This is a genomic window from Bradyrhizobium sp. CCBAU 11357 (assembly GCF_028128865.1).
GTDB lineage: Bacteria > Pseudomonadota > Alphaproteobacteria > Rhizobiales > Xanthobacteraceae > Bradyrhizobium.
Genome location: NZ_LBJW01000113.1, coordinates 285,822 through 516,507, shown reverse-complemented (window position 1 = coordinate 516,507; position 230,686 = coordinate 285,822). Strand labels below are relative to the sequence as shown.

Sequence of the window (230,686 nt, the reverse complement as noted above, 5' to 3'; positions counted from 1 at the left end):
CCGCGTCGAGCACCATGCCGCTCTTGTGTGCCCCTTTCGCATTGCGGGCGTCAAGGGGCGAACCGCTGCCGGAGCCGTCATGCCGGATATTCTCCCGCCAGCGCGCCGAACAGGATCACGGCGGCGGTGGAAGCGGCACCGCCGCGGCCAAGCTGCTCGGCAAGCTCGGCAATCGTGGTACGGACCAGCCGTTCGTCGGGACGCCCGAGAGATTCGGCGAACAGCGCCGGGGTGCTGGGGGCGAGACCGTGCGCGATCAATTTTGCGGCAAGCGCCGGAAAGGTGCGCCGGCCCATATAGACGACGGTCGTGGCCTCGGGATCAGCCAGCGCCGCCCAATTCAAATTCGGCGGCAGCTCGCCTGTGACGTCGGCCCCGGTGATGAACTGCACCCGGCGGGAGGTATGCCGGCGGGTCAAGGGAATGCCGGCCTGGGCGGCGGCGACACAGGCGGATGTGACGCCGGGAACGATCTCGTAGCCGATGCCGGCCTCGCGCAGCGTTTCCAGCTCCTCCTCGAGCCGACCGAAAATGCCGGCATCGCCGGACTTGAGGCGCACCACGCGCGCGCCGGTTGCGGCGTAGTCGACCAGGAGACGGTTGACGTGGTGCTGCTTGGTCGAAGGACGCCCGGCCCGCTTCCCCACCGCGACGAGATTGGCACCGGGCCGGGCAAGATCGAGGATCGCGCCGGAGGCAAGATCGTCGTAGAGCACGACATCGGCCTCGCGCAGCCGCGCGGCACCCTTCACCGTGAGGAACTCGGGATCGCCGGGACCGGCGGACACGAAAGAGACGAAGCCGCTCACCGGTCCTCCGCGATCAGATGGAAGAACGTGCCGGTGGCATGGCCACGGCGCGAGCCGGTCTCTGCAATGACTGTGCCGGTGGCGTCGTGCACGACCGCGAGCGGCGTATCGGGCTGGGTGAGGATGGTCGAATAGTGGAACTCGTGGCCGCGCAGGCGCGCACCCGGCCGATGCCCCGGCATCGGCGCGGCGAGTTCGGCCAGACGATAGCCGAGATGCATGCGGCGCTTGGCAAAGCTGGTCTCCAGGCCGAGCAGCCCCGTCATCTCATGGCTGATACCGTCGGCGTCGGTGAGGCCTGCGCCCAGCACCATATAGCCTCCGCATTCGCCATGCACGGGCCGTGTCTCGGCGAAAGCGCGCAAGGAGCTGCGAAAGCGCGCATTGGCCGCGATCTTTCCGGCATGCAGCTCGGGATAGCCGCCCGGCAGCCAGCACACGTCGGCGCTCGCATCGGGCGCTTCGTCGGCCAGCGGCGAGAACGGCACGATCTCGGCGCCCGCCGCGCGCCAGGCTTCCAGCATGTGCGGATAGACGAAGGAGAATGCCGCATCGCGGGCCAGCGCGATGCGCTGGCCGGGCGGCGTTACGCTCATGTCGTTCGCCGCAGCTTGCGGCGACCATTTGCCCGCCGAGTTGAGCACCGCATCGAGATCGACGTGCTCGGCAACGAAGCGCGCGGCCTCGTCGATCAGCTTGCCGATCTCGGCCTGCTCTTCAGCCTGCACGAGGCCGAGATGCCGCTTCGGCAGACTGATCTCGGCATGGCGCGGCAGCGCGCCGAACACGGTGATGCCGGCCTCGTTCAGCGCGCGCCGCACCAGATCCTCATGGCGCGGGCTGGCGACGCGGTTGAGCACGACGCCGGCGAGGCGCACGCCGGCGCGGTAATCGCGAAGGCCTGTGGCGATCGCCGCCGCGGTCTGCGCCTGGCCGGAGGGATCGATCACAAGAACCACCGGCCAGCCCAGCATCTCCGCAATGTCAGCGGTCGCTCCGGTGCCGGAGACACCGCGCGCAGCGACACCGTCGAACAGGCCCATCGATCCCTCGGCGAGCACGACATCGGCTTCAGCACCACGGCTGACTAGATGTGCGATAGTGCCGCGATCCATCGCCCAGCTGTCGACGTTGACCGAGGCGCGTCCCGTGGCCGCGGTGTGGAAGGCGGGATCGATGTAATCGGGCCCGCTCTTGAAGCACTGCACGTTCAGGCCGCGATGGCGCCAGGCGCGGGCGAGTGCCAGCGTCAGCGTGGTCTTGCCGACGCCGGAGGCCGGCGCGGAGATGACGAGGCTCGCAGGCATCACGACGCCTCCGGAAAGCGCGGCTCGGCACCGACGGGCCGGTAGCGACGGTCGTAATCGGCGGCGTAGAGACGGCTCTCGTCGAAATCGGCCGCGCCAAGCGTCTTGCCGACCAGGATCAACGCCGTGCGCTCCATCTCGCCACCCACGGCCGCATCGAGCGTTGCCAGCGTCGCGCGCACGATGCGCTGCTCCGGCCAGCTCGCGCGCCAGACGATCGCGACCGGGCAATCCGCGCCGTAGTGCGGCGTCAGCTCGACGACGACTTGGTCGAGCAGATGGATCGACAGGTGGATCGCGAGCACCGCGCCGGTCGCGGCGAACGCGGCGAGCTTCTCGCCTTCGGGCATCGCGCTGGCTCGGCCCGGCGTGCGCGTCAGCACGACCGTCTGAGCAAGACCGGGCAGCGTCAGCTCGGTTTCCAGTGCCGCTGCGGCAGCCGAGAATGAGGGAACGCCGGGTGTCACTGTGTAGGGAATCCCACGCGCGCGCAAACGGCGGAGCTGCTCGCCCATCGCCGACCAGATCGAGAGATCGCCGGAATGCAGCCGCGCGACGTCCTGGCCTGCCGCATGCGCGGCTGCGATCTCGGCGATGATCTCGTCGAGCGACATTGGGGCAGTGTTGACGATCCGCGCTCCCGGCGGGCAATGCGCCAGCACGCCCTCCGGCACCAGCGAGCCGGCATAGAGGCAGACCGGACAGGCCGCGATCAGGTCGCGGCCCCGCAAGGTCAGCAAGTCAGGCGCGCCCGGCCCTGCGCCGATGAAATGCACGGTCATGGGCCGTCTCCTTCGGCAATCGCGGCGGTCGCGGTGCGATCCTGCGAGACAACCCGTGTTGCAATGAGCCGCGCGCTGGGACCTGCGACTGCGAGCGCCGCAGCCTCGGCCACAGATCCGGTGCCGAACTTCTCCGCGACGAGCTTCGATTGCGTGAACGTGTCGATGCCGGCCAGTGTCGCGGCCGGAACGGCCCGGATCGGCACGCCGCACTCACGTGCGAGCTGCTTCAGTGCGTCGGTATCGGCCTTGTCGCTGACGGTTGCCACCGCCGCAAGTCCTTCCGCACCGCCGGCAGCCAGCAGCGCTTCGCGCAGCGAAGCCAAAGTCACATCGCGCTTGAAGCCGAGCCCGGCGACCTTCATCGCATCGCACTCCACTGCACCACGGGACGTGCTGGCTCCCACGACCGATAGCGCCCGAGCGGGGCGACTTGAGAAATCTCCACCCGCGTCAGCTCGCCACCATGGCGCTGATGGAGCTCGCCGAGCAGCGCTTCCGTCTCCAGCGTCACCGCATGCGCCACGAGCCGCGCTCCGGGCGAGAGCCGCGTCCAGATCGCATCAAATAACACTTCGTCGAGACCACCGCCAATGAAGACGGCATCCGGCGCTTCCAACCCGACAAGTGCTTCCGGTGCCCTGCCCGTGACGACTGTGATGCGATGCGCCAGACCGAAGGCGGCTGCATTCTTGCGGATGTTCGCGGCGCGATCCTCGCGCGCTTCGACTGCAATCGCCGTCCCGCCGCACAGCGTCCATTCCACTGAGATCGAGCCTGAGCCAGCGCCGAGATCCCACAGCCGTTCGCCGGACCGAGGTGCCAGTGCCGAAAGCGCGAGCGCGCGCACCGGCCGCTTGGTGATCTGGCCGTCGTGGACGAACAGATCGTCTGGCAGGCCCGAGCTGCGGGGAATGCCCTGTGCGCCCCTCGCCCACACCGCCACCGCGACCAGATCAGCGGCGACCTCCTCGGCAAAGAGGTCGACACGATGCTGGTCAGTGTATTCCCGTGGCCCGCCAAGCGCCTCGAGCGTCCACATCAGTGACGCGCCCCATCCGCGCTCGGTCAGCCATTTCGCGAGATCGCCGACCGCCGCTGCGTCGCGCATCAGGCAGATGATATGCGCATCTCGCACCAGATGCGGCACCAGGCGCTCGAACGGCGCCGCATGGAGGCCGATGCACGTCGTTGCCTCCAGCCGCCAGCCCAAGCGCGCGGCGGCGAGCGAGAAGGTCGACGGCGCGGGGTGCGCGATCCATTCGTTGGCCCCAAGCTTCTCGGCAAGACTGGTACCCGCGCCATGCCAGAACGGATCGCCGGAGGCGAGCACCACCGTTGGCCGGGCGCGGCAGCTCAGCACGACATTCGCATCGAACGGCACCGGCCACGGACGGCCGCGGCTGCCAACGCCGGCAAGCGCGAGATGGCGCTCGCCGCCGAACACGGTTTCGGCCTTGGCAAGCGCCTTTCGGCTTGCCTCCGACAGCCCGGCAAGGCCATCTTCGCCGATACCGATGATGGTCAGCCAGGGATCAGACATGATGCGCGCCCTCGTTCTGGGCGGAACGGCCGATGCGAGCTTGCTCGCTGCGGAGATCGCGCGCGCCGGCATCGATGCCGTCTATTCCTATGGCGGCCGCACGCGCGCGCCGGCCGACCAACCGCTGCCGACCCGCATCGGCGGTTTTGGTGGCGTGAGCGGGCTGGCCGACTACATCCGCCGCGAAGGCATCACCCATGTGATCGATGCGACGCATCCCTTCGCCGCGGAAATGAGTCGCAACGCCGTCGAGGCGTGCGCGGAAACCGGCACGCCGTTGCTTGCGCTGGAGCGCGCGGCCTGGATCAAGGCGCCCGCCGACACCTGGATCGAGGTGGCGGATGTCAACGCTGCCGTCGCCGCGCTGCCGGACGCCGCTGCAAACGTGTTCCTCGCCATCGGCCGCCAGCACATTGCGCCATTCGCGACGAAGCCGCAGCACGCCTACACGCTGCGCTTCGTCGATCCGCCCGACGCGCCCCTGCCCTTCGCGGCCGATGTGATCGTGTCGCGCGGCCCGTTCACTTTCGACGGCGAGCTGAACATGCTGCGCACACGCGGCATCGCCTGGATCGTCGCCCGCAATTCCGGCGGCGACGGCGCGCGCGCCAAGATCGATGCGGCCCGCGGGCTCGGCCTTCCCGTAATCATGATCTCGCGACCGCAGCTGCCCGAGCGCCGACGGGCCGAGCGCGTCACTGACGTGATGCGATGGCTCGGTCATTCTGCCCGCCTCGGCGCATAGACCCAGCGGCCGACGCGGCGTGTCTGCGAATTGCCCAGGATCACCAGCGTGCGCATGTCGGCCATCTCGGGTTGCGCCTCGTTCAGCGTAACGGTCACGATCTTCTCGTCAGCCGCACTGATCGCGCGCGCGAAGATCACGAGACGCTCGCCGCAGCCGGCCTCGCGAAGCACTGCCAGCGCCCGGCCGAATCCTTCCGGCCGGCTTGCCGAGCGCGGATTGTACATCGCGATGGCAAAATCGGCTTCCGCCGCAAGGCGCAAGCGTTTCTCGATCACCGCCCATGGCTTGAGGTTGTCGGACAGGTTGATCGCGCAGAAATCATGGCCGAGCGGCGCGCCGGCGCGTGCCGCCGCCGCCAGCATCGCGGTGACGCCCGGCAGCACGCGGATCGGCAGATCCCGCCATTGCGGCGCCCGTTCGAGCGCCTCGAACACGGCGGATGCCATCGCGAACACGCCGGGATCGCCGGAGGAGACGACCACGACCTGCCCGCCTTGGGCGGCAAGCCGCAGGGCTTCGCTCGCACGTTGCAGCTCTTCGCGATTGTCGGAGGGATGCAGGGTGAGCCCAGGCCGCGGCGGCACGCGCGAAACATAGGGCGCATAACCCAGAATATCGGTCGCCGTCGCGAGCGCGGCCGTGACCTCGGGCGTCACCAACGCGTCGCTGCCCGGCCCGAGGCCCGCGATGGTGAGCGTGCCCGTCATTCGGCGGCGTCCAGATGCCGGCCCTTGCCGTGCACGAGCACGATCGCGAAATAGGGACAATCGGCCGCATCGATCTCGGCGAGCCGCACCACCCGCTCGCCCGGCATGGTGCCGCGCTCGACCAGCCAGGCATCATCCAGCCGCCCGGCGGCTACGAGCGCGCGGCGCACTTTTGCGAGATTGCGGCCGGTCTTCATGACGACCAGCGCATCGGAATCGCGCATGCGCCGTTCGAGCTCGGCCTCGGGGAGCGTCCCCATCAGCACCGTCGTGACGTCGTCGCCGAGCGCGATCGGCTGCCCGACGCCATTCCAGCAACCGACCATCCCGGGAATGCCGGCGATCACCTCGATCTCGACGCGGCCTTGCAGGCGCGTGTGCAGATGCATGAACGATCCATAGAAATAGGGATCGCCCTCGCACAGCACGACGACGTCGACGGCGCGCGACAGCCGCGCCAGGCGCTCGGCCCATTCGTCGTAGAAGCCAGCGAGCAGCTGGACATATTCGGGGCTGTCGAAGGCGATCTCCGTCGTGACCGGATACTCCATCGGATATTCGGTGACGCCGCCCGTCAGCATGCCCTCGACGATGCGGCGCGCCTGACCCGGCCTGCCCTTCTTGCGGAAATAGGCTACGTGGCTGGCGCCACGCACCGTGCGATCGGCACGCACGCTCATCAGGTCGGGATCACCGGGGCCGAGACCGCAGCAGATGATGCGTCCCATCTCTATTCGCTCCGGCTCGCCAGCGCGTTCACGGCAGCAACCGTGATCGCGGAGCCGCCGAGGCGGCCGTCGACGGTCAGCGCCGGCGCCGGCGGATCGGCCATCAGCGCGGCCTTGGACTCGGCCGCGCCGACGAAGCCGACAGGACAGCCGATGATCGCCGCCGGCCGCGGACAGTCGCGATCCTCCAGCATGTTGAGCAAATGAAACAGCGCGGTCGGCGCATTGCCGATCGCGACGATCGCACCGTTAAGATACGGCCGCCATAGTTCCAGCGCCGCGGCCGAGCGCGTGTTGCGCATGGACTGCGCCAGGGCGGGCACGGCGGGATCGCCGAGCGTGCAGATCACGGCATTGTCCGCGGGCAATCTCGCGCGCGTAATGCCTTCGGACACCATGCGCGCGTCGCACAGGATCGGCGCGCCCTTCTGCAAGGCCGCGCGCGCGGCAGTCGCCATATCAGGCGTGAAGCGGATATACGCTTCCAGACCGACCATGCCGGCGGCATGGATCATCCGCACCACGATCTGCTCCTCGTCCGGCGTGAAGCGCGCAAGATCGGCCTCGGCCCGGATGGTCGCAAAAGATTGCCGATAGATCGCCGCGCCATCGGTCTCGTAGGTGTGCGGCATCAGTTCCCTCCGACCAGGATGGAGGGATCCCTGACGATGTCGGCGCCGTTCAGCCCGCGCAGGACCGGCGCGTCGCGGGTCGAGCCGTCGCGGACGAGATCGAACCCGGCACGCGTCGCAATCAGCGTGACCGCAGCCGCGCCGGAATGGGCGCAGCCCTTGCCGCAGCCGGAGACGTGGAGCCGCGCATCGGCGGCGATGCGTGGCGCGAGCGCTGCTGCCAGCGCGCGCGTATCGGCATGGGCTTCGCGGCAGCGCGGCGCGCCGCTGCAGGCGATGACGCGCAGCGCCGGGTCATAGGGCTCGGTGATGAGCCCCGCCCCGCTCGGCATCTCGCGCTTGCCCTCACTGAGCACCATCCGCCAAGGCGTCATGCGCAGCGCATGGCCGCAAGCAGAGAACTGATGGAGCGTCGCGTGCAGCATCTGCCCGAACGCGACACCGACCATCGCGCCTTGCGGATAGAGCCCGGGCCGCACCGCGGCCATCAGGGGGGCCGGCTCGGTCTCGCCGCGCAATGATTGAGGCAACACGGCACCGGATGCGATGTGGGCTGCCATGCGCCCGCGCCCGCCCTTCGTACCGCCGGAGATGAGGAACCAGCTTGCGAGCGCCAGCGCCGCGCTCACAGCCTGGCCGCGATCGACGGAGCGACCGAGCTTGGCGCCGTCGGCCCGCACCAGGAGGCCGCCCGAGCGGTCGCGCTCGATGCGGATGTCGGCGGAATCGCCGGCGAGAACGCGCGACCGTCCGTCATCGATGGCGAAGCCGAACTTGGTGGGAAGCGCAAGGCCGGAATCGACAAGCGCCTCCTCGAGCTCCGCCGCAAGCGACTGCGTTTCGTCGCCGTTGCTCCAGAACGGCGTCACCAGGATGTTGCGCCTGGCTTCGATATCAGCATCGGGGTCGAGCAGTGCCAGTCGCGCAAGACCGTCGAGCAACGGCCGATGGCCGTCCTCTTTGACACCCCTGATCTGCAGATTGGCCCGACTCGTGACGTCGATCAGACCATTGCCGAAGCGCTCGGCGAGTTCCGCAAGCCCGGAGATTTGCGGCGCTTCAAGGCGCGCGCCGAACGGACGCACGCGCACCACGAGCCCGTCGCCCGATTGCATCGGGCGCAGCGCGCCGGGACACCAGCCCTTGACTGTGGCCGCGCTCATGACGCCTCCTTTAGCGCCGCCGCAATCGAATTGCGGCGGGTTCGCCAGAGCGAGGCTTCGTGCAGGCGCGTGAAGCAGGTTTCCATTGCGGCGAGCGCCGCCGGATTTTCGTGCGCCATGAAGGCGCGGACGTCGTCGTTGCCGAGTGTCGCGTCGTAATAGAGGTCGAACAGATGCGGCGGCACGGCGCTGGCGAGATGCGCGAAGGCGGCCATGTGCTCCAGCGTCGCGGTGATCTCGGCGGCACCGCGAAAGCCGTGGCGCATCATGCCGGCGATCCAGGCCGGATTGGCCGCGCGTGCCCGGACGACCCGTGAGATCTCCTCCGTCAGCGTGCGCGCATGCGGCTCGCCGGGCCGTGTCGCATCGAGGTGATAGAGCGACGGCGCGCCTGCGCCGAGATGCGCGGCTGCCGCAGCAACACCTGCCTCATGCGCGGCATAATCGGCGGCGAGCAGCAGATCGGTTTCGGGCAAGTCCTGGACATGGACAAAAGCGTCGGCGGACTTAAGACGCTGTTCGATACCTGCGCGATCCGGCTGCATCGCGCCATCGGGAGAGAACGCCCAGGATGATGCCGACAGCCAGGCTTCGCCGGCGGCCTCGCGCGTCTCCGGCGTGAAGGCATCCGGGAGAGCCGAGAGGCCGACGCCGTATTGTCCGGGCCGCGGCGCGAACACGCGGGCCGCACGGTGTCGATACGGATTCTCATCACCCTCCTCGTCGCGCGCCGCGAGCGCCTCGGAGGCGGCTTCGAACAATTGCGCGAGACCCGCGAAGACATCGCGGAACAGGCCGGATACGCGCAGAGTGACGTCGATGCGAGGGCGGCCGAGCTCGGCCGGTGCGATGATGTCGTAACCGGTGACGCGGCCGGACGCATGATCCCAGCGCGGCGCGAGGCCGGCCAGATGCAGCGCCATCGCAAACTCCTCGCCGGCGGTGCGCATCGTCGCCGAGCCCCAGAGGTCGACCACGAGCCCTTTCGGCCAGTCGCCGTGATCCTGCAAGTGACGACGCAGCAGCTCTTCAGCAAGCTTGATGCCTTGCGCATGCGCCGACGGCGTCGGCACCGCGCGCGGGTCGACGGCGAAGAGATTGCGCCCCGTCGGCAGCACGTCCTGTCGCCCGCGATAGGGCGAGCCCGACGGTCCCGGCGCAACGCGCTGTCCGGCGAGCGCGGCACGCAACGCATCCCGCTCCGCTTCGGCACAGGCGCCGCGGCCGAACACGTGCAGGCCGTCGCCGAACTGGCTCTCCTTGAGGTCGCAAACGAAGCGATCGATCCGCGGGATCGCTTCGGCCGGTGCGGCCGATGAATCCAGGCCGAGATCGCCTTCGAGACCTGCCGCGCGCGCCTCGTCGCGGATCGCGGCGATCAAACGCTGCCGGCGGGCGGGGTCGAGACCATCGGCGGTCGAATATTCGTCGAGCAGCCGTTCGAGCCGACGCAAACCTTCCGGCACCGCAGACGTTTCCAGCGGCGGCGGCAGATGGCCGATCGTGACCGCGCCGATGCGCCGCTTGGCCTGCGCGGCCTCGCCGGGATCGTTGACGATGAAGGGATAGATGACGGGGAGATCGCCGATCAGCGCTTCCGGCCAGCACGCTTGCGACAGCGCCACGGATTTGCCCGGCAGCCATTCCAGCGTGCCATGTGCGCCCATATGCACGACGGCATCGCAGCCCTGCTGCCTGAGCCAGAGATAGAACGCGACATAGGCGTGGCGCGGCGTGCGGGCGAGATCGTGATACTCGGCATCGCGCGAGGCCGCATCGCCGCGCTCGGGCTGGACCGCGATGATCGACCGGCCGCACTGAATCGCGGCGAAGTGGAACGCGCCGTCGCGGCAGCTCGGATCGTTCTCCACCGCGCCCCAGGCTTGCCCGAGATCGTCCTGAAGAGATTGCGGAAGACGCGAGAGTTCTGCGCGATAATCGGCGACGCTCCAGAACAAACTCTGCTTCAACAGTTTCTCGCCGAGCGCATCGATTGGCGCAACGTCGAAGCCGACCTCCGCGATATCGGAGATCAACGCCTCGACCGACGCCAGCGCATCGAGGCCAACGGCGTGCGCGATCTGGTGCGGCCGGCCCGGATAGTTCGAGAGGACGATCGCCAACCGTTTCTCACCGATAGGCTTCTCCGCAAGGTGCCGCCAAGCCGCAACGCGCGCGGCAACGGCGTTGACGCGCTCCTCATCTAGCCTGTGCGCCAGATGCGCGAACTGCAGATCGGGATCGCGCTCCCCAGCGGACTTGAAGCTCACCACGCCCGCGAACAGGCGGCCGTCGACCTCGGGCAGCACGACATGCATCGCGAGATCGCCGGGCGACAGGCCGCGCAGCGATTCCGCCCAATCCTCGCGCCGCGCCGTCGAGAGCGCGACCTGGAATACCGGACAGGACGCGGCATCGAACGGCGTCGTGCCGTCATCGCCAAGGGCCGAGAACGCCGTCGCATTGACGATCGCCGCCGCAGGATGTTGCGCCAGATGCGCGCGCAACCAGTCGGCAACGCCTGGCGCCTTCAGCGAGGTGACGAACACGCCGTAGGCGTCAAATCCCTTCTCGCGCAGCGCAGCAATCAGGGCGTCGACCGGCCCGGTATCGGCGGCCGTGAGATAGGAGCGATAGAACGTCACGAGTGCGCGCGGCTTCTCCTCGGCACCGGCAGGCGCAGCAATGACGCCACGCGCGGGATCGTAAAAGCCCATCTCGGGAACGGTCATCTCCCCGATGACCGGGCCGGCATAGAGGCCTGAGGCCAGCGCGAGCTGCGCGATCGCGGCTTGCGCTGCGACTGGGCCGCCAGTGTCGCAGAGCACCTTGAGCCGACGCAGCGTCGAGACCGGCAGGGTCGAGTACGCATCCAGCCGCGTGTCATCGCGGCCGTCCGCCGGCAGCACGGCGAGCACGATGTTGCGGTCTTTCGCGAGTTGCTGGAGCGCCGCGAGCCCGTACGCCCAATAGGCTTCCCCGCCGATCAGGCGCACCAATATGCCGCGCGCCTGCGACAGCGTGCGCTCGATATAGGTGTCGACCGACAGCGGATGACGCAGCTCGGCGAGATTGGCGAGCCGTAGCGACGGCAGGCTGCCTCGGCCGCGCCGCCAGCCGGCCGCAAACGCGGCAAGGTCGGAATCCGAATACGAGAGCACCACGAGATCGGCCGGGTCCTGGCCGATGTCTCTTGGCGTCGCGGTCTCCTCGAGACCGCGGCTCTCGCGGAAGACGACGTGCATCAGATGCCAAGTCCCGCTCTAATGGCGGCCTCGTCGATATCGCCGTGCTCGCCGATCACGACGAGCTTGGACTGCCTGTGACCTGCGCCCCATGGCTTGTCGAACTGATGGCGCACGCGCTCACCGACCGCCTGCAGCAACAGCCGCATCGGCTTGCCCGCGACCGCGATGTAGCCCTTGGCCCGCAGCACGTTCTGCTCGCGCGCCAGCTTCTGCACCGATGCGACCAGCGCCTCGATATCCGCCACCTCCGGAAGGTCGATTACGACGGAGGCGAAATCATCATGCTCATGCTCCTCCTCACCATCATGATGCGAAGGCCGCGCGGCGAGATCATTCTCGGCCGCCGCACCGAGCCCGAGAATGACGCGCGCATCGATCGCGCCGTCTGTGACCGGCAGCATCGGCACGCGGCGCGGCATCTCGGCGGTGATCGCCGCCTTTGCGGCTTCGATGCCCGCGGTGCCCGCAAGGTCGGCCTTGGTCAGCAGCACGATATCGGCACAGGCGATCTGATCCTCGAACACCTCCGACAGCGGCGTCTCGTGATCGAGATTTTCGTCCGTCGCGCGCTGCGCTTCCACCGCAGCCGGATCCGGCGCGAAGCGGCCGGCCGCGACAGCCTCGGCGTCGGCCAGCGCGATCACGCCGTCGACCGTGATGCGCGAGCGGATCTCCGGCCAGTCGAACGCCTTCAACAGCGGCTTCGGCAATGCCAGGCCGGAGGTCTCGATCAGGATGTGATCGGGCCGCACCGGCCGCGCCAGCAATTGCTCCATCGTCGGAATGAAGTCGTCGGCCACCGTGCAGCAGATGCAGCCATTGGCGAGCTCGACGATGTTCTCCTCCGGGCAGTTCGCATCGGCGCAGGACTTCAGTATCTCGCCATCGACGCCCTCGCTGCCGAACTCGTTGACGAGCACCGCGAGCTTCTTGCCGCCGGCATTGCTGAGCAGATGCTGGATCAGCGTCGTCTTGCCGGAACCGAGGAAACCGGTGACCACCGTAACCGGGACTTTTGCGAGCGAGTTCATTCAGCGGCCTCCGGCACGACGGCAATGGGGGGAATGCGGGCAAGCGACTGCTTGCGGAAGATTTCGGGTCGGCTGCGCCAGGGCACGATGCCATCGGGCGCGGCAGCGTAGGCAGCGGCGCCTGCGACCACGTCCTGCGCATTCGCATCGGACAGGCGACCATAGACATAGGACCAGCGGCCGGGCGCGCTGAGCGCGACCGAGCAGCCCTGGCTGCAGGCCGACAGGCATTCGACGGGAACCACGCTGACGCCCTCGGGCACGCCGGCCTCGAGGATCGCGCCATGCAGGCGCTTGCCGGGCGTGGTCTCGCCCTCGCCCAGCGTCTGGCCGGCGCGGCAGGTGATGCAGACATGAAGTGTGACGGTCATCGCCTCTTCCAGATAACAGCGGGAGGCGATGAGGCGCACGGACCATTCTCCTGAAGGCCCGCTTCCCCGTCGCGGAACACCCCGTCCGCCGGTCCAAAACTCGTCCGCGCTGGCAGGTCTCCCGGCTTGCGGAGCAGGGTTTTGGCCCTTCGATCCCCGCCTTCCCGATTCCAAAAGGAATCAGTGGCTTCGGGCATCTCTCCGGTCACGGTCGCGGGGGCGGCTGCAGTTTGGATCCAAATCTTGCCGATTCGGACCCTATCGCATTCCCTCTTCGCCTGTCATAGGACAGGAACCAACGCGGGGCCACCATTTGCCGGTGGCCGCCACTTGTCAAGCCGAAGGACCGGGTCCCATGACGTCTGAACCGCATACCCAATCAGCCGAGGATACCGACATCAGGCACGCCCAGAAAATGGCGAAGAAGAAGGCCGCCCGCGACAAGATCATGGCGACCAAGAGCGGCGAAAAGGGCCTGATCATCGTCCATACCGGCGCGGGCAAGGGAAAATCCTCCTCGGCCTTCGGCATGATCGTCCGCTGCGTGGCGCATGGCTTCCCTTGCGCGGTGGTGCAATTCATCAAGGGCGCCTGGGATACCGGCGAGCGGCGCCTGCTCACCGGCCATTTCGGCGATCTCTGTCAGTTCCACGCGATGGGCGAAGGCTTCACCTGGGAGACGCAGGACCGCGCCCGCGACATCGCCGCCGCACGCGCCGGCTGGGAGAAAGCCAAGGAGCTGATCCTCGACACGAACTTGCGCATGGTCGTGCTCGACGAGATCAACATCGCGCTCCGCTACGACTATCTCGACATTGCCGAGGTGGTGGAGTTCCTGACGACGCAGAAGCCGCCAATGACGCATGTCGTGCTCACCGGGCGCAACGCCAAGGACGAGTTGATCGAGATCGCCGACCTCGTCACCGAGATGACGCTGGTGAAGCATCCGTTCCGTTCCGGCATCAAGGCGCAGGCCGGCGTCGAGTTCTGAAGGCACGATGGCACGCGCTTTGATGATCCAGGGGGCCGGCTCGGACGTGGGCAAATCGCTCATCGTCGCCGGCCTCGCGCGCGCCTTCACGCGCCGTGGTCTGCGGGTGCTGCCGTTCAAGCCGCAGAACATGTCGAACAACGCCGCGGTCACGGTAGACGGCGGCGAGATCGGTCGCGCCCAGGCGCTGCAGGCGCTCGCCGCCGGCGTCGAGCCGCACACCGACATGAACCCGGTGCTGCTCAAGCCCGAGACCGATGTCGGCGCGCAAGTCGTGGTCCATGGCAAGCGCATCGCGACCGCACGCGCACGCGAATACGCGGCAATGAAGCCGTCGCTGATGGGCGCGGTGCTCGAGAGTTTCGAACGCTTGAAGGCGCGGGCCGATCTGGTGCTGGTCGAGGGCGCCGGCAGCCCGGCCGAGGTGAATTTGCGCAAATCCGACATCGCCAATATGGGCTTTGCCCGCAAGGCGGATGTGCCGGTCGTGCTGGTGGGCGACATCGATCGCGGCGGTGTCATTGCCCAACTGGTCGGCATCAAGACGGTGATCGATCCCGACGATGCAGCGATGATCTCCGGCTTCGTCATCAACAAGTTCCGCGGCGACCCCACGCTGTTCGACGACGGTTACAGACTGATCGAGCAAAAGACCGCATGGCGCGGCCTTGGCGTGCTGCCCTGGTTCACGCGTGCCGGCGAGCTGCCGGCCGAGGATGCGCTCGGCCTGAGTGACGCGCGCAAGCCCGGCCAATGCAAGATCGCCTGTCTCGCGCTGTCGCGGATCGCCAATTTCGACGATCTCGATCCTCTCAAGCTCGAGCCAGGCGTCGATCTCGTGATGGTGCGCCCGGGCGAGGCAATCCCGGGCGATATCAGTCTCGTCATCATTCCCGGCTCCAAATCCACCCGCGGCGACCTCGCCTTCCTGCGCGCGCAAGGCTGGGACATCGATCTGCTCGCGCATTGCCGCAGGGGCGGCCATGTGCTCGGCCTCTGCGGCGGCTATCAGATGCTGGGACGCAGCGTCGCCGACCCTGAAGGCATCGAGGGACCTGCGGGCGACACGCCGGGCCTCGGACTTCTCGATGTCGAGACGGTGATGAGCCCGCAGAAGACCCTCACGCGCGTTGCGGCCGTGCACGCCGCAACCGATCAGCCGATCCAGGCTTACGAGATTCACATCGGCCGCACCGACGGCCCGGATCGCGCCCGCCCCTTCGCGAAGCTGGACGGCGAGCCAGAAGGCGCCATCTCGCGCGACGGACGCGTGCAGGGCAGCTATCTGCACGGCCTGTTCACGTCGGATGATTTCCGCAAGGCTTACCTCGCCAAGCTCGACATTCCCGCGGGCGACGAGCCCTATCACGACCGGGTCGAAAGCGCACTCGAGGCGCTGGCCGATCACATCGAAGCTCATCTCGACGTCGAAGGCCTGCTCGCGCTAGCGCGCTAGGACGTCGGCAAGGCGCGTCCATTCGGCTTCGCTGCCGGGAAGCCCGAGGCGCTGCCATGTGGGCTGTTGCGCGAAGACACGGGACCAGATGTGGGCGCGCGCGAGCCTCTCCTGCGCGGTCCGCGCGTCAGGCGTTTCGTACAAGCGGAACAGCGATGTGCCGCCGATCAGCCGCCAGCCTTGCGAATGCGCCATCGCGTCGAGACGACGACAGTCGCGCGCGAGCCGCGCCGACGTCGCCTCGGCCCAGGCCTCGTCGCGCAAGGCCCGGCAGCCGATTTCGATCGCCGCGCCCGAAACGGGCCATGGACCCGACATCGCGGCCAGCCTGTCGATGTCGGCAGCATGACCGATGGCGAACCCGAGCCGCAGGCCGGCCAACCCATAAAATTTTCCGAAGGATCGTAGGATCAACAGTCCCCGTCGATCCGATTCGGGTGCAAGCGATAGCTGCGGATCGGCATCGGCAAAGCTCTCGTCGATGACGAGGCGGCCGACGCGCGGCAACAGCGCGAGCAGATCCTTGCGCGAATGGCACCGCCCGTCGGGATTGTTCGGATTGACCACGATGGCGAGGTCCGCACCCGCCAGCGCATCGAGTTCCGCAGCCTCCTGGACATCCCAGCCCGCGGCTGACAGGACGCCGGCATATTCGTTGTAGGTCGGTGCGAGGATGCGCGCGCGCCCTGGCACCGCAAGCTGCGGCAACAATTGGATGGCGGCCTGTGCACCGCCCATCGCAACGACCGGGGCGCTCGTGCGATAGGCCTGCTGGCCGGCCCGATGCAGGGCCTCGATCTCGGCACGCGACGGCAGCGCGCTCCACGCGCGCGCGCTCACCTCGCCCACGGGATATGGCAAGCGGTTGATGCCCGTCGACAGGTCGATCCAATCCTCCGCGCGTCCGCCAAAACGCTGCTGGGCCAGGTCCAGATTTCCACCGTGCTCGCGCATGCCCCGTTCTTTCACGCGAAGGCCAGGATCGCAAGCAGGCCTGCGACCAGCGACATGGCACGACGGTAGACGGTCAGCGCCTCCGCGATGTCGGCGGCGCGCGGATCGCGCGCGCCGTCGTTCAGCCAGGGCTCGTCGGTCGCACTGCCGTGATAGATGCGGGGACCGCTGAGCCGCACACCGAGTCCACCCGCCATGGCCGCTTCCGGCCAGCCGGCATTGGGCGAGCGATGACGGCGCGCATCGCGCGTCATGCACGCCAGCGCCTCCGACCGCTGCGGTGCCAGCAGCACGAAGAGGAATCCGGTCAGCCGCGCCGGGATGAAATTGGCGACATCGTCGATGCGCGCCGCCGCCCAGCCGAAGGCTTCATGCCGTTCACTGCGGTGGCCGATCATGGAGTCCAGCGTGTTGATGGCCTTGTAGCCGAGGATCCCGGGCAAGCCGAACAGCGCGCCCCAGAACACCGGCGCGACGATGCCGTCGGAGGCGTTTTCGGCAAGGCTCTCGATCGCCGCGCGCGCGATGCCGGCTTCATCGAGCGCTGCCGGATCACGGCCGACGATGCGCGAGACCGCATCGCGCGCGGCGGCGACATCGCCAGCCAGCAAGGGCGTGGCGACGGCAGCCACATGATCATGCAGCGAGCGCAGCGCGACCAATGGCCAGGCCAGGACGCCAATCAGCACGATCTGGATCCGGCCCGAAGGCAACAGCGATTGAAGCGCCCAACCGAGCGCAGCGGAGAGCGCGATCACCGCAAGCGCGCCGGCGACGCCGGCGGCTCGACGCAATGCCGGCGGATCGGACGCGCGATTCCAGGCGGTGTCGATGGCAGCAATCAGCCGGCCGAGCCAGGTGACGGGATGGCCGACCCGCGCGAACAGCCATGCCGGCCAGCCCAGAAGGGCATCCACCGCCATCGCCACCACCATCGCGCCCGCAAAGTCCACATCGGTCTCCTGTCCCGCCCGTGTTGCGCAAGACGGCGGCCGAGCGCAAGCCCCTCGCCGCCTGATTTCGGCTTTGTCTTTGGCCGCGTTTGATGATTAGTGCTCATCGCAGGAGACCTTCATGGCCGTCATTCTGATCACCGGCGGGGCGAGATCGGGCAAAAGCACCCGGGCGGAAGCGTGCGCGCGCAGCTTTGCCGGCCAGCCCGTCTACATCGCGACGGCCGAAGCGCTCGATGGCGAAATGCAGGAACGCATCGCAAGACATCGCGCGCGGCGCGGAACCGATTGGATCGAGCGCGAGGTGCCGCTCGATCTCGTGCCCGCGCTGCTCGCAACCGATGGCGGCGGCGCGAGGCTGGTGGACTGCCTGACGCTGTGGCTCTCCAATCTGATGCATGCGGCGCGCGATTGGGAGCGAGAGGTGAGAGAGCTCGCCGCCGCCCTGCCCCGCCTCAACAGCCCCGTCGTCCTCGTCACCAACGAGGTCGGCTTCGGCATCGTGCCCGACAATGCGCTGGCGCGCAGCTTCCGCGATGCCGCCGGGATCATGAACCAGATCATTGCCGGTGTCGCCGACGAGGTCGAGTTCGTCGTCGCCGGCCTGCCGATGAAGCTGAAATGATCCCGCGCGCCGAGCTTCTCAAAGATATCGTCGCCGATCTCAGGATGGCGACATCGTTCGTGACGATCCTCCCGGTGGCATCTTCGAAGCCCGCCGGTGACGGCGCGATCGCGCGCGCGACCTGGGCGTTGCCGGTCGCGGGACTGCTGGTCGGCCTCGCCGGCGCCCTCACTTACAAGATCGCCATTCGCTTCGGACTGACGCCGAGCCTTGCCGCTTTGCTCGTGCTGGCCACGACCGCCCTCATCACCGGCGCGCTGCACGAGGACGGACTTGCCGACACCGCGGACGGACTTGGCGGCGGCCGCACGCGCGAGCGCAAGCTCGAGATCATGCGCGACAGCCGGATCGGGACCTATGGTGTCTGCGCACTGATCCTGTCGTTCGGCCTGCGCTGGAGCGCGCTTGCCACGATCGCAAATCCATGGGCCGTCATGCTCGCGTTGTGCGCGGCGCACGTTGCTGCCCGCGCCGGCGTGCCCGCCTTCATGTCGCTGGTACCGCCGGCGCGGCCTGACGGTTTATCGGCCGGCGCCGGGGCGCCGCCCGGCCGCAGCGTGGCGATCGCCTTCGCGCTTGGAACGCTCGCGCTTGCCCTGGCGTTGGGGCCGGGCAAGGCGCTGGTCGGCCTGATCCTGCTGTCGCTGGCCGGCCTGATGCTGGCGCGGCTTGCCATCCGCCAGATCGGCGGGCAGACCGGCGACATTCTCGGCGCGTTCGAGCAGACGGGCGAGAGCCTGATCCTGCTGGTGGCCGCGTCGTTCCAGATGGGGCGATGACCTCATGGTCGAGTTCGACGATACCTTCCGCCAGCACTTGCGCGAGCTGTTCGTGTGGCGCCGCGACGTGCGACGCTTCCGCAGCGATCCATTGCCGGAGGGGGCGATCGATCGCCTGATCGAGACCGCCTGCCTCTCGCCTTCGGTCGGCCTCAGCCAGCCCTGGCGCTTCGTCGTCGTTGACGATGCCGCGCGGCGCCGGGCGGTCACCGACGATTTCAAGGCGTGCAACACCGACGCGCTGAATTGCTATTCCGGCGAACGCGCGGCCCGCTACGCCACGCTGAAATTGTCGGGCCTCGAACAGGCCCCCGGCCACCTTGCCGTGTTTGCCGACAAGGCCAGCGACGTCGGCCACGGCCTCGGCCGCGCGACCATGCCGGAGACAACCGAATATTCCGTGGTCGCCGCCATCACCGCGATGTGGCTCGCCGCCCGCGCCGAGAGCATCGGCATCGGCTGGGTCTCGATCCTCAATCCGGATCGCATTCACGCCATCCTCGATGTGCCTGAAACCTGGAAATTCATCGCCTATCTCTGCGTCGGCTATCCGGAAGCCGAATGCGACCAGCCCGAGCTGGAGCAGGCGAAATGGGAGCACCGACGCGGCGCGGAGGAGTTTACGCTGCGGCGCTAAGCGGAGGGCGCGATCCTCCGTCATTGCGAGCATCGAGCAGCATTCTGCGTGTTCCGGACGCGGTGCGGCACGCAGTGACGCTCCGCAGAGCCGGGACCCAGGAGACCGGGTCATTTGCTGCTGCATGGGCCCCGGCTCTGCAGCGCACCGCCGAAGAGGCGCTGCGCTGCGTCCGGGGCACGAGATCGGAAATGTCGCGCAATGACGGGGAAAAAGCGTCAGACCTGCCGCTACGACTTGCTCCTGCCGGCCACCGCCGCCACGGGCGCGGGGCTTTCCGGCTTCTGGAACATCAGCAGCGGCCGGAAGATGACGCGGCCATAGGCCTCGTAATGGTTCTGGGTCGAGACCGCCATCTTCAGCGGCGTCGCGTAATTGGCCTCGAAGGTCATGAACGGGGCGTAAGTCCAGGAGAAGCCGACGCCGACCGAGGCCATTTCGGTGACGCCGGGGAAGGTCGAATACACCGCCCCCCAGTCGGTGAAGACGTAGGTGTCGAAACCCCTCAACCATTGCGACCAGTTGTAGTGCAGCTCGGCGTTGAAATAATAGCCGCTGTCGCCGGACGCCGCGCTGGAGGGATAGCCACGCACGGTGGTCGGACCGCCGATCGAAAAAATCTGATCGCCCGGCAGCAGCTTCTCCTGCGTGTACTGCCAGCTCGCCAGCACGTTGGCGCTGAAGTTCGCGGGCCCCGCGGCGCTGGTCGCGATCAGCGAGCCGGTATAGGTGTTGAACGCGCGGTTGTTGCCGAGCACATAGTCATGCCACGCGATGTAGTTCACCGCCGGCGAAACCGTGATCGAATAGGTGTTGCCGGACTTGGTCACCGAGACGCCCGCCGTGGTCTTGTCGTAATGATCGTCGGTGACGGCGACGGTGGCAAAGCGGCTGACGGTCTTGCCCTCGGTCAAGGCGGCGTTGAGCAGCACCAGCCAGTCCTGGGTCACCCAGACCGGCTGGCTGAGATTGACCGACGCCTGGCTCGAGCGTCCGGTGACGTCGAGCGCGACGAACGGCCCCTGGATGATCTTGATCTTGCCTTCGGTGTAGCTGACGCCGACACGCCCGCCCCAGGGATTGAAGGGAATGCTGTAGGCGGCATTGCCGTTGAGATTGCCGTCGGAGCGGACGCCGTAGAATGTCAGGCGGTCGTCGACACCGAACAGGCCGTGGCGCTTGTAAAAGGTGCCGCCTTCCCAGCGCCCGGTGTTCTCCACGCCCTGATTGTCGACGAAGAGCTGCCAGGTGTCGACCGGCGGCTCGATCACCGCGAACTGGAGGTCGGTCAAGCCGAAGCTCGAGCCGGGCTGCAGCAGCGCCTTGATCTGCACGTCGTTGGTCCGGTTGAACCAGATCACGTCGCGGTTGAGCTTGGGAACGTCGAGCACCTCCCCTTCGGGCTCCTTCACGCGATCGAGGATGTAATCGGTGCGGGTCTGCTTGTTACCCTCGACGGTCGTCTTCTGGAGCCGGCCCTCGGTCAGCTTGACGCGGACGATGCCGCCCTTGGCGTCCTGCTCCGGCAGCGTCGCGATGCCCGTGACGATGCCGCGCGCAGCATAGATGGCATTGATGTCGGCGACGAGCTGCAGCAGCGCGGCGATGTCGACATCCTTGCCGACATATTTCTTCGCGATCTCGTCGAGCTCCGCCGGCGTGATGAACTTGGACTCGTCGAACGTGACCTTGCGCAGCCGGAACTTCGGCCCGCCCGGCTTCAGGAGCTGGGACTTCTCCCGCTCGCCGCCGATCACTGCGGGCCCGGTGAGCTTGGGCGGCGCGCTCTGCTGCTCGAGCTGCCGGCGCTGCCGGTCAATGTCCTGCTGGATCGCGCCGGGATTGATCGACTGGGCACGCGCGGAGGCGATGCACGATGCTATCAGCCCGACCGCCAATGCTGCCCGCCGAATCCGCATGTCCAAGCCCGTCACCATGCCTCTGCCAGGCGACCGATGGCCGGCTTCACTGTTTCGACCGCCGCATCCTTCCAGCCCAGACGTCCCGCGCGCTGTCCCTTCTGGCGCAGCTTGCGCATGTCGCTGAGCCCTTCGATGTTGACGGCGGGGCCGGACCCGACCGCCTCGACCGGCCGGGGCGTCAGCAGCGCGTCGAGCCGCGCCTGGCCGGAGAGGCCGAGCAGGTAGAATGTGCCCCCGTCCTTCTTGGCGAGCCAGGTCTCGATGCTCTGGTTGCCCTCGCCGTCGACCGAGATGTTGCGCACCATGCTGGCGCCGGTGAAGACGTTGCAGCAGGCGTGACTCGGCCCGTAATTGGTCACCGTCGCCGAGACGTCGCCGGTATAGAACACCACATAGGCATTGCTGACATTGGCATTGCCGGCCTGGCTCATCGTGAACACGCCGCCCGGCTGGTAGAGCTGGAGCGTCGGCCAATTGGACGGCGCCGGCGTGCGGTTGTTCAGGAGTATCTGCTGGGTGGCCGTGGTGAGCATGAGCTGGCCCGGCACATAGCCGTTCAGGATCGAGACAGCCGGCGCATCGGTCCAGAAGGTCGCATCCACCACCCTGAACTGGTTGATGATGATGTGGTCTGGGTCGATCGAGACGTCGGCGGACTTCGCGACGCCGCCGTTATATCCGGTGATGTTCATGACCAGCGGGATTGCCGGCGTCGAGCGGATCTGCTCGCCCTTGACGTTGATCGTATCCGCCGCGAGGTCGAGCTCCTTCACGACGCTGACCCAGCCGATGGTCAGGTCACCCGGCGAGGTCATCTTGATGGTCTTGCCGCTGATCCTGTCGAGCGAGACCGGGCCCGCCGAGACGAAATGCGTGTCGCCGTTGGCGGAGATCGATCCGCCGCGGATCGCACCCGCATCGGAGCGCAGGTCGATGTCGCCGAAATCGCCCGGGATGCCGGTCGTGGTGAGCTGGCTGAAGACGATGTCGTTCACGGCGTGCAGGGTCTGCGTGCCGCCGCCGACAGCAGTGCCGACGGTGATCGCTCCGGCCGTCGCGGTGACGTCGAGCATGCCGCCGACATTGAGATTGTCCCAGTGAACGACCGTGCCGCTGAGGACTGCATTGCCGGTCGAGGCCGTGAGGTTATGGCCGGTGTTGGTGCCCGCCGCGATCAGCCTCGCCGAGCCGTGGGCCGAGACCGAGCCCTGTGTCGGCACGCCGCCCGAGATCACCGTCTGCGCCAGGATGAAGCCGTTGTCGGCGGTGACGTTGATGTTGCCGACGTCGCCGGCCATGCCGGTCGCCGTCAGTGCGTTGAAGGTGACATTGTCGCGGGCATGAATGGTCTGCGTGCCGCCGCTCTGCGCGGTCTGGAAGATGATGCTGCCCTGGCTCGCGGTCGCAGCCAGCGTCGTGCCGACACTGAGCGCGTTCCAATCGATCGGGCCGCCGTTGGCGGTCAGCAGCCCCGAGCCGGTCGAGGCCGCGAGCGTGTTGCCGGTGATGGTCGTGGCGGCCAGCAGCGTCGCCGAACCGTGGGCGGAGAGCGAGCCCAGCGTGGTCGCGCCGCCCGAGGTCACCGTCTGTGCCAGGATGAAGCCGTTGTCGGCGGTGACGTTGATGTTGCCGACGTCGCCGCTGTTGCCGGTTGCCGCGAGCGATTTGAACGTCACATTCTGGGTCGCGTGGATCGTCTGCGAGCCGCTGCTATAGGCGGTGCCGATGACGATGCTGCCGTTGTTCGCGACCGCGCTGAACCTGCCGCTCGCGCCGGTCGCGGTGCCCGCCGCCACCTGGTCGAGCGTCAGGCCGCCGGTGCCGATGATGTCCACGCTGCCCTTCACTGCCGACAACAGGCTCGCCTCGGTGTCGGTGAGAACCTTGACGTAGATGTCGCCGGCGCTCGTGCTCGCCGACAGCCGCGCGGCACTGAGAATGAACCGGCTGGTCGCGTTGCCGATGCCGTTCGATGCGCTCAGCGACACCTCGGCGCCCGCGCCGGAGGCGACGAACTTGGTCCGGCCGTCGCCATTGTCGACGATCGCGCCGAGCGAGGCGACGCCGCCCGCGGTGACGATGATCGAGGGCCCGTTCGAGGCCGCCGCGTAGGACAGCGACGAGTTCAGCTGGCCGATCGTCGCATCGCCCGTGGTGGTCACCGAGATCGGTCCGGCCGCATTGATGGCCGAATAGGCGCCCATCGACAGCGTCGCCGCGACGAGCGTGACACCATCGGAGCTGCTGGTCGCAACCACCGGCGCCGCGCTGGTGCCGGCCGCGAAAGTCATGCCGCGGTTGGCGAGCAGCTGCATCAGGCCGCCGCTCGTGATGCTGGTGTTGAGCATGAGCGCACCGCGCGCCACGTTCAGCGTCAGCGCACCGCCCACCGTCAGCGCCCCATAGGGGCCGCTCGTGCCGACCGCGAGATCGCCGGTCACCGCGAGAATGCTGAGATCGCCGACCGACGAGCCGGTCACCGCGCCGGAGATGTTCACCTGTAGCGGCTGGAAGGTCGACCCGTTGAAGCCAATGCTGCCGCCGGCGCGCAGATCGAGGTCGGTGCCAAGGATGTGGATCGCAGAGCGGTCCGTGAAGCCCGCCTCGGCGTAGATGCTGCCGGTCGCGGCGAGCTGGATCGCATTGCCGGCAGCGATGTTGCCGAGGATGAGATCGCCGGTGGTCTGCCTCACATAGATGCCCTGTGCCGACGAGACCTGGTCGAGCTGGTCGTTGCCAGGGTCGGCAAACGCGATCTGGAGCGCGTTGGCGTTGGCCGCGGGATTGCTTCCGGCGGCCCCGGGCGCGCCGACATTGCCGCGCTCGGCGATCAGGGTCAGGTTGGCGATATCGCCCGAGATCACGGTCCCGCCCGCGTTGGCGGAAATGCTGGTCACGGCGTCGAGCTTGACATCGCCGCGGCCGGTCACCTCGATGCCGTTGGCCTGCGCGGCCGTGATCGGACCGTAGCTCGCGGTGACGCCGCCGAGCGCGAGGCTGTTCTTGCTGCCGAGATAGATGTTGGTCAGCGCCTTGGCCGAGATCGCGATCGGATTGTCGACCACGACGAGGTTCTGCTGCGATAGGCTGACCGTATAGGTCGTTACGTGGGTCGTCGGATTCGTGACCGCGCCGACGGTGAGCTGGCCGGGACCGGCCGTCGCGAGCAAGCCCCTCTGCTCCGGCGTCAGCGACGAGGAATCGACGCTGGTGAAGGTGAAGGTCTGGGGCGCGGCCGAATTGCCGACCGAGCCGCGCGGCGCGTAGAGCATGATCTGGTTGGCGCTGACATTGGCGATGACGTTGTCGTCGATCGGCGGCGGCGCGGCACCGACGGCCGACGACGACACGGTGTAAGCGAGCTGGCTCTGGGTCCACTGCGAGCCGGCGGTGATGATGCCGTAGACCCGTTCGGTCGACGCGAGCGTATAGGTGTAGCTCGCATTGTAGGCGTTCAGCGCCGTCTGCAGCGCCGTATTGCTCGGCATGCGCTGATTTGCCGTCGAGACGCCCTCGAACAGCTTGGTGAACAGGGTCGACGACAGCGAGCTGCCGAACAGCGTCCCCAGCGGATCCGTGGGCGCGCTGCCGAGCAAGGTCGTCAGCGAACTCTTGAGCTGGTCGGTGGTGATCTGGCCGAGCAGGAACTGATCCCGCAGGAACCGCGTCGTGGCCTCGGTCTTCATCTGCGTCGCCGTGACGCTGGCGGGATCGATGCCGAGCTTGGCCGCGACCTGCGCCCGCAGCACCGTCTGCCCCACCGAGGTCGGAGCGTAGGTGCTGCCGTTGGGGAATGCGATGTTCTTGAGCTGGAAGTAGTCGTTATAGGCCGAGGTCACCATGGACTGGTAGCTGTTGACGGCGTTGGTGGCGGCGTTGCCGCTGAGCAGGTCGAGGCTGGCCCAGACGTCCTGCAGATGCTGGCTCTGCGCCGGGGTGAGACCGACCGCCGCCCGGCCGTTGAGGATGCTGGCCTGGTTGCCGTCGGAGCCGGCGGCTTCGAGGAACACCGGGCCGCCGGTCGACTGCACCGTGCCGAGGCGCAGATCGCCCTTGGACTGGACGATGTAGGTGCCGGTGGCCGAGGCGCTGTCGAGAACACCGCCATCGATGGTGCCGTCGGTCTGCGTGGTGCCCGTCGCCTGGATCACCAGGGGCTTGATGTTGGTCAGCGTGGACGCGCCGTTGACGACCGCGCTCGTCGCGCCGATCGCGCCGGCGCTGGAGTTGATCTCGACATTCTTGCCGATCACGACCGGGGTGGCGACGTTGTAAGCGGCCGCCGAGTTGATGTCGCCGGTCGCCGAGATGAAGACGCTGCCCTGCGGCGCGCGGCCGGAGACGCCCGAATTGACGGCAACCTGGTTGATCGAGAGCGAGCCGACCGCCGCGATCGCGATGTCGCGATCGATCGAGGTGGCGGTCAGGTTGCCGCCGTAGACCTGCACCTGGACGGGAACACCGTTTGCGCCGAGCGAACCGATGCCGCCATCGGCTGACAGCGTCACGTTCTTGCCCGAGATCATCGGGTTGTTCGCATTCGCCCCGGACGTGATGGCCGAATTGGCGCCGGTGGCGATCACCGTCGTCGACCCCGATAAGTTGTTGATCGGCCCGTTGACGACGATTCCGGAGTTCGAGCTGACATTGACCGTGCTCGCACCGCCGCCGCTGAACTGGATGTTGATCGGATTCGACGCCTTGACCGTGTTGGTCAGCGTCAACGTCAGGTGATCGTAGATCTGCTGAAACCAGTCGAAATGGGCGTCCGCGCCACAGCACTTGCCAGCCCCGGTGTTGTAGCCGGCGTTATGATAGCTCCCGGTCGCCGTGACCACTTCCTGGAAGTTCGCGGTCTGCAATTGGCCGGTGTTGCCGCCCCCGCCCGTGGCTTGCATCACGTTCTCGACCAGGCTGATGGTGCGGGTCCAGTTCTCGCCGGTCGCAGCATTCGGCGTGTAGTGCCAGCCGTAGTCGAATTGCGTGCTGGTCACCGGACGATCGAGCGTCGCCGTGTCGACCCACTGGTAGTACATGTTGGGCTTCACGGTGTACTGAATGCCCGCTGTGCCGCTCATGCCGGCCAGCATCGAGGCGGTGTACGCGCTCGCGTTGACGCCGGCCGTCCTGTAGGTCGACACCTGCTGGCTGCCTGCGGCAGAGGGATTGTAGACGTACCAGGTCGTCTGCTGCTGGAGCTGATCGACGATCTGGATCACGCTGGGCGCGCTGACGCCCGTGTTGATGGTGTTGGTGACGAGCTGGAGCCCGGTCGTGTTGTTGACCGTGATCGAGCCGGCACCGCCCTTGACTGCGATCGTGCCCTGAGGCGTGCCGTCGGTCGAGGTCGAGATGATCTTGCCGTTCAGATAGACGTAGCCGCCCGAACCCTGCACCACGCCGTTCACGAGGATCTGGTCGGTCAGCGCGTTGTATCGCACTCCGATTTTGATATCGCTGCTCACCAGCGGCGCGGCGGCAGCCGTGATGTCGTAATAGCTGCCGTTCCGCGCGTTGGCCTGCGCCTGGGCGAAGGCCGCGCTGTTGCCCTTGAGGTCGTTGATGGCGGACAACGCGCCGCTGCCGATGTCGACCGAGTAATTGCTGCTCGTGCCGCTCTGGATCAGGCCGTTGACGTTGATGACACCCGCCGAGATGATGATCGCCTGGCCGAGGATGAAGGGCGCGTTCGCCGGGTTCTGGTATCCCGAGGGCGTGGTCGAGGCCCAGTTCGTGATCGCGTTGGTGTTCGCGGTCCTCGGCGTGATCACATCATTCTGGATATTGACGACCTGGAAATAGGTTCCGCAACCATCACAATTGAACGGCGAGTAATACGTGTTGGTGCGGGTCGAGGTCGAACCGTCGGGGTTAGTAATAGTCACGTCGCGGGTTGTGCTGCTGAAGACGCCCTGGCCGGCATAGGTGTTCCGTTCCCACGGCGCGGTGACGATCGGTTGGACCGTCGGCCCTTCCATCGCCGCGAGCGTGGCAGTGCTGCCCACGCTGCCGCCGCCACCGTTGGGCGTGCCGTTACCCGTCGGCAGGAAAATCGCCGAATAGAGCGACAGGCCGTCGTAATAGGTCATCAGCATGCGCGCGGTGAAGACCGTGCTGTTGGCGGCCGTTTGCTGAACGCCCGTGTTGCCGTCGACGCAGCAGTAATAGAAATACGGGTGATTGCCGCCTGCGCCGATATGCGGGCTGTAGGCGTAATCGCCATAGGCCCCGAGGAAGGTCGCCGCTGCCATCACGGCCGTCAGCGTGTCGTTGCTCGCCGGCTTGTACTGGACGCCGGCCCATTGCGCGGTGACGTCGTGGTTGGAATTGTAGAAGCTGCCGATGCCGCCGAGGAAGATGAACGAGCCGTTGGGCGCCACCATCTGGATGGTCGCGGCATTGAGCGACTGCGACACCACGACGCTGCCGAGCTGGCTGGTGATCTTGAGCAGACCGTTCTCGTTGCTGACGATGCCGTCGAAATAGATGTCGGGCTTGCGGGTCAGCTGGTTGCCGTTGTCGTCGACGCCAAGCCCGGTGCTGGGATCGACCCGGTTGTAGGTCGCCGAGATGTCGATGATCGGCGTCGCGCTCGGCGTGGCGGTGAAGGTCACGTTGGAATGCGAATCCGGATCGACATGGTCGATCTGGCGGTAGGTGATGTTCCCGCCGGTCACAGTGGTAACCGTGAGGTTCGCAAAGTCCATGAAATCGAGGCCGCGGTTCTCGACCTTGATCATGGGCGAGCCTCGCGCGATGACCGCTGGCGCCGAATGACCGGCGAGGCTGTTTCCGGTCAGCTTCTGCGCCAGGATCGAGACATTGCCTGCTGACGCCAGCATGTCGCCGAAGGCGAAGGCGTTGCCGCCAGCATCGGAAGTATATGGCGCCTGCTGGATCAACGCGTTGATCTGACGCTGGATGTCGCCGGTCGGATCGGCCCCGGACGGCGTCATCGTGGCGGGATGTGTGGACGTCGACGCCGCGAGCGCGGCCCGGATTTGCGTATCGGTCAGGCCGGTCAGCGTGCCGAGCTGGTTGATGATGTTCTGGTAGGGATTGAAGCCGCCGACGATGGTGTACTGCACCGTCTGGTGGTTCCAGCTCTTCACCGGGCTGAAGCGATCGACGTCGGCGACGTATTCGAGTGTGGATGACAGCGACGAGTACGGGCTCGTCGTGCTCAGGGTCGGCGCGCTTGCACCGAGATCGATCGTGATGAGCACGTCGCTGTTGATGCCCGCCACCACCAGGCCGTTGAGCGCGACGTCGCCGGTTCCGCTGGTGTGGCTGTGGTTGTCGCTGTTCTTGGCGCTGAAGATGTCGAGGTACGGATTGTAGTTGCTGCCGTTGCCGGACGCGGTGACCTGCCCCTGCGTCGCGCCCAGATAGATGTCGCGCACGCCGAGCACGCGCGAGCCGTCGGCCAGCGTCAGGCTGCTGTCGCCGCCCGCATTGGCCGTGCCGCGGTAGAGGGTCGAGATCGGAATGGCGGTGTTGTTGTAGACGACCGTCGTCGCCGTCGCCTGGATGCTGCTGAAGGTAATGGTATCGCCCGACATGCCGGCGAAGATGTTGATGTCGCGCCAGGCCTGGATCGTCGTACCGCTGTCGACGGTGACGTCCTGGTCGGCGTGGACCCAGGTGTTGGTGCTGGCACCGACGCCGGCGATCGCGCCGTAGAGACTGGCGTTGGCGTTGTTGGACGCGGCCATCTTCGCAGCCGTGCCGATGAAGATCTTGCCGACGCTGAACAGCTCCCGGGCATGGATGTTGACGGCGAGCGTGGCGTTCGCCGTCATGTTGGACACGGCGCCGCCGCCGGCGAAGAAGCTGGCCGTGGCGAGGCTCGCGGTGTCCCTGGTGTTCAGCGTGTTGTAGGCCTCGATGTCGATCACGCCCGTCGACGTGCGCGGGTCACCGTTGAGACTGAGGATCGTCCCGGCGCCGACATTGGTGGTGACGGTCTGGGTGACATGGGAATCGCTCAGCGCAGCCGCCCCCGAGAACGAGCCGCCGGAGCCCGAACGCGCGCCGCCGCCGGCCTGGTTCACGATGTCGTTGGAGATGACGACGATATCGCCGCCATCCGTGTTGATGATCAGATGCGTTCCGATCTCGGCGGTGGTGGTCGAGGTGACGTCATTCTGCGCCTTGCCGGCGGAGACGCCGGCCGTGGACGCCTGGTAGGCGTCGCCGTTGGCCGCATAGTTGGTGGTGTGCGTGGCCTTGACGCTGAGGCCGCCGAAATAGAGCGTGTCGTCGGTCGTACCGCCGTCGAACCGCGCATTGGTCACCGCGGTCGAGCTGGTCGTGGCGACCGCCGCGGCGCCGGCGTAGGTACCGCCCGCACCGACCGTCGCGTTGGAGACGTTGGTATCCTTGCCCGTGGCGGTGATCTGAAGGATGCCGGTGTAGTCGGCATGGTTCAGGGTATCCATGTCCGCGGGCGCGCCGAGATAGGCGTAGGTGTGCGCGTTCGAGGACGTCTGCGCGACGGTCGCACCCAGCGCCAGGAACCCGGTCGAAAGGCCGGTCGCTTCCGCATATTGGGCGCTGTCGTTCTCGGCGGCGATGACCACGTCGGCATTGGGAAGCCGGATCCCGACTCCGCCATAGGCGCTGACCGTCGCGTTCTCCGACGCCCTCGCCAAGCTGCCCTGCGCGCCGATCAGCGAGCCGCCGCCACCGGCGAGCGCCTTGGCGTAGGTCGTCGTGCCGTAGATCGTCGTCGTGGTTCCGTCGGTGTTGGTCTGCGTACCGATGATTGGGACGAGCGCCATCGCGGTCACGCCCAGCGCGCCGCCCGAGAAGACGGTGTTGTCGCCGACATCGGCCGTTACGGTGGCTCCGACCGTCGACTGGGCGATGGCGACGCCGACCGCACCGCCGCCCACCGAGACGCCGATTGCCTCGCTCGACAGATTGGGCGTGATCGATGCCGTCACCAGGGTGCCGACACCGGTCGCGGACGTGGTGATCGAGGAACCAGTGCCGATCTCGGCGGTCACGCTCGAATTTTCGTGCGCCTCAGCGTCCGCGCCGACACCGGCGAGGATGCCGCCGCCGAGCGCCGTTGCGGTCGTCGACAACGTGCCGGCTCCAGTCGCGCCCACCGCCAGCGTCGAGGCATTGACCGTGGCGTTGTCCAGGACCTTCGCCGCGACCGAGCTCGACCGTCCAGCCGTCGCGACCGAGGCGCCGACCGCCGCGGCTCCGGCAGTGACGCCGCCCGTGAAGACGACCTGGGTCGTGGAGTCCTGCGCCATGACGGCGACGCCGGTGCCGCCCGTGCCGGTGACCTGGCCGCCGAGCTGGGCCGTCACGGTGTTGCTGACGTTGCCGAACGCCACCGCCGCCTGGGCGCCGAAGTAGAGCGCCGCGCCGCCAGCGATCGCCTCGGTGTCGATGGTCTTGCCGGCATAAGGTCCGGTGTTGGCATCCCTAACGACCGCCGCAACCCTCACGGACGGCGCGGACAAGATCGCGCTCAGATTGGCGAGCACGCTGCTGTTGACGCTGGTGTAGCCGATGCCGGCACCGATGCCGACGTTTTTCGCAAAGCCGGCGCCGAGCAGGTACATCTTGGCTGCATTGGCGCTGGTGGCACCGACATTGACCTGCGTGCCCGTGACATTGCCGCCGGCGATCTGCGCGGTGACGCCGTCATTGCCGCCGGTGAGCACGCTGCTGACGTTGTAGGTCGACGTCACATTGGCACTGCTGGGATTTCCGGCCGTTCCGCTCGCGACCGCATCGCTGCCTTGCGCGGTGCTGGTCCTCGCGTTCACCGCGGCGATCGTGCCGTTGCCATTCTGGTTGAGCTGACCGGTCTGCTGCCCCTGCGTGTCGGGATCGGCGGTATTGTTGCCGATGATGATGACACCGACGGTCGCACCGATGCCGACGCTGCCGCCGATGCCGGCCGTCACCGCGTAAGACAGCACTTCCTTGGTGCTGAGCGCATTGACGTTGATCGCGCCGGACGAATTCAGATTGCTGTTGCGGCTTTCCGCGATGGTCTGGCTCTTGAAGACGATGACGTTGGCCGCGGCTCCGACGCCGACCCCTGCCCCGCTGGCGCCGACCGCGAGCGCGCCGGCGATCTCCTTGATCGCCACGTCCTCGTTGGCGTTGATGGTGACCGCACCGGCCGCACCGCCGGTCACCGATTGCAGCGTGGTGTCGTAGACGCCGGCGATGGTGGTGTTGTTGGCGATCTCGATATTCGCCATGCCGGCGATCGCGGCCGTTCCCGTCGAGAGCGCGCCGCCGATCGCATAGGCCTCGAAGCGGTTCTTGGTCTTGGCCTGGACGTCGAGCGCGCCGCTCAGGGTGAGCGCGGTCGTGTGCGGTGTCGTGCCGCCATGATAGGCGAACTCGTCGCCGACATAGGCCTCGGTCCGGTTCGAGGAGACCTGCACCAGGAAGGCCGCGCCGATCGCGGCCTGGCTGCCATAGGCGCCCGAGCCGTTCGCGGAGAAGATGCCGGTGTTGTTGTTGGCGTTCACCGTCAGCGATGCCGCCGTCAGGGCGCCGCCGTCGACATAGGCCTCCGTCGTTGCCTGGAACACGTTCAACCCGACCGAGCCGGTGTTGAAACCGACGGCGATCGAGGACGCATCTTGCTCGGCATTGGCTTTCACGGTGACCGCACCGACGGTCGGGCTCGACGACTGCACCCCTCCGACCGCGGCATTGGTGATGGTGGCGAAGGTGCTGCGCGACATCGTCGTGCTGATGACGGTGGCGCCGCCGCCGCCATTGCCGGTGGGCGGCACGATGCCGGCGCCGAACGCGCCGGAATAGGAGAAGCTCGACGCGGCGACCACGATCTGCGGCGCCAGTGTCGACGAGGTCAGGCGCGTGTCGATGACGGCGCTGTCGATATACGCTCTCGTCGCCCCGCTCATCACGTTGGTGATCGGGTTGATCATGATGGCGATGCCGCTGCTCGCGGCAAGCGAGGCGACGTTGGTCACCACGGCTTGGTGCGAGCTCGCGACGACGGCAAGGCCGCGCACGGTGTCCTGGTTCTCCGAGAGATCAGGTGTCGTGTCGGTCGGGGCATGGGCGGCGCCGAGATCGAAAGCATGGACCAGCGTGCCGTTGTTGACCGCCAGCGTGTCGGTCGAGCTGGTTCCGAGCGCATCGACCTTGGTGTTGACCCCGCTGATATAGGCCGCCGTGGTCCCGGTGATCTGGTTGGTCACCAGCGAGCCGGCAATGCCAGCCGCACCCTTGCTGATCGACAAGGCGCCGGCGAACACGGCCGCCTTGTCGTTGTTGCCGGCGATCACGCCGACATTGTTGGTGGCGGTGACGTCGGCGCCGTTGGTGCCGGCAGCGGTGATGCTGGCGGTGACGTTGGTGCCCATCAGATTGGTGGCGACCGAGCCTGCCAACCCCACCTGCGAGGACATCGCGACGCCGACGGCAACCGTCGAGATGCTGGCGTTCGAGTTCGCGCCGACCGCGACCTTGCCCGAGGCGGTCAGCTTGGAGCCGGTGACGCCGGCGTTGACAGTGTTGGCGATGCTGCTGTTGACGAGCGCCAGGCCCGCGGCACTGCCTTGCGTCGAGGCGCCCGCGACGGCGGCGGTTCCGGTGATGCTGGAGTTATCCGTCGCGGTGACGGACACGTTCTTGGCGGTGACGCTCGATTGCGTCGTGCTCGACTGGCTGTTGCCGATGGCCGCCGAAACGGTGTTGGAGATGCTGCTGATCGTGGTGCCGCCGACGCCCGCGAACTGACCGGTCGCAAGACCAAAGCCGATCGTGACCGCCTGGATCTTCGAGGAATCGACCGCGCTCACACTGACATTGCCGTTGCTGCCCGCCGACATCAGGACGTTGGCGATATAGGCCGAATGCGTGGTCGCGATCGTATTGTAGACGATCGAGGCGCCGACATGTTCTTGCCGGCCTGGATCAGTCCGGCAACGGAGACGATGCTGGCCCCCGGACCGTTGCCTGTGCCGCCGTTGAGCGCGGCCGCGCCGAAGTCGATGCAGTTCTGCCCGCCCGTGCCGCCGGCGACCGTGCAGGTATCCGAGGCGAGAAGATTGTTGTTCGACTTCCTGACGAGGTTGCCGAGCGCCGTATCCAGCGCCGAGACGGCGCCGCTGTCGGCCAGCACGGTCACGCGGCCGACATTGATGTTCACCGTCGCGCCGCTGTTGATGTAGGCGGTCGTGGTCGGCGTGATCTCGCTGACCACGATCGCGCCGGCAAGCCCGTTGGACCCCGCCCCGCCCGAGGCCGCACCGGCCGCAATCACGCTGGCGCTGTCGGCCATCACCAGCAGGGTGTCATAGTTGGAGATCGAGCTGCTGCGGATATGCGCGTCGGTCGCGTTTCCGCCGGTGGGATCGCCGATCGAAGCATAGGTCAGCCCGATGCCGACGCCAGCCTGGCCACCCGAGATATAGAGCGAGCCGCCGCCGATCGCGATGTTCGTGGTCTGGTAAGCATCGACCTCGAGCGCGCGGTTGACGCCGGAGGATTGCCCCGTGATCGTCGAGCTCTCGATATAGGCGTTGGCACTGTCGGTGATGATGCCAACGGAGGCCGACAGCGAGGCCGCGTTGGACTTCGATCCCGCAACGCCGATGGCGACGACGGTCTCCGAGCCGCCGTTGAGCGCCTGCACCGTCACCGAACTCTGGTTGTTCACGGTGGTGCCGTAGATATAGGCGAGCGTCGCATTGTTGGACATCGCCGCCGCGATGGCGCCGCCGATCGCAGCGCCCTGGGCAGACGCCCCGGCCAGGTTGAGTGCCGCGGAGCCCGAACCGTTGCTGAGAATGGTGTCGTTGAGCGCCTGGACGATCGTATTGGTCGTGACAGCCGTGGCCGTGGTGTACTTGTTGACCGTCGTGTTCCTGATATAGGCGCTGGTGCCGAGCGAGACGTCGCTCACCGAGGAGCTTCCGGCGAGATCGATGCTGAAGCCCTCGGTGCTCGATCCCGACGTCGAGCCGATCTTGCTCGCGGCCGTCGTAACGCCGGCGGCCCCTCCGGTCGCGCCGGCCCCGGCGGCGCCCGCCTTGTCGGAGAAGCTGGATGCCGCCGGCTCGGAGATCGATGCCGCGACGGCAGCCGCGGTGATGCGCCCCGAGGTGGTGGCGCTGATCGTGAGATTGTCGACATTGACCGCGCCGCTCCCGCCGCTCGTGCCGGCGAACGGATCGTTGAAGCTGAACACGCCTGGGCGGATGTCGGAATGGTTGTCGCCGATATAGGCGGAGGTGTCGGCATTGGCTCCGAGATAAGCCACCGACAATCCGACTGCGGAGCCGCCGCCTCCATTCCGGCTCATCGCCCCGGACAGTGTCACCACCGACAGATCCTGCTGCGCCAGGATGCCCACGGTCGGAGCATAGACGGTGGCCTGGCTCGAGATCGACGCATGCGTCGTGTTGTTCAGGAAGCCGAGCGAGGTAATGCCGTTCAGCGCCAGCGCGCCCGCGGCCTTGCCGGACGACGGCGCAACGGCGACGAACTGGTCAGAGGTGATCGCGTTGACGGCGATATCGTCCGCCGCCCGGAGCGTCGCGCGGTCCGAAACGCCGGCAATGGTGTTGGTGTTGAACTGGACGAGATTGAGCGCACCGCCGACAGAGGAGCCGCCCGAGGTGTTGCCGGTCAGGAAGCCGAGCGTGCCGACATTGCCGGCAGCGTCGATCGACGCCGTGGTCGTGGTTGCCGCCACCTGGATGCTGGCGTTGTAGGTGTGGACGTCACCATTGTCCATCCCAGCCGCCCAGCTGCTGCCGCAGGTCGCGCTCGTGCAGGTCGCCGTCAAACTGGCGCTACCTGCGACCCACGCCGTCGTGTTGTTGTTCACGACGAAATGGTTCAGCGAACCGGCGATGCCGATCGTGTCGCCGGCGTCCGCCGTCGCATTGGCGTAGCTGGTCAGAATGTTGCCGCCGACGCCTAGACTGCCGTTGAGGTGGCTCAGAGTCGCACCTAACCCATCCCATTTCAGCCAGGTGTTGGTGATGGGCTGTTCGGTGGTGGCATCGACGGCGATGTTCGCCGCGTTGATCAGCGTACCGCTGCCGACATAGGCGTTCGAATTGTGGGTGAAATTGCCCCAGGCGACCGCCGCACTGATGGCCGTGCTCTCGCCGGACACCACGTCCTTGGTGATCGCGCTGGCCGTCGCATTGCTGCGAACGCCGCGATCGATGACGTTGCTTGCGACGGCGACGTTGCCGCTGGCATAGATGCTCGGCGCGCCGCCGCTCGGATTCTGCGCGATCGCAGCGGTCGCGCTCTGGGTGCTGTTGGCCAGCGAGAGCGCACCTGCGGCCTTGAAATTGAAGTTCAGCGGCACCAGCGAGGACATGTGGTCCTGGATGATCGACGTCGGCGCGGTGACGGCGCGCAATCCTCTCTCGATCGCCGCGATCAGCGCCGGCAGGCCGGCGATGGACGACGCCATCGTGGAATTGCTGGTCGTGTCGGACGTCGCCTCGACCAGAACGGAACCGTTCATCCGGTTGGCGGTATCGGTTCCGAGCGATGCGCCGAGCGTCGCGGTCACCGACGTCGTGATGTCGCTGATGGCGAACGCACCGCCGACGGCGCCGCTCGCCCCTAGTCCGGGTGCCGCAACCGACGTTGCGCTGGTCGAGAAGGAATTATTGTTGATCGCGCGCACCTTCAGCGTGCCGCCGCTCGTGTTCACCGTGCCGGCTGCGATATGCGCGCCGCTCTCGACGTTCGCGACCGTCGTCACCGATCCCTTGGAATAGGCCACCGTCGGGACTATCTGCGCGCTCGTCGATGCCGCGAGGGCAGAGACGGCGATGGTGGCGTCGTTCAGCGCCTTGATCTCGAGGTTGCCGCCGGCATTGATCGTCGCACCCGAGGCGACGTTGGTCGTGGCAGTGCCGTCGATCTTGCCGACGACCACGCCGGCCGCAACCGGCGTGAGGCTGCCGAGCAAGGTGGACGCGATCGCCGGGTCCGAGGCGGTTTCCGATGCATGCGCTGAAATGGTGACATCGCCACGGCCGTTGATGTCGGCATGGCTGTTGATGTTGATGGTCGCGGTGGCGCTTGCGGCGACATAGCCGCCATTGAGGCCCAGCAGCGAGCCGGCAAGCGTCGAGCCGACGAGCGCCAGGGCCCCGACTGGCGAACCGTCGAGGAAACTCGATACGGCGGTCGAGGTCGCGGTGATCGAGACGGTGCCCCCGGTGATCTTGCCGTCGACAATGATCGCCGTCGCCGCGGTGGCCTGGCCGGACAGCTTGATATCGCTCGCCGTTGCTCTCAGCGTCACATTGCCGTCGGTATAGGTGGTCCCGCCGAAATTGACCGACTGGGCCAGGATCTGCGCGCCATTCATGATCTCTATGTTCGGCGCGTCGATGATGACGTTGTTGGCGTTGCCGGTCGAATGGCCGGAGCCATCGAGACGGCGGGCGTCGATCACCGCATGCGCGGCAAGCGTGATCGAGTTGTCCGCCTGGATGAGGTAGTCGGCGCCGGCACTGAGCCCGGCCAGCGCATTCGCGATCGAGCTGTTCGACAGGGTCACGCCGGTGTCGCCCTGGCTGGCGTCGCCGACCACCAGGTCGATCGGGTCGAACAGCAGCGTGCCGGCCTTGCCGTTCGGCGCGGTAAGGTTGACGGAAACGCCGCGGCCGACATCGATGATGCCGTTCGCGCTGAAATCGACCAGGCCCGCATTGCCCGTCTTCGCGCTGGCGTTGAACCTGGCCCCGCCCGCCACGGTCAGGTTCTGCGCTGCCTTCAGGCGGATCTCGCCGGCATCGCCGGACTTGCTCGCGATATTCAGCCTGGCGTTCCTGCCGATATCGATGTTGTTGCCGGCCTGCACCGTGATGTTGCTCGGCGTCGTGGTCTTGCTGCGCGCGGTCAGCCGGCCGTTGACCCTGCCGTTGTTGACGGCACCGATATGGATCGAGCCGTTGCTCACCGTGATGGCGCTGGCGCTGCGCAGGCCCTTGGAGTTGACCGAGGCCGCGAACTTGGCGGCATGGTCGAGATTGGCGATGTCGCGCTGGCTGGCGCCGCCAACATAGACGTTCTGCCCGGTCAGGCGCACGCCGTCCTGAGCGTTGATCCGGCCGTAGATGCGGATGTTGCCGTCCGGCGAGACCGGGAACGAGCCAGCCATCAGATTACCGACCGCCGTGCCGTTGATCGCGCCTCCAGGACCGATCAGGCTGTCGGTGAACTCGCGCGTCGGCGTCGAGACGTTGAGGCTGCCGACATTGACCACGCCGCTGCGGCCGACCACGAACCCCTTGGGATCGGCGAAGTAGACGTTACCGCCGATCGCGCCGTTCATGTAGGAATTCAGCGTGCCGTTGATGTAGACTGGCGCGTCGCGAACGATGTTGACGAGGTTTTGCGTGCCGGTCGGCAGTTGCAGATTGACGGTGTTGCCCTGCCCGACGCTGAACTGCGAGAACGAGTTGAAGGCATTGTTGCCCGAGACCGTCGACGTCGTGACATTGGTGACGCTGCCGGAGGTCTGAAGGCTGGTTCCAGTCCGTCCGTCGGGAACGATGACGTTCGCGGTCTGCGCCTGAACGCGGACGCTGTACACCGGCAGGAAGACCATCTGCATCGCGCAGAGCAGCGACATCGAGCGGAACTGCGCAAGTCCGCGCAGGCCCCGTTCGTCAGTGTCTCGCCTCGCAGATAGCCCGCGCATTTCAGATCCTCTTCATCGGCATTGGCGCCGATCCACGACCGGGTGGGAGAATGTCGCGATGGTCCGCCATCAGAACTGGCCGGGCGGAAGCTTGAAGATGTCGGGGCTCTTGGCGTCGGCGACGTAGAACAGCAGCAGGCTGGTCGGCGTCAGCACGCGGTTGTTCTCCTTGGTCTCGAACGTGCCCTGGAGCAGCAGGATCACCGAGCGATCCTTGGCGTCGCTGCCGCGGAACATGACGATGCCGCCGGCGACGGGCATGTTGACCGCGATGGAGTCGGGCTTGAAGCCCTCGCCCATGAAATGGGCGCGCAGGATGTTGGCGTTGGAGAACAGCTTCTCCGGCGTCATCGCGGTGTCGGTCCCCTTCGACCAGACCGCGCCGACCTGGATCAGCGACTTCGACTTGTAGCCGAGCACGTAGGAGAGCTCGGCGGTGCCGCCGTTCGGCAGCAGCTCCGGAACGGACAGCAGAATGCTGTGCGTCAGCTCGGACGCGTTATCCTGTGACCTGATGGCGTCGGGCTTGGCGTTGAAATCCTTGGTCATCGCCGCGCGCACGTCGGCCTCGTTCATGCCGAACTTGGCCGAGCGGAAGCCATCGATCGCCTTGATCTTGTCGTCGGCGACTGGCGTCTCGGCTGCAACCGCAGATGTCGCACCGGCAGCAACCGGCGTCCCGGCAGCACTGGCCTTGGGCGCCGGCGCCGCCTTCTGCTTCGGCACGGCGCCCTGGGCCGCGACCGGCCCGACTGCAACGGAGGTGAGCAGGCCGACGAGGGCCGGAATGAGATAGATTCTGCGCATCGAAAACCTTCGAAAAACCTGAAACAACGCTTCAAAAATCAGCGGCAGCGAAACCGGCTTCCCCGAACCGTCGTCGCAGCCGGACGGAAATTGTTGCAGCGCCACAAGGCGTTACAAGTGTCACGGAGAAGACGAGATTCGAAACAGCGACTCCTTGGCAGCAAAGGCATACGGTATCGGGCTGCCAAACGCTGCGAATGAACATTCACAAGCGCATTTTTTGATCAATTGTGGTCACCAGCCTTTCGCGTTATGCAACCGCCTGGGGAAAATCTTGCGAAGCATTTCATGATCGAGCGGCGCGCTCCTGCCCACACTGTGCCGGCGGTTGCCCGCCGCGATGTCCTTCGCCTTGCAGGTGCATCGGTCGCGGGCTGGATCGCGCTCGGCGCAACGCCCGATCGCATGCGGATCGTCGCCTCGCTCACCGCATTGCCGCTCGACGACGAGCTGACCAGACGCGGCATGATCGACAGCGCGAGCTCTCGCCTGGGCAACCTCGTCGCCGGCTTGCGCCAGCGCGGCTGGGTCGAAGGCGTCAACTTCCGCCTCGAGCTTCGTTCGACCTTCGGCGCACCGGACAGGCTGAGGGCGGCCGTCCAGGAATTGCTCGACCTCAGGCCGGACGTGATCCTGACCGGGTCGACGGTCGAGACCGCCGCCGTGCTTGCCGCCACCAAGACCATCCCGGTCGTGTTTGCGACCGCCAACGATCCGGTCGGCAACGGCTTCGTCGAAAGCCTGGCGCATCCCGGCGGCAACGTCACCGGCTTCACCAACAGCACCGCCGAGATGGGCGGCAAATGGCTCCAGCTGATCCGCGAGGCCGTGCCCGACGTCGCGCGCGTCGGCGTCCTGTTCAACCCGGCGACCACGCCGCGCGGCGGGCGCTTCTTTCTCGACTCGATCGAGCAGGAGGCCGCAGTGTCCGGCGTGTCCGCGGTGCCCGCCCCCGTCAACGCGCCGACGGAGATCGATGACGCCATCGGGCGCTTCTCCGAATCGCCCAAGGCGGCGATGCTTGCGCTGGTCGACAGCTTTCTCGTGGTCAACCGGCAGACGGTCGTCACGACAGCCGCCAAATACCGCGTGCCCATGATCTATCCGTTCCATTACTTCATGGATGCCGGCGGGCTGATGAGCTACGGACCGACGCTCGAGGTGCGCTCGGCCGATTATGTCGATCTCATCCTGCGCGGCACCAAGGCCGGGGATCTTCCGGTGCAATCGCCGCGCAAATACGAGCTCTTGATCAACCGCACGGTCGCCCGCACGCTCGGCTTGACGATCCCATTCACGCTGCTCGCGCGCGCCGACGAGATCCGCGAGTGAACGAGCCGGTCGACCAGGGACCTTCGCGGACGCCTCCCGGCCGGTTGTTCAGGAAATATCTCTACTCGATCGTCGCCCTCGCCTTTGCCGCGCTCGCCATCAACACCGGCTTCGACGTCTGGTTCTCCTATCGCGAGCAGAAGCAGCTGCTGGCGGCGACCCAGCGCGAGCAGGCCGCCTCCGCAGCGATCCAGATCGGACAGTTCATCGGCCAGATCGAGAACCAGATCAGGTGGCTTGCGCGCCTGCCGCCGGAGCTGTCGACCAACGAGGACGAGCGGCTGAACGCCATCCGCCTCCTGCGCCTCTCGCCCGCGATCGCCGAGATCGCCCAGCTCGACGCGCAGGGCCGCGAGCAGGTGCGTGTGTCGCGCCGTGTCGCCGACAGGATCGGCAGCAAGATCGATCTCTCCACGACGCCCGCCTTCCGCGGCGCCAATGACAGCCGGGCCTATTACGGACCGGTCTACTTCTTCGGCGACACCGAACCGTTCATGACGCTCGCCACGCGCGGCACCGGCCGCGCTCCCGATGTGATCGTCGCCGAGGTCAATCTGCGCTTCATCTGGGACCGGTCGCCGGAATCAGGGTCGGCAACACCGGCAAGGCCTATGTGGTCGACCGCAAGGGCGTCTTGATCGCGCATCCCGATTTGTGGCGGGCGCTCCAGCGCAGCGATCTCTCCGGCCATGCCGACGTCCGCGCCGCGCTCGACGGCGTCGGGCCGCCTTCGGGCGGCCTCGTCAAGGAGGATCTGTCCGGCCAACGGGTGCTGTCGACCTATGCGACGGTGCCTTCGCTCGGCTGGCTGGTGTTCGTCGAGCTGCCGCTCACCGAAGCCTACGCGCCGATCTACGCCTCGATCGGCCGCTCGACCTTCCTCCTCGTCATCCTGCTGGCCGGTGCGGTGTTGGTCTCGCTGGTTCTCAGCCGGCGCATGACCGTGCCGATCCAGTTGCTGACCCAAGGAGCCAAGCGGATCGGCAGCGGCGACCTCAACTCGCGGCTCGCGATCAAGACCGGCGACGAGCTGGAGGCGCTCGGCGAGCAGTTCAACCGCATGGCGGCGCATTTGCGCGAATCCTACGCCACGCTCGAGCGCAAGGTGATCGAGCGCACCTCCGAGCTGGAAAAGGCGCGCGACCAGGCGCTCGCCGAGCACGACGCCGCCGAGCGCGCGCGCAGCGCGGCGGTGGCGGCCAACGAGACCAAGTCGCGCTTCCTGGCCGTCGTCAGCCACGAGTTGCGCACGCCGCTCAACGGCGTCATGGGGGTGCTGCAATTGTTGGACGACGGCAGCCTCAGCGAGGCCCAGCGCCGCCACCTCGCCACCGCGGCGGCGTCGGGCGAAACGCTGATCGCGCTGGTCGATGCGGTGCTGGAATATGCGCGCCTCGAAGCGAGCACGGAAATTCTGGAGACGCGCGACTTCCGTCTCGACCAGCTCATCGAAGCCGCTGTCGACCTGATGCGTCCGCAAGCCCTGGGCAAGGGCCTGCGCTTCGACCTCGCCTGCGATGCAACGGTCGACACCACCGCGCATGGCGATCCCGTCAGGCTCAATCGCATCCTGCTCAACCTGATCGGCAACGCGATCAAGTTCACCCCGAGCGGCGGCATCGGCGTGAGCGCGGCGGCCGAGCGGCGCGACGATCACCTCCTGCTGCGCATCAATGTTCGCGACACCGGCATCGGCATCGCGCCCGAGTTGCACGAGCGGATCTTCGAGGATTTCGTCCAGGCCGACGACAGCATCGCGCGGCGGTTCGGCGGCACCGGCCTTGGCCTTGCAATCGCGCGCCGCCTCACCCGCCTGATGCGCGGCGAGCTCAAGGTCGAGAGCGCGCCCGGCGCGGGCAGCACGTTCACCCTCGAAGTGCCGCTCGGTCTTGCCGGAAACAGCGTGGCGCAAGGCGCGCTTGCGCCGCCGTCGCGGCAGCTCCGCGTGCTCCTGGTCGACGATGACCCCGTCAATTGCGAGGTCGGCGCAGCCATCCTGCACCGGCTCGGCCACCACGCCACGATCGCGAGGAACGGCGCCTCCGCCATCGAGCTCGCCCGCGACCAGGCCTTCGACGTCATCCTGATGGACCTGCACATGCCCGACATGGACGGCGTCGAGGCCGCCTCGCGGATCGGCGAGCTCGGTCTTGCCAAGATGCCGCGCCTCGTCGCCGTGACCGCCGACGTGTCGCGCAGTGCCCGCGATCGGCTCGCGGGCGCTGGCATCGCCAAGGTCGTGAGCAAGCCGATCCTGATCAACGCGCTACGCGAGGCGATCGAGGATGATCAGGCAGTCGAGCCGGCAGCCGCGCAACTCGCGGCCCACGAACTGATTGATCGGGCTTTCCTCGACGACCAGCGGGAGCTGCTGGGCGCGACGCAAATCGACAAGCTCCAGCAGCTTCTCCAGCAGACGGGCGAGCGACTGATCGACGACATCGCCACGGCCGCGGCGGCCGGCGATCACAAGCAGCTCGCGCGATCCGCGCATCAGCTCGGCAGCGCGGCAAGCGCGCTCGGCCTCGTCCGCCTGTTCGAGCGCTGCCGCGAGGTCGAGGAAGCCGCGCCCGCGATGCCGCTGCAGGAATGCCCGAGTGCCGCTCGCGAACTCGCCGCGCTGCGGGAAGCGTCGATGGGCGCGCTTGACGATCTGCTCCGCCCCGCCGAGCAGCGCTCGCTCGGCTAGCGCGAGTCCATAAATCTGCAGAGCGGACGGCTTGGAAGAGCCCGCTATCCCTCGACAGCAGCCAAATTCGCCATAGCGTCTGACCTACGTCAGTATGGTCACGTCATACCCCCGCACAATGGCGACGACCAGGTGCTCTTGCTATCTACCAACGCAGAATGAAACGCAACGGAACCGGCCCCGCGAGCCGGCAGTTGCAGGACAAGTCCGGTGGCGTAGCGCCCGCCGGCCTTTCTCCTGATCGAGCGGCAGCATGCTGGTTCGAGACCCTGGCGTCGACCGTCACATTTGGCTGCTGAGAGTACGCCATGAGAAACATCGCCAATCTCCTCACGCGGTTTTGGCAAGGGAGCCAGCCTGCATCCAATGCTCAGGTTGCGGCTGAAGCCGAACACCGAGATCAATCCAGCATGGCTGATTTTGTCCGCATCCTGCAGGCCTACGATCAAGACCCGTGGGGCGACCGCGCCCGCCCGTGACACCGTCGCCGCAGCCGTTCAGTGCTGAGGCCGGGCTGCGGACTGTACAATCAGCTGGTCAACAGGATCAATCTTCCGACTCCAATCGGTCTTGAGCGGGTCGCCCGGCCAGCAATGTGCCGCCGGCCGGGCCAACACCCACACGAGGGATCAACTTCCTTCGTGCCGGAAACCTGTGATCATTGTGCTGTCATGAGCCCGACGTTTTAACGACGAGCTTTATATTTAGCAGGTTGACGCCTTTGAACGGGTTCGGCGCGCTTTCGATTGTTCCCGTACCCGTGGCGTTCGCATAAGCACCTGTGCCCGATAGGATCGTGTATTCGCCCGTTGATTTTCCATCTTTGGCCGAACCAGTGTAGCGCGCCGTGATCGAGCCCTCCTCGAACGTGTAAGTGCTATAGCCGAAGAAGGGACCCGACCCTTTAAGCAGGTCCGAAGTATTCACGAACTCTTTCACTCCGATGCGGCCATCGCTGAAGACGGCAACCCCAAAGAACTTACCAGACACAACCGTCTGTCCTTCGACGTTTGCGGCCTCGATGACCTTGAGGTCGATCGGCTTCGTGATCAGCTTGAACTCAAGCACCCGCTCGCCGGCTAAGGCGGGTGACGCCGCGACCGCCAATGCCAGTCCGGAAAGGAGAAAGGTGAGAGACTTCCGCATAGGCTCCTCCTGCGCTTGTTGAAATCAAGTCGAGAAGTGCCGGCGAGCTACACATCGTGCCGCCGCTTTTCGCTGCGGCATGGAAGAGAGCCCTCGGCGACGCCCCGGCAGCGGCTGAAGCTCTCTGGTCCTAAGGCGCGAAGCCGGGACGCAAGTATGAGTCCGAGCGAGCGGAAGAAAGTTCAGGTTTCCGCTGCGGTATAATAGTGTCCAGCGCATCTGGCCCCCGTCCCGCGCTTTGCGGCAAGATCACTGACCTCTTCCCTCTAGCGGGTCGTCGCTTTGCGCCCGGCTTCGTCCTCCTCCCGCCCAAACCGCTCGACCAGGAAATCGATGAGCAGCCGCACCTTCACCGACAGGTGCCGGGTCGGCGGATAGACCGCATAGAGCGCCAGCGGCGGTGCGGAATAGTCATCCAGCACCGTCCGCAGCTCGCCCTTCCGCAGAGCATCGGCCGCAATGAACTCCGGCAGCAGTGCCAGGCCCCTTCCCTTGATCGCGACGTCGCGCAGCACCTCGGCATTGTTGACGCAGAGCGACCAGGCCGGCTGGATCCAGTGGTCGCCGTCGCTGCCTGTGAGCTTCCACTGATTGCCTGTGAGCAGGAAGCCGTAGGTCAGCGAAGCATGCTCGCGCAGATCCTGCGGATGTTTTGGCGTGCCGTGCCGCGCCAGGTAATCCGGCGAGGCGCAGATCATGCGCGTCACCGGCATGATCTTGCGCGCGATCAGGCTGGACGATTCCAGCTCCGCGATCCGCAAGGTCACGTCAAAGCCGTCCTGCACGGGATCGAGCAGATCGTCGCTCAGCACGATCTGGAGCTGAAGCTCCGGGTAACGCGCCATGAAATCGGCGAGCACCGGCCCGAGCCGCATCGTGCCGAACGACATCGGCGCATTGACGCGGAGCAGCCCCCGCGGCGCCGATTGCGCCTGCGTCACCGCCTGGTCCGCCGTTTCGATCTCCGAGAGGATCACGACCGCGCGCTCGAAATAGCGCTGGCCGTTCTCGGTCGGGCTCGCGTGCCTTGTGGTGCGGTTCAAGAGCTGGACGCCGAGGCTTTCCTCGAGGTCGGCGATGTATTTGCTGATCGCCGAGCGCGACAGCCGTAGCTGCCGGCCGGCCTCGGCAAAGCTGCCGCTTTCCACCACCTTTACGAAGGCCCGGAGGCTGCCGAGCTTATCCAAGGGGTCGCCCCGCCGATTGTTTCCAAATCGTAGACATAGCCGTCATATTTGCATGGATTGTCTCCAATCCAAAGCGGAACGATATTTCCGGCCAGAGCAAGACCGCTCCCCGAATCTGGAGGACGACAATGTCTGGACTGCACCATGTCACCGCGATTGCCGGCGATCCCATCCGCAATTTCGGCTTCTACACCCGGGATCTCGGCCTGCGCTTCGTCAAGAAGACGGTCAATTTCGACGATCCCGGCACCTACCACTTCTATTACGGCGACGAGACCGGCCGCCCCGGCACCATCCTGACCTTCTTTCCGTGGGCCGGCGTCTCGGCCGGGCGCCGCGGCGTCGGCGAGACCCACCAGACCGCCTTTCGCGTGCCGCAGCGCTCGCTCGGCTATTGGACCCAGCGCTTCACCGAGAAGGGCATCGCGTACGAGGCGCTGGAGAAGCGTTTTGGCGAGTCCGTGCTGCCGTTCACCGATCCTGATGGCATGGCGCTCGCGCTGGTCGGCGTCCCCGGTGCCGAGAACGAGCCGGGCTGGGGCAATGGCGACGTGCCGGCCGAGCATGCGATCCGCGGCTTCCATGGCGTGACCCTGCTGCTCGACAGCGCGGCGAAGACGGCAGCCGTCCTCACCGACGTGTTCGGCTTCAAGGAAACCGGGCGCGAGGGCTCGGTGATCCGCTTCAAGGCGCCGGGCGATGCCGAGGGCAGCGTGGTCGACATCTATGAGGCGAAGGGCTTTCTGCGCGGGCACCAGGGCGGCGGCTCGGTGCATCACATCGCCTTCCGCGCGGCCGATGATGCCGAGCAGGGCCAGATGGCGCAGAAGCTCGTGAGCAATCACGGCCTGCACCCGACCGAGCAGCGCGACCGCAACTACTTCCGCTCGATCTACTTCCGCGAGCCCGGCGGCGTGCTGTTCGAGATCGCGACCGACATCCCCGGCTTCGCCGTCGACGAGCCCGTGGCGACCTTGGGGCGTGACCTGAAACTGCCTGCTTTCCTCGAACAGCACCGCAAGCAGATCGAGGGCGTGCTGCCGAATCTGGAAGAGACCGTGTCATGACCGAGACTGCATTCATCCATCGTTTCGAGCCCGCGGCCAGCGCGGGCTCCCCTCCGCTGCTGCTGTTGCACGGCACCGGCGGCGACGAGAACGACCTGCTCGGCCTCGGCAAGATGATCTCGCCCGGCTCTGCCCTGCTCTCGCCGCGCGGCCGCGTGCTCGAGCACGGCATGCCGCGGTTCTTCCGCCGGCTCGCCGAGGGCGTGTTCGACGAGGACGACGTACGCCGCCGCGCGCGCGAGCTCGGCGAGTTCGTCGCGGAGGCGCGGCAGCGCTACGGCATCGGCGCACCGATCGCGGTCGGGTTCTCCAACGGCGCCAACATCGCGGCGGCGCTGTTGCTGCTCCAGCCGGACGCGCTTGCAGGCGCGATCCTGCTGCGCGCGATGGTGCCGTTGTCCGATCCGCCCAAGGCTGACATTGGCAACAAGCCGATACTGCTGCTCTCGGGGCAGGGTGATCCAATCGTGCCGGCGAGCAATTCGGCACGGCTCGCCGCGCTGCTGTCGCAGGCAGGTGCGAGCGTCACCCACAAGGTGCTGCCGGCGGGCCATCAATTGTCGCAAGCCGACGTGACGCTCGCCCGCGACTGGATCGGCAGCGTCGAGGCCAAGGCCGCATGATCAAGCAGCGGCGCATCGTTCGAACGATGCGCCGCTGCCATCACTCGAACCAGCCGCGCCGCTTGAACCAGATCAGCGGCAGCACGCCGCTGGCGATGACCGCGAGCCAGGCCAGCGGATAGCCGAAGGTCCAGTCCAGCTCGGGCATGTGCTTGAAGTTCATGCCCCAGATGCCGACCATGATCGTCGGCGGCACGCCGACGACCGACACGATCGTCAGGATCTTGAACAGCTCGTTCTGCTGGATGTTGATGAAGCCGAGCACGGCGTCGAGCAGCAGCTGGATCTTGTCCGATAGTCGCGTCTCGTAATCGCTGAGCGAGACGACGTCCTTGGACACGGCCTCGAGGCGCTTCTTCGACGACGCCGTGATCCACTCGCTGCCGACGTCGCCGGCAAACGCGGCGATGCGGCCCACGCCGAGCAGGACATCGCGCGCCTTGGCGAGGCGCTCGGCCAGCTCGCCGACGGTCTCCAGGGCCTCGCGCATCCTGCGGCTGGAGCGCACCGGCCGCTGGGTGCGCACCAGCCCGCCCTTGAAGACACCGCGCGAAAGCTGATCGACCTTGGCGCCGAGATGCTCCAGGACATCGGCACCGCGATCGATCATGGCCTCGAGCAGGCTGACGAACACGCACATGCCGTTCTCCAGGCTGTCATCGGAGCCGACGCGCTTGCCGATGTCGTCGAAGATCGGCAGTTCGGCAAAGCGCACCGTCACCAGCACGTGCGGACCGATGACGAAGCCCACCGGCGTGATCTCGGCCTCGTTGGCCTCGGTGACCCGCACCGCCGGCGAGCTGAGATAGAGCGTGCCGCGATCGAAGATCAGGCGGCTCGACGCCTCGATCTCGCTGAGCGAGTCTTCCGAGGGAATGCGGATGCCGAGCAGCCGCTCAACGAACTGCTTTTCCTCGTCGGTGCCGTTCAAGAGATCGGCCCAGATGATCTCAGAGGGCATTTCCGCGCCGATGCCGTGCCAGTCGTCGGACGGCCACCTGTAAAGTCTAAGCAAGAACCGAACTCCGCGGCCGCATCATCAAGCCGGATGGCGCATGGCCATCCTCCGCCAACTAACGCGTGAGAGTTCCAAACGTTCGAAATCTCTAGCCGACAGCGGAATTCGGCCCGGATGCTTCCAGGGGACATCGGAGATACCGACCGGAACACCGCCGAGCGATGCACGTTGAACGAACGCGCGAGTGATCCATGGATACGCGTAGTGCATCCCGACATGACGACCTTCCTGGGTGTTGAGGCCTGCGACTTGACCACCGCACCGCCGGCGGCCGATGCGATCCTGTTCGGCGCGTCGGATGCCACGCCATACCTTGCGGGTCAGACCAGCCATGCCGCAAAAGCGCCGGACGTCATCCGCCGTGCGCTGCGTCACTATGAGAGCGATCTCACCCGTTGGGATTTCGACCAGGACGCCGAGTTGCTCGATTCCAGCAAAACGAGGGTCTTGGACGGCGGAAACGTGCCGACCGACCCAATGACGCCGGAGAGCAACCGTGATGCGATCAGGGCAGCCACGCAGGCCATCCTTTCGGTTGGCGCCGTCCCGATCCTCTTGGGCGGTGATGACTCCGTCCCGATCCCTTTCTTCGAGGCGTTCCAGGACAGCAAGGGACTGACCATCGTGCAGATCGACGCCCATCTTGATTGGCGCGATCAGCGCAACGGGTCGGGCTATACGTTCTCGAGCACGATGCGGCGCGCCAGCGAATTGCCCTGGGTCAAGCGCATCGTGCAGGTCGGCTTGCGCGGCGTCGGCGGCTCCGGTCGTGCCGAATTCGATGATGCAAAGGCGTGGGGCGCGAAGATCTTCACGGCAAGACATGTCCAGCATCACGGAATCGTAAGCGTGCTCGACGCGATCGAGGATGACGCCGAGTGCCTGATGACCATCGATTGCGACGGTCTCGATCCATCGGTCGTTCCCGGTGTGCTCGTCCCACAGCCGGGCGGACTGTCCTATTTCGACTTGGTCGATCTCATACGGGGTGTCGCGGCAAAGTCCAGAATAGTCGGCCTGGATGTCGTCGAATTCGTTCCCGAGCGCGATGTGCAGAATCTCGGAGCGATTGCGGTCGCGCGGATCATCTGCAATGCGCTGGGTTGCATTGGGAGACGGAAGGTATAGTGCTTCACTCTTCCGAGCATAGTCTTCTCAAGTCCACCATCCGTCACCGGGATAGGCAACACTATCCGCGGAAGAGATTTCCATCCCCACGCCCTTTCGAAGACGGCTGGCGTAGAATGCGAGAGGCGTTCCCTCGATGTGTCGGCACCAGCGCACCTTGCCGATGAAGAGCGTGTGGTCAGCGATATCGATCGATTGGACCACCTCGCAGGCGAACTGCGCGATTGCCTGCGGGAGCACGAAAAATCCTTGGCGCGGGACGAGCGGCGGTGCGTCGCGCAACAAAGGCCTTCCGGCAAAGTGCGCGCACAGCGCAGCGTCTTCCGCATGCAGGACATTCACCGAATAGATGCCGGCCTTGGCCACAGCCTGCCACGTCCGCCCGTGCATGAGAGAGACAAGCACGGTCGGCGGATTCGCCGAAATGGTCGTGAAGCTGTTGGCGGTCATGCCGAGCGGCGCGCCATCCTGGTCGACGGTCGCGACGACCGTAATGCCCGTCGCGAACCGCGATGCGGCTGCCCGAAAACCGGCCGGTTCGGCATGATGGCCCATTACGCGCCTTCGATCTTGAAATGGCAAAGTGTCGCCCCCTTGGGCGAATAGTTCGGCACGTCGGCTGCGACCTTCCGGCCGACGTCCGAACCGAGCGCCGCGTCCATCGCAGCAGCGTCGGGGAAGAAGGCCTGGAAGATGCAGAAAGGCGCCTCCGCCGGTCCGAGTCGTTGGGGAAAAGCGTAATGGTGACGCACCAGACCGGGGAGTGTCGCTGCCAAGGGTACGTGCTTTTCGACGTAATAGGCCCTGAAGGCCGACGGATCGTCGGGCCTCGGGTAGAGAACGGTCAGGCAGTGCATTGGTGTTCCTCTCAGACATAGCTCAGCCAACCGCCCAGGGAGCGGGACTGACTCCGTCGCGGTTCGGCGTCAGGCGGCGATCCTGCCTCGGCTATCGATCCAGGCGTGGATGCGCTTGTCGCTCGCCAGACGATCCCACTGGCGCTCCGGATAATTGAAGTTCTCGGTGAACTCGTCGCAAAGCTCCCGGTCCTGCGACATGGCGAAAATGAGCCGGCCCAGGGCCTCCGATGGCGGCTGCAGCATCATGTTGGTCCAGCGGGCAGCGGCAAGCACGCGGTTCTCGCGTGCGCGGTCGACGTCCTCGACGAAGCGCGCATCGAATGCCACCGCCTCGACGATCGCCTTGCCGAGTTCGAAGGCCGCATATGAGGCCATATTGGCGCCCTGGCCCATCAAGGGATCGACGACGGAGTGAACGTCGCCCAGGGCAATGGCGAGCTTGTCGCCGTCGAAAACCACCCAGGACTGCCGCACAGTCGGCACCACCGCGCCTTGCAGCAGGTCGAGCGGCTGGGCCAGCCCGAAGCGGTGCGTGTCGATCCGGTCGTAGGTGTGCGGATGATGCTTTTCCAGCTTGTCCAGAAGGGTCTGGCGGAATGCTGCCGGGCTCGCATCGTAGCTGAGCGAGACCAGGTCGGCCATGTCGCCGCCGGGAATGTTTTCCATCAACAGCGCCGTTTTCATGCCGCCGAAGGTCAGCGTGGGAATGACGATCATCTCGCCATGGCCGGGCGAGACGGACAGGGTGACACCGCGCGGATCGTCCCCATCCGGGCTGCCGTGATCGACGCCGTCGTACAGGCCGACGCAAAGCAGGCGCTGCGGCCGACTGTACGGAGAGAGTTCGGGCCGGTGCGCGAACATGCGCCCGAGGGCGCCTTTGCCGGTAGAGACGACGAGAAGGTCGAAGCGCGAGACCAGCGCGGGGATGTCGTCATCCTGAATGCTGGCATATTCGATCAGGCCGCCGCGATCCTCGAAGTCCTTCATCAGTGCCGGCAGGTAGATCCGATAATCCACCGCGCGGCTCGGCCGCTGAAATGCACCGCGGAACAGGAGCCCGCCGTCCGGGAAATTGAAGTAATGATCGTGGTGGTGATAGACCAATTGGGGATCGTCCCAGTGGTTCACGCCGAGCTCGTTCTCGCGCGCGATGGTGACGCTGTGATGCGCGACGGTGTTCATCAGCCGTGTCGCCGCATATTGCTCCGGGGCGCGGTCCGTCAGCACGGTTGCCGCGATGCCCTGCTTCTGCAGGTAGAGCGCCAGATGCAAGCCGCCGATGCCGGCCCCGAGAATGCCGATCGATTTGCTCATTCGTGTCCTCCCCTGAACTCAGGAAGGCTAGACCGGACCCGCCATGCCGTATATGGAATGGTGAGAATATTATAAATTCCGGTGAGGAATGAATGGACCGGATCGAGGCGCTGCAGACCTTCATCCGGGTGATGGAGGCAGGCAGTTTCACCCAGGCCGCCGACGACCTTGGTCTGGGGCAGCCAGCTATCAGCAAGCGGATCGCGCTGCTGGAAGCCGAGTTTCGCTGCCGGCTGTTCGTGCGCACCACGCGCAAGGTTCGGCCGACCCCGGAAGCCGACCGGGTGTTGAAGTACGCCAAGGACATCGTCGCGCTGCTCGAGAGCGCCGGCGCTCCGACGCAGAGCCGGATCGGTAATCCGTCGGGGACGTTGCGGATGACGGTGCCGACGTCGTTCGGCCGCTTCTTCTTCCGTGAGATCTTCGCCGAATACACCCGCCGCTATCCCGATGTCCGGCTGGACGTCAGTTTTACGGAACAGTTTGTCGACCTCATCGAAACCGGGACCGAGCTCGCGATACGGATTGGCAGCCTCAATTCGAGTTCGTTGGTGGCGCGGCGGGTGGGCACGATTAAACGCCGGCTGGTGGCGGCGCCCGCGCTGCTTGCGCGTCATCAGGTGCCCTCGCTGCCGGATCATCTGCGCCGCATGCCGTGCGTCACCTACTCACGCCTGTCGCAGAAGAATCAGTGGACGTTCGAATCCGAAACCGGCCGTTACGTCGTGGACATCGCGCCGGCGATGACCTGCGACGATGCGGACGTGATGACGCTGGCTGCATTGGAGGGGATCGGCGTCGCCGTGCTGCCGAACTGGTGCACGGTCGAGCACATCGCGGCCGGCCGTCTCGTTCATATGCTGCCCGACTTCGTCGTGCCGCCGCTGCCCATGCATGTCGTCTACCCCGACCCGCAATGGATGTCACACCGGGCGCGACTGTTCCGCGATCTGATCATCGAACGTGCGGACGTCTTTGCGCTCGGGTGATCGCTTTCGGCACCCACAGAAACTGGCTCATTCGATTTGCCCAGCGGTCGGGCGCTTCCGGTTTACCCCGGTTTCCGGACAACTCGTCGCCACGCCCTAACGGAAGCGATGGGCCATGAACGGACTCATGCACCGCAGCAAACAACAGCTCTATTCGATCACTTCATCGGCGCGGGCAAGCATCGACGGCAGCAAAGCTAGGCCGAGGGCCTTGGCGGTCCTCAAGTTTACGACGAAGTCGAACTTGGCCGGCTGCTCCACCGGAAGATTAGCGGGTTTTGCTCCACGCAAAATCCTGTCGACGTATTCGGCAGCGCGGCGATACAAATCCGTAAAATTCGGCCCATAAGACATGAGGCCACCCGCTTCGACGTGCTCTCTGGCGTTGTAGATTGTTGGCAGTCGCGCTCCCATTGCTAAAGTCTGGATCTGATCGCGGTGGGTATTCACAAGCGGATCGGCAACTATATACAATGCCCCTGCACCACCTTTTAGCGCCTCGAAGGCAGACGGGATGTCCTCTGCTTGACGAATTGTGAGGATGTCGGTCTCAAGACCAAGCCTCGCCGCCGCCGCTTGCACCTCACTAAGCTCCAGTGCAGACAAGGAATTGCTAATGTTCCCAATAGCTGCCAAACGCCGAAGACTTGGCATGGCCTCGCGCAAAAGTTCTAGGCGCTTGCCGGCAAGATCGGTTGCTACCGTCGAGAGGCCCGTGACGTTGCCGCCAGGTTTCGCCAAACTCGCAACCAGTTTGTTTGCAACTGGGTCTCCCGCCACCGCGAACACGATCGGAATAACCGATGTTGCCTGCATCGCCGCGATAACGTTTGCGGTCCCCGAGGTTACAATGACATCGACTCTAAGCCGAACGAAATCCGTCGCAAATTTAGCGAAGCGTTCACTGTTTCCTTCGCCCCACGCATACTCAATCGCGACGGTTCGCCCCTCGATCCATCCGAGTTCACTCAGTCGCTTCAAGAATGCAGCAAGCCGTTGGCGCTCGACCGAAGGGGTGCTCTGACCCAAGAACCCGATGGTTGGCAATCGAGGGGATTGCTGCGCGCGGCCCGTTACCGGCCGCACGGCCACCAGACCAGCAAGAGCACCAAGCAAATCCCGGCGCCTCATACCTACCTCAACCGCAGACGACGGCATCATATGACTGAGGCCAGCGTTTTGGTAGGGATGAAACCGGCTTCGCCGCGGTCCGATGTCCGAGTTGGGTCAAAGTGCGAAGAACTCAAGTGAGCAAATCTGGTCCGCTATGCCTCGGTGAGCGGACCTCCTGGCGAGGTGCCACCACTTCGCCGATGGGCCGACAGCGGACTCATGCGCTGCAGCAATTGCGACCCTATTCGATCACCTCATCAGCGCGGGCAAGCAGCCCCGGCGGCACGGAGAGGCCGATCGCTTTCGCGGTCCTTAGGTTGATCATCAGTTCGAACTTTGTGGGCTGCTCCACCGGGAGGTCGGCGGGGCGTGCGCCTTTGAGAATGCGGTCCACATAGACCGCAGCACGCCCGATGAAATCGGACATGTTCACCCCATAGCTCATCAGGGTGCCGGCCTCAGTGAACTCCCGGAGGAAGGTTATGACCGGCAATCGCGCCGCTATCGCAAGTTCGGCGAGCTTGGCGCGATGGGGCGTGAAAGGAGATGTCATAATTGCAAGGCCATCCATGCGGGCCCGCGCCATCTCGGCAAACGCATGATCAAACTCTTCAGGACCTCGCGCTTCGAACAATTGAAGGCGAATGTTCAACGAGTGCGCGGCGATCTGAAGCTCCTCCATCTGCAATGCAAGACCCGCGTCGGCCGGGTTGCCAAGGACCGCAACTGCGGTGATGTGAGGAGCGGCCTGCTTCAGAATTTCCAGAAGTTTGCCGATAATTTCCATGCCTACCGAGGCGGTCGTCCCGGTGACGTTTCCACCGGGCTCGCTAAGGCTGGAAATGAGTCCCAGCTTCACGGGATCGGTCGGGAAAGTCATGACGATCGGAATACGGCTGGTCGCGTTTTTTGCTGCCAAGACCGCTGAGGTGGCCGGTGCAACGATCAGGTCTACGTTGAGCGCCACCAGCTCCCTTGCAAGCCCGGGCAACCAGTCGATGTTTCCCTCAGCCCATCGATATTCAATGATGAAGTTCTCGCCTTCAACCCAACCCAGTTCGCGCAGCCTCCGCAAGAACGCCTGGAGCGGACGCTGGACTGATTCCCGGGTGGGGGCGCTTAGATAGCCGATGCGAAAGACCTTCTTCTGTTGCGCAAGGCCGGTCGCCGGCAAGGCCACCGCGGCTCCCAACACCAGGATGAACTCCCGCCGCCTCATTGAGCCCCCGCTAGGAACCACACCATCGGCGCCTGCAGCCTACCACTTTGTGGCAAGACGGCGAGCAAGAATGGGGCAAACAACCGGCTCTAGATCCTGCTAGCGAATGTCCGCATTGTCCACAAGCGGGTATCGCCGCGCTCCCCGACCTTGGTCGGGTTTCGGCCGAAACAGCCGACATTCCGATGCTTGAGATAGAACAGCTAGCCGCCAACAGCGGAAGTGCTGGTGGAATGACCCGCCGTCAGCGCGACCTCTCAATGTCGGCTTCAGTCTCGATACTACTTCCACATGCGACGCAAAGAAAAACGTGACGCATTGTCGGACCATCTTTCACCAATTGGGAGCGGGACCACTTCATGATAGTCCCGCACCCAGAGCACATTGGAGGTCTCATTCCGCTGGAATAGGCATCCGAACTTGCGATATCTTCTAGACCTTGTGCGACCGAGCTATAGCTCTTGGCGATATGTTGTAATGTTTCGCGCCTAGACTCATTGCCGACTTGATCGGCCATCTGTAAAGCTTCGGCGGCCTTGTCCCGAAAGCGCGTGGCGTTTTCCAAACCAGTACGCGCCTTCTGACGGAGTTTGCCGGGCGAGGTCAACCACTCGCTCATATGCGAACCGGTTTCGGCCTGGCGGGCCTTCCGCGGAAGTTGCTCGCGCTCGGGGCTGCGCGGCAGAGACTTCGCCTCGTCGCGCAGCCGATTGGTTTCCTGACGAAGCCGTTCTTCGAGAGAATGGCTCTGCTTGAAGCGACGGCGCTCTATCATGGCGCTGCTCCATTGGTAAGTTAAGCGGAGCGCAACTGGCGTTCACACACACCGATAGAGGTCTCGGACCACTCAGTGATGGAACAAAGTGGAGCCTGGAAGAAGACAAGGCCAACGGTTTATTTCGTTCCGCACACGGAACTATCCAGGAACTACTCAAAAGCAGCCGAATTGGCCAATACCCACATTCGCTTTAGGAACGGCCAACCCGGCGGCTCATTGAAGATTGAGGGACGTCAGTGCCGCGACACGCTGGCGCCAGCACGTTAGTGCCGCAAGGCTACAGCCATGCACGACATGCAAACCCACCTAGAAAAACTCCTCACCGAAGCGGAGGAGTGCGCGCTTATCAGCAGACGCCACGCAGCCGACCAGTCGAAGAAGGAGTTGTTTGCTGATCTCTCCTCGAACCTATTGGGGCTCGCCACCAAGGTGGAACGCGCCATCCAAGAGCGTCAGGACTGGTCTAACAGGTAGGTGCATCGGCGAGCCCTGCCTGCGTCTCGCACCTGACGCTCAGAGAGTAGGTCTAATCGCGACAGGCGATCGGTAGTCAATGATCAGGTTCTTCCCCTCCGGCCATGATCGCGCAAGCTTCCCTGCCACACGTTTGAACAGCGGCAACTACATGGTCGCACCATCAAGATAGCCAATCCGGCGAGCGGCCCCTCTGCCCACCAACGCGCGGCGAGACAAGCAGTGCCGCACTAGTTGCCGGAGTTCCCAACTGGCTGCTCTGCTACGTCTCGGAGGGTGCGGACCTGCTCCGCCCGGCGCGCGAAGCTTAACGGGCGTTGCTTAGCCGACCTAAGACAGCTTGAGCTTCGTCAAAAATCTCCTGCACGATCTCCGCTGCAGGCTGTGTCTTATGGACGAGCGCAGCGCTCTGCCCGGCCCAGAGCGACAGTGCATCTATGTCACCCTCGGCATCGGCTGCTGGTGTATAGGATCGATAACGGACGATTGGGCCACGAGATTTCGAGGTGGCGACGACCTCGCCCTCACCCGGCCGCTTTCCCGAAACTGGACGCCCGGCGGCTTCCCAAGCCGCGACAGTGCTGTTGCGCAATACACGGTGAGGAGCCTTTGGCCATCCGATGTCAAATAGCTCTTCGAGATAAACGGTATCGTCTTCTGTTGCTCGAAATATTCGCTCGCGATAATGGGGATGAATTTCCACTTCAGTGCTCGCGAGGAAACGGGTCCCGATCCAGACCCCCGAAGCGCCGAGCGCCAAGGCAGCGGCAAGTCCACGACCATCGGCAATGCCTCCCGCGGCTATGACTGGGACACGGCCAACAGCATCGACCACTGCGGGTATAAGTGCCATCGTCGCGACCTTCCCACGCACATGGCCACCTGCCTCCCATCCTTGTGCAACGACGATGTCAACCCCGCATTCTACTGCTCGGCGCGCGTCCTCGGCGGTGCCAACCGTATGAAGTACGACGGCGCCGCCCGCCTTCGCGCGGGCCACAAGCGCCGAGGGTTCGCGCCAGAAGAAGGAGATAATCGGCACGCGCTCCTGCAGGCAAGCGTCAAGGCGCTCTTCTTGCGCGAACTCCAGGTTTAAATTGACGGCGAATGGCTTGCTTGTAAGGGCTTGAGTTTCGCGAATTTGCCGACGCAATGTTTCTATGTCCGCTCCCCATAAAGCCAAGGTGCCCAGCCCACCGGCATTGCTCACTGCTGCAGCAAGAGCGGGACCCACCGCTCCGCCCATTGGGGCTTGAATGATGGGAAGTTCGATCCCAAGACGCGTGCACGCTGCCGACATCACGAGTGTGGTCCTCCAGTTTCAGAGCACAGCAAATCAAAGCATGAAGGGCCGCCCGCCGACTAGGGCTGGCTTCCGCTTCAGGTCACAAAGCGCCCTCCCCAGGGCAGGACGGCACGTCCGCTGCATCTGCGAGAACAGACAGCGGATTTGTCAGCACATGCCAGAGCGGCGCACCCACAGTGCACTCTAAAGCGCCGGCAAATCGCGCGGCGGTTTGCGCTTGGCGGAGGCCTGCTCGTAGGCGTAGGCCAGACGCAGCAGCTTGTGCTCGCTCCAGGCACGGCCTGCGAAGGTGATGCCGAGCGGGTAGTCGGGCGTATCCTTGCCATCGTCGGTCCCCGAAACGAACCCGCCCGGCACCATGACGCTGGGATAACCCGCCTTGGCGGCAATTGCGGCGCCGTATGCGCCGGGGAACAGGACGGCGTCGAGCTCGTGCCGGCTCATATAGGCATCCATGCCGCGCGTCTTGGCCGAGAGCAGGTCCATGGCGCGCGCGGATTTGTACTCGCGCTCGCTGAGATCGCCCCTGGTCATCTCCGCGGCGAGAAAGTGGTCCTGGCCGAAACGCAGCGCCCTGTCCGCATTCGCCTCGTTGAAGGCCAGGATGTCGGCAATGGTCTTGATGTCCGTATTGGTCGCCCATTCCTTCAGATACAAATTGAGATCGTGCTTCAGTTCGTAGAGGAACACGACCGGCGGCCGGGCGATCGTGCCTTTGTGGGCGCTCAGCGGATTGCGGTTGAGCACGGCCATCGTCGTGCCGGGCCCGCCGATCCAGCCGGGCGTCGGCATGCTGGCACGCACGATGACGGCGCCGAGATCCTCCAGCACCTGGATCGCTTCGGTCATCAGCTTGACCCTGTTGGGCAGCAGCTTGCCGTAAAAGCAATCGTTCAACGGGTCGGCAGGGTCGCTCGGCACGCCGATACGCGCGCCCTTCAGGGCGTCGGCGGCAAGGCCGTCGGTGAAATCCTCCGGCCGCCGCTGCTTTTGCGTCGCTGAATCGAGCGGATCCTTGGCCGCCAGCACGTTCAGCAGCAGCGCCGCATCGCGCACGGTACGGGTCATCGGCCCGGCGGTGTCCTGGCTGTGCGCGATTGGCACGACGCCAGCACGGCTGATTAGCCCCACCGTCGGTTTCACCGTGACGAGGCCATTTTGGCTGGCGGGAAACAGCAGCGAGCCCGAGGTCTCCGTGCCGATCGAGGCCGCGCACAAACCTGCCGCCACCGCGACCGCCGAACCCGCGCTCGAGCCTCCCGGGGACACGACGGGGATGCCGTGATCGTCGGCCAGCGCCGGCGCATAGGGATTTTTCACTTGACCGCCCAGCGACGAATAGCCGGCGGGCATGTCGACCGCGAGCATGTTGGAAAACTCGGTCAGATTCGCCTTGCCGAGGATCACTGCGCCGGCGTCCCGCAGCAACCTGACGATCGTCGCATCGTCCCGCGCACGCGCGCCTTCCAGTGCCAGCGAACCCGCCGTGGTCGGCTGCGCGTCGCCGGTCGCGATGTTGTCCTTCACCAGGATCGGGATGCCGGCCAGCGGCCGCTTGGCCGACGGCTTGACGCCGTCGAGCCTGCCAGCGATCGCGAGCGCGTCGGGATTGAGCGCGCGTACCGAATTGAGCTTGGGCCCGTCGCGGTCGTAGGCTTCAATGCGCGCAAGACAGGCTTTGACCAGCGCCGTGGCAGTGACATGCCCATTGGCCAAAGCATGAGCGATATCGCTCATCGACGCATGATCGAGCCTTGCATAATCAAGCTTTGGGGAGATCGGCGCCTCGGCGCGGACGGCCGCCGCGGCAATGCCGGCATCGCGGCGGGATGGCTTCTTCACGGCTGCCTCGCCTTGCGGCGCATCTCCACCACGAGACGCGAGCATGCCATCATGCCAGTGTTTTGCCCGACGGGTCAACTTTCGGGCGCACCGCCTCGATCGCACAGGCACGACGTGCAAACCATTGAAACGATTGACCCCGGCTACTGTGCATGGGGTTGTTTTTCAGGTTTTGGTTTGGAGGTGCCCCCTCCAACGCGTGGAGGGGACACGGCAACGGACGCCGCCCTACTCCCAATACCACGTGGAGAAGTCGTTCTCGAACTGCGGCACGTCCTTCCAGACGCCCTTCAGCTTCTTGGCTGTGATGGTGATGAGCTGCGGCTGGTACAGGTAGGCGGAGACCGCGTCGGTGGCGAGCATGCGCTGGGCGTCGCCGAGCAGCTTTGAGCGGGCGGCTTCGTCCGGCGTCGAGACGATCTGCTTGTAGAGCGCGTTGAAAGCCTCGTTGTTGTAGCCGAGATAGTAGTCCGACTCGGTGATCTTGACGAGGTCGAACGGCTCGACATGGCTGACGATGGTCAGATCGAAATTGTGCGGGCCATTGCCGGCGAACACCTGCGACAGCCATTGCGCCCACTCGACATTCTCGATCTTGGCGACGATGCCGACCTTGGCGAGCTGGGCCGCGGCGATCTCCCCGCCCTGCCGCGCATAGGACGGCGGTGGCAGCTTGAGCGACAATTCGAGCGGCGTGGTGACGCCGGCTTCAGCGAGCAGCTTCTTGGCTTTCTCCGGATCGTAGGGGTTGATGCCGGTGGTGTCGACATAGCCGAGCGCGCCCGGCACGTAGAAGCTGCCGATCGGCGTGCCGAAGCCGTCGACGGCGCCGTCGATCATGGCTTTGCGGTCGATCGCGGCAAGGATGGCGCGGCGGACGCGGACATCGTCGAGCGGCTTCTTGCGGTGGTTGATCGCAACGATGGTCTTGGCCCGGGAGCCGCCGACCTGGACGTTGAAGCGCGGATCGGCCTTGAACTGTGCCAAGGCGCGCGCCGCGGCGACGCGCGGGAATGCATCGACGTCGCCCGACAGCAGCGCCGCCACCTGCGCCGCCGGATCGGAGATGAAGCGGATCGTCACCTTGGACAGCTTGATCGCGGAGGCGTTGCGGTAGTCGGCCCATTTGTTCAGCGTGATCGAAGAGCCCTTGGCCCAGCCGCCAAGCTGGTACGGTCCGGTGCCGACCGGCTGCGTGACATTGGTACCCGCGCTCTTCGGCTCGACGATCGAGCCGCCCGCCTGCCCGAGCAGGAACGGCAGGTTCGGCTCGGAATATTTCACGGTGATCACGACGGTGTCGGCGTCGGGTGCCTCGACCTTCTCGAAGGCCTGGTACAGGCTCTTGTCCTTGTTGGTGCTGGTCGGCGCCGCGTTGCGCTCGAACGAGAACTTCACCGCCGCGGAATCGAACGCTTCGCCGTTGTGGAATTTGACGCCCTTGCGCAGCTTGAACGTATAGGTCTTCAGATCGGGCGAAGCGGTCCAGCTCTCGGCCAGCAGCGGCGATACCGAGCCGTCCTCGTTGATCTTGGTCAGCGTCTCGTAGATGTTGTAGAGCGTGACCTCGGCGATCGCGGCCGCGGCCGCGTTGGTCGGATCGAGCCCCGGCGGCTCCAGCGCCATCGCCATGACGACGCTGTCCTTCTTGCTCTGCGCCAGCACCGGCAAAGGCGCCGCGACGAGCGCAGCGGCAAAGGCGACGATCGATAGTTTCCTGAACATGCGCAACTCCCCGGCCAATCCTGTTTCCAGCTTAATGCCAATCCTGCCCCGGACACTAACCTTCCATGGCCGCCTGCGGCAACGCCATCACGGCCTCGGCCTTGTGGCAGGCGGCAAGGTGCCCCTCGCCAACCTTGCGTAACGCAGGCGGAACCTCGCGGCAATGCTGGTCGGCAAGGGCGCAGCGCGCGGCATAGGGGCATCCGGCCGTCGCCGCCGATTGCGAGGCGATCGCCTGGGCCCCGCGCCGGCGCCGGCCACCCCCGGCACGCGCCCGCGGCACCGCCTCGAGCAGCGCCCGCGTATAGGGATGGGCGCCGCGCTCGAACAGATCCTCCGGCTGCCCCTGCTCGACGATGCGGCCGAGATACATCACCGCGACCTCGTCGCAGAGATAGTCGACCACGGCGAGATCGTGGCTGATCAGGATGTAGCTCAGGCCGAACTGCTCCTGGAGGTCCTGCATCAGGTTCAGCACCTGGGCCTGCACGGAGACGTCGAGTGCGGAGACGGGCTCGTCGGCGACGATCAGCTTCGGCTGGGTGATCAGCGCACGCGCAATGGCGATGCGCTGGCGCTGGCCGCCGGAGAATTCGTGCGGATATTTTTCCATGTCCGCATCGCGCAAGCCGACCTGGCGCAACACCGCTGCGACGCGGTCGCGGAACGTGGTGCGGTCGGCACCTTCCAGCACGGTCAGCGGCTCGGCGACGATCCGCGCGATGGTCTGGCGCGGATCGAGCGAGCCATAGGGGTCCTGGAACACCATCTGGAAATCGCGCCGGGCGCGGCGCAGCTCGTCGGCCGGCAGGCGATTGAGATCGCGCCCGAGCAGCGCCACCTGACCTGAAGTGGGCCGCTCCAGCGCCATCACGACGCGCGCGAAGGTGGACTTGCCGGAGCCGGATTCGCCGACGATGCCAAGGCTCTTGCCGGCCTGGACCTGCACGCTGACACCGTTGAGCGCGCGCACCTGCCCCGGCGGTCGGAACAGGCTCTCGCGCGGCAGCATGTAGCGCTGTTCGAGATCCCGGACGTCGAGAAGCGGCGCGGTGCTCATGCGGTCAGCGCTCCGACGCGTTCGGCCATCGACACGTCCGTTCGGATGCAGCGCGCAAAATGGCCGGGGCCGACGCCCACCATCGGCGGCAGCGCCGCGCGGCACTGGTCGATCACGAGCGGACAGCGATCGGAGAAGGTGCAGCCGGACGGCAGATCGGCGAGCTCCGGCACCGTGCCCGAGATCGTCTTCAGCCGCGTCCCCTTGCGCGCGCCGAGCTTGGGCCGGGCACGGAACAGGCCCTGCGTGTAGGGATGGCCCATGCGACGGAAGACTTCGTTGGTCGGCCCGCTCTCGACGACCGTGCCGCCATACATCACCATCATGCGCTGGACGTTCTCGGCGATGACGCCGAGATCGTGCGAGATCAGGATCATCGACATGCCGCGCTCCTCGACGAGGTCGGCGATGAGGTCGAGGATCTGGCCCTGGATGGTGACGTCGAGCGCGGTGGTCGGCTCGTCCGCGATCAACAGGTCCGGCTCGCAGGCAAGAGCCATCGCGATGGTGATGCGCTGACGCTGGCCGCCGGAGAACTGGTGCGGATAGGCATCGACACGACGCGCGGGGTCAGGCAGCCCGACGCGGTCGAGCAAGGCGATCGCCTCTTTGCACGCCTGCGCCGCCGAATATTTCTTGTGACGCCGCAGCGGCTCGGCGACCTGGTTGCCGATCGTGTGCATCGGGTTGAGCGCAGTCATCGGCTCCTGGAAGATCATGCTGATGCGGTTGCCGCGCAGGCGGCAGTAATCGGCATCCGCAAGTCCGACGAGCTCGTCTCCGTCCAGCTTGATGCTGCCGGTGACGACGGCACTGTCCGGCAGCAGCCCCATCAACGACAACGCCGTAACCGACTTGCCGCAGCCGGACTCGCCGACGAGCCCGAGCGTCTCGCCGCGCTTCAGCGCAAAGCTGACACCGCGCACGGCCTGCGCCGGCCCACGACTGGTGTTGAGGCGGACGCCGAGATTGTCGACTTCGATCAGCGGCATGTTGGAGCGCTCGGCCATCGTCATCGCTCCCGCGCCAGCCGGGGATCGAGCAGGTCGCGCAGTCCGTCGCCGAGCAGGTTGAGGCCGAGCACGGAGATTGCGATCGCAGCACCCGGATAGACCGCGAGCATCGGCGACTGGAACAGCAGCGTCTGTGCATCGTTCAACATCCGCCCCCAGGACGGCTGCGGCGGCTGCGTGCCGAGCCCGAGATAGGACAAAGCGGCCTCCGCGAGAATGGCGAGCGCGAACTGGATGGTGACCTGCACGATCAGGATCGACAGAATATTCGGCAGCACATGCTCGATGGTGATGCGGAAGCGCCCCTTGCCCGCCGCGCGTGCCGCAAGCACGAATTCGCGCGCCCAGATCGCATTGGCCGAGCCGCGCGTCAGCCGGGTCAAGGTTGGGATCTGAAAAATGCCGATCGCGACGATCGAGGTCACCATGCCCGGCCCCACCACGGCGGCGAGCATGATCGCGGACAGCACAGCCGGAAAGGCGAAGGTGAAATCGGAGAAGCGCATGATGATCTCCTCCGTCCAGCCGCGCCGGGCCGAGGCGATCAGGCCCAGCGTGACGCCGAAGGTGAGACCGATGCTGACGGCGATGACACCGACCATGATGGTGGATCGGGCACCGGCAAGCAGCAGCGAAACGATGTCGCGGCCGAAGGAATCGGTGCCGAGCCAATGCGCTGCCGAAGGCGGGCGCAGTTTCGAGCCGATATCGATCTCATAGGGCGACCACGGCGTCCATACCAGCGACACCAATGCCGAAGCCAGCACCAGAAGGCTCAGCGCGCCACCGAGGACGAAGCTGCGGTGGCGCAGCGCGCGGCGCCAGAACGTGCGCGCCGGCAGCGGCCGCGTTGCGACGGGCGCGTCGATGGTGATGGGCGCGCTCACAGGTCGTGCACCTTGATGCGGGGATCGATGAAGGCATAGAGCACATCGACCACGAAATTGACGATCACGACCATCGCGGCGAGCAGCATCACGCAATTGCGCACCACGATCAGGTCGCGGTTGGCGATCGACTGGAAGATCAGGCGGCCGAGGCCCGGCAGGTAGAACACGTTCTCGATCACGATGGTGCCGGCGAGCAGATTGGCGAATTGCAGCCCCATCACCGTCATCACGGGTATCATGGCATTGCGCAGCACGTGGCTCCACAGCACCTCGCGCTTGCCGAGGCCCATTGCGCGCGCGGTGCGGACGAAGTCTTCGCGCAGCACTTCGAGCACGGCCGAGCGCGTGACGCGCGCGAGGATTGCGGCCTGCACCACCGCGAGCGAGATCGCCGGCAGCAGCAGCGACTTGATCCCCGGCCAGATGCCATCCTCCCAGCCGGCGAAGCCACCGGCCGAGAGCCATTGCAGCCGCACCGAGAACAGCAGCACCAGGAGAATCGCGAACCAGAAGTTCGGCAGCGCGATGCCAACTTGCGTCAGCGACATCACGCCGACGTCGCCGAGCTTGTTGTGATTGGCGGCGGTGTAGATGCCGGCGGAGAGCGCCAGCGTCACCGTGATCGTCATCGCCATGATCGCGAGCGGAATGGTCAGCACCAGCCGCTCCGCGATCAGGCTGGCGACCGGGGTGCCGTAGACGTAGGAATTGCCGAGATCGCCGACGAGGAGGCCCTTGATCCATTGCACGTAGCGAACGGCCAGCGGCTGGTCGAGCCCGAGCTTGACGGTGAGCGCGCGGACCGCGTCCGGCGAAGCGTCGGCACCCATCAGCATTTGCGCCGCGTTGCCGGGCAGCGCGTCGAGCACCAGGAAGATGATCAGCGATGCGCCGACCAGCGTCGCCAGCAGGGTCAACAGACGTCGGAGGACAAAGACGCTCATGCGCACTCGGCTTCAGGGCTCACCAACGCCACGATCAACATGTCCGGACGCCTTAAGCAAGCTCTTTGCTGCACGCTCATCTCCTCAAGCCGGCCAGCGGGACAGAAGATCGCTTGACGCCTCAAACAGTGCGCTCACGCGCAGCAATTCCGCGTCAGCCCGGAAACGGCCGACCAGCTGAAGCCCGATCGGCAGCCCGTCGCGGGCAAAGCCCGAGGGAAGGCTGATCGCGGGATGGCCGGTCATGTTGAACGGCATGGTCCAGGGGAACCAATGCGGCCGGACGCTGTCGTAGTGCCTGCCGTCGATCTCGATGCTGCCGAACAGGTCCTGCTTGATCGGCAACGCGGTGCGCGTCAGGGTCGGCATCGCCAAGAGATGACCGCGCGCAAGCAGCGATTGCATGCGGCGGAACAACGCGGTGCGCGCGAACATCGCCTCCTGATAATCGACGCCGCTGACTTCGCTGGCGAGCGCGAGCTGCTTGAGAAAAGCCTCGCTCAGCTCGCCCCCATGCTCGGCCGCAAGCTTGGCAAAGCGCGTGCGCCAGACGGTGTGGTTGATGGCGCGCCAGATCGGCTCGATGTCGAAGCCCTCGCCGGAGAATTCCTCGAGCTCGGCCCCTAATCCGGCCAGCCGGTCGAGGCTCGCCTTGAAACTGGCGGCGACTTCGGCGGAGACCGGACGGCCCGGCGGCGTCAGGCAGTACAGAATCCTTATCCCGCGCAAATCGCCGCGTGGTGCGGCGATGCCGATGAAGTCAGGCACGGGCATGCCGATCGACCAGGGATCGATAGGATCTTCGCCCGCCATCGCCTGCATCATCAACGCGGTGTCGGCGACGGTGCGGGTGGTCGGCGTGACATAGGTCTGGTTGCCGAAGACGTCGAGGGCCTGGCTGTGCGGGATCACGCCGTTGCTCTGCTTCAGGCCCACCACGCCGTTGCAGGCCGCCGGAATGCGCGTCGAGCCGCCGCCGTCGGTCGCAATCGCCAGCGGAGCGATGCCGCTGGCGACAGCGACCGCCGCGCCGCCGCTGGAGCCGCCGGAGGAACGGCAGGCGTCCCACGCATTGCGGGTCCGACCGAACAAAGGTGAATCGGTGAGGCACTTGCTGCCGAACTCAGGCGTCGTGGTCTTGCCGATCAGGATCGCGCCTGCGTTGCGCAACCGCGCCACAGCGACGGCATCCTCGGTCGGCACATTGTTCTTGTAGGGAACAGCGCCAAAGGTGGTCTTGACGCCCTTGGTGTTGACGATGTCCTTGACGGTGACGGGGATGCCGTGCAGCAGGCCGAGCGGTTCGCCCGCCATCACCTTGCGCTCGGCGTCGCGCGCCGCTGCGATCGCCTCGTCACCGCACAGAGTGATGAAGCAATTCAATTCGGGCTGGCGCGCCTCGGCGCGGGCAAGTACGGCGCGGGTGAGCTCGACCGGCGATATCCGCCTTGCCGCAATGAGACCGCGCAGCTCGGTTGCGGACAACAGACAGGGATCGCCGTTCATCGTCACATCACGCTCCGAAGCGGGCCGCCATTGGCCCGAAGACATTGACAGCGAGAATGACAGTTTTGTTAACTCGCCTCCAATACGATTTTTGTGGCCAACCCATACGCTCTCGGTATGCCAATGGATCTTCGCCGGCTCCGCTATTTCGTCGCCGTCGCCGAGGCGCGCAGCATCGGCAAGGCCGCCGAGCGGCTCCGGATGGCGCAGCCGCCGCTCTCGGTCCAGATCCGCAAGCTCGAGGCCGAGATCGGCGCGCCGCTGTTCCGCCGCGGCACCCGAGGCATGGATCTGACCGAGGCGGGCCAGGCGTTGCTGGCGCGCGCCAGCGAAGCGCTGGCGCTGGCGGCCGATGGCGCCGAAGCCGCGCGCGCGGTTGCTTCGGGACGGCGCGGCCGGTTGTCGGTTGGTTACATGTTCGTGCTGGCGAATGCGATGCTGCCGCGGCTCATCCCCGAACTGCGCCGCGCGGTTCCCGGCGTCGACCTCAGCTTCGCCGAGCTCAGCGCCTCGACGCGCGAGGCCCGCGTGCTCGACCGCAGCGTCACGGTCGCGCTGTGCATGCCTGCAATCAATCATCCCGAGATCCAGGCGGCAAAGATCGGTGCACAGCCTTTCATGCTGGCCATGCCGATCCGCTCGCCCCTCGCCCGCTTGAGCTCCGTGCCGATGGCCCGGCTGCAGGGCCGTCCGCTGATCGCACTGCCGCATCCGGACCATGGACCCGCCTCCTCCGCGGTCGTCCCTTTATTGCGTCGGCACCAGATTGTGATGCCGATCGCCAGCCGGGTGGAGACGGTGCATTCGGCGATGAGCCTGGTTCTGGCCGGCGAAGGTCTCGCCATCCTGCCGGCCTGCGCACAGCTCGGCGCGCCACGCGGAGTCGTGTTCAGACCCCTGCGTGACGTCGCTGACTCCCTCGACATCGCAGTCTGTTGGCGGCGGGACTCGCAAAGTCCGCTGATCGGAACCTTCCTGAAATGTGCCGAGAAGGCCGTCGCGCGGATGTGACGCGGACTACCAGCTCCAATTGATCTCGTGGCTCCAGGGCGGATCGGCGCCCGGACGCGTGCAGGTCAGGCCGGCACAGTTGGCCGCAAAGGACAGCGCACGGCGGAGCTCGTCCGCGCCGATGTCCTTCAATCGCGGCCGGGCGATGCGGCCCTGCTTGTACAGGGCGAACAGCAGCGCCGCCTGAAAGCTGTCGCCAGCGCCAATTGTGTCGGCCACCTCGACCTTGGGCGCAGCGACTTCAATCTGCCCTGCTCGCGCATGCCAGGCGATGGCGCCGTTGTTGCCGCGAGTGATGACGACAAGGCTCGTGCCCTGCGCCAGCAATGTGCTCGCGCGCTGCTGATAAGGCTCCTCGCCGAACAGATAGGCGAAATCGACGTCCGACATCTTGATGAGATCGGCACTCCTTGCGAACTCCGCCATGCGCGCGAGATAAGCCGGCTTGTCCTTGACGAGATTCGGTCGGCAGTTTGGATCGAGGGCGATCGTGGTCGACGCCCGCGCGTCTGCAATCAGCGCCTTGGTCTCGGCCGCACCGAGGTCGTTGACCAGCGTGGTCGAGCCGACATGGAGAGCTTCAATCGTGTCGAAAGGAACTGTGCCGCGCCGGTACGTCCAGCTCCGCGTCGCGGTCTCGGCATCGTAGAAGGCGTAGTGCGATTCGCCTTCGACAATACGGACAAAGGCGAGCGTGGTCTGGTGGTCGCTGCGGGTGGCGAGATCGAGCGCGACGTTCGATGCGGTGGCATGATCGGCGATCATGCGCCCGAACAGGTCGGTCGAGATGCCGCCGACAAAGCCGGTCGGCGCACCCAGCCGCGCCATGCCGATCGCGACATTCAGGCAGGAGCCGCCGACCGCGGGCATCACGGCCTCGCGTCCGTCGACGTTTCGCGTCGGCACGAAATCGATCAGCGCATCGCCGCAGGCAATCAGCATGTCCTTCAACCTCTCGCGACACTGCCCATCGCGGCGCGGCTGCCGCGATCGACTTCGCGCAGCAGCTTGTAGACCTCGCGCTTGCGGGTGTGAAATGTGGCCATGTCGGGCGCGGTTGGCTCGCTCTTGCGCCCCAGCGCCGACATTTTTGCCATGGTCTCGCCGATTGAGGCATAGGCGCCGCCGGCGACCGCCCCGAGCATCGCGGCGCCCAGCAGGACCGGCTCTTTCGTTTGCGGCAACGCAACCGTGAGGCCGGTGGTATCCGCCATGATTTGGCGAACCAGCGGGCTGCGGCTGGCGCCGCCGCCCATGATCATGAGACTGGAGCGCACGCCATGCGCTGCAAAGGCCTCGATCACCTCGGCGAGACCATAGGCAAGACCGCAGAGACCGCCAACGAACAGCCGCTCCATCGAGGCGATGTCGGTGTCGAGATCGAGGCCCGCGATCACCGCGCGCGTGTCAGGGTCGGCATAGGGCGAGCGATTGCCGATGAATTCCGGGAGCACGTGGACGTCGCACGCCAGCAGCGCGGCGCGGCTGGCATCGCCGGCGCGCGCGATGATGCGGCGCTCGAGGAAATCGATGAGATCGAGGCCCTCGCTGCGCGCCGCCGCGCTCGCCTCGCCATGGCCGGGATGCGACTTGAGGAGATGATCGATCGCGGCGCCCGCGGCGGACTGCCCGCCTTCGTTGAGCCAGAACTCCGGCACCATGCCGGAATAATAGGGGCCCCACACGCCCGGCACGAAGCACGGCTCCTTCGTCGTCGCCATGATGCAGGCCGACGTTCCCATGATGTAGGCGAGACGGTCGCTGACATCGCTCGCGCCCCCCGATCCGTCGCGGCCGCCGATCGCGCCGATGCCGCCGGCATGGGCGTCAATCAGGGAGGCGCCGACCGGGATGCCCGGAGCGAGGCCGAGCTCGACTGCTGCTGCCGGCGTGAGCCCGGCGCCGAGGCGCGTACCGGGCGCAACGATCTCGGTGCCGATGCGCGCGTATTTTTCGGTGACGAAGTCGGACAGGCCGATGCGCTTGAAGAACGGCGCGCTCCAGCCGCCGCCGTCATGGGCGAGATAGTTCCACTTGCAGGTGACGGTGCAGGTCGAACGCTGCAGCGCCCCGGTCGCACGCCAGGTCAGATAGTCGGCCAGATCGAGGAAGTGACCGGCGGCATCGAAACTCGCGCGCAGATGCCGCTTCAGCCAGAGCAGCTTCGGCATCTCCATCTCCGGCGAGATCGAGCCGCCGACATAGCGCAGCACGGCGTCCTCGGTCTCGTTGATCAGCCGCGCCTCGGCCGTGGCGCGGTGATCCATCCAGACGATGACGTTGCGCTGCGCCTCGCCGGACGCACTGACGGTGAGCGGCTCGCCTTGCGGATCGAGCACCACGAGGGAACAGGTGGCGTCGAAACCGATGCCGCCAATGCTGTCGGGGGCGACGGCAGCTTCCGCCATCGCCGCCCGCACCGATTTGACGCAGGCCTTCCAGATGTCCTCCGACGACTGCTCGACGATATCGCCGGCCTCGTGCCAGATCCTGATCGGATGCCGGGCCGTCGCGAGCAGTGTGCCGGCCTCGTCAAACACCCCTGCCCGCGTGCTCGTGGTCCCCACGTCGACGCCGATATACGCTCGCGGCATAGTCGCTCCCGGTCGCTTTCCGTCCGTTTTGACGTAAGCCTACCAGCAAGTGTAGCCGCCATCCACCAGCACGATGCTGCCGGTCATCAGGCTCGCGGCCTCGGATGAGAGGAACAGGACGACGGAGGCGATCTCCTCGACTTGCCCCATCCGCGCCATCGGGGTTCCACCGATCCAGGCGTCGTACATCTTCGGATTGCTCTTCACGAAGGCGTTGAGCGGCGTCTCGATATAGGTCGGGGCCACCGCGTTGACGCGGATGCCGCGCGCGCCCCATTCGGCGGCCAGAGACTTGGTCAGATGGTGCACCGCGGCCTTGGAGGCGTTGTAGAAGCACTGCTCCTGCGGCTTGTTGACGATAAAGCCGCTCATCGAGCCGACATTGACGATGGCACCGCTCTTCGCCTTGAGCATGTGCTTGCCGAACTCGCGGCAGCACCAGAAGGTGCCGTTGAGATTGACGTCGATGACGTTGAGCCAGTGCTCGTCGGTGACGGTCTCGGCCGGCGTCTCGCTGCGCGCGATGCCGGCATTGTTGATGAGGATGTCGACCTTGCCATGGCGGGCGACGAGATCATTTGCCACCTCCGCCACGCGTGTGGTGTTGGTGACGTCCATGATTGCGGTCTCGGTGTCATAGCCCTTCGCCTTCAGGCTGGCTTTGGCGCTGTCGGCGACCTTGCCGTCGCGGTCGCCGATGATGACCTTCGCACCGGCCTCCGCCAGCGCCTCCGCGCAGGCGAGGCCAATGCCCTGCCCGCCGCCGGTGATGAACGCGGTCTTGCCGCTCAGCCTGAACTTTTCCAGATACATGATCGTCTTTCCGTTTCTTGTCAGCCCCGAAGAGCGTTGCCGCTCTCGTCGAAGCGGTGGATGCGCGCTGGGTCCGGCATCAGCGACACCCGGTCGCCGGCATGCAGGCTCAATTCGCCGATGTAGCGCGCCGTCAGCATGCCGAGCGCGCCGGCATCGACGTAGAGGAAGGTGTCACTGCCGAGATGCTCGGCCACCGCAATGGTGCCCTGCCAGCCTCCGCCGCCGTCGCGCTCGATCTTCAGATGCTCCGGCCGGACGCCGATCGTCGCTGCCCCCTTCTGCAAAGCGGGCTCGCCGGTGACGAAGTTCATCTTGGGCGAGCCGATGAAGCCGGCGACGAAGAGGTTGGCGGGCCTCTCGTAAAGCTCCAGCGGCGAGCCATATTGCTCGATCTTGCCGCCGTTGAGCACGACGATCTTGTCGGCCATGGTCATGGCCTCGACCTGGTCGTGGGTGACGTAGATCGCGGTGGTGCCGAGCTGCTTCTGCAGCCGCGTCACCTCGATGCGCATCTGCACGCGCAACGCTGCATCGAGGTTGGAGAGCGGCTCGTCGAACAGGAATGCCTTTGGCTCTCGGACGATGGCGCGGCCGATCGCGACGCGCTGGCGCTGGCCGCCGGAGAGCTCGCGTGGCTTGCGGTCGAGGTAGGGCGTGAGGTTCAGGGTCGCGGCGGCCGCCTCGACCTTGCGGTTGATCTCGTCCTTCCGCAAGCCCGCCATCTTCAGGCCGAAGCCGATATTGCCGCGCACGCTCATATGCGGATAGAGCGCGTAGGACTGGAACACCATCGACAGTCCGCGCTTGGCGGGCGGCGTATCGACGACGTTCTTGCCGTCGATCAGGATCTTGCCGCCGCTGACGTCCTCGAGCCCCGCGATCAGCCGCAGTAGCGTGGTCTTGCCGCAGCCGGAGGGACCGACGAACACGACGAAGGAGCCGTCGGCAATGTCGAGGTCGGCGCCCTTGATGATGTGCACGGGGCCGAAGGACTTTTGCACGCCCTGAAGTGTGATCTGACCCATGGTCCCCCTCTACTTCACCGCACCGAAGGTGAGCCCGCGCACGAGTTGCTTCTGGCTGAACCAACCGAGGACGAGAATGGGCGCGATCGCCAGCGTGGACGCCGCCGACAGCTTTGCCCAGAACAGCCCTTCAGGGCTCGAATAGGAGGCGATGAAGGTGGTCAGCGGCGCAGCGCTCGAAGTGGACAGGTTCAGCGTCCAGAACGCCTCGTTCCAGGCCAGGATCAGGTTGAGCAGCAGCGTGGACGCCAGCCCCGGGATCGCCATCGGCGTCAGCACATAGACGAGCTCGCGGCCGATCGTGGCGCCGTCCATGCGCGCGGCTTCGAGAATGTCGCGCGGGATCTCCTTGAAATAGGTGAAGAGCATCCAGATGACGATCGGCAAGTTGCCGAGACACAGGATGAAGACGAGGCCGATGCGGGAATCGAGCAGGCCGAAGCTCTTGTAAATCAGGTAGATCGGCACCAGCACGCCGACCGGCGGCATCATCTTGGTCGAGAGCATCCAGAGCAGGACGTCCTTGGTGCGCTTGGTCGGCGAAAACGCCATCGACCAGGCCGCGGGAATGGCGATCAACAGCGCAATGAGCGTCGAGCCGCCGGCGATGATGATCGAGTTCATCGCGTGGTGCAGATAATCGCTGCGCTCCTGCACGGTCGCGTAGTTTTCCGTGGTCCAGTGGAAAAACAGGAAAGATGGCGGGATCGCGAAGGCCTCGAGCTCGGTCTTGAAGCTCGCCAGCCCCATCCACAGGATCGGAAAGAAGATCAGGAAGCCGAACAGCCAGGCTCCGATCGTCGAGATGACCACCCGCTGTCTCGTCGCCATCCGCGCCATGTTCAAGCCTCCAGATTGCGGCCGACGATGCGGACGAGAAAGAAGGCGACGATATTGGCGATCACCACCGCGACGAGACCGCCCGCGGAGGCGCTGCCGACGTCGAACTGGATCAGCGCCTGCGAATAGATCAGGAAGGCGATGTTGGTGGTCTGCAGGCCGGGCCCGCCGCCCGTGGTGACGAAGATCTCGGCGAACACCGTGAGCAGGAAGATGGTCTCGATCAGGATCACCACGGTGATGGGACGCGCCAGATGCGGCAGCGTGATGTAGATGAAGGTCGAGATGGCGCTCGCGCCGTCCATCTCGGCGGCCTCCTTTTGCTCCTCGTCGAGCGATTGCAGCGCGGTCAGCAGGATCAGCGTCGCGAACGGCAGCCATTGCCAGGTCACGATCAGGATCACCGCAAACAGCGGCACGTCGTTGAACCAATCGATCGGCGTCAGGCCGAACAGCGAGGCGAGCCAGGCGAACAGCCCGGACACCGGATGCATCAACAGGTTCTTCCAGACCAGCGCGCTCACGGTCGGCATCACGAAGAACGGGGCGATCACCATCAGCCGGACGAAATTGCGGCCGATCACGGGTTGGTCCATCAGCAGCGCCAGGGGAATGCCGAGCAGGATGGTCAGCGCCAGCACCGAGCCGACCAGCACCAGCGTGTTTTGGAGCGAGGCCAGAAAAGCGGGATCGGTGAGGAAGTAGCGGAAATTTTCGAGGCCGACGAACGATTCCGAACCGGGATCGAGCAGGCTGTAGTGCAGCGTCGAGAAATAGATCGTCAGCGCCAGCGGGACGATCATCCAGATGAACAGCAGCCCGACGGCGGGGGTCAGGAGCGACCGCGCAAGAAACTGCGTCTGCCGGGTTGCCATTCTTGGCGCTCCGCTCGGAGGAAGAAGACGGCCATCCAGCAAGGATGGATGGCCGCAAGTTTGAGCTCAGGGAGAGCTCGGGTTCACTTGATGTAGCCGGCGCGCTTCATCTCGCGCTCGGTAGCAGACTGCGCAGCCGTGAGCGCTGCATCGACGGTCATCGATCCCGCAAGCGCCGCCGAGAACTGCTGGCCCACTTGCGTGCCGATGCCCTGGAATTCAGGGATCGCGGCGTATTGCACGCCGACGTAAGGAACGGGCTTCACCGTCGGCTTGTTGGGATCGGCGGCGTCGATCGAGGCCAGCGTCAGTTTCGCGAACGGCGCGACCTTCAGGTACTCATCGTTCTGGTAGAGCGAGGTGCGCGTGCCCGGCGGCACGTTGGCCCAGCCCTCCTTCGATGCGACCAGCTTGGTGTAGTCCTTGCTGGTCGCCCAGGCGATGAACTTCTCGGCAGCTTCCGTCTTCTTGGAGCCGGCCGGGATTGCGAGATTCCAGGCCCACAGCCAGTTGGCGTTCTTGCCGAGCCCGGTGTTGGGCGCGAGCGCAAAGCCGACCTTGTCGGCAACCTTTGAGTCCTTGGGGTTGGTGACGAAGGACGCCGCGACCGTGGCGTCGATCCACATCGCGCATTTGCCGGCGTTGAACAGCGCCAGATTTTCGTTGAAGCCGTTGGAGCTCGCGCCGGGAGGGCCGGCTTCCTTCATCAGGTTCACATAGGTCGTCAGCGTCGTCTTCCATTCCGGCGTATTGAACTGCGGCTGCCAGTTCTCGTCGAACCAGCGCGCGCCGTAGGAATTGGCCATCGCCGAGAGGAACGCCATGTTCTCACCCCAGCCCGCCTTGCCGCGCAGGCAGATGCCGTAGGTGCCAGCACTCTTGTCCGTCAGCTTCTTGGCGGCATCGATCACGAAGTCCCAGCTCGGCTTTTCCGGCATCTTCAGGCCGGCCTTCTCGAACAGATCGGTGCGGTACATCACCATCGAGCTCTCGCCGTAGAATGGCGCGGCGTAGAGCTTGCCGTCGGCGGAGACCGCGTCCTTGATCTTGGGCAGGAGGTCGGCGACGTCGTAATCGGCGCCGAGATTGGCGAGCGGCACCAGCCAGCCCTTCTTGGCCCAGATCGGCACCTCGTAGGTGCCGATGGTGAGCACGTCGAACTGGCCGCCCTTGGTGGCGATGTCGGTGGTGACGCGCTGGCGCAGCACGTTCTCCTCCAGCGTCACCCATTTCACGGTGATATCGGGGTTCTTCTTGGTGAACTCGCCCGTCAGCCCCTGCATGCGGATCATGTCGCCATTGTTGACGGTGGCGATGGTCAGGGTCGTTTCGGCCATCGCAGGGACGGCCAGCAGGACAGACGCGCCGCAGACGGCGCCCAGGACATGTTTCACGGTGACCTCCCCTCAATTCGCGTTTTGGGCATATGCCCACGCGTTGGGCGTATGTTCAACTGGAGAGCAGGCGTTGTCAAGCACGCGCGCGGGCGTTTGCGCAACTTATGAGTGCTGCGATGCGGGAGAGATGCGCCCATACTTAGTGTCATGCCCCGCGAAGGCGGGGATCCAGTACACCGTATCGTCTATTGGTTTCGCCAAGAGGAGCGCCGCGGCGTACTGGATCGTCCGCCTTCGCGGACGATGACAGTGGAGCAAGTGGAGAGGTAGTGCCTCTACCGCTCCAGAATCGCCCTTGCCGTCGCCTCGTCGGTGATCAGGCCGTTGATCAGGCCGCCGTTCAGCGCCGCCGCGATCGCCGGAACCTTGGCCGCGCCCACCGCCGCGCCGATCGTCGTGGTCTTCGCCGGCACTTCCGGCGGAATGCTGGTGAGGCGCTTGTTGGTGCCGGCCTTGAGCACGCGGCCTTTCGCGTCATAGGCCCAGCCGGTGATCTCGCCGATGGCGCCGAGCCGCATCATCTCGAACAATTCGTCGCGGGTGACGAAGCCGTCGACGTGCACCTGCGCCTTCTGGTCCATCTGGCCGATGCCGACGAGGCGCAAATCCGCTTTGACTGCGACCGCTTTCACCTTCGCGATCGGCTCGATGCGCACCATCTTGTTGCGCTCGTCCTCCGACGACATCAGGAACGGCAGCGGCATCGGATAGTGCCGCGCGCCGGTGCGGTCGGCGAGCCGGCCGACGGTGTCGTAGAAGCTCGCCGAGCCGTCGGCGGAGATGTTGCCGACCAGCGAGACGATCTGGTGATTGGGCCGGTCGATCGGCGTGACGCGCTCGACCGCGGCGCGCACCGCCCGGCCCGTCCCGAGCGCGACGATCACGGGTGTCTCCGAGCGGAGCGTGGAATCGAGCAGATTGGCACAGCGCTCGGCAATGCCCGCGGTGGCCTGCGGCGCGGCCGGATCTGCCGGCACCACCTCGCAATGGACGAGGTCGAACCGTTGCTTCAGACGCGCCGCAAGCTCCATGCAGGCAGCGATCGGGTGCTCGAGCCGGAAGGTGATGAGCCGCTCGGCGAGGCACAGCGAGACCAGCCGCTGCGCCGAGGCGCGCGAGACCTGCAGCATTTTTGCGATCTCGTCCTGGGTGTGGCCGGCAATGAAATAGAGCCAGCCGGCGCGCGCGGCGTCGTCGAGTCTCGACTTGTCGTTCTCGGCGGCCATGCGGGCTCACGCCTCCCAGAAATCGCTCATATGCGCGAAGACCCGATCGGCCCCGGCGGCCGACAATATAGCGCGGCCGTCGCGGCTGCGATAATGGCCGCCGCCGACAAATCCCCAGACGGCCATGCCGGCCGCCTTGCCCGCCTGCACGCCGCTGACGCTGTCCTCGATCACCAGCGTGCGCGCGGGCGAGACGCGCATGCTCTCGGCGGCATGAAGAAAGAGATCGGGCGCCGGCTTGCCGTGCCTGACCATCTGCGCGGTGTAGATCCGATCGTCGAAATATGCCCGAAGACCCGTGACGTCGAGCGAGAGCGCGACACGGTCGATGTCGCTGGACGAGGCCACACAGAACGGCACGGCGAGCCCGGAGATCACTGCCTCCACCGCGGGGATCGGCGCGAGCGAGGCGGCGAACGCCTCCAGCACGCGCGACTTCAAGCGCGGCAGGAAGCCATCCGGCACGACCTCTCCGAGATCGCGGTAGTGCTGCTCGACCGCCTTGGTGCTGCGTCCGAGAAACAGCTCGAGCGCCTGCTCTTCGCTGAGCACGAGACCGAATTCGGCCAAGACCTCGGACAGGCAGCGGCAGCTCAAGAGCTCGCTGTCGACGAGCACGCCGTCGCAGTCGAAAATAATCAGATCGGGATTTGGCCGGCCCTGGTCCATCCGGCCATTCGATCATATACCCAAGCTGTGAGCAATAGTTCAGCCCGTGACCGCCGTGGCGCGGCGGCCTTTAATGCGCCGCCTGCCGGTCGATCGCCGTGAGCCTCTCCGTCGCGACTGCGACGGTGCTGTTCACGACGTAGCAACAAGTGCCGTAGGTGCGCAAAGCGGCCGCCGCAGGCCGGCGCGTGCTCACCACCTGTTGCGCGGTCTTGGAAAGGTGGTGGGCACGGCGCGTTGCGCCTTTGCCCACCCTACGAGACCGCTTATCGCCGCTGATTGTACACGTCGATGCACACGGCACCCAGCAGCACCAGGCCCTTGATGACCTGCTGATAGTCGATGCCGATGCCGAGGATGGACATGCCGTTGTTCATCACGCCCATGATCATGGCGCCGACCACGGCACCGCCGACCCGCCCGACGCCGCCATAGGCCGAGGCGCCGCCGATGAAGCAGGCGGCGATGACGTCGAGCTCGAAGCCGAGGCCGGCCTTCGGGGTCGCCGTGTTGAGCCGCGCGGCGAAGACGAGGCCGGCAAGCGCGGCGAGCACGCCCATGTTGACGAAGGTGAGGAAGGTCAGCCGCTCCGTCTTGATGCCCGACAGGCTCGCCGCCTTGGCGTTGCCGCCGACGGCGTAGATCTGCCGGCCGATCACGGTGCGGCGGGTGACGAAGCCGTACAGCGCGATCAGGATACTCATGATCACCAGCACGTTGGGCAGGCCGCGATAGGTCGCGATCAGATAGGTGAAGTAGAGCACCGCGCAGGCCAGCACAACGCTCTTGCCGAGGAAGAACGCATAGGGCTCGACCTCGATGCCATGCGACTGTTCGCGCGACCTTCCCTTGGCACTGGCATAGACGAGCCCGAGCGCGAGCAAGGCGCCGATCAGCATGGACGTCGGATGCAGCGTGCCGGCCTCAGGCAGCAATTCGGGAATGAAACCGGACGACAGTTTCTGGAAAGTCGCCGGGAACGGGCCGAGCGACTGGCCCTGCAACACCGCGAGCGCCAGGCCCTTGAAGACCAGCATGCCCGCCAACGTCACGATGAAGGAAGGAATCTTGAAATAGGCCACCCAATAGCCCTGCGCCGCACCGATGGCGGCGCCGAGCGCGAGGCAAGCGAGGAAGGCGAGCGTATAATCGACCTTGTAGGTCACCATCAGCAAGGCCGCCACGGCACCGATGAAGCCCGCGACCGAACCGACCGAGAGGTCGATATGGCCGGTGACGATGACCAGCAGCATGCCCAGCGCCATGATGACGATGTAGCTGTTCTGCAGCACCAGGTTGGTGAGGTTGAGCGGCTGCAGCAGCGTGCCGCCGGTCACGACCTGGAAGAACAGCATGATCGCAACCAGCGACATCAACATGCCGTAATTGCGCAAATTGTTCTTGATGAAGCTGCCGTGCCGGCGCTCCTCGGGCAGCGAAACCGTCTTGTCGGTCATGGCTGCGATCCTCCCATCTCCGCGGCCGCGGGCGCGGCGTTCCCAATGCTTCGTTCGTTGCGCATGATGGCGCGCATGATCTTTTCCTGTGTCGCCTCCGAGCCCTTGAACTCGCCGACGAAAGCGCCGTCGTTCATGACGCAGATGCGGTCGCAGATGCCGAGCAGCTCGGGCATCTCCGAGGAGATCACCACGACGCCGCGGCCGGCTTCCGCAAGCTCGTTGATGATACAGTAAATCTCATATTTGGCACCGACGTCGATACCCCTTGTCGGCTCGTCCAGGATCAGGACCTTGGGGTCGGTCATCAGCCATTTCGATAGTACGACCTTCTGCTGGTTGCCGCCGGAGAGCTGGCCGGTCTCCTGGTAGACGTCGGAGCAGCGGATGCGCATCCGGTTGCGGTAGTCGCTGGCGACCTTGAGCTCGGCGATGTCGTCGATCACCCTGCTAGGTGCGACCTGGTCGAGGCTCGCCAGCGTGATGTTCTTGCGGACGTCGTCGGCGAGGATCAGGCCGAGCTGCTTGCGGTCCTCGGTGACGTAGGCAAGGCCGGCGTTGATCGCGGCGGCGACGCTTGGCAGCGCGATCTCACGGCCTTCGAGCCGGATAAAGCCGCTGACATTGGTGCCCCACGAGCGGCCGAACAGGCTCATGGCAAACTCGGTACGCCCTGCCCCCATCAGGCCGGCAATGCCCACGACCTCGCCGCGCCTGACGCCGAAACTGACGTTCTTGATCACCTGCCGCTCGGGATGGATGGGGTGATAGACCGACCAGTTCTCGACATCGAGCACCGGCTCGCCGATCTTCACGTTGCGCTCCGGGAAACGGTGCGCCATATCGCGATTGACCATGCTGCGGATGATGCGGTCTTCCTGGATCGGCTCGGCATGGCAATCGATGCTGTCCACCGTGCGGCCGTCGCGCAGCACGGTGATGTGGTCGGCGACCTTCGCGACCTCGTTCAGCTTGTGCGAGATCAGGATCGAGCCGATGCCCTGCTCGCGGAACGCCATCAGGCGATCGAGCAGCGCGGCGCTGTCGGCCTCGTTGAGGCTCGCGGTCGGCTCGTCCAGGATCAGCATCCGTACCCGCTTGGACAGCGCCTTGGCGATCTCGACCAGCTGCTGCTTGCCGACGCCGAGATCGGTGATCAGCGTATCCGGGGATTCCTTCAGGCCGACCTGCGCCAGCAGCTCGCGCGTGCGCCGGTAGACCTCGTCGCGGTCGATCACTCCTAGCTTCGACGGCGGATGCGACAGGAAGATGTTCTCCGCAATCGACATCAACGGGATCAGCGCCAGCTCTTGATGGATGATGATGATGCCCAGCGCCTCGGAATCGTTGATGTCGCGAAAGCGCCGCTCCTCGCCGTCGAAGACGATGGTACCCTCGTAGCTGCCGTGCGGATAGACCCCGCTCAGCACCTTCATCAGCGTCGACTTGCCGGCGCCATTCTCGCCGACGAGCGCATGGATCTGCCCGGCGCGAACCGAGAAGTTGACGTCGCGCAGCGCCTGCACGCCGGCAAAGCTCTTGCTGACGTTGCGCATCTCCAGCATGGCGGTCATGGCTTTGGTGTCCCTTGCTTTACTTCGCCTCTCTCCGCGTGCGGGGAGAGGTTGAATGATATCGCTGCATCCACATCGTCATTGCGAGCGCAGCGAAGCAATCCAGACTGTTTCCGCGGTGGCAGACTGGATTGCTTCGCTGCGCTCGCAATGACGGAGTGCATAGCAACCACTGCCCGCATGGAAAGAGGCCCCTCATCCTAACCCTCTCCCCGCAAGCGGGGAGAGGGGAAAGAGAGAGTCTTACTGGAACTGCGACTTCTTGTAGTAGCCGCTGTCGACCAGCACCTTCTCCCAATTGTCCTTGTAGACCACCACCGGCTTGAGCAGGTAGGACGGCACGGTCTTGACGCCGTTCTCGTAGGTCTTGGTGTCGTTGACGGTGACCTCCTTGCCGGCGAGCGCGGCGTCGACCATGTCAGCGGTCACCTTGGCGAGGTCGCGGGTGTCCTTGAAGATGGTCGAATATTGATCGCCGCGCAGCATGGCCTTGATCGAAGGCACTTCGGCGTCCTGGCCCGAGATGATGGGCATCGGCTGGCCGGCACTGCCGTATCCGACGCCCTTCAGCGAAGAGATGATGCCGATCGAGAGGCCGTCATAGGGCGACAGCACGGCGTTGACCTTCTTGTTGCCGTAGTAGGCGCTGAGCAGGTTGTCCATGCGGGCCTGCGCAGTGGCGCCGTCCCAGCGCAGGGTCGCGACCTTATCCATGCCCATCTGGCCGGACACGACGACGAGCTTGCCGCTGTCGATATACGGCTTCAGCACGCTCATGGCGCCGTTGTAGAAGAAGTAGGCATTGTTGTCGTCGGGCGAGCCGCCGAACAGCTCGATGTTGAAGGGACCCTTGCCGTCCTTCAGGCCAAGACCTTGCACGATCGACTCTGCCTGGAGCACGCCGACCTGGAAATTGTCGAAGGTCGCGTAATAGTCGACGTTGGGCGTGCCGCGGATCAGGCGGTCATAGGCGATGACGGTGATGCCTTTCGCTTTCGCCTGCTTGAGCACGTCGGACAGAGTGGTGCCGTCGATCGCGGCGATCACCAGCGCCTTGGCGCCCTTGGTCACCATGTTCTCGACCTGGGAGAGCTGGTTCGGGATATCGTCCTCGGCATATTGCAGGTCGGTGTTGTAGCCGCGCTCCTTCAGCACTTTCACCATGTTGTTGCCGTCGTCGATCCAGCGCGCCGAGGATTTCGTCGGCATGGCGATGCCGACCGTCGCCTTCTGGGCGAAGGCAGCGACGCCCGTGGCCATCGTGGCGGCACTGGCCAGCGCCAGCGCGAGAAATGTCGTCTTCAGTTTCAGCATGTTTCACTCCCTTTGGGTGTCAGACTTTCTTCGTAGTGTCGAGAACGACGGTCGTGTACGGCTTGGGCCTCCTATGCGAGCTTGACGTCGGGTTCCGCGCGCCCGCGCGCGTTTGCTTCGAGCAGAAAGGTGCAGCCGGCTTGCGGATCGGCGGCGCGTGTCGCCGCGTCCATGTCCTGCCAGGCCGACGTGACGAGCAGGCGCGACAGGTCGGAGCCGACGAAGGCGGGGCAGCTCGCCTGCTTCGCCGGCACGCTGAGTGACCGCAGGCGCTCGCCCTGCGGTGAATAGACGTCGATCCGGCTCGCGCCCCAGCACGCATTCCAGATCTGCCCGTCGGCGTCGCACACCGAGCCGTCGAGACCGCCGATGCCGCTGTGGCGCAGCAGCACCTCCGGCTCGCCGCGCGGCAGGCCGGTCGCGGGGTTCAGCGGCACGGCATAGAGCACCGCGCGCGGGGTGTCGGTGAAGTAGCCAGTGGCGCCGTCAGGCGAGAAGCAGATCGAATTGGGAATGCTGATGCCGGGAAACAGGGTCGAGATCTTGCCGCGATGAAGCGCGTAGATCGCGCCCGCCTTCGGCTCGGCTTTCTTGCCCATGGTGCCGATCCAGAACGTACCCGATTGATGCACGCGGCAATCGTTCGAGCGCGTCGCCGGATTGTCCGCTTCGAGTGGACAGAACAGCGTCATCGCACCATCAGCGAGCTTGCGGATGTAGAGGCCGTCTTCGGCGACGATCAGCTGCCGCTCGGCGTCGATGCGCCCGAGCGCGCTCGCCATCCGGCCGAGCGCGTGGATGCGGACAGAACCGCTGCCGAGTTGCGCCTCGAACAACCTGCCTTCGCGAATGTCGAACCACCAGGCCGTGTCGGTGGTCACGTCATAGGTCGGACCTTCGCCGAGATGGCAAGGATGGTCCGAGAGGACAGTCGTTGGCACCTGCTCCATCATGGCGACCTCACCGAAAAGCGATAGACCGTGTGATGGCGATAGACCCCGCCGGGATCGAGGCGCGGGCTCGGAAAGTCCGGCCGATTCGGAGCGTCGGGCCAGATATGCGGCTCCAGGCACATGGCGTCCGATTGCCGGATCAGCTTGCCGCCCTTGCCCGCCATCGTCCCGTCGAGATAATTGCCGGAATAGACCTGAAGTCCGGGCTGATCGGTGAGCAGCTCCATGATGCGCCCGGAGAGCGGCGCCTCCAGCCGCGCCGCGAGCGCAAGCTTGCCGTCGCGGCCGAGGCAATAGGTGTGGTCGTAGCCCCTGCCGTTTCGCAATTGCGGGTCGCTCTCGCGGATGCGCTCGCCCACCGGCCGCGGATTGCGGAAATCGAACGGCGTGCCGGCAACGCTGCGCGGCGGCTCCGGCAGCGGAATGGCGGTGGGATCGATGGCGAGGAACTGCTCGGCGGCGACCGTCAGGCTGTGATCGAGAATGGACGTACCTGACGTCGCACCCTCGAGATTGAAGAAGCTGTGGTTGGTTAGATTGACGATGGTCGGCCGATCGGTCCGCGCTTCCATCAGCAACGACAGCTCGGTCGGACCGGTGATGCGATAGGTCACGCGGACGTCGAGCTTGCCCGGATAGTTCTCCTCGCCATGCGGGCTGACATAGGTGAGCGTCACCGCGGGGTCGGCGCCCTCGTCGATGTCCGCGATCTCCCAGAGCTTGCGATCAAAACCCTCGAGCCCGCCGTGCAGCGCATTCGGACCGTTATTGACGGGAAGCTGCACCGTCTCGCCTTGAAACGAAAATTGTCCCTTGGCGATGCGGTTGGCATAGCGGCCGACGGTAGCGCCCAGAAACTTCCGTTCGGCGAGATAGCCCGCGAAGCCATCATGGCCAAGCACGATGTCGTCGTATCCGCCGTTGGCATCCGGCGCGATCAGCGCTTGCAGCACCGCGCCGTGGCCGATGATACGCGCCTCGAAACCGCCCCCCCCACGCAGCGCGACGCGCTCGACCTTGCGGCCGTCGGGCAGCGTCCCGAAGACGTCTCTTGTGATTGTTGATGCGGCCATGCTCAATCCACAAACGGTTCGACGATCGTGCGCTTGCCGAGCAGGAAGGCGTCGGCGACGAGACGGAGCGGCGTCAGATCGACGTCACTTGCGCCGGCCGCTGCAAGCTCGACGAAGCGCCGGTAGAGTCCGCGATATTCCTGATCAGGTCCTTCGGCAAGCACCTTGCCGTCGACAGCCATGCGCGCGCCACCGCTTGATAGCGTCAGCCGGCCCTGATCGGTGTCGACGAGGATATCCCAGCTCTGCGGCCCGGTCTGGCGGAAGTCGAGCTCGGCAGTCACGGGCAGGCCGCTGATATCCGTCAGGTTCAGGTTCGCCGCGATCGGCGCCTGGCAGTTGGCGGGAAAGGCCAGCTCGGCCGCGGTGACGAACACGGGCTTCGGCAGAATCCTGGTCAGGATCGACAGCGCATTGATGCCGGGATCGAACACGCCGAGGCCGCCCGGCTCCCAGATCCAGCCCTGCCCGGGATGCCAGACGCGCACATCCTCCTTCCAGCTGATGTGAACCGATTTGATGCGCCGCTCGGCGAGCCATTGCCGGGCCGGCTCGACCGCCGGCGCATAGCGCGAATGCCAGGTCGCAAACAATGTCCGCTTCGCACCCGCCGCCATCGCAATCAACGGATCAAGCTCGGCAACCCCGGTGCCCGGCGGCTTCTCCAGCATGACATGCTTGCCGGCGGCGAGCGCCGCCGCGGCCTGGACCCGTCGCACCTGCGGCGGCGTGCAGAGCGAGACCGCGTCGATCGGCGGCCCCTTCTGAAGCAATTCCTCGATGGTTGCAAAATGCGGCACCCCCGGTAGCGAGGCATTGCGGCTCGCCACGGCGGCGAGCATTGCACCCGGTGTGGCGGCGATCGCCGCCACATGCTGGTCCCGCGCGATCTTGCCGAAGCCGACGATGGCGATGCGAAGCTCTGTCACGCTTGTTCTCCGGTATCGGTCGATGGCAGCGGATCGGCCGGGGCGGTCTCGATCACCGTACTATCGTGGCGGCGCATGCCGTTGTGAATGACATAGACCATGGCCTCGGATGCGGCGTCGGCATCGCCCGCGACGATGGCATCGACGATCCTCTGATGCCACAGCAGCACCGTCTCGCGGTCCTCGGTTTCGACCGGGGCGCTGAGCAGGAACGATGCACGCAGCGCTGCTTCGATGACATGCCCGACCGAGCGCATGAACAGATTGCCGGAGGCGCGCGCCACACCAACGTGAAGCGCGAGATCGGCATCGGCAAAGCCGACCGAGTCGGAGGCTTCACGCCGCATGCGATCCATGCAGCGGCGAAGCTCGCTGATGTCCTCCGCGGACCGCTGCGTGGCCGCCAGCATCGCCGCGCGCGGTTCGACCGCCAGACGGATCTCGGCGAGGTCGTTGAGGAAGCGCTTGTCGATGCCGGCGTCGAGGTGCCAGGCCAGCACGTCCGCGTCGAACATGTTCCAGGCGCCGCGCTCGCGCACGACCGTGCCGACCCGCGCCTTGGTGGTGAGCAGGCCCTTGGCGACCAGCGTCTTCACGCTCTCGCGCAGCACCGGCCGCGACACGCCGAACATCGCGATCATCTCGGCATCACCAGGCAGGCGCGTGCCTTCCGCATAGCGGCCGGCGATGATGTCGACGCCGATCGAACGCGCCACCTCCGCATGGTTGGAGTGGGCCCGCCGCGTCGGGATAACGACGATCCGCGAGGTCATGACGCCGCTCCCATATGTTTCACCGCCGGCCGGCGCGCAAGCGTGACCAACCCCTGCTGCAGGGCGATGAAGGCGAACAGAAGCACGCCGGTCGCGATCTTGGTCCACCAGCTCGACAGCGTGCCATCGAAATTGATGTAGGTCTGGATCAGGCCCTGGATCAGCACGCCGAGGAATGTTCCGACCACCGAGCCCTGGCCGCCGGTGAGCAGCGTGCCGCCGATCACAACGGCGGCGATGCTGTCGAGCTCGACGCCGACGGCGGAGAGCGAATAGCCGGCGCTGGTGTAGAAAGAGAAGACGATCCCGGCGAGCCCCGCGAGCAGGCTCGACAGCATGTAGATCTTGATCGTCATCTTGCCGACGGCAACGCCCATCAGGCTCGAGGTGGCCCGGCTGCCGCCGAGCGCATAGACGTTGGCGCCGAACCGGGTGAGATGCAGCAGCAGGGCGCCGCCGATCACGATCAGGAGCATGATGATCGCGATGGCCGTCAGCCGGCCGCCGCCGGGCATCCGCAGTGCAAAATCTGACACCGTCGAATAGATCGGCGCGTTGATCGGCACCGATTCGGTCGACAGCAGGAAGCTCGCGCCGCGCGCCAGGAACATGCCGGCCAGCGTCACGATGAAAGGTGGCAGATCGAAGACGTGGATGACGGCGCCCATCGCCGCGCCAAACGCCGCCGAGAGCGCGAGGATTGCGACGAAAGCGACCAGCGGCGGGACGCCCCAGCGCTCGATAGCCAGCGCGACGAATACGGTGGTGAAGCCGATCACCGAGCCGACCGAGAGGTCGATGCCGCCGGAGATGATCACGAACGTCATGCCGGTCGCGACGATCCCCAGAAAGGCATTGTCGGTGAGCAGATTGCCGACCACGCGGGTGGAGGCGATGTTGGGGAATTGCATGGCGCAGAGCGCAAAGGCCGCAACGAGCACGATCGCCGTGATCAGGACGGGCGGCAGGCCTTTCATGCTTTGGCCCTCCGCAGCCACGTGGCAATTCCGGCGAGACCGGAGAATTTCGGCGATTGCAGCAGCAGCACCGCGAGCACCACCACCGCCTTGACCAGCAGATTGAACTCCGGCGGGTAGCCCGACAGCAGGATGCCGGTGTTCATGGTCTGGATGATCAGCGCACCCAGCACGGCCAGCACGAGACTGAATCGGCCGCCGAACAGCGAGGTGCCGCCGATCACCACGGCGAGGATCGCATCGAGCTCGAGCCAGAGGCCGGCATTGTTGGCGTCTGCACCCATGATGTCGGCCGCCGCGATCACGCCGGCGAGCGCGGCGCAGACGCCGCACCAGACGTAGACGGCCAAAATCATTGCGCGTGTGCCGACGCCGGCGAGCTCGCTCGCCCGCGCGTTGCCGCCGGTTGCCTCGATCAGGAGACCTAGCGCGGAGCCACGCACGACCGCGCCGGTGAGGATGAGCATGCCCAACGCAATCACGACCGGCACCGGCAGGCCGAGCACCGAGCCATTGCCGAGCCACACCAGATCCGGCGAGGAGAACGTCACGATGCGTCCTTCGGTGATGAGCTGGGCGATGCCGCGCCCCGCGACCATCAGGATCAAGGTCGCCACGATCGGCTGCATGCCGAGCACGGCGACGAGAAAGCCGTTCCAGAGGCCGCAGACGAGGCCCGCCCCAAGTGTAGCCGCCAGCACGATCGGGAGACTATGACTGTCGGCTAGGCTCGCGGCGATCGCACCGCAGATCGCCATCACGGCACCGACCGACAGATCGATGCCGCGCGTCGCGATCACCAACACCATGCCGAGGGAGAGCAGCGCCACCGGCGTGCCGCGGTTGAGCACGTCGATAAGGCTGCCGAACAGACGGCCATCCTGCAGGCGCAGATCGAAGAATTGCGGCGAGACCACGCGATCGACCGCGAGGATGACGATCAGCGCCAGGATCTGGGCAAGGCCGCGGCGCGGCAACAGCGCTGTCATGTGTGGGCCTCAAGCGCAACAGCGACGCTATCGGCGGCAATGGCGGCGAGAATGTTGCCGACGTCGATCGCCTCGCCCGTGAGCTCCTCGACATGGGCGCGGTCGCGCAGCACGACCACGCGATCGGAATACGTAACGATCTCATCCAGTTCGGAGGAGATGACGAGCAGCGAAAGCCCGTCGTCGCAGAGCTCGCGGATCAGGCGGATGATCTCGGCATGCGCGCCGACATCGATGCCGCGGGTCGGCTCGTCCAGCACGAGCAGCCGCGGCGAAGTCGCGAGCCAGCGCGCCAGCAACACCTTTTGCTGGTTGCCGCCGGAGAGCAGGCCGACCGGGCGCCCCGGATCGGGCGGGCGGATGTCGAGCATTTTGACGTAACGGCGCGCGATCTCGTCCTGCTCGCGGCGCGACAGCGGCCGATGCAGTCCGCGCTTGGCCTGGAGCGCGAGCACGATGTTCTCGCGCACGCTGAGCTCGGCGACGATGCCGTCGGTCTTGCGCTCCTCCGGGCAATAGCCAAAGCCGTGACGAACGCCGTCGCGCGGCGACTGCAGCCGAACGGCTGCGCCCGCCACCCTCGCCTGCCCACGATCCGCGCGCTCGGCGCCGAACACCAGCCGCGCCGTCTCGGTGCGGCCTGAGCCGAGCAGCCCGGCCAGACCGACCACCTCGCCGTGACGCAGCTCGAGATCGAACGGCGCGACATAGCCGGCCTTTCCGTAACTCTCGAAGCTCGCACACACCTCGCCGGCCTGGCGCTCACGCGTTGCCGCCCGCGCGGTGGTTTCCGCCAGCTCGCGGCCGAGCATCATCCGGATCAATTCCAGCCGCGGCAGCGAGGCGGTCTCGCGCTCGCCGACGAGGCGGCCGTTACGCAGCACGGTGATGCGGTCGGAGATCTCGTAGACCTGGTCGAGGAAGTGGCTGACGAAGACGATGCCGATGCCGCGCCCCGCGAGCTGGCGCATGATACGGAAGAGAATCTCGACCTCGTGCCGGTCGAGGCTCGCGGTCGGCTCGTCCAGGATCAGCACCCGGGCGGAGAGATCCACCGCGCGCGCGATCGCGGTGACGTGCTGAATCGCCACCGAATAATTGCCGAGCGGTGCGGCGACGTCGATGTCGAGGCCGAAATCCGCGAGCAGAGCCTTGGCGCGGCGCCGCATCTCGCCTTCGCGCACGATGCCGAAACGCATCGGCTGGCGGTCGAGGAACAGGTTCTGCGCCACCGAAAGGTTCGGCAGCAAGTTGACCTCCTGGTAGACGGTCGCGATGCCCGCTGCCAGTGCTGCCTTGGCCGAGCGCGGGGCGATCTCCTCACCGCCGAGCCTGACGATGCCGACATCGCGCGGAAACACGCCGGTGACGACCTTGATCAGCGTGGACTTGCCGGCGCCGTTCTCGCCGAGCAGCGCATGGATCTCACCGGCGCGCAGCGTGAAGTCGACCTCCTGCAACGCGCGCACCGCACCAAAGCTCTTGCTGATCCCGCGCACCTCCAGCAGCGGCAGAGCAGGATCAAGGCTGTTTTCCATCGCGACGTCACTCCCACCGGCGCCCGCGGACAGCGCGGACGCCAAGCCTACTCGTTCGCGCAGCGGTTTTGAAAGGGGGTGCCGGACCGCAAGACGCGGTCCGGCGGCGCCCACCTCAGTAACCGAGGCCCTTCTTGCTGTCGTAGATCTTCTGCGGATCATCGGCGGCGGTATAGAGCTTCGACTCGGTCTGGATCCATTTCGGTGGCACCGTACCCTTGTCCTTGAACGCCGCGATGGCATCGAGCGCGGGGCCGGCCATGTTCGGCGTCAATTCGACGGTGGCGTTGGCTTCGCCCGCGGCCATCGCCTTGAAGATGTCGGGCACCGCGTCGATCGAGACGGTGAGGATCTCCTTGCCGGGCTTGAGGCCGGCTTCCTTCATCGCCTGGATCGCGCCCACCATCATGTCGTCGTTGTGGGCATAGACCGCGCAGATCGACTTGCCGCCGCTTTCGGCCTTGATGAAGCTCTCCATCACCTCCTTGCCCTTGGCGCGGGTGAAGTCGCCGGTCTGGCTGCGCACAACCTTCAGGTTCGCGTGCTTGGCAATCGCAGTGTCGAAGCCCTTCTTGCGGTTGGCCGCGACGCTGGCGCCGACCGTGCCCTGCAATTCGACGATGTTGCAGGCCTTGTTGCCGACCGTCTTCGCCAGCCAGTCGCCGGCGACCTCTCCTTCATGCACGCTGTCGGAGGTGACGGCGGTGAGATAGAGCTCCTTGCCGGAGGGATCGATGTCGCGGTCGAGCAGCACGACCGGGATCTTGGCCTCCTTGGCTTCCTTCAGCACCGAATCCCATCCCGTCGAGACGACAGGCGCGAGGAAGATCGCATCGACATTCTGCGCGATGAAGGAGCGGATCGCCTTGATCTGGTTCTCCTGCTTCTGCTGGGCGTCGGCGATCTTGAGGTTGACCTTCCGCTTGGCAGCTTCCTGCTTGGACACGGACGTCTCGGCCGCGCGCCAGCCGGATTCCGATCCGATCTGCGAGAAGCCGATGGTGAGCTCGCCGGCGCTGGCCGGGGTCGCGAGCAACAAGGCGGCCATGGCGCTGGCCGCAAAAAGGGCTTTAGGGGTCATCAGGCGTGTCTCCCAAGATGTTATCCGGGGCGCCCATTGGTATCATGGCACCCACAGGCCGGCCCTTCGGGCCAGCGGTGGGCACTATTTCACGGAAGCAGAGTTCCGACTAGTCATATTATTTGACTATTTGGAGGAAAACGCACGTAGGGGGCTGCGAGCTGATTATGACACGCTCAGCGCGATTTTGTTCCCCTGATGCAACGAGGAGATGAAAAAAATAAGGCGGGCTCGTTTGAGCTTCAGCTGTCAGCGCGGCGAAGATGCGACCTTCGCCCCGCTTGCGGGAGGCGAAGGGCAGCAGCGCTAAATCAGCTTCCGTTGCGCCAGGTTCTTCATCAGCGCGCCGATGCCGAACGTCCAGGGTTCGCACTCGTCGCTGGTGCGCATGCGGTTGACGAGCTTGCCGAGCTGAGGCGCCGCGATCGTGACGATGTCATCGCGCTTGTGGGTGAATCCCTGCCCCGGCGCATCGCGATCTTTCACGGGCGCGAACATGGTGCCGAGGAACAACACGAAGCCATCGGGATATTGATGAACCTTGCCGATGGTCTGCGCGACGAGATCGGTCGGATCGCGGCTGATCTTGCTGATCGAGGAATGGCCGTCGAGAACGAAACCGTCCGTGCCCGTGACGTTCAGGCTGATGTCCAGCCTGCGCGCGTCGTCGAGCGTGAAGGTGTCGTCGAACAGACGCAGCAGCGGGCCGATCGAACAGGACGCGTTGTTGTCCTTGGCCTTCGACAACAGCAGCGCCGAGCGGCCTTCGAAGTCGCGCAGGTTCACGTCGTTGCCGAGCGCGCCACCGACGATCTTGCCGCGGCCCGAGACGAACAGCACCAGCTCGGGCTCGGGATTGTTCCAGGTCGATTTCGGATGCAGGCCGGCGTCCATGCCGGTGCCGACCGACGACAAGGTGGGCGCCTTGGTGAAGACCTCGGCATCCGGACCAATGCCGACCTCGAGATATTGGCTCCAGGCGTTCTGATCGATCAGCACCTGCTTCAGGTGCATCGCCTGGTCCGATCCCGGCTCGAGCTTCGACAGATCGTCACCGATCAGGCGCGTCACTTCTTTCCGGATCGCTTCAGCCGAGGCCGGATTGCCCTTGGCGCGCTCTTCTATGACACGTTCCAGCATCGAGATCGCGAAGGTGACGCCGGCGGCCTTCAACGTCTGGAGATCGACGGGCGCGAGCAGCCAGGGTTTTTGGGGATCGCGCCGGTCCGGCGGGGTGTTGGCCACGATCGCCTCGAGATCACCGATGCGCTCGCCCTTGGTGGCGGCAAGCGCCTTGGCGGGATCGTCCGTCTCGCACAGCGCGCTGATGGTCGGAAACTTCGCAGTGACGTCGAAAACGCCGTCGTCGCGCACGGCGACCACGGCCGGCCCATTCACCTGCGGCAGCCAGACGCGGCCAGCCAATGTTCCCCGCGTGCCGTCCTCGGGGAGAAGGTCTTTTACCGTCAATGTCGTCATGGCCGCGTCCTCGCTGTTTCTAAGGACCGGCCACGTTGGCAGCGGCCGCTCCCGTTGGCGAAGACCAATAAACGTCTGGCGGGGGAAGTCCAGAGCGGCCCCGCGCCGTCCAACTATGCCCCTGCCCGCGCCTTTCGTGCCGCAATCTGGTGCAGCGCCCAGCGCGCATTCTTACGGACATCGGGATCAGGATCGTCGGCGATCACGGCGAGGAATGCCTCACCGTCGGGATGGGCGATCTCGCCTAGCGCCGCGGCGGCCTCTTTGCGCAGGTTCGCCTGGTCGTGACTGACGCAGCCACCAATCGGCCGCACCGCGCGCTCGATCTTCATCTTCCCAAGGCTACGGATCGCCTTGAGCCGCACCTGCCAGAACTCGTCCGCGAGGCAAGCGACGAGCTGATCAGCCGCGATTGCACCATTCACGTTCAGACCCAGCGTCTCCGCGGCCATCTCACGGACCATCCAGTCCGCATCCTTCAGCGCGCGGGTGATGGTCTCCGCCGCCGGCTTCATCTGCGAAAAGGCTAGCGCACTCACGGCGGCGCGGCGCACATGGGCATCGGGATCGTTGATCAGCGCCGTCAGCGCCGGAATCGATTCCTCCAGCTTGAGGAAGCCGATCACGCCGATCGCCTGCACACGCACGGCGGCGTCGGTGTCCTGGAGCGCTTCCAGAGCGGGCTTGAGTGTATCCCTGCGGCGCAGTTCCTTTAGTGCGCGCAGAGCGCCCATGCGGACGAAGGCGTGGGTATGCTTGATCAGCGGCAGGATCGCGTCGGCGCAGGCGGGATCCTTGAATTCAGCCATGCTGTCGGCCGCAGCCGCCGCGACGATCCTCTCGGGATCGACCAGCAGCTTGACCAGCGCGCTTGCCGCCTCCGGCCCGTCGAACTCCCCGAGCGCCATCGCGACCTGCTGGCGCACGCCGGCATCGGGATCGGCGACCATGTCGGCGAGATGAGCGACCGCGGCCGGGTCTCCGGAATGGCCGAGCGCAATGATGGCAACGCGTCGCTCGGCGGGATCGGCGGCCTGCAGCCGCACGTCGGCATCTTCAAGGTCGTCATAGGATTCGAACGGGCTCGACATGCTCACCTCAACAGATAGGGAATGTTGACGGTGACGGCGCCGGTCGGACAATCCGCTTCGCAGGGCATGCAGTACCAGCACTCATCATAGGCCATGTAGGCTTTTTTGGTCATTTCGCTGATGCGCAGCACGTCGAGGGGGCAGACGTCGACGCACACCGTGCAGCCCTTGTCCGCGATGCATTTGGCATCGTCGACGACCACCGGAACCGATGTCTGATAGGACGCGAGAGGCATTTGATGTCTCCTATTGCTTGTTCTGGTGGTCAGGCGGAGGCGCGAATGCGCTGCTTGTCGTAGAGGTCCTTCTCGTCGTCCGCGATCGGCACGACGTAGGGCTCGACCGCCCGCTTCTCACTGGTCATCTTGCCGTCCCGCTTGGAGAGCAGCGTGTGACAGAACCAGTTCTCGTTGTCCTTTTCCGGGAAATCCGTGCGCCAGTGATAGAGGCCCCAGCGGCTCTCCTCGCGGTAGAGCGAAGCGTGCGCGGCCATATCGGCGCAGTCCATGATCGATTGCACCTCAAGCGCGCGGAGCAATTCGTGCGCATTGCGCGCGATCATGCGCTCTTGCATGTCGTCCCTCGCCTCAGCGAGCCGGCGCATGCCGAGCTCGTACTTGCGCGTGACTTTCGGCGGCTGGAGATAGTCGTTGACCAAGCGGCGGGTCTTGTACTCGATTTGGTTCGGCGGAATGCCGTCCTCACGCTTGGTCGGCGCCATCACGCGGTCGCGCTCCATCGCGACGTCGGCCGCGTCAAACTCCGCGAAGTCTTGGCTGTCGGCGTATTCCATCGCGTCGATGCCGGCGACCGAGCCGTTGGTGAAGGCGCCGAGCATATAATTGTGCGGGACGCTCGCCATGTCGCCGGCGGCATAGAGGCCGGGCACTGTGGTACGGGCATTGTCGTCAACGAACACGCCTGAGGCGCTATGCCCGGAGCAGAAGCCGATCTCGGAGATGTGCATCTCGATGGACTCGCTGCGGTAGTCGACCCCGCGCCCCTGCTGGAACAGGCCGCGCGTCGGACGCTCGACCTTGTGCAGCGTGGACTCGATCTCGGAAATGGTGTCGGGGTGGAGATGCTTGAGCTGGAGGAACACCGGGCCCTTGCCTGACAGCAGCTCGTTGTAGAACTCCAGCATCATCTGGCCGGACCAGTAGTCGCATTCGATGAAGCGCGAGCCTTCGTTGTTCGCCGTGTAGGCGCCGAAGGGACCAGCGACATAGGCGCAGGCGGGGCCATTATAGTCCTTGATCAGCGGGTTGATCTGGAAGCATTCGAGGTTCGCGAGCGCGGCACCGGCGTGATAGGCCATGGCGTAGCCGTCGCCGGAATTGGCGGCGTTCTCGTAGGTGCCGAACATGTAACCGGAGGTCGGCAGGCCGAGCCGGCCGGCGGCGCCCATGCAGAGGATCACGGCCTTGGCCTTGATCACCAGCATCTCGGCGGTGCGGGTGTTGACGCTGATGGCACCGGCAATCCGGCCGTCAGTCGACTTGAGCAGCCGCGTCGCCATGTAGCGGTTGGAAATGAGGATGCGCGCGCGGCGGAGCTGGCGATACAGCGCCTTCTTCACGGTTTCGCCGTTCGGCATCGGCAGCACATAGGTGCCGATGTGGTGCACCTTCTTGACGGCGTAGTCGCCGTTCTCGTTCTTCAGAAAGCGGATGCCGAAGCTGTCCAGCTCCTCGATAATCTTGTAGCAATTCTGGGCGTATTTATAGACGGCCTTCTGGTCGACGATGCCGTCATTGGCGATGGTGATTTCCTTGGTGTACTGCTCCGGCGTGGCGTAACCGGGAATGACGGCATTGTTCAGTCCGTCCATGCCCATCGAGATCGCGCCGGAGCGCTTGACGTTGGCCTTTTCGAGCAGAACGACGTTGGCCTTCGGGTTCTTCAGCTTCGCCTTCAGCGCCGCCATCGGGCCGGCCGTGCCGCCGCCGATCACGAGCACATCGCAGGAAACCTCCGAAAGTCCGTCGACGATCTGATCTAGTGACATCACTTGCTCCTGGTTCGCCGACCCGCGGCGCCTGTGCATCAGATTTGTTCAGGTGGATGTCCGGCGATAGCAATTAGTTGTCGCCGGACAGCGATTTGGCCTCAGCGCTCGACAAAAGCCTTTTCAATCACGAAATGGCCGGGCTGGCTGTGATTGCCCTCGACGAAGCCGCGTGCGGAGAACATCGCGTGGAGTTCCTCGAGCATCGCCGGGCTGCCGCAGAGCATGATGCGGTCGGTTCCGATATCGAGGCCGGACTGACCGATATCGTCGAACAGTTGGCTCGAGGCGATCAGGTCGGTGATGCGGCCGCGGTTGCGGAACGGCTCGCGGGTGACGGTCGGATAGTAGACGAGCTTGTCGCGGATCAGTGGGCCGAAGAACTCGTGACCGCGCAGATCTTCGACGAGATGCTCGCCGTAAGCGAGTTCCGAGACCTGCCGGCAGCCATGAGCGAGCACGATGGTCTCGTAGTTCTCGTAGACATTCGGGTCCTTGATCAGGCTGGCGAAGGGGGCAAGGCCGGTTCCGGTCGAGAGCAGCAGCAGGCGCTTTCCCGGAATGAGATTGCCGGTGATCAGCGTGCCTGTCGCTTTGCGGCCGACCAGGATGATGTCGCCCTCCCTGATCTTCTGCAGGCGCGAAGTCAACGGGCCATCCTGCACCTTGATCGAGAAAAACTCGAGCGCCTCCTCGTGATTGGCGCTGGCCATGCTGTACGCCCGCATCAAGGGCTTGCCCTCGACCTCCAGTCCGATCATCGCGAACTGGCCGTTCTGGAAGCGAAAGCCGGGATCGCGCGTCGCGGTGAAGCTGAACAGGGAGTCGGTCCAATGCCTGACAGACAAAACCGTTTCCTTCTGAAATGCACTCATGGTCTCTCCTTGTCGATGACAACAAGGTCATGGAGAGAGGGAGGCCCGGCAATTCAGAAGTGAAATTCCCGGTCGATTAGTTTCACATTTCGCGCGTGGTGTTCGAAGACCAGGCGCGCGGTCATGCCGGCGCCGGCAATTAGTTGCTATTCGCCGCGCCGGTGCCGGCATAGATAGAAGTCGGAGGTTCGTCATGACCACGACCTTGGTGGCACCGACCATTGCCGACTATGAAGCCAGCGCGGATCTCGCCGCCCTTCTCGTCCGCACCACGCAGGACGACGCGCTCAGCGTGCCCGCCGAGACACTCCGCCTCTCCTGCAAATGCGCTCATTGCACCCGCGCCCGCTTCGACGGCCGCTTCCCGGACGCGTTTCCCGGGATTGCGATCACCGGGATCGGCGATCTCGGCTATGGGCTGAACATCTCGTTTTCGGATGGGCACAACCGGGGGATTTACCCGAGGACCTATTTGCTGAGTTTGGCGGGGCGTTAGACACCGTTCGCTCGTTTCTGGCACGGACATTGCTCCTCTTTAGAACAATTTGAATGTTCTGGAGGCAGGTGATGTTGCAGGCGGCCAATGCGGTTCGCGGGGCTTCTCCCCCGGCAGCCCGACCTGCGGGCAGTTCCTCGCTGCTGCTCACCGAGAACCAGCAATGGATCGGCGGTCCACCACCTTTGATGGACAAGCTCACGCCGCGCGAGCGGGAGTTGGTGCTGAAGCAGGGCCGGCGAAAGGTGCTCAATCGCGGCCAGACGCTGTTCAGCCAAGGCGGCAAGCATGACGGCATCTGGCTGATCGAGAGCGGCCGCATCCGCGTGTTCTACACCTCTCCGCTCGGGCGCGAGATCACACTCGCTTATTGGCATGTCGGCAATTTCGTCGGCGGCCCCGAAGTGTTCGAAGGCACCGTGCATCAATGGTCCGGCGTCGCCTCCAGCAATTGCAGCGTGGTGCACTTGCCCGGAAAGGAGTTGCGGTCGCTTGCCTTGGAGATCCCGAACCTCGCGATCGGCTTGATCGAGGGCCTCACGTTCAAGGGGAAGTGCTATTCGGCGCTCGCGCAGATGCTGGGCACCCGCTCGATCACCCAGCGCCTTGCGCATCTTTTGCTGCACCTCGTTGAGCTTTACGGCGTCGAGGATGCTGACGGCACCGTCATCGCCGCGGCCTTCACCCACGCCGACATCGCCCACATGGTCGGCGCCACCAGGCAATGGGTCACGATCAGCCTGAAGCGCATGCAAGAGAAGGGAATCGTGTTGACGAAGCGGTCGCAGATCGTGGTCTGCCGCACCGATGTGCTGGAGGAGATGCGCGGTCACGCATCCGACTAGAAGAATTTGCAGCCAAGACCGATGCACAGACAAGCGGCTTTATAGTGCAGGACTGCCCAAGGAGTATGCAATCACCTTTTCCGGGCAACTAATCGACCGCTGTCGTCATTCCGGATTTGCCCTGCCGGTGCCCTCAACCAATCATGGCAACCACAGCACATCCAACCGAAAGAGGATGAGAATGGTCCGCCATCTTCCCACGCTCTCGATCGCGATGTCAGTGACGTCGCTGGCGCTTCTGACCGCACAGCCGGCCGCCGCGGAAACCGTCACGCTCGGCATCGGAACTCAGGACACCACAACCAACACGGTGACCGCGGGCGTCGTCATCCGCCAGTTGCATCTGCTGGAGAAATACCTGCCGAAGGATGGCAAATACGCCAACATCAAGTTCGAGCTGGAGTGGCAGAACTTCACCTCAGGTCCGCCCGTCACCAACGCGATGATGGCGAACAAGCTGCAGATTGGCATGATGGGCGACTATCCGCTGATCGTGAACGGCTTCACCTTCGAGAGTAACCCCGAGAGCAAGAGTCGCCTGATCGGCATCGCCGCCTACAGCCTGTCCGGCTCGGGCAACGGCCTCGTCGTCCACAAGGACTCGCCCTATTACGACCTCGCCGATCTCAAGGGCAAGTTGGTCAGCGTTCCCTTCGGCTCCGCCGCGCACGGCATGGTGCTGAAAGCGATGCAGGATCGCGGCTATACCTCCGATTTCTTCCAGCTCGTCAGCCAGAGCCCGGAGGTTGGCTCGACCAATCTGCAGGAGAAGAAGATCGACGGCCATGCCGATTTCGTCCCCTTTGCGGAATTGCTGCCGTTCCGCGGCTTCGCGCGAAAGATCTTCGACGGCGTAGAGACGAACTTGCCGACCTTCCACGGCATCGTGGTTCGCACCGACTTCGCCGAAAAATATCCGGAGGTCGTCGTCGCCTACTTCAAGGCGCTGATCGCTGCCAATCAGTGGCTGCGCGACGATCCCAAGCTCGCCGCGGAAAAGATCCAGGAATGGACCGGCATCAGCAAGGAAGTCGTCTACATCTTCCTCGGCCCCAGCGGCAACATGACCACCGATCCCACCATCAAGCCGGCGCTGATCGATGCGGCCACGACGGACGTCAAGGTGCTGCAGAATCTCGGCCGCATGAAGGAGTTCGATCCGAAGAAATGGGTGGACGACAGCTACATCCGCAAAGCCTATGCCGAGATGAAGCTCGACTATGATGCGCAGCTTGCGAGCACCAAGAACTACGAAATTTCGGGCGAAGATGGTTTCTGCAAGAAGCCGATCGCGGATCCGCGCAAGGCCGGTGAGGTCTGGGTCGATGACGCCGGTATCTTGCCGTTCTCGTCCGCGAGTTGCACACTCGGTGCCCATGCCGACTACAAGGCCAAGGGCAAGAAGATCAACGTCGCCTACGTCTTCGACACTACGCGCGGCATCAAGCTGTTCGCCGATCAGGCCTTCTTCGCGGTCGGCAATGGCGAGCTCGCCCCGTTCCTGCTGAAGAAGGATGCCGAAGCCTATGCCGCCAAGATCAGCGGCAAGGTGCTCGGCTTCGACGACGCCGTAAAGGCCGCGGTCGGAGGCAAGACGTGAGCAGCCCCGCCCTCGTCAGACCTCCCGAGGACAGCATGCCGGCAACAGCACTTGCAGAGGCGGGCTCCTCGCCCGCCGCCATCACCCCGCCTACGATGCCGCCTTCCTTCGGCACACTCGCTTTGCGCTGGTACCGGCTCAATCGGGCAGGTCTGCGCGCGGCGGCGATCGGCGTGATTTCGCTGCTCGCGTTCCTGCTGGTCTGGCACCTGCTGACGACGTATCGCGTCGTGTTCTTCGTGCGCTTCACCAACGTGCCCTCGCCGCTCGCGGTCTATGCGAGCTTCACCAAGGCGATCCACGATCCCAAATTCCTGATGCACATCCTGCTCAGCTGCCGGCGCATCTTCATCGGCTTCTCGCTGGCGGCGATCATCGGCGTGCCGCTCGGCCTCGTCATGGGCCGCTTCAAGCTGGTGCATGAGGTGATCTTCCCGGTCGCGGAGGTGCTGCGGCCGATTCCCGCGATCGCCTGGGTGCCGATGGCGATCATGCTGTGGCCGACCAACGAGCAGAGCATCGTCTTCATCACCTTCCTCGGCTCGTTCTTCCCGATCCTGCTCAACACGCTGCACGGCATGTCGATGGTCGACCCCGTGCTGGTGCGCGCCGCGCAATGCCTCGGCGCGCGCGAGCGCTCGATCTTCCGCGAGGTGTATTTTCCGGCATCGCTGCCGCACATCTTCACCGGCCTCACCGTCGGCATGGGCGTCGCCTGGGTCTCGCTGATCGCCGCCGAGATGATCTCCGGGCAATACGGCATCGGCTATTTCACGTGGGAGGCCTATTCGCTGGTCCAGTACGCCGATATCGCGCTCGGCATGATCGCGATCGGGGTGCTCGGGCTCGGATCGAGCCTGCTGATCCGGGCTGCAGGGAAGTTGGTAATGCCGTGGAGATCGACATGAGCGAATTGGTTGCGACTCCGCCGAAGGGCCACATTGAGGTCAAGAACTTCTCCCTCGCCTACGAGACGATCGAGGGAGCGGTCCAGGCAGTGACCGACACGCAGATCCATGTGAAGCCGGGCGAGTTCGTCTCGATCGTCGGTCCTTCCGGTTGTGGAAAATCGACGCTGCTCAACGCCGTTGCCGGCTTCCTCAAGCCGAGCACCGGCATCGTGACGGTCGACGGCGAGCGCGTGAACGGCCCTAGCGCCGAGCGCGGCATGGTGTTCCAGCAATATTCACTGTTTCCCTGGAAGACGGTGCGGGAGAACGTCGAGTTCGGGCTGAAGATGCGCGGCATGCCGCGATCGCAGCGTGAGCGGGCGGCGCGCACGCTCTTGGGGCTCGCGGGTCTGGAGGCGTTCGAAAAGCACTATCCGGAAAAGCTCTCCGGCGGCATGAAGCAGCGCGTCGGCATCGTCCGCGCGCTGGCCACGGGACCGAAGGTGCTGCTGCTGGATGAGCCGTTCGGCGCACTCGACGCGCAGACGCGCGTCATCATGCAGCAGATCCTCACCAACATGTGGCAGCGGCTGAAGATCTCGGTGCTGTTCGTCACCCACGACATCGATGAAGCCATCTTCCTGTCCGACCGCGTCTATTGCATGACCGCGCGGCCCGGCTCGATCAAGGCGGAAATCCCGATTCCCTTGGAGCGACCGCGGCAGCAATCGATGATGATGTCGTCGGAATTCTTGGCGCTCCGCCGCGGGCTGATGTCGCTGATCCGCGAAGAGAGCCTGAAGGCGATGGGCGGCGAGATCAACGACATGGGCATGCAGGGGCTGAGCATCGAGCTGCACGGCCATTCGCTGGCGGACGTGATTTAGCTTCCCGCTCGCAGCATTGACGGTCTCGTAGGGTGGGCAAAGCGAAAGCGTGCCCACCATTCTCCGTCTGTTATAGAACTGGTGGGCACGGCGCTTACGCGCCTCTGCCCACCCTACGGCAGCTTTGCCCTGATCACTTGAACCAGTGCACGAGCGCGATGCTGATCCCCAGCAGCAGCATCAGCGACAGCGTCACCGCGGCCGTCACCCGGCCACCGACATTGGCGAGCACGCGCACGTCGACGCCAAGGCCGAGGGCTGCCATCGAGACCACCGTGAGAAAGCCCGTGATCTTCGTCACGGGGCCGACCACCGTAGCCGGCACGATCTCCAGCGAGCGCAGGGTCGCAAGCGCAAGGAAGCCGAGGATGAACCAGGGGACCAGGCGAAAGAAGCCGACACTGGTCTTCTTGGCATCGCTCTGCCAGCGCGAGGCGACCAGCGACAGGCCGACGACGACCGGACCGAGCATCAGGACGCGCATCAGCTTCACCAGCGTGCCGATCTGGGTCGAGACGAGGCCTGCCGGCACCGTCGCGGCAAGCACCTGCGGCACCGCGTAGACGGTGAGCCCGGCGAGGATGCCGTACTGCGTTGCGGACAATTGCAGCAGCGGAATCAGCAGCGGCAGGCCCAGCACCATCATCACGCCAAGGATCGCCGTGAAGGAGATCGAGGACGCAATCTCGTCGTTGTTGGCACCGATGATGGGGGCCACGGCGGCGATCGCGGAATTGCCGCAGATCGAGTTGCCGCAGGCGATCAGGATCGAGAGCCGCATCGACAGGCCGAGCAGCCGGCTGAGGCCGAAGGAGACGCAGAGCGCGACTATCACGACCGCGGCAATGGAGGCGAGCAGCGCAATGCCGGAAGCGGCGATCGCGGCAAAGCTGATGGAGGCCCCGAGCAGCATCACCGCGACTTCGAGCAGTTGCTTGGCGCTGAAGGCGATGCCGGCCTGCCAGCGCGGGGCCGGCCTCCAGAAGCTGCGCACCGCCATGCCGAGCAGGATCGCCATGACCAGCGCCTCGATATAGGGATGCTCGAACACGCCCAATTCGGCCCGCTCGAGCAGGGCGGACACACCGGCTACAGCGATACAGAGGAGAATGCCCGGAATCAGCGCCGCGATACGGCTGAAGGCGGTGGCCGGCTTGGAATCGGCCGGGCTGGATGCTTGATTCTGCGACACAAATCTCTCCCGAAGGAGAAAGATTTATACGCAGCGCGACCCAATTGGGAAATATGTTTTCGACATATCAGGGCCGAGAGAAGTTCTGTCCTCGGCCCGGAATAAACGGCCTCAGAAGATCAGGTTCTTGGCCAGCGAGGCGACGCGGCTGAAGCCGTCATAGATGCCCGGCTCGAAGAAGGCGGCACGGGCCAACACGATGCCGGCGACCAGCGACCAGAACAGGGTGGTGCCGGCGCGCAGCAGGAGCTTCGAGGCGCGCGACTTCGGCTGTGTGTCCGTTGCGGACACCAGTTGTTCGCCGAAGGGCTCAAATCCAGTGCGTTCCATGGCTGCCGATCCACCAATTTCTGGCGCAAATGTCGTCGTTTCGGCTCCAAACGGCAATGGAAGCGATTGGCGTTTTTGCCCTCATAAGGGGAAACTCCTTTCTCCTGACAGGACCGCGGCAATAGTTTTCTTCTTCCCGCCAATTTGGATACCGCCGCTCCAGTCACAACGCCCTCACCGCGCCGGGATTCCCGGCCCGGGGCAAGGCGGCAGCGCCATCTTCCAGTCGGTTGATGGCACCGCATTGGCGGTAGCCCATCTCGCTAAGCCGCCAGCCCGCTCTCTACTGGCGCAAACTCCAGCCCCAGACTCTCCGCCACCGCCTTGTTCGTCACCCGGCCGCGATGCAGGTTGAGCCCGTTGCGCAGATGCGGATTCTCCAGGACCGCCGCAAAACCCTTGTTCGCGAGCATCAGGCCGAACGGCAGCGTCGCGTTGTTCAGGGCCTGGCTCGAGGTCACCGGCACCGCTCCCGGCATGTTGGCGACGCAATAGTGCACGACGCCGTCGACCTCGTAGGTCGGCTCCGCGTGCGTGGTCGGGTGCGAGGTCTCGAAGCAGCCGCCCTGGTCGATCGCGACGTCGACCAGCACGGCTCCCGGCCGCATCGATTTCAGCATCGCGCGCGTGACGAGCTTCGGCGCACTGGCGCCGGGCACCAGCACTGCACCGATCACGACGTCGGCGGCGAACACCTCGTCCTCGACCGCCTCGATGGTGGAGAAGCGGGTGCGCACGCGTCCGACGAAGAGATCGTCCAGTTCGCGCAGGCGCGGAATCGAGCGGTCGATCACGGTGACTTCGGCACCTAAGCCGGCGGCCATGCGCGCCGCCTGCGTTCCGACCACGCCGCCGCCGAGGACGACGACGCGAGCCGGCTGCACGCCGGGCACCCCGCCCAGCAGCAAACCGCGGCCGCCGGCCGTGCGCTTGAGGGCGGCGCCGGCGGCCTCGATGGCGAGGCGGCCGGCGACTTCGCTCATCGGGGCGAGCAGCGGGAGGTGACCACTCGCGTCCGTGACGGTTTCATAGGCGATTGCGGTGCAGCCGGAAGCAAGCAGGCCCTTGGCCTGCTCGGGATCCGGCGCAAGATGAAGATAGGTAAAAAGGATTTGGCCTTCGCGAAGCTGAGCCCATTCGCTCTTCTGCGGCTCCTTCACCTTCACGATCATGTCGGACTTTGCAAAGATCTCGCGAGCGGTCTCGGCAATGGACGCCCCAGCCCGCCGGTACACCTCGTCGGACGCACCGATGCCGCTGCCGGCGCCGCTCTCGACCATCACCTGGTGCCCGGCGGCGACATATTCGCGGACCGCGCCAGGGGTGAGCCCGACGCGATATTCCTGCACCTTGATCTCCTTCGGCACGCCGACGCGCATCTTGCTCTCCTTCGCCAATGCTTTGATTCCATTGTTGATCGTAGCGAGAGCGTCGGTTTGGTTTCGTGCAAATATCCGCTACCTTGGCGGCACCCGCGCCGGTTTCCGGCGCGAAACCGTCCTTTGGCGCTGGAAACGAAACCTTGGCCCTCGACCGGAAAGACCTCGCCATCCTCGCGGAACTCACGACCAATGCGCGGGCCAGCCACACCGAGCTTGCCAATAAGATCGGCTTGTCGAGCACGGCGCTGGCGCGGCGGCAGAAGGCGCTGGAGGATGACGGCTACATCCAGGCCTACCAGGCCGCGCTCGACCTGGCCCAGTTCGGCCTCACCACCACGGTGCTGGTTCGCATCGCGCTCGAAAGCCAGAGCGACGAGGCGCTGAAGGCATTTGAGGCAGAGGTGACGAAATGTCCCTCTGTCGTGCGCTGCTTCCTGATGTCGGGGACGGACGACTACATCCTCATCGTGCTCGCCCGCGACATCCAGGATTTCGAGCGCATCCATCGCACCGAGCTGTCCCGCCTGCCGCGCGTCGCGCGGGTGCAATCGAGCTTCGCGCTGCGCGAGATCGTCAACCGCGCGGTGCCGACCGTCGTGTTCGGCGAGACGAAGCGCTGATCTCGTCGATCCAGATCGGGAGAACCGGTCAGGAACCAAGCAACCCCTCATCCGTTGGGCGCTATTGGCCAGCGGCGGCAACGCATTCTCGCGTCACTTGCCCAATTTGTCCGACTCGGCCTTTCCGCAGGGAAACCGACCATGGCCGACCTTACAATCCCCGAACGCATTCCGATTGACCTCGTCGTCAATGGCGAAAGGCACGCGCTCGAAGTCGTGCCTTGGACCACGCTTCTGGATGCGCTGCGTGATCGTCTGGAGCTGACCGGCAGCAAGAAAGGCTGCGATCACGGCCAGTGCGGTGCCTGTACCGTGCTGGTCGACGGAAGACGGGTCAATTCCTGTCTCACCCTCGCCGTCATGAAGGATGGCGCTGAGATCACGACGATCGAAGGCTTGGCCGCGGACGGCGCGCTGCATCCCCTGCAACAGGCCTTCATCGACCACGATGCCTTTCAGTGCGGCTATTGCACGCCGGGACAGATTTGCTCCGCCGCGGGCCTGTTGGCCGAAGGCCGTGCGCGCGATGCGGACGAGATCCGGGAGCTGATGAGCGGAAACCTCTGTCGCTGCGGTGCCTACCCCAACATCGTGGCTGCGATCGAGCAGGCAATGAGCCGGTCATGAACAACTTCCAATATTCCCGCGCAAGCGACGTGGCCGACGCCATCCGCCTGCTCGCCGCCGATCCCGGCGCGAAGCTGATTGCCGGCGGCACCAACCTGATCGACCTGATGAAGGAGAATGTCGAACAGCCCTCCCGGCTGATCGACATTTCCCGCTTGCCGCTCCGCGACTTCGCGGAGACCGCCGACGGCGGCCTGCGCATCGGCGCCTTGGTGCCGAATTCGGACCTCGCCTACCATCCGCTGATCGAGCAGCGCTATCCCCTGCTTGCCAGCGCCATCCTGGCCGGCGCCTCCGCGCAATTGCGCAACATGGCCTCGGTCGGCGGCAATCTGATGCAACGAACGCGTTGCGCCTACTTCTATGACACCACGACGCCGTGCAACAAGCGAACCCCCGGCACGGGCTGCTCGGCCATCGACGGCCTCAACCGCAACCACGCCATCCTCGGCACCAGCACGTCCTGCATCGCGACCAATCCATCCGACATGAGCGTGGCGCTGGCCGCGCTCGGCGCGCTCGTGCACATCGCAGGCCCCTCGGGGCAGCGCACCATCGCGCTGACGGATTTCCATCGGCTTCCCGATGACAAGCCTCATCTCGATACCAATCTCGGCAGCGGCGAGATCATTACCGCCATCGAGCTGCCGCCGCACGGCTTTGCCCGAAACTACAGCTATCTGAAGATCCGCGACCGGCTCTCCTACGCCTTTGCTCTGGTTTCCGTCGCAGCCGCGCTCGAACTGGAGGGCAACGCAATCGGCGAAGCGCGCCTTGCGCTCGGCGGCGTGGCTCACAAGCCCTGGCGAAGCCTCAAGGCCGAAGCCGCATTGCGCGGCCAGGCGGCAACACCGGATCATTTCGGGCGCGCCGCCGACCTGCTGCTGCAGGGAGCGACTGCCCGCTCCCACAATGGATTCAAGATCGAGCTGGCGCGCCGAGCCGTCCTGCGTGCGCTGATGCAGGCCGCAAGCGCCACGCCGCAGTCACAAGCTTACAAGAAGATCGCATGAGGTCCCGATGAACGCCTATGTCGGAACACCAACGTCGCGCGTCGACGGCCGGGCCAAGGTCACCGGGGCTGCCAAATATGCCGGCGAATTCGCAGCAGACGGTCTTCTTCACGGCTTCGTTGTCGAGGCCGCCATCGCGCGCGGGCGCATCGCTCGTCTCGACACCAGCGAGGCGCTAAAGGTGAAGGGCGTGGTCGACGTGCTCACCCATGCACATCGGCCGCCCCTCGCCGACAAGGACGAAGCCTGGAAGGATGAGGTGGCGCCGGAGAAGGGCTCGCCCTTCCGTCCGCTCTATGACGACAGGATCAAGTTCAACGGCCAGCCGATCGCACTGGTCGTCGCGGAGGACTGGGAGACCGCCAAGTTCGCCGCAACCCGTGTTCGCGTCGAATATGAGCAGGAGGCGTTTGCGACCGATCTCGAATCCGAACGCGGCAAGGCTTCCAAAGTGGATCAGCCGCACGAGCCGCGTGGCGATGCGGCAGCAGCCCTGACGCGCGCGGCCGTGCGCCACGAGGCCGACTACGTCATTCCGAGCGAGCACCACAATCCGATGGAGCTCTATGCGACGACGGCAGTCTGGGACGGCAGTGGCGGGCTTACGGTCTATGACAAGACGCAAGGCGTCCAGAACGTGCAGAAGTTTCTCTGCAGCGTCTTCCGCAAGAAGCCCGACGACATCCGCGTGATCTCGCCGTACGTCGGCGGCGCTTTCGGCTCAGGCCTGCGGCCACAACACCAGGTCGTGCTAGCAACCCTTGCCGCGCTCGCACTGAAGCGATCTGTTCGCGTCGTGCTGACGCGGCAGCAGATGTATGGCCTGGGCTATCGTCCCATGACCATCGAGCGCCTTGCGCTCGGCGCAAAGCCGGACGGCACCCTTGATGCGGTCAGCCATGAAGCGATTGCCGTGACCTCCCGCTACGAGGATTTCTCTCGCAATGACACCGGCTGGGCCGAGCAGCTCTACAAGAGCCCCAACAGCCACTATTCCCACAAGCTGGTCGACCTCGACGTCTCGACGCCCTGCGACATGCGCGCACCGGGTGCGGCAACGGGCGTGTGCGCGCTCGAATGCGCCATGGACGAATTGTCCGTCGCGCTGAAGCTCGATCCACTCGAATTGCGCCTGAAGTGCTACTCGGATCGCGACCAGACCGAAGACCTCCCTTACACCAGCAAGCAGTTGCGCGAATGCTACGCCCGCGGCGCGGAGGCGTTCGGCTGGAGCAGGCGCAATCCGGCACCGCGCTCCATGCGCGACGGCAAGGAACTGGTCGGCTGGGGCATGGCGACAGGGGTATGGGAAGCGCTGCAGATGCCGGTCGCCGTCCGCATCGTGCTGACGGCAAACGGCCATGCCGAGGTCTCCTGCGCCGCGTCCGATATCGGCACCGGCACCTACACCATCGTGGCGCAGGTCGCGGCCGATTCCCTCGGGCTGCCGATCGAGAACATCAGCGTCAAGCTCGCGGACTCGAGCCTGCCGCAGGCACCGGTGGAAGGCGGCTCATGGATGGCCGCCTCGAGTGCGCACGCCGTGCTGGGAGCAGCCGAAGAGATTCGCCGCGAGCTCGCGCGATACGCCAAGGCGATGCCTGCCTCGCCGCTTGCCGGGGTCGATGTGCCAGACATCATTCTGCTCGATGGCACGGTTGCTAAGGCCGCCGACCGCAGCCGCTCAGTTTCGATTGCTGATGCGATGCGCCATGGCCAGGTCGAGCGGCTCGAGAAGGAGAAGCTGAACGAGTTCCCCGAGGACAAGTCGCACGCGCGCAACACCCATTCGGCCGTGTTCGCCGAGGTCAAGGTCGATGAAGAGCTCGGCGTCATTCGCGTCACCCGGGTCGTGAGTGCGGTCGCGGCTGGACGCATCCTGAACACCAAGACGGGCCGCAGCCAGATCATGGGCGGGGTAGTCTGGGGAATTGGAATGGCGCTGCACGAGGAGACGGTGATGGATCACCGCTTCGGCCGCATCATGAACGCGAACATCGCCGAATACCACATTCCCGTGAACGCCGACGTCCACGACATTGACGTCATTTTCGTCGACGAGCCCGACGACCGCATCAACCGGTTGGGCATCAAGGGGCTCGGCGAAATCGGCACCGTCGGCGTGCCGGCCGCGATTGCGAACGCCGTCTATCATGCCACCGGCAAGCGCATCCGGCGCTTCCCGATTACGCTGGACAAGCTGCTGGAGTGAGGCGGCAGGCTAACCCTGTCGCAGCACTCGGGCATGTCATCCAATGTCATCGAATGTGTCGAGAGCTGTATCTTCCTGCACATTCGGGATCCGACATGGATTATTTCAAACGCTTCAACTTCCTGTTCGCCGCACCTGTGTTCGACGCCGACGATCTCGAAGGCGTCCGCTTCAACCAGATCATCGAGGAAATCCAACGCTCCGGCTTCGAGGTAGTCCGCGCCCGCAAGCTGGAGGATGCCGAGATGGCGGTGCAGACCGATGCCGCGATCGGCTGCATGGTGGTGGACTGGGGCAAGAAGGGGCTTGAGGGCAAAACCTCGGCGCTGATCAACCTGATGCGCCGCCGCGGCCTCGACTTCCCAATCATCCTCCTGATCCGTCGCAAGCGGTTCGAGGACCTGCCGGTCGAAGTGCTCGACTTCATCGACGGCTATGTCTTCCTCTCCGAGGAGACGCCGACTTTCATCGCCAAGAACCTGATCAGCCGGCTCAAGCAATATGCCGAGACGCTGAAGACGCCCTTCTTCGGCGCGCTGGTCGACTATGCCGAGGAAGGCAACCAGCTCTGGACCTGCCCGGGCCACAATGGCGGCGTGTTCTACAATCGCAGCCCGATCGGGCGCGTGTTCGTCGAGCATCTCGGCGAATCCGTGTTCCGCGACGACCTCGACAATTCCGTGCTCGACCTCGGCGACCTCCTCACCCATGAGGGCCCGGCGCTGAAGGCGCAAAAGGAAGCGGCGGCGATCTTCGGCGCGGAAAAGACCTATTTCGTGCTCAACGGCACCTCGACCTCGAACAAGGTCGCGCTGGGCGCCCTCGTCACCGACGGCGACCTCGTGCTGTTCGACCGCAACAACCACAAGGCCGCCCATCACGGGGCGCTGATGATCAATGGCGGCATCCCGGTCTATGTGCCGACCGTTCGCAACGCCTGGGGGCTGATCGGCCCCATGCGCTGGGACATGCTCGACGAGAAGGCTCTGCGCGAGGCGATCCGCAACCATCCCCTGGTGAACGATCGCGACGCCTGGCGCAAGGAGCGGCCGTTCCGCGTCGCTGTGGTCGAGCAGTGCACCTATGACGGCTCGATCCACAGCGCCGAGATGATCATCAAACGCATCGGCCATCTCTGCGACTACATCCTGTTCGACGAGGCCTGGGCCGGGTTCATGAAATTCCACCCGCTCTATGCCGGCCGCTTCGCCATGGGGCTGGCAAATCTTCCGCCCGACGCCCCCGGCATCATCGCGACGCAGTCGACCCACAAGCAGCTGGCAAGCTTCTCGCAGGCCTCGCAGATCCACATCAAGGATCGCCACATCCGCGGCCAGAAGCGTCGCGTCGAGCACCGCCGTTTCAACGAAAGCTTCATGCAGCACGCCTCGACTTCGCCGTTCTACCCGCTGTTCGCCTCGCTCGACGTCGGCGCGCAGATGATGAAGGGCCGCTCGGGCGAAGTGCTGTGGGACGACACGATCCGGCTCGGCATCGAGCTGCGCAAGAAGATCCGGGCGATGCGCCGGGAGTTCGAGGAGAAGGAGCAGAATCCGGATCGCCGCTGGTTCTTCGAGCCGTTCGTTCCCGATCGCGTCGCCATTGCCGATGTCAGCCGCGCCGGCGCGGCGCATAACGTCGCCTGGGAGACCCTCTCGACCGACGAGCTCGCCACCAATCCCGCGCTGTGGCAGCTCTCTCCGGATACCAACTGGCACGGCTTTCCCGATCTCGCGGAAGGCTTTGCCATGACCGATCCGAACAAGCTGACGCTGCTCACCCCCGGATTCGATCGTGCGACCGGGGCCTATGCCGAGCACGGCATTCCCGCGCCAGTCGTCGCGCAATATCTGCGCGAGAACCGCATCGTCCCCGAAAAGAACGACCTCAACTCCCTGCTCTTCCTGCTGACGCCCGGCGTCGAAGCGAGCAAAGCGGGCACGCTGATCTCCGGCCTCGTCGCGTTCAAGAGGCTGCATGACGACAATGCGCTGCTGGCCGATGTCATCCCCGAATTCTATCAGCGGCGGCAGGCGCGCTACGCCGGCGCGCGGCTGCGCGACCTCTGCGGCGAGATGCACCGTTTCTTCCGCGCCGCCGATGTCAGCGCGCTCCAGGCCCGGCAGTTCATGCCCGAGCATATGCCCGAGATCGCGATGTCGCCCCGCGATGCCGCGCGCTATCTGTTCAAGAACGACGTCGACTACCTCCCGATCGAGGCGATCGCCGGCCGTATCGCGACCACGCCCTTCGTGGTCTACCCGCCCGGCATCGCCACCATCGTGCCCGGCGAGCGACTGACGGAACGGGCCAAGCCCATGATCGATTATCTCAAGATGTTCGAGACCTGCTTCAACACGTTCCCGGGCTTCGACGTCGAGATCCAGGGCGTCTACAAGGAGGTCGACGCGAACGGGCGCATCGGGCTCTACACTTATGTCGTGACCGAGTAGGTGCCGATGAACGAGACAGCTGCGCGTGCGAGCGAGGAATCGGTCCTGGTCCGCACCTCACGCGAGAGCGACGTCGAGGCGATGCTGGCGATCTACCGCCATCACGTCCGCAATGGCGTGCCGCGCGATATCGAGGGAACCGGTGCGCCGGAGCCTGACGATCTGCGCGACCGGCGCAAGAACCTGAAGCAGACCCGCCTGCCGCATCTGGTCGCGACCTGGCACGGCGAGGTCGTCGGCTATGCCTATGCCGTGCTGTTCCGCAAGCGGCCGGCCTATCGCTACACCGCCAAGCACTCGATCTATGTCCACCACGCCCATCTCGGCCGCGGGGTCGGACGGCTGTTGCTCCAGGAATTGATCGACGCCTGCGCGGCGGCCGGCTTTCGCCAGATGATCGGCTATATCGATGCCGACAACGCGCCCTCGCTGGCGCTGCACGAGCGGTTTGGCTTCGCGCGCGCCGGCCTGCTCAGCGGCGTTGCCTATCGCCACGGCCGCTGGTCCGACACCGTCATGGTGCAACGCTCGCTCGGCGCGGGGACAACGACGCCCCCGCCTGTCACGGCACCCGGGCGTTAGGCCCTACGACGGGAAGTCGGCCGCTTTGACATGGATGCGGTCGGCATGCAGCGACCAGTGATGCAACGCCTGGTCCTTGCAGAACCTCGCTTTCGCACGTTCCCTGGCCTCGTCCTCGTCGGCGGCGTCGATCTCGAGCGTGCCCTGGCAGACCTCGCACTGCCGGCCGTATTCGCCGAGCACGTCCTTCATGAACCTGACGACATAAGTTGACATGGGACCTCCCTGCCTGCCCGCCGGCACTCTAGTCCCATTTAGGCCGGACGGGGAAAGGAGATTTTGACGCGGATCAAGGCCGGGGGCTCAGTTCCCGGCCGTCATCCAGAGCGCTTGGTGCGCCCCTACCCCGGCCTCACCCCGAAGGCCTGCTTGAAGCGTTCCGCATAGCGCGGCCAGGCTTCGGGATTGATGATGCGCGGCGGGCGCTTGCCGTCGAGCACATCCAGCACCTGCTCGGCGGCGATCCGGCCCATATTCTGGCGCGCCTCGATGGTGACGCCTGCGGTGTGTGGGCTCGCCAGCACGTTGTCGAGCTGGAGCAGCGGATGCTCCGGCGGCGGCGGCTCCTTGGACCAGACGTCGAGACCGGCACCGGCGATGCGCTTGTCGCGCAGCGCCTGCAGCAGCGCATCCTCGTCGTGGATGAAGCCGCGCGCGGTGGTGATGAAATAGGCATGCGGCTGCATCAGCGCGAATTCGCGCGTGCTGATCATGTTGCGGCTGCTTTTGTTGAGAGGGCAGGAGATCGAGACGAAATCGGCGCGGCGCAAGAGCTCGTCGAGCTCGACCTTCTCACCGCCCCGCTCAGCCATCACCTCGGCCGACAAAAAGGGATCGTAGGCCAGCACCGTCATGCCGAGCAGGCCCTTGCACAATGCGGCGATGCGCCGGCCGACATTGCCGAGGCCGATGATGCCGACGGTCTTGTGCTCGACCTCGTTGCCGACGAGATCGTTGCGGTTGACGTCGCGCTCGCGGCGCAGCCGGCGATCCGACTGGATGATGCGCTTGGACAGCGTCAGCATCATCGCGAGCGCGTGCTCGGCGACCGAATGGGCGTTGCCGCCGGACTGGTTGACGACCACGACCCCGGCGGCCGTGCAGGCCTCGACGTCGACCGGGTCGAAGCCGGCACCGTTGCTGGAGACCAGCAGCAAGTTCGGCGTGCGCTTCAGGAAGGCGGCATCGACATGGAAATGCGGGGCGAGCTCATCGCGGGCGGCACCGACCTGGTAGACGTGGGCAGCGCCAAGGAGCGGCCCATAGACGTCCTCGGGGCTTGCGTTCTCGATGCGATCGAGCCGCACGTCGGGCCGCGCCTTCAGGATGTCGATATAGATCGGATTGGCCAAATAATTGGAGTAGACGACACGCTTGTTGTTGACGGACATCAGGACCTTCCGGCTCTTGCGAGGGAGAGCCGCAAGGTCAGCGCGATGCCCGCCCGTGCCCCTCCCGTGTTCTGGTTATCGCCGCTTATGCCATGGCGGCGCCGGCCACGGCAGGCCTGCTGGCGCAGATCATGGTGACGGTGCGGACATGTTGACAATCCCGCTGTTCGCGTCAAGTTCGGCAGACTGCCGCGACGGCCAGAACCAAGAAGCATGTGCGGCCGCAGGGAGAGCGCAATGGCGATTGCGGAACAGCAGACGCAGGGGAGCCGCGACGGAAGCTGGCACGGCATCGTCGTGCAAACGTTGAAGCGGAACGAGATCAGCCTGATTCCTTACGTGCCTGACCGCGTGCTCACGCCGCTGATCAAGAACCTGCACGCCGATCCCTTCTTCACCACCTTCGCGACCGCCCGCGAGGAAGAGGCCGTCGGCATCGTCTCCGGCGCCTGGATGGGCGGACGGCGCGGCGCGGTGCTGATGCAGACCTCCGGCTTCGCCACGCTCGCCAACGTGCTGGCCTCGCTCGCAGTGCCCTACCAGATTCCGCTGATCATGTTCGTCTCCGAGCGCGGCACGCTTGGCGAGTTCAACTACGGCCAGTCGCTGGTCTGCCGCACCATGCGACCGGTGCTGGATTCGCTGGCGCTGGAGCACCACACCATCACCCGGCTCGACGAGCTCGAATTCATCACCGACCGCTCGATCAGGCAAGCCGTCACCACACAGGCGCCGGTGGCGTTGATCCTCAACCCGCTGCTGACGGGCGGCAAGGTCTTCGACAAGTGAGGCCGGCGATGAACACTGGCAATACCAAGGTGATGAACCGGTTCGACGTGACCTCGCGGCTGATCGCAAAGCTCGAGCACGAGGAAGCCGTGATCGGCGGCATCGGCAACACCAATTTCGACCTCTGGGCCGCCGGCCACCGGCCGCAGAATTTCTACATGCTGGGCAGCATGGGCCTCGCCTTCCCGATCGCGCTCGGCGTGGCGCTGGCACAGCCCGACCGCCGCGTCTTCGCGCTCGAGGGCGACGGCTCGCTATTGATGCAGCTCGGAGCGCTCTCGACAATCGCGGCTCTGAAGCCAAAAAACCTCACGATGATCGTGATGGACAACGGCATCTACCAGATCACCGGCGCGCAGCCGACACCGGCAGCCAGCGTCGCCGACATCGTCGCCATCGCCATCGGCTCTGGTCTTGCGAGCAGCGCCTGGGCCGCGGACGAGGAGGATTTCGAGCGGCTGGTCGACGATGCGATGGCGGCCTCCGAGCCCTGCCTGATCGCGGTCAGGATCGACGACAAGCCCGGCGTAGGCACCACCCGTCGCGACCCCGTGCAGATCCGGGAACGTTTCATGCATGGCCTTGGCGTGCGCGATCCGCTTTAACATTTTGTCATTAACTACACGGCGATCTGATACGAGCCTCGCGACAACCCGACCAAATTCGTGCTAAGCGACCCAGATGTCGCTTTTCATTCGTACCTTTGCCTGGCTGCTCGCCGCTGCCGTTACGTTCGCCACCCTCGGTCCTCCCGGCCTTCGTCCCCATTCCACCCTCGGTCAGGACGGCGAACATGCGCTTGCCTTCATCATGGTGGGGTTGGCCTTCGGCCTCGCCTATCCACGCCGGCGTCTGCTGATTGCGGCGGCTGCGGTCATCCTGATCGGCGTGCTCGAGCTGATGCAATTTTGGGCACCCGGCCGCCATGCGCGGCTGGAGGATTATCTGGTCGATGCCGCCACCGCCTGCCTCGGCTTTGCGCTCGCCGCCACGGCCGACCGGCTGCTCTCGCGCTTTTGCACCAGCTCCGCCGTGACAAGCGAAGGCCCCGCGGAGTGACACTCCGCAGGGCCCTGCTCAGCACACAGGATTGCGTCGATCAGTCGATGATCTTGACCACGCGGCGCGTGCGCGGCTCGACGATCACGCGGCGATCGTTCACGACCGCATAGCGATACTCGGTGTAGTTCGGCACCGGGCGGAGCACCACGGTGGGTGGCAGGGGCTCGCCGACCACGACGCGCTCGTGGACTACGACGGAGTCGCTGCGCGGAATTCCGCCCAGGACCGCATTCGGAATTTCAAGACCGGCGCCGACGGCTGCACCCACGGTGCCGCCGACCATCGCTCCGATCGGGCCGCCGATGTCGCCACCCGCACGCGCGCCGTCCCTGGCGCCTTGTTCGGTCGTCGACTGAGCAAAGGCTGCGCTCGACGCCAGCAGCGACGCTGCAGCCAACGTAATCGCAAGACGGGTTTTCATGGTGTTTTGTCTCCAGTGATTGTCCTGCGCCTTCAACCGCGGGGCCAGATCATTGTTCCGGTTCCCCTGCGGCGAAAGTCACCCGGATCTGGAGACTGTTACGGCGTAACAGTTCAGCCAGCTGCGATCTCGTGGCCGGCCATCAGTTCCAGCGCCCGAACCATCGCCGAATGATCCCATGCTTTGCCGCCATGTGCGGTACAGGACGAGAACAATTGCTGCGCCACGGCCGTGCTCGGCAACGACAGGCCGAGTGAGCGGGCGCCTTCGAGCGCGAGATTGAGATCCTTCTGGTGCAGCTCGATGCGGAAGCCCGGTTCGAAATTGCGCTTCACCATGCGCTCGCCATGCACCTCCAGAATGCGCGAGGAGGCAAATCCGCCCATCAGCGCCTTGCGCACCAGCGCGGGATTCGCACCGGCCTTGGATGCGAACAACAGCGCCTCGCTCACTGCTTCGATGGTGAGCGCGACGATGATCTGGTTGGCGACCTTCGTCGTCTGTCCGTCGCCGTTGGCGCCGACATGGGTGACGTTCTTGCCCAACTTGTCGAAGATCGGCTTCATGGTGCCAAAGGCCCGCTCCGGCCCGCCGACCATGATGGAGAGGCTCGCCGCCTTGGCGCCGACTTCCCCTCCCGACACTGGCGCGTCGAGATAGTCGGCGCCGAGCGCCTCGATCTTCTTCGCGAACTCCTTCGTCGCCAGCGGCGAGATCGAACTCATGTCGACGACGATCTTGCCCTTGGAGATGCCGCCGGCGACACCGTCCTTGCCGAACAGCACGGCCTCCACATGCGGCGTATCCGGCACCATGATGATGACCGCGTCCGCCTGTTCTGCGACCTCCCTGGACGACGTGCAGGCGATGCCGCCCGCGGACATCAGGTCCGGCGCGATCGGCGCAACGTCATGCAGGAAAACGCGATGACCCGCGGCCAGGAGATGGCCGGCCATCGGCCGCCCCATGGTGCCAAGTCCGATGAAGCCGATATTGGTCATGTCTGCGTTTCCTCAGGTCTCAAACGTCTGTGCCGCGTGCCAGGACAGGCCTTCCAGCGTCGTGGTGCGCGGCTTGTATTCGCAGCCGATCCAGCCGCGATAGCCGATCGCGTCGAGGTGCCGGAACAGGAAGGGATAGTTGATCTCGCCGGTGCCGGGCTCGTGACGGCCGGGATTGTCGGCGAGCTGGATATGGGCGATCTGAGGCAGATATTCCTGCATGGTGCGGGCGAGATCGCCCTCCATGATCTGCATGTGGTAGATGTCGTACTGGATGAAGAGGTTGTTCGACCTCACCTCGGAGATCAGCTGCACCGCCTGCTCGGTGCCGTTGAGGAAGAAGCCGGGAATGTCGAGCGTGTTGATAGGCTCGACCAGCAGCTTGATGTTCTCCCGCGCCAGCGTCGAAGCCGCAAAACGCAGATTTCCGACCAGCGTCTCCTGAAGCTCGCGCGGATCGGCATCAACAGGCGCGGTGCCGACGAGACAGTTGAGCTGTTCGCAATCGAGCGCCTTGGCATAATCGATGGCGCGGAACACGCCGTCACGGAATTCGGCGGTGCGGTCGGGCAGGATCGCAATGCCGCGCTCGCCGCCAGCCCAGTTGCCGGCGGGGAGATTGTGCAGCACCTGCGTCAGCCCGTGGGCCTCGAGCTGCTCGCGCAGCTGCGCCTTGTCGAAATCATAGGGGAAGAGATATTCGACCCCGGCAAAGCCCGCCGCCTTCGCCGCTGCGAAGCGGTCGAGGAACGGCATCTCGTTGAAGAGCATGGTGAGGTTGGCGGCAAACTTCGGCATGGTGCTTCTTCCCCTATTCCGCCGGCTGCAGCACGCGCGTGGTCTCGACTTCGTCGAGCGGAAGGTCCAGCACCTCCTCGAACTCCACGATGTTGTCGATCTCCGTGCCCATGGCGATGTTGGTGACGCGTTCGAGGATGAACTCGACCACGACAGGCACGCGGTGCTTCGCCATCAATTCGCGGGCGGTCACAAACGCCGCTTGCGTGTCCTTCGGGTCGGTGACGCGGATGGCCTTGCAGCCGAGACCTTCAGCGACCGCGACATGGTCGACGCCGTAGACGCCGATCTCGGGCGCGTTGATGTTCTCGAAGGAGAGCTGGACGTGATAGTCCATATCGAAGCCGCGCTGGGCCTGGCGGATCAGGCCGAGATAGGAATTGTTCACGACGACGTGGATGTAGGGCAGATTGAACTGCGCGCCGACCGCGAGCTCCTCGATCAGGAACTGAAAGTCGTAATCGCCCGACAGCGCGACGATCTCGCGCTCCGGACACGCCGCGCGCACGCCGAGCGCGGCCGGCAGCGTCCACCCGAGCGGCCCCGCCTGCCCTGCATTGATCCAGTTGCGGGGCTTGTAGACGCCGAGGAATTGCGCGCCGGCGATCTGCGACAGGCCGATCACCGTGACATAGGTGGTGTCGCGGCCGAATGCCTTGTTCATTTCCTCGTAGACGCGCTGCGGCTTGATCGGAACGTTGTCGAAATGGCTCTTGCGCAGCATCGTCTTCTTGCGGTCGCGGCAGGAAGCGGGCCACGCCTGGCGCTCGCGGAGCCTGCCCGACCGCCGCCACTCCCTGGCGACGGCGACGAACAGCTCGAGCGCGGCCTTGGCGTCCGAGACGATGCCGAGATCGGGATTGAACACGCGCCCGATCTGCGTCGGCTCGATGTCCACGTGAACGAATTTGCGACCCTTGGTGTAGGTCTCGACCGAGCCGGTGTGGCGGTTGGCCCAGCGGTTGCCGATGCCGAGCACGAAGTCGGATTCCAGCAGGGTGGCGTTGCCATAGCGGTGGCTGGTCTGAAGCCCGACCATGCCGGCCATCAGCACGTGATCGTCAGGGATCGCGCCCCATCCCATCAATGTCGGCACGACCGGCACGTTGGCGATCTCGGCGAACTCGACCAGCAGGTCAGAGGCGTCGGCGTTGATTATGCCGCCGCCTGCCACGATCAGCGGCCGCTCGGCGGTGTTGAGCATCTCGAGCGCCTTCTCCACCTGCTTGCGCGTCGCGGCGGGCTTGTAGACCGGCAGCGGCTCGTAGGTCTCGTCGTCGAACTCGATCTCGGCGAGCTGCACGTCGAGCGGCATGTCGATCAGCACCGGCCCAGGCCTCCCTGAGCGCATCACATGAAAGGCCTGGCTGAACACGCGCGGTACCAGCGCCGGCTCGCGCACGGTCACCGCCCATTTCGTGACAGGCTTTGCAATCGACTCGATGTCGACCGCCTGAAAATCCTCCTTGTAGAGCCGCGCGCGCGGCGCCTGACCGGTGATGCAGAGGATCGGGATGGAATCGGCGATCGCCGAATAGAGTCCGGTGATCATGTCGGTGCCCGCAGGTCCCGACGTGCCGATGCAGACGCCGATATTGCCGGCCTTGGCGCGCGTATAGCCCTCCGCCATGTGCGAAGCGCCCTCGACATGGCGCGCCAGGATGTGGCGGATCGAGCCGCGCTTCTTCAGCGCCGAGTAAAGCGGATTGATCGCAGCGCCGGGAACTCCGAAGGCCGTCGAGATACCTTCCTTCTCCAGGATACGCACGGCCGCATCGACAGCTCGCATCTTCGCCATATCGGACCTCGCTCAATTGCATCAACGAGCGAGATCATCAGCTGCGCGGAAGCCGATCTCAACGAGACCGATTTTATTTTCCACGATGCGGCAGCCGCGAGAAAATCGTGGGCGTCTCAATCGGTTAGATCAAGAGATGCGTGAAAGCGGGTCACTCGAACAGCGGCGCCAGCTGCATCTGCGGCACCAGCACGAGGCCCTTGTCGGTGATGCGAATTTCCGGAATGACCGATAGCGGAATCAAATTGAAGCCCATGTACGGGATGGTGCAGCCGGCCTCGGCCCATTGTTTCTTCAGCACCTTCACCTCTTCCGCCACTTCGGTGACTCGCTTGTCGGAGAGGAGTCCTGCGATCGGCAGCGGAACCAGCGCCCTCACCTCGCGGTCGGCGACGACGCAAACGCCACCCTGCTGCTCCCTAATCGCTGCAATCGCGACCTGCATGTCGGCCTCGTTGGTGCCGGCGACGATGAGGTTGTGGCTGTCGTGCCCGACGCTGGAGCCGACCGCGCCTCGCTTCAGGCCGAAATCCTTGAGAAGGCCGTGGGCGACATTGCCGGCCGACTTGCCGTGGCGCTCGACCACCGCGACGAAGCAGAGGCCGTAGCGCGCGAACAGCGACGGCCAGTCTTTTGCGGGTTCGATCGCCACTTTCTCGTGGATCAGCGTGATGCCGGGCAACGCGGTCTTGATCGCGTTGACAGTGCAGGCCTTCGCGGGCAGCTCCGGCGTCAACTTCATCTTCTCCGGCAGCTTCACCGTGGCGTAGGCTGCCCTCGGATATTGATAGCGCTGCGACAGCGCCCGATCGAGACACGGCGTGATCTTGCCGCGCTCGACCACGAGCTCGCCGCCATACCAGGTGCATTGCGGCTTGAGCTGATCGTCCATGAGCACGAGATCGGCGCGGCGGCCGCCGCCGAGCCCGCCGATATCGCCTTCCATGCCGAAGCGGGTCGCGCCATGCAGTGAGCCCATCGACCAGGCCTGCTCCGGCGACATCCCCGCCTTCACGGCTTCGCGCACCACCCAGTCGAGACCGAATAGCAGGAGATCGTCGGCGTCACGGTCGTCCGTGCACACGGCGGTCCGCTTGTGCGAGGCCCCGAGCTCGGTGATCGTTCGGATCGCTTGCGGCAGCGAATGCCACGGCGTGGTCGGCGGTCCACCGCGCAAAAACACCCAGACGCCGGCATCGAGCAGGTCATCGGCGATGTCGCGGTCGATCGCCTCGTGGGTGTCGGTGACGCCGGATGCCGCATAAGCCGCGACGAATTCGCGGCCGTAGACATGGCCGGACACCGGACGCCCCCGCTTCAAGGCGGCCGCGAGGATGGCGTGGCTGCGCTCGTCGCCCATCGTGACGGGCACGAAATCCATCTTCTCGCCAAGCGCCACCGCTTCGGGCCAGCGGTCGAAAAGGCCGGCGATCTTGTCCGGCGTAAGGTCACCGCCCGCCGTCTCCAGCTCCGCCGAAGTCGCGGGGACGGTGCTCGGCACGGTCAAGAAGATCGAGAGCGGCGCCTCGCGCGCATCTTCCAGCATTGCCTCGACGCCGGCAACGTCCATGACATTGCCGATCTCGTGGCTGTCGCAAAAGATCGTCGTGGTGCCGTTGAGCAGCGCGGCCTCGGCATAGGCGCAGGCCGTCACCATCGAGGATTCGATGTGGATGTGCGGATCGACGAGGCCCGGCGCGATGATGCCGCCGGCCGCGTCATAAAGCGGAACATCGCCCCACGCCTTCTTCGCTGTACCGGCCGGCTTCACCGCCGCGATGCGGCCGCCTGAGATCCAGACCTCCCGCCCCGGATGGATACGCTCGGAATAGGTCGAGAGCACGCGCGCGCCCGTGATGACGAGATCCGGCGCCACACGCGCCGAGGCGACGTCAGCCAGACGCCGCGTCATGCTGTGCAGCGGCGCGACGGAGAAGCGGGTGAGCTTGGTCATCGGAGCTCTCGCAGAGATTGGACAGCCCAGCGATGGTTGCCGCCGCTGGCGGCGAGAGCAACTCAAATAATACGTCATCGGTGCTTACGCATTGGGCAGACGCGCCCGCGTTCTTAATTTTGGGCATGTCTTTAAATCATACGCTGAGTTTGGGCGCGCCAGATGTCCGCTCGTCTCTCAACAGTGCACAACGTTGAAGACCCCTCTCGCAGAGCTGAGGGCCGAAAGGGCCCCCGACGTACTGAGGCATCGGGCCCCAAACTACCCATTGAGGTAAGTCGCAGATGCGGCGGCTTGGTCGCCCCTTTGCAAGCGGTTCCAGGCTTGAGGTCGAGGGCTCAACGGGAACCACCTTGCGGCGCAATCGCCCCAATTTACGCATCACTGATTGTGGCGTTTGCCACGCGCCGAAATTGGAACCCTTATGATGTTACCCATACCCATTTTGCAATTGTCTGCGCGTGGCGCCCGGATCTAGTTGAATGATCCTGCACCAGCAGAATTCGCGCTGGCATGTGCTTGGAGTTTCATTTTTGCGATTAAGAGCTTTCGCATCTGAATTGGATTTCGAGGCGACAAGCACAGGCGAATTCAAACAAAGTTTGAGGTTGTTGCCGATTGTCGCTCGAAATGCAATGGGGCGGATCGTTCGCATCGGGCTGCAGTGATGCTTGTAAGCGAAGTTGGCAACCGGCTTCTGTCAGCACTGCCGATCGCTGATCTCGATCTTTTGGCACCCGACCTACAGATGGTAACCCTCGATCGGGAAGAGGTCGTCTCGCGGGTGGGGGATCATACCGAGCACGTCCTCTTCCCTCACAGTGGCGCCGTTTCGGTGATGGTCGACATGGCGAATGGGCAGACGGTCGCCAGCGCAGCAATAGGGCGCGAGGGAGCAGTGGGCACTCTTTCCGTGCTGGGACCGTCCCCTGCGGCCGTTACGACCATCGTTCGTGCCGCGGGGACGGCCTCGCGGATCCCCGCGGCGCGATTCCATGCCGCTTTCAGCCGGAGTCCTGCGATCCGCCACGTAGTCCAGCTTCACTTCAAGGCGGTGCTGATACAGTTTCAATTGGGCGGGGCTTGCAATGCACTGCATCCGGTCCAAGCCCGCATGGCACGCTGGCTGCTTCAACTTCACGACCGCATCAACCACGACGTCCTACCTCTCACGCAGGAGGCGCTTTCGCAGATGTTGGGCGTGCGACGAACGACGGTGACGCTCCTGATGCGCAATCTGCGCGCTTCCGGAGCGATCAGATCTGAGCGGCGAGGCGAAATCGAGATCGACTCATCGCGGCTCGCTGCGGTGGCGTGCGAATGCCACGACACCATGCGGCTCGAACTCGAGAAGATCTTCTCTACGGGTACAGCGCCATCTCGCGTTTTCGATCTGCCGATCCGGTAGATGAAACGAGAGCGCTGAATCGGTCCATCTCGGATGCGCTATTCGAACACTGCGCGTTGAGGTCGGCTATGGGTCCAAAAGCAGCAGTTAACGCAGCCACCTATGAGGATCTCGGGCAGAGAGTCTAGATGGCAGCCGCTGCTGCGGTGTTCGACTCGGGGACATGAGCCGACGCAGTCCATTTGAGCAACGAGCCTTTCACTTCGGCTGAAATCGATCAGATGAAAGATTGATAGAATGATGCGGCGTTGGGACAGCGTGACTGTCGGATCACATCGCTTGCGCGAATAGAACTTTGAGCATTGAATCAGCGTGGATACCCACAATTGCAAGTGACTTTCCGGGTATGCCTGCCGCTCTCGCAGGATCAAGCGATGCAGAGATTCGCCTGGGCTTCGGGCGCGTGATGGCTTCATGCGTAGCTGAACCGGAGAGGTACGCCTAGTCGGTCCTGCCAACTGATTGGGAGTAGCCACACGCGTCTCATGCCCGCCTACCACGGTCGGCCAACAAACGGGGAGGAGAACAATGAGCACCTGGCTTAGTGAGCGAGAACAGCGTCTCGTCGCGGGCGCGGAGGCGGCATCGGCGGCAACGCCTATCCCGACCCAGATTGTCTCCAATGGCGAGTATCTCCCGCCCCCGCAGAGCGATACGCAAAAGAAAGTCGAGGCACGGATCAACGAGCTCGCTGATGTTAACGGCAGGCACCTCGGCTTGAGCCGCAGGCAGTTCTTGCACACGAGCTGCGGCATGGCAGCAGCTTTCCTCGCCATGAACGACATTTACGGCAATGTTTTCCAGGTCGCGCCCGCTGAAGCCCGCGAGCCCGAGGTGATGCTGGCCCGCGCGCAGAGCCTTGCAGGCCAATTCATCTTCGACGTCCAGACTCATTTCGTGCGGGACGACTTCGATCATAAGGAGCTGTTGGGGCTGGCGGACTTTGCGAGCCAGCACTGGAATCCGAAGATGAAGGAGGACGGCGTCTCTTCGCTCGCCCGCTACAAGTTCCAAAACTATGTGAAAGAGATCTACTACGACAGCGACACCAACATGGCGCTCCTGAGCGGCGCGCCCTTCGACGACCCGAGTTGGTGGCTGCTGTCCAATGAGCAGATCGTCAAGGCGCGAGAACTGATCAACGACTTCGCCGGTTCGCGCCGCCTGCTGGCGCACAGCGTCATCACTCCCAAGCAACCCGGCTGGATGGACGAGGTGGACAAGGCAATCGAAGTCTACAAACCGGATTCCTGGAAGTCCTACACGATTGGCGATCCGCTGGCGCCCTCGAAGTTCCCATGGCGGCTCGACGACGAGCAGGTGATGTATCCGTTCTACGAGAAAGCAGTGAAGGCCGGCATCAACACGCTGTGTATCCACAAGGGGTTGCTGCCGCCCGATTATGAGAAGTCGTTCGCCGGCGTCTGGGAATACGCAACGGCGTGGGACATCGGAAAAGCCGCAAAGGATTGGCCGCAGATGAACTTCGTGATCTATCACTCGGCGCTGCGGCCGTTCCTCGAACTACCTGATCACGCGTGGGCGGATTTCGAACAGACCGGCCGTATCCAGTGGGCCACCGATCTCGCGGAAGTCCCGCAGAAGTTCGGCGTCGCCAACGTCTATGCCGAGCTCGGCACGTCCTTTGCCAACTCGGCGGTCGCGCATCCGAAGTTCTGCGCCGCGCTGATCGGCACACTGATAAAGGGGATGGGTGTTGACCACGTCATGTGGGGCACCGACTCGGTCTGGTACGGCTCACCACAGTGGCAGATCGAGGCGCTGCGCCGGCTCGAAATCCCCGAGGACATGCAGAGGAAGTACGGCTTTGCGGCGCTTGGCGATGCCAACAGCGCTACCAAGCAGCTGATCTTCGCGGGCAACGCAACCAGATTCTACAAGATCAAGCTGAAGGCGGCTGAGAATACCAGGATGCCGGCCTTTTCCGAGGACCGCCTCGCGGCGCTCAAGAACGAGTACACGCAAGCTTCGAAGCAACCGTCGAACCTGCGCTACGGCTACGTTCGCGCCGCCTAGGAACGATGCCAACGGCTTGGGCAAGCTGCGCCGGCAATGGATGCGCGGCTGCCGCAAATCCGACTTCGGCTCAGGGCACCAATGCTCTCGCCGATCAGAGATTTCCGCTCGGCCTCAGGAGCCGACATGCTTATGAATACACGCCCTAGCACTACTTTGGCAGAATGTTGATTTTGCCGCGTTTTAGAGGATTCCCGAATCAATTTTTCAATGATTCATGGGTGGTCGGCTCTTGGAGGGCTGACCATGCCGGGATGGGAAGACGAACTCGAACGCTGGCTGATGCCGTTCTTGGACCGGCTGGGTCATAAGACCCGGCAGCGGATGTGTCCTCTATATGTTGCGGGATTGATCGGTCCTGGCGATCGCAAGAGCGTTCAGCCGATGGCGGAACGCCTTGCCACGAGCAACTACGACCAGTTGCACCATTTCATTGCGGACGGTGTTTGGGACGCGACGCCGTTGGAGACAGAGCTGCTCAACCAGGCGGACCGACTTGTCGGCGGCAGGGATGCGGTGCTGGTAATTGATGACACCTCACTGCCGAAGAAGGGGGAGCGATCGGTCGGTGTTGCGGCTCAATACGCGTCGGCTCTCGGTAAAACCGCAAATTGCCAAACGCTGGTGTCTTTAACGCTTGCGCGCGGCGAAGTGCCAGTGATGGTCGCATTACGTCTCTTTCTGCCTGACAGCTGGACAAGCGACATGCCTCGTTTGAAGCGCGCTCGCGTGCCAGTCGAACACCGAACGCCACGGTCCAAGCCGGAGATCGCTTTGGCCGAGATTGACCGCGCGATGGCAGCCAACATGCGCTTTGGATGTGTGCTGGCGGATGCAGGATACGGCCTCAGCGCACCGTTTCGACAAGGGCTAACAGAGCGCGGGCTGGCCTGGGCTGTCGGTATCCCTCGGCACCTGAAAGTGTATCCGGTCGATGTGAAGCTCATTTGGCCAATCACCAAAGTCCGTGGCAAACCACGAAAGCACCACGTGCCCGATATCTTATCGATTGCGGCTGAACAAATGCTGGCCAGCGCCAAATGGAAAACCGTGAGTTGGCGGAGCGGGACGAAAGGTCGGCTCAAAGCCCGATTTGCTGCTCTCCGTGTCCGCACCGCCGACGGCCCTCCGCAGCGGATATGGGATAAAGGTCAGCAGCATCTCCCAGGCGACGAAGCCTGGCTCATTGGCGAGCAACGTGCCTCCGGGGAGAAGAAATACTATCTCGCCAATCTTCCGGCGGCGACGGATCTGCGCACACTGGCCGCCACCATTAAGGCACGGTGGATTTGTGAGCAGGCGCATCAACAGTTGAAGGAGGAGCTTGGACTTGATCACTTCGAAGGGCGATCATGGCAAGGTCTTCATCGCCACGCCCTTATGACAATGATTGCCTATGCCTTCCTGCAACATCGTCGCCTCGCATACGCGGGGCGGAAAAAAAAGAATCAACGGGCCTCCGCCTCAACCAACCATGTCCGCCGTACGTCACGCCATCGTCGATCTCATCCTTCGGCCGCCGCCTCAGCAGTGCCCATGTTGCCGAAAGCAAATCCTTGAAAAACAGTGGCGAAAACACATTCTGCCAAAGTAGTGCTAGTCCTCGTTTGCCTTGAACCGTCCCAACCCCTTCAGCACAAAGGGCGCCACCAGCGCGATCAGCGCGACGCCGAGAAGCGTTGCCGAAATCGGGCTCTGCAGCAGCGTCATGGGATCGCCGAGGCTGATCGCGAGCGCGCGGCGGAGCTGGCTCTCGGCAATCGGGCCGAGGATCAGGCCGACGACGACGGGCGCGATCGGGAAATCGAACCGACGCATCAGGAAGCCGAGCACGCCGAAACCTGCGAGCATCGACAATTCCACCACCGACGGCTTTGCCGCGATGGTGCCCATGGTCGCGAACACGAGGATGCCGGCATAGAGCCAGGGCTGCGGGATCGCGAGCAGCCGCACCCACAGGCCGACCAGCGGCAGGTTGAGCACCAGCAGCATCATGTTGGCGATGAAGAGGCTGGCGATCAGGCCCCATACGAGGTCAGGCCGCTCGGCGAACAGCAGCGGGCCCGGGTTGAGGCCATATTGCTGGAAGCCCGCCAGCATCATCGCGGCGGTGGCCGAAGTCGGCAGGCCCAGCGTCAAGAGCGGCACCAGCGTGCCGGCTGCGGAAGCGTTGTTGGCGGCCTCGGGGCCGGCGACGCCTTCGATCGCGCCCTTGCCGAACTCTTCGGGGTGCTTCGTCAGCCGCTTCTCGGTCGAATAGGACAGGAAGGTCGGGATCTCCGCGCCGCCTGCCGGCAGCGCACCGATCGGGAAGCCGAACATGGTCCCGCGCAGCCATGGCTTCCAGGACCGCTTCCAGTCCTCCTTGGTCATCCACAGCGAGCCGCGCACCGGCTCCAGCTTCTCTTCGGTGTGGTGGCGGCGCGATGCGACATAGAGCGCCTCGCCCACCGCGAACAGGCCGACGGCAAGCGTTGTGACTTCGACGCCATCGAGCAGTTCGGGGACGCCGAATGCAAGCCGCGCCTGCCCCGTCAGCTTGTCGATGCCGACAAGGCCGAGCGTCAGACCGATGAACAGGCTGGTCAGGCCGCGGATCGGGGAATCGCCGAAGGTCGCCGACACCGTGACGAAGGCGACGCACATCAGCGCGAAGTAATCCTCGGGGCCGAAGCGCACGGCGACATCGACCAGCCATGGTGCGAGGAAAGCCAGGCCAATGGTGGCGATGGTGCCGGCGACGAAGGAGCCGATTGCGGAGGTCGCAAGCGCCGGCCCGCCGCGGCCGGCCTTGGCCATCTTGTTGCCTTCGAGCGCAGTCGCCATCGAGGCGCTCTCGCCGGGCGTGTTGATCAGGATCGCGGTGGTCGAGCCGCCGTACATGCCGCCATAATAAATGCCGGCGAACATGATCAGCGAGCCGCCGGGGTCGAGCTTGTAGGTCACCGGCAGCAGCAGCGCGACCGTCAGTGCCGGGCCGATGCCGGGCAGCACGCCCACGGCCGTGCCGAGGAACACGCCGATCAGCGCGTAAAGCAGGTTCATCGGCTGGACGGCAACCGCCATGCCGTGAGCCAGCGCGGCAAAGGTATCCATCACAGCAGTCGCTCCAGTGGGCCGGCAGGCAGGCTCAGCGTCAACAACCGGTCGAACGCCAGGTAAATGAGGGTCGACATCACGAGGGCGATGATGGCGTCGATGAGGATGGCACGGCGTCCGAAGGCCGCCGAGGTCGTCACGAACAGCGCCGAGGTCGCCAGGATGAAGCCGCCGCCAATGCCGATGATGGCGATCAGCAGCGCAAGCCCGACGAGGATCAGAACCACAGGCACGGGATCGGCGCTCTCGCGTGCCGGCAAATTGCCGCGTAGCGCGTCGATTAAGTTGCCGATCGCAAGCAGCCCAAGGCCGCTGGCGACCACGACCGGCATCGCCTCAGGTCCCATCCCGTACATCGCCGCGGATTGCAGGCCGCGCGCGTCCCAGACCAGCACGACGGCGAGCACCGCAAGCAGTGCCGCGATGACGAGACCGGCACGGTCGACGCGCCGCGGCGGCTGGACGGGATCGCCTGAGGTCATGACTTGACCAAGCCGACCGATTTCAACACGTCGGTGACGCGGGCCGTTTCCTTCTTCAGGAAGTCGGCGAAGGCGTCGCCGCCGAGATAGGCATCCTCCCAGCCCTTCTGCTTGAGGATCTCCTTCCAGGCGTCAGACTTCACCATCTTCTCGACCGCATCGCTCAAGGTCTTGCGCTGCTCCGGCGTGATGCCGGGAGGCGCGACCACCGAACGCCAATTGGCGATCACAAGGTCGATGCCCTGCTCCTTGAAGGTCGGAATATCGCTGCCCGCGATGCGCTTCTCCGAGGTCACGCCGATGGCGCGCAGCTTACCGGACTTGATCTGTCCTTCATATTCGCTGAGGCCCGAAATGCCTGCGGTGACCTTGCCGCCGAGGATCGCCGCAAGCGACTCGCCGCCGCCGGAGAACGGGATGTAGTTGATCTTCTTCGCATCGGCGCCGACCGCGCCGGCGAACAAGGCCGCCATCACATGGTCGACGCCGCCGGCCGAGCCGCCGGCGAAAGTGACCTTGGCGATATCCGCCTTCACCGCCGCGGCCAGATCCTGCGCATTTTTGATCGGCGAATTCGCGGGAACCACGATCACCTGGATTTCCTCGGTGAGGCGCGCGATCGGCGTCACCTGCTCCAGCGTCACTGGCGACTTGTTCATGGCGAGCGCGCCGACCATGACGAAGCCGTTGACCATCATCTGGTTGCCGTCGCCCTTGGCGCCATTGACGAACTGCGCGATGCCGACGCTGCCGCCGGCGCCGGGAACGTTGGTGACCTGCACGCTGCGGGCGACGCCCGCAGCCACCAGCGCCTGCTGCATCGAGCGCGCGGTCTGGTCCCAGCCTCCGCCCGGAGCCGCCGGCGCCATCAGCTTGAGCTCGAGCTGCTGGGCAAAGCCCGGATTGACTGCCGCCAGGGTGAACGCGACGGCTGCGCCGACAAGGCGCGCGGGAAATCGGAACATGGGGGCATCTCCAGGGCTCATGCGGACGTTCGCCGCATTGTGTCGTTTGGTCGCATATCAACCAAAACGGCCGATGCTGTCCAGTGACGCCTCGGGGTTTTTAGTCAGCGTGGCGCCGGGATCACCCCGCCGAGCGCGGCCGTCAGTTCGGCCGCCACTTCCCGGATGATTTGTCCGATCTCCGGCAACCGCTCGTCGGTGACCCGACTGGTCATGCCGGATACGGAGATCGCGGCAAGCGGTTCGGCCAACGCGTTGTATACCACCGCCGCGACGCAGCGCAGGCCGATCTGTGCCTCCTCATCGTCGACGGCAAAGCCCTGCTTGCGGATTTTCTCGAGCTCCCTGAACAGGTCGCTCGGGCGCACGATCGACTTCTCGGTCAGGCGGGGCATGCCGTGATGGCGGATGACGGCGCCGACGTCCTCGTCTGAATAGGTTGCGAGCACCGCTTTGCCGACGCCGGAGGTCACCATGGGGACGCGGCCGCCGACCTTGGTGAGCGAGCGCATGATCTCGCGGCTTTCCATGCGGGTCAGCACGATGATGAACTCATCGTCGACCACGGCGAGATTGGCCGTCTCGCGGGTGAGATCGCGCAGCTTGCGCAAATATGGAATCGCCTGTGCGGAGAAATTGCGTCGCCGCGCAAAGCTGGCGCCAACCGTGAAGCTGCGCACGCCGACGTGCCATTTGGACTCGCCACGGTCGAACTGCACGAAACGGCGGCTTTCGAGCGTTGCGAGCAGCCGGTGCACGGTGGACGCCGACAGGCCGGTGCGGATCGCGAGATCGCTGAGACGATAACCTTCGTCGTCCTCGGCCAGCGTCTCGATGATCGACAGCGCGCGGTCGACCGACTGCACGCCACCGTCGCGGCCCTCGTGATCGGCCTCCGCGGCCGATTTGGGCTCGAACGATTTGCGCCGGATCACGTTCTTGCTCATCGCGACCTGCCGCTTTTGCATCCGTCGTTCCGGGATGGTCCGACGGACCAGACCCGGAATCTCGAGGTTCTCAGGTGCGCAATTGCGCACCATAGTTCGATGCTGCGCATCGCCCCGGAACGACTTACCCTGCGAGGCGCCGCTTCGGACTGCCGAAGCGGCGTCAACGCCTCAGAGCAGCCCTGCCCCGCGCGCCCACTTGTACTTGGCGCCGAGGACCTCGACCGGCAGCTCGGTCGAATAGGCGTAGGCCGGGATGCCGTTCTGGTAGAGATATTCGGCGGCTTCCTCGACCTCGACGTCGCCGGCGAGAGAGGCGACCATCGGCTTCACAAAACCCTTGGCCTCCATCTCCTTCTTCACCTCGACCATGTTGCGGGCGAACACCATCGGCGGGGTGACGATGGTGTGCCAATAGCCGAGGATCAGCGCGTGGATGCGCTCATCAGACAGCCCGAGCTTCACGGTGTTGACATAGGTGATCGGCGGCTCGCCGCCGGTGATATCCACGGGATTACCGGCAGCTCCAAACGGCGGGATGAACTTGCGGAAGGCCGCATCGAGATCCGGCGGCATCGACATCAGCGACAGGCCGTTGTCGACGCAGCTATCCGACAGCAGCACGCCCGAACCGCCGGCACCGGTGATGATGAGCACGTTCTCGCCCTTCGGCGTCGGCAGCACCGGCACGCCGCGGGCGAATTCGAGCAGCTGGCGAAGTGAGCGGGCACGGATCACACCGGATTGCTTGAACACGTCCTCATAGATGCGGTCGTTGCCGGCGAGCGCGCCGGTGTGGGACGATGCCGCCTTCGCGCCAGCCGAGGTGCGGCCGGCCTTGAGCACCACGACAGGCTTCTTCTTGGAGACGCGCTTGGCGGCTTCCGCGAAGGCGCGGCCGTCCTTGAGGTCTTCGCAATGCTGCGCGATCAGATTGGTGTTCGGATCCTGCTCGAAGAAGGCGAGCAGATCGTCCTCATCGATGTCGGACTTGTTGCCGAGGCCGACGATCGCGGAGACGCCCATCTTGGCCGAGCGCGAGAAGCCGATGATGGCCATGCCGATGCCGCCCGACTGCGACGACAGCGCCGCATGGCCCTTGACGTCATAGGCGGTGCAGAAGGTCGCGCAGAGATTGGCGGGCGTATAATAGAAGCCGTAGATGTTCGGCCCCATCAGGCGGATGTCGTACTTCTTGCCGACCTCGACGATCTCGGCCTGCAGCTCAGGCGCGCCAGCTTCAGCGAAGCCCGACGGGATGAGCACAGCGCCCGGGATCTTCTTCTCGCCGCATTCGGTCAGCGCGGCGGCGACGAATTTCGCCGGGATCGCGAACACCGCGACGTCGATCACACCCGGCACGTCCTTGACGCTCTTGTAGGCCTTGTAGCCGAGGATCTCGGCGGCCTTGGGATGGATCGGATAGATCTCGCCCTTGTAGCCGCCGTTGATGAGGTTCTTCATCACGGAATTGCCGATCTTGCCGTCCTCCGCGGAGGCGCCGACCACGGCGACAGCCTTCGGCTGCATGATGCGGTTCATCGCCGCGACGATCTCTTCGGTCGGACGCGGCTTCGGCTTCGGCACAAAAGCGAAGTCGACGACAATACGGACGTCGGCGGCCGTGGCCCCCTTCGCGGTTGCGAACACTGGGTTGAGGTCGAGCTCGACGATCTCGGGGAAATCGGTGACGAGCTGCGAGACCTTGACGATGACATCGGCGAGCGCGTTGCGGTTCACCGGCTCGCCGCCGCGCACACCCTTGAGGATCTCATGCGCCTGGATGCCGTCGAGCATCGAGAGTGCGTCCTCCTTTGTGGCAGGCGCAAGGCGGAACGTGATGTCCTTGAGCACCTCGACGAGCACGCCGCCGAGGCCGAAGGCGACCAGCTTGCCGAACGAGCCGTCGGTGATCGAGCCGACGATGACCTCGGTGCCGCCGGCCAGCATCTGCTGGACCTGGACGCCTTCGATCTTGGCATCGGCCTTGTACTTCTTGGCGTTGCCGAGAATGGTCTCGTAGGCCTTCTCGGCCTCTTCAGCCGTCTTGAGGCCGACGATGACGCCGCCGGCTTCGGTCTTGTGGAGAATGTCCGGCGAGACGATCTTCATCACCACCGGGAAGCCCATGGACGAAGCCATCTTGCCGGCCTCGCCCGCCGACTTGGCCACGCCCTCCTTCGGCACCGGAATGCCGTAGGCGTCGCAGACCAGCTTGCCTTCCGGCGCCGTCAGGCTGGTGCGGTTGTCCGCCTTGACCTGGTCAAGCACCTTGCGGACGGCATCTTTGGAATTGGACATGTGGCTTCTCCCTTGACCTGAGTTCGTTCTTTTCAAAGCGCGCGCGTGTTTGCGGCTGCCCGTGATGCTTGCCATTCGCCGCGCTCTGTTCCATGCGGCGGAACGGAGTGCATAAAGCAAAGACTACTCCGCCGGCTTGGACCAAAAATGGCTGGCGATGGCATTTGGTATGCCAGAAGCCAACTTGTCAAGCTGGTGCAGGCCCCGGAACGCCGCAAAAAATAGGCAGCTTGACATTCTGGCATGTGGTATGCCAAAAACTTTCCCGTTAATATTCCTGTAAAAGACGACTCCCACTGGAGGAGATTCGTCGTGTCACTACGGAAACCAACCAAGGCGTTGCCGAACATGGCCGAGGCAGACATCGCAATCGTTCGTATTGCCCCGGAGAGCAGCTTCAAGAACAAGGCGTATGACGCCTTGAAGGAAGCCATCCTCAAGATGGACATCTATTCGACGCCCGAGCCGGTGATGCTCGACGAGCGCGCGCTGTCCGAACGTCTGGGCGTCAGCCGCACCCCGATCCGCGAAGCCATCGCGATGCTCGAGCAGGACGGTTTCGTGAAGACGGTTCCGCGCCGCGGCATCATGGTGGTGCGCCGGACCAAGAGTGAGATCGTCGACATGATCCGCGCCTGGGCGGCGCTGGAGAGCATGGCGGCGCGGCTCATCACCACCACCGCGCGGAAGAAGGACATCACGGCGCTGCGCGACTATTTCAAGGATTTCGGCAAGGACCGCCTGCCCGAGGACCACGTCGAGGAATATTCGCGTGCCAACATCGCCTTCCACCAGGCGCTGATCTCGCTGTCGGAATCCCCCGTGCTGGTCGATCTCACCAACGACCTGCTGCTGCACGTGCGCGGCTATCGCCAGCTGACCATCGGACGCAAGGACCGCACTGCGACCTCCCTGCCCGAGCATCTCGGCATGATCGAAGCGCTGGAGGCGCGCGACACCGAGCTCGCCGAGAAGCGCGCCCGCGATCACACCCTCGGCCTTGCCGCTTACGTCGAAGCGCACGGCCAAGAACTGTTTACGTAACTCTTCGCTTAGCAACGTTCACCAGAAGGGCGAACAATTCGCCCCAACGACCTTGAGACCAGGGAGACAAGGCCCATGCTGAATACCGCGACCAAGTCCGAAGCACCGGGCACCGAGCAGGAACTGACGGATGGCTTCCATCTCGTCATCGACGCGCTCAAGCTGAACGGCATCAACACCATCTATAATGTGCCGGGCATCCCGATCACGGATTTGGGCCGCATGGCGCAGGCCGCGGGCATTCGCGTGATCTCGTTCCGCCACGAGCAGAATGCCGGCTACGCCGCAGGCATCGCCGGCTATCTCACCAAGAAGCCCGGCGTCTGCCTCACGGTGTCGGCGCCCGGCTTCCTCAACGGCCTCACCGCCCTCGCCCACGCCACCACCAACTGCTACCCGATGATCCTGGTCTCGGGCTCTTCCGAGCGCGAGATCGTCGACCTCCAGCAGGGCGATTACGAGGAGATGGACCAGCTCGCGATCGCCAAGCCGCTGTGCAAGGCGGCCTATCGCGTGCTGCACGCCCAGGACATCGGCATCGGCTTCGCCCGCGCCATCCGCGCGGCGGTCTCGGGCCGTCCGGGCGGCGTCTATCTCGACCTGCCGGCAAAGCTGTTCGGCCAGGTGATGAACGCCGAAGCCGGCCAGAAGTCGCTGGTCAAGGTGATCGACGCGGCGCCGGCGCAGATCCCCTCGCCCGCTTCGGTCAAGCGCGCGCTCGACGTGCTCAAGGGCGCCAAGCGTCCGCTCATCATCCTCGGCAAGGGCGCGGCCTACGCGCAGGCAGATGAGGAGATCAAGAGCTTCGTCGAGAAGAGCGGCGTGCCATTCCTCCCCATGAGCATGGCCAAGGGCCTGCTCCCCGACACCCATCCGCAATGCGCCGGCGCCGCCCGCTCGACCGTGCTGAAGGAGTCCGACGTCGTCATGCTGATCGGCGCGCGGCTGAACTGGCTGCTGTCGCACGGCAAGGGCAAGAGCTGGGGCGAGGCGCCGAAGAAGTTCATCCAGGTCGACATCGAGCCGAAGGAGATGGATTCCAACGTCGAGATCGTCGCGCCCGTCGTCGGCGACATCGGCTCGGTGGTCTCCGCCTTCAACCAGGCAATGGGCTCCGGCTGGACCGCGCCGCCCACCGAATGGACCAAGGCCGTCTCGACCAAGCGCGAAGAGAACGTCGCCAAGATGGCGCCGAAGCTCATGAACAACAAGTCGCCGATGGACTATCACGGCGCGCTCGGCGTCTTGAAGAACGTCATCAAGGAGTATCCCGAGGCGATCCTCGTCAACGAAGGCGCCAACACGCTCGACCTCGCCCGCGGCGTCATCGACATGTACAAGCCCCGCAAGCGTCTCGACGTCGGCACCTGGGGCGTGATGGGCATCGGCATGGGCCAGGCGATCGCGGCTGCACTCGAGACCGGCCATCCCGTGCTCGCTGTGGAGGGCGATTCGGCGTTCGGCTTCTCCGGCATGGAGGTCGAGACGATCTGCCGCTACAACCTTCCGGTCTGTGTCGTCATCTTCAACAATGACGGCATCTATCGCGGCACCGACGTCAACGGCGCCAACGACGATCCGGCGACGACCGTGTTCGTCAAGGGCGCACGTTACGACAAGATGATGGAAGCCTTCGGCGGCGTCGGCGTCAACGCGACTTCGCCGGACGAGCTCAAGCGCGCCGTCAACGACGCCATGAAGTCCAGCAAGCCGACGCTCATCAACGCGGTGATCGATCCGGCCGCGGGCTCGGAGAGCGGCCGTATCGGCAACCTCAATCCGCAGAGCGTCCTGCAGAAGAAGAAGTAGGTCCACCCCTTCAACCCTTATTCCCTGTGGTTAGCAGGGGCAGACAGAGTACGGAGCAATATGATGACCAAAGCGCTCGAGGGCGTTCGCATTCTCGACTTCACCCACGTCCAGTCCGGACCGACCTGCACGCAGTTGCTGGCATGGTTCGGCGCCGACGTGATCAAGGTGGAACGCCCCGGCGTGGGTGACATCACCCGCGGCCAGCTGCAGGACATCCCGAACGTGGACAGCCTGTATTTCACCATGCTCAACCACAACAAGCGCTCGATCACGCTCGACACCAAGAACCCCAAGGGCAAGGAAGTCCTGACCGAGCTGATCAAGAAGTGCGACGTGCTGGTGGAGAATTTCGGCCCCGGCGTGCTCGACCGCATGGGCTTCCCCTGGGAGAAGATCCAGGCGATCAACCCGAAGATGATCGTCGCCTCGATCAAGGGATTTGGCCCCGGACCGTACGAAGACTGCAAGGTCTATGAGAACGTCGCGCAGTGCACCGGAGGCGCCGCCTCCACCACCGGCTTCCGCGACGGCCTGCCGCTCGTCACCGGCGCGCAGATCGGCGATTCCGGCACCGGCCTGCACCTGGCGCTCGGCATCGTCACCGCGCTCTATCAGCGCACCCATACCGGCAAGGGCCAGCGCGTCACCGCCGCGATGCAGGACGGCGTGCTCAACCTTTGCCGCGTCAAGCTGCGCGACCAGCAGCGCCTCGCCCACGGCCCGCTCAAGGAATACAGCCAGTTCGGCGAAGGCGTGCCGTTCGGCGATGCCGTGCCCCGCGCCGGCAACGATTCCGGCGGCGGCCAGCCCGGCCGCATCCTGAAGTGCAAGGGCTGGGAGACCGATCCCAACGCCTACATCTATTTCATCACCCAGGCCCCGGTCTGGGAGAAGATCTGCGACGTGATCGGCGAGCCCACCTGGAAGACCGATCCGAATTACGCCAAGCCGGCCGCCCGCCTGCCGCGTCTGAACGAGATCTTCGCCCGCATCGAACAATGGACGATGACGAAGACAAAATTCGAGGCGATGGAGATCCTCAACAAGGACGACATCCCCTGCGGCCCGATCCTGTCGATGAAGGAGATCGCCGAAGACCAGTCGCTGCGCGCCACCGGCACCGTGGTCGAGGTCGACCACCCCACCCGCGGCAAGTACGTCTCGGTCGGCAACCCGATCAAGCTGTCGGACTCGCCGGCGGACGTGACGCGTTCGCCGCTGCTCGGCGAGCACACCGACGAGATCCTGCGCTCGGTGCTCGGCTTCAGCGATCACCAGGTCGCCGAGATCCACAAGTCCGGCGCGCTCGACCCGCCGCAGAAGCAGGCCGCGGAGTAAGCGGCCCCACATTGCACGAGACGAAAGGGCCGCCTGAAGGGGCGGCCCTTTTTGCTTGGCAAGGCGTGCCGTCGCAGGCTCGAAATCAAAACTCGGAAAACAACCCCATGCACAGTAGCCATCCCATTGGCACGCAACGGTATTTCTGATTCGACGAAAAAAATCCTGACCCGTCGGGCAAAACAGGGGTATTGTGCCATGGTCGCCAGGCGAGTCAGTACGAGCCGAGCAAGCGTCAATGCCGAATTGAAGCCGCCTGATCGGAACCGACCGGGTTGCACCTCGTTGTCTCCTGCACCGGAGCACGCTTGAGCGCAGCCGGCCATCCGACGACAAGTCTAACGCTACCGGCTCGCGAGCTGGACACGCCGGCTCGGGCGTGTTTCGAGCCGCGTTCCCCTACGCCGACATCGAGGTCGACATGACGAGAGATCATCCCGCGTCCCGGGCTCTGCGGGAGGCCAACAAGGCATTCAAGCCGGTCGAGACCAAGAAGCCGATGACCGACTATGCAAAGGCGCAACAATCCCATCACGAAAATCGCGAACGCCTGAAAGCGGAACGGCTGGCGCGAGAGGCCGAGCAGGGAAATCGTCGCAGATAAGGGATTGCCGGTACCCGCGTCATTACTTCGACACGGCCAGGCAATCTCTGTGGACGAAGAGAGACCGATCTTGGCGAACCAGAGGGCTGCCGAGATCGAAGCTGCGCTCTCGCTTGCGGACACCGCCAAAGACATCGTGCCGTCCGCCAGCCGCGGCAGCCTGGCGATCGAAGCTCGCGACGACAATGGCGGAGGATCGCAAGCTTTAGAGCATCGAGAGCACGATGACCCCGTCCTCGAGCTCCCCGGAAGCCAGCCGCGCCCGCGCGATGCGCTCGAACTCCGTCCGATATTTCTGAAGGTAGCTGAAGGCCTGCTTCTGCGTCTGGAAGGTCGTCGCAAGACGGCACAGCTGTCGGCCCGCGCCGAGCGCAAGAAAGAAGGTGATTGTGCCGCCGCCGTCCGGTTTGATCCTAGGCACGACTTGCACTCATTCGCATGTGAACGGCCCCTTTCAGATCATCGTCTGCACTGAATTCGGCTATCTCGGCAATTTCCTCGTGCGCTTCTTCGGTGCAGGCGCCGATGCGCGAAAAGTGGCATCGGCTGCTTGCTCGGCTGCTTGCTCGGCTGCTTCCTTGGCCTCACGCAGCTCGCGCAGCCGCGCCATGTTGCTGCGGATATCGACAGCGCGCCTTTCGACATCGGCGATCGCCCGCGCGCCCTCTTCGGCGGCCAAGCGTTGACGCTCGGATCGCGCGATGGATTCGGGAGACGGTTCGGCCGATTTCCTGGCGCTCATCGCGTCGCGCTCGTCTTTCGCCTACTCGGCAACGGAGAGAACCCGCTCAATCCCTTACGATCGAGCGGGTCACATAGCCGTTTCAGTACATCCGTGAAACGGCCGTACAGAGCTCAAGCCAGCGAGAGATTCTCTGCGCTGACCTTGCCCCGCATTTTATCGGTCTTGGTCTCGAAGTTGACCTTCTGGCCCTCGGCGAGACCCGCAAGACCAGCCCGCTCGACCGCGCTGATGTGGACGAACACGTCATTGCCGCCGTCGTCGGGTTGAATGAATCCAAAGCCCTTCTGGCCGTTGAACCACTTCACAGTACCTGTCGTCATTCTCTTCTCCAAAGCGCATAGCCGCGCATTCCGCGTGATGTTCACGCAGATCAATTCAATTCGTCGATGTCTCTGGAAAAGGAGCCCGCAGGCGCATTCAACAAGCACAGCGGCTGAACGAACAAGGCCAAGGTATACCTCATCGCGAGCACTTACAAGGCTCGAGCCGTATATAATTGCGCCCGCCCGCGGTGGAACGTTTTCGCGTTTGAGGATTCGCCCCCTGATCTCTGGCGCAAGTGCCAGACGAGATCGTCACAAAGCGCACGCGTCACTTCGACACGGCGATGATCTCCTCCGGAGTTCCAGCCAGACGACAAGTCTAAATCATCGATCCTCTCGCGATCTGTGGTAGACTTCGTCATCACCGCCCGGCTCGTGGCATCTATCGGTGATGAGAACGCATCGCGCTCCCGCCTCCTCCAGCATGGAGCAGCGCCATGGGACGGCGTCAAAACGACATCAAGCGAACAGAAAGTCTCAAGCAACGTCTGACAGACGACGCCAGACGCTCGCGAGATGAAGCCCACTTGCTTCCTCCCGGTCAGCATCGCGAAAGGCTGCTACGAAGGGTACGGCAGGACGAGACGGCCATCGAGATCGAGGCATGGCTGAACTCTCCTGGACTGAGAGCTCCGACATGACGGAACACTTGGACCGGGTGCTCAGCGATCTCCGCTGACGAGCTGCCCGCGAAAGAACTGCACCACGGCCGCATTGAAGTCGCGGTGAAAGGCTGCCCTGTCGAAGCCCGCCGGCACATCGGTGCAGATGCGCGGAACGGCCGCGGCGAGATCGGCCGAGCATCGGGAGCCTGATCCAGCCGATCGTGGTCTGTTTCGCGGACGGGTCGATTGCTTCCGGGCGGCCTCCCGAAGCTCGCTGACGTGGACGTGCGGCCGCTGCTATCGGCCGACAGGGTAAGTCAAACCCACTGGAGTTGATCCAGTGGAGGCGGGCGAACGGGGCGCGAACTCTTCGCCGATTCTCCGGGAAGTTGAAGCGGTAGCGTTGAACGGGGAGCGCTCCCGCTGTTCTGCCGTCGATTTGCTCTTGAGCGGGGATTGGCCCGGGCCTAGCCTCATGCCCGCGTTTCTTCTCGTCGGGGCCTCTGCCCGTTGGCCGCTGCGGCCTTTACGCTGGTGAAGCATCCGGGGCTGCCGGCTCCGGCATAACGGGCGCTCGGACTACACTTGAGCGGCCCGCCAGCTTCGACCACGTCCTGGCTCGGATGAGCCGTCGGCGATCAGAAGAAACGAAGCGGCCGCAACACCACTGGAATGGCACTGGCTTTGCTTGTTGATGCAACCAACGCGTCTGCGGGAGAGGTGGCCGATGAAAGTCTGGAACACCGAAGAGTTGCCCGACCACGAACAGTTCGTCTATTGGCGCGAGGTCCTCTGCGAAGCCTTCGTGACGCTGAGACCGGAGCGGCCTCGAGACCATAACAGAGGCCGCTTTCCCAGTCGCGTCACCGCGCATCCGCTGTCAACCATCAACGTGACGACGGTCCAGTCCAAAGCGCACCACGTCATCCGTGACGAGGCGGAAATCCGCAGGTCGCCGCAAGAGGTCTATTTCCTCAATCTTCAATTGAGCGGCCGATGCCGTTACGAGACCGAAGGCCGGGAAACGATCGTCGGCCCGAACCAGTTTGCGATCGTGGATTCGACGCGGCCCTACTTCCTCGACTTCATGGACGACTGGAACGTATTCTCGTTTCGTATCCCGCGCCACATGTTGCGGCCGTTGCTGCAGACGCCCGACTGTTCGACCGGCATATGCGTGTCGGGTGATCAGGCACTGGGCGAGATCACGATCGGATTCCTGAAATCGATCGCAATGCGCGTGGCCGAGCTGCCATCGGGGGCCATCGAGCCGCTCGCGGCCGATGTGGTCAACCTGGCTGCACTGTCCCTCGGTGCCACCGAGGCGACGCGGATTGGGCAGCGCCAATCCGCGCAACGCGCCCTCTACGCGGCCATCGTGAAGTTCGTCGAAACGAATTTGGCCGATGCCGGGCTATCGGCATCGTCCGTTGCCGCGCATTTCGGGATTTCCGTTCGTTATCTTCATCGGATCTTCGAGGAAAAGGGCAGATCGTTCGGCCAGGTCGTGCTGGAGCGCCGACTGCTCCGTTGCGCAGGCGATCTCGATATTTCAGCGCAATCGCGGATCTCCGATGTCGCATTCCGCTGGGGTTTCAACGACATCTCCCATTTCAACCGAAGTTTCCGCCAGCGCTTCGGAGCTTCGCCGCGCGCATATCGACTGAGGCAACGGCAGGAATAGATTCCGGCGACGTCCCGCGCGATCCCGCGAGAAGTGCACTCCAGGTCAACTCTTTCGTCACTCCCAGCCAAGATCGAACGCCGCCGTGGCGTTAGCTTCGGCGCGCATTCATTTCTCGCGGGGAGAGATCGCCATGGCAATCGACTTCAGGCTCAGCGAAGATCAGATCGCGCTTCGCGACGGCGCGCGTGCCTTCGCACAACAAGCTCTCAAGGACGTCCGAACGACCATTCGCAACTACGCCAAGCCGGATGACCGCTTCTATGCGATCAGGCCGTTCCACAAGATGGGCGTCGACGCCGGTTTCGTGAAGGGATTGTTTCCCAAGGAGGTCGGCGGCACCGACGTTTCGACGCTCGATTTCGCGCTTGCGGCGGAGGAGTTGTGCGTGGTCGACGTCAACGTTCCCAGTGCGATGCTCGGAACCGGCCTTTGCGTCAAGCCCGTCATCATGTTCGGGACCGAGGAGCAGAAGCAGCGCCTGCTTCCCGATTTCATCCAGGACGGATCCCTGCTCGGCGCACTCGCCTTCACCGAGGTGACGGGTGGCGCGAATTTCGATGCCCCGGATCCGCGCTTCGGCGTGAAGACCTTCGCCATCCGCGAAGGCGATGAGTGGGTGATCAACGGTGAAAAGCACTACACCACCAACGGCACCGGCTGGGATGGCAAGAATTGCCATCTCTACGCAGTGGTCTGCCGGACCGATCCGAGCAAGGGCGCACAGGACTCCCTGGCCGTGATCATGGTTCCGGGCAGCGCGCCGGGCGTCAAGGTGACGGGGATTCTGGATACGGCCGGGCACCGGGCTACGATCTCGCCGCGAATGAAGTTCGAGAATGTCCGCGTTCCCGCCGGCAATATCATCGGCAAGCCGGGAGACGGGATCGAGATCGTCTCGACCAATTTTGCCTGGACTGCGGCGCTGATCGGGGCCGCCTGCGTCGGGGTCATGCGCGCCGCGTTCGACCATGCGGTCGCATTCGCGCGGAAGGATGCCCGCTCCGGGCCGCATCCGATCATCGAATATTCCACGGTGGGCTACATGCTGGCCGACATGAAGATGAAGATCGAGGCCTGCCGGTACCTGACCTGGAAGGCCTGCCAGCAATTCGACCTGTCCAAAGGCAGGGAGCACGAACTTGCCGTGATGACGAAAGTGTTCTGCTCGGAGACCTGCGTCGATGTCGTCTATGACGCCATGCGGCTGGTCGGTGTCGACAGCTACACCGACATGCACCCGCTGGCGGAATTGATGAATGATGCGATGTGCTTCCCGCTCTACGATGGCGGCAATATGGGGGCTCGCCGCAGGAACCTGCACAATATCATCAAGAGTCCGTCCTACAGTTCGCTCACGGCGCCATACGGCATGTTCGGCGCATAGGTGGCCTCTGAGGTCGCTTGTGAGCCGCGCGGGATGGAGAGGCGCGTTTGGCTGACTGCCGAGCGCCGCCGGCCAGCGGGGGAAGCACGGCGAAAATGCCAACGACAGCGCGTCAGCAGATTACCGAGAAAGTCGCCTCATCCTCGCTCCTCGCGAATGCCCGATGCTCACTGATCTCCACCGGCGAGCTGTTGATGAAAGTACCCCACCACCGCCGCGTTGAACTCGCGATGAAATCCGGCCCTGTCGAAGCCTGCCGGCACATCGGTGCAGATGCGCGGAACGGCCGCGGCGAGATCGGCCGAGCACGGTGCGAGGAACGCATAGTGGCCGGCCGGCACGACGTGAATGTCAGGCTTACCCGGCAAGCTTTCAGCGACGCGTGCGTTGCCCGAACCGTCGCCGACGCCGGGTCCACCGAACTGCGATCGCCAGAACTGGAAAGGCACTTTGACGAGAGCGAGGTTCTCCCGCGTCAGGGTAGCCGGCGCAGGATCAACGATGACGGCTGCGCGAATGCGCGCATCCCGTATCGGCTCAGGCGGCGTCTCGCCGTTGTGAAGCTGCGCGCACGCGCCGGTCGTCTCCTTGCACAGGCTGGCGACCCTGGCGAAATCCGGCGTGGTCCCCATCAGCACGAGACCAGTCGCCCCTCCGAGCGAGAAGCCGAAGAAGCCGACCCTGGTGGGATCGATCGCTGCTCGGTCGCTCCAGTCGTTCAACAGAAAATCGAGCAGGCGCACAATATCCGCCGGTCGCGATCCCCAAACCGACAGGGTATCGCGCCTTGAGGAGTCGCCGACCGTATCGCCGGGATGATTGATGGCGGCGACGATGAAGCCGGCATCGGCCAGCGCCTCCGCCGTGTCGTGCTGCTGACCGAAAAATCCGCCCCGGCCGTGCGAGTAGATGACGAGCGGCAGCTTCGCGCCCGTGACAGGACAATCCTTCGCGCCCTTCAGGTCGAAATCGGCGCCGACCCACAAACTGCCGAGCGCCACATGCGTCGGCTCACTCGTGCACGGATACCAGATTGCACCTGACAGCGCCGGATCGGACTGGAGAAGCTGAATCCCCGCAGCCTGCACAGGCGAGCCGAGACAGCAGAGGATGACGGCAAAAGCCCAAAGCGTGCAGCGCAACGAGAGTCCCCCGATTTCGCGCGGAAGCTGAGCGGGGAACGATAGCGGAATTGTGGCTGATTGATCGGGAGCGCATCCTGAAGCAATCTGCCGGACAACGAGAGGGAGATCAGCATGTCACTGCTCGGCAAGGCCGCCGTTGCGATGTGGTGGAGCGTTCACCCCGAGCAGCGCACCGAGTTCGGCGACTGGCATTCGCATGAGCACTTTCCCGAGCGGATGAGCATTCCAGGCTTTCGGCGCGGGTCGCGATGGACCAGCACGACCGACGCCGAAGGCTTTTTCGTGCTCTACGAGCTCGAGCATTACGACGTCCTCACGTCGAAAGGCTATCTCGATCGCCTCAACGCGCCGACGCCATGGTCGACGAAGATGATGCCGCATCATCTCGGCATGATCCGCAGCCAGTGCCGGATCGTCGCCAGCTTTGGCGGGGGTGTGGCAACTTCGCTGGCCACCATCAGGCTGTCGCCGGAGGCCGGACGGGAGGCGGCGCTGCAGGCGCGCCTTCCGGACATGCTCGGCGCGTTGGCGCAGAAGCCGGGGCTGACCGGCGCCCACCTCCTCCTCACCGACACCCCCCGGACGAGTGCGCCCACCATCGAACAGCAGATCCGCGGCAAGGACAGCACCGCCGACTGGATCGTGCTGCTGTCGGGTTACGATGCCGATGTGGTCGAAGACGTGATCGCCGGCCAGTTTTCGGCGTCATCGCTTCAGGCAGCCGGCGCTCGCAGGAATTTCATCACTGGCCGCTACGGGCTGGCATTCACGATGACACCGCAGGATGTGGCAGCCGTCTAGCGGACAGGGCACCCAAAAAAATCCAAACCGCCTGTCGGATCGGCGGCTTGCCCGTCGTCCTCGTGACATGAATGGGCCATAGAGGCCAACTCGGGCCCATCAATCACTAGGGACAACAACCATGCCCAATACCGTCCGCCTGCACCGCGTTCTCGCCACCAGCCCGCAGAAAGTCTATCGCGCCTTCCTGGAGGCCGATGCGATGGCGAAATGGCTTCCGCCGAACGGCTTTACCTGCACGGTGCATCATTTCGAGCCCAAGGTCGGCGGCACGTTCAAGATGTCGTTCCGGAATTTCACGACCGGCAACGGCCATTCGTTCGGCGGCGAATTCGTCGAGCTCGTACCGGGCGAGCGCCTCCGCTACACCGACAAGTTCGACGACCCCAACCTGCCGGGCCTGATCGAGGTGACCGTGAGCCTGAAGAAGGTCTCGGTCGGCACCGAGGTCGAGATCACACAGTCCGGCCTGCCCGACGTCATTCCCGTCGAGGCCTGCTATCTCGGCTGGCAGGAGTCGCTGCGGAATCTGGCGCGGCTGGTCGAGCCGGAGATCAACCAGTAGCAACGACATCAGCATCGTAGGGTGGGCAAAGCGCAGCGTGCCCACCAACGCTCTCAACAGCGGAAAGATGGTGGGCACGGCGCGCGAAGAGCGCGCCTTTGCCCACCCTACGGCACGGGCAGGAGTCGCTGCGCAATCTGGCCAAGCTCGTCGGGCCGGAGATCAATCAGTAGCAACGACATCAGCATCGTAGGGTGGGCAAAGCGCAGCGTGCCCACCAACGCTCTCAACAGCGGAAAGATGGTGGGCACGGCGCGCGAAGAGTGCGCCTTTGCCCACCCTACGGCTGTTCGGTCAGATGCGCCGCTCTACCCGCGTCGTCATTGCGAGCGAAGCGAAGCAATCCAGAGTCCCTCTGCAGAACGAGTCTGGATTGCTTCGCTTCGCTCGCAATGACGAAGGATCGTTACGCGCCCGCCTTCCGCTTGAGCTCGCCGTCCGCGGTCCACCTGTCCGGATCCGGACTGTGCCCGATCAGCGCCAGGCCATAGGCGATCGACTCGAACTGGTCGCCCGACATCAGCCGCTCGTTGCCGAAGCGGTCGGCGAACAATTTTCGGACCGCGGGCACGAACGAGGTGCCGCCGGTCAGAAACACCTTCTCCACCTCGCGTGCGGCGATGCGGGCCTCGGCCAGCACCTTGTCGACGGTGGCACTCAGCCGGGCGATGTCGTCGGCAATCCAGGCTTCGAATTTCTTGCGCGTGATGGCCGCGCCGATGTCGACGCCGCCGCCCTTGAAGCGGAAGTCGACCTCGTCCTGCGCCGACAGCGCGACCTTGGCGTCGGACACCGCGCGGTACAGCGCAAAGCCGAGGTCGAGATCGACGATGGTGATGAAATCCTCGAGCAGCTGCGGCTTCAGCGCGGTGCGCTGGAGCTCGCGGAGCTCGCGCAGATCGCCGTTGCTCTTCATCATCGCCAGCTGATGCCAGCGCGCGAGGTTGGTGTAATGGCCGGTCGGAACCGGCAGCACCTTGTCGAACGAGCGGAAGCTGGAGCCCTTGCCGAGCCGCGGCGAGACGATGTGATCGACGATGCGATAGTCGAAGGTGTCGCCGGCAACGCCGATGCCGGCGTGGCCGAGCGGCTCGGCGCGAAGGACGCCGCCCGCACGCGAGAAACGCATCACGGAGAAATCGCTGGTGCCGCCGCCGAAATCGGCGACCAGCACGGTGGCATCGCGCTCCAGCCTGCGGGCGAAGGAGAATGCCGCGCCCACGGGCTCGTAGACATAGCGCGCGTGACCGGCGCCCAAGCGCTCGAACGCGGCGCGGTAGCGCTGCATCGCCAGCGCCTCGTCGGGATTGCCGCCGGCAAAGCGCACCGGGCGGCCGACCGTGATGTTCGCCGCCTCGAAGCCGAACTTGTCCCCGCCGTGGCGCGCCAGCGTGCGCAGGAACGCCGCCAAGACGTCCTCGAACTTGTAGCGCTGCCGGAACACCTGCGTGGTGTTGAAGCTGGAGCTCGCCGCGAAGGTCTTGAACGATTGCAGGAAGCGGTAGACGTGGCGCCCTTCGAGGAACTGCTCGATCGCCCACGGCCCGCCCTCGGCCTGGGCGCCGGCGCCCGGCCGGTCCTCCCAGAAGCACAGGGCCGACACGTAGACGCTGTGGCGCTGCCCGCCATGGTCGAAGCGAATGGCCTCGACGCGGCGGTCGTCCGCCGCCAGCGCAACGACCGTGTTGCTCGTGCCAAAATCGATGCCGATCGAGACGGCGGGCGAGGCGCTCGACATGAACCACTCTGAGGGAGGATTGGATAAGGGGCGGACCACTAGCGGCTTTGCATGACCATGCCAAGGGCCCTGGCATTGCAGCACGGCCGGAACCCGGACCGCCTGGGGCCAGGTCGCCCCTCTCGGGCCGCTTTTTCAGCCGGCTTTGGTGCCCGTTTGTTCAAGAAAGGCGCCGCCGTGTGTCCGCATCGGCAACTTTATGTCCGAACCGGACCCTTTAACCCACTATTATGCTGCAATGCGATAGGCTGCATGCTGCTATGCAACCACGAGCATGGACACTGGCATCTGGTATACATAATTTGCCCTTTGAAATGAGACAGCAAGACTGACCGTCTCAAGAAAGGGAATTCCGATGTCAAAGACCGCCTCCGTCGCTTTCGCCCCCTCCTCCTCGCTGTTCGCCCGGTTCATGGCCGCGGTCGATCGGTTCCTGCTGGCAAGCGCCGAGATCTCGAACCACAACGGCGACCTGCCGCGTTTCGGGCTGTAAGCCAGCTTGGCGGCCCCGCGCACGGCGGGACCGCAGACCACCCGAGACCCCGTTTGTTGGATTAAATGGCCCCCGCATGTCGGGGCCATTTTCGTTTTACGACCTGACTCCGCGCGACCCAGCTGCGACGATTCGTCCACCGACGTGCCCGCCGATCCGATTGTTTGCCCCTTGGCATCTCGCATACCATTCGACCAGCAACCCAATTGAACAATCAAAGGTGTAAGGCGGGGACGACGTAGCGCAGCGGGAGCAGCCGAGGGGCACATTTGCACCAACCTTGGCCCAGGCTTAGCCGAAAGGAGCGGATGCCGCGCGTTGTCCCTGCTCATAGAGTTTCTACCGGGACTGCCATGGGAGAAGCGGCACCATGGGCGACACCAGGCATTTGAATCGAGATGGGCTGACGCAAGCCGACAAAGAGCGGCTGCGTTGAGGGTTCGACAGGGAGAGAAACAGATGAAGCCATTCGTTCTGAATGTCGCTTTGGCGGCAATCGCGATGTCATGCGCCAGCAGCACCGCAAGCCGGGCCGCCTGGGAGCCGGTCCGTCCGGTCGAGTTCATCGTGCCCGCGGGCACCGGCGGCGGCGCCGATCAGATGGCGCGCACCATCCAGGGCATCGTCACCAAGCACAATCTGATGAAACAGCCGCTTGTCGTCATCAACAAGGCCGGCGGTGCGGGTGGCGAAGGTTTCCTCGACGTGAAGACCTCGTCGGGCAATCCGCACAAGATCATCATCACGCTCTCGAACCTGTTCACGACGCCGCTGGCGACGGGCATTCCGTTCAACTGGAAGGATTTGACCCCGGTCGCGATGCTGGCGCTCGACGAGTTCGTGCTCTGGGTCAATGCCGAGAAGCCCTACAACAGCGTCAAGGACTATGTCGAAGCCGCGAAGAAGGCGCCAAGCGGCTCGTTCAAGATGGGCGGCACCGGCTCGAAGCAGGAAGACCAGATCATCACGGTCGGCATCGAGAAGGCCATCGACGCCAAGTTTACCTACATCCCCTACAAGGGCGGCGGCGAAGTCGCGGTCCAGCTCGTCGGCAACCACGTCGATTCGACCGTCAACAACCCGATCGAGGCGGTGGCGCAATGGCGCGGCGGCAAGCTCCGTCCGCTTTGCGTCTTCGACGCCCAGCCGATGGCCTATGACGAGCCGATCGCCGACGGCAAGGCCTGGAAGGACATTCCGACCTGCAAGTCGCAGGGCCTGGCTATGGAATATCTCATGCTGCGCGGCATCTTCATGTCGCCCAAGGCCACGAAGGACCAGATCGAATATTATGTCGAGCTGTTCAAGAAGGTCCGCGCGACGCCGGAATGGCAGGAGTTCATGAAGAGCGGCGCCTTCAACACGACCTTCCTGACCGGTGCCGACTACGCCAAGTGGGTCGAGGCGGAGGAGAAGCGCCACGAAGGCCTGATGAAGGAAGCCGGCTTCCTCGCGCCGGGAAATTGATCCGCGATTGGCCCGCGACATCGATGACGGCTGAGGACGCTGCTTCCGGCCGTCTCCTCGACTGCGCAGCACTGCGATTCCGCCTGGAGGGCTCATGACTGAACGATCCGGATCCGAGTCCGGCCCCGCACATAAGACGCTGGAAATCGGCACGGCGCTGCTGATCGGCGTGTTCGGCCTGATCGTGATCGTCGGCAGCCTGAAGGCCGGCATCAACTGGGGCGCGGAGGGGCCGCGCGCCGGGTTCTTCCCCTTCTATGTCGGCAGCGCCATCGTCGTTGCAAGCGCCATCAACCTCTGGCATGCGCGGCGCGACGACGATGGCCGGCTATTCGCTGAATGGGGGCAGCTGCGCCAGGTCATGAGCGTCGTCGTGCCGACCGCGATCTATGTCGGCTCAATGCCGTTCATCGGCCTCTACGTCGCCTCGATGGTGTTCATCGCCTGGTTCATGCGCTGGCTCGGCGGCTATCGCTGGCTGACAGTCGTCGCGGTGGCGGTCGGCATGCCCGTCGTGACCTATCTCGTTTTCGAGCGCTGGTTCCTGGTCCCGCTGCCCAAGGGGCCGCTCGAGGAATGGCTCGGTTTGTAAGAGCTACGCATTCATTCAATTGCTGCTGCAGGACGTTTTGACATGGAAGAGTTGGCCAACCTGTTTCACGGCTTCGCGGTCGCCCTGCAGCCCTACAACATCATGCTGATGGTGATCGGCATCACGCTCGGGGTCATCATCGGCGTGCTGCCGGGACTAGGGGGCGCCAACGGCGTCGCGATCCTGCTTCCCCTCACCTTCAGCATGCCGCCGACATCGGCGATCATCATGCTGTCCTGCATCTATTGGGGCGCATTGTTCGGCGGCGCCATCACCTCGATCTTGTTCAACATACCGGGCGAGCCATGGTCGGTGGCGACCACCTTCGACGGCTATCCGATGGCCCAGCAGGGCAAGCCCGGCGAAGCCCTGACCGCTGCCTTCACCTCGTCCTTCGTCGGCGCGCTGTTTGCCGTCATCATGATCACGCTGGTGGCGCCCCTGGTCGCAGGCTTTGCGCTGAGGTTTGGTCCGGCGGAGAAGTTCGCGGTGTACTTCCTCGCCTTCTGCTCCTTCGTCGGCCTCAGCAAGGAGCCGCCGTTCAAGACCATCGCGGCGATGATGATGGGCTTTGCGCTCGCGGCGGTCGGCCTCGATTCGATCACGGGGCAGTTGCGGCTGACCTTCGGCGTCACCGAGCTGCTCAACGGTTTCGATTTCCTGATCGCCGTGATCGGCCTGTTCGGCATCGGCGAGATCCTGCTGACCATGGAGGAAGGACTGGCATTCCGCGGCGGCAATGCCAGCATCAACCTTCGCGTCGTGCTCCAGACCTGGCGCGAGCTGCCCGCCTATTGGATGACCTCGCTGCGGTCCTGCCTGATCGGCTGCTGGATGGGCGTCACGCCCGCCGGCGCCACGCCCGCCTCCTTCATGAGCTACGGCATCGCCAAGCGCCTGGCGCGACGCGGCAACAATTTCGGCAAGGGCGAGATCGAGGGCGTGATCGCGCCAGAGACGGCCGCACATGCCGCCGGCACCTCGGCGCTGCTGCCGATGCTGTCGCTCGGCGTGCCCGGCTCGCCGACCGCCGCCGTGCTGCTCGGCGGATTGTTGATCTGGGGCCTGCAGCCCGGCCCGATGCTGTTCGTGGAGCAGAAGGAATTCGTCTGGGGCCTGATCGCCTCGATGTATCTCGGCAATCTCGCCGGCCTCATCGTCGTGCTGACCTGCGTGCCGATCTTCGCCGCGATCCTGCGCGTGCCCTTCGGCATCATCGCGCCGCTGATCCTGGTGCTCTGCGCGATCGGCGCCTACTCGGTGCACAACAGCACCTTCGACGTGATGCTGATGCTGGTGTTCGGAGTGCTCGGCTATCTCCTGAAGAAGTGCAATTATCCGCTCGCACCGCTGGTGCTGGCCATCGTGCTCGGAGACAAGGCGGAGGAAGCATTCCGCCAATCGCTGCTGGGCTCGCAAGGCTCGCTCGGGGTGTTCTTCTCCAACGGCCTCGTCAGCACCATCATGGCGCTCGGCCTGGTCGCCCTGTTCTGGTCCGCGATCCAGGAAGGCTACAGCCGGCTCCGCACGTCGTTGGCGTAAGGCCGGGATCTGCGTAAACTGCATCGGCGCGAACGCCAAATTGCCGCACTCCAGAATTCTGGAATATAGAATTCCAAGGAATTGCGCCGCCGCCACGGACTGCGCGTCGGCGGACGCGACCCATGCAGGCGTGGAAAAATCTCCGAGCGCATAAGCTTTCAATAGCGTCCTGCGGTATCGCTGAATCAAAAAAAGAACGCAAAACCAACGGCTTACCTTGGACAAGCTGCGATCGCCGCCGTCCGCCGAGCGCGATCGGGGCTTTACAATCATGCCCTCCTGGCGCATGTGAACAAGCCCGCGTTATTTCGCCGCACCCTCCCATCCCAGCTTGAATCTTGGCATATTGCATACCAGGATGCCCGTCAGCGCATGCATAAAAATGATCGGCGCGTTCGGGAGGGTTTTTAATGACGGACATGGTGCAGTCGGCAGCGGCCCCTAGTGCCGCACGCGTAAGCGATGCCTATCGCTGGGCGCAATTGGCGATCGGTGTGGCGGCGATGGTGATGATCGCCAATTATCAATATGGCTGGACGTTCTTCGTCCCCGACATCCAGAAGACGTTCGGCTGGGATCGCGCCTCGATCCAATGGGCCTTCACGCTTTTCGTCCTGTTCGAAACCTGGCTGGTGCCGGTCGAGGGATGGTTCGTCGACAAATACGGCCCCCGCATCGTCGTGCTGGTCGGCGGCGTGCTCTGCGCCATCGGCTGGGCGATCAACGCGCAGGCGACCTCGCTCAACGGCTATTACCTCGGCATGATCATCGCAGGCATCGGCGCCGGCGGCGTGTACGGCACCTGCGTCGGCAACGCGCTGAAATGGTTTCCGGACAAGCGCGGTCTTGCGGCCGGCATCACGGCGGCCGGCTTCGGCGCAGGCTCTGCGCTGACCGTCGCACCGATCCAGGCGATGATCAAGGACAGCGGATTCCAGACCACCTTCCTCTATTTCGGCCTCGGGCAAGGCATCATCATCTGCATCCTCGCCTTCTTCCTGCTCGCGCCAAAAGCGGGTCAGGTGCCGAACGTGGTGGCGAATGCCAATATCATCCAGACCCGGCGCAACTATCAGCCGACCGAAGTGCTGCGCCAGCCGATCTTCTGGTTGATGTACTTCATGTTCGTGATCGTCGGCGCGGGTGGACTGATGGTCACCGCGAACCTGAAGCCGATCGCGGTTGACTGGAAGGTCGACAGCGTGCCGGTGACGCTGATGGCGGTGACGATGACGGCGGTGACCTTCGCGGCCACGATCGACCGCGTGCTCAACGGCCTGACGCGTCCGTTCTTCGGCTGGATCTCCGACATGATCGGCCGCGAGAACACGATGTTCATCGCCTTCGGAATGGAAGGGTTCGGCATCTGGATGCTCTATCTCTGGGGTCACGATCCGGTCTGGTTCGTGCTGCTCTCGGGCTTCGTGTTCTTCGCCTGGGGTGAGATCTACTCGCTGTTCCCCTCGACCTGCACCGACACGTTCGGCGCCAAGTTCGCGACCACCAATGCCGGCCTGCTCTACACCGCGAAGGGCACCGCCGCGCTGCTGGTGCCGATCGCCAACTACATGCAGCAGTCGTCGGGCACCTGGGACAGCGTGTTCATCATCGCGGCCGGCGCCAACATCCTGGCTTCGCTGCTGGCGATCGCGGTGCTCAAGCCCTGGCGCAAGGTCGTGGTCGCCAAATCGACGATCTGACCCGCCCCCAAACAGCGGCTTCCAAACACCACCGCCCGGCCTCACGGCCGGGCGTTTTCGTTTGGACGCAAAGATCCCGCGCTCCCGTAGGGGTCAGGGCAGACCCGCGCATTTTGTTGAAAGGGAACCAAGATAGGGCTTGCAAACTGGAATATGGTATACCAAGCTCCGCGCCGCGCCTGCGACGATAAGCCACAATATTTGCGACATCAGGTCATCTTGGCAAACTGATGCGCGACCAGACAGGCGCGTTGGGAGGTTCTCGATGATTTCCAGCCCGGACGGCGTCGTCACCGCCGCGCCTCTTCGCACCGGTTTCCGCTGGCTCCAGCTCGGCATGGGCATCGTCTGCATGGCGATGATCGCCAATCTGCAATATGGCTGGACGCTGTTCGTCGATCCGATCGACGCCGCCCATCATTGGGGGCGCGCCGCGATTCAGCTCGCCTTCACCGTCTTCGTCGTCACCGAGACCTGGCTGGTGCCGGTCGAGGCCTGGTTCGTCGACAAATACGGCCCGCGCATCGTCATCATGTTCGGCGGCGTGATGATCGCGCTGTCCTGGATCCTCAACGCCTACGCCGACAGCCTCACCCTGCTCTACGCGGCGGCGATCATCGGCGGCATGGGCGCGGGCGCAGTGTACGGCACCTGCGTCGGCAACGCGCTGAAATGGTTTCCCGACCGCCGCGGCCTCGCGGCGGGTGCGACCGCCGCCGGCTTCGGCGCGGGTGCCGCGATCACCATCGTGCCGATCGCGAGCATGATCGTCTCGAGCGGCTATCAGCACGCCTTCCTCACCTTCGGCATCGGCCAGGGCCTCGTCGTGTTCGCGCTCGCCTTCTTCATCCAGCCGCCGCGTCTCTCCATCCCGCCGAAGAAGAAGCAGCTCAACCTGCCGCAGACCAAGATCGACTTCACCCCGCCGCAAGTGCTGCGCAGCCCTGTTTTCTGGGTGATGTATCTCGTCTTCGTCATGGTGGCTTCCGGCGGGCTGATGACTGCGGCGCAGATCGCCCCGATCGCGCACGACTTTGGGATCGCCGACACGCCGGTGACGCTCGCCGGCTTCCAGATGGCGGCGCTGACCTTCGCGATCTCCCTCGACCGCATCCTCGACGGATTCGGGCGCCCCTTCTTCGGCTGGGTCTCCGACACGATCGGCCGCGAGCCCACGATGTTCATCGCCTTCGGCACCGCCGCCTTGATGCTGCTGACGCTTTCGGCCTATGGCCACGTGCCTGTCGTCTTCGTACTGGCGACCGCGGTCTATTTCGGCGTGTTCGGCGAGATCTACTCGCTATTCCCCGCAACCTGCGGCGACACCTTCGGTGCGAAATTCGCAACCACCAACAACGGCATGCTCTACACCGCCAAGGGCACGGCCTCCCTGCTCGTCCCGCTCGCGAGCGTGATCTCGACCGCCTACGGCTGGAAAGCCGTGTTCGTGGTCGCGGTGGCGTTGAATGCAACGGCGGCGCTGACGGCGCTGTTCGTGATCAAGCCGCTGCGCCGCGCCTTCATCCTCGGCAAGGAAGCCGAGCGTACTGAGGCCGCGACCGGCACGGCCAAGACCGAGACGGCATAAGCCGGGCATTTTGCATGGCTCGCTTAGGGGCGCAGCGATGCGCCCTTTCTTTTTGCTGGACGTAAACGTCAGCACTCCTGTCGCAAGAATTTTCGGATCCCCCAAATCCAGCGCTTGACGATTGGCATTATGTATACCACACTTCTCGCAACGCTCACCCCAGGGAGGTTGCAATGCTGGTCGGAGACATTCTGCGCAAGAAGACGCCGCGCGTTGTCACGGTGCGTATGAACGAAACGGTGGGGATCGCGGCCAAGCTGATGCGCGCCAACAATATCAGCGCGCTGGTGGTCAAGGACGTGGTCCGCTCCGAGGGCAACACCGCGGTCGGCATGTTCACCGAGCGTGACGTGGTGCGCGCCGTCGCCGAGCACGGCGCGGGCGCCGTCAACGTCAAGGTTTCCCAGCTGGTCTCGGTGCAGCAGCTGGTGTCCTGCAGCTCCTCGGATACGATCGAGCACGTCCGGCATCTGATGAACCGTCATCACATCCGCCATTTGCCGGTCATCGATGATTACAGCCTCGTCTCCGTCATCAGCATGCGCGACATCGCCGCTGCGATGGACGAGGCGCTCAACGGGACGCCGCAAGCGGCGGCTTAAAAGAGCTCGCCTTACGTTCAGTCACGGAAGAGCTGCGCCCCCTCTCCCGCTTGCGGGAGAGGGTTGGGGAGAGGGCTGTCTCCGCCAGCGAGACTCCCCAAGAGGACAGAACCCTCACCCGCCGCGCTCTCCGAGCGCGCCGACCTCTCCCGCAAGCGGGAGAGGTGCAGCGAGCCTGCGTCACGATCGATCCACCCAACTGCCAAATTGGTCCCGCGAGGATTTCATGAAGATCTGCATCTACGGCGCCGGCGCGATCGGCGGATATCTCGGAGTTCAGCTCGCGCGCGCGGGCGCAGACGTCAGCCTGATCGCGCGCGGCGCGCACCTTGCCGCCATGCGCGAGCGCGGCCTGACGCTGCTCGCGGGCGAGGAAAAGCACACCGTTCATCCGCGTTGCACTGATGATCCCACCGAACTCGGCGTGCAGGACTTCATCATCATCACGCTGAAGGCGCATTCGATCACCGGCGTGATCGAGAAGATGCAGCCGCTGCTCGGGCCCCACACCCGCATCGTCACCGCGGTCAACGGTATCCCCTATTGGTACTTCTACAAGCACGGCGGCCAATACGAGAACTCGACGCTGGAGAGCATCGACCCCGGCGGACGGCAGTGGCGCGAGCTGGGGGCCGAGCGCGCCATCGGCTGTATCGTCTATCCCGCCACCGAGATCGAGGCGCCCGGCGTGATCCGCCACGTCTACGGCAACAACTTTCCCCTCGGCGAGCCCTCGGGCGAGATCACCTCCGGCGTGCAGCGGCTCGCCGATCTCTTCGTCGCGGCCGGCCTGAAAGCCCCCGTGCTCGACCGCATCCGCGACGAGATCTGGCTGAAGCTCTGGGGCAATGTCTGCTTCAACCCGATCAGCGCGCTGACCCATGCCACGCTCGACGTGATCTGCACCGATCCCGCCACGCGCGCGCTGTCGCGCGCGATCATGGTGGAGACGCAAGCCATCGCCGAGACCTTCGGCGTCAAGTTCCGCGTCGACGTCGAGCGCCGCATCGAGGGTGCCCGCAAGGTCGGTGCCCACAAGACCTCGATGCTGCAGGATCTCGAGCGCGGCCGCCCGATGGAGATCGATCCGCTCGTCACCGTGGTGCAGGAGATGGGCCGGCTCACCGGCATCCCGACGCCTGCGCTCGACTTGGTGCTGGCGATGGTGACCCAGCGCGCCCGCATCGCCGGCCTCTATGACGGCGTCTCGACGCCGGCTGATCCCCGCGCACTGGCGGTGGCGTGATGGCAATCGCGACCAAATGGCTGCGCTTCCGCCATGCCGGCACCACGGGCTTCGGCACGCTGACGTCATCGGGCATCAGCCTGCACGAGGGCGAGATGTTCGGCCGCAATGCCAGCACCGGCAAGACACTCGCGCTGTCGGAGGTCGAGCTGCTTGCGCCCTGCGTGCCCAGCAAGATCGTCGCGCTCTGGAATAATTTCCATGCTCTCGCGGCCAAGCTGAACCAGCCCGAACCGCCGGAGCCGCTCTACCTGCTGAAGGCGACCACCAGCATCGCCGCCCCCGGCGCCGTGATCCGCCGCCCCTCCTACTACGACGGCAAGACGACCTACGAGGGCGAGCTCGGCATCGTCATCGGCAAGACCTGCGCGCGTGTCTCGCCTGATGAGGCCGATGGCTTCATCTTCGGCTACACCTGCGTCAACGACATCACCGCGAACGACATCCTGACGCGCGACCCCACCTTCCCGCAATGGGCCCGTGCCAAGGGCATCGACGATTACGGCCCGTTCGGCCCTGTGATAGCGACCGGTCTCGATCCCGCAAAACTCACGGTGCGCACCATCCTCAACGGCGCGGAGCGACAGAACTACCCGATCTCGGATATGATCTTCAGCGCGCAGGAGCTGGTGAGCAGGATCTCCCACGACATGACCTTGCTGCCCGGCGACCTCATCGCGGTGGGTACCTCTGTCGGCGTCGGCGTGATGAAGGAGCCCGTGAACAGTGTGACCGTCGCGATCGACGGCATCGGCGAGCTCACCAACGAGTTTCGACTGTAATCTTTCGCCGCCGCAGCGCAGCAAAATTGATCCGGCGCAAATCGGCCGTCGCGGCCAACGCTATCCTCCCCGGCAAAAATTGATTTCTGATGCAAGGGAGGACGCAATGACGAATGCCGGCAACGCGCTTCTGTGGACGGCCCTGTACTTCGCTCTCTCGTTCGCCGCGATCTTCGTGGTCTGGTTCGCCGACAAGATCCGGTCGAACTTGCTCGGCAAGCAATAGCCCCAGGGCACGTTGGTTCGCCTCGGCGCTCGCGGCTGGCCTGGGTGCAAGCGGGCCGGCACAGCGACGTGCGCGCCAGCTCGCATCTTTCCGCAGCGCCTGGCGTTGGCGGAATCCCGGTGCTGCGCGCCTCAGGCGAGCCAGCGGCCCCCGTCAGTACCAAGCCGAATTTCGGGACAATCCGGCTTCTCCCCGTGCGCCCCCGAGCCCGAGCCGGCTGTGGATCGTCTGGCCACAAACGTCCTGCATCGCCCCGGCCTCTTGATCTCGGTTCCGCTATTCAATAGCAACACAGGATTGCGCCGGCGTGAGGAATTCACGATGTGGCTGTTTTTCCTGCTTGCCTGGGTCGCCCTGCTCGCCGTCATTGCAGTCCTTGCCCAGCAGGCGTTCGGTTACGACATCGCCCACCTGCCCGCCTGGTTCGCGGGCCTGTCGGTGCCGCAGCGCATCGCCACCGGCGCCATCCCTGTCCTTGCCCTCGCCCTGATCGCCGGCTCCGCCTGGCAGGTCTCGCGGCAGGACCGCAGCCTGAAGACGCTCCGCGACCGCCTCAAGAGGACCCGCGAGGACGTCGTGGTCGCCCACGCCCTGCAAAACCAACTCGATGCCACCGTCCAGCATTTGATCGAGGGCGATCCCCGGGAAGCGGTTTCCGCCCTCCACGACAAGCTGGGCGAGACAGAGCAGCGCGCCCGGCTCCAGCAAGGCCGCAACGAATCCACATGCACGACCAGCTCGCCGAAATCCGCCGCCGCCAGCAGGCGCTGCGCGAGATGGTCGGCAAGGTCGCCGAGCAGCGCCGTACGGTCGAGCCCGTCTTCACCGAGATCCGCGACCGCCAGATCCAGCTCGAACGCGTCCTGCACGACCTCGAGACGGACGACCGCAAGAACAACCTCGCCGACCGGCTCAAGGACATCGCACGCGACGTCTCAGGACTGCTGACACGGGTGAGCGCGGTCCAGGAGACGTTTGCGACCCTGAACCGGTACAAGGAGGATCTGGCGAAATCTCACGCGGAGCTGGCGCCACTGCGCTCGACCGATACCGGCATCAACGCCTTGATCGGCGAGCTTAGCCTCAGCCATGACCGCCTCGAAAAAAGCATCGACGAGCTCGAGACCGGCGGCGAGGCGCCGCTTCCCACCCGCGTGGAGACGCTGTCGCAGAACAAGACCGAGATCGAGCAGCGCCTCGCCCGCATCGATGACCATTTCAACGTCTTGAAGGGCATCCGGCTCGATTTCGAGGAGCTCAGCCAACGCCAGGCCCAGCTCGCGCGCGCGCTCGCCGATGTCGAGACAGATGTGGACGGCAAGACGCTGGCCGACCGCCAGAACGCGCTGAACGATTTCGTGCTCCAGTCGCGCCAACGCCTCGGCGCGCTGCAGGAGACGCTGGCGACGCTGAACGCCTTCAAGGCCGAGCTATCGAAGTCGCAGGCCGACCTCATCCCGCTCAAGGCGCCGGTGTTCGGCATCGAGGCCATGATCGCCGAGGTCGGCGCCACCCGCGATCTCCTGGAAAAAACCGTCGGCGAGATCGAGGCGAGCGCCGGCATGACGCTGGCCTCGCGCGTCGACGTGCTGACCAGAAGCAAGCGCGAAGTCGAAGACCGCCTCGCCCGCGTCTTCGAGAATTTCAACGCGCTCGATGCACTTCGCAAGGACATCGGCGGCATCTTCGCGACGATCAGGAACAGCCTCAACCGGATCGGGTGACGCTTTCGTAGGCCGCGGCGTCGACCCGCCCCCCCGGAAACATCCAGACACATCACATCTTTGCGCGCCCGATCAATGCCGCCAACATGTCCCGTGCGCGCCGCAACTTGGACGCATTCGGTCGCCTTTTTGGGAGGCGTGTCTGGGGGCACGGCATGACCGTGTTTGGACCAAACCTTCTAGGGGTATCACTGTGAAGAAGATTGTATTTGCTCTGGGTGCCACGCTTGCTCTTGCGACGGCCGCGAACGCTGCTGATCTGCCGCGCCGCCAGCCCGTGCCGGCCTACCCGGCCGAGCAGGCGCCGATCGGCAAGATGCCGATTGGCAAGAGCCCGGTTGGAAAGGCCCCGATCGGCAAGGCGCCGGGCCCGGTCGCGGCGCGCTACTGACGCGCAGCGAAGTCCGCGCGAGACATTTGCGGCCGATGGTCGAGGGGGAATAGCGTGACGAACAAAGCTGGTCGATCGGGATCCTGCATCCTCGCGGGCTTCGCTCTTGCGGCTATGCTCTCGTGCACGACGCCCTCGGCCTCGGCCCATGAGGACGAGAGGCGCGTTGCCGATGCGAACGCGCTTGCTACGACTGACGCCGCCGCGCGGCCTCAGCCGCAATCGACGCGGCGCTCCGTCGCGCGTGCGGAGAAAGGCCCCTACTATGTCGACTTCCGCGCCCGCACGGCCGCGAGCTGGGGCCATGCCTTCGTCTGGTACGGCAAGACCAGCGAGAAGGCCGTCGAGGTTGCGGGCCTGACGCCGGCCGGCGACACGCTCGCTTACGTGCTCGGCCACATCACCTTTGTGCCATCCGAGACCGGTCCCAGCTACGGCGATCTCGATCCGGAATATCTGACCGCGAGCTATCGGGTCTACCTGAACGAAGCCGACGCCAAGCGTGTGTTCGCCTACATCAAGGAGTTGCAGGCCAGCTCTCCGGTCTGGAATGCCGAGACCGTGAACTGCACCGGCTTCATCGGCGACATCGCCGAGTTCATGGGATTGAAGGTGCCCCATCGCTGGCAACGCCCGGAAAACTTCGTCAACAGCCTCAAGGAAATCAACGGCGGGCGCCAGATGGTGCGGTTGTCGGCGAAGTAGCTCTTCGCCCCATACTCGGTGTCATTGCCCGCGTAGGCGGGCAATCCAGTATTCCAGAGACCGCGAGGCTAGAGCCGAGACGCCGCGGCGTACTGGATGCCCCGGTCAAGCCGGGGCATGACGACGGTGTCTTGAGGAAAGGCTTGTGCAGACAGCAGCGCACGCCAATTGTCCGCCCTGCGGAATCTCCTCGCCTTCCGCATGGTCGCCCCGCCCGGCGGCGCAATAGACTTTTCCCACCCCCGGCGGCATCCTCCCCGCCAGTCAATCGATAACAGAGCGCCACGCCGGGCGCGGGGGAAACAGATCATGTTGCAGACACGCTTCACCAAGCTCGTCGGCGTCCAGCACCCGATCGTTCAGGGCGGCATGCAATGGGTCGGACGGGCCGAGCTGGTGGCGGCGGTCGCCAATGCCGGCGCGCTCGGCTTCATCACGGCGCTGACCCAGCCGACGCCGGAGGACCTGACCAAGGAGATCGCGCGCTGCCGCGACCTCACCGACAAGCCGTTCGGCGTCAACCTCACCATCCTGCCCGCGATCAAGCCGCCGCCCTATGCCGAGTACCGCGCCGCCATCATCGAGAGCGGCATCACGGTGGTCGAGACCGCCGGCAACAAGCCGCAGGAGCATGTCGACGAGTTCAGGAAGCACGGCGTCAAGGTCGTGCACAAATGCACCAGCGTCCGTCACGCCCTCTCGGCCGAACGCATGGGCGTCGACGCCATCTCGATCGACGGCTTCGAATGCGCCGGCCATCCCGGCGAGGACGACACGCCCGGCCTGATCCTGATCCCGGCCGCAGCCAACAAGGTCAAGATCCCGATGATCGCCTCGGGCGGCTTTGCCGATGGCCGCGGCCTCGTCGCGGCGCTGGCGCTGGGAGCCGAGGGCATCAACATGGGCACCCGCTTCATGGCCACCAGGGAGAGCCCGATCCACCAGTCCATCAAGGAGAAGATCGTCGCCAATGACGAACGCGAGACCGAGCTGATCTTCCGCACCATGCGCAACACCTCGCGCGTGGCGAAGAACGCGGTCTCGACCAAGGTCGTCGCGATGGAGAAGGAAGGCGCCAAGTTCGAGGACATCCGCGAGCTCGTGGCGGGTGCCCGCGGCAAGATGGTTTATGCCACCGGCAATTCCGACGAAGGCATCTGGTCGGCCGGCCAGGTCCAGGGCCTGATCCAGGACATCCCGAGCTGCGCCGAGCTCGTCTCCCGCATCGTGCGCGAGGCGAAGGCGATCATTCGCAGCCGGCTGGAGGGGATGATCGTTCAGCAACAACGCGAAGCAGCGGAATAATCACTGCAACACGTGAGAGTATCGCATGAAAGCCTACGTCTACGGCCCTGAAGGCGCGAGGATTTCCGACGTCGCTCAACCGAAACCGAAGGGCACGCAGGTGCTCGTCCGCGTCCGCGCCTGCGGCCTCAACCGCGCCGACACCGGCATGCGCAAGGGCCACGCCCATGGCGCGGCCGGCGGCGTCGGCACCGTGCTCGGCATGGAATGGGCCGGCGAGGTTGCCGAGCTCGGGCCCGATGCGAAGGGCGTGAAGATCGGCGACCGCATCATGGGCTCGGGCGGCGCGGCCTTTGCCGAGTATACGCTGGCCGATCAAGGCCGGCTGTTCCACGCGCCCTCGAACATGAATTTCGAGGAGGCCGCCACCCTCCCCGTCGCGCTCGCGACCATGCACAACGCCGTCGTCACGATCGGCGGGCTACAGGCTGGCCAGAGCGTGCTGGTCCAGGGCGCCAGCTCCGGCGTCGGGCTGATGGCGCTGCAGATCGCCCGGCTCAAGGGGGCCAGGCTCGTGATCGGCTCGTCCACCGACGCTTATCGCCGCGGCCGGCTGAAGGAATATGGCGCCGACCTCGTCGTCGACAGCTCCGATCCGAAATGGGTCGAGGAGGTACTGAAGGCGACGAACGGCGAAGGCGTCGACCTCATCGTCGACCAGGTCTCGGGCAAGGTCGCCAATCAGAACCTCGCCGCAACCAAGGTGAAGGGTCGCATCGTCAATGTCGGCCGGCTCGGCGGCACCCACGCCGACTTCAATTTCGACCTGCACGCGGCCCGCCGCATCGACTATGTCGGCGTCACCTTCCGCACCCGCACGATCGAGGAGGTCCGCGAGATCTTTGCCGAGGTCCGCAAGGACATCTGGGGCGCGGTGGAATCGCGCAAGCTGCAACTGCCGATCGACAAGGTGTTCGCGTTCGGCGACATCGACCAGGCGTTCGCGCACATGGAGGCGAACAAGCATCTGGGGAAGATCGTGGTGACGCTTTAAGGGGCCGGCTCGGCCAAAGCGACGGTCCCGTAGGGTGGGCAAAGCGAAGCGTGCCCACGATCTGTATCCATCACGGACGGATGGTGGGCACGGCGCTTCGCGCCTTTGCCCACCCTACGAGACCGAGCTCGGAGCAGCGAGCGCCCATTCAATTCGGAAGCATTCGCAATAGCTTCGCTCCTGCAACTCACTTGCGACTAGAGCTGTGGATCGTCGCTTGATGTTCAGCTCTAGGCTGCTAAATCCCCGCCATGACCTCCCAGCACAACAAGACCTCGGTCGCGGCCATCTCGATCTTCGCCAGCGGCGGCATGGCGGCGGCCAAATTCGTGGTCGGGATCGCGATCGGCTCGCTGGCGCTGATCTCCGAAGCGCTGCATTCCTCGATCGACCTGGTCGCGACCATCATCACCTGGGCGGTGGTACGGGTCTCCGACAAGCCCGCGGATGAGGAGCACCATTACGGCCATGGCAAGCTGGAAAGCGTCTCCGCGCTCGGGGTCACTGCCCTGCTCTACGTGCTCGCCGGCGGCATCCTGGTCGAGGCCTATAGCCGGCTGCGCGAGGGAACCCCGCCGCCGACCATCTCGGCCGTGCCGTTCGTGGTGCTGGTGATCGATATCGCCGTCAATCTCTGGCGCGCCCGCGCCCTGCACCGCGCTGCGCGCGAGACCAGGAGCCAGGCGCTGGCGGCGGACGCGCTGCATTTTGCATCGGACGTGATGGGCTCCTGCGCCGTGATCGTGGGCCTGATCCTGGCTGGGCTCGGCTTTTGGTGGGGCGACGCCGCGGCGGCCGCAGCCGTTGCCGTGATGATCGCAGCGCTCGGCCTGCGCATGGCCGGCTCGACCGTGCAGACGCTGGTCGATCGCGCCCCCGAAGGCGCGCAGGAGAAGGCCACAGCCGCGATCCGCGGCGTGCCTGGTGTGATCGACGTCGAACGCTTGCGCGTGCGCATGGTCGGAGCGACCACATTCATCGACACCATCGCGAAGGTGCCGCGGACCTATCCGATCGACCGTGTCGAGGACATCAAGCGCAACGCGCAGGCCGCCGTCGCCAAGGCTTTCGGCGATGCCGACCTCACCTTCGCCGCAGTGCCGGTCGCGCGCGACAACGAAACCGTGCGCGACCGCATCATGGTGATCGCGCGCAATTCCGGGCTCGCCGTCCACCACGTCACGGTGCACGATCTGGGTACGATCAAAGATTTGGCCAAGCTGATCGTCAGCATCGACCTCGAGGTCGATGCCGACATGGCACTCGAGGCCGCCCACGACGTCGCCAACACGCTGGAGCGCAATATCAAGGAGGAGTTCGGCGAGGACGTCGAGGTCGACGTTCACATCGAGCCGTTGGAACCGGAACTGCCGTTCGGCGTCGATGCCGCGCCCGAGAGGGTGCAGACCATCGCCGCCGCGCTGGCCGAGTTCGCCGGCGAAGGCGACATCCACGACATCCACAATGTGCGGGTCCGCAACACCGACGCCGGCGAGATCGTCAACTTCCACTGCCGCGCGGCACCGTCGATGAGCGTGATCAAGGTGCACGAGCAAGTCGACGCGATCGAGCGCGCGTTGCGGCGCGCGTTCCCGAGCGTGAAGCGCGTGATCAGCCACGCCGAGCCGCCGCGCGCGTGATGAAGAACGCGCGGCGAGTCACACGTTCCCGTTTCGGACTCCTCGCGTCCGTGAGTTTGCGGACGCGCGATGCACAAACTGCGCGTTGGATAAGAATAATTTCGCGTTAACGATTCGTTGACTCTCGACAGCCCGCGAAAACTGGATTCAAATCGGTGTGATTCGGAAGCGATGTGGGGCTGCTTCCGGACTTCAGTTGCAAGCTGGTTTTCAGGGGGCCGAAGGCATGTCGCGCGCAGACGCCGCGAGCGCGTGCGTCCAATCCGATTCGATCAAGGGATTGGCGCAATCGATCGCGAAACCTGCCTATCACCGGCTCCTGATCGCGGAGCCGGCGCTGCGCCGCGCCGTGCCGACGCTCATCATCGCGTTCCTGATCACGATCTGCCTCGGCGCGTTCGTGCAGGTGGTCGATCAGACGCGCCAGAAGCGACTGGTGATCCGCCACGACATTTCGGCCCTCGCCGACCTGCTCGCCGAGCGCATCGACCGCCTCACCTCGGTTCGTCAGGAGCGGCTCAGGAACATCGAGGGCCTGCCGACGCTGCTGCCCGATCTCATTCCGTCCTGGGCCACTTCCTCCGGCCGCCACGTCATCGTCACCTCCGCCGGCATCGACCGCCGTATCCTCGCCCGCATCCCGGCCGACAGCGATCCCTCAGGCAACGACCGCCTGCTCGATGCGATCACGACCGCGCAGCTGATCGCGGCGCCGCCGCGCGACGGCAACATCGCCGACATGACGCTGCCGAGCGGCAACGCCGCGATGGCGACCTCGCGGCAGATCAAGTCGCTGCCCGGCTTCGTCACCGTGATCCAGGAGCGCAACGAGCCGATCTGGGGCTCGGACGCCGCGCTCTCGGTGACGCTGTCGGCGACCACGGGCTTCGTCGTCCTGATCCTCGGCTTCGCCTTCCACTGGCAGTCGACCCGCGCTCGCGAAGGCGATCTCATCAACGACGCCGTGCGCGGCCGCATCGACACCGCGCTCAACCGCGGCCGCTGCGGGCTGTGGGACTGGGATCTGTCGCGCGGCCGGATCTTCTGGTCGCAGTCGATGTTCTCGATGCTCGGCCTCGACGGTCGTCACGAGCTCCTCACCTTCGGCGAGGTCAACGCGCTGGTGAAGTCCGACGACATCGACCTGTTCGAGATCGCCGACCAGCTCATCTCGGAGAAGATCGACCACATCGACCAGACCTTCCGCATGCAGCATGTCGACGGCCACTGGATCTGGCTCCGCGTCCGCTGCGAGAAGACGCGCGGCGCCACGGATTCCAGCGTGCACCTGATCGGAATCGCGGTCGACATCACCGAGCAGAAGAGCCTCGCCGAAAAGACCGTGGAAGCCGACCTTCGCCTGCGCGACGCGATCGAGACCATTCCGGAGGCCTTCGTGCTCTGGGATGCGAGCGACCGCCTGGTGCTCTGCAACTCGCACTTCCAGCGCCTGCACAAGCTGCCGGACACCGCCGTGATCCCCGGCACCTCCTACGAGACCGTGCTCGAGGTCGGCCGCATGCCGGAGGTGCGCACCCGCCACAACGAGACTGCGGCCCAAGGCCCGGGCGCACGTACCTTCGAGGCGCAGCTCGACGACGGCAGCTGGCTGCACATCAGCGAGCGCCGCACCAAGGACGGCGGCTACGTCTCGGTCGGCACCGACATCACCCGCATCAAGGAGCACGAGCAGAAGCTGGTCGACAACGATCTGCGCCTGCGCGCCACCGTCATCGACCTCAAGCGCTCGCAGGCCGCGCTGGAGCGCCAGGCGGTCGAGCTCGCCGACCTCGCCGAGAAGTATCAGCGCGAGAAGACCCGCGCCGAGGAAGCCAACCAGACCAAGTCGAAATTCCTCGCCAATATGAGCCACGAGCTGCGCACGCCGCTCAACGCCATCATCGGCTTCTCCGAGATCATGGGCTCGGGCATGTTCGGCGAGCTCGGCAGCGAGAAGTACCAGGAATACTGCCAGGACATCCTGACCAGCGGCCACTATCTGCTCGAGGTCATCAACGACATCCTCGACATGTCCAAGATCGAGGCCGGCCGCATGAAGCTCGACATGGAAGAGCTCGACCTGTCGCAGACGCTGGCCGAATCCTTGCGGGTCGTCACCGGCCGCGCGCAGGACAAACGCCTGACGCTGGATGCCGACATCGCAAAATCCATCTCGGTCGTCGCCGACCGCCGCGCCACCAAGCAGATCATCGTCAACCTGCTCTCCAACGCCGTGAAGTTCACGCCGGACGGCGGACGCGTCGTGGTGCGCAGCCGGCAGCTCGACGACAGGATCGTGCTGATGATCGCCGACACCGGCATCGGCATCGCGCCGCATTCGCTGGCGCGGCTCGGGCGTCCCTTCGAGCAGGTCGAGAGCCAGCTCACCAAGACCTATCACGGCTCGGGCCTCGGCCTTGCCATCGCCCGCTCGCTGGCGCAGCTCCATGGCGGCTCGATGCGCCTGCGCTCGAAGATCGACGTCGGCACCGTCGTGCGCGTGACCCTGCCGCGCGATGCGATCAAGGCGGCGCGGATATCAGCTGCGGCTTGAATCCTACAATTGCAGCGTCGGCGCGACTTCGCGCGCGACGTTGACCAGCGCTGCGATCAGCGGCGTCATGGGATCGCGCTGCGGGATCACCATGCCGATGCTGTAATTGACCTCGGGATCGACGATCGGAATCGACCGCACGGTGTCGGACAGACCGAGCGTCTCGGCGAGCTTCGCCGGCATCACGCTCGCCCAGCGCCCGGTCTTGACGTGCGTGAACAGCACCAGCAGCGAGTTCGACGTCAGCGTCGGTGTCGCCTCCGCGCCGACCGATCGCAGCGCGCGGTCGATGATGCGGCGGTTCTGCATGTCGGGCGTCAAGAGGCACAGCGGCACCTGCCCGACCTCGGTCCAGGTCACCGTCTCGCGGTCGCCGAACATCGCATCCGGCGCGGTGAGCAGGCGATAGCTCTCGTTGTAGAGCGGGATGGTGCGCACCTTGCCGATCGGCTCGTTCTCGATATAGGTCAGCCCCGCATCGACCTCGAGATTTTCGAGCAGCCCCAGCACCTCGGACGAGGTGGTGGACTGGATGCGGAAGCGCACCTCGGGATGCTTGGCGCGGAACGGCGTCGTCAGCGCGGCGACCATGCCGAGCACGGTCGGGATCGCCGCGATGCGGATCTCGCCGGAGAGCTGATGCTTCAGCCCGTTGATCTCGTCGCGCATCGCGCGGGCATCGCCGACGATCCGCCGCGCCCAGTCGAGCGCCCGCTCGCCTTCAGGGGTAAATCCCTGAAAGCGCGAGCCGCGCTGGACCAGCATCACGCCGAGAATTTCCTCGAGCTGCTTGAGCCCGGTCGACATCGTCGGTTGCGTTACGCCGCAGGCTTCGGCCGCGCGTCCGAAATGTCGCTCCTTGGCCAACGCCAGCAATAGCTCAAGCTTGTCAATCAACCGGTCGTCCCCTCGAATTCCATCGTGGCATGCAAGTTAGCACGCCGGGCCTGCACCAACACGTAAAAACCGGCAGCCGATCCAGTTTTCATTACCAACCCGTATCGAGGTCCGCGAGGCTCCCGGCGCTGAAGCAGGCTATGACCCTTCCAGCAGCGCCCTGAACACGCGCCGCACCTCGCTTTGCGTCTCCTTCACCCGTGCCTCGAGCGAGGACAAATCCGGCGCGTCGCCGGCGCGCGCCATGACGCGCTGCAGGTCGGTGCCGGCGGTTTCCGGCTTGAAGCGCTCGCTGACGCAGAGGCGCAGGATCTGGGTGAGGTCGTGATAGAGCCGCGCCGCGGCCCGCAGGATCTCCGTCTCCGATTGCGCGAGCACGCCGATCCTGCAGGCATTCTCCAGCACCTGCACGGTGCTGACGTCGAGAATCTCCGGCTTGTCGTGCGCATGCACGAGCTGGAGATATTGCGCGATGAAATCGATATCGACCATGCCGCCGGCGGCATGCTTGAGATCCCAGCAATCGGCCTCGCCCTTCTCCTGCGCGATCGCGCGCCGCATGTCGGCGACGTCGTTGGCGGTGATGGCGGGGTCGCGGCGGCGCGTCAGGACATCGCGGATGACGCGCTCGATCCGTTCTCGGAATTCGGGCGACGCCGACACCACGCGCGCACGCGTCAGCGCCATGTGCTCCCAGGTCCAGGCCTCGTTGGCTTGGTAGTCCGCGAACGAGGTGAGGCTCGAGGCCACCGGGCCCGCGCGTCCCGAGGGCCGCAGCCGCATGTCAATCTCGTAGAGCACGCCGTAATTGGTGCGCGTCGTGAAAGCGCTGATCAGGCGCTGGGTCAGCCGCGCAAAATAATGCGCACCCTGCAGCGATTTTGTCCCATCGGAGTCCGGATTGTCGCTGTCGAAATCGTAGAGCAGGATCAGGTCGAGATCGGACGAGGCCGTCATCTCGCGGCTGCCGAGCCGGCCCATTGCGATGATCGCGGTCTCCTGGCCCTTGATCCGGCCGTGCTGAGCGGCGAAGCGGTCGGCGACGAGGCCGTGCACGGTGTGGACGATTCCCTCCGCGACGTCGGCGAAGGCCGTGCTCGCCTGCTGCGCCGAGACGGTGCCGGAGAGGATGCGCGTGCCGATCAGGAACAGGCTCTCCTGTCCGAACAGGCGCAGGCGATCGAGGAACTCCTCGTATGAACCGGCGTCCTGCACTGTGGTCGCGAGCCGCCCCGACAATTCCTGCCTGTCGGGCATGGCCCCGAAGAAGCGCGGATCGATCAGGCCGTCCATGAGCTGAGGCTGCCGCGCCAGCATGTCGCCGAGCCGGGGCGCTGCTCCCAGCACCAGAGCCACCAGCGCGACGAGATCGCGGTTCTGGCCGAGCAGCGTGATCAGCCGGCCGCCACGCTGCAGCGCCCCGAGGAAATGATCGAACGAAACGACCGCGCGATCCGGCTCTTCGGCATGGGCAAGGCCATCGATCAGGGCCGGCACGAACTCGACGAAGGCGCTTCGCGTCGCCTCAACGCGGAAGACGCGATAGTCGCCGGTGATCCAGTCGCGCACCGTCTGCGCGACCGCGGCCGGCTTCTTGAAGCCGAGCGTCGCCAGGTGCTGCAGCAGGCGCGGATCGTCGGGGCCCGCACCGTAGTCAAGCGCCGGCAGCTTGGCCGTGCCGGTGGGGTCGTCGCCCTCGAACAGTTTTTCGTAGTGGCCCTGGACGATCTGGAGCTGGTGCAAGAGGTCGCGCGCAAAGGCCTCGCGATTTTGATAGCCGAAGAACCAGGCGAAGCGCTCGACCGCCTGCTTGTCCTCGGGCAGCGTGTGGGTCTGCTCGTCGGCGATCATCTGCAGGCGATGCTCGACCCGGCGCAGGAATTCGTAGGCGGTCGTCAGCTCGTCGCGCGCCGCCGCAGTGATCCAGTTGCTGGAGGCGAGCACGTCGAGCGCCCTCAGCGTCGGCCGCACCCGCAATTCCGGATGGCGGCCGCCCGCGATCAATTGCTGGGTCTGCGCGAAGAACTCGATCTCACGGATGCCGCCGCGCCCGACCTTGACGTTGTGGCCCTCCACCGCGACCTCGCTCTGGCCGCGATACGTCTGCATCTGCCGCTTCATGTCGTGCACGTCGGAAAGCGCTGCGAAATCGAGATGCTTGCGCCAGACGAACGGCGCGATCTCGGCGAGCAGCGCCTCACCCGCTTTGGGATCGCCGGCACAGGCCCGCGCCTTGATCATCGCGGCGCGCTCCCAGGTGCGCCCTTCCCGCTCGTAATAGTTCAGCGCGGCATCCCGCGAGATCGCCACCTGCGTCGAGGACGGGTCGGGCCGCAGCCGCAAATCGACGCGGAAGACGTAACCGTCATAGGTACGCTGCTGCAGGATGCGCGCCATGCCTTGCGTCACGCGGACGAAGAACGGCTGCGGTTCGATATCGGGCGCGAGGGTCGTCGCATCGGGATCGAAGAACACGATGAGATCGATGTCGCTGGAATAGTTCAGCTCGCCCGCGCCCATCTTGCCCATCGCGAGCACGATCAGGCCGCAGCCCTCTTCGGGTGCTTCGGGATTGGGCGGTGAGAGCTTGCCGCGTGCGGCTTCCTGCCGCAGCAGATATTGCAGCGCCGCCTGCACCGAGGACACCGCGACATCGGTCAGTGCCGCCGTCACCCGCATCACCGGCCAGACACCGCCGATGTCGCACAGCGCGATCAGGAGCGCAGCTTCCGCCTTCATGCGGCGGAGCAGCCGCATCACCTCGGCCTCATCCGAGGCCGCGAGCACCGCGCTGCGCGCCTCCGCGACCAGCGCCGCCAGATGCACATCCGGATCGCAGTCGAGCAGCCGGATCAAGCGCAAGGCATCGGCGCGCACCAGATCGAACAGATAGGGCGAAAATTCCGCAATCCCGGTCAGGATGTCGCGGGCGAAGGGATGGCCCAGGAGCGTTGCGAGACGGGCCGATTGTGCCGGCTCGAGCTCAGCCAGCCAGCTTTCGAAACGGCGTTCGTCGGTTGTGGAAGCGGCAATATGGGGAGCCTCCGCGAAGCGTGCGGCCAGCCTCTCACCATGCTTGTCCGCGTTTCCCGGCGCGGAGTGGTTCATGCCACCTTCTGTGGCACATCCGGTATTGGCGGAGCAACCCTGTCGCCGGCACCCGCGCGCGCCGGCAGCACGAGCGTGGCGACGAGGCCGGGATGGGCATCGCCCAAGCGCAATTCGCCGCCGTGCAACGTCGCGACCGCCGAGGCGAGGCTGAGCCCGAGGCCCGAGCCCGGCAGCGTCCGGCTGGCCTCCAGTCGCACGAATCGCTCGATGACGTGCTTGCGATCCGCTTCGGGGATCCCCGGACCGCGATCGGTGACGCTGAGCAGCACGTGGTCGCCATCGCGCCTCGCCTCGATCGTGATTTGCCTTGCGTCCATGCTGACCACGGTTCCCGCGGCCTGTGCCGCGGGCTTGCCGTATTTGATCGCGTTCTCGACGAGATTGGCGAGCGCCTGGCTGATCAGCTCGCGATTGGCATGAACCGGTGTCGGCTCGCACCTGACCTTCAAGGTCATGCCGTCGTCCTCGGCGAGCGGCTCGTAGAGCTCGTGGATTCCCTCCGCGACCTCCGCGGCGTCGAAGTCGTCCATGTTGCCGCGCGCCTGGCCGGATTCCGCCCGCGCGATCATCAGAAGCGCGTTGAAGGTCCGGATCAGCCCGTCGGACTCCTCGATGGTCCGCTCCAGCGCGGCGCGATAATCCGCCTCGCAGCCCGATTTCGCCAGCGCCTCCTCGGCGCGATTGCGCAGCCGCGTCAGCGGCGTCTTGAGGTCGTGGGCGATGTTGTCGGAAACCTCCTTCAGCCCCGCCATCAGCGCCTCGATCCGCTCCAGCATGGCGTTGAGGTTCTCGGCGAGGCGGTCGATCTCGTCGCCGCTGCGCCCCACGGGCAGGCGCTCGCTGAGATCGCCGGTCATGATGCGCTGCGCCGTGCCGGTCATCGCGTCGATGCGCCTCAGCACCCGCCGTGCGACGAAGATGCCGCCGCCGAGGCCGAGCACGACGACGATCAGCACCGAAAACTGCGCCGCCTTGGCGACGATGCCGAACAGGCGCCGCCGCTCGGCAAGGTCGCGGCCGATCAGAAGCCGGAAGCCGTTCTCCAATTCGGTGACGCGAACCAGCGCGCGATGATCGCGGTCATCACTGTCCTCGATCCGCCGGTAGGCCGTCTCCGACCAGCCGCGCGTCGCCAATACCCCCGGCGCCAGCGAGCCGACATTGCCGGCAATCGCCTGGCCCGTCGGCGTGGTCACGAGGTAGAGGTTGGCGCCCGGCCGCAGTGCGCGGTACTCGATCGTGCGCACCAGGCGAACCATGCCGCCGCGGCCGTAGATCTCGTTGATCTCCGAGGTCTCGGCATTGACCGTCTGCGTGATCTCCTCGGTGATCAGCCGCCGCGTGTTCCAGGCGAAATAGGCCAGCAGCGAAGCCGCGAACATCGCGAACAGCAGCAGATAGACCAGCGTCAGCCGGAACGCCGTGGTGCGGACGAGCTTACCGAATGCCGTCACGGATCATATATCCCGCGCCGCGGATCGTGTGCAGCAGCGGCCGCTCGAAGCCCTTGTCGATCTTGGAGCGCAGCCGCGAGATGTGCACGTCGATCACGTTGGTCTGCGGATCGAAATGATAGTCCCAGACGTTCTCCAGCAGCATGGTCCGCGTCACCACCTGGCCGGCGTGCTTCATCAAGTATTCGAGCAGGCGGAATTCGCGCGGCTGCAGCGTCAGCTCGTCCTTGCCGCGGGCAACGCGATGCGAGAGCCGATCGAGCTCGAGATCGCCGACACGATAGAGCGTCTCTTCGGCGGGACCGCCGCGGCGGCGCGACAGCACTTCGACGCGGGCCAAGAGCTCGGCGAAAGAATAGGGTTTTGGCAGATAATCGTCGCCGCCGGCGCGCAGGCCCTTGATGCGGTCATCGACCTGCCCGAGCGCGGAGAGAATCAGCACCGGCGTCGTGTTGCCCTTGTCGCGCAAGGCGCCGATCAGGGACAGGCCGTCGCGCTTGGGCAGCATGCGGTCGACCACCAGCACGTCGTACTCGCCGTTCTCTGCCATGGCGAGGCCTTCCTCGCCGTCGGCGGCGTGGTCGGCGATGTGTCCGACCTCGCGAAACGCCTTGGCCAGGTAGTCGGCGGATTCGCGGTCGTCTTCGATGATGAGGAGGCGCATCGTGCGTTCGGCGGCTGTCAAGGAGGTCAACCTTCTCTAAACATGGCGCGGGCGGCAATCGCATGCAAGCCGAGCGGGAGAAGCTCGAAGCGGGAAAAAGGCGGGCGGTGAAGCTGGGGGGACCTCACCGCCCTAGGCCTTCCGACGGAGGGGGGCGTAATTCCACCGGAAGGTAGATGAGGGAAGCCAGCTTTGCGCTGCTTCCCCGAAGGGCGCCGACGGCGGGGGCGACTGATGCCGGCGACACCCTTCATCTCGTGGGCCTCCTGAAGGCCTCAGCCCTTGGCGAGGGGCACCGCGACGAAGCGCGACTGGCCGCCGCTCTTCACGCGCATCAGGACGCTGTTCTTGTTGTCGGTCCGCGCCGCGTTGATGGCGTCGCGGACTTCGCCGGCGGTCGCCACGCTCTTGCCGCCGACCTCGAGGATCACGTCGCCTTCCTTGAAGCCGCGTTCGGCCGCGGCGCTCTTCGGATCGACCTCGGTGACCACGACGCCTTCCTTGCCGGCGCCGGCCACGGAATTGGCGGGCGCAACGGTCATGCCGAGCTTCGGCACGTCGGTGCCCTTGCTGGCGCCCTTGCCGCTGTCATTGTCGGTGTCGGCCTTGGCCTCGACCGTGTTCGGCAGCTGGCCGAGGGTGAGGTTGATGACCTTGTCCTGGCCCTTATGCAGCACGTTGAGCTTCACGGACGCGCCGGGCGCCATGCCGCCGATGGTACGGGCGAGCTCGCGGGCATCCTTGACGGGTTCGCCGTTGACCGCCGTGATCACGTCGCCGGACTCGATGCCGGCCTTGGCCGCCGGACCGTTCGCCTGCGGCTCCGCCACCAGCGCGCCTTCGGCCTTCTTCATGCCGAGGCTGTCGGCGATGTCGGACGTGACGGGCTGGATCTGCACGCCGATCCAGCCGCGGCTGACCGAGCCCTTGTCCTTGAGCTGCGCGACCACGCTCTTGACCGTGTTGGCCGGAATCGAGAACGCGATGCCGACGCTGCCGCCGGAGGGCGAGTAGATCGCGGTGTTGACGCCCATCACCTCGCCGTTGGTGTCGAACGCCGGACCGCCGGAATTGCCCTTGTTCACGGGCGCGTCGATCTGGATGAAATCGTCATACGGGCCGTTGCCGATGTCGCGGCCGCTGGCGGAGACGATGCCCGCGGTCACGGTGCCGCCGAGACCGAAGGGATTGCCGACCGCGAGCACCCAGTCGCCGATCCGCGGCTTGCTATCCGCAAGCTTGGCGAACGGGAAGTTGGTGCTGCCCTCGACCTTGATCAGCGCGAGGTCAGTGCGCTGGTCGGTGCCGATCACCTTGGCGGTGTAGGTCTTGCCATCGTCGGTGGTGACCTCGACCTTGTCGGCACCGTCGACCACGTGGTTGTTGGTCACGGCATAGCCGTCAGCCGAGATGAAGAAGCCGGAGCCCTGGCCCTGCACGACGCGGCCACGCCCGCCGCCCTTCAGGCCGGGGATGCCTTCCGGACCGCCGAAGCGGCGGAAGAAACGCTCCATCGGCGAGCCCGGCTGGAACGGCGAGGACGAATCGTCGCCGTCATCGTTGCTGGCCGTCTTCTCCTTGATGTTGACCTTGACCGAGATCACCGAGGGCTTCACGCGCTCGACGATGTCGGCAAAGCCGATGGGACGCTCGACCTTGCGGACCTCGTTGTTGACCTGCGCATGCGCCGGGCTGGAGAACAGGTCGGCCGGCGACGTCGACGGGCTGAAGCCATAAACGGCCGCGCCGAGACCGGCGACGACCGAGGCCATCAGCGCGAACTTGCGCGCGGAAAACACCGACCGGCGCGGCTGCCGGTAGGACGGGAGGTTCGAGAGGTCGATACGATCGTTCATGCAGAAATCTCCAGGGCCCTGAATTCCTTTTGGTGCCGGATGTCGGCAGCTTGCGGACCTGAAGATGGGGACTCCCGCCTTACCGCGCGCTGGCGGCGGGGTTAAACTTTTGTAATGAACGGACGAAGCGGATGCGGCAGTTTAGCACAGGCCGAAAATCGTGGTTCCACAGGAACTTAGTCGAGTTCCCGTAAGCGGCGACGAACGAGATTTTGGTGAGCTTCTACGTGTCCGCGCAGGTCAGGACGACTTCGCATCGTCCGATATCAAGGCGGCGAGCCGCGCTTGTTCATCGGGCGTGAGCGGCGGCGCCGGCACGTCCACACCACTTCGCGCGCGACGGCGGATTTGCAGCCACAGCGCCAGGCCGCCGCCAAGCAGCAGCACCGGCCCGAGCAGCCACAGCAGCAGGGTCTGCCGCTCGAAGCGCGGCTTGAGCAGCACGAACTCGCCGTAGCGCGCCACCAGGAAGTCGAGCACCTGCGAATTGCTGTCGCCGGCCGCGATGCGCTCGCGCACCAGCAGGCGCAGGTCGCGCGCCAGCGGCGCATCGGAATCGTCGATCGACTGGTTCTGGCAGACCATGCAGCGAAGCTCGCGCGACAATTCGCGCGCGCGCGATTCCTTCACCGGGTCCGACATGATCTCGTCGGGCTGCACCGCGTGGGCCGCCGGCAAAGCCAGCAGCAGCGCGATGAACAGGGCCATCATCCAGCGCATCGGATCATTCCGCGGGCTGCAGGCGCTGCTTGGCCCGCGCCGGTTTCGGCGCGCCGACCCGCAGGCGGCGGTCGGAGAGCGAGAGCACCCCGCCGAACGCCATCAGCACCGGCCCCCACCAGATCAAGAGGACCAGCGGCTTGTGATAGATGCGCACGGCGATGGCGCCTTCGGCGGTGGCATCGCCGAGCGAGACGTAAAGCTGGCTCGCCCCGCGCGTCAGCAGCGCCGCCTCGGTGGTCGAGGAGCCGCGCGTGGTGAAGCTGCGCTTGGACGGCGTCATCACCGTGACCATCTCGCCATCGCGGCTGATCTTGAACTCGGCGATCATCTCGCGGTAATTCGGGCCCTGGCGTTGAAACAGCCCGTCGAGCTTCAGGTCGTAGCCGGCGACGTGGGCGACGTCGTTCGGCTTCATGGTCGCGATGTATTCGCTGTTCCAGGTGGTCTCGCAGACGATCCCGATCAGCGCGAGGCCGAGGCCGGCATGCGCGAATGCGGTGCCCCAGGCCGAGCGCGGCAGGCCGCGCGCCCGGTGCAGCACCGTTGCGAACGGCAGGCGCACCAGGCCCGTCCGTTCGACGAGGTCGGTGACGGCGCCGGCAATGACGAAGACGCCGAGCCCGATCGCGAGCGGCGCCAACGCGCTGCCGCCGCGCACCCAGGCCCAGACGATGGCGACCACGACCAGCCCGGCAACGCCGGCCGCGAGCAGGCGCTGCATCACGCCGAGCAGGTCGCCGCGTTTCCACGCCAGCATCGGCCCGAACGGCACCGCGAGCAGCAGCAGCGCGAACAGCGGCGCGAAGGTGAGATTGTAGAAAGGCGCGCCGACCGACATCTTGAAATCGGCGAGCATCTCCATCGCCAGCGGATAGAGCGTGCCGAACAGCACGACGGCACAGGCGACGGTGAGCAGGAGATTGTTCAGCACCAGCGCGCCCTCCCGCGAGATCGGCGCGAACAGGCCGCCCTGCTTCAGCGAGGTGGCGCGGCCCGCAAACAGCGACAAGCTGCCGCCGATGAACAGGCACAGGATCAAGAGGATGAACACGCCGCGGGTCGGATCGGTCGCGAAGGCGTGCACCGAGGTGATGACGCCCGAGCGCACCAGGAAGGTGCCGAGCAGCGACAGCGAGAAGGTCAGGATCGAAAGCAGGATGGTCCAGACCTTCAGCGCGTTGCGCTTCTCCATCACCAGCGCCGAATGCAAGAGCGCGGTGCCGGCGAGCCAGGGCATCAGCGAAGCGTTCTCCACCGGATCCCAGAACCACCAGCCGCCCCAGCCGAGTTCGTAATAGGCCCAGTACGAGCCCATGGCGATGCCAAGGGTCAGGAAGATCCAGGCGACCAACGTCCAGGGCCGCACCCAGCGCGCCCAGGCCGCATCGATCCGGCCCTCCATCAGCGCCGCAATGGCGAATGAGAACGAGATCGAGAAGCCGACATAGCCGAGATAGAGCATCGGCGGATGCACGGCGAGACCGATGTCCTGAAGCACCGGATTGAGGTCGCGTCCCTCGATCGGCGGGCTGGCGATGCGCAGGAACGGGTTCGACGTGATCAGGATGAAGAGGTAGAAGGCGCTGGCGACCCAGGCCTGCACGGCAAGCACATGCGCACGCAGCGACAGCGGCAGATTGTTGCCGAAGCTCGCGACCAATCCGCCGAACAGCGCGAGGATCAACACCCACAGCAGCATCGAGCCTTCATGGTTTCCCCACACGCCGGTGATCTTGTAGAGCAGCGGCTTCATGGAGTGGGAATTCTCGTAGACGTTGGCGACGGAGAAATCCGAGTTCACGTGCAGCATCACCAGCGCCGTGAACGAGGCGCCGACGAATAAGAGCTGCGCCAGCGCGGTCGAGCGCGCCACGTTCATCAGGGCGGCGTCGCCGAGGCGCGCGCCGATCAGCGGCACGATGGACTGGATCAATGCCAGAGCGAGTGCCAGCACCAGCGCGTAATGTCCGGACTCTGCGATCAACGGACTGCTCCTTGCGGGCTGCCCTGCGCGGTCGTCGCCGCCGGCTTGGCGCCACCGGACGCCTGGGTACCGTAGTCGTCCTTCCAGTGTCCCTGCTTCTTCAGGGCATCGGCGACGTCCTTGGGCATGTAGGTCTCGTCGTGCTTGGCAAGCACGGTATCGGCCTTGAACACGCCATTGGCGTCGAGCGCGCCTTCGGCGACGACGCCCTGCCCTTCGCGGAACAGGTCGGGCAGAATGCCCTTGTAGGCGACCGGCAGCTTGGCGTTGCCGTCGGCGACCTCGAACGTCACCGCGAGATTGTCGCCGCGCCGGAGCGAGCCGGGCTGCACCAGGCCGCCGAGGCGAAACCGCTTGCCGGGCTCGACATGCTTCTCGGCGACCATGGTCGGGGTCGAGAAGAACACGATGGAGTCGCGCAGCGCGTTGAGCACCAGCGCGGCCGCGAGCGCGAGCACGGCGAGCGATCCGCCGATGATGGTCATACGTCGCTGCTTGCGCGTCATGGCGTATCCGTTCTCCGCATCTCTCGTCCCGAAATCGTCATCCGCCGATCCCGAGAGTCCTCAGACCTTCGTTGAGCTGGCGCAGCCGCTCGGCGTTGCTGGCAACCGCCTGCCGGGCCTCGGCCGAAGCCCCCATTGCCTTGTCCCGCTCGCCCATCACCAGATAGGCGCGCACCAGACGCAGCCAGCCTTCGACATCGTCGCCGTTCTGCTTCAGCCGCGTCGCCAGACGATCGACCATGCCGCGCACCATGGTATTGCGATCGACTTCGGCCATGTCCTTGGAGGCAGCAACCGTCTCGTCGGACAGCGCGGGCATCGTGCCGCCCCCACCGACTCGCGCCAGCGAGGACTGCACCAGGGCACGCCACGGTGCGTCCGCAGGCGCTTTCGCAAGCAGCGCGCGCCAGATATTGGCCGCATCGTCCTTGCGCCCATCCTGCTCGGCGGCAAGACCCAGGAAATAATTCGCCTTGGGGTCGTCGGCGTTCAAGCCGTGTGCGCGCTCGAATTCGGCCTTGGCCTCGGCGGTCACCACGCCGCCGGCGGCGGCCGAAATCGCTTCGCCGAGATCGGACCGGCGCTCCGCGCTCTCGCCATTGTAGGTGAGCGAGTTGCGATAGGCGCGCACCGCGTCGTCGAAGCGGCCGAGCCGCTCCAGAACCGGCGCGAGCACGTTCCAGCCGCGACCGTCCGTCGGATTCTTTTCCAGATGCTGCTCGACCTGCACGACGAGGTTCTCGAGCGACTGCGCCATGCCGGACCCGCGCTCCCGCTGCGCGAGGGGAAAGTCCTGCAGCCGGGGGGAGCCGAGCGGCACATAGACGCCGATCGCAACGAGCGGCAGGCCGGCAAGCGCCAGCACGGCCGCCGCGCGGCGCCATTTGAGGTTCGACATCGGCGCCGTTGCCGGCTCGCTGGCCGCCGCCGCAAGCAGCCTGCGGCTGATCTCGACGCGCGCAGCCTCGGCTTCGGGCGCCAAGATCAACCCTGCGGCCAGATCACGATCGATCTCGGCCAGCTGGTCCTTGTAGACCGCGACCTCGCTGCCCTGATCTTGCGCGCGGCTGGTGCGGCCAAGCGGCCAGAGCACGGCGAAAATCGCCGCGACCGTCATCAGCGCGAACACGAACCATAGCGTCATCTGGCAAGCTTCCGGCGGCGCCCGAACCGCGCCTGTAGGTGCCTTTACACCACGGCCGGAGGATGCGGCAATTGACAATTGTCAATTCGGCGCGACCCGCATGTCGTCCCGAAAGGGTGAAAATCCAACGGCTTAGCCGATCTCGAAGTCGACGCTTTGGGCGGCGTGCGCGCCGTGCCCGTCGAAGGCCTTCAGGAAGTATGTTCCCGGCTTGATCGCATCCGGCAATCTGATGCGCAGCGCTCCCACCGGAACCCTCGATGCAACCCTCGTGATGGTCTCAGGCAGCTGCCGGTCGCTGGCCTTCTCGACCAGCACCACCTTGGCCCCAACCATCAGCCTTTGATACTTGGCCACGATGACGCGGTTCTCAATTTCGATCGAGCTGATAACGGGTTTCATGCGCCCACAGATAGAAATTCCCCGGACTTGCGGCGGGAGCGTAGGGCGCGCCACATGTGTCGTCAACCTCAAATTGTGATCAAAAAAAGATGCGCGTCGATCAGCCGGCGCGCGACGATTTGCGCTCGCCCGTGAGTGCGTTTTCGGCGGCCCGGCTCATCAACGAGGCGTAATCGTCGCCGAACAGCACCTGGCAGAAGCGGATCGCGGCCTGCACCTGCTGCTGCCGATAGGTGCGGACCTTGTGATCGGCGGCGCGCAGCGACTGCACCAGTTGCTCGGTCGAGCGTTCCACATATTGCTGGAGATCGGAATAGGTGCGCAGCGTCACCTCGTTGATCGCAAGCTCGCTCGCATAGTTGCGGCAAGTCGCGACGAAATCGATCAGCGCCACCGTCTCCTCGACTTCGGTGCTGTCGATCCGCGCGCCCGGCGGAATGTCCTTTTCGGGGCGCTGGCGCAGGATGCGGCGGACGCGGCCGGGCACGCTGTCGATCTCGGATTGCAGCGCATTGGAGATGTCGGCCCGGATCGAGGTCAATTGCTTGCCCCAGGCGGAATCGTTGCGCAGGTCGAGCTCGGTGCGGAGGCCGCGCACGCCGTCGTGCAGCGTCTTGAGATTGCCGGCGACATTGTCGAAATGGCCGCGCTTGATGTCCATGCGCAGGATCGCGGCAACGCAGGACAGATCATGCAAGGCCATCGTGACGGCGATACCGTAAGGCGTCGCCGCGACGCGGATCTCGTCGTCGGAAGCCGCTATCTTGACCGCAAGGCGGATGATCTGCCAGGGCGCGGTCATCCGCTGCACGACGATCGACAATGCGAAAGGCAGCATCTGCGGCGTCTGAAGCGCCGGAATGTTGAGCGCCGACGTCACCGAGGCGATCTGGGAATCCCCGAAGGCCCGCAATGTGCGCGGCAATTTCTCGTTCAACGTCGCGATGGCGTCCCGGACCTGGAGCACCGCACCGATCGAATAGAGATCCTCGATCACGTTGGGCGGGCCGACCCGGGCAAGCGCCCGCGACTTGTCGCCGCCGCCCGGCCCCGTCAGCTCGAAGATGGCATCCGCCGCCACGGCCTGAAGCTTCTGCGCCAGGGCCTCGACCTGCCCTGCACTGTCCGCCGGCATGCGCGCCAGCGCCGCCTCGAACTCGTTCACCTTGGCCGGTGCGCCGTCTCGGCCAAGCCACTGCCAGATCGGCTGCAGCGAGGAGCGGCGAATCTGCCCGGCCCTGACAGGAGTGCCAGCCTCGACCAGGAACGGCTCCAACACCTGGAACAACAGCCGCGATAAATCGTCCGTACGCGGCGGCAAAGCCTCCTCGGCTTCGCTCTTGCGGACGATCTTGCGCAGCTGCTCGAGCACGAGGGTGGCCACCGCCGTGTCCTGGCCGCGCTCCAGCGCACGCTCGAACTCCCGCATCAGCAGCGCCTGCGACTGCGGCGGGAGCTGCGCGAGATATTCCCTCAGCCGCTCGATCGATGTCTGGCTCATGCGCCCGGGTAATGCACGGTAAAATGGCGGACATGGGATGGGTCCGGCACGATCATAGGAGGTCCCCACTTAAGAAGCCGTTTAGGAAGCTGCCTCGAATGCCCCCGCTCTTCCCTGGAGGAGCGCCGGCCATGCCGGAAATTGTCGTCGAAACAAGGGATTATAAGCCCGGAAGAACCAGCTCGGCGCGCAGGCCGCCGGTCGGCGCGCTGCCGAGCGAAAGGTTGCCGCCATAGAGGGCGGCGAGGTCGGTCACGATCGACAGCCCCAGCCCCGATCCGGGCTTGGATTCGTCGAGGCGCTGCCCGCGCCGGGCGACCTGGGCCCGCTCCGCTTCCGACAGGCCGCGGCCGTCGTCATCGACGATGACCCGCAAACGCGGGCCGGCGCCGGCCTTGGGGGGCGGCTCGACGAGGACCTCGATGAAGACGCGCGAGGCCGCCCATTTGCAGGCGTTGTCGACGAGATTGCCGACCATCTCCTCCAGATCCTGCCGCTCCCCCCGAAACCTGGCGGACGGATCGGCCTTGGCTTCGACCACGATGCCGCGGTCGCGATGGATCTTCTCCATGGTCCGCCGCAGCGCCTCGATGGCGGGCGCCACCTCCGTCACGGTCGCGACCACCGAGACCCGCGCCGCGATGCGGGCGCGCTCCAGATGATGGGCGACCTGGTCGCGCATCACGTCCGCCTGCTCCATCACCTTCTCCGCGAAGGGATCGGCGGCGTGCGCGGTGGCTTCGTTGACGATGACCGAGAGCGGCGTCTTGATCGCATGAGCGAGATTGCCGACATGGGTGCGCGCGCGCTCGACGATCTCGCGATTGGCGTCGATCAGCGCGTTGGTCTCGCGCGCCAGCGGCGCGATCTCGACCGGGAATTCACCCTCGAGCCGTTCTGCCCGCCCGGAGCGGATGTCGGCGATCGATTCCGAGATGCGCTTGAGCGGTGCAAGGCCGAAGCGGACCTGGAACACGGTCGTCAGCAGCAGCACGATGCCGAGCGCGGTGAAGGTGCCGCCGAGATAGTAGTCGAAGCTGCGCGTCTCGTCGAAGATCTCGGTGTCGTCCCCGGCGACGCTGACCAGAAATTTGCCGTCGGCGCCGAGATCGACCGGCCGTTCCACCATGCGCAGATTCTGCCCTTCCGGCCCGTCGACGTAAGCGAGGCGGATGCCGGCGGCGGTGAGCTCGGCGCCCTGCTCTTCCAGCTTCGGCAGCTTCTTGTCCCAGAGCGAGCGCGAGGAGCGCACTTCCGGCTTTTCGGTGTCGGTGCGGGTGATCTGCCAGTACCAGCCGGACAGCGGCAGCTCGAACAGGGGCTCACCGAGCGACTGGAACTGGCGGTCCGGCGGCTCGTCGGGGGTCGCGACCTCCGCGATAAGGGTGCGCAGATAGAGATTGAGCCGGCGGTCGAAGGCGCGCTCGGTGGCGTTCTTGTAGACCGACGACAGCACGATTCCCGTGATGGCCAGGATCACCACGAGCCAGGCGGTCGCCGACAGGAACAGTCGGTTCGCAAGCGAGCTAGCGGCCATCGGAATGATCCCGGGCGGTGCAGGATGGCAGGTGGTCGGACGTCATGACCGGACCAAGGGCCCTGTTCGGCCTGCCGTCAAGCCAAGATACTTAAAGGCCGGAACGCCTCAAGCGCCCGGCGCCGGCGGCGGGGTCAGGAGATAACCGAGGCCGCGGACGGTCTGGATGATGTCGACGTCGAGCTTCTTGCGGATGCGGCCGACGAAGACCTCGATGGTGTTGGAGTCGCGGTCGAAATCCTGGTCGTAGAGATGCTCGACCAGCTCGGTGCGCGAGACCACCCGCCCGGAATGGTGCATCAGGTAGGCCAGAAGCCGATATTCGTGCGAGGTCATCTTGACGGGATTGCCGGAGACGCTGACCCGGCCGGTCCGGGTATCGAGCGTAACCGGGCCGCAGGTCAATTCGCTCTGGGCATGGCCGGTGGAGCGGCGCAGCAGGGCGCGGATGCGCGCCAGCACCTCCTCCAGATGGAACGGCTTTGCCACGTAATCGTCGGCGCCGGCATCGAAGCCCTGCACCTTGTCGCTCCAGCGGTCGCGTGCGGTGAGGATCAGGACCGGCATGGTGCGGCCGTTGCGGCGCCAGGCCTCCAGCACCGAGATGCCGTCCTTCTTGGGCAGGCCGATATCGAGCACCACGGCGTCATACGGCTCGTTGTCGCCGAGATAGTGCCCCTCCTCCCCGTCGAAGGCCCGATCGACGACATAGCCGGCGTCGGTCAGCGCCTTGGTGAGCTGGCGATTGAGATCGGGGTCGTCCTCAACAACGAGCAGGCGCACGCTTCTCTCCAAAGATGGGCTGCCAGAACAGGCGAGTTGAACACCGCCAGAGATGAGCAATTCCGGCGTGAACCGAATATGAACGCGGGGAACCGGCCGACGTTACTTTTTGGTCATATACGACCTGCCGCGCGCACATGCGACTGCGCCCACCATGCCGCCGGAGGAGCCGGCGGCATGGTGGGCGCAAGGTGCCGCATCGCGCGGCGAGCCGGAAGGTGCCGGCGTGCCTTGCCGGCCGTCAGGTCCGGAAGAACACGAACCAGACGACGGCGAGGATCAGGATCGCAAGCCCGGTCGAGATGGCGAGCAGCGCCGCCACCGAAGGCCCAGGCTCGCCCTGGCGCGCCTCGGTCGGAGTTTCGACGATCCGGTTCTGCTCTCGCGTGGTTGCCATGGTGACCTCAATCTGTGGCTGTCGCGTCGGATGGCCGCGACCTCCTCGCGGCGATGAACTGCCGGGGCAACGCGTCATCTCGGGCGATGTTCCGGGCCATGGGCCCGCCACGCCACACGGTGCAGGCGGCGATTAACGCCGTTGCGAGATTCCGCGCCGGCGCTTGCTATGATTCGCAACTGGGCGATGGTATCTTCAGGGCTTGTCCTCTGTTGCGTCTGGAGTAGCCCATGGCCCCCCGCGCCAATTGGAAGGGTTTTCTGCGTCTGTCGCTCGTGACCTGCCCGGTCGCGCTCTATCCGGCTACTTCGGATACCGAGAAGGTCTCGTTCAACCAGATCAACCGCAAGACCGGCCACCGCATCAAGTATCTCAAGGTCGATGCCGAGACCGGCGACGAGGTGACCTCGGAGGACATCGTCAAGGGCTACAAGGTCGACACCGACACCTATATCGAGGTCACCAAGGACGAGCTGGACGACATCGCGCTCGACTCCACCCACACCATCGAGATCGACGAGTTCGTGCCCAAGGCCGACATCGACAACCGCTATCTGATCCGCCCCTACTATCTCGTGCCGGACGGCAAGGTCGGCCACGACGCCTATGCCGTGATCCGTGAGACCATCCGCAGCATGGACAAGGTCGCGATCGGCCGCGTGGTGCTGACCAACCGCGAGCACATCATCGCGCTGGAGCCGCTCGAGAACGGGCTGATGGGCACGCTGCTGCGCTACCCCTACGAGGTCCGCAGCGAGAAGGAATATTTCGACGACATCCAGGACGTGAAGCTGACGCGGGACATGCTCGACCTTGCCAAGCACATCGTCGAGAAGAAGTCCGGCGCGTTCGAGCCCGAGCTGTTCGAGGATCATTACGAGACCGCTCTGATCGATCTCATCAACAAGAAGCGCAGCGGCATGCCGATCACCGCCAAGGCCGCACCGAAGACCGGCGGCAACGTCATCAGCCTGATGGACGCGCTGAAGAAGAGCATCGCGAGCGAGAAGGAGGCTGCGCCCGCGGCGAAGGTCGCCAGGGACACGGCCAAGGACACCAAGGCGAAGAAGCCGAAGAAGCGCGTCGAGGGCCAGCGCGAGATGCTGCTGCCGATATCAGGCAAGGGCGGCAAGGACGCTGCGGCCAAGGCTGCGACCACCCCGAAGAAGGCCGCCGACAAGCCGGTGCGCGCCCCCGCGCGGGCAAAGAAGGCCGGCTAACGGCATCACACCCCGCGATCGCGCCGTGATGTCTCTCCTCGCCGATCGGCCGGCCTGACATGCCCTGGTCGACGGCGTTCGACGATCCCGTGCGCGTGAGCAACAAGCGCAAGCTGCTCACGCTTCAAGAGGCCGCCGACTACATCATGCAGCTGCCCGAGGACGCCCAGCACGAGGCGCATTGGCAGACCGCGATCGAGACCTTGATCAATGCGGCCGAGACCGGCGGCGGCTGGGTGATGTTCGCGCGCATCGCGATGTTGCGGGCGCTGAATGCGGACGGCCGGCGCGGATGAGCGCGATCGACATGTCCCTGCCTATTCGTTGACGAACAGGCTCAACAATCGGTTAAGGGCCACAGCACGGAGGGCAATGCCCGCGCGGCGCGGCCGATTTGACTTCATTTGGACGGAACCACGGAACCTTAATTTAATGAATGCCGTCGTAGGAGATAAGGTGCGATCGTCCTCGCTCGATTCATTTGGCGCGCACGAAGACTTATTCGATCGATTTGCAAGTCCGATAACGACGCGACCTTCCATCGGATCGGATGAACAGGAGTTGGCAATGCGTCTGCTTAGGTCCTTTCTTGCCGATGAGAATGCCGCGACCGCAATCGAGTACGGCCTGATCGCCGCAGGGATCGCTCTGGCAATCGTGACCATCGTCAACAGCACGGGCGCCGCGCTGCTCAACAACAAGTTCAACTCGGTCAGCACGGCGATGAAGTAACCGCCGGCCAACGGCCTGCGCAGCGGCTGGCCCGTGCCCGCCGACTTGCGGGCCATGATCTGGGTCAACAGCATCTGTTCCTGGTTCACGACATAGCCCCGGATTGCGCTTCGCTCCATCCAGGCTACGGCGCTTTGACGGCCCTCTGAGTGCTGATATTCTTCGGCGAGCGGGCTCGACGAGCCGTGCCGTCAATCGATCAACCAGCGCTGCCGAAAGGATGCGGATGAGAAACGTGACGCTCCTGGCTCTCGGCCTCATGTTTGTCGTCGCGTGGTCGCACGACAGCGCGCGAGGCCAGACTTCGGCCGCGCCGCCGGTTTCGCTTGCTCCGCCCGATGCATCGCCGCCACGCCCGGGTGCCCCTAAGCCCGCGCGGGTGACGACGAACAGAGCTCCGCCGGCGGCGTCCAGCAGAGAGCCTTCCGTGATTGGCGCGCCTCAACCGGTGCCGAATCCGGCCGCCGACTACGATGGCTTCAGCGTCGGCACCGTCGATGACGTTGACACGCCGAGCCGCGTGGCGCCGCCTGTGCGTTCACGCGCGGCAAGGGACGCCAGGTCCAATCCAGATGCAATTGGCCTCGATCAGGAAGATGAGGCGTTGAAGCGAAAGCTGATGATCTGCCAGAACTGCAAATAGCAGGGCAATCGCATATGACTTGTGGCGGCGGTCTGCGCGCACGCCTCGTCCTTCGAGACGGCGCTTGCGCGCCTCCTCAGGATGAGGCTAATCAGCATGAGTGCTCGTTGAACCTGCTGCCGCGCACTCCGCCCTCATCCTGAGGAGCCCGCCCAAAGCGGGCGTCTCGAAGGATGGCAGCGGGGAAAAATTCCCAAATGCGATAGCCCTACTGCAAATTGGGATGCAGCTACTTCGAAGGTTCGCCGACGCCGTTCACCTGTCTCCAACCTCGAGCGCTTCCGAGACCACGGCCGTCCGATCAGCCAGCTCGGGAATTTTGGCCAGGTAGGCCTGATAATGCGGCGAGGCTCGGTGAGCTTCGACGGCCGCAATGTCGCGGTACAGCTCGTCGAGAACGTAGCGATCTTCGTTCGATATGTCGCGCCAGACATCCCAGCGCAGGTTGCCAGGCTCAGCCCTGGAAGGCGGTGCCATGCCGACAAGCAATGCGCTGAGTTCAGCGGACTTGCCGGGGCGAGCAACCAGGATAGCAGTGATCTTGGATGGCGATTGCGTCATTCGATGGCTCCCCATGAGAGGGTAAGCGCGGCTTCAGATGCCGAGCCCATCCCTCTCGATTTCCACACTTGCGAATCTTCAAATCTTCGCGGCGCTGCTCCTATCCTTGAGGGCGGCCAGCAACTCTTTTCCCAGCGCTCCGGCCGACGCGGGGTTCTGCCCCGTGATGAGCCGGCCATCGACGACGACGTGAGGTTGCCAGTTGGCTGCGGACGAGTAATCGGCACCCTCTGCCCTCAACGCGTCCTCAAGCTCGTAAGGCACGTCATCGCGGGCGTAGTCGTACTCTTCCTTCTTCGAGAAGGACGTGAGCTTCTTGCCGCGCACGAAAGGGACGCCATCGCCAAGGTCAACGCCAAGCAGCGCGCATGGCCCGTGACAAACCGCGGCGACGAGCTTGCCAGTGCTCCAGGCACGCACGATGGCACTCTGGACCGTTGCGTTGCGCTGGATGTCCACCATGGGCCCAAGTCCGCCGGGCACCAGGATGGCGTCGTAGTCGGCGGCGTCCACCTCGGACAATTTGCGACTGTGATTCAAGCGGCGAAAGGCCTTGCTCGCGAGAAAATCCTTCTGAGCGGGATCTTTCTCGTCGTACGCATCGTAAGGCGTCCACCCCCCGGCCGGGGACGCGAACTCCACGGCGACCCCGGCCTTGTCGAGCACCTCGAAAGGATGGGCGACCTCGGCGAAAAAGAAGCCGGTCTTGCGACTATGCGGACCGATCACGGCTGCGTTGGTGACAATGAAGAGGACATGCTGGGTCACGGTTTTCTCCTTTCTGACGCTGTGTGTTTAGGCCGACAACACCACGACTGGCCGACCAATATTCTTGTTGTCGGGATCCTGGCTCTATTATGTGGATCTGCCCGATGCACGCTGCACCGTATTTCCGATTCCTGCGCGATCATGCGCAATCCCTGCGGAAAGCCGTATCGGAGCGATCCGCCTTCACCTCGGCCTGGCCGCAGCACAATTCGCGATACTGCCCCGGCGTGAGATTTGCGGCCTTGCGGAAGACGCGCGTGAAATTGGCCTGCGAGCCGAAACCGAACTCCAGGGCAATCTCGACCAGGGACAAGCGGTCACGCGCGAGCTCCTGTCGCGCGGCGTGGACGCGGCGATCGGTGACGTAACGGTGCGGTGACAGTCCGGTCGCTTCGCGAAACAGCCGGGAAAAATGATAGGGGCTGAGGCAGGCCTGGGCCGCCAGATCCTCGAGCCTGACATCGCTGCCGAGAGAAGCCTCGACATAGTCCAGCACGCGCTGGAGGCGCCGCGGGTCGAGCGCCGGTGACTTGTCGGGCGCGCGCCAACGGTCGATCGTGTAATTGCCCAGAAGATGCGCCGCGAGGGCGACCTGGATCCCCTCCACGAACAGCGCGTCGGTCGGCTGGCGCGGGCGATGGAGCAGATCGCGAAGCGGCGAGCAGATGTGGAAGAGCACCTGGTCCGCCAGACCGTGGGCGTAAGCGATCTCGACCTTTGCCGGGTCGATGTCGAAATCCGCAAGTGCGCTGTGGTCGAGCAGCGCCGGCGGCAGATAGAGATGAAGGCATTCCATCCGGTCGGAAAGCTCGAGATGGCTCTCCTGCGTCCCCACGGGCACGAGATAACTCATCCCCGGCCGTGCCAGGCTTTTCTGGACTTCGCCGTTGCCGGCGCGGCACACCATCCCGCCGCCCGACAACAGCATGACGAGCTCGGTGCAGATGGGAACGGGCGTTGCCTGACGGCCCGCCTCGAACTTGCGATGCTCGATGCTCAGCCCTGGCCAATCATTGGCCTCCGCGAGCTTCTCGCTGTTCTCGTACTTCTGATCTCCATGCGTCACGAGCGCCATCACGACCTCCGCTTCGTTGCGGCGAATCCCGGCCCCGTATCGCGCGAGCGATCATTCCATCCGGTGGTGAGTTGCAGCCCCGGTCACTGCCACGCCGATCGTGAATTACTCACAAGCCGCGCCAGCGAAGTCCAGAGGCGGCGCGGTTAAAAGAGGTAAAAGCCAGGCAAGGCAAAGGCTTGGAGCCAGGCGTGTTCGGCTTCGAAAGCTGATCTCGTCGCACCTCAGCAAGATGCGTACGTCATCGCGCAGGAATCGGAAATACCGCAATGCCGCCGCGCGCTAGAAGGCGCATCAACGGCAATGTCGCCGTATCGAGATCGGAGCCTGTTATGAAGACGCTTATCTTTGCGCTTGCTGCAATGTCGATCGCAACGGCCTCCGCCGCCGTCGCGGCCGAGAGGACCGTCTCCATCGTCCTCGTCCACGGCGCCTTCGTCGACGGATCGGGCTGGAAGGACACCTACGACATTCTCTCGAAGGCCGGCTATGAGGTGCTCGTCGTGCAGCAGCCGACGATCTCGCTTCGTGACGACGTCGCGGAGACCGAACGCGTGATCGCCAGAGCGCGGCATCCGGTCATTCTGGTCGGACATTCCTATGGCGGAATGGTCATCACGGAGGCCGGCGACAACCCGAAGGTTCGCAGCCTCGTCTATCTCGCGGCATATGCGCCCGATGTCGGGGAGTCGGTCAGCACGCTGTCGGAAGCACCCGTGCCGCCCGGCGAGCACAAGGGTCCGCTGGTCACTGAGGGCAATTATCTCTTCGTCGAGCGCGATAAATTCCCGAGCTCCTTCGCCGCCGGTGTCGACCCGGCCACGACCCGCTTCATGGCTGCGGCGCAATTGCCGTTTGGACTGCAGGCGGTGCAGACCAAGGTCGAGCGCGTGGCCTGGAAGACGAAGCCGACCTATTACATGGTGACGATGGAGGATCACATTATCCCTCCGAGCTTGCTGCGCACCATGGCCAAGCGCTCTGGCGCGAAGGTGACGGAGATCAAAAGCAGCCACGCGGTGATGCTGTCGCATCCGCGCGAGGTCGCGGCCTTCATCAGAAGCGCGGACACGTCCGCGACCGACTGAGATCGGCTGCGCCGCACACCGACGGACTTGCCTGCCGCAGACAAGGACTTGCAACATGGCCCTGAAGGATATTCTGCCGGGAAAACTGGGGTTCGGCGCGGCGCCGCTCGGCAACATGTTTCGCGACATCCCGGAGCAGGAAGCCCTCGCGACGGTGAATGCGGCCTGGGACGACGGCATCCGCTATTTCGACACCGCGCCGTTCTACGGCGCGGGTCTTGCCGAGATCCGCATCGGCGCCGCGCTCGCCGGCCGGCCGCGCAGCGACTACGTCGTCAGCACCAAGGTCGGCCGCCTGATCCTGGACGAGATCGAGGATGTCGATGCCCGTGATCTCGGCGAGAAGGGCGGCGTCTTCAGACACGGACGCCCGAACCGCATCGTGAACGACTATTCCCGGGACGGAACGTTGCGCTCCATCGAGGACAGCCTGAAGCGGCTCGCGACCTCCCACATCGACGTCGCTTTCGTGCACGACGTTGCGCAGGATTTCTACGGCGACGAGTGGCTCTCGGTGTTCGAAAGCGCCCGCAAGGGCGCCTTTAGAGCGCTCGACCGGCTGCGCGACGAGGGCGTGATCAAGGCGTGGGGCCTCGGCGTCAACCGGGTCGAGCCGATCGAGTTGCTGCTCGCGCTGGACGAGCCGCGCCCCGACGGCTTTCTGCTGGCGGGCCGATACACGCTGCTCGACCACGCAAGGGCGCTGCAGCGGGTGATGCCGGTGGTCGCGGAGCACGAGCTCGCGATCGTCGTCGGCGGACCCTACAGTTCTGGTGCACTCGTTGGAGGCCCGAACTTCGAATATGCGCCGGCGCCTCCCGAAATCCTCCAGAAGGTGGCGCGGATCAAAGCGATCGCAGACCGCTATGGCATCAGCATGAAGGCGGCCGGCCTGCAGTTCGCGCTCGCCCATCCGGTGGTCGCGGCCGTCATTCCCGGTGCGAGCCGCCCGGGCCGCATCGCCGAGGATCGCGCTGCGCTCGAGGAGGCCATCCCGTCGGACTTCTGGCGCGAGCTCCGCGCCGAGGGGCTGGTCAGCCCCGCAGCTCCGCTTCCCGCCGCCGATTGAAAGCCCGAGGGCGCGGCAGGTTTACCCCGGCCGAGCACCGCTCTCGCCGGCAGGACAACGCAGACCAATCCACCGAACGACCAAGGAGAGCGACATGACAGATGAAGCCGACAACGCCACCGACATGGATCGCCGCGCCCTGCTCCAGACCGCCGGCGCAGCCGTCGTCACGGGCCTCGTCGTCGGCACGGCAATCGACGCACGGGCCGCGACACAGGACGCCGAGCGCGACGAGGCGCCGCTCAACGCGCGGCTCCAGGGCGTCCAGCATTTCGGGCTGACGGTCCAGAACATGGAACGAGCCTACCAGTTCTACACGGAGGTGCTGGGCGGCACCGAGGTGTTCCGGCACGGCGACTTCCAGGGCGACGGGGTGCAGAACACGCTGCTCGCCGACCAGGAGATCGAGGCGAACGCACGCGGGGTCAATCCGCGAACCATCGGCGTGCCCGATTTGCGAAGCGGAGCGCAGCGGCTCGACGTCCGCTTCATCCAGTTCGACAACATGGTGCTGGAGCTGCTGCAATATCGCGAGGCTGATCAGCCCATGGGCAGCGCGAAGAGCTTCGCCGAACCGGTGGAGCACATGAGCCCTGCTTTCCCGCGCATGATGCACATCTGCTTCTATGTTCGCGACGATGTCGACTTCAACAAGTTCATTGCCGATCTCGAAGCGGAATCGGCACGCCGCGGCATGACGCAGGTGAGAGCGAACCGCACCATCCGCGTCATGACGGAAGCGGATCGCAAGGCCGCGCCCCGCAGCACCAACACGAACCGGGTGACCGCCGAACCCTCGAACGGCTGGGAGCTGATCTACTGCAAGGGACCGGAGGGGGAGCAGCTCGAGTTCGTCAAGGCGCTCGGTCCGGTCAAGAAGCGCTTCAGCGAGGCCTTGGCAAAACGGCAGCAGACCATCGTGCGCTAGACTCTCGTGCGGGCGGCGGTCAGTGCCTTAGCCGGTCACCCGGCGATACAGTCACATCTCGAGGACTTCACCATGCAAACTCTCGTCCACAGCTCGCTTGCCGCCCTGCTGATCGCCGCCGCTACGGCGCCGGCGACGCGTCCGGCCGTGGCTCAGGAAACGCCGCGCGTGCACTACCAGGAGATCCCGGAGGGTGCATATTCCGTGGTGGCGCAGGTGCGCGCCAAGCCCGGAAAAGAAGACATGCTGCGCGCCGCCACCTTGCCGCTGATCGACCTGGTCCGCAGCGATCCCAAGAACCTGGTCTATTTCCTTCAGGAAGACCGCGCCAAGCCCGGCCACTTCATCTTCTACGAAGTGTTCGCCAGCCAGGCCGATTTCGATGCACACAACGCGATGCCCTAAGTGAAGGATTGGTTCGCCAAGCTTCCGGAACTTGCCGACGGCGGTGTCGAAGTCATGCGCATGACCATGCTTGGCAAGCCCAAAAGATAGCCGAACCGTCCCGCGCGAGCGTTTTGTCGCAACCGTCCTGCGGCAAATCGTACGAATTCGGAACCGCTCTCTTCAAAAATATTGCAGTGCATGATAATTACGGTCGATCAATTCGATCGATTGGCAATGAGCAATGCGGGCTGCCACGGAGATACGACAACGGGGCACAGACCGGCGGGAGCTCACCTACTGCTTCGGCCCTTTTCGACTCGTTCCCCGCCGCCAGTTGCTCCTTCTCGAAGGACGCCCCGTCAAGCTGGGTGGACGCGCATTCGAGCTTTTGCAGCTGCTGGTGCAACGCTGCGGCGAGCTGGTCAGCAAGAATGAGCTGATGGCGGCCGCCTGGCCGGGCACCTTCCTCCACGACAGCAATCTCAAGGTCAACATGTGGAGCTTGCGGCGTTCGCTGGGAGATACGCAGATCGAGCCCGTCTACATCGCGACCGTGGCGCGCCGCGGATACAAGTTCATCGCGGAGGTGCAGATCAGCATCGGCGAGGTCGAGGACGATCTTGCGCTCGCCGAACCGCTCCCCTCGTCCAGTCCGCCATTGCTGCGCGGCATCGTCGGTCGTGAAGCGGAAATCGACGAAATCACGGGTCTGCTGACCGGCAACAGGCACGTGACTCTGGCTGGCGCAGGAGGAATCGGCAAGACGACGGTTGCCTTGGCTGTAGCCCAGGCATTTTCGCCACAGTGCCGCGACGGCGTGTGCTTCGTTGATCTCGCAACGATCTCCGACCCGACGCTGTTCGGCGCCGCTCTGGTGACGGCCCTCGGCATCAGGGGCAATCCGGACAACAGCCTGGCTGCGGCCATCGACTATTTGAGACCGCGGCAGATGCTGGTCATTCTGGACAATTGCGAGCACGTCCTGCCGGCCACGACGATCTTCGCCGGCAGGTTCATGGCGGACACATCGCCGTCCAGGCTGCTTGCGACGAGCCGAGAACCGCTCGGCACCGCCACCGAGCATGTCGTCCGGCTCGGCTCGCTGGTCTCACCACGACCCGGCCACGCCCTGACCGCCGATCAAGCCGTCAGGTTTCCGGCAGTGCAGCTGTTCGTCAGCCGCGCCGCCGAATGGGCGGACTACCAATTCGTCGACGATGATTGCGAGGCCCTCGCCGCAATCTGCCACTCGCTCGACGGCCTCCCGCTGGCCATCGAATTGGCGGCAGCCCAAATCGGCAGGTTCAATCCTCGCCAATTGGTGGAGTTGCTCGACCAGAATCTGGGTTTTCGTGCCCCCGCCGCCGATGGCGCGCCGCCGCGCCATGAAACGCTGATGGCGACGATCGACTGGAGCTTCAGGCTGCTGTCGCAGCGGGAAGCCAGACTGTTCGGCCTGCTCTCGGTGTTCAGTGACGCGTTCGAGGTTGAGGACGCGGTCTTCGTCGCGGAGGCGGCAGGGCTCACGCCGGTCGACGTCGTCACCGGCCTCGGCAGTCTCGTTGCCAAATCGCTCTTGAGCGCGCAGGCACATGGCGCGAGCCTCCGCTATCGCCTGCTCGACAGCACGTGCCGCTACGCGGGCGAGCGGCGCCGGGCCGATCCGGCCTGCGACCAGGCGTTGCGCCGTCATGCGCAACGTGTCCTCACGCTGTTCGAGCAGTCCGAGGAGGAGTGGAAATGGCGCGAGCCGGCCGATTGGACACAGCGCTACCTTGGTCGCATCGCCGACTTGCGCGCCGCTCTTTCATGGGCATTCGGTGAGCACGGCGATCCCGTGCTCGGGATCAGGCTCACGGTTGCGGCGATCACCTTGTGGTCGGAAACGTCGATCCTGTCGGAAGCGCAGGCGCGATTGGCGGATGCGCTCGCATTGTCCAAGACCGTCCCGTGCGACGATCTGTCGAAGACAAAACTCGCCTGCGCCCTTGGATGGAGCCTATTCTACGCCCGCAAAATGTCGAACGAGAACGAGATTGCCTGGCTCGATGCCATCCTCTTTGCAAGGCGGGCCCGCAACATCGAATATCAGCAGCGGGCGCTGGTCGGCTTTGGCTTCTACCTGTTGCAGATTGGCGAGGTGCCGCGCGCCACGACTTATCTCGAGGAAGCAACGGAGCTTGCCGACCGCGACCGCGACCTCACGGCAACGTCCGAAGCCGATCGGGCACTCGCCTGGGCCCGCGCTTTTGCCGGCAAGTTGAGCAAGAGCCGCCCGGTTCTCGATCGCCTCGCGGCGACTTATTCGCTTGCAGAGAGCCGTTCGCGCAAGGATGCGAACGAAGTCTACCGGTTCATCACCGTCCGCTTCAACCTGCCGTTCGTGGCGTGGATGCAAGGGCAACCCGACTACGCGGCGAGGCTGGCCAAGGACGCCGTCGACGCCGCTGACCGCAGTGGCCATTGGGTGTCGCAGTCGAACGCACTCGGGCTCGCCGCACTTCCCGTCGCGCTCGAAACCGGCAATCTGGACGCGCTCGCGAGCTACACCGAGCGACTGCGTCGCAACCTTGAACGCGAGCGCATCTCGCGCTGGGTTCCGGTCGAGCGCTATTTCTCCGCCTGCCTTCGCGACCTCAGGGGCGATCCACGCGCGGTGGAGGATATTCGAGCCGCCATCGACGAGCTGATCGAATGCCGGTTCTTGATGCGGATCGGCAGCTATCTTGCGGTCCTCGCCCGCGTCTATCTGAAGCAGGGGCGGATCGCGGAAGCGCGCCAGGCCATCACCCGGGCGATCGAGCATCAGGAACGCCAGGGCGAGCGCTGGTGCCGGGCGGAGCTCCAGCGGGTTGACGCCGCGATCCTTCTCCAGGCGGGCGAGCCGCTGCGCGCCGAAAAGCGGCTGCAGCAAGCGCTGGCCGAAGCGCGCGAAATCGGCGCGATGACATTCCAGTTGCGGATCGCTACCGATCTCGCGGCACACTGGATCGCGACCGGCCGCAGGTCCAGGGCTGTCCGGCTGCTCTCGCCGATCTATGGCGAGTTCACCGAGGGCTTCGAGACGCCGGATCTGCTTGCGGCCACGCATCTGCTGCAGCGCGTGCGGCCGACCGCGCGCGGCTACGGCGACCATCACAGGATGGAGCCGGTGCACGCTCGCGACGCATAGCTGGCCTACCGCCACGCTCGCCGCGCGCGCTTTACGCTTCCGGAAATTCCTGATCCTCTCTTCGCAACAAGCCGGATCAACCGGCCTTGCCAGGGAGAGAGACGCCATGAAGCTCGGCACCGCCATTGCGGAAATCATGAGGCGCGAGGGCATCGAGATCCTCTGCGGCTATCCGGTCAACCATCTGATCGAGCACGCGGCCAAGGCCGAGATCCGGCCCGTGATGGTGCGGCAGGAGCGCGTCGGCATCCACATGGCGGACGCGATCTCGCGGGTGACGTCGGGGCGCAGCATCGGCGCCTTCTGCATGCAGCACGGGCCCGGCGCGGAGAATGCGATGGGCGGCGTCGCGCAATGCTTCGGCGAATCCGTCCCCGTGCTGGTGCTGCCGATGGGCTATCAGCGCAGGCTGGCGCATATCGAGCCGAACTTCAATTCCAGCGAGGCGATGAAGCCGTTCGCGAAATCGTCCGAGCCGATCATCCTCGCGACCGAAGTCGCCAACATCTTTCGCCGCGCCTTCACCAGGCTGAAGAACGGCCGGGGCGGACCCGTGATCGTCGAGATCCCCTCCGACATGTGGAACGAGGAGGTGCCGGAGCCGCTGAACTACACGCCGGTGCTGCGCACCCGCTACGGCGCCGACCCCGTTCACGTCAAGGAAGCCGCCGGCCTGCTCGTGAATGCAAAACGGCCGGTGATCTATGCCGGCCAGGGTGTGCATTACGCGCAGGCCTGGCCGCAGCTGAAACGGCTCGCCGAGCGGCTGGCGATCCCCGTCACCACCAGCTTGGGGGGCAAATCATCGTTTCCGGAGACGCATCCGCTGTCGCTCGGCTCCGGCGGCCTCGCAGTGCCGCGCGCGGTGCCGAAGTTTCTGGCCGAGGCCGACGTCATCTTCGGCATCGGCTGCTCCTTCACCGAGACCAATTTCGGCATCGCGATGCCGAAGGGCAAGACCATCATTCATTCGACGCTCGATCCCAATCATCTCAACAAGGATGTGGAAGCGGCGATCGGCCTCGTCGGCGATGCCGGCCTCGTGCTCGACGCGCTGCTGGAGGAGATCGGCAAGACCGTCACCGCGGATCGCGATGCATCGGCCGTCGCGGCCGAGATCGCGGCCTTGCACAAGGAATGGCTGGCGAAATGGATGCCGAAGCTGACCAGCAATGACGCGCCCTTGAGCCCCTATCGCGTGCTGTGGGACTTGCAGCACACCGTGGATATCGAGAATACGATCATCACCCACGATGCCGGCAGTCCGCGCGACCAGCTCTCGCCGTTCTGGAAAGCAGTAAAACCCCTCACCTATCTCGGCTGGGGCAAGACGACGCAGCTCGGCTACGGCCTCGGTCTTGCGATGGGCGCCAAGCTGGCAAGGCCCGATAAGCTCTGCATCAACGTCTGGGGCGATGCTGCGATCGGCTTCACCGGCATGGATTTCGAGACCGCGGTGCGCGAGCGCATCCCGATCATGTCGATCCTGCTCAACAATTTCTCGATGGCGATCGAGCTGAAGGTGATGCCGATCTCGACCGAAAAATATCGCTCGACCGACATCTCCGGCGACTACGCCGCGATGGCACGCGCCTTCGGCGGCCATGGCGAGCGGGTGACGCGGCCCGAGGACATCGTGCCCGCGATCAAGCGCGGCATCCAGAAGACGAGGGAGGGCATCCCGGTGCTGCTGGAGTTCATCACGGCCAAGGAGACCGAGGTGTCGCGGCCGGGGGCGTGAGGCGGGCCGGGCATGGCTGCGAGCGCTGGCTCCGGCCGCGAAAGATGTGATAATCCGGCCCGGTGCAGCGCACGTCGCGGCATCAAACTGGATGAGGAATGACCACGCTTTCGCACGACATCGAGGAACTCGAACGCCAATTGCAGTTGGCCGCGGCCGAGAATGCGCAGCTGCGCGCTGAGCTTGCGACTGCGCGGGATCGCCAGAGCGCCAGTGCCGAGATCCTGCGCACCATCGCGGCCTCGCCGTCCGATGCGCGGCCGGTCTTTGCGGCGGTCGCCTCCAGCGCGAAGCGCCTGCTCGGCGGCTTCTCCGCCACCGTGCTTCAGTTCATCGGCGACGAGCTGCACCTCGTGGCGTTCACACCGACCAGCCCGGAGGCGGACGCAGGGCTGAAGGCGTCGTTCCCGCGCAAGATCACGGACTTCCCGACTTTTGCCCTCGTGCGCGACGGCGAGACGATCCAGTTTCCCGACAGCGAGGCCGCCGACGTTCCGGAACTGAACCGGGAGCTGGCGCGGCTGCGCGGCTTCCGCAGTGTGCTGTTCATGCCGCTGATGAACCGCGGCGCGCCGGTCGGCATGATCAGCGTCACGCGCGCCGTACCGGGCGCATTCGCGCCCGATCTGGTCCAGCTGCTGCAGACCTTCGCCGACCAGGCCGTGATCGCGATCGAGAATGCACGCCTGTTCAACGAGACCAGAGAGGCGCTCGAACGCCAGACCGCGACGGCCGACATCCTGAAGGTGATGGCGGCCTCCCCGTCCGACGTGCAGCCGGTGTTCGAGGCGATCGCGACCAATGCCAACCGGCTGATCGGCGGCTTCTCCACCGCGGTGCTGCGCTATATCGACGGCGCCGCGCACCTCGCGGCATTCACCCCGACCGATCCGACCGGCGATCGCGTGCTCCAGGCCTCGTTCCCGGTGCCGTTCGCGCAATTCCCGCCCTATCAGCTCGTGGCCAAAGGTGCCGCGGCACAATTGCCCGACACCGAGCTCGAGCCCGCCGCGCGCGACATCGCGCGCGCCCGCGGCTATCGCAGCATGTTGTTTACGCCCCTGATGAGCGAAGGCGAGGCCATCGGCATCATCATCGCGACGCGACGCGCGACCGGCAACTTCGCCGAGCATCATGTGCGCCTGCTGCAGACTTTCGCCGACCAGGCCGTGATTGCGATCAAGAATGTCAGCCTGTTCAACGCGACCAGGGAAGCACTGGAACGTCAGACTGCGACTGCCGACATTCTCAAGGTGATCGCGGCTTCACCGTCCGATGTCACGCCGGTGTTCCAGGCCATTTCCGACAGCGCCAAGGCGCTGATCGGAGCGCATTCCTCCACCGTCACCCGCGTCGTCGACGGCATGCTGCATCTGGCCGCCTTCACGACCGACAATGAGGCCGGCAATGCGGATCTGCTGAGCTCATTTCCGACACCCGTGTCATCGTCGGGCATTCACAGCCGCGTGGCGACGAGCGGCGAGTTTGCCTTCCGCAGCGACATGCAGAACGAGCCTGGTCTGACCGAGGCCATGAAGGAGCTGGCGCGAACGCGCGGTTATCGCAGCATCCTGGTGGTGCCGATGCTGCGCGACGGCGTGGCGATCGGTACCATCGCCGTGACGCGGCGGGAGACCGGTCATTTCCCGGACAAGGCCATCAACCTGCTCAAGACCTTTGCCGACCAGGCCGTGATCGCGGTCGAGAACACCCGCCTGTTCAACGAAGTTGCGACCCGCACCAGCGAGCTCGCCCAATCGCTCGATGATCTCCGCGCCGCGCAGGACCGCCTGATCCAGACCGAGAAGCTGGCATCACTGGGCCAGCTCACGGCCGGCATCGCGCACGAGATCAAGAACCCGCTCAACTTCGTCAACAATTTTGCCTCGCTGTCTGCCGAGCTGACCGAGGAGCTGAACGAGGCGCTCGCGCCGGTCCCCCTCCCCGAGAACGTCCGCAGCGAGGTCGACGAGCTGACGGGGCTTCTGCAGGACAACCTCGGCAAGATCGTGCAGCACGGCCGCCGCGCCGATTCCATCGTCAAGAACATGCTGCTGCATTCGCGCGAAGGCGGCGGCGAGCATGGGCTGAGCGACATCAACGCGCTGGTCGAAGAAAGCCTCAACCTCGCCTATCACGGCGCACGCGCCGAGAAGCCGGGATTCCACGTGACCCTGAAGCGCGCGCTCGATCCCGCGGCCGGACATGCCGAAATGTTTCCGCAGGAGATCACCCGCGTGCTCCTGAACCTGATCTCGAACGGCTTCCACGCGGTCACCCGGCGCAAGGCCGACGGCGCGGCCGGCTACGAGCCGATGGTGACCGCCGCGACGCGCGACCGCGGCGACCAGATCGAGATCACCATTCGTGACAACGGCACCGGCATTGCCGACGACGTGAAGGAGAAGATGTTCAATCCGTTCTTCACGACCAAGCCGGCCGGCGAAGGCACCGGCCTCGGGCTGTCGATGACCCACGACATCGTCGTGAAGCAGCACGGCGGCACGATCGATGTCGCAACGGAGCTCGGGGCGTTCACGGAGTTCACGATCCGGCTGCCGCGGAAGAGCGGCTTCCCGGACGCAGGCCGCTGAGCCTTACTCGGCCATCTCGACGGATTGCTTGGCCGAGGGCCCGGCCAGGGGGCGCTCCTCCATCGCGATCAGGCACAGCGCGGCTATCGTCATCAGTGCGGTGGCGGCGCCGAACACGTAGCGGAACGCATGCCGCATGTCGTCGGCGGGAATCGCGACGGCGCCCGCGGCGTGATGCTCGCCGGCGAGCGGGATGTCGGTACCTAGGGCGATGAGCAGGATCGCGGCGAAGGCCGCCACCGTGAACGAGGACATCAGCGAGCGGAAGAAGTTCAATGCGCCGGTGATGGTGCCGACCTGAGGCCGCGAGACCGAATTCTGCACCGAGACCACGCAGACCGGAAAAGTGGTGCCGAGGCCGAGCGCAAACGCGGCCATCAGGGTCAGCAGGGCCCAGAGCGGCAGCGTCGCCAGCGTCAGACCAAGGCCGCACAGCACGGCCCAGGAAGTGCCGATGATGGCGACGCGCTTGTAGTGCTTGGCCCGCGCCATGGTCCGGCCGGCGACGGCCGCACCGACGGTCGAGACCGCCGCGAGCGGGATCAGCGCAAGCCCCGCCTCACTGGCGGTGAGATGATAGACGGATTCGTAATAGAGCGGCAGCTGGACCGTGAGGCCCGTGATCGCGCCGAGCGCGCAACCGCCTGCCATCAGCCCGAACGGCACCACGCTGCCGCCGAGCAGGGGCAGTGGCAGGAACGGCTCGTCGGCCCGCCGGGCGTGCCACACGAAGCTCACCGCGAGCGCGACGGCACCGCCCACCATCGCCAGCACGGTCGGCGACAGCCAGGGAAAGCGCGTGCCGCCCCAGGTCAGCACCAGCATGAAGACCACGGCGGCGGCCATCAGCAAGATGCCGCCGAGCCAGTCGACCTTGCGCTTGCGGTGGAACACCGGGATCTTCTTCATCTTCGGCAGCAGCAGCGCGAGTGCTGCGGCCGCGAGCGGCAGGTTGATCCAGAAGATCATCGACCAGTGCAGATGCTCGGCGAACACGCCGCCGATGACCGGTCCGAGGATGCCGCCGACCATCCAGACGCTGGAGAAATAGGCCTGGTACTGCCCGCGCTCGCGCGGGCTCACGACGTCGGAGATCACGGTCTGCACCACCGGCATGATGCCGCCGCCGCCGAGGCCCTGAAGCCCGCGCGCCAGGATCAGCATCGGCATGTTCGGCGCGATCGCGCACAGCACCGAGCCCGCCACGAACAGGCTGAGCGAGATGATGATCATGACGCGGCGGCCGTAGATGTCGCTGAGCGTGCCGAACACCGGCGCGACCGCGGTCGAGGCGAGCAGATAGGCGGTGATCACCCAGGAGAGATTGGAGACGTCCTGGAACTGGCGTCCGATGGTCGGCAGCGCGGTCGCCACGATGGTCTGGTCGAGGGCTGCCAGGAACATCGTCAGCATCAGGCTGATGACGATGGTGCGGACCTCGTCGGAGCTCAGCGGCACCGGCGGGGCGATCGACGGCGCGTCGTCGACGCTGATGACCTCGCTCGGCAGGCGGGACAGCTCTTCGGCAATATCGTCGGGCAAGGCCTGGATGTCGGCAGAATTGCTCTGCCGGTCGAACTTGTTCATCTCGATCGGACGTCGTGACGCGGCGCAACGCCGCGAAGGATTCGTTCTATGCAGGCAATGTAGAGAGGAAAGTTCTTCCCAGGCAGGCACCGCGGCGCATGGGTGCATCCCGCCGATGCATCCTCGCGGTTCCGGGGTCGGCAGAGCGGCGCCGTATTGAGGTACAGCTTGGAGCCTGGGCGCCCCCGAGCCCACTAAAGCTTGATGGGGTCCAGCAAGTTGATCAGATGTGGTTTGCCGGGATCAACGATGACCACTTTCTTGCCGAACTTGGGATTGCTCTGGAACAGAGCGCCGAGGCTGTGCTTTTCCGGCGACCAATTTTCTCGAACCGGCTTCTTGGTCGCCGGATTCTTCTTCTTGCGCGCCTTCTCCTTGGCCTGCTCCTTTTCCCAGTCGGCTTGGCGCTCGATATCTATCTCCTCAATCGGATAGGTTAGGTGGATTGTGTATTCGGCGTCGACGCCCCGCGCTTCCAGCAGCATTTCCAGCGTCTCACGTTCGGGATTGCCGTGTTCGCCATCACCCGAGAAGACGTAGTGGTCGGCAGGCAGGCGCTCGAAAAAGACCTGCTCCAGATTGTTGGAGCTGCCGTGATGCGGCACCTTGAGAAGATTGACGTGGCGCGTCTTTCCGGGGGCAAGCAACCTGGCCAGCTCAAGTCCCTCCAAGACCTTGTCACCACGCGCGTCGCCGGTCAGCAGCATGCACTTGCCGCCCATTTCGGCCAAAACGACGATGCTGGAGAGATTGGGCACCGACTTGTCGACGAATGCCGCCAGCATTGCTTCCGGGCTTTTCTTCCCCTGTTTTTGCTCCCGCAGCCATTTGTCATGGGCTTCCTGTAGGGCCAGCAATTCCGGCTGCATCGGTCCGGCCACGGTCATCTTGAGGCCACCATCCAACATGACCGCGTCCGTATCCTCGGTCGCGAGGATCAGCTCGCCGTCGAATCTGTGGTTCAGTTTCCACTGCCGACGCGCCGGCGAGCGTCGTTGCAACACTTCCCGATCATCACGCAATTGACGGCCCTGCGATATGCCGGCGAGAACATCCACTGTCTGATGCACCTCTTCCTCGTCGGATTCTTCGTCGGGCTCGATTGAGTCAAAATCCGGCCTTCGCGCAGTGCCTGCCTCGAATGACGCCGGCCCAAACCCGGACAACAGTTCTTCAGGCGCAGTCGTGAGCAGATCGTCAAAGCTGTTGTGCCACAAGCTGGCGACCTTCAGACGGAGATCGGGACTGTTCCCCAGCTGATCCGCCGTTAGTTCGAGAATGCCCCTAATGTGATCGTCGTCGATGTGACTGACCATCACAACGTCTATCGGCAAGGGATCATTCGGCTCCAATTCGCGCGAACGGTGAATCTGCGCGATTCTCGGCGCCAGATGTGGCTTATAGACCTTGGCAGGTCCTCCATCGATCAGCATCAGGTGCGGATCGTCAGCTGTTCCGAAATGAAGGATCAGGCAATCGCCCTTGCGGGCGCGCAAGACGTCAAGGCTAAAATGCATCGCATTCCTCCTCAGATCGATTGAAGTGCCCGCAACACGTCGAGCATGCCGTGTCCCTGAAAGCTGCGCTCGCGGCCAAGATCCGTCGCGCTGTCGCACAGGATGCGTTTGACTCGGCGCGGTTGCCCGATCAGCTCTTCGTATCGGGCGAGCAGCATCGCCGCGGCTCCGCTAACCATCGGAGCCGCCATGCTGGTGCCCGATTCCGGAGCCCAATCATCATTCGGAACGGTCGATAGAATCCGCTCGCCGGGCGCGACGAGATCCGGCTTCGCGCGGCCATCGCCGGTCGGACCGCGGCTCGAGAAGAAGCTGACTCCGTATGTATGCGGCCAATTCCCGTGGGTCGATCCAACGGTGATGACGCCGTCGGCATTTCCGGGATCGGTGATACTGAAGGCGGCATAATTTTCGAACGGACCATCCTTCGTTTCGAATTTCTGAAAGCCGCGATTGCCTGCTGCGGCCACGACCACCACTCCGCTTTCGACCAAACGTTCGCATTCGTTGCAAACCGGCGTCCGCCCACATGCAAAATTGCGCACATTGTGCGGAATTGAGAGGCTGAGATTCGCGCCGTGAATCGTGATGTAGTTATGCCGCTCGTTGACGTAACGGATGTATTGCATGGCAGCGATGACGGCGAACTCGGTCTCCTCCAGGCTCGCACCCAGCACGCGGAAATCGTAGAGTCCGATGTCCGGGCACATGCCGCCAGCGTATTTGCCGTCCTTCTGGTCCGCTCCGATGATTCCGGCAACGTGGGTCCCGTGCGAACTGGGCAGCTTTTCAGACTTGTCGTTTGGATCCGGCCTCTTGACCGTGATCAGCCTTTCGACGGTCGCCCAGTTGATGGGGCGCTCCTTCTCGAAGTCTTCGGCAATCTTCTCTAGGCTGACGTCCACCTCGGCTTCAGCGAGCCCGGACGCTCGGATCAGCTTCTCGCGGGTTTGAGCATCGACGTCACCCGTCTCACTGCTAACGATCTCGCGAATATTCGTGAAGTCGAAGATTTTCCTGACACGCGACGCCGGCTTCTCGCCGGACGTCATGAACGCGTCGTGATTGTTCTGAATACCGGAATCAAGAACTGCCCAAACGATATTCTTGCACTGGACGTTGAACAGCGACCTCGCAGCGTCGGCCTTGACCGCCGGCACCGACCGATCGAGCGCGGGAACGGCCGATCGGTTGAGCGATACCTGGAAAATACAAGCTGGTCTTTCTTCCGCCGGCTCGCTCCTGGCATCGACGATGTCGTTCTGCTGCCGAACGTTCTCGTCCGCCTTGACTACCTCATAAAGTGCGAACATGCCGGAGAGAATCTCGTCGGCATAGTCCCGGTATCGTTCCAATGCCTGCTCAAAGGTCAGTGGCTCAAGCGGTTCGTCCCAACCGACGGGACGTTCCAGCTTGCAAATCCAGTAGATCAATCCGGCGAGCGCGATATACCTTTGGAGCGACGTGGCATTGTCCAATGTGCGTTCGCGCGGCGCGTTGGACCTCCTCGGCCCTTGCTGGAGCAGCTTTTTGATCGTCCCCTGATTGTCGCCGGCATCTACGCTTTCGATCCTTTCGGCCACCTTCGGCTCGCGCCACCATTGTGTCCGCGGTACCAGGATGCGAAGCACCTGGTCGAAATAGAGCCGCGCACCGACGAGCCCCTGCAAATAGGCGACCTTGGCCTTTGTTGGAGGCCGGCCAGGCGGGGCAGATTCGACCGGCAGTTTCAGCGCGCCTGCGATGGTACGGGCTACGCTCACCGCGGTCGCATTCTTGTGCGGCGTAATCAGAACGTCCTGGGCGATGCCCGGATCGAGAGCGTAAGCCGCCCAGACATCGCCGAGCAGCGGCGAGTCCTGCAGCACGCGCCTGTCGTCGCGGGGACCCAGGAGGATGTGTTCGACCACTTCGGGCGGAATAGAGAACTGCTTGGGTCTTCCGTCGGCCGAGATCGGCCAAGTCGGCCCGCGGCTTTTGGGTGTGCCGCTTTGCGGTTTTGCGCGCCGCTTACGCCCCTTGTCGTCCGCCATTGTCGTCTTCCTCAGACACCAGACTGCGGATAGGGAAACGCAGGCGCTGGCCTGACCGCCGCAACATGCTTGCGCAGGGCCGCATCACACACGGCGTAGCCCCAATTGATCAATCTTTCCTGCGTCGTCGCGTCCAGCCGTTTCAGACGTGTCGGCACCTCCGCAAGTTGCAACGTACGCTCGAAAGGACACGGCAGAGCATCGGCAAGGCCGTAGTCCGCGATGTCGGTGCGGATGCCCCAGTAGGCGCCCTTGCGCGCTCCCGACTTGAAGGAGTCGATGACCTGCCGCTTGCGCAGCGAACGCACCTGATTGTCGATCAGATTGAGGACGCGGTAGGAATGCCGCGGCCAATCCGTCTCCGGTTGCTCTTCAGCCTCTATCTTGCCGCCGGCATCGCTGACCAGAACGGTCTGGTGGCGCTTCCATGCCGTCTCGAGGCCTAGATTGTCGTAGACGCCGCCATCGCTGAGAACGACGCGCGTTGTAAATGGAGGCCGCTGCAGGTCGAGCCCCGTACCGGGCACGAAATCGCTCTCCTTGAGGCGCAATTCGAATGGAGAGAGGACCGGGGGAAAAGCGGAGGAAGCCGCCACGGCTTGCGCCAGCGGGATTTTGGGATTCTTCACCTCGCCGACGCGGTAGTCGCGCATATAAGGCTTCATGAAACGCCAGAGCGCGCCTGATTGCACGTTCGTTGCATTGATTACGAAGCGCGGCTCGTCAGGCATGTCCTGCAGTGTCTTGCCGTGAAACAGGTGATCGTCGTACGCCTCGGCGATACGGTCGCCGATGCTGCCTGGCAACAGCGCCCCCAGGATCACCGACTCGGCATCGATCGTGACGCCTGCGAAGGTGCGCAACGGCGTGACAAATTTCGGAATGAAATCGCTGTTGATGCTGCCAGGTTTGAAGCTGAGCTCGGGCCACGCCAGCGCCAACATGGCAGCAGTGATCGACCCACCGGAAACGCTCGATATGCGCTTGATGTTCTGCAGCAGTCCCGTTTCGTACAGCCGCCACAGGACGCCGATATGAAACACCATCGCGCGATATCCTCCGCCGGAAAGGCAAAGCGCAGTGGTTGGTTCTAATGGCTTGTTCTCGTCGTCCGTCGGTATCGGATCAACCGGATCGGTATTCATCGGACCCCCAAAAATTCTAGGGTACCTCAATCATTCAAACAACCTAAGTATATACAGATCAAAATCTACAACCAGAATATCACCTCAACCCTTGAATGTGAAGCGTGTCTCCGTGCGACCTCTACGCACAGCTGTTCAAGGTCGCTTCTTCAGACGCGCCCGTTTCGGCAAGGTCGCCGGCCAGTGCACGATGTGGTCCTCGAGCTCCTCGTCCGGGACCTCCTCCTCGCTGCCCTCGACGCGGCCGCGCACGGAGACGCCGGCTTCGTGCACGGTGTTGGGGTCACCCGAAACCAGCGGATGCCACCAATAGAGGTCGCGCCCCTCGGCGACGAGCTTGTAGCCGCAGCTCGGCGGCAACCAGTTCAGGGTGCGGACATTGGCCGGGGTCAGGCGGACGCAGTCCGGAACCTTGTCGGAGCGATTCGGATAGTCCTTGCAGGCGCAGCTCATCCCGTCGAGCAGCTTGCAGCCGATATGGGTGAAGTAGATCTGCCCGGTGTCCTCGTCCTCGAGCTTGTTGAGGCAGCAGCGGCCGCAGCCGTCGCACAGGCTCTCCCATTCGGCCCCCGACATCTGTTCCAACGTCTTGGTTTTCCAGAAGAATCCTTCCTGTCCGGAAGGTCGTTTGGGAGCTGCGGTCATGCGCCTCAACAACGGTTCGAAAGAGCTACGGCAACGCCATCTAGGGCGCGCCGCGGCAAGGGTGCAAGCGAGGCCCCTTTGAGGCCCGCAATGAACCGGGGTCAATTAGGCCTGTTGTTCAAAATCGCGAGCGTGACCATTGGTTTATGGGGCCCGCTCGGCTAGAAGGAACGGCAAGTCCCTCGGATGCTGGCCGGGCGCCTTGGGTTTGCCGCAACATTCCCGCAAGACGTCTCGAGGCCGCCCCGGCCGGGTGCTTGAACGCTTTCGAAGCAAGCCTCAAGGGTTCTAGGTGCGCCAGATCATACCACCACATTGGAAAGAGAGGATCCGGAATTTCTTCCTGGATCTCGATGCGCGCATCGACTCCTCGCTGTTCTCCTCGGCCAAGGGCATCCGCGAGCTCTACGAGCGCTACTCGACCTTCATGGACCGCTTCTATGTCGGGCGGTGGAAGCGCTGGGTGTTCATCGAGCCGCTGTCGGAGGCCGCAACCCTCGGGCTCGGCGGCCTCGTCGTGATGCTCACCCTCGCCATTCCCGCGTTCCGCGAGACCGCGGACGAGGACTGGCTGAAGAAGTCCGACCTCGCGGTCACGTTCCTCGACCGCTACGGCAATCCGATCGGCAGCCGCGGCATCAAGCACAACGACTCCATTCCGCTGGAAGACTTTCCGGACGTCCTGATCAAGGCGACGCTGGCGACCGAGGACCGCCGCTTCTACGAGCATTTCGGCATCGACATCGCCGGCACCGCGCGCGCGCTCGTCACCAATGCGCAAGCCGGCGGCGTGCGCCAGGGCGGCTCCTCGATCACCCAGCAGCTCGCCAAGAACCTGTTCCTGAGCAACGAGCGCACCATCGAGCGCAAGGTCAACGAGGCCTTCCTCGCGATCTGGCTGGAATGGCGCCTGACCAAGAACGAGATCCTCAAGCTCTATCTCGACCGCGCCTATATGGGCGGCGGCACCTTCGGCGTCGACGGCGCGGCGCATTTCTACTTCAACAAGTCCGCGCGCGACGTGACGCTGGCGGAAGCGGCGATGCTCGCCGGCCTGTTCAAGGCGCCGACCAAGTACGCCCCGCACATCAACCTGCCCGCCGCCCGCGCCCGCGCCAACGTCGTGCTGGACAACCTCGTCGATGCCGGCTTCATGACCGAGGGCCAGGTGTTCGGCGCCCGCCGCAACCCGGCCTTCGCGGTCGACCGCCGCGACGAGGCCTCGCCGAACTATTATCTCGACTACGCCTTCGACGAGATGCGCAAGCTGGTCGACACCTTCCCGAAGTCCTACACCGAGCGCGTCTTCGTCGTCCGCACCGCCATTGACACCAACGTGCAGAAGGCGGCGGAAGACGCGGTCGAGAACCAGCTGCGCCAGTTCGGCCGCGACTATCACGCGACGCAGGCGGCGACCGTCGTCGCCGATCTCGATGGCGGCATCCGCGCCATGGTCGGCGGCCGCGACTATGGCGCCAGCCAATTCAACCGCGCCACCGACGCCTATCGCCAGCCGGGCTCCTCGTTCAAGCCTTACGTCTACACCACGGCGCTGCTGAACGGCTACACGCCGAATTCGGTCGTGGTCGACGGTCCGGTCTGCATCGGCAATTGGTGCCCGCAGAATTATGGCCATTCCTATTCCGGCTCGGTGACGCTGACGCAGGCGATCACCCGCTCGATCAACGTCGTGCCGGTGAAGCTGTCGATCGAGATTGGCCGGAAGAACGAGCCGAAGGCGCCGAACCCGGCCAAGGTCGGCCGCGCCAAGATCGTCGAGGTCGCGCGCCGCTTCGGCCTCAAGGCGCCGCTGCCCGACACGCCCTCGCTGCCGATCGGCTCGGACGAAGTCACCGTGCTCGAGCATGCGGTGGCCTACGCGACCTTCCCCAACCGCGGCAAGGCGGTGACGCCGCATTCGGTGCTGGAAGTGCGCACCGGCGCCGGCGACCTGGTCTGGCGCTGGGACCGCGACGGACCGAAGCCGCGGCAGGCGATCCCCGCCTCCGTCGCCGCCGACATGGCCGGCATGATGAGCCACGTCGTCAGCGAAGGCACCGCGCGGCGCGCCGCGCTGGACGGCATTCCGACGGCGGGCAAGACCGGCACGACCAATGCGTATCGCGACGCCTGGTTCGTCGGCTACACCGGCAATTTCACCTGCGCAGTGTGGTACGGCAACGACGATTACTCGCCGACCAACCGCATGACCGGCGGCTCGCTGCCGGCGCAGACCTGGCACGACATCATGCTCGCCGCGCATCAGGGCGTCGAGGTCCGTGAGATCCCCGGCATCGGCATGGGCCAGAAGCTGCCGCCGCAGCCGATGGCCGCGCACGCCAGTGCGGCGCCGAAGGTGCTGGAGACCAAGCCCGGTCCGCCGCCGGTGCTGACCAAGCGCGGCGCCGACATCCTGGTGCGCGTCGAGAAGCTGCTGGATGATGCGGCCAAGGCTGCGAACAAGTCGACGGCAACTGACGGCAAGCCGTCCTCGTCGACGAGCGCGCTCGCCTTCCCGCAGAATTATGCGGAAGAGAACGCCAACACCTCCGCCCCGCGCAAGAACTGATCGAAACCCGTGCGGCTGATCCTGATCACATTGACGGCGCTTCTTCTTGCGACAGTCGTCGGCGTCGGCGCGACGTGGATGACCACGACGCGCGGCACCGAGATCGGCGCGCTGACCATCGGCGCCTGGACCGCGCGGCCGCGCACCGGCACCGCCGACGTCGACCCCTATTCGCGCGCCACCATCGTCCGCAACGGCGAGCTGCCGATCGGCACCGGCGACGGCGTCGCCTTCACCGCCACCACCGACGACAAGAAGAAGGCGCTCGACGGCCGCTGCGACGTAATCGTGTCCGGCGTGACGCCGCCGGCGCGGTTCTGGACGCTGACGCTGTACGACCGCAAGGGCCATCTCGTCGCCAACTCGCTGCAGCGCTACGGCTTCACCAGCCAGGAGATCGTGCGCTCGTCCGACGGCTCGTTCGAGATCCGCATCGCCTCGCGCTCGCGCGCCGGCAACTGGCTGCCGACCGGCGGCATCGAGCGCTACGCGTTGATGCTGCGTCTCTACGACACGCCGGTCGGCGTTGCGACGCGGACCCAGCGCGACGCGCCGATGCCGAGCATCACAACGGTGGGCTGCTCATGATCCGGCTCGTCTTCACCATCGTTGCCGGCGTGGTACTGGGCCTCGTGGTCCATCTCGTCAGCGTGCTGGCGCTGCCGCGGATCGCCACCCAGGATGCCTATTCGCGGTTGACGCCGATGACCAGGGTGAACGCCGTCACCCAGCTTCCCCTCGCCGATCCCAACAATTCGCCGATGCCGTTCATGGATCCGGCCTTCGCGCTGGCGATCTGCCGCTATGACCTCACGGGCGGGCCGATCAAGCTGACCGTGCCGGTGAGCCAGGCCTACACCTCGGTGTCGTTCTACACCCGCAACGAGATCGCCTATTACGCCATCAACGACCGCTCGGCGGGCCGCAAGGTGATCGAGCTCGACTTGATGACGGAAGCGCAGCACAACGAGCTGCCGGAGGACGAAGAGGTCACCGCGGCCGACCGCCTGATCATCGATTCCCCGACCACGACCGGCCTGATCCTGATGAAGGCGCTCGCCCCCGAGCCCGGCCTGATGCAGCAGGCGCAAGGCTCGCTTCAAGCTGCGACCTGCGCCCCGCAGACCGAGCCGCCAGCCAAGGCCGAGGCGCCGCGCGGACGACGCTGAGCGCGGCCGTTTCGGCAGCGCCAAACAAAAGTTGCGAAAACAACCCCATGCACAGTAGCGGGGGTGTTGAATTCATTACGCTCTTCGGATCGGTGACGTTGAGGCTGCTGGCTGTGCGCGCGCCGCTCTTTGACTCGTCGGGCAAAACAGGGGCATACTGCCATCATCGAGAGTTCGTCACACCCGCCCGGAGCCATCCGTCGCGGGTGTTTCATTTGGGGGAGCACGGAGCACCATGCTTCGACAGTGGTTCTCTGAAGCCAAATCAATGCGCGTTTGCAACACGCAAAATTCTGGACTACGCTTTGGCTCAGCCCCACGCCCTGCCGTAAGCAGGTGTGAAGCTCCCCGCCACGACGGATTACGGGCTCGATTCATTTGCGCACCAGCGCATCTTTCCGTCGCGTCCATGCGAAACAATCCTGCAGCGTTCGGCTCGGGCGCAATCATCGGCACTCTGGGCGGCTTGATCGGTCTCGGCGGCGCAGAATTTCGGCTGCCCCTGCTCATCAGCTTGTTCGGATTTCGCGGCCTTGAGGCTGTGGTTCTCAACAAGGCGACGAGCCTGATCGTGGTGGCGAGTGCACTGCCGTTTCGCGCAGGCGCCGTTCCGTTCGCGGAGATACATGCCCATTGGCCGATCATCCTGAACCTGCTGGCGGGCAGCCTTGTCGGCGCCTACGCTGGGGCATCCTGGGCGACGCGTCTCGAGTCCGGGACGCTGTACAAGATCATTGCCGTCTTGCTGCTCCTGATCGCCGGCATGCTTCTGTTCGCGCACGGCAACGAGGCCGCAACCACACCGGCGCTGACCGGCGCGAGCCTGATCATCGCGGGCATCGCAGCGGGCTTTGCGATCGGGAGCGTGGCATCGTTGCTCGGCGTTGCCGGAGGGGAATTCCTGATCCCCACCCTGATCCTGTTGTTCAGCGCGGACGTGAAGCTGGCAGGCAGCCTCTCACTCGCGGTGAGCCTGCCGACGATGCTGGTGGGATTTGCGCGCTATAGTCGCGATCAGAGCTTTTCGGTGCTGCGCGCGAATTGGCGGTTCATGCTTGCAATGGCGATTGGATCCATCACCGGCGCATTCATCGGCGGCCTGCTTCTCGGCGTGGTCCCGAATTCGATTCTTCTGCCGGGATTGGCGGCGATCCTGGTCATTTCGGCCGTGAAGATTTGGCAGCATGAGTAGGCTGGTTCCGGCGACGCGCCCTCGATCGGTTCGCAGATCGAGACGGATCGCTAAGGCGCGATGAATCCAGGCTCGATCGCTGCAAAGACGGAGGTGCGCTCCCTCTCCCGCTTGCGGGAGAGGGTTGGGGAGAGGGTGTTTCCGCAATGGGACAATCCCCTAGAGGAGAAAACCCTCACCCGGCGCTACGCGCCGACCTCTCCCGCAAGCGGGAGAGGTTGCACCGAGCCCGCGGCATCGATTCGACCTAAAGCCATTCCGCTCTAATGGATGATCTGGCCGAGGAAATCCCTCGCCCGCTCCGTCCGCGGCGCGCGGAAGAAGCTTTCGGGGTCGGCTTCCTCGACGATCGAGCCGCGATCCATGAACACCACCCTATCAGCGATCTCGCGGGCAAAGCCCATCTCGTGCGTGACGCACACCATGGTCATGCCGTCCTTCGCGAGTTCCACCATGGTGTCGAGCACCTCCTTGACCATCTCCGGGTCGAGCGCGGAGGTCGGCTCGTCGAACAGCATGATCTTCGGCTGCATGCACAGCGCCCGCGCGATGGCGACGCGCTGCTGCTGGCCGCCGGAGAGCTGCCCTGGATATTTGTTCGCCTGGTCATGGATGCGCACCTTGCGCAGCAGACCGATCGCTCGCTCATGCGCATCGGTGCGGGACAGGCCCCTCACCTTCATCGGCGCCAGCATGCAATTCTCGACGACCGAGAGGTGCGGAAACAGGTTGAAGCTCTGGAACACCATGCCGACCTCGCGACGAACGCCGTTGACGTCGGTCATCCGGTCCGACAGCTCGATACCATCGACGACGATGCGGCCGCCGTCATGCTTTTCGATGTGGTTGATGCAGCGGATCAAGGTCGACTTGCCCGAGCCCGAGGGGCCGCACAGCACGATCTTCTCGCCGGTCGCGACCGCGAGATTGACGTCGTTCAGGGCCGTGAAATGGCCGAACCGCTTCACTAGATTTTCCACGGTGACGATGGACGCCCGATTCCCCGCAGCGAGCTGAAGCATTTTTCCTCTCCAAGGACTGGGATGACCGTGCGCAGCGCTAGCGGCGCATTCCCGCGATCGCATACCGCTTGCGCAAGGACGCCACGCATTGCGATGCCGCCGAGCTGATGGCGAGGTAGACCACCGCAATGACCAGGTACATCTCGACCAGACGGCCGTTGAGCTGCGCGAGCTTCGAGGCTGCGCCGAGCAGATCGGTGAGCGAGAGCACGTAGACCAGCGAAGTGTCCTGGAACAGGATGATGGTCTGGCTCAGGATGATCGGGCTGGCGACGCGGAGCACCTGCGGCAGGATCACGGAGCGATAGGTCTCGAAGGTGGACAATGCGAGCGCCTGACACGCCTCGAACTGTCCCCGGTTCACGGCCCGCAATCCGACGCGGATGATTTCCGAGTAGTAGGCGGCCTCGAACAGGCCGAAGGTGATGAACGCGGTCCAGGTGGCGCCGATCGGGACCGGTCGTCCGCTTCCGCTGAGATGACCGAGCACGATCGGCACCAGGAAGAAGAACCAGAACAGAACCAGGATCAGCGGGATCGAGCGCATCAGGGCGACATAGCCGCGCACGAGCTTGCCGAGCACGGGCAGTTCGAAGTGCTGCACCAGGGCCAGACAGGCGCCGAGGACCAGGCCGACCACGAAAGCAACGGCGGTCAGCGCCAGCGAAAACAGCAAGCCGGACCAGAGGTAAGGCCAGGCCTGAAGCACGACGGAGAAATCGAGGCTGGTCATTTCACGACCTCCATCGCATCAGGCAGAGAGTCAATCGGTTGAGTGGCGCACGCCGCAGCCGGCTTGACTGCATCGTCTGCGGGGCCCGTGCCGGGAATGCGAACGGCCCTGTCGATCAGCGCCATGCCTTGATAGGCGATGAGCGCCAGCGCGAGGTAGACAAGCGTCGCCGCGCCGAAAGCGGTGAAGGTCTGAAATGTCGCTTCGCTGATCTGGCGGGCCTGGGCCGTTAGCTCCATCAGCCCGATCGTGAGAGCGACCGAGGTGTTCTTGTAGATGCCCATCACCTCGCTGGTCAGGCTCGGGATGATCAGGCGCAGCGCCTGCGGCACGATGACATGGCGATAGGTCGGATAGCCGCTGAGCCCGAGCGCGTTTGCCGCCTCGACCTGTCCTCTCGGCAGGGCCTCGATCCCGGCACGAACCTGTTCGGCGATCCGGGCAGCGGTGTAGAGACCGAGGCACAGCAGCGCCGGAACGAACGATCCCCAGGGCGGGGGAATCTGCTTGATGGCGTTCCCGAACGCGAGGGGAAGAATCTCCGGCAGGACGAAGTACCAGAGAAACATCTGCACCAGCACGGGGATGTTGCGGAAGATCTCCACATAGAGGCGGGCAAGTGCCGCGACGGCGCGGTTCGGCACGGTACGGCCGATGCCGACGACGACCCCGACCGCGAAGGCGATCCACCAGCCGAAGAACGCCAGCGCCAGGGTCCAGCCGAGGCCCGACACGAGCCAGTCGACATAGCGCTGGCCGTCCGCGGCCTGTTCAAGAAGCACTGCAAACATGGCGAACCTCAGGGCTCGGTTTGCGGGACAGTCTCCGCCTTGCTGCCGCGATTAGTCGACCGCGTCGCTGGGATGCGCGATCCGTTCCGTGAGCTCGACCGTCAGCGGAAACGCCAGGTTCTCATTCTTGGGCGGAATTGGCCTAGTGAACCATTTGGCGTAGGTCTTCTCGAACTGGCCGGACGCCATTTGCTTCGACAGCACGTCGTCGACGAGTGCTTTGAAGCCGGTATCGCCCTTCGTGAACATCAGGCCATAATAGATCTTGGCGTAACCCTCGGGGAGAAAAATCAGCGCATCCGGCTTCGGAGCTGCGGCCTTGAGTCCGGCGAGCAGAATATCGTCTTCCATGAAGGCGGCCGCGCGGCCGGTGTTCAGCATCAGGAAGGATTCTGCATGATCCTTCGCCTGGACGATGTTGAAGCCGAGCTGTTCCTTCGCATTCACGCCCTGCGCGAAGCCGACGGCATTGGAGCCCTGGGTGACGACGATGGTCTTGCCCTTGAGATCACCGGCCGTCTTCAGGCCGCTGTCCGCCTTGACCAGCCAGCGCGGCTGGCTGACGAAGGTGGCGACGGAAAACGAGACCTGCTCCTGCCGCTTCCTGTCATTCGCCGTGCCGCCGCACTCGATATCGACAGTGCCGCTCTGGATCAGCGGAATGCGGTTGGACGAGTTCACCGGAACGTAATTGACCTTGAGATTGGGCAGGCCGGTCTCCGCCTTGATGCGCTCGACGATGGCCGCGCAGAGGTCGAGCGAGAAGCCGATCGGCTTTTGGTCGGGACCGAGATAGGAGAACGGTATCGAGGCCTCGCGGTGGCCGATGGTGATGGCGCCGTTCGATTTGATCCTGGCGAGCGTGGGACTGTCAGCGGCAGCCGAGGGTCCACTGACGGCGCCGAGGACCGCGAGGCCGGACAGAATGCTCAAGACACACGCAAACTTCGTCATGTACGTCTCCTTGATGGACAGCCTATGCGGCCCTCGATGATGGCTTCACGCCGCGCCGCTGGATCACCTCGATGAGGCGGTCAACGTCGGCTATCGTGTTGAACATTCCGAACGACACGCGAATGCCGTCCCGCTCCGGCGACACGCGGACGTTATTCTCCTCGAAATGGCCGAGCCATTCGGCCGCGGGCAGCGCAATGATGTAGATGTGCGGCGCGCGATGTTGACGCGCGCGAGGGCCGACCAGGCGAACGCCCAGCGCATTGATCCGGGCGATGAGATGATCGCCGAGATCGAAGCAATGGTTCTGGATGTTCTCAACGCCCAGCGCTTCGATCATGTCGAGCGAGGCACTGAGAGCATGGATCGCCGGAAGATTGAAATTGCCGAGCTCGAAGCGGCGCGCGCTCGGGGCAGGCGCGAGCCTGTCAGGACGGGCGATCAGGTCGGCCGGGACTTCCGCGAGGCTCGCGGCCGCAAGATAGGCAGGCTCGAGCTCGGTCCTGGACTTGTCCCAATAGAGCAGGCCCAGCCCCTGCGGCACGAGCAGCCCCTTGTGGCTGCCCGACCCGATGAAGGTCGCGCGCATCGCTTTTGCGTCGATCGGCACGACGCCGATGGCCTGCATCACGTCGACGACGAAATAGAGCCCCTTCTCCGCGCAAAGGGCACCGATGCTTTCGATGTCGAAACGGTGACCAGCATGGAACGTCACCTGCGACATCGAGATCGCCCGCGTGCTCGCATCGATGTAGGGACGAAGACTGTCGGCGTTGACGATCTCCGTCATCGGCGCGAATTCGACCGTGACGCCCTTGCGCTGCAAATTGAGGAACGCGTAGGCGTTGTTCGGATGATCGCCGTGGATCATCAGGACCTTGTCACCGGCGCGCAGCGGCAGCGCATTCGCGGCGATGTTCGTGCTCTCCGAGGTGTTCTTGGTGAAGGCGATCTCGTCGGCCGATACGCCGAGAAACCGCGCCAGCCTTTCGCGCGTTTGCTCGACGCGATCGAGCCAGACGCTCTTGGGGCCGGCGGTCTCGAGACCTTCGCTGAGGAAACGATCGATCGCCGCTTTGACGGGACGCGCAAGCGGCGTCTGGAAGCCGGAGTCGAGATAAGTGATCCGCTCGGCAGCCGGAAACTCCTTCCGCACGGCATCGACGTCGTAGTGGCCTGACATTCCGGTCTCCTCAGCACGTCCGCGGTGGCTCGCACTGCTCAAATCCTGTTCACCACCGGGCAACGCCAACGATATGGGCACAGCACAAAAGCGGCTAGGCAGATTTTCATATTTCAGTAGTTTTCATTCCGAAAAATGATAATTTTCTATTTTTGGTGGAGACTGGCGAGATGCGGCACCAGAGTACCGACGGGCCATTGGACCGCGCCTTCGCGATCATTGGCTATGTCGCAAGCCAGACCAGAGCAGCCTCGGTCGCGGACATCGCCGCTGCGCTGTCCCTGCCGCTGCCGACTGCGCACCGGCTCATCGGGAATCTGGAGCAGCGCGGGCTGCTTCAGAGAGCCGTGGGAACGAAGCGCTATGTTGTCGGCAATCAATTGGTCACGCTGTCGGCCCGCGTCATCGGGGCAGCCTTCCGCACCGCGCGCCGGCACGCGGTGCTCCGCGCCGTCGCCGCCGAGATCGGCGAGCAATGCGAGATCGGGGTCGTGCGGGACAATGTCGTCGCTTACGTCGACAGCGTCCGCGTCTCGCAACCGCAAGGCCTGCAGTTCAATCCCGGCGAAGCGGCCCCGCTCCACTGCACCTCGACCGGCAAGATCTACATGAGCCGGCTGCCGGAGCGCGCGCGCGAGAAGCTGTGCCGCGCACTCGCGCTGACGCGATACACCGAAACCACGATCGTCGATGTCGAGCGCCTCATGGCGGTGATCGAGGAGACCCGCAAGCGCGGCTGGGCCAAGACCAATGAAGAATATGTGCGAGGCGTGGTCGGCTGTGCCGTTCCCATCCTCTCGCCGGATCGCGAGCTGATCGCGTGCCTGGGTGTGTCCGTTCCCGTGGCGCGGGTGAGCTTCACTGAGCTGGATCGGTTCATAGCTCCACTGCAGAACGCCGCTGCACTGCTATCGGAGACGATCCTCGGGGACAATGAGGACGGCGTGAGCGACGCATCCTGATCCGTCCCGTCCGACCCGCGAGCGTGCCCGCCCCTCAAAACTCCAACTTGTCACGAATGGCCTCGATCCCGGCTTTCGCGCACGCTTCGTCCGCGTCACCGCCGGGAGCTCCGGAGACGCCGACCGCTCCGACCAGAGAGGCGCCGGCTTCGACGATCAGCCCTCCCCCTATGATGACCGCTCCGGGAAGATTGCGAATGCCTGACTGCATCATGCCGGGCTGGCTCATCGCGTTCAGCTCCATCGTGCTGGTTTTGAACGACGCGGCTGTCCACGCTTTGCCGGTTGCCGTCGCGGGCGTGTGGGCGCCAGCAAAGCGATCGCGCAGCATCACTTGGGTGACACCGAAGCGATCGACGACGGCGATGGCAACCTGATATCCACGGCTGCGGCAGCTATCCAAAGCGGCGCGCGCGAGATCGAGCGCCAGCTCCGGACTGAGCGATTTGTAGGTGATGAGGGTTTCCTCCGCCCGCACTGGGCCGACAAACGCAGCCAGCAGAATCGTCGCGACCGACAGACGGCGAAAGCTCATGGTGATCTCCGACAGAGGTGGACAATTTCTATTTGGTCTCACCATATGTCAGATCATCGAACAAGGTCACACTATCTGCCTTGGTCCACAGGCCGATCATGCCGGCGTCCGTGATCGTGGCGTCCTCCACCTCGAACAATGGCTTTCCGTCAAAAGTCACCTTGAACCGATTTCCCGCGAAGTCGCAACGCAGCGTATGCCATTGCCCTGATGGCACCGGCGTGCTGACGCCGTAGCCGCCCTTGCGGCCGACGATCTGCAGCGAATTTCGTATGCCCTTGATCGTCTTGTAGAGCACCACGTTGTCCTCCAGCGCGTTTGCCCGGACGACGTAATAATTGTCGGCGTCCTTGGCACGCCAGATGATTCCCGCCGCGCGATCCTCGGACCCCGACGCCGCCTTAAATTTCACTTCGACGAAGCCGTTGCGAATGTTGGCATCGCTCTTGATGGCCACTGGAAAAGTCGCCCGTCCGGATTGCTTGAGGACGTTCGGCTTGCTCGGCGCCGTGGGCTCCGCCTCGATGGTCCATTTCGGTTCACCCTTGCCGGTCATCGTGAGAGTCCACCCTGCCGGCGCCGTTCCAGCAGGAGCGTTGTCGAAATTCAGGGTCTCGGCCATGGCGTTCCCTCCCATCAGCAAAGCCAGCATAAGCGCCAGGACGAGACTGGCCCGTGCTGCGGGCCGCGACGGAAAGGCCAAAGCGGCGCGCATCGTCGGCTGTCCCAACGTCAAACATTCGATCATTGAAACGCCTCACGCTGCAGTTTCCATGCCTCGGTTCAGCTCTTGGTGCTGGCGGTCTTCTCGATCGCCGCACGCAAGCCTTCGGCAAGCTTGACCGCGTCGTCGTTGGCCCAGAAGTGCATGAAGAAGAGCCGCGGCTGTTCGTTCAGCATGTGGCTGTGCAGCGCCGTCACCTCGATGCCATGTGTTCGCAGCGCCGCGATGACCGGATTCACCTCGTCGCTGGTCAGGACGAAGTCGCCCGTGACGGCCGCCTTTCCGCCGCCGGTCGGCTGGAAATTGATGGCGGTCGCGACACCCATCGCGCCGACCGGCGTCAGCAGCATGCCGTCGTCGGAGACAGGGTCTCGCCGTTTGACGTTGAACTGGTAGACGCCGCCATTGGCCTGCCCCTTGACGCCGATGATTTGATCCAGCTTCGCCGTGTCGAAATCGATGGAGGGCGAGTTCGCTGCCGCGGCGACGGTCAGGGGCGTCTTGCTTTCGGCGAGGGCATCATGGATTGCCGACGCCAGCTTGACCGGGTCGCCATGTCCGGCGACGTGCATGTAGAAGGTCGCCGGGCTTGCGCGCAGCAGATGGTTGTGCACGGCGGTGATCTCGAGACCGCTCGCAATCATCTTCGCCATCACAGGGTTGATCTCGGTCTCGAGCAGCACGAGGTCACCCATGACCATGGTTCCGCCATGCGCGGGCTTGAACGCCAGCCAGCCGCCAAGCGCCAGCGCCGGCTTGATCGTGACACCATCCAACGTCACGGTGAGATCGGTGCGCGGAAAGCCGTAGCGATGGACATCGTCCGCAACCATCGGCTTTCGCCCCAGTGTCTCATCGACCTTTTGCCAGTCGATGCCCTGCGCGTGAGCACTCGTGATGAAGCAGGCAGCGATGCCGATCAGTGCCGAAACAGTCTTATGCATGGATCAGCTCCCTTGAGCTCTGGGTCCCTACCCCAGGTGATGTCGGATGGTGAGGCGGCCTCCGGCCGCCGCGCCAGACGCAGCAGAATCGCCGCCGGGGCGCATGCCGTGGCGCTCGGCGGCTGGATGCCGGCAAGTCGGGCGGATTGCGGAATGGAGCTGCGCTATGTGATGACATGCTGCGCCCTTGGTGATCAGGACGCGATGCTTGGGCATGTCGCCTCGCGGGGAGATCGCACATCCCCGTCGCGCCGACTAAAAACCCGCAAGACCGGGCTGTCAACCGGCGCACGGCCGCGCCACGTCACGAAGAGTTCACCCTTCGAAGGAACCCGCCAGCCCATCTTGAAACGACGAGGCAGTTTCACATACATTGTCCGCGTGGGGACGAGGCAGACTCCCCGTGAGACCCAGGTCCAAGCTCTGCGCAGCACGCAAATACGTGGAGCTTGCGCATGGACACCGAACGTCACTCCCCTCCCCTCCGAACCCTAGCCATCCTCTCGCGCGGCGACGCTGCCGCGCGGCGCGAGGCAACGGCGCAGAACAGCCGCTTCGTCCGCGTCTTCGAGGCGCTCGCCGCCGCGGGCATCGACGCCTTCCCAGCGATCTACGACGAGAGCTTTGCAGGCGCGGTCCGCGAACAATTGCTCACAGCCGACGGCGTGCTGGTCTGGGTCGATCCGATCCATCAAGGCAAGACCCGCGCCGATCTCGACGCCCTGCTGCGCGACGTCGCAGCGCAAGGGCCATGGGTGAGCGCGCATCCGGACGTCATCCTGAAGATGGGCGTCAAGGAGGTGCTCTACCGGACACGGCATCTGGGCTGGGGCGCCGACACGCATCGCTACGACACTGCCGCAAGCTTCCGCAGCCAGTTTCCGGCGCGCCTTCGTGGCAGTGGCCCGCGCGTGCTGAAACAGAACCGGGGCAATGGCGGCCAGGGCGTCTGGAAGGTCGAGGCCCTGCCCGACACTCAAGGCACGGTTCGCGTGCTGCATGCGCAGCGTGGCAGCATGCCCGAGGACATGCCGCTCGACGCCCTGCTTGCACGCTGCGAGCCCTATTTCGGTTGGGGCGGCTGCATCATCGACCAGGCGTTTCAACCGCGCCTGCCCGACGGCATGATCCGATGCTACATGAGCGGCGCCAAAGTCGCAGGCTTCGGACACCAGAAGATCAAGGCCCTGATCCCGCCGCCGCCGGAGGGACCGGAGGCGCCCGAGGCCCAGCCCGGGCCGCGGATCATGCACGGGCCTGATGCTCCGCAATTCCAGGCGCTGCGGCGGTCGATGGAGGACGAATGGACGCCGCAGATGATGGCAACGCTCGGCATCGATGAGCCGTCATTGCCGGTGATCTGGGACGCGGACTTCCTGTACGGGCCGACAGATGCGGCCGGCGCAGACACCTACGTGCTCTGCGAGATCAACGCGAGCTCGTGCTTTGCGATCCCCGAGGAGGCGCCGGCGGCGATCGCGCGGACGGTGAAGCAACGTATGCTGCAACCTGAGAGCACACGGACGCGAAGATAGCCTGGTCGCGCTCGTCGGGAATGGCAGCAGCTGTCAGGCGACAGTAGGACGCAATAGCAAATCGACTGCGTTGTTGAAGCCACCGGGCGCGAGAGCTATCGATCTGAAAACTCATGTTCGATCGGAGGAACGCATGAGCACCATCACGGGCGGCTGTCACTGCGGCGCAATCCGTTACGAGGTCGAGGGCGAGGCAATCGTACACGCGCTGTGCCACTGCCGCGATTGCCGGCTTCACGCCGGGGCTCCGGTCGTCGGCTGGACGATGTACCCGGACGGCGCCCTCAAGGTGACCAAGGGCGAGCCAAAGGTTTACCGCTCCTCCGAACACGGGCGGCGGCACTTTTGCGGCGACTGCGGAACCGGACTGTTCTACGTCAATGCCAACATGATGCCGGGGATCATCGACATCCAGAGCGCGACCTACGACGATCCCGAGGCGGTGCCCGCTACGATGCAGATCCAGGTCGCCGAGCGCCTGCGCTGGATGGAGCATGCGCACGAACTGCCGGCGTTCGAGCGCTATCCGCCACAGCCATAGTGGCGGCTAGGCATCGCGCAGCACCCTCAATCAATCGCCTGCGAGCCGATGAAGCGCATGAACGGCTTTTGGCCATCGGCACCGAACAGCACGACCTCGTAACGCTGCGGCGTGCCGCCTTCCATCCCGGGCGAGCCCACCGGCATGCCCGGCACGGCGAGTCCCTTCGCGTTGGGACGCTCGGAGAGGAGGCGCCGCACGGCCGCAGCCGGCACGTGCCCCTCGACGACATAACCGGCGACCTCTGCCGTGTGACAGGCGACCAGGTTCGATGGGATGCCGAGACGAGCCCGGATCGGGTCGAGGTCGGGCGTCTCCTCCACCTCTACGGTAAATCCTGCATCCCGCAGATGCTGAACCCAGCCGGCGCAGCAGCCGCAGCTCGGATCACGGTGCACCGTGAGTGTGGCTGCGTCGGGCGCCGCCGCGGCCGGCCTTGCAAGAGCGGCCGCGGCGATCAGCCCGACAAGCGACCGGCGGGTCATCAAACAGGCGCGTTGCTTCATCTTCGGAATTCCTTTCGCTGTCACTCCAGGGCTTCAACACATGATCGTGCATCATGGCTCGCGTCATCCGGCCGGCTCCACGACGCGCAATCTTGCGCCGATCGGCTTTGGCGTCTCGGTCGATGGCGCCTTGTCCTCGCGCTTGGGCGGCAAGCGGACGCCCTTCACCAATCCGAAGATCGCGGGGATCACAATCAGCGTCAGCAGCGTCGACGATATCATGCCGCCAATCATCGGCACCGCGATGCGCTGCATGATCTCCGACCCGGTTCCGGTGCTCCACATGATCGGCAGCAGGCCCGCCATGATGGCGACGACCGTCATCATCTTGGGCCGGACGCGCTCGACCGCGCCCACCATGATGGCCTCGTGGAGATCCTGCCGGGTGAAGTCCCTGCCCTCGGCGCGGCACGTCGCCTTCATCTCCGCCAGGGCATGCTCGAGGTAGATCAGCATCACGACGCCGGTCTCGGCGGCGACGCCGGCGAGCGCGATGAAGCCGACGGCGACGGCGACCGACAAATTGAAGCCGAGCCACCACATCATCCAGATGCCGCCGACCAGCGCGAAGGGCAGCGACAGCATCACGATGAGGGTTTCGGTCATGGCCCTGAAATTCAGGTAGAGCAGCAGGAAGATGATCGTCAGCGTCACCGGCACCACGATCTTCAGGCGCGCCGCGGCGCGCTGCAGATATTCGTACTGGCCGCTCCAGACCACGTAATATCCGGGCGGGAACTCGATGCTGTCCGTCACGGCGCGTTGCGCATCGGCGACGTAGCTGCCGATGTCGCGATCGCGAATGTCGACATAGACGTAGGTCGCGAGCTGGCCGTTCTCGGTCCGGATCGAGGTCGGCCCCCGCGCCGGCTCGACCTTCGCGACCTCGCCGAGCGGCACCGCGCCGCCTGCGGGCATCGGCACCAGGATATCGCTGGCGATCGCCTTGGGATTGTCGCGCAGGTCGCGCGGATAGCGCATGTTCACCGTGAAGCGCTGCCGCCCTTCCACCGTCGTCGTGACGGTCTGACCGCCGAGCGCGGCCGCGATGGTGTCCTGAACGTCCTGGATCAGGATGCCGTAGCGGGCGAGCGCCTCGCGGTCCGGGACGATCTCGAGATAGTAGCCGCCGATGCCGCGCTCGGCGTAGGCCGATGCGGTGCCCGGGACCGTCTTGATCACGCGCTCGACCTGCTTCGCCAGCCGGTCGATCTCGACGAGGTCGGTGCCCATCACCTTGACGCCGACGGGGGTGCGGATGCCGGTGGACAGCATGTCGATGCGCGCCTTGATCGGCATGGTCCAGGCGTTGGAGACGCCCGGAAACTGCAGCGCCCTGTCCATCTCCGCGATCAGGCTGTCGATGGTGACGCCTGCCCGCCAAAGCTCCTTCGGCTTCAGGCTGACCACCGTCTCGAACATCTCGGTGGGCGCCGGATCGGTCGCGGTCGCCGCCCGCCCCGCCTTGCCGTAAACCGATTCGACCTCCGGGAACGACTTGATGATGCGGTCCTGCGTCTGCATCAGCTCGGCTGCTTTAGTCACGGAGATGCCGGGCAGCGTGGTCGGCATGTAGAGCAGCGTGCCCTCGTTCAGCGTCGGCATGAACTCGGTGCCGAGCTGCCGCGCCGGCCAGATCGTGACGGCGAGCACGACCAGCGAGGCGAGGATCACGAGCGTCTTGGCGCGCAGCACGCCCTTGATGACCGGCCGGTAGATAAAGATCAGGAAGCGATTGATGACGTTCCTGCTCTCGGGCACGATCCTGCCGCGAACGAAGATCACCATCAGTGCCGGCACCAGGGTGACGGACAAGAGGGCCGCGGCAGCCATCGCGAAGGTCTTCGTGAACGCGAGCGGGCTGAACAGCCGCCCCTCCTGCGATTCCAGCGTGAAGATCGGCATGAACGAGACGGTGATGATGAGCAGGCTGAAGAACAACGCCGGGCCGACCTCGGACGCCGCATCGATCAGGATCTGGACGCGCGACTGACCGGGCTCGGCGCGCTCGAGGTGCTTGTGCGCGTTCTCGATCATGACGATCGCGGCATCCACCATGGCGCCGATCGCGATCGCGATGCCCCCGAGGCTCATGATGTTGGATCCGAGGCCCAGCAGCTTCATGGCGCCGAACGCCATCAGCACGCCGACCGGCAGCATCAGGATCGCGACCAGCGCGCTGCGGACATGGAGCAGGAACACGATGCAGACGAGCGCGACCACGATGCTCTCCTCGAACAACGTGTGCTTGAGCGTGTCGATCGCCGCATAGATCAGGCCCGAGCGGTCGTAGACCGGGACGATCTCGACCGACTTCGGCAGGCTGGTCGCGATCTCCTTGAGGCGATTCCTGACGTTTTCGATGACGTCGAGCGCATTGACGCCGAAGCGCTGCAGCACGATGCCGCTTGCGACCTCGCCCTCGCCGTTCAGCTCGGCGATGCCGCGCCGCTCGTCGGGTCCGAGCTCGACATTGGCGACGTCCCGCAGCAGCACCGGCGTGCCGTTGCTCGTCTTCAGGACGATGTTGCCGAGATCGTTGATGGACTTGATGTAGCCCTTGCCGCGAATGACGTACTCGAACTCCGACAGCTCGACCGTGCGGCCGCCGACGTCGGCATTGCTGGCGCGGATCGCTTCCCGGATCTTCTGCATGCTGATGCCGCGGTCGCGCATGCGCTGGGGGTCGAGCACCACATTGTACTGCTTGACGAAGCCGCCGATGCTGGCGACTTCGGCGACGCCTTCGGCCTTGGCCAGCGCGAATTTCAGGTTCCAGTCCTGGATCGTGCGCGTGTCGGCGAGGTTCAATTCCTTCGACATCACGGCGTATTGGTAGACCCAGCCGACGCCGGTCGCATCGGGCCCGATGGTCGGGGTGACGCCGACGGGAAGCCGCGACGTGACGCCGTTCAAAAACTCCATCACGCGCGAGCGCGCCCAATAGATGTCGGTGCCGTCCTCGAAGATCACGTAGACGAACGACACGCCGAAGAAGGAGAAGCCGCGCACCACCTTGGATTTCGGCACGGTCAGCATCGCCGTCGTCAGGGGATAGGTGACCTGGTCCTCGATCACCTGCGGCGCCTGGCCGGGATATTCGGTGTAGACGATGACCTGGGTATCCGAGAGGTCGGGGATCGCGTCGAGCGGCAGATGAAGCAGCGCGTAGAGGCCGGCGGCGGCCGCAAAGCCGGTGCCGAACAGCACCAGCAGCAGGTTGCGCGCCGACCAGGCAATGATGCGGGCGATCATTTGCGCTCTCCCGTCGCATGGCCAGCGTCGGGGGCTTGAGGCGCAGCCTCGGCAAAACCTTTGAGCGCGGCCTTCAAATTGCTCTCGGCATCAATCAGGAAGTTGGCGGATGTGACCACCGCCTCGCCTTCGGCAAGGCCGTCGCGCACCTCGATATAGCCGCCGCCGCGACGGCCGAGCTTCACCTCCCGCGGCTCGAAGCGCCCGTCCCCCTTGTCGACGAGGACGGCTTGCCGCGTGCCGGTGTCGAGCACCGCGCTGTCCTGGATCGCCACGACGGGCGCGCCATCTGCCGTATCGACGTCGGCATCGACATACATGTCCGGCAGCAGCACCGCCTCGGGATTGGCGAGCTCGATGCGGACGCGTACCGTCCGGGTTTCGCGGTTCACCTGCGGATAGATCACCGCGATCTTGCCGGTGAAGCTTCGGCCGGGGAAGCTGCGCGCGCGCACCGCGACGGACTGCCCGACCGCGATGTTGCCGAGATCGCGCTCGGCGACGTCGACCAGCGCCCAGACCAGCGAGGTGTCCGCGATGCGGAACAGCACGTCGCCGGGATTGGCGCGCATACCTTCGATCGCGTTGCGCTCGAGCACGATTCCGTCGCGCGGCGCCGACCAATGGATGGTGACGGGCGCGACATGCGTTTTCTCCATCTCGGCGATGACCCGCTCGGGGACGTCGAGATTGACCAGCCGTTGCCGCGAGCCGCGGCCGTACATCTCGACACCGCCGACGGTCTTGGAGGTGATGGTCGCGAGGTATTCGGCCGCCGCGGAGGCGACCGCCGAGCTGTAGATCTCCATCAGCGGCTGGCCCGCCTTCACGCGGGTGCCGGTGGTGACGTCCGCGATCTTCTGCACGAAGCTCTCGGCGCGCATCGCGATCACCGAGACGCGACGCTCATCCAGTTGGATCGTGCCGGGCGCCTTGACCAGGGCCCGGACCGATCGCCGCGCGACCGGCTCGGACTTCACGCCGCTGCGCTGGATCTTGCCGGGCGACAGCTTCACCGTGCCATCATCGACGTCGTCGCCTTCGTAGACGGGGATATAGTTCATCCCCATCGGGTCCTTCTTCGGCACCGGCGAGGTGTCGGGCAAGCCCATGGGATTGCGGTAGTAGAGGATTTTTCGCGATGAAGCCGCCTGCGCTGGCTTCGGCTCTGCCTGGGCCGCCTTGTCGTCGTCGTAGACCGGCAGATAGTCCCGCCCGCGGTCATCCTTCTTTGGCCCGGCGGACCAAAGCGGCGCGCCACCGGGATCGCGATAGTAGAGCGGAGTCCGGTCCGCTGGCGCCGCAGCCGGGGTCACCTCGGCATGGACCGACCAGCGCCCCCCGTTCGAGGACCAGTACGCGCCCAGGGCGAGGCCGCCGCCGAGAGCGAGAGTCGTCAAGAGACGCAACGTCTTCATGGTTGTATTCGCACGCTCAGAGCGCGTCCATGTGAATGGGAAGAGAAGTTCGGGCGCCACCCGGCGGCGCCCGAAAGCTCACTTGGTCGCGTTGACGATGACCTTGCCGGTGACCGTCTCGGCCTCGCCCTGCACCTTCGCAGAGAGCGTGACCTGATAACGGCCCGCCATCGGCAGGTCTGTCTTGAAGGCGTAGACGCCCGGCTCCTTGGACGGCAGCGGTGCGACCGCCGATTCCATCTCGGCCATGCCGTCCGGAGCCATGTCGACGCGCGTCTTGAAGATGACGGCGTCCGGCACCGGCTTGCCGGTCTGCTTGTTGGTCAAGCGAACGGCAAGCGTGACGCCGTCGCCCTTCTTCATCTCGGGATTGATCGGCTCGAAAGCATAGTCGCCGGCGCCCGCCAACGCGGCCGAGGCGGCAAGCGAAAGGGTGGCGGCAACAGCCGCAGTGCTGAATTTGGAAAGCATTGTCCTGTCCTCATGAATTGATCTCGACCGTGACGCAGGAACGCGCACATCAGTCATCGTCGCGCGGGGCGTGCCCGCGCGCGTCTTTGACGGAGATCAGATTCGAGGAGGCCGGAAGGGAGGACTGCCGCCACGGGAGGCGACGACCTGATCGGCGGGGATAGCCGTTTCCGCTGCCGCGACGGCAAGGAATTCGAAAGCCAAGGGACGAATGTCCGCAAGTGCGACGGTACCGCCGACACAGCAGAAGCCCATGCCGCACTTGTAGCCGCTGTCTGAACCCGTTCCCTTCATGTCGGGACAACAATCGTCCATCGACATATCGCCGTCGCCGCCGACCTGCATGGCGGCCTGCATATCACCCGACGACATCGTAAGGCTGGAAGCGGACGCACCAGCCGGCAGCATCGCCAGGGATATGGCGATGGCGAGTGCCAGGATGGTCCGAACGATCCGCATCAGACGTGCTTTAACCTTTTGGATACCTTTTGGAACCGCGATGCAGCCTGAGTAACATAGTCTGCGGCCGAAAGCATTCTTTGATCCGGGTCAAGCATTCGTGAGCAAGGCTCCGATCCCTGTCAGCCTGATCGCCCGCATCCTGCTCGCCTATTGCGACTTGGATACCAGCTCGTCGGACCGCGCCATCCGCGACCATAGCAACGCGAGCGGACCGAGTGCGATCCCGGTCGCGAGCACGGTGAAGGCCAGCAACCAGCCCTCTGCACTCTGCGGACCGCCAGCGGCATCGAGGGCAACCCCGGTTCCCCAGGCTCCGATCGCCGACAGGCCGAACCCGACGGTCGAATGCAGGGCCAGAGTCGCCCCGCGATGCTCCGAGACAGCTGCAGCCGACATGCCGGCCGTCAATGCACCGGAATCTGCCGGCACCGTCAGGCCATAGATCATCAGCAGCAGCGCCAGCACCCATGCCGGAGCCGTCGCATTGAGGCCGATGACAAGCGCAACGCTGGCCGAGGCGATCATCACCACGGTGATCGCCCGATGCCGCCCGAACTTCAGTGCGGCCTCGTTGCCGAGGATGCTGGCCGGCATGGAGATCACTGCAAAGCAGAAGCTCATCAGGACCGGGCTCAGCCATGAGGGCGCGCCCTGATGCGCCACGACGTAGGTCCAGAAGCCGACCAGCCAGGTGCGAATGCCGTAGAGCTCGAAGCAGTGCGCGCCGTAGCCGAAGATGTAGCCGAGTGCCTCACGGTTGGCGAAAACGGGCGCAAAGTTCAAAAGGCGCCCTGCCCTTGGAGCGGGACTGCGGCTCTCGATCAAAAGACACGCGACCACCATCGCGATCGGACCGATGCCGGTCACGTAAAACGCGGTCCGCCATCCCCAGCCGTCGGCGAGGACTTGCGCGATCAGGAACGACAGGCCGACGCCCACCGAGAAGCTCGACGTGTAGAGCGTGACCGCCCGCGAGCTGTCGCCGGCGGGCAACCGGTCCGTCAGTGCCTTGAGCCCGGGCATGTAGGCACCGGCAAAACCAAGGCCAGCGAGCGACCAGATGATGGTCCCCGACCAGAAGCCTTGCGCGAAGATGCCAAACGCGACGGTCGCTACGCCGCTCACGACAGAGCCGCAGAGGAGCACGAGCCGTGCGTCGATGCGATCGGTCAGCGTCGTGAGCACGGGCACCGCCAGCATGTAGCCAAATGCATAGCCGCTCGCCATCATCCCGCCCTCGGCGGCGGACAAGCCCCACGCCGGCATCAGATGCTGGGCCAGATTCGCTGACAACGTCACGTGCGGCAGCAGGTTGCCGAGCTGGCCGATACACATCACCGCAATCAGTGGCCAGCCGCGCAAGCTACGAATGTTCTCCTCCCGTCGGACAGGGACTCATGCCGTCTGATCCCCACGAAGCAGCAGAAGGGCGAAGAACGCAGAGACCGAGGCCAGGGCGCTGATCCAGAGCGCGCTGCTGCCGAGATGCTCCACCATCAGTCCCAGCGCAAGGGGCGCGAAAGCGCCCGTTGCCCTCGAAGGCAGCGAAATCATCCCGACACGCCTGCCGAACCCGACCGGCCCAAACAGTGCCAACGGCAGCGTACCACGGGCAATGGTGATGATGCCGTTACCCGCGCCATACAGCACCGTGAAGGCCGGTGCGAGCAAAGGGCCGCCTGCGACCAGCGCAAGCACGCCGATCGGATTCATGAGCATGGCGAGCCTCGCCGACAGCAGCGGATGAAACCGGCCAAGCCATCCTGCTTCCAGAAGGCGTGCACCGACTTGCGCCGGTCCGACCAATGCTCCTGCCAACAACGCCTGTGCCGGCGTGGCGCCGAACGCAACCAGCATGGTGGGCAGAATGGCCGAGACTCCGGAGCTGACAAAACTCGCGGCCGCAAACATGTACGCCAGCAGTATCATGACGAAGGTTTCGCTCTGGCGGCCGGATTGCCGGCTTGCGCCCGTGCTCGGTCCGGACTCCTGATGCAATGGAGCGGCACGGGGCAGCGAAAGGTTGAGCGGCAAGGCAAGGCCGATGTGGATCACCGCCCACAGCTGACAGGCCGCGCGCCAGCCGTACTCCGTGGCGAGCCACGTCGTGAGCGGCCAGCCGAGTGTGCTGGCGAAACCGGCGATCAGGGTGATACCGGTGATCGTTCGTCGCGCATTGGCGCCATAAATGCGCGCAAGCGTCGCGAACGCGGCTTCATAGAGGCCCATGCCCATGCCGATCCCGAGCAATATCCAGGCTGCGATCAGCACCGCTATGCCATAGGCCATGGACAGCAGCAGCAAGCCCGCCGCGAAAACGAGGTTCGAGACGGCAAGCATGCTGCGCCCACCGAACGTATCGATGGCATGCCCAACTCTCGGGCCAAGCAGGCCGGAGATGATGAGCGCGCCCGACAGCGCTGCGAACACGTAAGTCGGCGCAAGACCGAGATCGCCCGCAATCGGCGCGGCCAGGATCGCAGGAAGATAGTAGCTCGACGCCCACGCGATGGTCTGCGCGGTGCCGAGCGCGATGACGACGGTGAGCGGGCCCGCAGTGCCTCGGCTCATGAGCAACCGCACCCCACACCGCCCGCCTTCTTCGCGGATTCATCGGCGGCACAGCAGGCCGAGGGTTCGGCCTTGGGCGGACCACCGCAGCATCCTGCCGCGCCGGTGGACTCCACGCCACCGCGTGTGCAGACGCCGGTCTCCGGCAGCACGAGCTCGACCCGTGCCGCCGCCTCCTGGTCGCCGGCGATGTCGGCAACGATCGAGCGGACCTGCTCGTATCCGGTCATCATCAGGAAGGTCGGCGCGCGGCCGTAGGACTTCATGCCAGCCAGATAGAAGCCCGGCTCATCATGCGCCAGCTCGCGCGCGCCGTGAGGCCGCACCGTTCCGCATCTATGCTCATTGGGGTCGATGAGCGGCGCGAGCGCGAGGGGCGCCTCGATCGCCGGATCGAGCCGCAGCCGCAGCTCGGACAGGAACGAGAGATCGGGCCGGAAGCCGGTCGACACCACGAGCTCATCCGCAACCACACTCCGCGCGCCTGCCGAAATCCTGAGGCGGCCTTCGAGCTCCGAAATATGGGTGACACCGAAGCCGGTCTCGACCGCAATCTCTCCGGCAGTCACGAGCGCGGCGAAGGCTGAGCCCAGCTCGCCGCGCGCGGCAAGCTTGTCGTTGCGGCCGCCGCCAAAAGCCTTTGCCGGATCGTCGCCGCGCAGCAGCCAAACCGGCCTGGTGCCGGGCGCCTCCTCGGCGAGCTGCGCGAGATCGATCAGCGTGCCCAGGGCGGAATGGCCGGCGCCAAGCACGGCCACGGTCTTGCCGGCGTATCTGCTGCGTGCGGTGCCGCGAACGGCCGGCATGCCATAGGCGATGCGGCCGGCGCATTCGCGTTCACCGAACGCCGGCAGACCGTTGCTGCCGGCCGGATTGGGCGAGAACCACGTGCCGGAGACGTCGATGACGGCATCGGCGCGCATCACCTCGTCGCCTTTGCCGTTCCGGTAGCGGATTTCGAACGGCGCCTGGTCCCGCCCCTTCGTCTTCGCCTTGTCGAAGCCGGCGCGGCTGATCGCCGTGACGCGGCTCGAGGTCCGGATCGTCTCGCGCAGCGGCGTTCGCGTGGCCAGCGGCGCGAGATAGCGATCGATCAGTTCGCCACCGGTCGGGTAGGAGCTCGGGTCCGGCGAATTCCATCCAGTCGGCGCAAGTAGGCGCGCCGCGGCCTTGTCGATATTGTATTCCCACGGCGAGAAGAGCTGGACGTGCTGCCATTGCCGCACGGCATGCCCGGCCTCCGGTCCGGCTTCGAGCACCACAGGGGACATGCCGCGTTCGAGCATATGAGCGGCGGCTGCGAGGCCGACCGGCCCCGCTCCGATGATGGCTACGGTCTTGTCCATTCCCAATACTCCATCCTTCTAGAATTATCGAATAATTAGCGAAATGAATCAGGCTGCCGTCTGGGCATCCTTACATCCCGCTTCGTCTGCACAGCACTCCGCGGCCAGGAAGTCGACCAGCCCCCGCATGGCATCGAAATTGGCGCGGCAGATCAGGGTCGTCGATTCCCTGCTCTGACCGACCAGTCCGACCGAGACCAGGGTCTTGATGTGGTGCGACAGCGTCGAGGCCGGAATCTTCAGCTTGTCCTGCAGGCGGCCGACCGGCATGCCCGCATGCCCGGCCCGAACCAGCGCCCGATAAATCTGCAGGCGGGTCCGATTTCCGAGGGCTTCCAGGCGTGCTGCTGCGTCGTCGATCTTCATGAACGCCATGATGCGCGCCTGCACATCGAGTGTCAAACGATATTTCTAGAATTTTCGAAATTACGACTCGCGCCGTGGCCGCCGGAGGTTTCCAGATTGACGCGGCCTCGATAATTCCATAAATCTGGATGTATGGAAACAGAGCAAGCCGTCCTGGCGCTCGCCGCGCTGTCTCAACCGACCCGTCTGGAGGCGTTCCGGACGCTGGTCAGGCACGAACCTGAGGGTCTTGCGGCCGGCGACCTCGCGCGCCTCTTGGAAGTCCCGCAAAACACGCTGTCGGCGCATCTGTCGATTCTGAGCCGCGCCCGCCTCGTATCTTCCGAGCGGCACAGCCGCTCGATCGTCTATCGCGCCAACCTCGGCGAATTTCGCGAGGTCGCAGTCTTCCTGCTGCGCGATTGCTGCGGCGGACGGCCGGAAGTTTGCGACCCCGTCGTCGAGACTTTGCAATCGTGCTGCTCGCCAAAACGAAAGGAGCGAAGCCGTGTCTGATCACAGGTTTAACGTCTTGTTCCTATGCACCGGCAACTCGGCGCGATCGATCTTGGCTGAGTCGATCCTGCGCAAGGACGGCGGCGGCCGCTTTCAGTCCTTCTCCGCCGGCAGCACCCCGAAAGGCGCAGTCCATCCGCTGGCGTTGCGCACGCTGGAACACATGGGCTATCCCGCCGACGGAATGCGCTCGAAAAGCTGGCTGGAGTTTGCCGCTCCGGATGCGCCGGTGATGGATTTCGTCTTCACCGTCTGCGACAACGCAGCGGGTGAGGCCTGTCCGATCTGGCCGGGCCAGCCGATGACGGCGCATTGGGGCATCGAGGATCCGGCCGCAGCAGAGGGTTCAGAACTGGAGAAACAGGCGGCATTCGTCACCGCGTTTCGTTATCTGAGAAACCGCATCGCTACATTCGTGAACCTCCCGCTGAGGAGCATCGACAAGCTTTCGCTCGGCACCAAGCTGCGCGAAATCGGCCGCTCCGAAGATGCAACCGATTTGGCACCGAAGGCCGGCTGATGGACGGTTTCGATCTCTCGCGGCGCCTTGCGGCCGAAGCGCTCGGCACGGGCATTCTCGTCGCCACCGTGGTCGGCTCCGGCATCATGGCGGAAACGTTGACCAAGGACGTCGCGCTTGCGCTGCTCTGCAACACCTTGCCGACCGGCGCCATCCTGGTCGTCCTGATCACGGTGCTCGGCCCGATCTCCGGCGCGCACTTCAATCCCGCGGTGACGCTCGTCTTCTCCGGCAAGCGCGAGCTGCCCCCATCCGAGGCTGCGTTCTATATAGTTGCGCAGATCGCCGGCGGGATCGCGGGAACGGTGGCGGCGCATCTGATGTTCGGTTTGCCTGTGCTCGAGCTCTCGACGAAAGTCCGAACCGGAGGGCCGCAATGGTTCGCCGAAGCGGTGGCCGCGTTCGGGCTGGTTGCGACGATCCTGGCCGGCATCCGGTTTCAGCGGACGGCCGTGCCTTGGCTGGTGGGCCTCTACATCACCGCGGCTTATTGGTTCACGGCCTCCACCTCGTTCGCCAATCCGGCCGTGGCCATTGCGAGGTCACTGACCAACACGTTCTCAGGCATTCGTCCCGCCGACCTGCCCGGCTTCGTCATTGCCGAGCTGTGCGGAGCGTTCGCCGGCATGCTGCTGATGAACTGGCTGCTCGGACGCTCACGCGCGTCCGCCTCGGTTGCAATCACGGAGACAATTCGATGACCGTCACGATCTATCACAACCCGGCCTGCGGGACCTCGCGCAACACGCTGGCGATGATCCGGCAGAGCGGCACCGAGCCCGCCGTTATCGAATATCTCAAGACGCCGCCCTCGCGCGACGAGCTCAAGGAGCTGATCGCGGCCATGGGCATTCCGGTCCGCGCGCTGCTGCGCGAGAAGGGAACGCCTTACAAGGAGCTCGGCCTGGACGATCCCAAATGGAGCGATGACGAGCTCCTCGATGTCATG

The 230,686-nt window shown here is 64.9% G+C and carries 196 protein-coding genes, 2 pseudogenes and 2 riboswitches (2 of these 200 only partly in view); of the genes and pseudogenes, 79 read left to right on the top strand and 119 right to left on the bottom strand.

The window, feature by feature from the left end:
• Window positions 1–32, bottom strand: a riboswitch (cobalamin riboswitch) (it extends 187 nt beyond the left edge of the window).
• A gap of 45 nt (window positions 33–77) precedes the next feature.
• The 5 genes from cobA to cbiE are packed head-to-tail and all read right to left on the bottom strand — an operon-like array spanning window position 78 to window position 4,441.
• Window positions 78–809, bottom strand: a complete 732-nt coding sequence (gene cobA / locus XI05_RS38175) for a uroporphyrinogen-III C-methyltransferase (protein WP_271511435.1) — start codon at window positions 807–809, stop codon at window positions 78–80.
• Window positions 806–2,116: a cobyrinate a,c-diamide synthase gene (locus XI05_RS38170; protein ID WP_271511432.1), complete on the bottom strand. Its 1,311-nt coding sequence runs from the start codon at window positions 2,114–2,116 to the stop codon at window positions 806–808. Before XI05_RS38170 ends, cobA begins: the two co-directional genes overlap by 4 nt.
• Window positions 2,116–2,898 carry a precorrin-4 C(11)-methyltransferase gene (gene cobM / locus XI05_RS38165; RefSeq protein WP_271511429.1) on the bottom strand — a complete coding sequence of 261 codons (783 nt, stop codon included), beginning with the start codon at window positions 2,896–2,898 and terminating at the stop codon, window positions 2,116–2,118. The genes XI05_RS38170 and cobM overlap by 1 nt, the downstream gene beginning before the upstream one ends.
• A complete protein-coding gene (locus XI05_RS38160; protein ID WP_271511426.1) occupies window positions 2,895–3,263 on the bottom strand; it encodes a cobalamin biosynthesis protein in 369 nt (122 codons plus the stop codon). The genes cobM and XI05_RS38160 overlap by 4 nt, the downstream gene beginning before the upstream one ends.
• The gene (gene cbiE / locus XI05_RS38155; RefSeq protein ID WP_271511422.1) at window positions 3,260–4,441 is read right to left on the bottom strand and encodes a precorrin-6y C5,15-methyltransferase (decarboxylating) subunit CbiE; all 1,182 of its coding nucleotides are present in this window, start codon (window positions 4,439–4,441) and stop codon (window positions 3,260–3,262) included. Before cbiE ends, XI05_RS38160 begins: the two co-directional genes overlap by 4 nt.
• Between cbiE and XI05_RS38150 the strand changes: the two genes are divergently transcribed.
• A complete protein-coding gene (locus XI05_RS38150; protein ID WP_271511419.1) occupies window positions 4,440–5,186 on the top strand; it encodes a cobalt-precorrin-6A reductase in 747 nt (248 codons plus the stop codon). The genes cbiE and XI05_RS38150 overlap by 2 nt on opposite strands.
• On the opposite strand, the gene cobJ is transcribed toward XI05_RS38150, so the two are convergent.
• From cobJ to XI05_RS38115, 7 genes are read right to left on the bottom strand one after another with little or no spacing between them, the layout of a single operon-like run.
• A complete protein-coding gene (gene cobJ, locus XI05_RS38145; RefSeq protein ID WP_271511416.1) occupies window positions 5,162–5,896 on the bottom strand; it encodes a precorrin-3B C(17)-methyltransferase in 735 nt (244 codons plus the stop codon). The two genes, XI05_RS38150 and cobJ, sit on opposite strands and share 25 nt — an antisense overlap.
• Entirely contained in the window at window positions 5,893–6,624 is a 732-nt protein-coding gene (locus XI05_RS38140; protein WP_271511413.1) for a precorrin-2 C(20)-methyltransferase, read from the bottom strand. Before XI05_RS38140 ends, cobJ begins: the two co-directional genes overlap by 4 nt.
• Window positions 6,625–6,626: 2 nt before the next feature.
• Window positions 6,627–7,256 (bottom strand): precorrin-8X methylmutase, encoded by a 630-nt coding sequence (locus tag XI05_RS38135; protein ID WP_271511411.1) that lies wholly within the window; start codon window positions 7,254–7,256, stop codon window positions 6,627–6,629.
• Window positions 7,256–8,419 carry a precorrin-3B synthase gene (gene cobG / locus XI05_RS38130; RefSeq protein WP_271511408.1) on the bottom strand — a complete coding sequence of 388 codons (1,164 nt, stop codon included), beginning with the start codon at window positions 8,417–8,419 and terminating at the stop codon, window positions 7,256–7,258. The genes XI05_RS38135 and cobG overlap by 1 nt, the downstream gene beginning before the upstream one ends.
• A complete protein-coding gene (cobN, locus tag XI05_RS38125; RefSeq protein ID WP_271511406.1) occupies window positions 8,416–11,664 on the bottom strand; it encodes a cobaltochelatase subunit CobN in 3,249 nt (1,082 codons plus the stop codon). The genes cobG and cobN overlap by 4 nt, the downstream gene beginning before the upstream one ends.
• Window positions 11,664–12,698 carry a cobalamin biosynthesis protein CobW gene (gene cobW, locus XI05_RS38120; protein WP_271511403.1) on the bottom strand — a complete coding sequence of 345 codons (1,035 nt, stop codon included), beginning with the start codon at window positions 12,696–12,698 and terminating at the stop codon, window positions 11,664–11,666. Before cobW ends, cobN begins: the two co-directional genes overlap by 1 nt.
• Window positions 12,695–13,069 (bottom strand): DUF1636 family protein, encoded by a 375-nt coding sequence (locus tag XI05_RS38115; RefSeq protein WP_025035271.1) that lies wholly within the window; start codon window positions 13,067–13,069, stop codon window positions 12,695–12,697. The genes cobW and XI05_RS38115 overlap by 4 nt, the downstream gene beginning before the upstream one ends.
• A 94-nt stretch (window positions 13,070–13,163) precedes the next feature.
• Window positions 13,164–13,384: riboswitch (cobalamin riboswitch) on the bottom strand.
• Between the two features lie 40 nt (window positions 13,385–13,424).
• Between XI05_RS38115 and cobO the strand changes: the two genes are divergently transcribed.
• Window positions 13,425–14,060: a cob(I)yrinic acid a,c-diamide adenosyltransferase gene (cobO, locus tag XI05_RS38110; protein ID WP_271511401.1), complete on the top strand. Its 636-nt coding sequence runs from the start codon at window positions 13,425–13,427 to the stop codon at window positions 14,058–14,060.
• A gap of 7 nt (window positions 14,061–14,067) precedes the next feature.
• Complete coding sequence (locus XI05_RS38105; RefSeq protein ID WP_271511399.1) at window positions 14,068–15,516, top strand: cobyric acid synthase; 1,449 nt, start codon at window positions 14,068–14,070, stop codon at window positions 15,514–15,516.
• Here the strand turns inward: XI05_RS38105 and cobD are convergent.
• Both cobD and cbiB read right to left on the bottom strand, forming a co-directional pair.
• Window positions 15,505–16,470 carry a threonine-phosphate decarboxylase CobD gene (cobD, locus tag XI05_RS38100; protein WP_271511396.1) on the bottom strand — a complete coding sequence of 322 codons (966 nt, stop codon included), beginning with the start codon at window positions 16,468–16,470 and terminating at the stop codon, window positions 15,505–15,507. The genes XI05_RS38105 and cobD overlap by 12 nt on opposite strands.
• Window positions 16,471–16,481: 11 nt before the next feature.
• Window positions 16,482–17,423, bottom strand: a complete 942-nt coding sequence (cbiB, locus tag XI05_RS38095) for an adenosylcobinamide-phosphate synthase CbiB (protein ID WP_271511394.1) — start codon at window positions 17,421–17,423, stop codon at window positions 16,482–16,484.
• Window positions 17,424–17,544: 121 nt separating this feature from the next.
• Here cbiB and cobU point away from each other — a divergent pair, with 121 nt between their 5' ends.
• From cobU to bluB, 3 genes are read left to right on the top strand one after another with little or no spacing between them, the layout of a single operon-like run.
• Window positions 17,545–18,048: a bifunctional adenosylcobinamide kinase/adenosylcobinamide-phosphate guanylyltransferase gene (gene cobU, locus XI05_RS38090; protein ID WP_271511392.1), complete on the top strand. Its 504-nt coding sequence runs from the start codon at window positions 17,545–17,547 to the stop codon at window positions 18,046–18,048.
• Window positions 18,045–18,827 (top strand): adenosylcobinamide-GDP ribazoletransferase, encoded by a 783-nt coding sequence (cobS, locus tag XI05_RS38085; protein WP_271511389.1) that lies wholly within the window; start codon window positions 18,045–18,047, stop codon window positions 18,825–18,827. The genes cobU and cobS overlap by 4 nt, the downstream gene beginning before the upstream one ends.
• 4 nt (window positions 18,828–18,831) lie before the next feature.
• Window positions 18,832–19,464: a 5,6-dimethylbenzimidazole synthase gene (gene bluB / locus XI05_RS38080; RefSeq protein ID WP_271511386.1), complete on the top strand. Its 633-nt coding sequence runs from the start codon at window positions 18,832–18,834 to the stop codon at window positions 19,462–19,464.
• Window positions 19,465–19,694: 230 nt separating this feature from the next.
• On the opposite strand, the gene XI05_RS38075 is transcribed toward bluB, so the two are convergent.
• The 3 genes and pseudogenes from XI05_RS38075 to XI05_RS38060 all read right to left on the bottom strand — a co-directional run bounded on the left by XI05_RS38075 (window position 19,695) and on the right by XI05_RS38060 (window position 38,895).
• The gene (locus XI05_RS38075; RefSeq protein ID WP_271511958.1) at window positions 19,695–21,383 is read right to left on the bottom strand and encodes a ShlB/FhaC/HecB family hemolysin secretion/activation protein; all 1,689 of its coding nucleotides are present in this window, start codon (window positions 21,381–21,383) and stop codon (window positions 19,695–19,697) included.
• 11 nt (window positions 21,384–21,394) lie between these two features.
• Window positions 21,395–38,088 (bottom strand): annotated as a pseudogene (locus XI05_RS38070) (leukotoxin LktA family filamentous adhesin).
• A 69-nt stretch (window positions 38,089–38,157) separates the two neighbouring features.
• Window positions 38,158–38,895, bottom strand: a complete 738-nt coding sequence (locus XI05_RS38060) for a hypothetical protein (protein WP_271511377.1) — start codon at window positions 38,893–38,895, stop codon at window positions 38,158–38,160.
• 288 nt (window positions 38,896–39,183) lie between these two features.
• Here XI05_RS38060 and XI05_RS38055 point away from each other — a divergent pair, with 288 nt between their 5' ends.
• From XI05_RS38055 to XI05_RS38040, 3 genes and pseudogenes are all read left to right on the top strand, one after another.
• Window positions 39,184–40,227, top strand: a complete 1,044-nt coding sequence (locus XI05_RS38055) for an ABC transporter substrate-binding protein (protein WP_271511372.1) — start codon at window positions 39,184–39,186, stop codon at window positions 40,225–40,227.
• Window positions 40,224–42,916, top strand: a pseudogene (locus tag XI05_RS38045) (ATP-binding protein). Before XI05_RS38055 ends, XI05_RS38045 begins: the two are co-directional and overlap by 4 nt.
• A 308-nt stretch (window positions 42,917–43,224) precedes the next feature.
• Window positions 43,225–43,395, top strand: coding sequence for a hypothetical protein (locus XI05_RS38040; protein WP_271511364.1), 171 nt, complete (start codon window positions 43,225–43,227; stop codon window positions 43,393–43,395).
• A gap of 190 nt (window positions 43,396–43,585) precedes the next feature.
• On the opposite strand, the gene XI05_RS38035 is transcribed toward XI05_RS38040, so the two are convergent.
• On the bottom strand, window positions 43,586–44,062 hold the full coding sequence (locus XI05_RS38035) for a hypothetical protein (RefSeq protein WP_172784359.1): 477 nt from the start codon (window positions 44,060–44,062) through the stop codon (window positions 43,586–43,588).
• A 266-nt stretch (window positions 44,063–44,328) separates the two neighbouring features.
• A complete protein-coding gene (locus tag XI05_RS38030; protein WP_271511362.1) occupies window positions 44,329–45,249 on the bottom strand; it encodes a LysR family transcriptional regulator in 921 nt (306 codons plus the stop codon).
• 128 nt (window positions 45,250–45,377) lie between these two features.
• Between XI05_RS38030 and XI05_RS38025 the strand changes: the two genes are divergently transcribed.
• Both XI05_RS38025 and XI05_RS38020 read left to right on the top strand, forming a co-directional pair.
• Window positions 45,378–46,316, top strand: coding sequence for a ring-cleaving dioxygenase (locus XI05_RS38025; protein ID WP_271511360.1), 939 nt, complete (start codon window positions 45,378–45,380; stop codon window positions 46,314–46,316).
• The gene (locus XI05_RS38020) at window positions 46,313–46,939 is read left to right on the top strand and encodes an alpha/beta hydrolase (RefSeq protein ID WP_271511358.1); all 627 of its coding nucleotides are present in this window, start codon (window positions 46,313–46,315) and stop codon (window positions 46,937–46,939) included. The genes XI05_RS38025 and XI05_RS38020 overlap by 4 nt, the downstream gene beginning before the upstream one ends.
• A 40-nt stretch (window positions 46,940–46,979) precedes the next feature.
• Here the strand turns inward: XI05_RS38020 and XI05_RS38015 are convergent, their stop codons facing one another.
• The gene (locus tag XI05_RS38015) at window positions 46,980–47,954 is read right to left on the bottom strand and encodes a magnesium transporter CorA family protein (protein ID WP_271511355.1); all 975 of its coding nucleotides are present in this window, start codon (window positions 47,952–47,954) and stop codon (window positions 46,980–46,982) included.
• A gap of 219 nt (window positions 47,955–48,173) precedes the next feature.
• Between XI05_RS38015 and XI05_RS38010 the strand changes: the two genes are divergently transcribed.
• Window positions 48,174–49,085, top strand: coding sequence for an arginase family protein (locus tag XI05_RS38010; protein ID WP_271511353.1), 912 nt, complete (start codon window positions 48,174–48,176; stop codon window positions 49,083–49,085).
• Window positions 49,086–49,112: 27 nt separating this feature from the next.
• Here XI05_RS38010 and XI05_RS38005 read toward each other — a convergent pair whose 3' ends face one another.
• From XI05_RS38005 to styA, 3 genes are all read right to left on the bottom strand, one after another.
• Entirely contained in the window at window positions 49,113–49,640 is a 528-nt protein-coding gene (locus tag XI05_RS38005; protein WP_271511350.1) for a flavin reductase family protein, read from the bottom strand.
• Window positions 49,640–49,942: an EthD family reductase gene (locus tag XI05_RS38000; RefSeq protein ID WP_271511347.1), complete on the bottom strand. Its 303-nt coding sequence runs from the start codon at window positions 49,940–49,942 to the stop codon at window positions 49,640–49,642. The genes XI05_RS38005 and XI05_RS38000 overlap by 1 nt, the downstream gene beginning before the upstream one ends.
• 69 nt (window positions 49,943–50,011) lie before the next feature.
• Window positions 50,012–51,262, bottom strand: a complete 1,251-nt coding sequence (styA, locus tag XI05_RS37995; RefSeq protein ID WP_271511345.1) for a styrene monooxygenase subunit StyA — start codon at window positions 51,260–51,262, stop codon at window positions 50,012–50,014.
• A gap of 92 nt (window positions 51,263–51,354) precedes the next feature.
• Here styA and XI05_RS37990 point away from each other — a divergent pair, with 92 nt between their 5' ends.
• Window positions 51,355–52,251 (top strand): LysR family transcriptional regulator, encoded by an 897-nt coding sequence (locus XI05_RS37990; RefSeq protein WP_271511342.1) that lies wholly within the window; start codon window positions 51,355–51,357, stop codon window positions 52,249–52,251.
• 150 nt (window positions 52,252–52,401) lie between these two features.
• On the opposite strand, the gene XI05_RS37985 is transcribed toward XI05_RS37990, so the two are convergent.
• The 3 genes from XI05_RS37985 to XI05_RS39590 all read right to left on the bottom strand — a co-directional run bounded on the left by XI05_RS37985 (window position 52,402) and on the right by XI05_RS39590 (window position 55,358).
• The gene (locus XI05_RS37985) at window positions 52,402–53,382 is read right to left on the bottom strand and encodes an ABC transporter substrate-binding protein (protein WP_271511339.1); all 981 of its coding nucleotides are present in this window, start codon (window positions 53,380–53,382) and stop codon (window positions 52,402–52,404) included.
• A 223-nt stretch (window positions 53,383–53,605) separates the two neighbouring features.
• The gene (locus XI05_RS37980) at window positions 53,606–54,559 is read right to left on the bottom strand and encodes an ABC transporter substrate-binding protein (protein ID WP_271511336.1); all 954 of its coding nucleotides are present in this window, start codon (window positions 54,557–54,559) and stop codon (window positions 53,606–53,608) included.
• A gap of 268 nt (window positions 54,560–54,827) precedes the next feature.
• Complete coding sequence (locus tag XI05_RS39590) at window positions 54,828–55,358, bottom strand: hypothetical protein (RefSeq protein WP_333940075.1); 531 nt, start codon at window positions 55,356–55,358, stop codon at window positions 54,828–54,830.
• A 288-nt stretch (window positions 55,359–55,646) separates the two neighbouring features.
• Here XI05_RS39590 and XI05_RS37970 point away from each other — a divergent pair, with 288 nt between their 5' ends.
• On the top strand, window positions 55,647–55,835 hold the full coding sequence (locus XI05_RS37970) for a hypothetical protein (protein WP_271511333.1): 189 nt from the start codon (window positions 55,647–55,649) through the stop codon (window positions 55,833–55,835).
• A 307-nt stretch (window positions 55,836–56,142) separates the two neighbouring features.
• Here XI05_RS37970 and XI05_RS37965 read toward each other — a convergent pair whose 3' ends face one another.
• The 8 genes from XI05_RS37965 to XI05_RS37930 all read right to left on the bottom strand — a co-directional run bounded on the left by XI05_RS37965 (window position 56,143) and on the right by XI05_RS37930 (window position 66,121).
• Window positions 56,143–57,135 (bottom strand): NAD(P)H-dependent flavin oxidoreductase, encoded by a 993-nt coding sequence (locus XI05_RS37965; protein WP_271511955.1) that lies wholly within the window; start codon window positions 57,133–57,135, stop codon window positions 56,143–56,145.
• Between the two features lie 189 nt (window positions 57,136–57,324).
• Entirely contained in the window at window positions 57,325–58,983 is a 1,659-nt protein-coding gene (locus tag XI05_RS37960; protein WP_271511330.1) for an amidase family protein, read from the bottom strand.
• A 228-nt stretch (window positions 58,984–59,211) separates the two neighbouring features.
• Window positions 59,212–60,708 carry an ABC transporter substrate-binding protein gene (locus XI05_RS37955; RefSeq protein ID WP_271511327.1) on the bottom strand — a complete coding sequence of 499 codons (1,497 nt, stop codon included), beginning with the start codon at window positions 60,706–60,708 and terminating at the stop codon, window positions 59,212–59,214.
• A gap of 55 nt (window positions 60,709–60,763) precedes the next feature.
• Entirely contained in the window at window positions 60,764–61,768 is a 1,005-nt protein-coding gene (locus XI05_RS37950; protein WP_271511323.1) for an ABC transporter ATP-binding protein, read from the bottom strand.
• Window positions 61,765–62,778, bottom strand: a complete 1,014-nt coding sequence (locus tag XI05_RS37945; protein WP_271511320.1) for an ABC transporter ATP-binding protein — start codon at window positions 62,776–62,778, stop codon at window positions 61,765–61,767. The genes XI05_RS37950 and XI05_RS37945 overlap by 4 nt, the downstream gene beginning before the upstream one ends.
• 2 nt (window positions 62,779–62,780) lie before the next feature.
• Entirely contained in the window at window positions 62,781–63,668 is an 888-nt protein-coding gene (locus XI05_RS37940) for an ABC transporter permease (RefSeq protein WP_271511317.1), read from the bottom strand.
• The gene (locus XI05_RS37935; RefSeq protein WP_271511314.1) at window positions 63,665–64,615 is read right to left on the bottom strand and encodes an ABC transporter permease; all 951 of its coding nucleotides are present in this window, start codon (window positions 64,613–64,615) and stop codon (window positions 63,665–63,667) included. Before XI05_RS37935 ends, XI05_RS37940 begins: the two co-directional genes overlap by 4 nt.
• An 84-nt stretch (window positions 64,616–64,699) precedes the next feature.
• Entirely contained in the window at window positions 64,700–66,121 is a 1,422-nt protein-coding gene (locus tag XI05_RS37930) for an amidase (protein WP_271511952.1), read from the bottom strand.
• A gap of 123 nt (window positions 66,122–66,244) precedes the next feature.
• Between XI05_RS37930 and XI05_RS37925 the strand changes: the two genes are divergently transcribed.
• Complete coding sequence (locus tag XI05_RS37925) at window positions 66,245–67,132, top strand: LysR family transcriptional regulator (protein ID WP_271511311.1); 888 nt, start codon at window positions 66,245–66,247, stop codon at window positions 67,130–67,132.
• A 6-nt stretch (window positions 67,133–67,138) separates the two neighbouring features.
• Here the strand turns inward: XI05_RS37925 and XI05_RS37920 are convergent, their stop codons facing one another.
• The 25 genes from XI05_RS37920 to XI05_RS37800 form a co-directional block, all read right to left on the bottom strand.
• Window positions 67,139–68,074 (bottom strand): carbohydrate kinase family protein, encoded by a 936-nt coding sequence (locus tag XI05_RS37920; RefSeq protein WP_271511308.1) that lies wholly within the window; start codon window positions 68,072–68,074, stop codon window positions 67,139–67,141.
• 5 nt (window positions 68,075–68,079) lie between these two features.
• Window positions 68,080–69,726 carry an FGGY-family carbohydrate kinase gene (locus XI05_RS37915; RefSeq protein ID WP_271511301.1) on the bottom strand — a complete coding sequence of 549 codons (1,647 nt, stop codon included), beginning with the start codon at window positions 69,724–69,726 and terminating at the stop codon, window positions 68,080–68,082.
• Window positions 69,727–69,765: 39 nt separating this feature from the next.
• Window positions 69,766–70,539 carry an SDR family NAD(P)-dependent oxidoreductase gene (locus tag XI05_RS37910; RefSeq protein ID WP_271511299.1) on the bottom strand — a complete coding sequence of 258 codons (774 nt, stop codon included), beginning with the start codon at window positions 70,537–70,539 and terminating at the stop codon, window positions 69,766–69,768.
• 20 nt (window positions 70,540–70,559) lie between these two features.
• A complete protein-coding gene (locus XI05_RS37905; protein WP_271511297.1) occupies window positions 70,560–71,567 on the bottom strand; it encodes an ABC transporter ATP-binding protein in 1,008 nt (335 codons plus the stop codon).
• A 9-nt stretch (window positions 71,568–71,576) separates the two neighbouring features.
• A complete protein-coding gene (locus tag XI05_RS37900) occupies window positions 71,577–72,407 on the bottom strand; it encodes a carbohydrate ABC transporter permease (RefSeq protein WP_172784332.1) in 831 nt (276 codons plus the stop codon).
• Window positions 72,408–72,409: 2 nt separating this feature from the next.
• Window positions 72,410–73,282 carry a carbohydrate ABC transporter permease gene (locus XI05_RS37895; RefSeq protein WP_271511295.1) on the bottom strand — a complete coding sequence of 291 codons (873 nt, stop codon included), beginning with the start codon at window positions 73,280–73,282 and terminating at the stop codon, window positions 72,410–72,412.
• An 83-nt stretch (window positions 73,283–73,365) separates the two neighbouring features.
• Complete coding sequence (locus tag XI05_RS37890; protein ID WP_172784330.1) at window positions 73,366–74,676, bottom strand: ABC transporter substrate-binding protein; 1,311 nt, start codon at window positions 74,674–74,676, stop codon at window positions 73,366–73,368.
• A gap of 278 nt (window positions 74,677–74,954) precedes the next feature.
• A complete protein-coding gene (locus XI05_RS37885) occupies window positions 74,955–75,905 on the bottom strand; it encodes a sugar-binding transcriptional regulator (RefSeq protein ID WP_271511292.1) in 951 nt (316 codons plus the stop codon).
• 6 nt (window positions 75,906–75,911) lie between these two features.
• Window positions 75,912–76,574, bottom strand: a complete 663-nt coding sequence (locus tag XI05_RS37880; RefSeq protein ID WP_271511289.1) for an HAD family hydrolase — start codon at window positions 76,572–76,574, stop codon at window positions 75,912–75,914.
• 266 nt (window positions 76,575–76,840) lie between these two features.
• Window positions 76,841–78,031 carry a multiple monosaccharide ABC transporter permease gene (gene mmsB, locus XI05_RS37875; RefSeq protein ID WP_172784320.1) on the bottom strand — a complete coding sequence of 397 codons (1,191 nt, stop codon included), beginning with the start codon at window positions 78,029–78,031 and terminating at the stop codon, window positions 76,841–76,843.
• Complete coding sequence (gene mmsA / locus XI05_RS37870) at window positions 78,028–79,605, bottom strand: multiple monosaccharide ABC transporter ATP-binding protein (RefSeq protein WP_271511286.1); 1,578 nt, start codon at window positions 79,603–79,605, stop codon at window positions 78,028–78,030. Before mmsA ends, mmsB begins: the two co-directional genes overlap by 4 nt.
• Window positions 79,606–79,848: 243 nt before the next feature.
• Window positions 79,849–80,919, bottom strand: coding sequence for a multiple monosaccharide ABC transporter substrate-binding protein (gene chvE, locus XI05_RS37865; protein ID WP_172784318.1), 1,071 nt, complete (start codon window positions 80,917–80,919; stop codon window positions 79,849–79,851).
• A gap of 71 nt (window positions 80,920–80,990) precedes the next feature.
• Entirely contained in the window at window positions 80,991–81,869 is an 879-nt protein-coding gene (locus XI05_RS37860; RefSeq protein ID WP_271511950.1) for an SMP-30/gluconolactonase/LRE family protein, read from the bottom strand.
• On the bottom strand, window positions 81,869–82,945 hold the full coding sequence (locus XI05_RS37855) for an aldose epimerase family protein (RefSeq protein WP_271511283.1): 1,077 nt from the start codon (window positions 82,943–82,945) through the stop codon (window positions 81,869–81,871). The genes XI05_RS37860 and XI05_RS37855 overlap by 1 nt, the downstream gene beginning before the upstream one ends.
• 2 nt (window positions 82,946–82,947) lie before the next feature.
• The gene (locus XI05_RS37850; RefSeq protein ID WP_271511281.1) at window positions 82,948–83,874 is read right to left on the bottom strand and encodes a Gfo/Idh/MocA family protein; all 927 of its coding nucleotides are present in this window, start codon (window positions 83,872–83,874) and stop codon (window positions 82,948–82,950) included.
• Window positions 83,871–84,647: a FadR/GntR family transcriptional regulator gene (locus XI05_RS37845; RefSeq protein WP_260382991.1), complete on the bottom strand. Its 777-nt coding sequence runs from the start codon at window positions 84,645–84,647 to the stop codon at window positions 83,871–83,873. Before XI05_RS37845 ends, XI05_RS37850 begins: the two co-directional genes overlap by 4 nt.
• A complete protein-coding gene (yjfF, locus tag XI05_RS37840) occupies window positions 84,644–85,624 on the bottom strand; it encodes a galactofuranose ABC transporter, permease protein YjfF (protein WP_271511276.1) in 981 nt (326 codons plus the stop codon). The genes XI05_RS37845 and yjfF overlap by 4 nt, the downstream gene beginning before the upstream one ends.
• Window positions 85,621–86,613, bottom strand: coding sequence for an ABC transporter permease (locus XI05_RS37835; protein ID WP_271511273.1), 993 nt, complete (start codon window positions 86,611–86,613; stop codon window positions 85,621–85,623). Before XI05_RS37835 ends, yjfF begins: the two co-directional genes overlap by 4 nt.
• Window positions 86,610–88,151, bottom strand: coding sequence for a sugar ABC transporter ATP-binding protein (locus XI05_RS37830; RefSeq protein ID WP_271511271.1), 1,542 nt, complete (start codon window positions 88,149–88,151; stop codon window positions 86,610–86,612). The genes XI05_RS37835 and XI05_RS37830 overlap by 4 nt, the downstream gene beginning before the upstream one ends.
• Window positions 88,152–88,266: 115 nt before the next feature.
• Window positions 88,267–89,232, bottom strand: a complete 966-nt coding sequence (gene ytfQ / locus XI05_RS37825) for a galactofuranose ABC transporter, galactofuranose-binding protein YtfQ (RefSeq protein WP_271511268.1) — start codon at window positions 89,230–89,232, stop codon at window positions 88,267–88,269.
• Window positions 89,233–89,538: 306 nt separating this feature from the next.
• Entirely contained in the window at window positions 89,539–90,711 is a 1,173-nt protein-coding gene (locus XI05_RS37820; RefSeq protein WP_271511265.1) for a fumarylacetoacetate hydrolase family protein, read from the bottom strand.
• A gap of 113 nt (window positions 90,712–90,824) precedes the next feature.
• Window positions 90,825–91,802, bottom strand: coding sequence for a HEAT repeat domain-containing protein (locus tag XI05_RS37815; protein WP_271511260.1), 978 nt, complete (start codon window positions 91,800–91,802; stop codon window positions 90,825–90,827).
• Between the two features lie 2 nt (window positions 91,803–91,804).
• The gene (locus XI05_RS37810) at window positions 91,805–92,038 is read right to left on the bottom strand and encodes a 4Fe-4S dicluster domain-containing protein (RefSeq protein WP_271511257.1); all 234 of its coding nucleotides are present in this window, start codon (window positions 92,036–92,038) and stop codon (window positions 91,805–91,807) included.
• A 29-nt stretch (window positions 92,039–92,067) separates the two neighbouring features.
• A complete protein-coding gene (locus tag XI05_RS37805) occupies window positions 92,068–93,810 on the bottom strand; it encodes a fumarate reductase/succinate dehydrogenase flavoprotein subunit (RefSeq protein ID WP_271511255.1) in 1,743 nt (580 codons plus the stop codon).
• A 101-nt stretch (window positions 93,811–93,911) separates the two neighbouring features.
• Entirely contained in the window at window positions 93,912–94,685 is a 774-nt protein-coding gene (locus XI05_RS37800) for a ferredoxin--NADP reductase (RefSeq protein WP_271511252.1), read from the bottom strand.
• A 193-nt stretch (window positions 94,686–94,878) separates the two neighbouring features.
• On the opposite strand from XI05_RS37800, the gene XI05_RS37795 reads away from it, so the two are divergent.
• From XI05_RS37795 to XI05_RS37775, 5 genes are all read left to right on the top strand, one after another.
• Window positions 94,879–95,181, top strand: a complete 303-nt coding sequence (locus tag XI05_RS37795) for a gamma-butyrobetaine hydroxylase-like domain-containing protein (RefSeq protein ID WP_271511249.1) — start codon at window positions 94,879–94,881, stop codon at window positions 95,179–95,181.
• A gap of 71 nt (window positions 95,182–95,252) precedes the next feature.
• Window positions 95,253–96,026 carry a Crp/Fnr family transcriptional regulator gene (locus XI05_RS37790; protein WP_271511948.1) on the top strand — a complete coding sequence of 258 codons (774 nt, stop codon included), beginning with the start codon at window positions 95,253–95,255 and terminating at the stop codon, window positions 96,024–96,026.
• Between the two features lie 181 nt (window positions 96,027–96,207).
• The gene (locus XI05_RS37785; RefSeq protein WP_271511240.1) at window positions 96,208–97,626 is read left to right on the top strand and encodes an ABC transporter substrate-binding protein; all 1,419 of its coding nucleotides are present in this window, start codon (window positions 96,208–96,210) and stop codon (window positions 97,624–97,626) included.
• The gene (locus XI05_RS37780) at window positions 97,623–98,534 is read left to right on the top strand and encodes an ABC transporter permease (RefSeq protein ID WP_442869350.1); all 912 of its coding nucleotides are present in this window, start codon (window positions 97,623–97,625) and stop codon (window positions 98,532–98,534) included. Before XI05_RS37785 ends, XI05_RS37780 begins: the two co-directional genes overlap by 4 nt.
• Window positions 98,531–99,403, top strand: a complete 873-nt coding sequence (locus XI05_RS37775) for an ABC transporter ATP-binding protein (protein ID WP_271511237.1) — start codon at window positions 98,531–98,533, stop codon at window positions 99,401–99,403. Before XI05_RS37780 ends, XI05_RS37775 begins: the two co-directional genes overlap by 4 nt.
• A gap of 133 nt (window positions 99,404–99,536) precedes the next feature.
• On the opposite strand, the gene XI05_RS37770 is transcribed toward XI05_RS37775, so the two are convergent.
• The 3 genes from XI05_RS37770 to ald all read right to left on the bottom strand — a co-directional run bounded on the left by XI05_RS37770 (window position 99,537) and on the right by ald (window position 102,304).
• A complete protein-coding gene (locus tag XI05_RS37770) occupies window positions 99,537–100,595 on the bottom strand; it encodes a YeiH family protein (RefSeq protein ID WP_271511233.1) in 1,059 nt (352 codons plus the stop codon).
• Between the two features lie 111 nt (window positions 100,596–100,706).
• Window positions 100,707–100,925 carry a hypothetical protein gene (locus XI05_RS37765; RefSeq protein ID WP_027546306.1) on the bottom strand — a complete coding sequence of 73 codons (219 nt, stop codon included), beginning with the start codon at window positions 100,923–100,925 and terminating at the stop codon, window positions 100,707–100,709.
• A 263-nt stretch (window positions 100,926–101,188) separates the two neighbouring features.
• The gene (ald, locus tag XI05_RS37760) at window positions 101,189–102,304 is read right to left on the bottom strand and encodes an alanine dehydrogenase (protein ID WP_271511942.1); all 1,116 of its coding nucleotides are present in this window, start codon (window positions 102,302–102,304) and stop codon (window positions 101,189–101,191) included.
• A 143-nt stretch (window positions 102,305–102,447) separates the two neighbouring features.
• On the opposite strand from ald, the gene XI05_RS37755 reads away from it, so the two are divergent.
• The 6 genes from XI05_RS37755 (at window position 102,448) to XI05_RS37730 (ending at window position 109,814) form a co-directional block, all read left to right on the top strand.
• Complete coding sequence (locus tag XI05_RS37755) at window positions 102,448–102,927, top strand: Lrp/AsnC family transcriptional regulator (RefSeq protein WP_025035213.1); 480 nt, start codon at window positions 102,448–102,450, stop codon at window positions 102,925–102,927.
• Between the two features lie 141 nt (window positions 102,928–103,068).
• A complete protein-coding gene (locus XI05_RS37750; RefSeq protein WP_271511939.1) occupies window positions 103,069–103,554 on the top strand; it encodes a (2Fe-2S)-binding protein in 486 nt (161 codons plus the stop codon).
• Window positions 103,551–104,567 carry an FAD binding domain-containing protein gene (locus XI05_RS37745; RefSeq protein ID WP_271511230.1) on the top strand — a complete coding sequence of 339 codons (1,017 nt, stop codon included), beginning with the start codon at window positions 103,551–103,553 and terminating at the stop codon, window positions 104,565–104,567. The genes XI05_RS37750 and XI05_RS37745 overlap by 4 nt, the downstream gene beginning before the upstream one ends.
• A gap of 7 nt (window positions 104,568–104,574) precedes the next feature.
• Window positions 104,575–106,779, top strand: a complete 2,205-nt coding sequence (locus XI05_RS37740) for a xanthine dehydrogenase family protein molybdopterin-binding subunit (protein WP_271511228.1) — start codon at window positions 104,575–104,577, stop codon at window positions 106,777–106,779.
• A gap of 95 nt (window positions 106,780–106,874) precedes the next feature.
• The gene (locus XI05_RS37735; RefSeq protein WP_271511225.1) at window positions 106,875–109,232 is read left to right on the top strand and encodes an Orn/Lys/Arg decarboxylase N-terminal domain-containing protein; all 2,358 of its coding nucleotides are present in this window, start codon (window positions 106,875–106,877) and stop codon (window positions 109,230–109,232) included.
• A gap of 6 nt (window positions 109,233–109,238) precedes the next feature.
• A complete protein-coding gene (locus XI05_RS37730) occupies window positions 109,239–109,814 on the top strand; it encodes a GNAT family N-acetyltransferase (protein WP_271511223.1) in 576 nt (191 codons plus the stop codon).
• 3 nt (window positions 109,815–109,817) lie between these two features.
• On the opposite strand, the gene XI05_RS37725 is transcribed toward XI05_RS37730, so the two are convergent.
• On the bottom strand, window positions 109,818–110,030 hold the full coding sequence (locus tag XI05_RS37725; protein ID WP_212256877.1) for a hypothetical protein: 213 nt from the start codon (window positions 110,028–110,030) through the stop codon (window positions 109,818–109,820).
• A gap of 125 nt (window positions 110,031–110,155) precedes the next feature.
• The gene (locus XI05_RS37720; RefSeq protein WP_271511221.1) at window positions 110,156–111,205 is read right to left on the bottom strand and encodes a hydroxyacid dehydrogenase; all 1,050 of its coding nucleotides are present in this window, start codon (window positions 111,203–111,205) and stop codon (window positions 110,156–110,158) included.
• Between the two features lie 237 nt (window positions 111,206–111,442).
• Here XI05_RS37720 and XI05_RS37715 point away from each other — a divergent pair, with 237 nt between their 5' ends.
• The 3 genes from XI05_RS37715 to XI05_RS37705 all read left to right on the top strand — a co-directional run bounded on the left by XI05_RS37715 (window position 111,443) and on the right by XI05_RS37705 (window position 113,053).
• Window positions 111,443–111,994 carry a thiamine pyrophosphate-binding protein gene (locus XI05_RS37715; RefSeq protein ID WP_271511219.1) on the top strand — a complete coding sequence of 184 codons (552 nt, stop codon included), beginning with the start codon at window positions 111,443–111,445 and terminating at the stop codon, window positions 111,992–111,994.
• A gap of 8 nt (window positions 111,995–112,002) precedes the next feature.
• Window positions 112,003–112,599 (top strand): thiamine pyrophosphate-dependent enzyme, encoded by a 597-nt coding sequence (locus XI05_RS37710; protein WP_271511217.1) that lies wholly within the window; start codon window positions 112,003–112,005, stop codon window positions 112,597–112,599.
• Between the two features lie 76 nt (window positions 112,600–112,675).
• On the top strand, window positions 112,676–113,053 hold the full coding sequence (locus tag XI05_RS37705) for a VanZ family protein (protein WP_271511214.1): 378 nt from the start codon (window positions 112,676–112,678) through the stop codon (window positions 113,051–113,053).
• A 40-nt stretch (window positions 113,054–113,093) separates the two neighbouring features.
• On the opposite strand, the gene XI05_RS37700 is transcribed toward XI05_RS37705, so the two are convergent.
• The 5 genes from XI05_RS37700 to XI05_RS37680 form a co-directional block, all read right to left on the bottom strand.
• The gene (locus XI05_RS37700; protein ID WP_172784292.1) at window positions 113,094–113,477 is read right to left on the bottom strand and encodes a DUF1236 domain-containing protein; all 384 of its coding nucleotides are present in this window, start codon (window positions 113,475–113,477) and stop codon (window positions 113,094–113,096) included.
• 113 nt (window positions 113,478–113,590) lie between these two features.
• Window positions 113,591–114,478 carry a 2-hydroxy-3-oxopropionate reductase gene (locus XI05_RS37695; protein WP_271511211.1) on the bottom strand — a complete coding sequence of 296 codons (888 nt, stop codon included), beginning with the start codon at window positions 114,476–114,478 and terminating at the stop codon, window positions 113,591–113,593.
• A gap of 12 nt (window positions 114,479–114,490) precedes the next feature.
• Entirely contained in the window at window positions 114,491–115,276 is a 786-nt protein-coding gene (gene hyi, locus XI05_RS37690) for a hydroxypyruvate isomerase (RefSeq protein ID WP_271511209.1), read from the bottom strand.
• A gap of 13 nt (window positions 115,277–115,289) precedes the next feature.
• Entirely contained in the window at window positions 115,290–117,074 is a 1,785-nt protein-coding gene (gene gcl, locus XI05_RS37685; protein WP_212256883.1) for a glyoxylate carboligase, read from the bottom strand.
• 151 nt (window positions 117,075–117,225) lie between these two features.
• A complete protein-coding gene (locus XI05_RS37680) occupies window positions 117,226–119,028 on the bottom strand; it encodes an adenine deaminase C-terminal domain-containing protein (protein ID WP_271511207.1) in 1,803 nt (600 codons plus the stop codon).
• A 482-nt stretch (window positions 119,029–119,510) separates the two neighbouring features.
• Here XI05_RS37680 and XI05_RS37675 point away from each other — a divergent pair, with 482 nt between their 5' ends.
• The 4 genes from XI05_RS37675 (at window position 119,511) to XI05_RS37660 (ending at window position 124,033) form a co-directional block, all read left to right on the top strand.
• The gene (locus XI05_RS37675) at window positions 119,511–119,696 is read left to right on the top strand and encodes a hypothetical protein (RefSeq protein ID WP_271511202.1); all 186 of its coding nucleotides are present in this window, start codon (window positions 119,511–119,513) and stop codon (window positions 119,694–119,696) included.
• Complete coding sequence (locus XI05_RS37670) at window positions 119,696–120,436, top strand: Crp/Fnr family transcriptional regulator (RefSeq protein ID WP_442869349.1); 741 nt, start codon at window positions 119,696–119,698, stop codon at window positions 120,434–120,436. Before XI05_RS37675 ends, XI05_RS37670 begins: the two co-directional genes overlap by 1 nt.
• A gap of 753 nt (window positions 120,437–121,189) precedes the next feature.
• Window positions 121,190–122,473, top strand: a complete 1,284-nt coding sequence (locus tag XI05_RS37665) for an amidohydrolase family protein (RefSeq protein WP_271511198.1) — start codon at window positions 121,190–121,192, stop codon at window positions 122,471–122,473.
• Window positions 122,474–122,683: 210 nt separating this feature from the next.
• Window positions 122,684–124,033, top strand: a complete 1,350-nt coding sequence (locus XI05_RS37660) for an IS701 family transposase (protein WP_271511195.1) — start codon at window positions 122,684–122,686, stop codon at window positions 124,031–124,033.
• A gap of 36 nt (window positions 124,034–124,069) precedes the next feature.
• Here the strand turns inward: XI05_RS37660 and XI05_RS37655 are convergent, their stop codons facing one another.
• The 5 genes from XI05_RS37655 to XI05_RS37635 form a co-directional block, all read right to left on the bottom strand.
• Entirely contained in the window at window positions 124,070–125,569 is a 1,500-nt protein-coding gene (locus XI05_RS37655; protein ID WP_036023341.1) for a tripartite tricarboxylate transporter permease, read from the bottom strand.
• Window positions 125,569–126,054: a tripartite tricarboxylate transporter TctB family protein gene (locus tag XI05_RS37650; protein WP_271511193.1), complete on the bottom strand. Its 486-nt coding sequence runs from the start codon at window positions 126,052–126,054 to the stop codon at window positions 125,569–125,571. The genes XI05_RS37655 and XI05_RS37650 overlap by 1 nt, the downstream gene beginning before the upstream one ends.
• The gene (locus XI05_RS37645; RefSeq protein ID WP_271511191.1) at window positions 126,051–127,019 is read right to left on the bottom strand and encodes a Bug family tripartite tricarboxylate transporter substrate binding protein; all 969 of its coding nucleotides are present in this window, start codon (window positions 127,017–127,019) and stop codon (window positions 126,051–126,053) included. Before XI05_RS37645 ends, XI05_RS37650 begins: the two co-directional genes overlap by 4 nt.
• Before the next feature lie 104 nt (window positions 127,020–127,123).
• Window positions 127,124–127,966 carry an IclR family transcriptional regulator gene (locus tag XI05_RS37640; protein WP_271511937.1) on the bottom strand — a complete coding sequence of 281 codons (843 nt, stop codon included), beginning with the start codon at window positions 127,964–127,966 and terminating at the stop codon, window positions 127,124–127,126.
• 171 nt (window positions 127,967–128,137) lie between these two features.
• Window positions 128,138–130,267, bottom strand: a complete 2,130-nt coding sequence (locus tag XI05_RS37635; RefSeq protein WP_271511188.1) for an acetate--CoA ligase family protein — start codon at window positions 130,265–130,267, stop codon at window positions 128,138–128,140.
• A gap of 348 nt (window positions 130,268–130,615) precedes the next feature.
• On the opposite strand from XI05_RS37635, the gene XI05_RS37630 reads away from it, so the two are divergent.
• The 4 genes from XI05_RS37630 to XI05_RS37615 all read left to right on the top strand — a co-directional run bounded on the left by XI05_RS37630 (window position 130,616) and on the right by XI05_RS37615 (window position 135,065).
• Window positions 130,616–131,311 carry a GntR family transcriptional regulator gene (locus XI05_RS37630; protein WP_166819518.1) on the top strand — a complete coding sequence of 232 codons (696 nt, stop codon included), beginning with the start codon at window positions 130,616–130,618 and terminating at the stop codon, window positions 131,309–131,311.
• A gap of 75 nt (window positions 131,312–131,386) precedes the next feature.
• Window positions 131,387–133,120, top strand: coding sequence for an oxalyl-CoA decarboxylase (gene oxc / locus XI05_RS37625; protein ID WP_271511185.1), 1,734 nt, complete (start codon window positions 131,387–131,389; stop codon window positions 133,118–133,120).
• Window positions 133,121–133,183: 63 nt separating this feature from the next.
• Complete coding sequence (gene frc, locus XI05_RS37620) at window positions 133,184–134,461, top strand: formyl-CoA transferase (RefSeq protein ID WP_271511182.1); 1,278 nt, start codon at window positions 133,184–133,186, stop codon at window positions 134,459–134,461.
• A gap of 421 nt (window positions 134,462–134,882) precedes the next feature.
• Window positions 134,883–135,065 (top strand): hypothetical protein, encoded by a 183-nt coding sequence (locus XI05_RS37615; protein ID WP_025035185.1) that lies wholly within the window; start codon window positions 134,883–134,885, stop codon window positions 135,063–135,065.
• 205 nt (window positions 135,066–135,270) lie between these two features.
• On the opposite strand, the gene XI05_RS37610 is transcribed toward XI05_RS37615, so the two are convergent.
• The 3 genes from XI05_RS37610 to XI05_RS37600 form a co-directional block, all read right to left on the bottom strand.
• Entirely contained in the window at window positions 135,271–135,495 is a 225-nt protein-coding gene (locus tag XI05_RS37610) for a hypothetical protein (protein WP_172784280.1), read from the bottom strand.
• A 51-nt stretch (window positions 135,496–135,546) separates the two neighbouring features.
• Window positions 135,547–135,807, bottom strand: coding sequence for a transcriptional regulator (locus tag XI05_RS37605; RefSeq protein WP_271511179.1), 261 nt, complete (start codon window positions 135,805–135,807; stop codon window positions 135,547–135,549).
• A gap of 113 nt (window positions 135,808–135,920) precedes the next feature.
• Window positions 135,921–136,130, bottom strand: a complete 210-nt coding sequence (locus XI05_RS37600) for a cold-shock protein (RefSeq protein WP_172784278.1) — start codon at window positions 136,128–136,130, stop codon at window positions 135,921–135,923.
• 1,335 nt (window positions 136,131–137,465) lie between these two features.
• Between XI05_RS37600 and XI05_RS37590 the strand changes: the two genes are divergently transcribed.
• Both XI05_RS37590 and XI05_RS37585 read left to right on the top strand, forming a co-directional pair.
• Window positions 137,466–138,422 (top strand): helix-turn-helix domain-containing protein, encoded by a 957-nt coding sequence (locus XI05_RS37590; RefSeq protein ID WP_271511176.1) that lies wholly within the window; start codon window positions 137,466–137,468, stop codon window positions 138,420–138,422.
• 133 nt (window positions 138,423–138,555) lie between these two features.
• Window positions 138,556–139,809, top strand: coding sequence for an acyl-CoA dehydrogenase family protein (locus XI05_RS37585; RefSeq protein WP_271511173.1), 1,254 nt, complete (start codon window positions 138,556–138,558; stop codon window positions 139,807–139,809).
• A gap of 167 nt (window positions 139,810–139,976) precedes the next feature.
• Here the strand turns inward: XI05_RS37585 and XI05_RS37580 are convergent, their stop codons facing one another.
• Window positions 139,977–140,951: an alpha/beta hydrolase family protein gene (locus XI05_RS37580; protein WP_271511170.1), complete on the bottom strand. Its 975-nt coding sequence runs from the start codon at window positions 140,949–140,951 to the stop codon at window positions 139,977–139,979.
• Between the two features lie 114 nt (window positions 140,952–141,065).
• On the opposite strand from XI05_RS37580, the gene XI05_RS37575 reads away from it, so the two are divergent.
• Window positions 141,066–141,755 carry a hypothetical protein gene (locus XI05_RS37575; protein WP_271511169.1) on the top strand — a complete coding sequence of 230 codons (690 nt, stop codon included), beginning with the start codon at window positions 141,066–141,068 and terminating at the stop codon, window positions 141,753–141,755.
• A gap of 121 nt (window positions 141,756–141,876) precedes the next feature.
• Window positions 141,877–142,320, top strand: coding sequence for an SRPBCC family protein (locus XI05_RS37570; RefSeq protein ID WP_172784273.1), 444 nt, complete (start codon window positions 141,877–141,879; stop codon window positions 142,318–142,320).
• Between the two features lie 406 nt (window positions 142,321–142,726).
• On the opposite strand, the gene XI05_RS37565 is transcribed toward XI05_RS37570, so the two are convergent.
• The gene (locus XI05_RS37565; RefSeq protein WP_271511164.1) at window positions 142,727–144,058 is read right to left on the bottom strand and encodes an Hsp70 family protein; all 1,332 of its coding nucleotides are present in this window, start codon (window positions 144,056–144,058) and stop codon (window positions 142,727–142,729) included.
• A 355-nt stretch (window positions 144,059–144,413) separates the two neighbouring features.
• Here XI05_RS37565 and XI05_RS37560 point away from each other — a divergent pair, with 355 nt between their 5' ends.
• The 9 genes from XI05_RS37560 to XI05_RS37520 all read left to right on the top strand — a co-directional run bounded on the left by XI05_RS37560 (window position 144,414) and on the right by XI05_RS37520 (window position 154,070).
• Window positions 144,414–144,551 (top strand): hypothetical protein, encoded by a 138-nt coding sequence (locus XI05_RS37560; protein WP_271511161.1) that lies wholly within the window; start codon window positions 144,414–144,416, stop codon window positions 144,549–144,551.
• 459 nt (window positions 144,552–145,010) lie between these two features.
• The gene (locus tag XI05_RS37555; RefSeq protein ID WP_172784270.1) at window positions 145,011–146,018 is read left to right on the top strand and encodes a Bug family tripartite tricarboxylate transporter substrate binding protein; all 1,008 of its coding nucleotides are present in this window, start codon (window positions 145,011–145,013) and stop codon (window positions 146,016–146,018) included.
• Window positions 146,019–146,112: 94 nt separating this feature from the next.
• Entirely contained in the window at window positions 146,113–146,610 is a 498-nt protein-coding gene (locus XI05_RS37550; protein ID WP_212256896.1) for a tripartite tricarboxylate transporter TctB family protein, read from the top strand.
• A gap of 42 nt (window positions 146,611–146,652) precedes the next feature.
• On the top strand, window positions 146,653–148,152 hold the full coding sequence (locus XI05_RS37545) for a tripartite tricarboxylate transporter permease (protein ID WP_271511158.1): 1,500 nt from the start codon (window positions 146,653–146,655) through the stop codon (window positions 148,150–148,152).
• Between the two features lie 410 nt (window positions 148,153–148,562).
• On the top strand, window positions 148,563–149,852 hold the full coding sequence (gene oxlT, locus XI05_RS37540) for an oxalate/formate MFS antiporter (protein ID WP_271511156.1): 1,290 nt from the start codon (window positions 148,563–148,565) through the stop codon (window positions 149,850–149,852).
• Between the two features lie 265 nt (window positions 149,853–150,117).
• Complete coding sequence (oxlT, locus tag XI05_RS37535) at window positions 150,118–151,440, top strand: oxalate/formate MFS antiporter (RefSeq protein ID WP_271511153.1); 1,323 nt, start codon at window positions 150,118–150,120, stop codon at window positions 151,438–151,440.
• Between the two features lie 173 nt (window positions 151,441–151,613).
• Window positions 151,614–152,042: a CBS domain-containing protein gene (locus tag XI05_RS37530; protein WP_271511150.1), complete on the top strand. Its 429-nt coding sequence runs from the start codon at window positions 151,614–151,616 to the stop codon at window positions 152,040–152,042.
• A gap of 226 nt (window positions 152,043–152,268) precedes the next feature.
• On the top strand, window positions 152,269–153,288 hold the full coding sequence (locus tag XI05_RS37525; RefSeq protein WP_271511147.1) for a 2-dehydropantoate 2-reductase: 1,020 nt from the start codon (window positions 152,269–152,271) through the stop codon (window positions 153,286–153,288).
• Window positions 153,288–154,070, top strand: coding sequence for a fumarylacetoacetate hydrolase family protein (locus tag XI05_RS37520; protein WP_271511144.1), 783 nt, complete (start codon window positions 153,288–153,290; stop codon window positions 154,068–154,070). The genes XI05_RS37525 and XI05_RS37520 overlap by 1 nt, the downstream gene beginning before the upstream one ends.
• Window positions 154,071–154,572: 502 nt before the next feature.
• Here the strand turns inward: XI05_RS37520 and XI05_RS37515 are convergent.
• Window positions 154,573–155,004 carry a hypothetical protein gene (locus XI05_RS37515; protein ID WP_271511143.1) on the bottom strand — a complete coding sequence of 144 codons (432 nt, stop codon included), beginning with the start codon at window positions 155,002–155,004 and terminating at the stop codon, window positions 154,573–154,575.
• A gap of 17 nt (window positions 155,005–155,021) precedes the next feature.
• Here XI05_RS37515 and XI05_RS37510 point away from each other — a divergent pair, with 17 nt between their 5' ends.
• From XI05_RS37510 to XI05_RS37480, 7 genes are all read left to right on the top strand, one after another.
• Window positions 155,022–156,020 (top strand): hypothetical protein, encoded by a 999-nt coding sequence (locus XI05_RS37510; RefSeq protein WP_271511140.1) that lies wholly within the window; start codon window positions 155,022–155,024, stop codon window positions 156,018–156,020.
• 193 nt (window positions 156,021–156,213) lie between these two features.
• Window positions 156,214–156,411, top strand: coding sequence for a hypothetical protein (locus XI05_RS37505; RefSeq protein ID WP_025035161.1), 198 nt, complete (start codon window positions 156,214–156,216; stop codon window positions 156,409–156,411).
• A 54-nt stretch (window positions 156,412–156,465) separates the two neighbouring features.
• Window positions 156,466–157,116, top strand: a complete 651-nt coding sequence (locus XI05_RS37500; protein WP_271511138.1) for a hypothetical protein — start codon at window positions 156,466–156,468, stop codon at window positions 157,114–157,116.
• A 309-nt stretch (window positions 157,117–157,425) separates the two neighbouring features.
• A complete protein-coding gene (locus XI05_RS37495) occupies window positions 157,426–158,421 on the top strand; it encodes an NAD(P)H-dependent flavin oxidoreductase (RefSeq protein ID WP_271511135.1) in 996 nt (331 codons plus the stop codon).
• Between the two features lie 25 nt (window positions 158,422–158,446).
• Window positions 158,447–159,415: a zinc-binding dehydrogenase gene (locus XI05_RS37490; protein WP_271511132.1), complete on the top strand. Its 969-nt coding sequence runs from the start codon at window positions 158,447–158,449 to the stop codon at window positions 159,413–159,415.
• Between the two features lie 251 nt (window positions 159,416–159,666).
• Entirely contained in the window at window positions 159,667–161,055 is a 1,389-nt protein-coding gene (locus XI05_RS37485) for a cation-efflux pump (RefSeq protein WP_271511129.1), read from the top strand.
• A 226-nt stretch (window positions 161,056–161,281) separates the two neighbouring features.
• Window positions 161,282–163,609 carry a PAS domain-containing sensor histidine kinase gene (locus tag XI05_RS37480; RefSeq protein WP_271511126.1) on the top strand — a complete coding sequence of 776 codons (2,328 nt, stop codon included), beginning with the start codon at window positions 161,282–161,284 and terminating at the stop codon, window positions 163,607–163,609.
• A gap of 3 nt (window positions 163,610–163,612) precedes the next feature.
• Here the strand turns inward: XI05_RS37480 and XI05_RS37475 are convergent, their stop codons facing one another.
• The 14 genes from XI05_RS37475 to XI05_RS37410 form a co-directional block, all read right to left on the bottom strand.
• Window positions 163,613–164,506 carry a LysR family transcriptional regulator gene (locus tag XI05_RS37475; protein ID WP_260375641.1) on the bottom strand — a complete coding sequence of 298 codons (894 nt, stop codon included), beginning with the start codon at window positions 164,504–164,506 and terminating at the stop codon, window positions 163,613–163,615.
• 138 nt (window positions 164,507–164,644) lie between these two features.
• Complete coding sequence (locus XI05_RS37470) at window positions 164,645–167,614, bottom strand: bifunctional [glutamine synthetase] adenylyltransferase/[glutamine synthetase]-adenylyl-L-tyrosine phosphorylase (RefSeq protein ID WP_271511122.1); 2,970 nt, start codon at window positions 167,612–167,614, stop codon at window positions 164,645–164,647.
• Window positions 167,611–169,071, bottom strand: a complete 1,461-nt coding sequence (locus XI05_RS37465; protein WP_260382948.1) for a sensor histidine kinase — start codon at window positions 169,069–169,071, stop codon at window positions 167,611–167,613. The genes XI05_RS37470 and XI05_RS37465 overlap by 4 nt, the downstream gene beginning before the upstream one ends.
• The gene (locus XI05_RS37460) at window positions 169,055–169,735 is read right to left on the bottom strand and encodes a response regulator transcription factor (protein WP_036035209.1); all 681 of its coding nucleotides are present in this window, start codon (window positions 169,733–169,735) and stop codon (window positions 169,055–169,057) included. The genes XI05_RS37465 and XI05_RS37460 overlap by 17 nt, the downstream gene beginning before the upstream one ends.
• A gap of 275 nt (window positions 169,736–170,010) precedes the next feature.
• Window positions 170,011–171,591 (bottom strand): Do family serine endopeptidase, encoded by a 1,581-nt coding sequence (locus tag XI05_RS37455; RefSeq protein WP_271511120.1) that lies wholly within the window; start codon window positions 171,589–171,591, stop codon window positions 170,011–170,013.
• Between the two features lie 240 nt (window positions 171,592–171,831).
• On the bottom strand, window positions 171,832–172,311 hold the full coding sequence (locus XI05_RS37450; RefSeq protein ID WP_271511117.1) for a cytochrome c-type biogenesis protein: 480 nt from the start codon (window positions 172,309–172,311) through the stop codon (window positions 171,832–171,834).
• A gap of 4 nt (window positions 172,312–172,315) precedes the next feature.
• The gene (locus XI05_RS37445) at window positions 172,316–174,298 is read right to left on the bottom strand and encodes a heme lyase CcmF/NrfE family subunit (protein WP_271511114.1); all 1,983 of its coding nucleotides are present in this window, start codon (window positions 174,296–174,298) and stop codon (window positions 172,316–172,318) included.
• On the bottom strand, window positions 174,295–174,804 hold the full coding sequence (ccmE, locus tag XI05_RS37440; RefSeq protein WP_271511111.1) for a cytochrome c maturation protein CcmE: 510 nt from the start codon (window positions 174,802–174,804) through the stop codon (window positions 174,295–174,297). The genes XI05_RS37445 and ccmE overlap by 4 nt, the downstream gene beginning before the upstream one ends.
• A 37-nt stretch (window positions 174,805–174,841) precedes the next feature.
• Window positions 174,842–175,948 (bottom strand): c-type cytochrome biogenesis protein CcmI, encoded by a 1,107-nt coding sequence (gene ccmI, locus XI05_RS37435; RefSeq protein ID WP_271511108.1) that lies wholly within the window; start codon window positions 175,946–175,948, stop codon window positions 174,842–174,844.
• Between the two features lie 132 nt (window positions 175,949–176,080).
• The gene (locus XI05_RS37430) at window positions 176,081–176,350 is read right to left on the bottom strand and encodes a hypothetical protein (protein ID WP_271511106.1); all 270 of its coding nucleotides are present in this window, start codon (window positions 176,348–176,350) and stop codon (window positions 176,081–176,083) included.
• A gap of 100 nt (window positions 176,351–176,450) precedes the next feature.
• Window positions 176,451–177,851, bottom strand: coding sequence for a hypothetical protein (locus tag XI05_RS37425; RefSeq protein ID WP_260382944.1), 1,401 nt, complete (start codon window positions 177,849–177,851; stop codon window positions 176,451–176,453).
• Window positions 177,852–178,011: 160 nt separating this feature from the next.
• Window positions 178,012–179,388, bottom strand: a complete 1,377-nt coding sequence (locus XI05_RS37420) for a sensor histidine kinase (protein WP_271511103.1) — start codon at window positions 179,386–179,388, stop codon at window positions 178,012–178,014.
• A gap of 108 nt (window positions 179,389–179,496) precedes the next feature.
• A complete protein-coding gene (locus tag XI05_RS37415; protein ID WP_036035233.1) occupies window positions 179,497–180,171 on the bottom strand; it encodes a response regulator transcription factor in 675 nt (224 codons plus the stop codon).
• Window positions 180,172–180,412: 241 nt separating this feature from the next.
• Window positions 180,413–180,568 carry a hypothetical protein gene (locus XI05_RS37410; protein WP_162832009.1) on the bottom strand — a complete coding sequence of 52 codons (156 nt, stop codon included), beginning with the start codon at window positions 180,566–180,568 and terminating at the stop codon, window positions 180,413–180,415.
• A 230-nt stretch (window positions 180,569–180,798) separates the two neighbouring features.
• On the opposite strand from XI05_RS37410, the gene ku reads away from it, so the two are divergent.
• The 4 genes from ku (at window position 180,799) to XI05_RS37390 (ending at window position 183,163) form a co-directional block, all read left to right on the top strand.
• Entirely contained in the window at window positions 180,799–181,788 is a 990-nt protein-coding gene (gene ku, locus XI05_RS37405) for a non-homologous end joining protein Ku (protein WP_271511100.1), read from the top strand.
• A 59-nt stretch (window positions 181,789–181,847) separates the two neighbouring features.
• Window positions 181,848–182,084 carry a hypothetical protein gene (locus XI05_RS37400; RefSeq protein WP_172784238.1) on the top strand — a complete coding sequence of 79 codons (237 nt, stop codon included), beginning with the start codon at window positions 181,848–181,850 and terminating at the stop codon, window positions 182,082–182,084.
• A 271-nt stretch (window positions 182,085–182,355) separates the two neighbouring features.
• Entirely contained in the window at window positions 182,356–182,520 is a 165-nt protein-coding gene (locus tag XI05_RS37395; RefSeq protein ID WP_271511098.1) for a Flp family type IVb pilin, read from the top strand.
• Window positions 182,521–182,746: 226 nt separating this feature from the next.
• Complete coding sequence (locus XI05_RS37390; protein ID WP_271511095.1) at window positions 182,747–183,163, top strand: hypothetical protein; 417 nt, start codon at window positions 182,747–182,749, stop codon at window positions 183,161–183,163.
• Window positions 183,164–183,418: 255 nt separating this feature from the next.
• Here XI05_RS37390 and XI05_RS37385 read toward each other — a convergent pair whose 3' ends face one another.
• The 3 genes from XI05_RS37385 to XI05_RS37375 form a co-directional block, all read right to left on the bottom strand.
• The gene (locus XI05_RS37385) at window positions 183,419–183,724 is read right to left on the bottom strand and encodes a putative quinol monooxygenase (RefSeq protein ID WP_271511093.1); all 306 of its coding nucleotides are present in this window, start codon (window positions 183,722–183,724) and stop codon (window positions 183,419–183,421) included.
• Between the two features lie 78 nt (window positions 183,725–183,802).
• On the bottom strand, window positions 183,803–184,492 hold the full coding sequence (locus tag XI05_RS37380) for a type 1 glutamine amidotransferase domain-containing protein (RefSeq protein WP_271511091.1): 690 nt from the start codon (window positions 184,490–184,492) through the stop codon (window positions 183,803–183,805).
• 139 nt (window positions 184,493–184,631) lie between these two features.
• Window positions 184,632–185,567 (bottom strand): helix-turn-helix domain-containing protein, encoded by a 936-nt coding sequence (locus tag XI05_RS37375; RefSeq protein ID WP_271511088.1) that lies wholly within the window; start codon window positions 185,565–185,567, stop codon window positions 184,632–184,634.
• Window positions 185,568–185,899: 332 nt separating this feature from the next.
• On the opposite strand from XI05_RS37375, the gene XI05_RS37370 reads away from it, so the two are divergent.
• The 7 genes from XI05_RS37370 to XI05_RS37340 all read left to right on the top strand — a co-directional run bounded on the left by XI05_RS37370 (window position 185,900) and on the right by XI05_RS37340 (window position 196,546).
• Window positions 185,900–186,655 carry an alpha/beta fold hydrolase gene (locus tag XI05_RS37370; protein WP_271511085.1) on the top strand — a complete coding sequence of 252 codons (756 nt, stop codon included), beginning with the start codon at window positions 185,900–185,902 and terminating at the stop codon, window positions 186,653–186,655.
• A 55-nt stretch (window positions 186,656–186,710) separates the two neighbouring features.
• On the top strand, window positions 186,711–187,724 hold the full coding sequence (locus XI05_RS37365; protein WP_271511082.1) for an aldo/keto reductase: 1,014 nt from the start codon (window positions 186,711–186,713) through the stop codon (window positions 187,722–187,724).
• Window positions 187,725–187,818: 94 nt separating this feature from the next.
• Entirely contained in the window at window positions 187,819–188,652 is an 834-nt protein-coding gene (locus XI05_RS37360; RefSeq protein WP_271511079.1) for a VOC family protein, read from the top strand.
• Between the two features lie 72 nt (window positions 188,653–188,724).
• The gene (locus tag XI05_RS37355; RefSeq protein WP_271511077.1) at window positions 188,725–189,057 is read left to right on the top strand and encodes a putative quinol monooxygenase; all 333 of its coding nucleotides are present in this window, start codon (window positions 188,725–188,727) and stop codon (window positions 189,055–189,057) included.
• A 223-nt stretch (window positions 189,058–189,280) separates the two neighbouring features.
• Window positions 189,281–192,211, top strand: coding sequence for an ATP-binding protein (locus XI05_RS37350; protein WP_271511073.1), 2,931 nt, complete (start codon window positions 189,281–189,283; stop codon window positions 192,209–192,211).
• Window positions 192,117–193,952 carry a thiamine pyrophosphate-requiring protein gene (locus XI05_RS37345; protein WP_271511070.1) on the top strand — a complete coding sequence of 612 codons (1,836 nt, stop codon included), beginning with the start codon at window positions 192,117–192,119 and terminating at the stop codon, window positions 193,950–193,952. Before XI05_RS37350 ends, XI05_RS37345 begins: the two co-directional genes overlap by 95 nt.
• Window positions 193,953–194,050: 98 nt before the next feature.
• Window positions 194,051–196,546, top strand: a complete 2,496-nt coding sequence (locus XI05_RS37340; protein ID WP_271511067.1) for a GAF domain-containing protein — start codon at window positions 194,051–194,053, stop codon at window positions 196,544–196,546.
• A 3-nt stretch (window positions 196,547–196,549) separates the two neighbouring features.
• Here XI05_RS37340 and XI05_RS37335 read toward each other — a convergent pair whose 3' ends face one another.
• From XI05_RS37335 to XI05_RS37315, 5 genes are all read right to left on the bottom strand, one after another.
• A complete protein-coding gene (locus XI05_RS37335) occupies window positions 196,550–198,133 on the bottom strand; it encodes an MDR family MFS transporter (RefSeq protein WP_271511064.1) in 1,584 nt (527 codons plus the stop codon).
• Window positions 198,134–198,327: 194 nt separating this feature from the next.
• Window positions 198,328–199,650, bottom strand: coding sequence for a hypothetical protein (locus tag XI05_RS37330; protein WP_271511059.1), 1,323 nt, complete (start codon window positions 199,648–199,650; stop codon window positions 198,328–198,330).
• Between the two features lie 11 nt (window positions 199,651–199,661).
• Window positions 199,662–201,683 carry a S8 family peptidase gene (locus tag XI05_RS37325; RefSeq protein ID WP_271511057.1) on the bottom strand — a complete coding sequence of 674 codons (2,022 nt, stop codon included), beginning with the start codon at window positions 201,681–201,683 and terminating at the stop codon, window positions 199,662–199,664.
• Window positions 201,684–201,694: 11 nt separating this feature from the next.
• Window positions 201,695–202,828, bottom strand: coding sequence for a patatin-like phospholipase family protein (locus tag XI05_RS37320; RefSeq protein WP_271511053.1), 1,134 nt, complete (start codon window positions 202,826–202,828; stop codon window positions 201,695–201,697).
• Between the two features lie 135 nt (window positions 202,829–202,963).
• Entirely contained in the window at window positions 202,964–203,473 is a 510-nt protein-coding gene (locus XI05_RS37315; protein WP_172784219.1) for a YcgN family cysteine cluster protein, read from the bottom strand.
• A gap of 292 nt (window positions 203,474–203,765) precedes the next feature.
• On the opposite strand from XI05_RS37315, the gene XI05_RS37310 reads away from it, so the two are divergent.
• The 4 genes from XI05_RS37310 (at window position 203,766) to XI05_RS37295 (ending at window position 208,403) form a co-directional block, all read left to right on the top strand.
• Window positions 203,766–206,042 carry a transglycosylase domain-containing protein gene (locus tag XI05_RS37310; RefSeq protein WP_271511050.1) on the top strand — a complete coding sequence of 759 codons (2,277 nt, stop codon included), beginning with the start codon at window positions 203,766–203,768 and terminating at the stop codon, window positions 206,040–206,042.
• A gap of 9 nt (window positions 206,043–206,051) precedes the next feature.
• The gene (locus tag XI05_RS37305; RefSeq protein WP_172784217.1) at window positions 206,052–206,630 is read left to right on the top strand and encodes a DUF1214 domain-containing protein; all 579 of its coding nucleotides are present in this window, start codon (window positions 206,052–206,054) and stop codon (window positions 206,628–206,630) included.
• Window positions 206,627–207,211: a DUF1254 domain-containing protein gene (locus XI05_RS37300; RefSeq protein ID WP_271511047.1), complete on the top strand. Its 585-nt coding sequence runs from the start codon at window positions 206,627–206,629 to the stop codon at window positions 207,209–207,211. The genes XI05_RS37305 and XI05_RS37300 overlap by 4 nt, the downstream gene beginning before the upstream one ends.
• A gap of 409 nt (window positions 207,212–207,620) precedes the next feature.
• Window positions 207,621–208,403 (top strand): sulfite exporter TauE/SafE family protein, encoded by a 783-nt coding sequence (locus XI05_RS37295; RefSeq protein WP_271511935.1) that lies wholly within the window; start codon window positions 207,621–207,623, stop codon window positions 208,401–208,403.
• A 263-nt stretch (window positions 208,404–208,666) separates the two neighbouring features.
• On the opposite strand, the gene XI05_RS37290 is transcribed toward XI05_RS37295, so the two are convergent.
• The 5 genes from XI05_RS37290 to XI05_RS37270 are packed head-to-tail and all read right to left on the bottom strand — an operon-like array spanning window position 208,667 to window position 213,086.
• Window positions 208,667–209,425, bottom strand: coding sequence for an amino acid ABC transporter ATP-binding protein (locus XI05_RS37290; RefSeq protein WP_271511044.1), 759 nt, complete (start codon window positions 209,423–209,425; stop codon window positions 208,667–208,669).
• Between the two features lie 37 nt (window positions 209,426–209,462).
• Complete coding sequence (locus XI05_RS37285) at window positions 209,463–210,158, bottom strand: amino acid ABC transporter permease (protein WP_271511041.1); 696 nt, start codon at window positions 210,156–210,158, stop codon at window positions 209,463–209,465.
• Window positions 210,155–210,949: an amino acid ABC transporter permease gene (locus tag XI05_RS37280; protein ID WP_271511038.1), complete on the bottom strand. Its 795-nt coding sequence runs from the start codon at window positions 210,947–210,949 to the stop codon at window positions 210,155–210,157. The genes XI05_RS37285 and XI05_RS37280 overlap by 4 nt, the downstream gene beginning before the upstream one ends.
• 51 nt (window positions 210,950–211,000) lie before the next feature.
• Window positions 211,001–211,903, bottom strand: coding sequence for an amino acid ABC transporter substrate-binding protein (locus tag XI05_RS37275; protein WP_271511035.1), 903 nt, complete (start codon window positions 211,901–211,903; stop codon window positions 211,001–211,003).
• 22 nt (window positions 211,904–211,925) lie between these two features.
• Window positions 211,926–213,086, bottom strand: a complete 1,161-nt coding sequence (locus XI05_RS37270; RefSeq protein ID WP_271511033.1) for an aminotransferase class V-fold PLP-dependent enzyme — start codon at window positions 213,084–213,086, stop codon at window positions 211,926–211,928.
• Window positions 213,087–213,256: 170 nt separating this feature from the next.
• On the opposite strand from XI05_RS37270, the gene XI05_RS37265 reads away from it, so the two are divergent.
• Window positions 213,257–214,048: an IclR family transcriptional regulator gene (locus tag XI05_RS37265; protein ID WP_271511031.1), complete on the top strand. Its 792-nt coding sequence runs from the start codon at window positions 213,257–213,259 to the stop codon at window positions 214,046–214,048.
• Window positions 214,049–214,082: 34 nt separating this feature from the next.
• Here XI05_RS37265 and XI05_RS37260 read toward each other — a convergent pair whose 3' ends face one another.
• The 3 genes from XI05_RS37260 to XI05_RS37250 form a co-directional block, all read right to left on the bottom strand.
• Window positions 214,083–214,583 carry a GlcG/HbpS family heme-binding protein gene (locus XI05_RS37260; protein ID WP_271511029.1) on the bottom strand — a complete coding sequence of 167 codons (501 nt, stop codon included), beginning with the start codon at window positions 214,581–214,583 and terminating at the stop codon, window positions 214,083–214,085.
• Between the two features lie 28 nt (window positions 214,584–214,611).
• Window positions 214,612–215,205, bottom strand: coding sequence for a family 16 glycoside hydrolase (locus XI05_RS37255; protein ID WP_271511027.1), 594 nt, complete (start codon window positions 215,203–215,205; stop codon window positions 214,612–214,614).
• Window positions 215,206–215,366: 161 nt separating this feature from the next.
• Complete coding sequence (locus XI05_RS37250) at window positions 215,367–216,251, bottom strand: DUF1259 domain-containing protein (RefSeq protein ID WP_271511026.1); 885 nt, start codon at window positions 216,249–216,251, stop codon at window positions 215,367–215,369.
• 455 nt (window positions 216,252–216,706) lie between these two features.
• Here XI05_RS37250 and XI05_RS37245 point away from each other — a divergent pair, with 455 nt between their 5' ends.
• Complete coding sequence (locus tag XI05_RS37245; protein ID WP_271511024.1) at window positions 216,707–217,786, top strand: Cj0069 family protein; 1,080 nt, start codon at window positions 216,707–216,709, stop codon at window positions 217,784–217,786.
• 133 nt (window positions 217,787–217,919) lie between these two features.
• Complete coding sequence (locus XI05_RS37240) at window positions 217,920–218,327, top strand: GFA family protein (protein WP_271511022.1); 408 nt, start codon at window positions 217,920–217,922, stop codon at window positions 218,325–218,327.
• Between the two features lie 26 nt (window positions 218,328–218,353).
• Here XI05_RS37240 and XI05_RS37235 read toward each other — a convergent pair whose 3' ends face one another.
• The 9 genes from XI05_RS37235 to XI05_RS37195 form a co-directional block, all read right to left on the bottom strand.
• Window positions 218,354–218,833 carry a DUF411 domain-containing protein gene (locus tag XI05_RS37235; RefSeq protein ID WP_271511019.1) on the bottom strand — a complete coding sequence of 160 codons (480 nt, stop codon included), beginning with the start codon at window positions 218,831–218,833 and terminating at the stop codon, window positions 218,354–218,356.
• Window positions 218,834–218,896: 63 nt separating this feature from the next.
• Window positions 218,897–222,088 carry an efflux RND transporter permease subunit gene (locus XI05_RS37230; RefSeq protein WP_271511017.1) on the bottom strand — a complete coding sequence of 1,064 codons (3,192 nt, stop codon included), beginning with the start codon at window positions 222,086–222,088 and terminating at the stop codon, window positions 218,897–218,899.
• Window positions 222,085–223,506 carry an efflux RND transporter periplasmic adaptor subunit gene (locus XI05_RS37225; RefSeq protein WP_271511015.1) on the bottom strand — a complete coding sequence of 474 codons (1,422 nt, stop codon included), beginning with the start codon at window positions 223,504–223,506 and terminating at the stop codon, window positions 222,085–222,087. Before XI05_RS37225 ends, XI05_RS37230 begins: the two co-directional genes overlap by 4 nt.
• Before the next feature lie 78 nt (window positions 223,507–223,584).
• Window positions 223,585–223,977 (bottom strand): FixH family protein, encoded by a 393-nt coding sequence (locus XI05_RS37220; protein WP_271511013.1) that lies wholly within the window; start codon window positions 223,975–223,977, stop codon window positions 223,585–223,587.
• A gap of 96 nt (window positions 223,978–224,073) precedes the next feature.
• Window positions 224,074–224,436, bottom strand: coding sequence for a hypothetical protein (locus tag XI05_RS37215; RefSeq protein WP_271511009.1), 363 nt, complete (start codon window positions 224,434–224,436; stop codon window positions 224,074–224,076).
• 150 nt (window positions 224,437–224,586) lie between these two features.
• Window positions 224,587–225,774: an MFS transporter gene (locus tag XI05_RS37210; protein ID WP_271511932.1), complete on the bottom strand. Its 1,188-nt coding sequence runs from the start codon at window positions 225,772–225,774 to the stop codon at window positions 224,587–224,589.
• 60 nt (window positions 225,775–225,834) lie between these two features.
• Window positions 225,835–227,010 (bottom strand): MFS transporter, encoded by a 1,176-nt coding sequence (locus XI05_RS37205; RefSeq protein WP_442869356.1) that lies wholly within the window; start codon window positions 227,008–227,010, stop codon window positions 225,835–225,837.
• Window positions 227,007–228,356 (bottom strand): NAD(P)-binding domain-containing protein, encoded by a 1,350-nt coding sequence (locus XI05_RS37200; RefSeq protein ID WP_271511004.1) that lies wholly within the window; start codon window positions 228,354–228,356, stop codon window positions 227,007–227,009. Before XI05_RS37200 ends, XI05_RS37205 begins: the two co-directional genes overlap by 4 nt.
• A gap of 48 nt (window positions 228,357–228,404) precedes the next feature.
• Window positions 228,405–228,722, bottom strand: coding sequence for an ArsR/SmtB family transcription factor (locus XI05_RS37195; RefSeq protein ID WP_271511929.1), 318 nt, complete (start codon window positions 228,720–228,722; stop codon window positions 228,405–228,407).
• Between the two features lie 132 nt (window positions 228,723–228,854).
• Between XI05_RS37195 and XI05_RS37190 the strand changes: the two genes are divergently transcribed.
• The 4 genes in view from XI05_RS37190 to arsC are tightly spaced (each overlapping or abutting the next) and all read left to right on the top strand, a layout consistent with a single transcriptional unit that may run on beyond the window.
• Window positions 228,855–229,217: an ArsR/SmtB family transcription factor gene (locus tag XI05_RS37190; protein ID WP_271511002.1), complete on the top strand. Its 363-nt coding sequence runs from the start codon at window positions 228,855–228,857 to the stop codon at window positions 229,215–229,217.
• Window positions 229,210–229,737: an arsenate reductase ArsC gene (locus XI05_RS37185; protein WP_271510997.1), complete on the top strand. Its 528-nt coding sequence runs from the start codon at window positions 229,210–229,212 to the stop codon at window positions 229,735–229,737. The genes XI05_RS37190 and XI05_RS37185 overlap by 8 nt, the downstream gene beginning before the upstream one ends.
• Window positions 229,737–230,438 (top strand): aquaporin, encoded by a 702-nt coding sequence (locus tag XI05_RS37180; protein ID WP_271510994.1) that lies wholly within the window; start codon window positions 229,737–229,739, stop codon window positions 230,436–230,438. Before XI05_RS37185 ends, XI05_RS37180 begins: the two co-directional genes overlap by 1 nt.
• A protein-coding gene (gene arsC, locus XI05_RS37175; RefSeq protein WP_271510991.1) for an arsenate reductase (glutaredoxin) crosses the window boundary here: on the top strand, window positions 230,435–230,686 show its 5' portion. The gene runs 150 nt beyond the window's last position; 252 of the gene's 402 nt are visible here — the first part of the coding sequence; the start codon lies at window positions 230,435–230,437; its stop codon lies off the right edge, out of view. The genes XI05_RS37180 and arsC overlap by 4 nt, the downstream gene beginning before the upstream one ends.

What these genes read in the sequence shown, in the direction of transcription:
- XI05_RS37750 (WP_271511939.1), top strand. Translation starts at nt 103,069, where the DNA reads ATGGCCGACCTTACAATCCCCGAACGCATTCCGATTGACCTCGTCGTC.
- XI05_RS37280 (WP_271511038.1), bottom strand. Translation starts at nt 210,949, where the DNA reads ATGTTTGCAGTGCTTCTTGAACAGGCCGCGGACGGCCAGCGCTATGTC.
- XI05_RS37735 (WP_271511225.1), top strand. Translation starts at nt 106,875, where the DNA reads ATGGATTATTTCAAACGCTTCAACTTCCTGTTCGCCGCACCTGTGTTC.
- XI05_RS37210 (WP_271511932.1), bottom strand. Translation starts at nt 225,774, where the DNA reads ATGTGTATCGGCCAGCTCGGCAACCTGCTGCCGCACGTGACGTTGTCA.
- XI05_RS38010 (WP_271511353.1), top strand. Translation starts at nt 48,174, where the DNA reads ATGACGACCTTCCTGGGTGTTGAGGCCTGCGACTTGACCACCGCACCG.
- XI05_RS37485 (WP_271511129.1), top strand. Translation starts at nt 159,667, where the DNA reads ATGACCTCCCAGCACAACAAGACCTCGGTCGCGGCCATCTCGATCTTC.
- XI05_RS37730 (WP_271511223.1), top strand. Translation starts at nt 109,239, where the DNA reads ATGAACGAGACAGCTGCGCGTGCGAGCGAGGAATCGGTCCTGGTCCGC.
- XI05_RS37390 (WP_271511095.1), top strand. Translation starts at nt 182,747, where the DNA reads ATGAGAAACGTGACGCTCCTGGCTCTCGGCCTCATGTTTGTCGTCGCG.
- cobU (WP_271511392.1), top strand. Translation starts at nt 17,545, where the DNA reads ATGGCCGTCATTCTGATCACCGGCGGGGCGAGATCGGGCAAAAGCACC.
- XI05_RS37910 (WP_271511299.1), bottom strand. Translation starts at nt 70,539, where the DNA reads ATGTATCTGGAAAAGTTCAGGCTGAGCGGCAAGACCGCGTTCATCACC.
- XI05_RS37635 (WP_271511188.1), bottom strand. Translation starts at nt 130,267, where the DNA reads ATGTCCAATTCCAAAGATGCCGTCCGCAAGGTGCTTGACCAGGTCAAG.
- styA (WP_271511345.1), bottom strand. Translation starts at nt 51,262, where the DNA reads ATGAGCAAATCGATCGGCATTCTCGGGGCCGGCATCGGCGGCTTGCAT.
- XI05_RS37600 (WP_172784278.1), bottom strand. Translation starts at nt 136,130, where the DNA reads ATGACGACAGGTACTGTGAAGTGGTTCAACGGCCAGAAGGGCTTTGGA.
- XI05_RS37480 (WP_271511126.1), top strand. Translation starts at nt 161,282, where the DNA reads ATGTCGCGCGCAGACGCCGCGAGCGCGTGCGTCCAATCCGATTCGATC.
- XI05_RS37705 (WP_271511214.1), top strand. Translation starts at nt 112,676, where the DNA reads ATGTCGCTTTTCATTCGTACCTTTGCCTGGCTGCTCGCCGCTGCCGTT.
- cobD (WP_271511396.1), bottom strand. Translation starts at nt 16,470, where the DNA reads ATGCGCGAGCACGGTGGAAATCTGGACCTGGCCCAGCAGCGTTTTGGC.
- XI05_RS38135 (WP_271511411.1), bottom strand. Translation starts at nt 7,256, where the DNA reads ATGCCGCACACCTACGAGACCGATGGCGCGGCGATCTATCGGCAATCT.
- XI05_RS37385 (WP_271511093.1), bottom strand. Translation starts at nt 183,724, where the DNA reads ATGACGCAATCGCCATCCAAGATCACTGCTATCCTGGTTGCTCGCCCC.
- oxc (WP_271511185.1), top strand. Translation starts at nt 131,387, where the DNA reads ATGCTGAATACCGCGACCAAGTCCGAAGCACCGGGCACCGAGCAGGAA.
- mmsB (WP_172784320.1), bottom strand. Translation starts at nt 78,031, where the DNA reads ATGACCGACAAGACGGTTTCGCTGCCCGAGGAGCGCCGGCACGGCAGC.
- cobO (WP_271511401.1), top strand. Translation starts at nt 13,425, where the DNA reads ATGACGTCTGAACCGCATACCCAATCAGCCGAGGATACCGACATCAGG.
- XI05_RS37565 (WP_271511164.1), bottom strand. Translation starts at nt 144,058, where the DNA reads ATGTCGAGCGCCTCGCCCGCCGTCTCGATCGGCATCGATTTTGGCACG.
- XI05_RS38005 (WP_271511350.1), bottom strand. Translation starts at nt 49,640, where the DNA reads ATGGGCCATCATGCCGAACCGGCCGGTTTTCGGGCAGCCGCATCGCGG.
- XI05_RS37180 (WP_271510994.1), top strand. Translation starts at nt 229,737, where the DNA reads ATGGACGGTTTCGATCTCTCGCGGCGCCTTGCGGCCGAAGCGCTCGGC.
- XI05_RS37990 (WP_271511342.1), top strand. Translation starts at nt 51,355, where the DNA reads ATGGACCGGATCGAGGCGCTGCAGACCTTCATCCGGGTGATGGAGGCA.
- XI05_RS37895 (WP_271511295.1), bottom strand. Translation starts at nt 73,282, where the DNA reads ATGGCAACCCGGCAGACGCAGTTTCTTGCGCGGTCGCTCCTGACCCCC.
- chvE (WP_172784318.1), bottom strand. Translation starts at nt 80,919, where the DNA reads ATGCTGAAACTGAAGACGACATTTCTCGCGCTGGCGCTGGCCAGTGCC.
- XI05_RS37520 (WP_271511144.1), top strand. Translation starts at nt 153,288, where the DNA reads ATGGCAATCGCGACCAAATGGCTGCGCTTCCGCCATGCCGGCACCACG.
- XI05_RS37420 (WP_271511103.1), bottom strand. Translation starts at nt 179,388, where the DNA reads ATGGCCGCTAGCTCGCTTGCGAACCGACTGTTCCTGTCGGCGACCGCC.
- XI05_RS37375 (WP_271511088.1), bottom strand. Translation starts at nt 185,567, where the DNA reads ATGGCGCTCGTGACGCATGGAGATCAGAAGTACGAGAACAGCGAGAAG.
- XI05_RS37410 (WP_162832009.1), bottom strand. Translation starts at nt 180,568, where the DNA reads ATGGCAACCACGCGAGAGCAGAACCGGATCGTCGAAACTCCGACCGAG.
- XI05_RS38000 (WP_271511347.1), bottom strand. Translation starts at nt 49,942, where the DNA reads ATGCACTGCCTGACCGTTCTCTACCCGAGGCCCGACGATCCGTCGGCC.
- XI05_RS37235 (WP_271511019.1), bottom strand. Translation starts at nt 218,833, where the DNA reads ATGAAGCAACGCGCCTGTTTGATGACCCGCCGGTCGCTTGTCGGGCTG.
- XI05_RS37245 (WP_271511024.1), top strand. Translation starts at nt 216,707, where the DNA reads ATGGACACCGAACGTCACTCCCCTCCCCTCCGAACCCTAGCCATCCTC.
- XI05_RS37905 (WP_271511297.1), bottom strand. Translation starts at nt 71,567, where the DNA reads ATGGGTCAGATCACACTTCAGGGCGTGCAAAAGTCCTTCGGCCCCGTG.
- XI05_RS37945 (WP_271511320.1), bottom strand. Translation starts at nt 62,778, where the DNA reads ATGGCCGAGCGCTCCAACATGCCGCTGATCGAAGTCGACAATCTCGGC.
- XI05_RS37430 (WP_271511106.1), bottom strand. Translation starts at nt 176,350, where the DNA reads ATGAAACCCGTTATCAGCTCGATCGAAATTGAGAACCGCGTCATCGTG.
- XI05_RS37800 (WP_271511252.1), bottom strand. Translation starts at nt 94,685, where the DNA reads ATGAGTGCATTTCAGAAGGAAACGGTTTTGTCTGTCAGGCATTGGACC.
- oxlT (WP_271511156.1), top strand. Translation starts at nt 148,563, where the DNA reads ATGACGGACATGGTGCAGTCGGCAGCGGCCCCTAGTGCCGCACGCGTA.
- XI05_RS37885 (WP_271511292.1), bottom strand. Translation starts at nt 75,905, where the DNA reads ATGGCCGCCGAGAACGACAAGTCGAGACTCGACGACGCCGCGCGCGCC.
- XI05_RS37950 (WP_271511323.1), bottom strand. Translation starts at nt 61,768, where the DNA reads ATGAGCACCGCGCCGCTTCTCGACGTCCGGGATCTCGAACAGCGCTAC.
- XI05_RS37290 (WP_271511044.1), bottom strand. Translation starts at nt 209,425, where the DNA reads ATGCTTCAGCTCGCTGCGGGGAATCGGGCGTCCATCGTCACCGTGGAA.
- frc (WP_271511182.1), top strand. Translation starts at nt 133,184, where the DNA reads ATGACCAAAGCGCTCGAGGGCGTTCGCATTCTCGACTTCACCCACGTC.
- XI05_RS37225 (WP_271511015.1), bottom strand. Translation starts at nt 223,506, where the DNA reads ATGAAGACGTTGCGTCTCTTGACGACTCTCGCTCTCGGCGGCGGCCTC.
- XI05_RS37640 (WP_271511937.1), bottom strand. Translation starts at nt 127,966, where the DNA reads ATGAGCAAGAACGTGATCCGGCGCAAATCGTTCGAGCCCAAATCGGCC.
- XI05_RS37715 (WP_271511219.1), top strand. Translation starts at nt 111,443, where the DNA reads ATGGCGATTGCGGAACAGCAGACGCAGGGGAGCCGCGACGGAAGCTGG.
- XI05_RS37315 (WP_172784219.1), bottom strand. Translation starts at nt 203,473, where the DNA reads ATGACCGCAGCTCCCAAACGACCTTCCGGACAGGAAGGATTCTTCTGG.
- XI05_RS37230 (WP_271511017.1), bottom strand. Translation starts at nt 222,088, where the DNA reads ATGATCGCCCGCATCATTGCCTGGTCGGCGCGCAACCTGCTGCTGGTG.
- gcl (WP_212256883.1), bottom strand. Translation starts at nt 117,074, where the DNA reads ATGGCGAAGATGCGAGCTGTCGATGCGGCCGTGCGTATCCTGGAGAAG.
- mmsA (WP_271511286.1), bottom strand. Translation starts at nt 79,605, where the DNA reads ATGACCGCCATGCTGGAGATGCGCAACGTCAGCAAGAGCTTTGCCGGC.
- XI05_RS37570 (WP_172784273.1), top strand. Translation starts at nt 141,877, where the DNA reads ATGCCCAATACCGTCCGCCTGCACCGCGTTCTCGCCACCAGCCCGCAG.
- XI05_RS37250 (WP_271511026.1), bottom strand. Translation starts at nt 216,251, where the DNA reads ATGCATAAGACTGTTTCGGCACTGATCGGCATCGCTGCCTGCTTCATC.
- XI05_RS37785 (WP_271511240.1), top strand. Translation starts at nt 96,208, where the DNA reads ATGGTCCGCCATCTTCCCACGCTCTCGATCGCGATGTCAGTGACGTCG.
- cobG (WP_271511408.1), bottom strand. Translation starts at nt 8,419, where the DNA reads ATGAGCGCGGCCACAGTCAAGGGCTGGTGTCCCGGCGCGCTGCGCCCG.
- cobW (WP_271511403.1), bottom strand. Translation starts at nt 12,698, where the DNA reads ATGAACTCGCTCGCAAAAGTCCCGGTTACGGTGGTCACCGGTTTCCTC.
- XI05_RS37490 (WP_271511132.1), top strand. Translation starts at nt 158,447, where the DNA reads ATGAAAGCCTACGTCTACGGCCCTGAAGGCGCGAGGATTTCCGACGTC.
- XI05_RS37665 (WP_271511198.1), top strand. Translation starts at nt 121,190, where the DNA reads ATGGCAGCAGCTTTCCTCGCCATGAACGACATTTACGGCAATGTTTTC.
- XI05_RS37530 (WP_271511150.1), top strand. Translation starts at nt 151,614, where the DNA reads ATGCTGGTCGGAGACATTCTGCGCAAGAAGACGCCGCGCGTTGTCACG.
- XI05_RS37300 (WP_271511047.1), top strand. Translation starts at nt 206,627, where the DNA reads ATGATCCGGCTCGTCTTCACCATCGTTGCCGGCGTGGTACTGGGCCTC.
- XI05_RS37860 (WP_271511950.1), bottom strand. Translation starts at nt 81,869, where the DNA reads ATGGAGCAGGTGCCAACGACTGTCCTCTCGGACCATCCTTGCCATCTC.
- cobS (WP_271511389.1), top strand. Translation starts at nt 18,045, where the DNA reads ATGATCCCGCGCGCCGAGCTTCTCAAAGATATCGTCGCCGATCTCAGG.
- XI05_RS37745 (WP_271511230.1), top strand. Translation starts at nt 103,551, where the DNA reads ATGAACAACTTCCAATATTCCCGCGCAAGCGACGTGGCCGACGCCATC.
- XI05_RS37400 (WP_172784238.1), top strand. Translation starts at nt 181,848, where the DNA reads ATGCCCTGGTCGACGGCGTTCGACGATCCCGTGCGCGTGAGCAACAAG.
- XI05_RS37630 (WP_166819518.1), top strand. Translation starts at nt 130,616, where the DNA reads ATGGCCGAGGCAGACATCGCAATCGTTCGTATTGCCCCGGAGAGCAGC.
- XI05_RS37930 (WP_271511952.1), bottom strand. Translation starts at nt 66,121, where the DNA reads ATGAACGGCGATCCCTGTCTGTTGTCCGCAACCGAGCTGCGCGGTCTC.
- XI05_RS37525 (WP_271511147.1), top strand. Translation starts at nt 152,269, where the DNA reads ATGAAGATCTGCATCTACGGCGCCGGCGCGATCGGCGGATATCTCGGA.
- XI05_RS37855 (WP_271511283.1), bottom strand. Translation starts at nt 82,945, where the DNA reads ATGGCCGCATCAACAATCACAAGAGACGTCTTCGGGACGCTGCCCGAC.
- XI05_RS37900 (WP_172784332.1), bottom strand. Translation starts at nt 72,407, where the DNA reads ATGGCGCGGATGGCGACGAGACAGCGGGTGGTCATCTCGACGATCGGA.
- XI05_RS37585 (WP_271511173.1), top strand. Translation starts at nt 138,556, where the DNA reads ATGGCAATCGACTTCAGGCTCAGCGAAGATCAGATCGCGCTTCGCGAC.
- hyi (WP_271511209.1), bottom strand. Translation starts at nt 115,276, where the DNA reads ATGCCGAAGTTTGCCGCCAACCTCACCATGCTCTTCAACGAGATGCCG.
- XI05_RS37795 (WP_271511249.1), top strand. Translation starts at nt 94,879, where the DNA reads ATGACCACGACCTTGGTGGCACCGACCATTGCCGACTATGAAGCCAGC.
- XI05_RS37590 (WP_271511176.1), top strand. Translation starts at nt 137,466, where the DNA reads ATGAAAGTCTGGAACACCGAAGAGTTGCCCGACCACGAACAGTTCGTC.
- XI05_RS37360 (WP_271511079.1), top strand. Translation starts at nt 187,819, where the DNA reads ATGACAGATGAAGCCGACAACGCCACCGACATGGATCGCCGCGCCCTG.
- ald (WP_271511942.1), bottom strand. Translation starts at nt 102,304, where the DNA reads ATGCGCGTCGGCGTGCCGAAGGAGATCAAGGTGCAGGAATATCGCGTC.
- XI05_RS37805 (WP_271511255.1), bottom strand. Translation starts at nt 93,810, where the DNA reads ATGTCACTAGATCAGATCGTCGACGGACTTTCGGAGGTTTCCTGCGAT.
- XI05_RS37915 (WP_271511301.1), bottom strand. Translation starts at nt 69,726, where the DNA reads ATGCCGCGAGCGTATATCGGCGTCGACGTGGGGACCACGAGCACGCGG.
- XI05_RS37460 (WP_036035209.1), bottom strand. Translation starts at nt 169,735, where the DNA reads ATGCGCCTCCTCATCATCGAAGACGACCGCGAATCCGCCGACTACCTG.
- XI05_RS37605 (WP_271511179.1), bottom strand. Translation starts at nt 135,807, where the DNA reads ATGAGCGCCAGGAAATCGGCCGAACCGTCTCCCGAATCCATCGCGCGA.
- XI05_RS37335 (WP_271511064.1), bottom strand. Translation starts at nt 198,133, where the DNA reads ATGAACAAGTTCGACCGGCAGAGCAATTCTGCCGACATCCAGGCCTTG.
- XI05_RS38160 (WP_271511426.1), bottom strand. Translation starts at nt 3,263, where the DNA reads ATGAAGGTCGCCGGGCTCGGCTTCAAGCGCGATGTGACTTTGGCTTCG.
- XI05_RS37650 (WP_271511193.1), bottom strand. Translation starts at nt 126,054, where the DNA reads ATGACCTCAGGCGATCCCGTCCAGCCGCCGCGGCGCGTCGACCGTGCC.
- XI05_RS37270 (WP_271511033.1), bottom strand. Translation starts at nt 213,086, where the DNA reads ATGTCAGGCCACTACGACGTCGATGCCGTGCGGAAGGAGTTTCCGGCT.
- XI05_RS37340 (WP_271511067.1), top strand. Translation starts at nt 194,051, where the DNA reads ATGACCACGCTTTCGCACGACATCGAGGAACTCGAACGCCAATTGCAG.
- XI05_RS37660 (WP_271511195.1), top strand. Translation starts at nt 122,684, where the DNA reads ATGATTCATGGGTGGTCGGCTCTTGGAGGGCTGACCATGCCGGGATGG.
- XI05_RS37765 (WP_027546306.1), bottom strand. Translation starts at nt 100,925, where the DNA reads ATGGAACGCACTGGATTTGAGCCCTTCGGCGAACAACTGGTGTCCGCA.
- XI05_RS37645 (WP_271511191.1), bottom strand. Translation starts at nt 127,019, where the DNA reads ATGTTCCGATTTCCCGCGCGCCTTGTCGGCGCAGCCGTCGCGTTCACC.
- XI05_RS37275 (WP_271511035.1), bottom strand. Translation starts at nt 211,903, where the DNA reads ATGACGAAGTTTGCGTGTGTCTTGAGCATTCTGTCCGGCCTCGCGGTC.
- XI05_RS37495 (WP_271511135.1), top strand. Translation starts at nt 157,426, where the DNA reads ATGTTGCAGACACGCTTCACCAAGCTCGTCGGCGTCCAGCACCCGATC.
- XI05_RS37695 (WP_271511211.1), bottom strand. Translation starts at nt 114,478, where the DNA reads ATGACCAATATCGGCTTCATCGGACTTGGCACCATGGGGCGGCCGATG.
- XI05_RS37775 (WP_271511237.1), top strand. Translation starts at nt 98,531, where the DNA reads ATGAGCGAATTGGTTGCGACTCCGCCGAAGGGCCACATTGAGGTCAAG.
- XI05_RS37450 (WP_271511117.1), bottom strand. Translation starts at nt 172,311, where the DNA reads ATGCGCTGGATGATGGCCCTGTTCATCGCGCTGCTGCTGGCTTTGCCG.
- XI05_RS37395 (WP_271511098.1), top strand. Translation starts at nt 182,356, where the DNA reads ATGCGTCTGCTTAGGTCCTTTCTTGCCGATGAGAATGCCGCGACCGCA.
- XI05_RS38170 (WP_271511432.1), bottom strand. Translation starts at nt 2,116, where the DNA reads ATGCCTGCGAGCCTCGTCATCTCCGCGCCGGCCTCCGGCGTCGGCAAG.
- XI05_RS37265 (WP_271511031.1), top strand. Translation starts at nt 213,257, where the DNA reads ATGCGGCACCAGAGTACCGACGGGCCATTGGACCGCGCCTTCGCGATC.
- XI05_RS37880 (WP_271511289.1), bottom strand. Translation starts at nt 76,574, where the DNA reads ATGGACCAGGGCCGGCCAAATCCCGATCTGATTATTTTCGACTGCGAC.
- XI05_RS37845 (WP_260382991.1), bottom strand. Translation starts at nt 84,647, where the DNA reads ATGACCTCGCGGATCGTCGTTATCCCGACGCGGCGGGCCCACTCCAAC.
- XI05_RS37510 (WP_271511140.1), top strand. Translation starts at nt 155,022, where the DNA reads ATGCACGACCAGCTCGCCGAAATCCGCCGCCGCCAGCAGGCGCTGCGC.
- XI05_RS37355 (WP_271511077.1), top strand. Translation starts at nt 188,725, where the DNA reads ATGCAAACTCTCGTCCACAGCTCGCTTGCCGCCCTGCTGATCGCCGCC.
- XI05_RS37740 (WP_271511228.1), top strand. Translation starts at nt 104,575, where the DNA reads ATGAACGCCTATGTCGGAACACCAACGTCGCGCGTCGACGGCCGGGCC.
- XI05_RS38055 (WP_271511372.1), top strand. Translation starts at nt 39,184, where the DNA reads ATGATCGAGCGGCGCGCTCCTGCCCACACTGTGCCGGCGGTTGCCCGC.
- XI05_RS37575 (WP_271511169.1), top strand. Translation starts at nt 141,066, where the DNA reads ATGTCACTGCTCGGCAAGGCCGCCGTTGCGATGTGGTGGAGCGTTCAC.
- XI05_RS37670 (WP_442869349.1), top strand. Translation starts at nt 119,696, where the DNA reads ATGCTTGTAAGCGAAGTTGGCAACCGGCTTCTGTCAGCACTGCCGATC.
- ccmE (WP_271511111.1), bottom strand. Translation starts at nt 174,804, where the DNA reads ATGACGCGCAAGCAGCGACGTATGACCATCATCGGCGGATCGCTCGCC.
- bluB (WP_271511386.1), top strand. Translation starts at nt 18,832, where the DNA reads ATGGTCGAGTTCGACGATACCTTCCGCCAGCACTTGCGCGAGCTGTTC.
- XI05_RS37725 (WP_212256877.1), bottom strand. Translation starts at nt 110,030, where the DNA reads ATGTCAACTTATGTCGTCAGGTTCATGAAGGACGTGCTCGGCGAATAC.
- XI05_RS37810 (WP_271511257.1), bottom strand. Translation starts at nt 92,038, where the DNA reads ATGCCTCTCGCGTCCTATCAGACATCGGTTCCGGTGGTCGTCGACGAT.
- XI05_RS37195 (WP_271511929.1), bottom strand. Translation starts at nt 228,722, where the DNA reads ATGAAGATCGACGACGCAGCAGCACGCCTGGAAGCCCTCGGAAATCGG.
- XI05_RS37985 (WP_271511339.1), bottom strand. Translation starts at nt 53,382, where the DNA reads ATGAGGCGCCGGGATTTGCTTGGTGCTCTTGCTGGTCTGGTGGCCGTG.
- XI05_RS37370 (WP_271511085.1), top strand. Translation starts at nt 185,900, where the DNA reads ATGAAGACGCTTATCTTTGCGCTTGCTGCAATGTCGATCGCAACGGCC.
- XI05_RS37970 (WP_271511333.1), top strand. Translation starts at nt 55,647, where the DNA reads ATGCACGACATGCAAACCCACCTAGAAAAACTCCTCACCGAAGCGGAG.
- XI05_RS37965 (WP_271511955.1), bottom strand. Translation starts at nt 57,135, where the DNA reads ATGTCGGCAGCGTGCACGCGTCTTGGGATCGAACTTCCCATCATTCAA.
- cbiE (WP_271511422.1), bottom strand. Translation starts at nt 4,441, where the DNA reads ATGTCTGATCCCTGGCTGACCATCATCGGTATCGGCGAAGATGGCCTT.
- XI05_RS37925 (WP_271511311.1), top strand. Translation starts at nt 66,245, where the DNA reads ATGGATCTTCGCCGGCTCCGCTATTTCGTCGCCGTCGCCGAGGCGCGC.
- XI05_RS37545 (WP_271511158.1), top strand. Translation starts at nt 146,653, where the DNA reads ATGGAAGAGTTGGCCAACCTGTTTCACGGCTTCGCGGTCGCCCTGCAG.
- XI05_RS37215 (WP_271511009.1), bottom strand. Translation starts at nt 224,436, where the DNA reads ATGCGGATCGTTCGGACCATCCTGGCACTCGCCATCGCCATATCCCTG.
- XI05_RS37815 (WP_271511260.1), bottom strand. Translation starts at nt 91,802, where the DNA reads ATGTCGAGCCCGTTCGAATCCTATGACGACCTTGAAGATGCCGACGTG.
- XI05_RS37920 (WP_271511308.1), bottom strand. Translation starts at nt 68,074, where the DNA reads ATGCTGATTGCCTGCGGCGATGCGCTGATCGATTTCGTGCCGACGCGA.
- cobM (WP_271511429.1), bottom strand. Translation starts at nt 2,898, where the DNA reads ATGACCGTGCATTTCATCGGCGCAGGGCCGGGCGCGCCTGACTTGCTG.
- XI05_RS38020 (WP_271511358.1), top strand. Translation starts at nt 46,313, where the DNA reads ATGACCGAGACTGCATTCATCCATCGTTTCGAGCCCGCGGCCAGCGCG.
- XI05_RS37710 (WP_271511217.1), top strand. Translation starts at nt 112,003, where the DNA reads ATGAACACTGGCAATACCAAGGTGATGAACCGGTTCGACGTGACCTCG.
- XI05_RS37190 (WP_271511002.1), top strand. Translation starts at nt 228,855, where the DNA reads ATGGAAACAGAGCAAGCCGTCCTGGCGCTCGCCGCGCTGTCTCAACCG.
- XI05_RS38105 (WP_271511399.1), top strand. Translation starts at nt 14,068, where the DNA reads ATGGCACGCGCTTTGATGATCCAGGGGGCCGGCTCGGACGTGGGCAAA.
- cobN (WP_271511406.1), bottom strand. Translation starts at nt 11,664, where the DNA reads ATGCACGTCGTCTTCCGCGAGAGCCGCGGTCTCGAGGAGACCGCGACG.
- XI05_RS37675 (WP_271511202.1), top strand. Translation starts at nt 119,511, where the DNA reads ATGATCCTGCACCAGCAGAATTCGCGCTGGCATGTGCTTGGAGTTTCA.
- XI05_RS38035 (WP_172784359.1), bottom strand. Translation starts at nt 44,062, where the DNA reads ATGCGGAAGTCTCTCACCTTTCTCCTTTCCGGACTGGCATTGGCGGTC.
- XI05_RS37365 (WP_271511082.1), top strand. Translation starts at nt 186,711, where the DNA reads ATGGCCCTGAAGGATATTCTGCCGGGAAAACTGGGGTTCGGCGCGGCG.
- XI05_RS37205 (WP_442869356.1), bottom strand. Translation starts at nt 227,010, where the DNA reads ATGAGCCGAGGCACTGCGGGCCCGCTCACCGTCGTCATCGCGCTCGGC.
- XI05_RS38060 (WP_271511377.1), bottom strand. Translation starts at nt 38,895, where the DNA reads ATGCGCAGAATCTATCTCATTCCGGCCCTCGTCGGCCTGCTCACCTCC.
- XI05_RS37285 (WP_271511041.1), bottom strand. Translation starts at nt 210,158, where the DNA reads ATGACCAGCCTCGATTTCTCCGTCGTGCTTCAGGCCTGGCCTTACCTC.
- XI05_RS38140 (WP_271511413.1), bottom strand. Translation starts at nt 6,624, where the DNA reads ATGGGACGCATCATCTGCTGCGGTCTCGGCCCCGGTGATCCCGACCTG.
- XI05_RS37835 (WP_271511273.1), bottom strand. Translation starts at nt 86,613, where the DNA reads ATGACAGCGCTGTTGCCGCGCCGCGGCCTTGCCCAGATCCTGGCGCTG.
- oxlT (WP_271511153.1), top strand. Translation starts at nt 150,118, where the DNA reads ATGATTTCCAGCCCGGACGGCGTCGTCACCGCCGCGCCTCTTCGCACC.
- XI05_RS37220 (WP_271511013.1), bottom strand. Translation starts at nt 223,977, where the DNA reads ATGCTTTCCAAATTCAGCACTGCGGCTGTTGCCGCCACCCTTTCGCTT.
- XI05_RS38040 (WP_271511364.1), top strand. Translation starts at nt 43,225, where the DNA reads ATGAGAAACATCGCCAATCTCCTCACGCGGTTTTGGCAAGGGAGCCAG.
- XI05_RS37615 (WP_025035185.1), top strand. Translation starts at nt 134,883, where the DNA reads ATGACGAGAGATCATCCCGCGTCCCGGGCTCTGCGGGAGGCCAACAAG.
- cobJ (WP_271511416.1), bottom strand. Translation starts at nt 5,896, where the DNA reads ATGACGGGCACGCTCACCATCGCGGGCCTCGGGCCGGGCAGCGACGCG.
- XI05_RS37955 (WP_271511327.1), bottom strand. Translation starts at nt 60,708, where the DNA reads ATGTTCAGGAAACTATCGATCGTCGCCTTTGCCGCTGCGCTCGTCGCG.
- XI05_RS37425 (WP_260382944.1), bottom strand. Translation starts at nt 177,851, where the DNA reads ATGAGCCAGACATCGATCGAGCGGCTGAGGGAATATCTCGCGCAGCTC.
- XI05_RS37350 (WP_271511073.1), top strand. Translation starts at nt 189,281, where the DNA reads ATGCGGGCTGCCACGGAGATACGACAACGGGGCACAGACCGGCGGGAG.
- XI05_RS37700 (WP_172784292.1), bottom strand. Translation starts at nt 113,477, where the DNA reads ATGAAAACCCGTCTTGCGATTACGTTGGCTGCAGCGTCGCTGCTGGCG.
- XI05_RS37320 (WP_271511053.1), bottom strand. Translation starts at nt 202,828, where the DNA reads ATGAATACCGATCCGGTTGATCCGATACCGACGGACGACGAGAACAAG.
- ytfQ (WP_271511268.1), bottom strand. Translation starts at nt 89,232, where the DNA reads ATGACCCCTAAAGCCCTTTTTGCGGCCAGCGCCATGGCCGCCTTGTTG.
- XI05_RS38150 (WP_271511419.1), top strand. Translation starts at nt 4,440, where the DNA reads ATGATGCGCGCCCTCGTTCTGGGCGGAACGGCCGATGCGAGCTTGCTC.
- XI05_RS38115 (WP_025035271.1), bottom strand. Translation starts at nt 13,069, where the DNA reads ATGACCGTCACACTTCATGTCTGCATCACCTGCCGCGCCGGCCAGACG.
- XI05_RS37935 (WP_271511314.1), bottom strand. Translation starts at nt 64,615, where the DNA reads ATGAGCGTCTTTGTCCTCCGACGTCTGTTGACCCTGCTGGCGACGCTG.
- XI05_RS37655 (WP_036023341.1), bottom strand. Translation starts at nt 125,569, where the DNA reads ATGGATACCTTTGCCGCGCTGGCTCACGGCATGGCGGTTGCCGTCCAG.
- XI05_RS37680 (WP_271511207.1), bottom strand. Translation starts at nt 119,028, where the DNA reads ATGACCAAGCTCACCCGCTTCTCCGTCGCGCCGCTGCACAGCATGACG.
- XI05_RS38075 (WP_271511958.1), bottom strand. Translation starts at nt 21,383, where the DNA reads ATGCGGATTCGGCGGGCAGCATTGGCGGTCGGGCTGATAGCATCGTGC.
- XI05_RS37455 (WP_271511120.1), bottom strand. Translation starts at nt 171,591, where the DNA reads ATGAACGATCGTATCGACCTCTCGAACCTCCCGTCCTACCGGCAGCCG.
- yjfF (WP_271511276.1), bottom strand. Translation starts at nt 85,624, where the DNA reads ATGAAAGGCCTGCCGCCCGTCCTGATCACGGCGATCGTGCTCGTTGCG.
- XI05_RS37200 (WP_271511004.1), bottom strand. Translation starts at nt 228,356, where the DNA reads ATGGACAAGACCGTAGCCATCATCGGAGCGGGGCCGGTCGGCCTCGCA.
- XI05_RS37820 (WP_271511265.1), bottom strand. Translation starts at nt 90,711, where the DNA reads ATGACGACATTGACGGTAAAAGACCTTCTCCCCGAGGACGGCACGCGG.
- XI05_RS37325 (WP_271511057.1), bottom strand. Translation starts at nt 201,683, where the DNA reads ATGGCGGACGACAAGGGGCGTAAGCGGCGCGCAAAACCGCAAAGCGGC.
- XI05_RS37295 (WP_271511935.1), top strand. Translation starts at nt 207,621, where the DNA reads ATGCGAAACAATCCTGCAGCGTTCGGCTCGGGCGCAATCATCGGCACT.
- XI05_RS37470 (WP_271511122.1), bottom strand. Translation starts at nt 167,614, where the DNA reads ATGAACCACTCCGCGCCGGGAAACGCGGACAAGCATGGTGAGAGGCTG.
- ccmI (WP_271511108.1), bottom strand. Translation starts at nt 175,948, where the DNA reads ATGACGCTATGGTTCGTGTTCGCGCTGATGACGGTCGCGGCGATTTTC.
- XI05_RS37720 (WP_271511221.1), bottom strand. Translation starts at nt 111,205, where the DNA reads ATGTCCGTCAACAACAAGCGTGTCGTCTACTCCAATTATTTGGCCAAT.
- XI05_RS37330 (WP_271511059.1), bottom strand. Translation starts at nt 199,650, where the DNA reads ATGCATTTTAGCCTTGACGTCTTGCGCGCCCGCAAGGGCGATTGCCTG.
- XI05_RS37560 (WP_271511161.1), top strand. Translation starts at nt 144,414, where the DNA reads ATGTCAAAGACCGCCTCCGTCGCTTTCGCCCCCTCCTCCTCGCTGTTC.
- XI05_RS37255 (WP_271511027.1), bottom strand. Translation starts at nt 215,205, where the DNA reads ATGGCCGAGACCCTGAATTTCGACAACGCTCCTGCTGGAACGGCGCCG.
- ku (WP_271511100.1), top strand. Translation starts at nt 180,799, where the DNA reads ATGGCCCCCCGCGCCAATTGGAAGGGTTTTCTGCGTCTGTCGCTCGTG.
- XI05_RS37830 (WP_271511271.1), bottom strand. Translation starts at nt 88,151, where the DNA reads ATGGAAAACAGCCTTGATCCTGCTCTGCCGCTGCTGGAGGTGCGCGGG.
- XI05_RS37555 (WP_172784270.1), top strand. Translation starts at nt 145,011, where the DNA reads ATGAAGCCATTCGTTCTGAATGTCGCTTTGGCGGCAATCGCGATGTCA.
- XI05_RS38025 (WP_271511360.1), top strand. Translation starts at nt 45,378, where the DNA reads ATGTCTGGACTGCACCATGTCACCGCGATTGCCGGCGATCCCATCCGC.
- XI05_RS37260 (WP_271511029.1), bottom strand. Translation starts at nt 214,583, where the DNA reads ATGAGCTTTCGCCGTCTGTCGGTCGCGACGATTCTGCTGGCTGCGTTT.
- XI05_RS39590 (WP_333940075.1), bottom strand. Translation starts at nt 55,358, where the DNA reads ATGATAGAGCGCCGTCGCTTCAAGCAGAGCCATTCTCTCGAAGAACGG.
- XI05_RS37550 (WP_212256896.1), top strand. Translation starts at nt 146,113, where the DNA reads ATGACTGAACGATCCGGATCCGAGTCCGGCCCCGCACATAAGACGCTG.
- XI05_RS37240 (WP_271511022.1), top strand. Translation starts at nt 217,920, where the DNA reads ATGAGCACCATCACGGGCGGCTGTCACTGCGGCGCAATCCGTTACGAG.
- XI05_RS37790 (WP_271511948.1), top strand. Translation starts at nt 95,253, where the DNA reads ATGTTGCAGGCGGCCAATGCGGTTCGCGGGGCTTCTCCCCCGGCAGCC.